General features: G+C 71.9%; 193 protein-coding genes, 3 rRNA genes, 1 other RNA gene, 1 pseudogene and 1 riboswitch (2 of these 199 cut by a window edge). Of the genes and pseudogenes, 104 read left to right on the top strand and 94 right to left on the bottom strand.

What is annotated here, in order from left to right:
* The 5 genes from hutU to H7827_RS19245 form a co-directional block, all read left to right on the top strand.
* Positions 1-519: the final stretch of a urocanate hydratase gene (gene hutU / locus H7827_RS19225; protein WP_432746695.1), read on the top strand. Its footprint begins 1,143 nt before the window's first position; 519 of the gene's 1,662 nt are visible here — the last part of the coding sequence; its start codon lies beyond the left edge, outside the window; it ends in the stop codon at positions 517-519.
* A 20-nt stretch (positions 520-539) separates the two neighbouring features.
* Positions 540-1,727, top strand: coding sequence for an allantoate amidohydrolase (locus H7827_RS19230; protein ID WP_432748005.1), 1,188 nt, complete (start codon positions 540-542; stop codon positions 1,725-1,727).
* On the top strand, positions 1,718-3,070 hold the full coding sequence (locus H7827_RS19235; protein WP_432746696.1) for a formimidoylglutamate deiminase: 1,353 nt from the start codon (positions 1,718-1,720) through the stop codon (positions 3,068-3,070). The genes H7827_RS19230 and H7827_RS19235 overlap by 10 nt, the downstream gene beginning before the upstream one ends.
* Before the next feature lie 11 nt (positions 3,071-3,081).
* Complete coding sequence (gene hutI, locus H7827_RS19240; RefSeq protein WP_432746697.1) at positions 3,082-4,251, top strand: imidazolonepropionase; 1,170 nt, start codon at positions 3,082-3,084, stop codon at positions 4,249-4,251.
* Between the two features lie 264 nt (positions 4,252-4,515).
* Positions 4,516-5,814, top strand: coding sequence for an MFS transporter (locus tag H7827_RS19245; RefSeq protein ID WP_432746698.1), 1,299 nt, complete (start codon positions 4,516-4,518; stop codon positions 5,812-5,814).
* On the opposite strand, the gene H7827_RS19250 is transcribed toward H7827_RS19245, so the two are convergent.
* Both H7827_RS19250 and H7827_RS19255 read right to left on the bottom strand, forming a co-directional pair.
* On the bottom strand, positions 5,811-6,482 hold the full coding sequence (locus tag H7827_RS19250) for an MOSC domain-containing protein (protein WP_432746699.1): 672 nt from the start codon (positions 6,480-6,482) through the stop codon (positions 5,811-5,813). The genes H7827_RS19245 and H7827_RS19250 overlap by 4 nt on opposite strands.
* An 81-nt stretch (positions 6,483-6,563) precedes the next feature.
* Positions 6,564-7,424 carry an RNA polymerase sigma factor SigF gene (locus H7827_RS19255; protein ID WP_386536709.1) on the bottom strand — a complete coding sequence of 287 codons (861 nt, stop codon included), beginning with the start codon at positions 7,422-7,424 and terminating at the stop codon, positions 6,564-6,566.
* Positions 7,425-7,724: 300 nt separating this feature from the next.
* Here H7827_RS19255 and H7827_RS19260 point away from each other — a divergent pair, with 300 nt between their 5' ends.
* From H7827_RS19260 to H7827_RS19275, 4 genes are all read left to right on the top strand, one after another.
* Positions 7,725-8,105 (top strand): STAS domain-containing protein, encoded by a 381-nt coding sequence (locus tag H7827_RS19260; protein ID WP_386536618.1) that lies wholly within the window; start codon positions 7,725-7,727, stop codon positions 8,103-8,105.
* A 243-nt stretch (positions 8,106-8,348) separates the two neighbouring features.
* On the top strand, positions 8,349-8,888 hold the full coding sequence (locus H7827_RS19265; RefSeq protein WP_432746700.1) for an ATP-binding protein: 540 nt from the start codon (positions 8,349-8,351) through the stop codon (positions 8,886-8,888).
* 68 nt (positions 8,889-8,956) lie between these two features.
* Positions 8,957-9,634: a response regulator transcription factor gene (locus H7827_RS19270; protein WP_030735694.1), complete on the top strand. Its 678-nt coding sequence runs from the start codon at positions 8,957-8,959 to the stop codon at positions 9,632-9,634.
* 10 nt (positions 9,635-9,644) lie between these two features.
* Positions 9,645-10,904 (top strand): ATP-binding protein, encoded by a 1,260-nt coding sequence (locus H7827_RS19275; RefSeq protein WP_386536613.1) that lies wholly within the window; start codon positions 9,645-9,647, stop codon positions 10,902-10,904.
* On the opposite strand, the gene H7827_RS19280 is transcribed toward H7827_RS19275, so the two are convergent.
* Entirely contained in the window at positions 10,880-11,350 is a 471-nt protein-coding gene (locus tag H7827_RS19280; RefSeq protein ID WP_386536610.1) for a GtrA family protein, read from the bottom strand. The genes H7827_RS19275 and H7827_RS19280 overlap by 25 nt on opposite strands.
* 292 nt (positions 11,351-11,642) lie before the next feature.
* On the opposite strand from H7827_RS19280, the gene H7827_RS19285 reads away from it, so the two are divergent.
* The 4 genes from H7827_RS19285 to H7827_RS19300 all read left to right on the top strand — a co-directional run bounded on the left by H7827_RS19285 (position 11,643) and on the right by H7827_RS19300 (position 15,808).
* Entirely contained in the window at positions 11,643-12,791 is a 1,149-nt protein-coding gene (locus tag H7827_RS19285; protein WP_386536607.1) for a 5-(carboxyamino)imidazole ribonucleotide synthase, read from the top strand.
* Positions 12,788-13,327: a 5-(carboxyamino)imidazole ribonucleotide mutase gene (purE, locus tag H7827_RS19290; protein ID WP_386536604.1), complete on the top strand. Its 540-nt coding sequence runs from the start codon at positions 12,788-12,790 to the stop codon at positions 13,325-13,327. Before H7827_RS19285 ends, purE begins: the two co-directional genes overlap by 4 nt.
* A 5-nt stretch (positions 13,328-13,332) precedes the next feature.
* Positions 13,333-14,544, top strand: a complete 1,212-nt coding sequence (locus H7827_RS19295) for a dipeptidase (RefSeq protein ID WP_432748006.1) — start codon at positions 13,333-13,335, stop codon at positions 14,542-14,544.
* Positions 14,545-14,848: 304 nt separating this feature from the next.
* A riboswitch (cyclic di-AMP (ydaO/yuaA leader) is annotated at positions 14,849-15,020 on the top strand.
* Between the two features lie 5 nt (positions 15,021-15,025).
* A complete protein-coding gene (locus H7827_RS19300; RefSeq protein ID WP_432746701.1) occupies positions 15,026-15,808 on the top strand; it encodes a M23 family metallopeptidase in 783 nt (260 codons plus the stop codon).
* Positions 15,809-15,902: 94 nt separating this feature from the next.
* Here the strand turns inward: H7827_RS19300 and H7827_RS19305 are convergent, their stop codons facing one another.
* Positions 15,903-16,703 (bottom strand): ABC transporter permease, encoded by an 801-nt coding sequence (locus H7827_RS19305; protein ID WP_432746702.1) that lies wholly within the window; start codon positions 16,701-16,703, stop codon positions 15,903-15,905.
* Positions 16,700-17,662 (bottom strand): ATP-binding cassette domain-containing protein, encoded by a 963-nt coding sequence (locus H7827_RS19310; RefSeq protein WP_432746703.1) that lies wholly within the window; start codon positions 17,660-17,662, stop codon positions 16,700-16,702. Before H7827_RS19310 ends, H7827_RS19305 begins: the two co-directional genes overlap by 4 nt.
* Before the next feature lie 108 nt (positions 17,663-17,770).
* Here H7827_RS19310 and H7827_RS19315 point away from each other — a divergent pair, with 108 nt between their 5' ends.
* Entirely contained in the window at positions 17,771-18,535 is a 765-nt protein-coding gene (locus tag H7827_RS19315; protein ID WP_386536593.1) for a TetR/AcrR family transcriptional regulator, read from the top strand.
* A 237-nt stretch (positions 18,536-18,772) separates the two neighbouring features.
* Entirely contained in the window at positions 18,773-19,291 is a 519-nt protein-coding gene (locus H7827_RS19320; RefSeq protein ID WP_386536591.1) for a pyridoxamine 5'-phosphate oxidase family protein, read from the top strand.
* Between the two features lie 366 nt (positions 19,292-19,657).
* On the opposite strand, the gene H7827_RS19325 is transcribed toward H7827_RS19320, so the two are convergent.
* Positions 19,658-20,818: an acyl-CoA dehydrogenase family protein gene (locus H7827_RS19325; protein ID WP_030735650.1), complete on the bottom strand. Its 1,161-nt coding sequence runs from the start codon at positions 20,816-20,818 to the stop codon at positions 19,658-19,660.
* 104 nt (positions 20,819-20,922) lie between these two features.
* Between H7827_RS19325 and H7827_RS19330 the strand changes: the two genes are divergently transcribed.
* A complete protein-coding gene (locus H7827_RS19330; RefSeq protein ID WP_200366770.1) occupies positions 20,923-22,266 on the top strand; it encodes a UDP-glucose dehydrogenase family protein in 1,344 nt (447 codons plus the stop codon).
* Between the two features lie 93 nt (positions 22,267-22,359).
* Here H7827_RS19330 and H7827_RS19335 read toward each other — a convergent pair whose 3' ends face one another.
* A complete protein-coding gene (locus tag H7827_RS19335; RefSeq protein WP_386540815.1) occupies positions 22,360-23,631 on the bottom strand; it encodes an LCP family protein in 1,272 nt (423 codons plus the stop codon).
* 99 nt (positions 23,632-23,730) lie between these two features.
* Here H7827_RS19335 and H7827_RS19340 point away from each other — a divergent pair, with 99 nt between their 5' ends.
* Positions 23,731-24,258 (top strand): acyl-CoA thioesterase, encoded by a 528-nt coding sequence (locus H7827_RS19340; RefSeq protein WP_200366774.1) that lies wholly within the window; start codon positions 23,731-23,733, stop codon positions 24,256-24,258.
* A gap of 66 nt (positions 24,259-24,324) precedes the next feature.
* Here H7827_RS19340 and H7827_RS19345 read toward each other — a convergent pair whose 3' ends face one another.
* Positions 24,325-25,251 carry a DNA-3-methyladenine glycosylase family protein gene (locus tag H7827_RS19345; protein WP_432746704.1) on the bottom strand — a complete coding sequence of 309 codons (927 nt, stop codon included), beginning with the start codon at positions 25,249-25,251 and terminating at the stop codon, positions 24,325-24,327.
* Positions 25,252-25,295: 44 nt separating this feature from the next.
* Positions 25,296-26,570 carry a peptidoglycan recognition protein family protein gene (locus H7827_RS19350; protein WP_432746705.1) on the bottom strand — a complete coding sequence of 425 codons (1,275 nt, stop codon included), beginning with the start codon at positions 26,568-26,570 and terminating at the stop codon, positions 25,296-25,298.
* Positions 26,571-26,698: 128 nt separating this feature from the next.
* Here H7827_RS19350 and H7827_RS19355 point away from each other — a divergent pair, with 128 nt between their 5' ends.
* From H7827_RS19355 to H7827_RS19370, 4 genes are all read left to right on the top strand, one after another.
* A complete protein-coding gene (locus H7827_RS19355; RefSeq protein WP_432746706.1) occupies positions 26,699-27,454 on the top strand; it encodes a TIGR03089 family protein in 756 nt (251 codons plus the stop codon).
* A gap of 39 nt (positions 27,455-27,493) precedes the next feature.
* Positions 27,494-27,712, top strand: coding sequence for a hypothetical protein (locus tag H7827_RS19360; RefSeq protein WP_432746707.1), 219 nt, complete (start codon positions 27,494-27,496; stop codon positions 27,710-27,712).
* Positions 27,713-27,828: 116 nt separating this feature from the next.
* Positions 27,829-29,682 (top strand): LCP family protein, encoded by a 1,854-nt coding sequence (locus H7827_RS19365; protein ID WP_432746708.1) that lies wholly within the window; start codon positions 27,829-27,831, stop codon positions 29,680-29,682.
* Complete coding sequence (locus tag H7827_RS19370) at positions 29,672-31,384, top strand: LCP family protein (RefSeq protein ID WP_432746709.1); 1,713 nt, start codon at positions 29,672-29,674, stop codon at positions 31,382-31,384. The genes H7827_RS19365 and H7827_RS19370 overlap by 11 nt, the downstream gene beginning before the upstream one ends.
* Here H7827_RS19370 and H7827_RS19375 read toward each other — a convergent pair.
* Complete coding sequence (locus H7827_RS19375) at positions 31,372-32,397, bottom strand: glycosyltransferase family 2 protein (RefSeq protein ID WP_267881000.1); 1,026 nt, start codon at positions 32,395-32,397, stop codon at positions 31,372-31,374. The two genes, H7827_RS19370 and H7827_RS19375, sit on opposite strands and share 13 nt — an antisense overlap.
* A gap of 81 nt (positions 32,398-32,478) precedes the next feature.
* On the opposite strand from H7827_RS19375, the gene H7827_RS19380 reads away from it, so the two are divergent.
* Positions 32,479-33,480, top strand: coding sequence for an LCP family protein (locus H7827_RS19380; protein WP_432746710.1), 1,002 nt, complete (start codon positions 32,479-32,481; stop codon positions 33,478-33,480).
* On the opposite strand, the gene H7827_RS19385 is transcribed toward H7827_RS19380, so the two are convergent.
* From H7827_RS19385 to H7827_RS19410, 6 genes are all read right to left on the bottom strand, one after another.
* Positions 33,450-33,941, bottom strand: coding sequence for a hypothetical protein (locus tag H7827_RS19385; RefSeq protein WP_432746711.1), 492 nt, complete (start codon positions 33,939-33,941; stop codon positions 33,450-33,452). The two genes, H7827_RS19380 and H7827_RS19385, sit on opposite strands and share 31 nt — an antisense overlap.
* Positions 33,925-34,458 carry an RloB family protein gene (locus H7827_RS19390; RefSeq protein ID WP_432746712.1) on the bottom strand — a complete coding sequence of 178 codons (534 nt, stop codon included), beginning with the start codon at positions 34,456-34,458 and terminating at the stop codon, positions 33,925-33,927. The genes H7827_RS19385 and H7827_RS19390 overlap by 17 nt, the downstream gene beginning before the upstream one ends.
* A 76-nt stretch (positions 34,459-34,534) precedes the next feature.
* Positions 34,535-35,848, bottom strand: coding sequence for an AAA family ATPase (locus tag H7827_RS19395; RefSeq protein WP_432746713.1), 1,314 nt, complete (start codon positions 35,846-35,848; stop codon positions 34,535-34,537).
* 84 nt (positions 35,849-35,932) lie between these two features.
* A complete protein-coding gene (locus tag H7827_RS19400) occupies positions 35,933-37,243 on the bottom strand; it encodes a coenzyme F420-0:L-glutamate ligase (protein ID WP_432746714.1) in 1,311 nt (436 codons plus the stop codon).
* On the bottom strand, positions 37,240-38,205 hold the full coding sequence (gene cofD, locus H7827_RS19405) for a 2-phospho-L-lactate transferase (RefSeq protein WP_432746715.1): 966 nt from the start codon (positions 38,203-38,205) through the stop codon (positions 37,240-37,242). The genes H7827_RS19400 and cofD overlap by 4 nt, the downstream gene beginning before the upstream one ends.
* Before the next feature lie 12 nt (positions 38,206-38,217).
* Complete coding sequence (locus tag H7827_RS19410) at positions 38,218-38,706, bottom strand: cysteine dioxygenase (protein ID WP_432746716.1); 489 nt, start codon at positions 38,704-38,706, stop codon at positions 38,218-38,220.
* Between the two features lie 473 nt (positions 38,707-39,179).
* Between H7827_RS19410 and H7827_RS19415 the strand changes: the two genes are divergently transcribed.
* From H7827_RS19415 to H7827_RS19425, 3 genes are all read left to right on the top strand, one after another.
* Positions 39,180-39,443, top strand: coding sequence for a WhiB family transcriptional regulator (locus H7827_RS19415; RefSeq protein ID WP_019435379.1), 264 nt, complete (start codon positions 39,180-39,182; stop codon positions 39,441-39,443).
* 190 nt (positions 39,444-39,633) lie between these two features.
* On the top strand, positions 39,634-43,290 hold the full coding sequence (locus H7827_RS19420; protein WP_432746717.1) for a glycosyltransferase: 3,657 nt from the start codon (positions 39,634-39,636) through the stop codon (positions 43,288-43,290).
* Positions 43,287-44,801, top strand: coding sequence for a DUF5719 family protein (locus tag H7827_RS19425; RefSeq protein WP_432746718.1), 1,515 nt, complete (start codon positions 43,287-43,289; stop codon positions 44,799-44,801). Before H7827_RS19420 ends, H7827_RS19425 begins: the two co-directional genes overlap by 4 nt.
* 6 nt (positions 44,802-44,807) lie before the next feature.
* On the opposite strand, the gene H7827_RS19430 is transcribed toward H7827_RS19425, so the two are convergent.
* Positions 44,808-45,263, bottom strand: coding sequence for a metallopeptidase family protein (locus H7827_RS19430; protein ID WP_078635705.1), 456 nt, complete (start codon positions 45,261-45,263; stop codon positions 44,808-44,810).
* 153 nt (positions 45,264-45,416) lie between these two features.
* Between H7827_RS19430 and H7827_RS19435 the strand changes: the two genes are divergently transcribed.
* The 7 genes from H7827_RS19435 (at position 45,417) to H7827_RS19465 (ending at position 52,236) form a co-directional block, all read left to right on the top strand.
* The gene (locus H7827_RS19435) at positions 45,417-45,854 is read left to right on the top strand and encodes a DUF3499 domain-containing protein (RefSeq protein ID WP_234306938.1); all 438 of its coding nucleotides are present in this window, start codon (positions 45,417-45,419) and stop codon (positions 45,852-45,854) included.
* 31 nt (positions 45,855-45,885) lie between these two features.
* Positions 45,886-47,256: a phosphomannomutase/phosphoglucomutase gene (locus H7827_RS19440; RefSeq protein ID WP_432746719.1), complete on the top strand. Its 1,371-nt coding sequence runs from the start codon at positions 45,886-45,888 to the stop codon at positions 47,254-47,256.
* Positions 47,257-47,368: 112 nt separating this feature from the next.
* The gene (locus H7827_RS19445; RefSeq protein WP_030735568.1) at positions 47,369-47,551 is read left to right on the top strand and encodes a Trm112 family protein; all 183 of its coding nucleotides are present in this window, start codon (positions 47,369-47,371) and stop codon (positions 47,549-47,551) included.
* The gene (locus tag H7827_RS19450; protein ID WP_432746720.1) at positions 47,548-48,699 is read left to right on the top strand and encodes an SIS domain-containing protein; all 1,152 of its coding nucleotides are present in this window, start codon (positions 47,548-47,550) and stop codon (positions 48,697-48,699) included. Before H7827_RS19445 ends, H7827_RS19450 begins: the two co-directional genes overlap by 4 nt.
* Positions 48,700-48,718: 19 nt before the next feature.
* Entirely contained in the window at positions 48,719-49,915 is a 1,197-nt protein-coding gene (gene manA / locus H7827_RS19455) for a mannose-6-phosphate isomerase, class I (protein WP_386541707.1), read from the top strand.
* A 215-nt stretch (positions 49,916-50,130) separates the two neighbouring features.
* Complete coding sequence (ahcY, locus tag H7827_RS19460) at positions 50,131-51,561, top strand: adenosylhomocysteinase (RefSeq protein ID WP_432746721.1); 1,431 nt, start codon at positions 50,131-50,133, stop codon at positions 51,559-51,561.
* Between the two features lie 48 nt (positions 51,562-51,609).
* On the top strand, positions 51,610-52,236 hold the full coding sequence (locus tag H7827_RS19465) for a hypothetical protein (protein ID WP_432746722.1): 627 nt from the start codon (positions 51,610-51,612) through the stop codon (positions 52,234-52,236).
* Here H7827_RS19465 and H7827_RS19470 read toward each other — a convergent pair.
* Positions 52,220-53,062 carry an RDD family protein gene (locus H7827_RS19470; protein WP_432746723.1) on the bottom strand — a complete coding sequence of 281 codons (843 nt, stop codon included), beginning with the start codon at positions 53,060-53,062 and terminating at the stop codon, positions 52,220-52,222. The genes H7827_RS19465 and H7827_RS19470 overlap by 17 nt on opposite strands.
* A gap of 38 nt (positions 53,063-53,100) precedes the next feature.
* Here H7827_RS19470 and H7827_RS19475 point away from each other — a divergent pair, with 38 nt between their 5' ends.
* The 5 genes and pseudogenes from H7827_RS19475 to H7827_RS19495 all read left to right on the top strand — a co-directional run.
* Positions 53,101-54,108, top strand: a complete 1,008-nt coding sequence (locus tag H7827_RS19475) for a stage II sporulation protein M (RefSeq protein ID WP_030735551.1) — start codon at positions 53,101-53,103, stop codon at positions 54,106-54,108.
* A gap of 486 nt (positions 54,109-54,594) precedes the next feature.
* Positions 54,595-56,124, top strand: a 16S ribosomal RNA gene (locus H7827_RS19480).
* Positions 56,125-56,312: 188 nt separating this feature from the next.
* Positions 56,313-59,435 (top strand): 23S ribosomal RNA (locus H7827_RS19485).
* A 49-nt stretch (positions 59,436-59,484) separates the two neighbouring features.
* Positions 59,485-59,601 (top strand): 5S ribosomal RNA (gene rrf, locus H7827_RS19490).
* Together the 16S, 23S and 5S rRNA genes form the textbook arrangement of a ribosomal RNA operon.
* 97 nt (positions 59,602-59,698) lie before the next feature.
* Positions 59,699-60,199: pseudogene (locus tag H7827_RS19495) on the top strand (LysR substrate-binding domain-containing protein); the annotation flags it as partial.
* Between the two features lie 33 nt (positions 60,200-60,232).
* Here the strand turns inward: H7827_RS19495 and H7827_RS19500 are convergent.
* The 5 genes from H7827_RS19500 to H7827_RS19520 are packed head-to-tail and all read right to left on the bottom strand — an operon-like array spanning position 60,233 to position 65,707.
* Positions 60,233-61,540, bottom strand: a complete 1,308-nt coding sequence (locus H7827_RS19500) for a DUF58 domain-containing protein (protein ID WP_432746724.1) — start codon at positions 61,538-61,540, stop codon at positions 60,233-60,235.
* Positions 61,540-62,523: an AAA family ATPase gene (locus tag H7827_RS19505; protein WP_200366809.1), complete on the bottom strand. Its 984-nt coding sequence runs from the start codon at positions 62,521-62,523 to the stop codon at positions 61,540-61,542. The genes H7827_RS19500 and H7827_RS19505 overlap by 1 nt, the downstream gene beginning before the upstream one ends.
* Positions 62,520-63,761: a DUF4350 domain-containing protein gene (locus H7827_RS19510; RefSeq protein ID WP_432746725.1), complete on the bottom strand. Its 1,242-nt coding sequence runs from the start codon at positions 63,759-63,761 to the stop codon at positions 62,520-62,522. The genes H7827_RS19505 and H7827_RS19510 overlap by 4 nt, the downstream gene beginning before the upstream one ends.
* Complete coding sequence (locus H7827_RS19515) at positions 63,758-64,423, bottom strand: DUF4129 domain-containing protein (protein WP_432746726.1); 666 nt, start codon at positions 64,421-64,423, stop codon at positions 63,758-63,760. The genes H7827_RS19510 and H7827_RS19515 overlap by 4 nt, the downstream gene beginning before the upstream one ends.
* 42 nt (positions 64,424-64,465) lie before the next feature.
* A complete protein-coding gene (locus tag H7827_RS19520; RefSeq protein ID WP_432746727.1) occupies positions 64,466-65,707 on the bottom strand; it encodes a DUF7544 domain-containing protein in 1,242 nt (413 codons plus the stop codon).
* Between the two features lie 194 nt (positions 65,708-65,901).
* Between H7827_RS19520 and mtrA the strand changes: the two genes are divergently transcribed.
* The 6 genes from mtrA to H7827_RS19550 all read left to right on the top strand — a co-directional run bounded on the left by mtrA (position 65,902) and on the right by H7827_RS19550 (position 72,795).
* Positions 65,902-66,579: a two-component system response regulator MtrA gene (mtrA, locus tag H7827_RS19525; RefSeq protein ID WP_386541107.1), complete on the top strand. Its 678-nt coding sequence runs from the start codon at positions 65,902-65,904 to the stop codon at positions 66,577-66,579.
* A gap of 76 nt (positions 66,580-66,655) precedes the next feature.
* Complete coding sequence (mtrB, locus tag H7827_RS19530) at positions 66,656-68,419, top strand: MtrAB system histidine kinase MtrB (protein ID WP_432748007.1); 1,764 nt, start codon at positions 66,656-66,658, stop codon at positions 68,417-68,419.
* Positions 68,409-70,259, top strand: coding sequence for an LpqB family beta-propeller domain-containing protein (locus H7827_RS19535; protein ID WP_432746728.1), 1,851 nt, complete (start codon positions 68,409-68,411; stop codon positions 70,257-70,259). The genes mtrB and H7827_RS19535 overlap by 11 nt, the downstream gene beginning before the upstream one ends.
* 34 nt (positions 70,260-70,293) lie before the next feature.
* Positions 70,294-71,040 (top strand): ComF family protein, encoded by a 747-nt coding sequence (locus H7827_RS19540; RefSeq protein WP_432746729.1) that lies wholly within the window; start codon positions 70,294-70,296, stop codon positions 71,038-71,040.
* Positions 71,041-71,198: 158 nt separating this feature from the next.
* Complete coding sequence (gene hpf, locus H7827_RS19545; protein ID WP_432746730.1) at positions 71,199-71,894, top strand: ribosome hibernation-promoting factor, HPF/YfiA family; 696 nt, start codon at positions 71,199-71,201, stop codon at positions 71,892-71,894.
* 148 nt (positions 71,895-72,042) lie between these two features.
* Entirely contained in the window at positions 72,043-72,795 is a 753-nt protein-coding gene (locus H7827_RS19550) for a response regulator (protein ID WP_386541090.1), read from the top strand.
* Between the two features lie 49 nt (positions 72,796-72,844).
* Here the strand turns inward: H7827_RS19550 and H7827_RS19555 are convergent, their stop codons facing one another.
* Positions 72,845-74,065 (bottom strand): winged helix-turn-helix domain-containing protein, encoded by a 1,221-nt coding sequence (locus tag H7827_RS19555; RefSeq protein ID WP_432746731.1) that lies wholly within the window; start codon positions 74,063-74,065, stop codon positions 72,845-72,847.
* Positions 74,066-74,188: 123 nt separating this feature from the next.
* On the opposite strand from H7827_RS19555, the gene secA reads away from it, so the two are divergent.
* Positions 74,189-76,969: a preprotein translocase subunit SecA gene (gene secA, locus H7827_RS19560; RefSeq protein ID WP_030725015.1), complete on the top strand. Its 2,781-nt coding sequence runs from the start codon at positions 74,189-74,191 to the stop codon at positions 76,967-76,969.
* Positions 76,970-77,178: 209 nt separating this feature from the next.
* Here the strand turns inward: secA and H7827_RS19565 are convergent, their stop codons facing one another.
* Positions 77,179-77,682: an Rv3235 family protein gene (locus H7827_RS19565; protein ID WP_432746732.1), complete on the bottom strand. Its 504-nt coding sequence runs from the start codon at positions 77,680-77,682 to the stop codon at positions 77,179-77,181.
* A gap of 118 nt (positions 77,683-77,800) precedes the next feature.
* On the opposite strand from H7827_RS19565, the gene H7827_RS19570 reads away from it, so the two are divergent.
* The 3 genes from H7827_RS19570 (at position 77,801) to H7827_RS19580 (ending at position 84,225) form a co-directional block, all read left to right on the top strand.
* Positions 77,801-78,250 (top strand): DUF6912 family protein, encoded by a 450-nt coding sequence (locus H7827_RS19570; RefSeq protein WP_432748008.1) that lies wholly within the window; start codon positions 77,801-77,803, stop codon positions 78,248-78,250.
* Between the two features lie 41 nt (positions 78,251-78,291).
* Positions 78,292-78,978, top strand: a complete 687-nt coding sequence (locus H7827_RS19575) for an HAD family hydrolase (protein WP_432746733.1) — start codon at positions 78,292-78,294, stop codon at positions 78,976-78,978.
* Positions 78,979-79,251: 273 nt separating this feature from the next.
* On the top strand, positions 79,252-84,225 hold the full coding sequence (locus H7827_RS19580) for an NAD-glutamate dehydrogenase (protein ID WP_432746734.1): 4,974 nt from the start codon (positions 79,252-79,254) through the stop codon (positions 84,223-84,225).
* Positions 84,226-84,459: 234 nt separating this feature from the next.
* On the opposite strand, the gene H7827_RS19585 is transcribed toward H7827_RS19580, so the two are convergent.
* The 8 genes from H7827_RS19585 to H7827_RS19620 all read right to left on the bottom strand — a co-directional run bounded on the left by H7827_RS19585 (position 84,460) and on the right by H7827_RS19620 (position 95,877).
* Positions 84,460-85,665, bottom strand: coding sequence for a metallophosphoesterase (locus tag H7827_RS19585; protein WP_432746735.1), 1,206 nt, complete (start codon positions 85,663-85,665; stop codon positions 84,460-84,462).
* Positions 85,666-85,671: 6 nt separating this feature from the next.
* Positions 85,672-87,927, bottom strand: coding sequence for an MMPL family transporter (locus H7827_RS19590; protein WP_432746736.1), 2,256 nt, complete (start codon positions 87,925-87,927; stop codon positions 85,672-85,674).
* Positions 87,928-87,998: 71 nt separating this feature from the next.
* A complete protein-coding gene (locus tag H7827_RS19595) occupies positions 87,999-89,159 on the bottom strand; it encodes an alpha/beta hydrolase (protein ID WP_432746737.1) in 1,161 nt (386 codons plus the stop codon).
* Complete coding sequence (locus H7827_RS19600; protein WP_432746738.1) at positions 89,156-90,226, bottom strand: NAD-dependent epimerase/dehydratase family protein; 1,071 nt, start codon at positions 90,224-90,226, stop codon at positions 89,156-89,158. The genes H7827_RS19595 and H7827_RS19600 overlap by 4 nt, the downstream gene beginning before the upstream one ends.
* Entirely contained in the window at positions 90,223-92,514 is a 2,292-nt protein-coding gene (locus H7827_RS19605) for an MMPL family transporter (protein WP_432746739.1), read from the bottom strand. Before H7827_RS19605 ends, H7827_RS19600 begins: the two co-directional genes overlap by 4 nt.
* Positions 92,505-94,178 (bottom strand): FAD-dependent monooxygenase, encoded by a 1,674-nt coding sequence (locus tag H7827_RS19610; RefSeq protein ID WP_432746740.1) that lies wholly within the window; start codon positions 94,176-94,178, stop codon positions 92,505-92,507. Before H7827_RS19610 ends, H7827_RS19605 begins: the two co-directional genes overlap by 10 nt.
* Positions 94,175-94,846 (bottom strand): HAD family hydrolase, encoded by a 672-nt coding sequence (locus tag H7827_RS19615; protein ID WP_432746741.1) that lies wholly within the window; start codon positions 94,844-94,846, stop codon positions 94,175-94,177. The genes H7827_RS19610 and H7827_RS19615 overlap by 4 nt, the downstream gene beginning before the upstream one ends.
* Positions 94,837-95,877 (bottom strand): AfsA-related hotdog domain-containing protein, encoded by a 1,041-nt coding sequence (locus H7827_RS19620; RefSeq protein WP_386537712.1) that lies wholly within the window; start codon positions 95,875-95,877, stop codon positions 94,837-94,839. The genes H7827_RS19615 and H7827_RS19620 overlap by 10 nt, the downstream gene beginning before the upstream one ends.
* Positions 95,878-96,178: 301 nt before the next feature.
* On the opposite strand from H7827_RS19620, the gene H7827_RS19625 reads away from it, so the two are divergent.
* Positions 96,179-99,286 carry an AfsR/SARP family transcriptional regulator gene (locus tag H7827_RS19625; protein ID WP_432746742.1) on the top strand — a complete coding sequence of 1,036 codons (3,108 nt, stop codon included), beginning with the start codon at positions 96,179-96,181 and terminating at the stop codon, positions 99,284-99,286.
* Between the two features lie 173 nt (positions 99,287-99,459).
* Here H7827_RS19625 and H7827_RS19630 read toward each other — a convergent pair whose 3' ends face one another.
* Genes H7827_RS19630 through H7827_RS19640 form a run of 3 tightly spaced genes read right to left on the bottom strand, consistent with a single transcriptional unit; the run spans position 99,460 to position 104,956 of the window.
* A complete protein-coding gene (locus H7827_RS19630) occupies positions 99,460-100,602 on the bottom strand; it encodes a glycosyltransferase (protein ID WP_046723533.1) in 1,143 nt (380 codons plus the stop codon).
* Positions 100,602-103,385, bottom strand: coding sequence for a bifunctional glycosyltransferase/CDP-glycerol:glycerophosphate glycerophosphotransferase (locus tag H7827_RS19635; protein ID WP_432746743.1), 2,784 nt, complete (start codon positions 103,383-103,385; stop codon positions 100,602-100,604). The genes H7827_RS19630 and H7827_RS19635 overlap by 1 nt, the downstream gene beginning before the upstream one ends.
* Positions 103,382-104,956: a DUF6056 family protein gene (locus H7827_RS19640; RefSeq protein WP_432746744.1), complete on the bottom strand. Its 1,575-nt coding sequence runs from the start codon at positions 104,954-104,956 to the stop codon at positions 103,382-103,384. The genes H7827_RS19635 and H7827_RS19640 overlap by 4 nt, the downstream gene beginning before the upstream one ends.
* 148 nt (positions 104,957-105,104) lie before the next feature.
* Between H7827_RS19640 and H7827_RS19645 the strand changes: the two genes are divergently transcribed.
* Genes H7827_RS19645 through H7827_RS19655 form a run of 3 tightly spaced genes read left to right on the top strand, consistent with a single transcriptional unit; the run spans position 105,105 to position 108,522 of the window.
* On the top strand, positions 105,105-106,142 hold the full coding sequence (locus tag H7827_RS19645; protein ID WP_432746745.1) for a glycosyltransferase family 2 protein: 1,038 nt from the start codon (positions 105,105-105,107) through the stop codon (positions 106,140-106,142).
* Positions 106,139-106,546: a GtrA family protein gene (locus H7827_RS19650; RefSeq protein ID WP_030725064.1), complete on the top strand. Its 408-nt coding sequence runs from the start codon at positions 106,139-106,141 to the stop codon at positions 106,544-106,546. Before H7827_RS19645 ends, H7827_RS19650 begins: the two co-directional genes overlap by 4 nt.
* Positions 106,543-108,522, top strand: a complete 1,980-nt coding sequence (locus H7827_RS19655) for a PIG-L family deacetylase (protein WP_432746746.1) — start codon at positions 106,543-106,545, stop codon at positions 108,520-108,522. Before H7827_RS19650 ends, H7827_RS19655 begins: the two co-directional genes overlap by 4 nt.
* Here H7827_RS19655 and H7827_RS19660 read toward each other — a convergent pair.
* Complete coding sequence (locus H7827_RS19660; RefSeq protein ID WP_200366851.1) at positions 108,519-109,103, bottom strand: helix-turn-helix domain-containing protein; 585 nt, start codon at positions 109,101-109,103, stop codon at positions 108,519-108,521. The genes H7827_RS19655 and H7827_RS19660 overlap by 4 nt on opposite strands.
* Positions 109,104-109,208: 105 nt before the next feature.
* On the opposite strand from H7827_RS19660, the gene H7827_RS19665 reads away from it, so the two are divergent.
* Positions 109,209-109,790: a Uma2 family endonuclease gene (locus H7827_RS19665; RefSeq protein WP_432746747.1), complete on the top strand. Its 582-nt coding sequence runs from the start codon at positions 109,209-109,211 to the stop codon at positions 109,788-109,790.
* Here the strand turns inward: H7827_RS19665 and H7827_RS19670 are convergent.
* From H7827_RS19670 to H7827_RS19690, 5 genes are read right to left on the bottom strand one after another with little or no spacing between them, the layout of a single operon-like run.
* Entirely contained in the window at positions 109,723-110,568 is an 846-nt protein-coding gene (locus H7827_RS19670; protein ID WP_432746748.1) for a M23 family metallopeptidase, read from the bottom strand. The genes H7827_RS19665 and H7827_RS19670 overlap by 68 nt on opposite strands.
* Positions 110,569-110,587: 19 nt before the next feature.
* Positions 110,588-111,106, bottom strand: a complete 519-nt coding sequence (locus tag H7827_RS19675) for an ArsR/SmtB family transcription factor (protein ID WP_432746749.1) — start codon at positions 111,104-111,106, stop codon at positions 110,588-110,590.
* Positions 111,107-111,133: 27 nt separating this feature from the next.
* Positions 111,134-112,108 (bottom strand): UDP-glucose 4-epimerase GalE, encoded by a 975-nt coding sequence (gene galE, locus H7827_RS19680; RefSeq protein ID WP_030725078.1) that lies wholly within the window; start codon positions 112,106-112,108, stop codon positions 111,134-111,136.
* A 16-nt stretch (positions 112,109-112,124) separates the two neighbouring features.
* Positions 112,125-113,723 carry a glycosyltransferase family 2 protein gene (locus tag H7827_RS19685; RefSeq protein ID WP_432746750.1) on the bottom strand — a complete coding sequence of 533 codons (1,599 nt, stop codon included), beginning with the start codon at positions 113,721-113,723 and terminating at the stop codon, positions 112,125-112,127.
* Positions 113,720-115,948: a bifunctional glycosyltransferase/CDP-glycerol:glycerophosphate glycerophosphotransferase gene (locus tag H7827_RS19690; RefSeq protein WP_432746751.1), complete on the bottom strand. Its 2,229-nt coding sequence runs from the start codon at positions 115,946-115,948 to the stop codon at positions 113,720-113,722. The genes H7827_RS19685 and H7827_RS19690 overlap by 4 nt, the downstream gene beginning before the upstream one ends.
* 282 nt (positions 115,949-116,230) lie before the next feature.
* Here H7827_RS19690 and H7827_RS19695 point away from each other — a divergent pair, with 282 nt between their 5' ends.
* Positions 116,231-116,773 (top strand): GNAT family N-acetyltransferase, encoded by a 543-nt coding sequence (locus tag H7827_RS19695; RefSeq protein ID WP_432748009.1) that lies wholly within the window; start codon positions 116,231-116,233, stop codon positions 116,771-116,773.
* On the opposite strand, the gene H7827_RS19700 is transcribed toward H7827_RS19695, so the two are convergent.
* The 6 genes from H7827_RS19700 to H7827_RS19725 form a co-directional block, all read right to left on the bottom strand.
* On the bottom strand, positions 116,733-118,307 hold the full coding sequence (locus H7827_RS19700; protein WP_432746752.1) for an asparagine synthase-related protein: 1,575 nt from the start codon (positions 118,305-118,307) through the stop codon (positions 116,733-116,735). The genes H7827_RS19695 and H7827_RS19700 overlap by 41 nt on opposite strands.
* Positions 118,308-118,378: 71 nt before the next feature.
* Positions 118,379-118,561: a hypothetical protein gene (locus H7827_RS19705; protein WP_386537737.1), complete on the bottom strand. Its 183-nt coding sequence runs from the start codon at positions 118,559-118,561 to the stop codon at positions 118,379-118,381.
* Positions 118,562-118,675: 114 nt separating this feature from the next.
* A complete protein-coding gene (locus H7827_RS19710) occupies positions 118,676-119,041 on the bottom strand; it encodes a hypothetical protein (RefSeq protein WP_432746753.1) in 366 nt (121 codons plus the stop codon).
* A complete protein-coding gene (locus H7827_RS19715) occupies positions 119,038-119,316 on the bottom strand; it encodes a hypothetical protein (RefSeq protein WP_432746754.1) in 279 nt (92 codons plus the stop codon). Before H7827_RS19715 ends, H7827_RS19710 begins: the two co-directional genes overlap by 4 nt.
* Positions 119,306-119,743, bottom strand: coding sequence for an ATP-binding protein (locus tag H7827_RS19720; RefSeq protein ID WP_432746755.1), 438 nt, complete (start codon positions 119,741-119,743; stop codon positions 119,306-119,308). Before H7827_RS19720 ends, H7827_RS19715 begins: the two co-directional genes overlap by 11 nt.
* Positions 119,744-120,060: 317 nt before the next feature.
* Positions 120,061-120,777, bottom strand: coding sequence for a GntR family transcriptional regulator (locus H7827_RS19725; protein WP_432746756.1), 717 nt, complete (start codon positions 120,775-120,777; stop codon positions 120,061-120,063).
* A 58-nt stretch (positions 120,778-120,835) separates the two neighbouring features.
* On the opposite strand from H7827_RS19725, the gene H7827_RS19730 reads away from it, so the two are divergent.
* Positions 120,836-121,654 carry a class I SAM-dependent methyltransferase gene (locus H7827_RS19730; protein ID WP_432746757.1) on the top strand — a complete coding sequence of 273 codons (819 nt, stop codon included), beginning with the start codon at positions 120,836-120,838 and terminating at the stop codon, positions 121,652-121,654.
* 99 nt (positions 121,655-121,753) lie between these two features.
* On the opposite strand, the gene H7827_RS19735 is transcribed toward H7827_RS19730, so the two are convergent.
* From H7827_RS19735 to H7827_RS19750, 4 genes are all read right to left on the bottom strand, one after another.
* Positions 121,754-122,686 (bottom strand): carbohydrate ABC transporter permease, encoded by a 933-nt coding sequence (locus tag H7827_RS19735; protein ID WP_030725090.1) that lies wholly within the window; start codon positions 122,684-122,686, stop codon positions 121,754-121,756.
* Positions 122,683-123,993, bottom strand: a complete 1,311-nt coding sequence (locus H7827_RS19740) for an ABC transporter permease subunit (RefSeq protein ID WP_030725092.1) — start codon at positions 123,991-123,993, stop codon at positions 122,683-122,685. The genes H7827_RS19735 and H7827_RS19740 overlap by 4 nt, the downstream gene beginning before the upstream one ends.
* Positions 123,994-124,018: 25 nt before the next feature.
* Positions 124,019-125,416: an ABC transporter substrate-binding protein gene (locus H7827_RS19745; protein WP_386537745.1), complete on the bottom strand. Its 1,398-nt coding sequence runs from the start codon at positions 125,414-125,416 to the stop codon at positions 124,019-124,021.
* Between the two features lie 227 nt (positions 125,417-125,643).
* Positions 125,644-129,555: an FHA domain-containing protein gene (locus H7827_RS19750; RefSeq protein ID WP_432746758.1), complete on the bottom strand. Its 3,912-nt coding sequence runs from the start codon at positions 129,553-129,555 to the stop codon at positions 125,644-125,646.
* A 361-nt stretch (positions 129,556-129,916) separates the two neighbouring features.
* On the opposite strand from H7827_RS19750, the gene H7827_RS19755 reads away from it, so the two are divergent.
* The 4 genes from H7827_RS19755 to H7827_RS19770 all read left to right on the top strand — a co-directional run bounded on the left by H7827_RS19755 (position 129,917) and on the right by H7827_RS19770 (position 135,409).
* Positions 129,917-131,635: a serine/threonine-protein kinase gene (locus H7827_RS19755; protein WP_432746759.1), complete on the top strand. Its 1,719-nt coding sequence runs from the start codon at positions 129,917-129,919 to the stop codon at positions 131,633-131,635.
* A gap of 126 nt (positions 131,636-131,761) precedes the next feature.
* On the top strand, positions 131,762-133,006 hold the full coding sequence (locus tag H7827_RS19760; RefSeq protein WP_432746760.1) for a serine/threonine-protein kinase: 1,245 nt from the start codon (positions 131,762-131,764) through the stop codon (positions 133,004-133,006).
* A gap of 301 nt (positions 133,007-133,307) precedes the next feature.
* Positions 133,308-134,414, top strand: a complete 1,107-nt coding sequence (prfB, locus tag H7827_RS19765) for a peptide chain release factor 2 (RefSeq protein WP_200366883.1) — start codon at positions 133,308-133,310, stop codon at positions 134,412-134,414.
* Positions 134,415-134,650: 236 nt separating this feature from the next.
* Complete coding sequence (locus H7827_RS19770; RefSeq protein ID WP_375878195.1) at positions 134,651-135,409, top strand: hypothetical protein; 759 nt, start codon at positions 134,651-134,653, stop codon at positions 135,407-135,409.
* A gap of 104 nt (positions 135,410-135,513) precedes the next feature.
* On the opposite strand, the gene H7827_RS19775 is transcribed toward H7827_RS19770, so the two are convergent.
* A complete protein-coding gene (locus H7827_RS19775) occupies positions 135,514-135,714 on the bottom strand; it encodes a hypothetical protein (RefSeq protein ID WP_030725113.1) in 201 nt (66 codons plus the stop codon).
* A 421-nt stretch (positions 135,715-136,135) separates the two neighbouring features.
* Between H7827_RS19775 and ftsE the strand changes: the two genes are divergently transcribed.
* From ftsE to H7827_RS19805, 6 genes are all read left to right on the top strand, one after another.
* Positions 136,136-136,825 carry a cell division ATP-binding protein FtsE gene (ftsE, locus tag H7827_RS19780; protein WP_030725116.1) on the top strand — a complete coding sequence of 230 codons (690 nt, stop codon included), beginning with the start codon at positions 136,136-136,138 and terminating at the stop codon, positions 136,823-136,825.
* A 43-nt stretch (positions 136,826-136,868) separates the two neighbouring features.
* The gene (ftsX, locus tag H7827_RS19785; RefSeq protein ID WP_030725119.1) at positions 136,869-137,780 is read left to right on the top strand and encodes a permease-like cell division protein FtsX; all 912 of its coding nucleotides are present in this window, start codon (positions 136,869-136,871) and stop codon (positions 137,778-137,780) included.
* Positions 137,781-137,858: 78 nt separating this feature from the next.
* The gene (locus H7827_RS19790) at positions 137,859-139,001 is read left to right on the top strand and encodes a S41 family peptidase (RefSeq protein ID WP_432746761.1); all 1,143 of its coding nucleotides are present in this window, start codon (positions 137,859-137,861) and stop codon (positions 138,999-139,001) included.
* A gap of 89 nt (positions 139,002-139,090) precedes the next feature.
* Positions 139,091-139,591: an SsrA-binding protein SmpB gene (gene smpB, locus H7827_RS19795; RefSeq protein WP_030725125.1), complete on the top strand. Its 501-nt coding sequence runs from the start codon at positions 139,091-139,093 to the stop codon at positions 139,589-139,591.
* 94 nt (positions 139,592-139,685) lie between these two features.
* Positions 139,686-140,056, top strand: a transfer-messenger RNA (tmRNA) gene (gene ssrA, locus H7827_RS19800).
* Positions 140,057-140,155: 99 nt separating this feature from the next.
* The gene (locus H7827_RS19805) at positions 140,156-142,096 is read left to right on the top strand and encodes a penicillin-binding transpeptidase domain-containing protein (RefSeq protein WP_432746762.1); all 1,941 of its coding nucleotides are present in this window, start codon (positions 140,156-140,158) and stop codon (positions 142,094-142,096) included.
* Here the strand turns inward: H7827_RS19805 and H7827_RS19810 are convergent.
* A complete protein-coding gene (locus H7827_RS19810; protein ID WP_432746763.1) occupies positions 141,985-143,367 on the bottom strand; it encodes an MFS transporter in 1,383 nt (460 codons plus the stop codon). The two genes, H7827_RS19805 and H7827_RS19810, sit on opposite strands and share 112 nt — an antisense overlap.
* Before the next feature lie 103 nt (positions 143,368-143,470).
* On the opposite strand from H7827_RS19810, the gene H7827_RS19815 reads away from it, so the two are divergent.
* Positions 143,471-144,472 carry a LysR family transcriptional regulator gene (locus H7827_RS19815; RefSeq protein ID WP_432746764.1) on the top strand — a complete coding sequence of 334 codons (1,002 nt, stop codon included), beginning with the start codon at positions 143,471-143,473 and terminating at the stop codon, positions 144,470-144,472.
* Between the two features lie 4 nt (positions 144,473-144,476).
* Here the strand turns inward: H7827_RS19815 and H7827_RS19820 are convergent, their stop codons facing one another.
* Complete coding sequence (locus tag H7827_RS19820) at positions 144,477-145,100, bottom strand: NAD(P)H-dependent oxidoreductase (protein WP_432746765.1); 624 nt, start codon at positions 145,098-145,100, stop codon at positions 144,477-144,479.
* A gap of 308 nt (positions 145,101-145,408) precedes the next feature.
* Here H7827_RS19820 and H7827_RS19825 point away from each other — a divergent pair, with 308 nt between their 5' ends.
* Positions 145,409-146,353: a cupin domain-containing protein gene (locus tag H7827_RS19825; protein WP_432746766.1), complete on the top strand. Its 945-nt coding sequence runs from the start codon at positions 145,409-145,411 to the stop codon at positions 146,351-146,353.
* Positions 146,354-146,457: 104 nt separating this feature from the next.
* Here H7827_RS19825 and H7827_RS19830 read toward each other — a convergent pair whose 3' ends face one another.
* Positions 146,458-147,453, bottom strand: coding sequence for a LuxR C-terminal-related transcriptional regulator (locus tag H7827_RS19830; RefSeq protein WP_386537602.1), 996 nt, complete (start codon positions 147,451-147,453; stop codon positions 146,458-146,460).
* Positions 147,454-148,383 (bottom strand): helix-turn-helix transcriptional regulator, encoded by a 930-nt coding sequence (locus H7827_RS19835; protein ID WP_200366891.1) that lies wholly within the window; start codon positions 148,381-148,383, stop codon positions 147,454-147,456. It abuts the gene before it with no gap.
* A 402-nt stretch (positions 148,384-148,785) separates the two neighbouring features.
* Here H7827_RS19835 and H7827_RS19840 point away from each other — a divergent pair, with 402 nt between their 5' ends.
* The 5 genes from H7827_RS19840 (at position 148,786) to H7827_RS19860 (ending at position 156,151) form a co-directional block, all read left to right on the top strand.
* A complete protein-coding gene (locus H7827_RS19840) occupies positions 148,786-150,048 on the top strand; it encodes an ATP-grasp domain-containing protein (RefSeq protein WP_432746767.1) in 1,263 nt (420 codons plus the stop codon).
* Positions 150,049-150,061: 13 nt separating this feature from the next.
* The gene (locus tag H7827_RS19845; protein WP_030725146.1) at positions 150,062-151,072 is read left to right on the top strand and encodes a DUF1015 family protein; all 1,011 of its coding nucleotides are present in this window, start codon (positions 150,062-150,064) and stop codon (positions 151,070-151,072) included.
* A 206-nt stretch (positions 151,073-151,278) separates the two neighbouring features.
* The gene (locus H7827_RS19850) at positions 151,279-152,220 is read left to right on the top strand and encodes an LLM class flavin-dependent oxidoreductase (protein ID WP_432746768.1); all 942 of its coding nucleotides are present in this window, start codon (positions 151,279-151,281) and stop codon (positions 152,218-152,220) included.
* A 190-nt stretch (positions 152,221-152,410) separates the two neighbouring features.
* A complete protein-coding gene (gene recD2 / locus H7827_RS19855) occupies positions 152,411-154,621 on the top strand; it encodes an SF1B family DNA helicase RecD2 (protein WP_432746769.1) in 2,211 nt (736 codons plus the stop codon).
* Between the two features lie 225 nt (positions 154,622-154,846).
* Positions 154,847-156,151: a citrate synthase gene (locus H7827_RS19860; RefSeq protein WP_386537627.1), complete on the top strand. Its 1,305-nt coding sequence runs from the start codon at positions 154,847-154,849 to the stop codon at positions 156,149-156,151.
* A 322-nt stretch (positions 156,152-156,473) separates the two neighbouring features.
* Here the strand turns inward: H7827_RS19860 and H7827_RS19865 are convergent, their stop codons facing one another.
* From H7827_RS19865 to iolC, 7 genes are all read right to left on the bottom strand, one after another.
* On the bottom strand, positions 156,474-156,743 hold the full coding sequence (locus tag H7827_RS19865; protein WP_432748010.1) for a heavy-metal-associated domain-containing protein: 270 nt from the start codon (positions 156,741-156,743) through the stop codon (positions 156,474-156,476).
* A gap of 62 nt (positions 156,744-156,805) precedes the next feature.
* On the bottom strand, positions 156,806-156,994 hold the full coding sequence (locus H7827_RS19870; protein ID WP_030725159.1) for a MerR family transcriptional regulator: 189 nt from the start codon (positions 156,992-156,994) through the stop codon (positions 156,806-156,808).
* A 170-nt stretch (positions 156,995-157,164) separates the two neighbouring features.
* Positions 157,165-158,658, bottom strand: a complete 1,494-nt coding sequence (locus tag H7827_RS19875; RefSeq protein ID WP_432746770.1) for a CoA-acylating methylmalonate-semialdehyde dehydrogenase — start codon at positions 158,656-158,658, stop codon at positions 157,165-157,167.
* 17 nt (positions 158,659-158,675) lie between these two features.
* A complete protein-coding gene (gene iolD / locus H7827_RS19880; protein WP_432746771.1) occupies positions 158,676-160,556 on the bottom strand; it encodes a 3D-(3,5/4)-trihydroxycyclohexane-1,2-dione acylhydrolase (decyclizing) in 1,881 nt (626 codons plus the stop codon).
* The gene (gene iolB / locus H7827_RS19885) at positions 160,553-161,440 is read right to left on the bottom strand and encodes a 5-deoxy-glucuronate isomerase (protein WP_386537584.1); all 888 of its coding nucleotides are present in this window, start codon (positions 161,438-161,440) and stop codon (positions 160,553-160,555) included. Before iolB ends, iolD begins: the two co-directional genes overlap by 4 nt.
* A gap of 27 nt (positions 161,441-161,467) precedes the next feature.
* A complete protein-coding gene (locus H7827_RS19890) occupies positions 161,468-162,346 on the bottom strand; it encodes a Cgl0159 family (beta/alpha)8-fold protein (RefSeq protein WP_432746772.1) in 879 nt (292 codons plus the stop codon).
* Complete coding sequence (iolC, locus tag H7827_RS19895) at positions 162,343-163,416, bottom strand: 5-dehydro-2-deoxygluconokinase (protein ID WP_432746773.1); 1,074 nt, start codon at positions 163,414-163,416, stop codon at positions 162,343-162,345. The genes H7827_RS19890 and iolC overlap by 4 nt, the downstream gene beginning before the upstream one ends.
* Before the next feature lie 194 nt (positions 163,417-163,610).
* On the opposite strand from iolC, the gene H7827_RS19900 reads away from it, so the two are divergent.
* The 7 genes from H7827_RS19900 to H7827_RS19930 all read left to right on the top strand — a co-directional run bounded on the left by H7827_RS19900 (position 163,611) and on the right by H7827_RS19930 (position 170,585).
* A complete protein-coding gene (locus tag H7827_RS19900; RefSeq protein WP_432746774.1) occupies positions 163,611-164,507 on the top strand; it encodes a sugar phosphate isomerase/epimerase family protein in 897 nt (298 codons plus the stop codon).
* A gap of 32 nt (positions 164,508-164,539) precedes the next feature.
* Complete coding sequence (locus H7827_RS19905; RefSeq protein WP_386537575.1) at positions 164,540-165,586, top strand: Gfo/Idh/MocA family protein; 1,047 nt, start codon at positions 164,540-164,542, stop codon at positions 165,584-165,586.
* Between the two features lie 34 nt (positions 165,587-165,620).
* Entirely contained in the window at positions 165,621-166,361 is a 741-nt protein-coding gene (locus tag H7827_RS19910) for a GntR family transcriptional regulator (RefSeq protein WP_386537572.1), read from the top strand.
* 79 nt (positions 166,362-166,440) lie between these two features.
* Entirely contained in the window at positions 166,441-167,811 is a 1,371-nt protein-coding gene (locus tag H7827_RS19915) for an extracellular solute-binding protein (protein ID WP_432746775.1), read from the top strand.
* On the top strand, positions 167,786-168,688 hold the full coding sequence (locus tag H7827_RS19920) for a carbohydrate ABC transporter permease (protein ID WP_432746776.1): 903 nt from the start codon (positions 167,786-167,788) through the stop codon (positions 168,686-168,688). Before H7827_RS19915 ends, H7827_RS19920 begins: the two co-directional genes overlap by 26 nt.
* On the top strand, positions 168,685-169,512 hold the full coding sequence (locus H7827_RS19925; protein WP_432746777.1) for a carbohydrate ABC transporter permease: 828 nt from the start codon (positions 168,685-168,687) through the stop codon (positions 169,510-169,512). The genes H7827_RS19920 and H7827_RS19925 overlap by 4 nt, the downstream gene beginning before the upstream one ends.
* Positions 169,512-170,585, top strand: coding sequence for an ABC transporter ATP-binding protein (locus H7827_RS19930; protein WP_432746778.1), 1,074 nt, complete (start codon positions 169,512-169,514; stop codon positions 170,583-170,585). The genes H7827_RS19925 and H7827_RS19930 overlap by 1 nt, the downstream gene beginning before the upstream one ends.
* Positions 170,586-170,661: 76 nt before the next feature.
* Here the strand turns inward: H7827_RS19930 and H7827_RS19935 are convergent, their stop codons facing one another.
* The 9 genes from H7827_RS19935 to H7827_RS19975 form a co-directional block, all read right to left on the bottom strand.
* Positions 170,662-171,768 carry a hypothetical protein gene (locus H7827_RS19935; RefSeq protein WP_432746779.1) on the bottom strand — a complete coding sequence of 369 codons (1,107 nt, stop codon included), beginning with the start codon at positions 171,766-171,768 and terminating at the stop codon, positions 170,662-170,664.
* The gene (locus H7827_RS19940) at positions 171,768-171,902 is read right to left on the bottom strand and encodes a hypothetical protein (RefSeq protein ID WP_262832830.1); all 135 of its coding nucleotides are present in this window, start codon (positions 171,900-171,902) and stop codon (positions 171,768-171,770) included. The genes H7827_RS19935 and H7827_RS19940 overlap by 1 nt, the downstream gene beginning before the upstream one ends.
* Positions 171,903-172,081: 179 nt before the next feature.
* Positions 172,082-172,597, bottom strand: a complete 516-nt coding sequence (locus tag H7827_RS19945; RefSeq protein ID WP_432746780.1) for a DUF6879 family protein — start codon at positions 172,595-172,597, stop codon at positions 172,082-172,084.
* The gene (locus H7827_RS19950) at positions 172,594-173,397 is read right to left on the bottom strand and encodes a helix-turn-helix domain-containing protein (protein ID WP_432746781.1); all 804 of its coding nucleotides are present in this window, start codon (positions 173,395-173,397) and stop codon (positions 172,594-172,596) included. The genes H7827_RS19945 and H7827_RS19950 overlap by 4 nt, the downstream gene beginning before the upstream one ends.
* 20 nt (positions 173,398-173,417) lie before the next feature.
* Positions 173,418-173,942, bottom strand: coding sequence for a DUF6879 family protein (locus H7827_RS19955; protein WP_432746782.1), 525 nt, complete (start codon positions 173,940-173,942; stop codon positions 173,418-173,420).
* Entirely contained in the window at positions 173,926-174,117 is a 192-nt protein-coding gene (locus H7827_RS19960; protein ID WP_432746783.1) for a hypothetical protein, read from the bottom strand. Before H7827_RS19960 ends, H7827_RS19955 begins: the two co-directional genes overlap by 17 nt.
* 107 nt (positions 174,118-174,224) lie before the next feature.
* A complete protein-coding gene (locus H7827_RS19965; RefSeq protein WP_432746784.1) occupies positions 174,225-174,593 on the bottom strand; it encodes a hypothetical protein in 369 nt (122 codons plus the stop codon).
* Positions 174,590-174,940: a hypothetical protein gene (locus tag H7827_RS19970; RefSeq protein ID WP_432746785.1), complete on the bottom strand. Its 351-nt coding sequence runs from the start codon at positions 174,938-174,940 to the stop codon at positions 174,590-174,592. Before H7827_RS19970 ends, H7827_RS19965 begins: the two co-directional genes overlap by 4 nt.
* Positions 174,937-175,353 (bottom strand): ATP-binding protein, encoded by a 417-nt coding sequence (locus H7827_RS19975; RefSeq protein ID WP_364239940.1) that lies wholly within the window; start codon positions 175,351-175,353, stop codon positions 174,937-174,939. The genes H7827_RS19970 and H7827_RS19975 overlap by 4 nt, the downstream gene beginning before the upstream one ends.
* A gap of 268 nt (positions 175,354-175,621) precedes the next feature.
* On the opposite strand from H7827_RS19975, the gene H7827_RS19980 reads away from it, so the two are divergent.
* Genes H7827_RS19980 through H7827_RS19995 form a run of 4 tightly spaced genes read left to right on the top strand, consistent with a single transcriptional unit; the run spans position 175,622 to position 177,103 of the window.
* Positions 175,622-176,452: a helix-turn-helix domain-containing protein gene (locus tag H7827_RS19980; RefSeq protein ID WP_364239942.1), complete on the top strand. Its 831-nt coding sequence runs from the start codon at positions 175,622-175,624 to the stop codon at positions 176,450-176,452.
* Between the two features lie 8 nt (positions 176,453-176,460).
* Entirely contained in the window at positions 176,461-176,661 is a 201-nt protein-coding gene (locus H7827_RS19985; RefSeq protein ID WP_432746786.1) for a DUF397 domain-containing protein, read from the top strand.
* 38 nt (positions 176,662-176,699) lie between these two features.
* Positions 176,700-176,894, top strand: coding sequence for a DUF397 domain-containing protein (locus H7827_RS19990; protein WP_432746787.1), 195 nt, complete (start codon positions 176,700-176,702; stop codon positions 176,892-176,894).
* A gap of 17 nt (positions 176,895-176,911) precedes the next feature.
* Complete coding sequence (locus H7827_RS19995) at positions 176,912-177,103, top strand: DUF397 domain-containing protein (RefSeq protein ID WP_432746788.1); 192 nt, start codon at positions 176,912-176,914, stop codon at positions 177,101-177,103.
* Between the two features lie 93 nt (positions 177,104-177,196).
* Here the strand turns inward: H7827_RS19995 and H7827_RS20000 are convergent, their stop codons facing one another.
* Positions 177,197-177,820 (bottom strand): hypothetical protein, encoded by a 624-nt coding sequence (locus H7827_RS20000; protein WP_432746789.1) that lies wholly within the window; start codon positions 177,818-177,820, stop codon positions 177,197-177,199.
* A 297-nt stretch (positions 177,821-178,117) separates the two neighbouring features.
* Between H7827_RS20000 and H7827_RS20005 the strand changes: the two genes are divergently transcribed.
* Both H7827_RS20005 and H7827_RS20010 read left to right on the top strand, forming a co-directional pair.
* On the top strand, positions 178,118-178,777 hold the full coding sequence (locus H7827_RS20005; protein ID WP_432746790.1) for a formylglycine-generating enzyme family protein: 660 nt from the start codon (positions 178,118-178,120) through the stop codon (positions 178,775-178,777).
* Positions 178,778-178,965: 188 nt separating this feature from the next.
* Positions 178,966-180,216, top strand: coding sequence for a CehA/McbA family metallohydrolase (locus tag H7827_RS20010; RefSeq protein WP_386537522.1), 1,251 nt, complete (start codon positions 178,966-178,968; stop codon positions 180,214-180,216).
* Between the two features lie 197 nt (positions 180,217-180,413).
* Here H7827_RS20010 and nhaA read toward each other — a convergent pair whose 3' ends face one another.
* The 3 genes from nhaA to H7827_RS20025 all read right to left on the bottom strand — a co-directional run bounded on the left by nhaA (position 180,414) and on the right by H7827_RS20025 (position 183,830).
* On the bottom strand, positions 180,414-181,649 hold the full coding sequence (gene nhaA, locus H7827_RS20015; RefSeq protein WP_364239951.1) for a Na+/H+ antiporter NhaA: 1,236 nt from the start codon (positions 181,647-181,649) through the stop codon (positions 180,414-180,416).
* A 79-nt stretch (positions 181,650-181,728) separates the two neighbouring features.
* Positions 181,729-182,403, bottom strand: a complete 675-nt coding sequence (locus H7827_RS20020) for a potassium channel family protein (RefSeq protein ID WP_432746791.1) — start codon at positions 182,401-182,403, stop codon at positions 181,729-181,731.
* Positions 182,404-182,489: 86 nt separating this feature from the next.
* Positions 182,490-183,830, bottom strand: coding sequence for a TrkH family potassium uptake protein (locus H7827_RS20025; protein WP_432746792.1), 1,341 nt, complete (start codon positions 183,828-183,830; stop codon positions 182,490-182,492).
* A gap of 97 nt (positions 183,831-183,927) precedes the next feature.
* On the opposite strand from H7827_RS20025, the gene H7827_RS20030 reads away from it, so the two are divergent.
* The 6 genes from H7827_RS20030 (at position 183,928) to H7827_RS20055 (ending at position 195,454) form a co-directional block, all read left to right on the top strand.
* Positions 183,928-184,572 carry a hypothetical protein gene (locus H7827_RS20030; RefSeq protein ID WP_375878212.1) on the top strand — a complete coding sequence of 215 codons (645 nt, stop codon included), beginning with the start codon at positions 183,928-183,930 and terminating at the stop codon, positions 184,570-184,572.
* Between the two features lie 122 nt (positions 184,573-184,694).
* Positions 184,695-186,725, top strand: coding sequence for an SPFH domain-containing protein (locus tag H7827_RS20035; RefSeq protein WP_432746793.1), 2,031 nt, complete (start codon positions 184,695-184,697; stop codon positions 186,723-186,725).
* 133 nt (positions 186,726-186,858) lie between these two features.
* Positions 186,859-191,691: a DNA repair ATPase gene (locus H7827_RS20040; RefSeq protein WP_432746794.1), complete on the top strand. Its 4,833-nt coding sequence runs from the start codon at positions 186,859-186,861 to the stop codon at positions 191,689-191,691.
* Positions 191,692-191,797: 106 nt separating this feature from the next.
* Positions 191,798-192,457, top strand: coding sequence for a hypothetical protein (locus tag H7827_RS20045; protein WP_432746795.1), 660 nt, complete (start codon positions 191,798-191,800; stop codon positions 192,455-192,457).
* 140 nt (positions 192,458-192,597) lie between these two features.
* Positions 192,598-193,323, top strand: coding sequence for a Clp protease N-terminal domain-containing protein (locus H7827_RS20050; RefSeq protein WP_432746796.1), 726 nt, complete (start codon positions 192,598-192,600; stop codon positions 193,321-193,323).
* A gap of 595 nt (positions 193,324-193,918) precedes the next feature.
* A complete protein-coding gene (locus H7827_RS20055) occupies positions 193,919-195,454 on the top strand; it encodes a N,N-dimethylformamidase beta subunit family domain-containing protein (protein ID WP_432746797.1) in 1,536 nt (511 codons plus the stop codon).
* Positions 195,455-195,466: 12 nt separating this feature from the next.
* On the opposite strand, the gene H7827_RS20060 is transcribed toward H7827_RS20055, so the two are convergent.
* The 11 genes from H7827_RS20060 to H7827_RS20110 all read right to left on the bottom strand — a co-directional run bounded on the left by H7827_RS20060 (position 195,467) and on the right by H7827_RS20110 (position 205,117).
* The gene (locus tag H7827_RS20060; RefSeq protein WP_432746798.1) at positions 195,467-196,501 is read right to left on the bottom strand and encodes a hypothetical protein; all 1,035 of its coding nucleotides are present in this window, start codon (positions 196,499-196,501) and stop codon (positions 195,467-195,469) included.
* The gene (locus H7827_RS20065; protein WP_432746799.1) at positions 196,498-197,172 is read right to left on the bottom strand and encodes a hypothetical protein; all 675 of its coding nucleotides are present in this window, start codon (positions 197,170-197,172) and stop codon (positions 196,498-196,500) included. The genes H7827_RS20060 and H7827_RS20065 overlap by 4 nt, the downstream gene beginning before the upstream one ends.
* Before the next feature lie 149 nt (positions 197,173-197,321).
* Positions 197,322-198,155 carry a hypothetical protein gene (locus tag H7827_RS20070; protein WP_432746800.1) on the bottom strand — a complete coding sequence of 278 codons (834 nt, stop codon included), beginning with the start codon at positions 198,153-198,155 and terminating at the stop codon, positions 197,322-197,324.
* A gap of 428 nt (positions 198,156-198,583) precedes the next feature.
* Positions 198,584-199,465 (bottom strand): hypothetical protein, encoded by an 882-nt coding sequence (locus H7827_RS20075; RefSeq protein ID WP_432746801.1) that lies wholly within the window; start codon positions 199,463-199,465, stop codon positions 198,584-198,586.
* 205 nt (positions 199,466-199,670) lie between these two features.
* Complete coding sequence (locus H7827_RS20080) at positions 199,671-200,624, bottom strand: hypothetical protein (RefSeq protein ID WP_432746802.1); 954 nt, start codon at positions 200,622-200,624, stop codon at positions 199,671-199,673.
* Positions 200,625-200,845: 221 nt separating this feature from the next.
* Positions 200,846-201,682, bottom strand: a complete 837-nt coding sequence (locus tag H7827_RS20085) for a hypothetical protein (RefSeq protein WP_432746803.1) — start codon at positions 201,680-201,682, stop codon at positions 200,846-200,848.
* A gap of 92 nt (positions 201,683-201,774) precedes the next feature.
* Positions 201,775-202,404, bottom strand: a complete 630-nt coding sequence (locus H7827_RS20090; RefSeq protein WP_200366962.1) for a hypothetical protein — start codon at positions 202,402-202,404, stop codon at positions 201,775-201,777.
* Complete coding sequence (locus tag H7827_RS20095; protein WP_432746804.1) at positions 202,401-203,024, bottom strand: hypothetical protein; 624 nt, start codon at positions 203,022-203,024, stop codon at positions 202,401-202,403. Before H7827_RS20095 ends, H7827_RS20090 begins: the two co-directional genes overlap by 4 nt.
* A complete protein-coding gene (locus H7827_RS20100; RefSeq protein ID WP_432746805.1) occupies positions 203,021-204,349 on the bottom strand; it encodes a putative T7SS-secreted protein in 1,329 nt (442 codons plus the stop codon). Before H7827_RS20100 ends, H7827_RS20095 begins: the two co-directional genes overlap by 4 nt.
* On the bottom strand, positions 204,346-204,669 hold the full coding sequence (locus H7827_RS20105) for a hypothetical protein (protein ID WP_030725283.1): 324 nt from the start codon (positions 204,667-204,669) through the stop codon (positions 204,346-204,348). The genes H7827_RS20100 and H7827_RS20105 overlap by 4 nt, the downstream gene beginning before the upstream one ends.
* A gap of 142 nt (positions 204,670-204,811) precedes the next feature.
* The gene (locus H7827_RS20110) at positions 204,812-205,117 is read right to left on the bottom strand and encodes a WXG100 family type VII secretion target (RefSeq protein WP_432746806.1); all 306 of its coding nucleotides are present in this window, start codon (positions 205,115-205,117) and stop codon (positions 204,812-204,814) included.
* 281 nt (positions 205,118-205,398) lie between these two features.
* Here H7827_RS20110 and H7827_RS20115 point away from each other — a divergent pair, with 281 nt between their 5' ends.
* From H7827_RS20115 to clpX, 12 genes are all read left to right on the top strand, one after another.
* Positions 205,399-209,988 (top strand): FtsK/SpoIIIE domain-containing protein, encoded by a 4,590-nt coding sequence (locus H7827_RS20115; protein WP_432746807.1) that lies wholly within the window; start codon positions 205,399-205,401, stop codon positions 209,986-209,988.
* A 146-nt stretch (positions 209,989-210,134) separates the two neighbouring features.
* Positions 210,135-210,836, top strand: coding sequence for a hypothetical protein (locus H7827_RS20120; protein ID WP_030725289.1), 702 nt, complete (start codon positions 210,135-210,137; stop codon positions 210,834-210,836).
* Positions 210,837-210,867: 31 nt separating this feature from the next.
* Positions 210,868-211,767 (top strand): hypothetical protein, encoded by a 900-nt coding sequence (locus H7827_RS20125; RefSeq protein ID WP_200366970.1) that lies wholly within the window; start codon positions 210,868-210,870, stop codon positions 211,765-211,767.
* Complete coding sequence (locus tag H7827_RS20130) at positions 211,764-213,065, top strand: CpaF family protein (RefSeq protein WP_386539896.1); 1,302 nt, start codon at positions 211,764-211,766, stop codon at positions 213,063-213,065. Before H7827_RS20125 ends, H7827_RS20130 begins: the two co-directional genes overlap by 4 nt.
* A 7-nt stretch (positions 213,066-213,072) precedes the next feature.
* The gene (locus tag H7827_RS20135; protein ID WP_386539894.1) at positions 213,073-214,002 is read left to right on the top strand and encodes a type II secretion system F family protein; all 930 of its coding nucleotides are present in this window, start codon (positions 213,073-213,075) and stop codon (positions 214,000-214,002) included.
* Positions 213,999-214,955, top strand: a complete 957-nt coding sequence (locus H7827_RS20140) for a type II secretion system F family protein (protein WP_386539892.1) — start codon at positions 213,999-214,001, stop codon at positions 214,953-214,955. The genes H7827_RS20135 and H7827_RS20140 overlap by 4 nt, the downstream gene beginning before the upstream one ends.
* A 21-nt stretch (positions 214,956-214,976) precedes the next feature.
* Positions 214,977-215,207: a hypothetical protein gene (locus H7827_RS20145; RefSeq protein ID WP_030725299.1), complete on the top strand. Its 231-nt coding sequence runs from the start codon at positions 214,977-214,979 to the stop codon at positions 215,205-215,207.
* Between the two features lie 101 nt (positions 215,208-215,308).
* Positions 215,309-215,788: a TadE family protein gene (locus tag H7827_RS20150; RefSeq protein WP_078635030.1), complete on the top strand. Its 480-nt coding sequence runs from the start codon at positions 215,309-215,311 to the stop codon at positions 215,786-215,788.
* A 5-nt stretch (positions 215,789-215,793) separates the two neighbouring features.
* Complete coding sequence (locus H7827_RS20155; protein WP_376049951.1) at positions 215,794-216,207, top strand: TadE/TadG family type IV pilus assembly protein; 414 nt, start codon at positions 215,794-215,796, stop codon at positions 216,205-216,207.
* A 47-nt stretch (positions 216,208-216,254) separates the two neighbouring features.
* Positions 216,255-216,704 carry a TadE/TadG family type IV pilus assembly protein gene (locus H7827_RS20160; protein WP_432748011.1) on the top strand — a complete coding sequence of 150 codons (450 nt, stop codon included), beginning with the start codon at positions 216,255-216,257 and terminating at the stop codon, positions 216,702-216,704.
* A 37-nt stretch (positions 216,705-216,741) separates the two neighbouring features.
* A complete protein-coding gene (locus H7827_RS20165; protein ID WP_432746808.1) occupies positions 216,742-219,780 on the top strand; it encodes a BTAD domain-containing putative transcriptional regulator in 3,039 nt (1,012 codons plus the stop codon).
* A gap of 96 nt (positions 219,781-219,876) precedes the next feature.
* Positions 219,877-221,139 (top strand): ATP-dependent Clp protease ATP-binding subunit ClpX, encoded by a 1,263-nt coding sequence (gene clpX / locus H7827_RS20170; protein WP_030725313.1) that lies wholly within the window; start codon positions 219,877-219,879, stop codon positions 221,137-221,139.
* A gap of 103 nt (positions 221,140-221,242) precedes the next feature.
* Here clpX and H7827_RS20175 read toward each other — a convergent pair whose 3' ends face one another.
* Entirely contained in the window at positions 221,243-222,193 is a 951-nt protein-coding gene (locus H7827_RS20175; RefSeq protein WP_432746809.1) for a phosphotransferase, read from the bottom strand.
* Between the two features lie 360 nt (positions 222,194-222,553).
* Between H7827_RS20175 and H7827_RS20180 the strand changes: the two genes are divergently transcribed.
* Positions 222,554-223,432, top strand: a complete 879-nt coding sequence (locus tag H7827_RS20180) for an alpha/beta fold hydrolase (RefSeq protein WP_432746810.1) — start codon at positions 222,554-222,556, stop codon at positions 223,430-223,432.
* Between the two features lie 21 nt (positions 223,433-223,453).
* Here the strand turns inward: H7827_RS20180 and H7827_RS20185 are convergent, their stop codons facing one another.
* Positions 223,454-224,026, bottom strand: a complete 573-nt coding sequence (locus tag H7827_RS20185) for a TetR family transcriptional regulator (protein WP_432746811.1) — start codon at positions 224,024-224,026, stop codon at positions 223,454-223,456.
* Positions 224,027-224,161: 135 nt separating this feature from the next.
* Here H7827_RS20185 and H7827_RS20190 point away from each other — a divergent pair, with 135 nt between their 5' ends.
* A complete protein-coding gene (locus tag H7827_RS20190) occupies positions 224,162-224,923 on the top strand; it encodes an SDR family NAD(P)-dependent oxidoreductase (RefSeq protein ID WP_432746812.1) in 762 nt (253 codons plus the stop codon).
* A gap of 42 nt (positions 224,924-224,965) precedes the next feature.
* Here the strand turns inward: H7827_RS20190 and H7827_RS20195 are convergent, their stop codons facing one another.
* The 4 genes in view from H7827_RS20195 to H7827_RS20210 are tightly spaced (at most 42 nt apart) and all read right to left on the bottom strand, a layout consistent with a single transcriptional unit that may run on beyond the window.
* Positions 224,966-225,298 (bottom strand): heavy metal-responsive transcriptional regulator, encoded by a 333-nt coding sequence (locus H7827_RS20195; protein WP_432746813.1) that lies wholly within the window; start codon positions 225,296-225,298, stop codon positions 224,966-224,968.
* A 42-nt stretch (positions 225,299-225,340) separates the two neighbouring features.
* Positions 225,341-227,107 carry an ABC transporter ATP-binding protein gene (locus tag H7827_RS20200; protein ID WP_432746814.1) on the bottom strand — a complete coding sequence of 589 codons (1,767 nt, stop codon included), beginning with the start codon at positions 227,105-227,107 and terminating at the stop codon, positions 225,341-225,343.
* Positions 227,108-227,144: 37 nt separating this feature from the next.
* A complete protein-coding gene (locus H7827_RS20205) occupies positions 227,145-228,530 on the bottom strand; it encodes a dihydrolipoyl dehydrogenase family protein (RefSeq protein WP_432746815.1) in 1,386 nt (461 codons plus the stop codon).
* A 9-nt stretch (positions 228,531-228,539) separates the two neighbouring features.
* Positions 228,540-230,686: the 3' portion of an MMPL family transporter gene (locus H7827_RS20210; RefSeq protein WP_432746816.1), read on the bottom strand. 106 nt of this gene lie beyond the right edge of the window; the window shows 2,147 of its 2,253 coding nt (coding positions 107-2,253); its start codon lies off the right edge, out of view; its stop codon occupies positions 228,540-228,542.

A 230,686-nucleotide genomic window follows, 5' to 3' on the forward strand; every position in this document is an offset into this window, starting at 1 on the left:
GAGTCGCTGGCCCGCTGGATCAAGCTGGCCGGCAAACGCGTCCGCTTCCAGGGCCTGCCCGCGCGGATCTGCTGGCTCGGCTACGGCGAACGCGACCGGGCGGGCGAACGCTTCAACGACATGGTCGCCTCCGGTGAACTCGCCGCCCCGGTCGTCATCGGCCGCGACCACCTGGACTGCGGCTCCGTCGCCTCCCCCTACCGCGAGACCGAGGCCATGCGGGACGGCTCCGACGCCATCGCCGACTGGCCGCTGCTCAACGCCATGGTCAACGTCGCCTCCGGCGCCTCCTGGGTCTCCCTGCACCACGGCGGCGGCGTCGGCATGGGCCGTTCCCTGCACGCCGGGCAGGTCACCGTCGCGGACGGCACCCGGCTGGCCGGCGAGAAGATCCAGCGGGTGCTGACCAACGACCCGGGCATGGGCGTCATCCGGCACGTCGACGCCGGCTACGACAGCGCCGAGACCGTCGCCGCCGAGCGGGGCGTCCGCGTCCCCATGTGTGAGGGGGAGGCGTGATGGCGGACGGCTTCCCCGCCATGTGGCGGGACCTGGCGCCCCTCGGGCGCGACTCCGGCACCGGCGGCTACCGGCGGTACGCCTGGGGCGGCGCCGACGGCGACTGCCGCGACTGGTTCCGCGATCAGGCCCAGGTACGCGGGCTGCGCTACGAGGTGGACCGCAACGGCAACCAGTGGGCCTGGCGCGGCGACCCCGCAGCGGGGGACGCCGTGGTCACCGGCTCCCACCTGGACTCGGTGCCCGACGGCGGCGCCTTCGACGGGCCGCTCGGGGTGGTGTCCGCGTTCGCCGCAGTGGACCGGGTGCCGGCCGGCGGACGGCCGCTGGGCATCGTCAACTTCACCGACGAGGAGGGCGCCAGGTTCGGCGTCGCCTGCGTCGGCTCCCGGCTGGCCACCGGCACCCTCACCCCGGAACGCGCCCACACCCTGCGCGACGCCCACGGCATCACCCTGCCGCAGGCCATGGAACGCGCCGGGCAGGACCCGGAAGCCATCGGCGCCGACCCCGAACGGCTCGCCCGCATCGGCGCGTTCGTCGAACTGCACATCGAACAGGGCCGGGCCCTGGACCACACCCCGCACCCCGTCGGAGTCGCCTCCGCGATCTGGCCGCACGGCCGCTGGCGGTTCGACTTCCACGGCGCCGCCAACCACGCGGGCACCACCCGCCTCGAAGACCGCCGCGACCCGATGCTGACCTACGCCACCACCGTGCTCGGCGCCCGCAAGAAGGCGCGGCTGGCCGGAGCGCTCGCCACCTTCGGCAAGGTCGCCGTCGAACCCAACGGCGTCAACGCCATCCCCTCCCTGGTACGCGGCTGGCTGGACGCCCGCGCCGCCGACCGGCCCACGCTGGACGCCATGGTCGCCGAGATCGAGCGGGCCGCCGCCGAACGCGGCGACCGCGACGGGGTCGGCGTCACCGTCACCGAGGAATCCCGCACCGGCCTCGTCGAGTTCGACACCGCGCTGCGCGACCGGCTGGCCGCCCTGCTCACCGAGCGGCTCGGCGGCGCGCCGCTGCTGCCGACCGGCGCCGGGCACGACGCCGGGATCCTGTCCGCCACCGTGCCCACGGCCATGCTCTACGTGCGCAACCCCACCGGCATCTCCCACGCACCCACCGAGCACGCCACCGAGGACGACTGCGAGGCCGGCGTCACCGCCCTCGCCGAGGTACTGGAGGAACTGGTGTGTCGCTGAGCGCACAGACCTACTGGGCCGCCCATGCCTGGCTCAACGGCACGGTCGAGGCCGGCACGGTCATCTCCACCGGCACCGACGGCCGGATCACGGCCGTGCGCACCGGCGTGCCCGAGCCGCCCGTCGGCGCCGTCCCGCTCGGCGGTCTCACCGTCCCCGGACTGGCCAACGCCCACAGCCACTTCTTCCACCGCGCGCTGCGCGGCACCACCCAGATCGGCGGCGGCACCTTCTGGACCTGGCGCGAGGCCATGTACTTGGTCGCCTCCCAGCTCACCCCCGAATCCGCCCACGAACTCGCCCGCGCCGTCTACGCCGAGATGGCGCTGGCCGGCATCACCTGCGTCGGTGAGTTCCACTACGTGCACCACGCCCCCGGCGGCACCCCGTACCAGAACCCCAACGCCATGGGCGAGGCCCTGATCGCCGCCGCCGGCGAGGCCGGCATCCGCCTCACCCTCCTCGACACCTGCTATCTCACCTCCGGATTCGGCACCCCGCCCACGCCGCAGCAGCGCCGCTTCAGCGACGGCACCGCCGACGCCTGGGCGACCCGCGCCGCGGCCCTGACCGACACCGGCCACGCCCGGATCGGCGCCGCCATCCACTCGGTACGCGCCGTCCCGGCCACCGCCCTCGCCACCGTCGCCGACTGGGCGCGCGAACGCGGCGCCCCCCTGCACCTCCATCTGTCCGAGCAGCCCGCCGAGAACGACGCCTGCCACCGCGCCCACGCCCGCACCCCCACCCGGCTGCTCGCCGACCACGGCATCCTGGGCCCCGGCACCACCGCCGTGCACGCCACGCACCTCACCGACGACGACATCACCCTGCTCGGCGCCACCGGCACCGGCGTGTGCGTGTGCCCCACCACCGAACGCGACCTCGCCGACGGCATCGGCCCCGCCGCCGCCCTCGAACGCGCCGGCAGCCCCCTGAGCCTGGGCAGCGACAGCCACGCCGTCATCGACCTTCTCGAAGAGGCTCGCGCCCTGGAACTCAACGAACGGCTGCGCACCCGCGCCCGCGGCCACTGGACCGCCGCCCAACTGCTGCGCACCGCCTCCGAGGAGGGCCACGCGGCGCTCGGCTGGCCCGACGCCGGCCGCCTGGAACCCGGCTCGCTCGCCGACTTCACCACCGTGGCGCTGGACACCGTCCGTACGGCGGGCCCCGCCCCCGGACTCGCCACCGAGGCGGTGATGTACGCCGCCACCGCCGCCGACGTCCGGCACACCGTGGTCGGCGGCCGGCACATCGTGCGCGACGGCGTGCACCAGACCGTCCACGACACGGCCGGCACCCTGGCCCGCACCATCCGCGCCCTGAACCACCCCCGCTGAGGACGACGACGATGGCCAGCACGGCAATCACCCACATCGGCACGCTCATCACCAACAACCCCTCCCTGGGCCACGGCCCGCTCGGACAACTCCACGACGCGGCCCTCGTCATCGACGGCGACCGCATCGCCTGGATCGGTACGACCAGTGAAACACCCGCCACTGACAGTCACCACGACGCGGCCGGCCGGGCCGTCATCCCGGGCTTCGTCGACTCCCACTCACACCTGCTGTTCGCCGGCGACCGCACCGAGGAATTCACCGCCCGCATGTCCGGCCGTCCCTACACCGCCGGCGGCATCCGCTCCACCGTCACCGCCACCCGCCGCGCGAGCGACCAGCAGCTCGACGCCAACCTGGCCGCCCACCTCACCGAGATGCGGCGCCAGGGCACCACCACCGTGGAGACCAAGTCGGGCTACGGCCTCACCACCGACGACGAGGCCCGCGCCCTGCGCGTCGCCCGTGCCCACACCCCCGAGACCACCTATCTCGGCGCGCACATCACCGCACCCGAGTACGCCGAGGACCCGGACGCCTACGTCGCCCTCGTCACCGGCCCGATGCTCGACGCCTGCGCCCCGTACGCCCGCTGGATCGATGTCTTCTGCGAGCGCGGCGCGTTCGGCGCGGACGCCGCCCGCACCATCCTGGCCGCCGGCCGCGCCAGGGGCCTGGCCCCCCGGGTGCACGCCAACCAGCTCGGTCCGGGCCCCGGCGTCCAACTCGCCGTCGAGGCCGGCGCCGTCTCGGCCGACCACTGCACCCACCTCACCGACGCGGACGTCACCGCGCTCGCCGACGGCGACACCGTCGCGACCCTGCTCCCCGGCTGCGAGTTCTCCACCCGCGCCCCGTACCCCGACGCCCGCCGGCTGCTCACCGCGGGCGTCACCGTCGCGCTGGCCACCGACTGCAACCCGGGCTCCTCCTACACCTCCTCCATGCCCTTCTGCGTCGCCGTGGCCGTCCGCGAGATGGGCATGACCCCCGAGGAGGCCCTGTGGTCCGCCACGGCCGGCGGCGCCGCAGCCCTGGCCCGCGACGACATCGGCCACCTCACCCCGGGCGCCCGCGCCGATCTCGCCCTGCTCGCCGCGCCCTCCCCGGTGCATCTCGCGTACCGCCCCGGCGTCCCGCTGATCGAGGCGGTCTGGCAGAACGGCGCCCGCGTCCCGTAAGGCCCCGGCAGGGCCTGTCGTCAAAGTAGCGCCGTCCGCCCGAAGGGCGGGCCCCGCGGTGTCTGGTGCGGTGCATCGCAAGGCGGAGGGTCGCCCTCATAGCGGGTTATTCGGGCGATGCGACAACGCAGCGAGGTGCCATGCCTGGGGGCACCTCCCGGCCGAAGGCTGGGGGAGCGCCGTGGGGCAGGCGGGACTTTGACGACAGGCCCTAGGGCGACTTCCCCATGGCCGCCGCCACAACCCCCGTGCCAGGGTGGGCCGGTGACCGACAGCCTCAGTACGCCCGCCCCCGCGCGGGACCCCTCGGCGGACGGCCGGCCCGCCCCGCCCGGCCGCGGCTTCCCCCGCCTGTGGGCCGCCTCCACCGCCTCCAACCTGGGCGACGGCATCACCATGATCGCCTTCCCCTGGCTGGCCACCACCCTCACCGGTGACGCCTTCGCGATCGCCGCCATGGGCATCGCCCTGCGGCTGCCGTGGCTGCTGTTCTCGCTGCCCGCCGGAGTGCTCGCCGACCGCCTCGACCGGCGGTGGGTCATGGTCACCATGAACGCCGCCCGCGCGCTCGTCATCTGCGTGCTGGCGGTGCTCGTCGCCCTCGACGCCCACTCGCTGCCGGTGCTCTACGCGTGCGCGCTCGCCCTGGGTTTCGCCGAGGTGATGGTCGACAACACCGCGCAGGTCATCCTGCCCGCCGTCGTCGGCAGGGACGGACTGGAAACGGCCAACGGCCGGCTGATGAGCACCCAGATCGTCACCGACGACTTCGTGGGCCGCCCGCTCGGCGGCCTGCTGCTCGGCGTCTCCCTCGCCCTCCCCTTCGCCTTCGGCGCGGGGGCCGCCGCCCTCGCCGCCGTCCTCCTGCTCACCCTGCGCGGTACGTACCGGGCCGCCGCACCCGCCGGCGGCCCGCCCGGCAGCGCCCCCCGCCGCGCGATGCGCGCCGAGATCGCCGAGGGCGTGCGCTGGTTGTGGGCGCACCCCCTGCTGCGCCCCCTCGCGCTCTCCCTCGCCCTGATGAACATGACCAGCGCCGCCGTCATGGCGATCTACGTCCTGTACGCCCGTGAGGTGCTGAGTGTCGGCGCGCTCGGGTTCGCGCTGCTCACCGCCGTCACCGGGGCCGGTGGCCTGCTGGGCGGACTGCTGGCGTACCGGGTCAGCAGGGCGATGGGGCGGGCCCGTTCACTGATGCTGCTGCTGATGATCGAGGTGGTGGCCTACGGCGTGGGGGCGCTGTCCTCCAGCGCCTACCTGGTGGGCGCGGCCGTGTCGGTCACCGGCTTCGGTGCGGTGCTGTGGAACGTGATCACCGTCTCGCTGCGGCAGAGCCTCATCCCCGATCACCTGCTGGGCCGGGTCAACAGCGTGTACCGGCTGCTGGGCTGGGGGGCGATGCCGCTGGGGATGGCGCTCAGCGGCGGGCTGGTCAGTGTGGTGGAGCACCAGATCGGGCGGGAGGCGGGGCTGCGGACGCCGTTCGTGCTGGCCGTCGCCGTCATCCTCGGCGTCATGGTCTACGTACGGCGGCACTTCACGTCCCGCACGCTGCCGGGCTAGATCTTCTCGGCGGCGGCCGCCCACTTCACCGCGCGGGCGTGCTCCTCGCGCGACAGGGCCTCGCCCGCCGCGATGACCCGCGGGCGCAGCTCGGGGGCCGTCGTCCTGGCGCGGAAGAGGAACGCCACCGTCACCTCGTGGTCGGGCCGGTGCAGCACCCGTACGGGATCGCCGGCCCGTACCGTGCCGGGCCGCAGGACCCGGAAGTACGCGCCGGGCGCCGCGTCCTGGGTGAAGCGCTTGACCCAGCCGCGCTCGCCCAGCCATTCGGCGAACGTGCGGCACGGGATGCGCGGCGCGGTGGCTTCCAGGACGACCTCGTCGCCGATCTGCCACCGCTCCCCGATGAGGGTGCCGTTGACGTCGACGCCGAGCGTCGTGAGGTTCTCGCCGAAGACCCCGGGCGCCAGCTCGCGCCCCAGTACGGTCTCCCAGCGGTCCAGGTCCTCGCGGGCGAAGGCGTACACCGCCTGGTCGGCCCCGCCGTGGTTGCGCGGGTCGCTCACCGTGTCGCCGGCCAGCCCGCTGCCGCCCTCGCCGCCCGGGTCGGGGGAGGCCACCGTGACGGGCCCGGCCACAGGGCGTTTGTCGATGCCGGTGAACCCGCCCGCCGTGTCGGTGTACGAAACGACGCGGGCCCGGCCGATGTTGACGGACAGCAGCTCCATGGCTGCCACCCTACGGCCCGGCCGGGCCCATGTGTCCGGTGCGCCGCCGAGGAGTTCCCGCCCCGGACGGCGGTCGCGCGGTCAGTCCTCGACCATCAGACCTTGTCGCAGCTTGCGCAGCGTTCTCGCGAGCAGCCGCGAGACGTGCATCTGGGAGATGCCCAGCTCTTCCCCGATCTCCGACTGCGTCATGTTGGCCACGAACCGCAGGGAGAGGATCTTGCGGTCGCGCGGCGACAGTTCGGCGATGAGCGGCTTGAGGGACTCGACGTACTCGATGCCCTCCAGGCCGTGGTCCTCGTAGCCGATCCGGTCGGCCAGCGCGCCCTCCGCGTCGTCCTCCTCGGGCTGCGCGTCCAGCGAACTGGCGGTGTACGCGTTGGAGGCGGCCATGCCCTCCACGATCTCGTCGTGGCTGAGGTTGAGCCGCTCGGCGAGCTCGGCCACGGTCGGGGAGCGGTCCAGCTGCTGCGCGAGTTCGTCGCCGGCCTTGGCCAGGTCCAGGCGCAGTTCCTGGAGTCGTCGCGGCACCCGTACCGACCAGGAGGTGTCGCGGAAGAAACGCTTGATCTCACCGATGATCGTGGGCATCGCGAAGGTGGGGAATTCCACCCCGCGATCGGCCTCGAATCGGTCGATCGCCTTGATAAGTCCAATGGTGCCGACCTGGACGATGTCCTCCATCGGCTCACTGCGGGAGCGGAATCGCGAGGCGGCGAACTTCACCAGCGCCAGATTCAGCTCAACCAGGGTGTTGCGGACATACGCGTACTCGTGGGTGCCCTCTTCGAGATTCCGCAGCCTGACGAACAGGCTCTTGGACAGCGCACGCGCGTCCATCGGGGCGATCTCGTCGAATCGCTGGTCCTCGGGGATCTCGGGCAGCAGCTCGTGAATGCTCTCGGGCGCCGACGGGGCGGCGGCCCCGGAGATCTCGTGCATCGTGGGCTGCTCGGTCACGCTCTGCGGTTCTTCTGTCCGGGGGGCGGGTGACATGTGTGTCCTCCGTAGTCTCTCGGCATATGGCTGCCGAAGCCATGACGTGCACTGCGAAGTGCGGCGCCTCCAAAGCCGGCGTGGTCTGCTGTTGCCTTACTAGCCCTACCCGTCTTCCGCCGGGAATAGCAAGTCTGCTATGTCTGAATTGATTGCTATGTCTGTCCTGTTCGGGTGTTGAGCCACGGCGCAACGGGCTAAGGTTCGGTGCTAGCCAGGAAGCCCATTCCAATTGAAGGGGGCTGCATGGACCGCGCGATGCCGGGCAGCGGAAACCGGCGCCAGTTGACGGTCGATGTGCGGCGTATCGACGCCGGAGCGGTTGTCTCGCCAGCCGGGGAACTCGATCACCATTCCGCCGGAATGTTGCGTGAGTCACTCGACGATTGCGTCGCCGGCGGATGTTCCCGAATCGTTATCGACTGCTCGGGGCTGGAGTTCTGCGACTCCACCGGACTCAATGTGCTCCTGTCCACCCGCGTGGACGCCGAGGCCGCCGGTGGCGGAGTCCACCTCGCCGCGATGCGGCCCATGGTGGCCCGGGTCTTCGAGATCACCGGCGCGGGTGCGGTCTTCTCCGTGCACCCGAGCCTGGACGACGCTCTCGCGGCGCTCCCCGGCAGCTGATCCTTCCCCTGTTTGCGCAGGTCGGCCCCGCTGTACGGGAGGGGGTCGGCCGGGTCACACTATTCCCCGGATCGGGCGGGTGTTCTCCTCGCTCTTCCGGGCAGGAGCCCAGGCACGCCGGACCGGGATGGAGCCGGCGGCCGGCCGGGGAACCGGCCGGCAGGTCAGGGCGACCTATCAGAGCGATAGGTCGGTGCGGCTCAGGTGCGGCGGCACGTGGTGATACGGCGAGGGAGGCGTGCAGTGAGTACGACCCATCCGTATCCGGCGGGAGAGCACGGTGGGGACGACGCGGCGTTGGAGGCCGCCGGCCCCGGAGGCGCGGTTCGGCCCGACGGGGCCGAGGCGGTGCGTCAGATCCGCCGGCTGCGCCTGGTCGGTGCCTCCGGCGCGGTCTCGCGCTCCCGTGAGTTCGCCCGCGCCGCCCTGCACGACTGGGGATGGCTGCCGGCCGCCACCGACGAGGCCAGGGCCGCCGCCGAGGATGCCCTGCTGGTCGTCTCCGAGCTGGTGACCAACGCCTGCCTGCACGCGAACGGCCCCGACGAGCTGCGCCTGGGCTGCGGCCCCAAAGTGCTGCGCGTGGAGGTCTCCGACCGCGGCAGCGGACTGCCCGCCCCCGACCTCGCCCGCCGCGCCGGGCGCCCCGGCGGCCACGGCATGTTCATCGTGCAGCGCCTGTGCCTGGACTGGGGCGTGGCCCGTGAGGCCGGCCCGCAGGACGGCTCCGGCGCCCCCCGTAAAACGGTCTGGGCCGAACTGGCGGCACCCACTGCCCCATGAGTGCCCCCGGGGCACGACCTGCCGTCTCCCACCGGGACGAGCGGCCCGGGCCGTCTACCATCGGCCCCATGACCCGAGTTTTGCTCGCCGAGGACGACGCATCCATCTCAGAGCCGCTGGCCCGCGCCCTGCGCCGCGAGGGCTACGAGGTGGAGGTGCGCGAGGACGGCCCCGGCGCGCTGCGTGCCGGGCTGCGCGGCGACGTGGACCTGGTCGTGCTCGACCTCGGCCTGCCGGGCATGGACGGCCTGGAGGTGTGCCGGCGGCTGCGTACCGAGGGCCTGGGCCTGCCGGTCCTGGTGCTGACCGCCCGCGCGGACGAGGTGGACACCGTCGTCGGTCTGGACGCCGGTGCCGATGACTACGTCACCAAGCCCTTCCGGCTGGCCGAGCTGCTGGCCCGGGTCCGGGCCCTGCTGCGGCGCGGCACCACCGAGCCCGCCGTCGCCCCCGCCGTGCACGGCATCCGCATCGACGTGGAGTCGCACCGGGCCTGGATGGGCGAGAACGAGCTGCATCTGACCGCCAAGGAGTTCGATCTGCTGCGGGTCCTGGTACGGGACGCCGGGCGGGTGGTCACCCGCGAGCAACTCATGCGCGAGGTGTGGGACACCACCTGGTGGTCCTCGACCAAGACGCTCGACATGCACATCTCCTGGCTGCGCAAGAAGCTCGGCGACGACGCCGCCAACCCGCGCTACATCGCCACCGTACGGGGCGTCGGCTTCCGCTTCGAGAAGAGCTGATCACCGCCCCGTGCGCCGCCGTCTGATCAATTCCACCCTCGCCGTCGTCCTGGTCGTCATCGCGGTCTTCGGCGTCTCGCTGTTCTTCGTCGAGGCCCGCTCCATCGAGTCCACCGCCCGCGACCGGCTCCAGTCGGAGGCGGCCCGGCTGGTCGCGGTCGTGGAGAGCAGGATCGCGGCGGGCGAGCAGGTCACCGCCGCGAAGATGGCGTCCTTCGTGCCGGAGGACCGCCATGTGCTCATCGAGCAGCCGGAGCACCCGCCGATCTCGCTGGGTGTCCCGGCCGGCGCGAACGCCCTGACCGCCACCGAGCGCGGGGTGAACGGCGAGACCGTCACCGTCCAGCAGCCGCGCAGCGTCGTCGACGACGAGATCACCCGCATTCTGATGATCATCCTGGTGGTGTCGCTGGGGGCGGTCGCCGCCGCCGCGCTGCTCGCCGTACGGCAGGCCGCCCGGGTCTCCGCCCCGCTGACCGACCTCGCCGAGACCGCCGAGCGCCTGGGCTCGGGCGATCCGCGCCCGCGCCACCGCCGCTACGGGGTCGCCGAGCTGGACCGGGTGGCGGATGTGCTGGACGGCAGCGCCGAGCGCATCGCCCGGATGCTCACCGCCGAGCGCCGGCTGGCCGCCGACGCCTCCCACCAGCTGCGCACGCCGCTGACCGCGCTGTCCATGCGCCTGGAGGAGATCATCGCCACCGCCGACGACCGCGACACGGTGCAGGAGGAGGCGGCGATCGCGCTCACCCAGGTGGAGCGGCTCACGGATGTGGTGCAGCGGCTGCTGACGAACTCGCGCGACGCCCGTTCCAGCTCGGCGGTCGGCTTCGACATCGACGAGGTCGTCCTCCAGCAGCTGGAGGAGTGGAAGCCCGCCTACCGGAGCACGGGACGGGCCCTGGTGCACTCGGGCAAGGCGGGGCTGCGCGCGGTGGGCACCCCCGGGGCGGTGGCGCAGGTGCTGGCCACCCTGATCGAGAACTCACTCATGCACGGCGCGGGCACGGTGGCGCTGCGCACCCGCACCACCGGCAACCAGGTGGTCGTCGAGGTCACGGACGAGGGCCGCGGGGTGCCGGTGGAGCTGGGCGCGCGGGTCTTCGAGCGCACGGTGTCCGGCCGCAACTCCACCGGGCTGGGGCTCGCGGTGGCCCGTGACCTCGCGGAGGCGGACGGCGGGCGTCTGGAGCTGCTCCAGCAGCGTCCCCCGGTGTTCGCGCTGTTCCTGAGCCGGGAGGCCGATCAGACGGCGTCGGCGGGGGAGTGAGCGGGGCGGCCGTCGCGGGGCGCGCGCTCCGTGAAGACCCAGGTGCGGTAGGACCAGAAGCGGAACGCGGACGCGATGCCCAGCCCGATCACGTTCTTGGCGAGGTTGTCCGCGAGCACCGAGGTGAAACCGAGGCCGTAGTGCGAGATGGCGAGCGCCGCGTTCTCCAGCAGCAGGCCGGCGCACGAGAACAGCACGAACAGCCCGGCCTCGCGGCGCTGCCTGCCCTTGTCGCGGTCACGGTAGGTCCAGTGCCGGTTGCCGAAGTAGTTCGCCGTGATGGCGGCGCAGGTGGCCAGCAGCCCGGACAGCAGTGGTTCGACCCCCAGCGCCTGGGCGCAGAGGTTGAAGACCACGACGTTGACGAGGAAGCCGAAGGCGCCGACCGTGCCGAACTTCGCCGCCTCGCGGGCGAGCGGGGGAGGCAGCGGGAGCCTGCGGCGCATCGGACCCCTTCCGTGTCACGTCGGCGTCACACCAAAGTCGTACAGAACATCACATAAGCCTGCGATCATGCTACCCAGCTCCCCCGGCAGGGCGCCCGGTGAACGACCGGACCCACCGCGCACAGGCCGCCGGGAGACCGCGCGCGGAGCACTCCCGGCCACGGGCGGGCCGTACCCGGAGCCGACGCGAGCACGGGCCCGGCCGGTTCCGTACGGGTTCCCCGGACGTCTCCCGGCTCCTTCCCCACCGCTGCCCACAGCAGCCCCGCACCCGGCCGATACCCTGGGGACCGTGACATTTCCGGTAGTCGGCATGGTGGGTGGCGGGCAGCTCGCCCGGATGACCCATGAGGCGGGGATCCCGCTCGGCATCAATTTCAAGGTTCTCAGCGATACGCCGCAGGACTCGGCGGCCAAGGTCGTGGGGGAGGTCGTCATCGGCGACTACCGCGATCTCGACACCCTGCGCGCCTTCGCCCAGGGCTGCGATGTGATCACCTTCGATCACGAGCACGTCCCGACCGAGCATCTGCGCGCGCTGGAGGCGGACGGCATCCCCGTGCGCCCCGGCCCCGACGCCCTGGTGCACGCCCAGGACAAGGGCGTCATGCGGGCACGCCTGACCGAGCTCGGCATCCCCTGCCCCCGGCACCGGATCGTCGCCGACCCGGCCGATGTGGCGCGGTTCGCCGCCGAGGAGGCCGGGGGCTTCCCCGTCGTCCTGAAGACCGTGCGCGGCGGCTACGACGGCAAGGGCGTGTGGGTGGTGGACTCCGCCGAGGACGCGGCCATCGCCCAGCCGTTCCTGGCCGGCGTGCCGGTGCTCGCCGAGGAGAAGGTCGACTACACGCGCGAGCTGGCCGCCAACGTGGTCCGCTCCCCGCACGGCCAGGCCGTGGCGTACCCCGTCGTGGAGTCCATCCAGGTGCGCGGCGTGTGCGACACCGTCATCGCGCCCGCCCCCGGCCTGCCCGACGAGCTGGGCGCCGCCGCCCAGCAGCTGGCCCTGCGGATCGCCGCCGAGCTGAACGTCACCGGCCACCTCGCCGTCGAGCTGTTCGAGACCACCGACGGCCGGGTACTGGTCAACGAGCTGGCGATGCGCCCGCACAACTCCGGTCACTGGACCCAGGACGGCGCCGTCACCTCCCAGTTCGCCAACCACCTGCGGGCCGTCCTCGACCTCCCGCTGGGCGACCCCCGCCCGCGCGCGCCGTGGACCGTGATGGTCAACGTCCTGGGCGGCGACTACCCCGACATGTACCCGGCGTATCTGCACTGCATGGCACGCGACCCCGGGCTGAAGATCCATATGTACGGCAAGGACGTGAAGCCCGGCCGCAAGGTCGGCCATGTCACCACCTACGGCGACGAACTGTCCGAGGTCCGCGAACGCGCCCGGCACGCCGCCGACTACCTGCGGGGAACGATCGAAGAATGAGCATCCGTAACGTGCCTGCCGCACCCCCCGTGGTCGGCCTGGTCATGGGCTCCGACTCCGACTGGCCGGTCATGCAGGCCGCAGCCCAGGCCCTCGACGAGTTCGAGGTGCCCTACGAGGCGGACGTGGTCTCCGCGCACCGCATGCCGCGCGAGATGGTCACCTACGGCGAACGGGCCGCCGAGCGCGGGCTGAAGGCCATCATCGCCGGCGCCGGCGGCGCCGCCCATCTGCCCGGCATGCTCGCCGCCCTCACCCCGCTGCCCGTCATCGGCGTCCCGGTGCCGTTCACGCACCTGGACGGCATGGACTCGCTGCTGTCCATCGTGCAGATGCCGGCCGGGGTGCCGGTCGCCACCGTCTCGGTGGGCGGCGCCCGCAACGCCGGACTGCTGGCGGTGCGCATCCTCGCCGCGCACGACCCGAAGCTGCGCGACCGGATGCGGGACTTCCAGACCGTGCTCAACGCGCAGGCCACCGAGAAGGGCCGCAAGCTGCGCGCCTCGCTGCGCAAGGACGGAGAGGCCCTCCGGTGAGCGACCTGAGCGCACACCTGGAGCGGGCCCGCGCGCTGCTCGCCGAGCATCCCGTGGTGGACGGCCACAACGACCTGCCGTGGGCGCTGCGCGAGCAGGTCCGCTACGACCTGGACCGGCGCGACATCGCCACCGACCAGAGCGCCCATCTGCACACCGACCTGCCGCGGCTGCGGGCGGGCGGGGTCGGCGCGCAGTTCTGGTCGGTGTACACCCGCTCCGACTACGCCGGCGACGCGGCGGTCAGCTCCACCCTGGAGCAGATCGATGTCGTACGGCAGCTGCTCGCCCGCCACCCCGGCGAACTCGCCCCGGCGGCCTCGGCGGACGAGATGGAGAAGGCACGCGCCGAGGGCCGGATCGCCTCCCTGATGGGCGCCGAGGGCGGGCACTCCATCAACAACTCGCTGGCCACGCTGCGCGCCCTGTACGCGCTGGGCGTGCGCTACATGACGCTCACCCACAATGACACCATCGACTGGGCGGACTCGGCGACCGACGAGCCCCGGCACGGCGGCCTCAGCGCGTTCGGCGAGGAGGTCGTGCGCGAGATGAACCGGATCGGCATGCTCGTCGATCTCTCCCACGTCTCCGCCGGCACCATGCGCGACGCGCTGCGGGTCAGCGAGGCGCCGGTGATCTTCTCGCACTCCTCGGCGCGCGCCGTGTGCGACCACCCGCGCAACATCCCCGACGACGTGCTGGCCGCGCTGCCGGCCAACGGCGGGGTGGCGATGGCGACCTTCGTGCCGAAGTTCGTGCTGCCGGCCGCGGTGGAGTGGACGCGCCGCGCGGACGAGAACATGCGGGCGCACGGGCTGCACCACCTGGACACCACGGAAGCCGGCATGCGCGTCCAGCGGGCCTTCGAGGAGGCCCACCCGCGTCCGGTGGCGACCCCGGCGACGGTGGCCGATCACCTGGACCACATGCGCGAGGTGGCCGGCGTCGATCACCTCGGCATCGGCGGCGACTTCGACGGCACGGCGTTCCTGCCCCAGGGTCTTGACTCGGTGGCGGGCTACCCCAACCTCATCGCGGAGCTGCTGCGGCGCGGCTGGTCGGACGCCGATCTGGCCAAGCTGACCTGGCAGAACGCGGTCCGGGTGCTGCGTGACGCGGAGACGGTGGCCGCCGGCCTCGGCGCCCGGCGCGGTCCCTCGAACGCCACCATCGAGCAGCTGGACGGCCTCGCCATCGCCGATTCCGGACATTGAGAACATTGGGTTAGATAGCGCCTCTTGGGGCATGTGTGGTGACCGACCTCACTTTCCGCCCCTGACGGGGTTCCGGCGAGGTGCGGGGCGCCGCTCCGCGAGGTCGGCAAGTCGGACATTCGCACCTGAAGTTGGCGCGGAAACGGGAATGATCGCCCGAAGGTGATCATTCCCGTTTCCGTTTCGTGATCAAGCCCGCGCCCGCCGCCGCTTGTTGTCTTGTCCGAATTAACGGGATTACGGTGCTCCCGCGTCGCACCCGCGACGATCCGCGACCGGACGCCCAATCCTGTCACCGGCCACGGAAACGCAGTCCTTCCCCATGACAGGAGCGGGGGAACCACTTCCCGCCGGCCCGTACGCAGCACGGACCGGCTCGGGGTGAAGCCACCGCCGCGCGGCTCGTCCGACGGCAGTGGCCGGGCTCCTTCTCGGCCCGAACCCGACAGCTCACCTCGCAGGCGATGAGAGGAGTCCCCGTATGTCCGCACGCGGTCGTCACCGCGCCTCGCGCGCCCATCGCTTCACCCGCCTCACCCGTGCCTCCGTGCTGCTGGCCATCGGCGGCGCCGGCATCGCCGTGCCGCTGGCCACCGCCGGTGCCGCACACGCCGCCGATCAGCCGGCGGTCACCGCCACGTACACCGTCAAGGCCGGTGACACCCTCAGCAAGATCGCCCGCGACCTGGGCCTGGAGGGCGGCTGGAAGGGCCTGTACGCCGACAACAAGGCCGCCATCGGCGCCGACGCCGGTCTCATCAAGCCCGGCCTGAAGCTGGAGCTGTCCACCTACGCGGGCACCAAGACGGCCACCGCCGAGGTGGAGACCCCCGCGGCGGAGCCCGCCCCGGCGACCGGCGGCTGGGTCTCCCCGATCGCCGACGGCGCCCTGGCGACCGGCTACAAGGTGGCCGGCTCCATGTGGGCCAGCGGCTACCACACCGGCATCGACTTCCCGGCCGCCACCGGCACCCCCGTGCTGGCCGTGGGCGACGGCGAGGTCATCTCGGCCGGCGACGGCGGCAGCTACGGCAACCAGGTCGTCATCAAGCACGCGGACGGCCACTACAGCCAGTACGCCCACCTGTCCTCGCTCTCGGTGAGCGCCGGCCAGTCGGTGTCCGCCGGTGACCAGATCGGCGGCGTCGGCAGCACCGGCAACAGCACCGGGCCGCACCTGCACTTCGAGATCAGGACCGGCGCCGACTACGGCTCGGACATCGACCCGCTGGCCTTCCTGCGGGCCCAGGGCGTCACTCTCTGACGCCTCCCCGACGGCCGCCCGCCCCGGCCGCGCCCGCCCCGCCGCCCCCCGTGGACGGCGGGGCGGGCGTTCTCCCACCGGCCCGGGCCCCGGCTCAGCGGCTGAGGTTCTGGTAGCGGCGCACCGCCAGCGGCGCGAACACCGCGACCAGGACCACCGGCCACGCGACGGCGAGCGCCATCGCGTGCTCCGTCGGCCAGCTGGCGCCCGCCGTGTGCAGACCCGGGTTGCCGAACAGCTCCCGGATCGCCGCCACCGTCGCCGACAGCGGGTTCCACGCCGAGATCGTGCCGAGCCAGCCCGGCATCAGCTCGGGCGCCACGAACACGTTGGAGACCGCGGTCAGCGGGAAGGCCAGCGGGAAGACGATGACGCCGACCGTGTCCGGGTTGGGCACCAGCAGCCCCACGAAGATCCCGACCCAGGTCATCGCGATCCGCAGCGCCAGCACCAGCGCCACCGCCAGCAGCGCGTACCCGACGCCGCGGTGCCAGGTCCAGCCCACCAGCAGCCCGCAGACCACCAGGACGGTCATCTCCAGCAGCGCCCGGAACAGATCCGCGACGCTGCGCCCGGTCAGCAGCGCCGAGCGGGCGATCGGCAGCGAACGGAACCGGTCCACCACTCCGCGCTGGGCGTCGTGCGCGACCGAGGTGGCGGTGGCCCCCATCCCGTACAGCATGGTCATCGCGAACACGCCCGGCAGCAGGAACTCCCGGTAGTTGCCGCCGTCCGGCAGCTGCATGCCGCTGCCGAAGACGTAGCCGAAGACCAGCACGAACATGATCGGCAGCGTGAAGTAGATGCCGATCTCCTCGGGCGAGCGCACCACGTGCGCCATGTTGCGGCCCGTCATCACCCAGCTGTCGGCCGCCGCCGGACGGAGCTTCCTCATGCCGTCACCTCCGTCTTCCCCGTACGGCCCGCCGTGAGGTGCAGGAACGCCTCGTCGAGGGTCGGCCGCCGGGTGCCGATGTCCTCCACCGTCAGTCCGGCGTCGTGCAGACCCCGTACGACCTCGGTCAGCGCCGCCACCCGGTCGGTGACCGGGACGCCCACCCGCCGGGTGTCCGGGTCGGTGGTGGCGGGCGCGCCCGCTATCCGTTCCAGCAGGGCGGCCACCATCACCAGGTCCCCGGTCCGCCGGGTGATGATCTCCACCCGGTCGCCCCCGATGCGGGCCTTCAGCTCGTCGGCGGTGCCCTCGGCGATCACCCGGCCCGCGTCGACCACCGAGATGCGGTCGGCGAGCTGGTCGGCCTCCTCCAGGTACTGCGTGGTCAGCAGCACGGTGGTGCCCGCGGCGAGCAGGTCGCGCACCGCGTCCCACACCTCGTTGCGGCTGCGTGGGTCGAGTCCGGTGGTGGGCTCGTCCAGGAACAGCACCCGGGGGGTGCGGATGATGCTGGCGGCCAGGTCCAGCCGGCGCCGCATGCCGCCGGAGTACTGTCCGGCCGATTTGGCGGCGGCGTCGGTGAGGTCGAAGCGCTCCAGCAGTTCGTCGGCGCGCCGTCCGGCCGCCGCCTTGGACATCCGGTGCAGCCGCCCGAACATCACCAGGTTCTGCCGGCCGCTGAGCGTCTCGTCCACGGCGGCGTACTGGCCGGTGAGCCCGATGACGCCGCGCACCCGCTGCGGCTCGCGCGCCACGTCCAGGCCGCAGACGGTGGCCCGGCCCGCGTCGTACCGCAGCAGGGTGGCCAGCGCCCGCACGGCGGTGGTCTTGCCGGCGCCGTTGGGGCCGAGCACACCGTGCAGGGTGCCTGTCTCGACGGTGAGATCGAATCCGTTGAGGGCGTAGGTGCCCCCGTACCGCTTGCGCAGCCCCTCGGCCACGATGGCGTGCTCTGCCATGGGTGGTGCCTTTCCCGTCCCCGAAACTGTGTATCAAGTACACTACCGTTTACAAGATACACAGTTTTAAGATGGCGTCAATCGTGAACGGGAGCGGAGGAGAACGGCATGGCGGCGCGGCGCGACCCCGAGCACACGGCCGACCTGCTGTGGCGGCGGCAGCGGCCGGGCAGCCGCGGACCACGCGGCTCACTGACGCTGGATCAGATCGTGGACACGGCGGTGGAGCTCGCCGACGCGGAGGGCATGGCCGGGGTGACCATGGGCAAGGTCGCCAAGCGGCTGGGTGTCACCACCATGTCGCTGTACCGGTACATTCCCGGCAAGGACGACCTCGTCGACCTGATGTTCGAACAGGCGACCGGGCGGCCGGAGACCGCCGACTGGCCCACCGAGTGGCGCGCCCGGGTCCGGGCCTTCTCGCACGCCCAGTACCAGGTGCTCATGGCCCGGCCCTGGCTGCTCGACGTCCCCATCGGCACCCCGCCCATGGGGCCCAACAATGTCGCCTGGATGGAAGCCGGCCTGTCCGCCATGGAGCCCACCCCGCTCACCCCCGAGGACCGGATGGGCGTGCTCAGCGTGATCTCCGGCTACGCGCTGACCGAGGCGCGCCAGGCCGAGGTGGTCCGCCGCGCGGCTCCCTCCACCGGCCTGACCTACACCGAGTGGGGCGCCGCGTACCACCAGGTGCTGGCCAGGGTGGTGGAGGAGGGGCGCTACCCGGCGCTCAGCGCGATCGTGGAGGCCGGCGTCTTCGCCGATGACCGCACCACGCCGGAGGAGGAGTTCTTCTACGGACTCGACTTCATCCTGGACGGGGTCGAGGCCCTCATGGAAAAACGGCGGGCCGCCCAGGGCTCCGCGCCCTGACCGCCCGCCGCCCCCGGCCCGTTCACGGGTCTGAGACCGGTAGGGCCGCATGGTGAGGTGGCGCGTGTTCCTCGGTGCTGACAGGAGCCTTGTCACCGTGTGGTCCCCGGGGGCGTATCGGCTCCAGGTTCCGCCGGCCGCGACGTACGGGGCGGCCCCCGACCCGCGCGGAGCGACCTCACCGCTGCTTCACCTATGACGACAGAGGGTGTCGGGTTTACCTCCGACGATGGACGTATGCGCGAGACCCCAGAAGAACTCGACAACCTCCAGTCCCTCCTCGACTCCTCCCTCTCCGGCTCGACCGCACATCTCCGCTCGATCGTCGAGGGCCACACCATCACGGCGGTGCAGCTCACCGGGGTCATCACCGGCATGTGCACGCTCGCCCTCTCCACGGTGACCGCAAAGGGCGAACCGCGGATCAGCGGCGCCGACGGGCACTTCCTGCACGGCCGGTGGCACTTCGGCACGGCGCGCGACGCCGCCAAGGCCCGTCATCTCGCGGCCCGTCCGGCCGCCAGCGTCGCGCACCTGCGGGGCGAGGACCTCGGCGTGTTCACCCACGGCACGGTGGAGGAGCTGAACCCCGAGGACGCCGAGACCACGGCCGACTGGCAGGAACTCCTCGCCTACTTGAAGGACTTCTACGACGACGACGCCTTCGACTGGAACCGCGAGGTCGTCTACTACCGGCTGAACCCGCACTGGATGACCGTCTACGCCCCCGACCTCGGCAAGCTCACCGGCGCGTGACGCCGGGCCCGTCGACGAGGGCCCGCACCCGCGCGTACGTGGGTGCGGGGCCGGTCGACGGCGCGCCGCCGCGTACCGCCGGCGCCGTGGCGACGGCCTCGCCCGGCGCCCGCCGGTGCAGCGGCGACCCGAGGCCGCCGGGGAACCAGGAACGGCAAGGTCGCGAGGTGGCCCCGAACCCGCGGAAGCAACTCCGCAAAGCGGGTGCCGGGGCCCGGAGGACAAGGTGGCGGATGGCGGAGGTCCGGGCTCGTTGGGTAGGGACACCGAGGTCGCCCCGGCCGCGGGCCGCGTCCTGGAAGGCGCCCCAACCGGTCCGGAGAACCCCTGGCGCACGATCTGACACCGATGGTCCTCCGACCCCGGTCAGGGCAGGTTGCGCGCCATCACGATGCGCTGGATCTGGTTGGTGCCCTCGTAGATCTGGGTGATCTTGGCGTCCCGCATCATCCGCTCCACCGGGTAGTCCCGGGTGTAGCCGTAGCCGCCCAGCAACTGCACCGCGTCCGTGGTGATCTCCATCGCCGCGTCCGAGGCGTAGCACTTCGCCGCCGCGCCGAAGAACGTCAGGTCGGAGTCGCCGCGCTCCGAGCGGGCCGCCGCCGCGTACGTCAGCTGGCGGGCCGCCTCCAGCTTCATCGCCATGTCGGCCAGCATGAACTGCACGCCCTGGAAGTCACCGACCGGACGCCCGAACTGCTTGCGCTCGGCGACGTACCCCTTGGCGTAGTCCAGCGCGCCCTGCGCGATGCCCAGCGCCTGCGCCGCGATGGTGATCCGGGTGTGGTCCAGGGTCCGCATCGCGGTGGCGAAGCCGGTGCCCTCTTCGCCGATCAGCCGGTCGGCCGGGATGCGGACGTTGTCCAGGTAGACCTCGCGGGTCGGCGAGCCCTTGATGCCGAGCTTCTTCTCCGGGGCGCCGAAGGACACGCCCTCGTCGCCCTTCTCCACCACGAACGCCGAAATCCCGCCCCGGGTGCGCTTGTCCGCGTCGGTGACCGCCATCACCGTGTAGTACTCGGAGACCCCGGCGTTGGTGATCCAGCGCTTCACGCCGTTGAGGACGTAGGTGTCGCCGTCCCGCACCGCCCGGGTGCGCATGCCGCCCGCGTCCGAGCCGGCGTCCGGCTCCGACAGCGCGTACGAGAACATCGCCTCGCCCCGTGCCAGCGGCGCCAGGTAGCGCGCCTTCAGCTCCTCCGAGCCCGAGAGCAGTACCGGCATTGAACCCAGCTTGTTGACCGCCGGGATGAGGGAGGAGGAGGCGCACACCCGCGCCACCTCCTCGATCACGATCACCGTGGCCAGGGCGTCCGCGCCACCGCCCCCGTAGCTCTCGGGCACGTGCACCGCGTGCAGATCGCTGGCCACCAGCGCGTCCAGCGCCTCCTGCGGGAAGCGGCCCTGCTCGTCCACCTCCGCCGCGTGCGGGGCGATCTTCGCCTCGGCGAGGGCGCGTACGGATTCCCGGAGCAGTTCGTGCTCCTCGGCCGGCCGGTAGAGATCGAAGTCCGCTGCTCCTGCCACCGCTCTCACTCCTGTGTGACGCGCCACCATGCTAATGACTGTTAAGTAACTTAACCCTAGATCCTGGGACCCTCCCCCCGCCAGACGGGGACTATGCTCGCTTCATGCCCCCGCTCAAGATCACCGTCATCGGCACCGGCTATCTCGGCGCGACCCATGCCGCCGCCATGGCCGAACTGGGCTTCGAGGTGCTGGGCCTCGACATCGCCGAGGAGAAGATCGACCTGCTCAGAGCAGGCCGCGCCCCGATGTACGAGCCGGGCCTCGAAGAACTGCTGCGCCGTCATGTGGCCGGCATCGAGGGCTCGACGGGGCGGCTGCGCTTCACCACCTCCTACCCGGAGGCCGGGGAGTTCGGCGATGTGCACTTCATCTGCGTCACCACCCCGCAGAAGGCGGGCGAGTACGCCTGCGACATGAGCTACGTGGACGCGGCCGTCACCTCGCTCGCCCCGCATCTGAACCGCCCGGCGCTGGTGGTCGGCAAGTCCACCGTCCCGGTCGGCTCCGCCGCCCGGCTCGCCGCGCTCATCTCCGGGCTCGCCCCGGCGGCGGCCGACATCGACCTGGCCTGGAACCCCGAGTTCCTGCGCGAGGGCTACGCGGTCCAGGACACCCTGCACCCCGACCGGATCGTCGCCGGCGTCACCGGAGAGCGCGCCGAGACGCTGCTGCGCCAGGTGTACGCGACCCCGATCGCCGAGGGCTCCCCGTTCCTGGCCACCGACCTGCCCACGGCCGAGCTGGTCAAGACGGCGGCCAACGCCTTCCTGTCCACCAAGATCTCCTTCATCAACGCGATGGCCGAGATCTGCGAGGCGGCCGACGGCGACGTGGTGCGGCTGGCCGAGGCGCTCGGGTACGACGACCGGATCGGCCACAAGTTCCTGCGGGCCGGCATCGGCTTCGGCGGCGGCTGCCTGCCCAAGGACATCCGCGCCTTCATGGCCCGGGCCGGCGAACTCGGCGTGGACCAGGCGCTCACCTTCCTGCGCGAGGTCGACTCCATCAACATGCGGCGCCGCGCCCACATGATCGAGCTGACCCAGGAGGCCCTGGGCGGCTCGGTCCTCGGCCGGCGGATCGCCATCCTCGGCGCGACCTTCAAGCCGGACTCCGACGACGTACGGGACTCCCCGGCGCTCAACGTCGCGGGCCAGCTCCACCTCCAGGGCGCCCAGGTGACGGTGTACGACCCCAAGGGCACCGAGAACGCCCGCGCCGTCTTCCCCACTCTGCGCTACGCGGACACCGCGCTGACCGCGGCCCGGGGCGCGGACGCCGTGCTGCACCTGACGGAGTGGCGCGAGTTCGGCGAGCTGGACCCGGCCGCGCTGGGTGAGGTGGTCACCGAGCGCCGCATCCTGGACGGCCGCAACACCCTGGACCCGGCGGTGTGGCGCAAGGCCGGCTGGACGTACCGGGCGATGGGCCGCCCCACCGCGTGAGGTGAGGGGCGAGGAAAGGAGAGGGGCGGGACGGCCGACCGGCCGTCCCGCCCCTCCTTCCGTTGCGTCCGCCCCCGGCGGCTCGTGGTCCGCTCAGTCCTTCACGCCGACGGTGACCTTCTCGTCGTTGATGATCTGGCTCATCAGCAGTTCGGTCTGATCCATGTCCCACAGCACCGCCGAACCCTTGTCGGTGGCGTAACCGGGGTTGGCGACCGGGATGTTCATCTGCTCGGCGCCGCGCATCGCCAGGAACATCCGGCCCAGCTGCCACAGGCTCATGTCCTCGTCGACGATCAGCGCGTCCGTGGTGGCGCTCAGCGTCGGGTACAGCTTGAACGGGTTCAGCACGGTGGCCGGGGAGCCGGTCTGGCTGGCCAGCGCGCCCAGGAACTTCTGCTGGTTCTTGGTACGGCCCAGATCGCCCTCGGCCTCCTGGTACCGCTGCCGGTTGAACGCCAGCGACTCGGCGCCGTTCAGCGTCTGGCAGCCCTCGGCGAAGTCGGCGCCGCTGTTCTTGTCCTGGATGGCCTTGTCGAAGCACATCTCGACCCCGCCCAGCGCGTCCACCACATTGGCGAAACCGCCGAAGCCGACCTCCACGTAGTGGTCGATGCGCACCCCGGTGTTGTACTCCACCGTCCGCACCAGCAACTCGGGGCCCTCGATGGAGAAGGCGGCGTTGAGCTTCTGCTGCTGGGCCGGGATGCGGTTGCCGGACACCGAGCCGGTGAACTCCGGGATCGTCACCCACGAGTCACGCGGCAGCGAGATCATCGTGGAGCCGTTGTCGCCGACGTGCAGCAGGATCATGGTGTCCGTGCGCTTGCCCTCCGCCGAGCCGGTGGACAGATCGTTCTTCTGCTCGTCGCTCAGCCCCTCGCGGCTGTCCGAGCCCACGATCAGATAGTTGGTGCCCTTGCCGCTGTCCGGCCGGTCCTCGACGGAGGCGAGGTCCACGTCACGGTTGAGCTTGCTGTCCGCCCAGAAGTAGGTGCCGGTCGCGATCACCAGCAGCGCCAGCACCAGCGCGAGCGCCGAGTACCCTATCCGCCGTCCCCAGCGGACGGGCCGCCGCGGCGGCCCGTCGCCGTCGTACGGGCCCCGCGCGGCCGGCGGCGGACCGGGATGGCGCGGGCCGCCCTGCCCCGAGCCCCGGTAGACCTGGCCCTCGCTGTAGCCGTCGTCGTACGCGTCATGGCCGCCGCCTCTCGGCTGCGGGGGCCCCTGGGGTGTGCCGCTGGGCGCGGGCCGCCGCACGTGCGGCATCACCCGGGCGCCCTCGGGGCCGCCGCCGCTGCCCCGCCCGTAGCGGTCCGCGCGCGGCTGATCGTCGTCCGTCCATCCCTGGGGCCAGTCGCTCATAACTCAGCAGTGTCCCCCGAGGCCAGGGCCGCTGGGGAGTGGCTCCGGTCACTTGTGGCAGAGCTGATGCACAAGGATTCCCCGCCTTACGCTGGTCTTATGACAGATCGCGTCATTTCCCGACCGGAGAACGATCTTCCCGGTAAGCCCACCGGTGCCTCGCGCACCACCCTGTCGCACATCATGACCCAGAACGACACCAATCTGATGGGAACCGTGCACGGGGGCGTCATCATGAAGCTCGTCGACGACGCCGCGGGCGCCGTCGCGGGACGGCACTCCGGCGGCCCCGCCGTCACCGCCTCGATGGACGAGATGGTGTTTCTGGAGCCCGTGAAGGTCGGCGACTTGGTGCATGTACACGCCCAGTGCAACTGGACGGGCCGCTCCTCCATGGAGATCGGCGTCAAGGTCATGGCCGAGCGCTGGAACGAGTCCACCCCCGCCACCCGGGTCGGCACCGCCTACCTCGTCTTCGCCGCCGTCGACGACAACGGAAAGCCCCGCCCCGTCCCCCCGGTCGTGCCCGAGAACGACGAGGACCGCCGCCGTCACCAGGAGGCGCAGATCCGCCGCAGCCACCGGCTGGCCAGGCGGCGGGCCATCAAGGAGTCGCGCGGCGCGTGAACCGGACGGTGACGTTTGTCACCGCTCTCCGGCCGTCATCGCGGGGTCACCTCAGCGGTCGCCGGCTCACAGCCGGGCGATCCGTGCGTGCCGCTGGCGCGGAGCGCGCCGGGCCGGGGCGACCCCCGAAAGAAGGATCAGCCGGGCCGCCCGGTGGCGCTGCCCGGCGTACGGCTCCAGCAGCTCCAGCATCCGGGCGTCGTCCGCGCCCCGCTCCCCGGTGAGCGCGTAGCCGATCAGGCCGGGCAGATGAAGATCCCCGACCGTCACCGCGTCCGGCGCGCCGTTGCTGCGCTGCAGCGTCTCGGCCGCCGTCCAGGGGCCGATGCCGTCGATCGCGCACAGCCGGGCGACGGCCGCCGGCAGGTCCATCGCCGCCGCCTCCTCCATCCGGCGCGCCACCCGGGCCGCCCGGACGATCGCCGCCGACCGCTTGCCGTCCACCCCCGCCCGGTGCCACTCCCACGACGGGACGCGGACCAGGGTGCGCGCGTCGGGCGGCACGTACAGCTGCGGCGCCCCCGGGGCCGGTTCGCCGAACCGGCGCAGCAGGAGCCGCCACGAACGGTGCGCGTCCTCCGTGGTGACCCGCTGCTCCAGCACGCAGGGCACCAGGACCTCCATGACCTGGCCGGTACGGATCAGCCGCAGACCCTGGTTGCGGCGCCAGGAGTCGGCCACCACCCGGTGCCGGGGGACGAAGCCGGACGGGTCGTCCTCACTGCCCAGCAGGGCCGGCAGCCGCTCCAGCACCCAGGCGGCGCCCGGCCCCCAGGCGGCGGCGCGCACGGTGCGGTCCGGTGCGGGGTCCTGGCGCAGCCGCAGCGTGGCCGGTCCCCGCGGGGTGCGGGTCGCCCGCCACAGCGTGCCGTCGGGATCGGTGCCGAACGCGGGGTCGTACGGCCCGCGCCGCAGCACTCCGATGCTGCGGCGCAGGTCGTACGGCTGGGACCCGGGTGGGGTCCAGTGTTCTTCGAGAGGGCGTTCGGTCATGTTCCGGCCAGGCTAGCCGGTGGCAGGACCGGCGCCCGAGGCGGTCAGCGGCCCTGGAACCCGGCAGCGGTGGAACGGATGGCGGGCAGCTGCGCGTACAGCTGCTCGCCGGGGCACTCGGTGGCGAAGCCGTCGCGGTGGCCCGAGATGTTGGCCATCTTCACCGTGACGCCCTTCGCGTAGAGGCCGCCGCCCATCGAGGTGCGGTTGCGGGAGCTCTTGGGGTTGATGCCGGACAGGCCCAGCTTCCAGGCCGACAGCTGGGAGACCGCGTTCACGGCTTCCTTGGTGGGGGCGCTGGAGCCGTGGCTGCCCAGCAGGGCCACGCCCATGCTGTTGTGGTTGAACCCGGCGGTGTGCGCGCCCTGCACGGCCCGGTCCACGCCGCCGGCCCGGCCCTCGTAGATGGTGCCGCACTTGTCCACGAAGAAGTTGTAGCCGACGTCCCGCCAGCCCTGGGACTGCACGTGGTACCGGTAGATGCCGCGGATGAGGGCGGGGGCCTCCGCGCAGGAGTAGTTGTTGCCGCCCGCGGTGTGGTGCACGAAGACCGTCTTCACCATGTCGGTGTAGGCGAAGGCGCTCTCGCGCAGGCTCTCGTCGGCGCCCCAGCCGGCCCGGGTGGTGATCGGCGGGCGCGGCCCCGGGTACGCGGCGGGGGCGGACTGCGCTCCGTCGCCGGAGACGCCCGAGACACCAGAGACACCCGCGGCGGGTGTGGCGCCCCGGTCGGCGGTGGCCACGCCGGTGCCGGCGGCGTCCACGGCGACCGCGGCGTCGATTCCGGTGTCCGGGTCGATGAGTTCCAGGCTCAGCCCCTCGGGGAGCCCGGTCACCGGCGCCGTGCCGTCCTCGGGCCACACCCGCACCTCGACGGCGTCCGAGACGCCCACCCACAGCGGCGCCGTGCCGCCGCGCACCGCGCCGGCCGCCGCCTCCGCGGTGTTCTGGTCCGGGGCGTGGTCGGTGTGGGTCTCCAGCGGCTGCCACCCGGACCACTCGCCGTCCAGGGCGCGGGTGCGCACCTCGGCCTCGCCGTGCAACTCCTCGGCGGCGTCCGCCCACACGACGCCGAGCAGTGAGAACGGTTCGGTCTCCCGGGCCGGCAGCCCCACCTCCCCGACGCCGTCCGCCGAACGGGCTTCGGGAGCGAGCGGTTCGAGCGGCAGCGACTGAATCCCGCTCGCCTCCGTGGTGGTGGCGGCCGTACGCGGGGCGGACGCGGCGACGGCACTCCCGGTGCCCAGGGGCACTACGAGCGGGACGGCGAGTGCGGCAGCACAGGTGACACCGATGGTGGAAGCAATGAATGCACGCATGACAAGGATCGTGGACATAGTGGTTCAAACCTGTCCATTCGTAATCTGACGCTCCGTAAGCAAGGAGCCGCGCCGCCCCCCGCCCGGGCCCCCTGCGGCGGCAACCCGCCCGGCGTACTGTGGCGGTGATGAACTCTTCCGAACACACCCCCGCCGACCTGCTGCGTTCCGCCCTGGCGGCGGACGCCGGACGCCCCCTGGTGACGTACTACGACGACACCCTCGGTGCCCGCGTGGAACTCTCCGCGACCACCCTCGCCAATTGGGTGGCGAAGATGGCCAACGCCCTCCAGGACGACCTCGTCGTCGAGCGCGGGCAGCGCCTCGCCCTGCTGCTGCCCGCCCACTGGCAGACCGCCGCCTGGCTGCTGGCGTGCGCCGCCACCGGCGTCGTCGCCGAGATCGACGGCGACCCCGAGGACGCCGATGCCGTCGTCGCCGGCCCCGACCGGATCGAGGAGGCCCGAGCCTGCCGCGGTGAGCGCATCGCGGTCAGCCTGCACCCGCTCGGTGCCCGCTTCCCCGCCGGTCCGCCGGACGGCTTCCAGGACCACGCGCTGCTCATCCCCGGGCAGGGCGACACCTTCACCTCCTTCGACCCGCCGGGGCCCGAGGACCCGGTGCTGGTGGTCGAGGGCCAGGAGATGACCGGCGCCGAAGTGCTGGCCGCCGCCCGCGAGGACGCCGGTGACCTCGGCCTGTCCGCCGGTGCCCGGCTGCTGTCCCTGCGCGGCTACGACACCTGGGAGGGGCTGTCCGCCGGGCTGTTCGCACCGCTGGCGGCCGGCGCCTCGGTGGTGCTGGCTCCCGGCGCGCACCGGCTGGAGGAGGCGGCGCTCGCCGCCCGCCGGACGAGCGAGGGCGTCACCCACTTCGCCGACTGACAGTGGCCGCCCGGGCGGCGGGCCCGCAGGATCAGCACCATGAGGTTGCCCCGACAGGCCACGCGCCACCGGCCGTACGAGGAAAGCACCCCGGCCCCCGCCCGCACCCGCCCCGGCGCCACCCGCTGGGCGCGGCGGCTGGCGGTGACCGTGGCGGCCGTCGTCCTGGCGGTCGCCGGCACCGGTTACGCCCTGCACCACGGCTTGATCTACGCGTCCTCGCTGCCGACGAAGGACCAGAAAAACGGAAGTATCTAAATATTCTCCTCGCCGGGCCCGGGTGGAATACGTCACCGCCGTGCGGACCCGCGGAACCGTGCCGCTAGTGTGTGCCGTCTGACTTCTCAGTCGGCACACGGAGGGCGCACGGTTACGTGGACGCGCAGGGACGTGGGGGCGCGGGCGACATCGATCCCGCAGACCAGTGGGTGTTGAACCCGGACACCGGTAACTACGAACTCAGGCTGCCCGGGGACACCACCGGGCGGCCCGGCAGACCGCGCTCCGGGGCACACTCCCCGGCTTCCGGTGACAGACCTACCCCCCGTAGCGCTCCGCCACACCAGCGTCGCGCGCCGTCTTCCCCCCGGGAGGACACCAGCCGGGGCACCGGCAGTGGCCCGGGCGCGGGTTCGGGCACGGGCGCGGCTTCCGGTTCGGGCACGGGCGCCGGTCCGGCCGAGCGTGCCGTACCCGCCCAGCGCGCCGGCGGCCGCCGCAAGGAGAGCGCCACCGCGCGCTCCGGATCCGCCGCCGGCCCCACCGGCAGCCGCGCCGACCGCCGCAAGGCCCAGGCCAGGAAGAAGGGCAAGGGCAAGAAAGCCCTGATGTGGATAGGCGGCGGGCTGGCCCTGCTGCTCGTCGTCGGCTGCGCCACCGCCTTCTACGCCTACCAACGGCTCAACGGCAACATCGACAAGGTCGATGTCGTCGGCGCGGACAACCCGTTCCAGAAGGACGCGCCGGTCAACGTCCTGTTCATCGGCACCGACAAGCGCACCGGGGCCGGCAACGAGGACTACGGCAACTCGGGCGACGAAGGCCGCGCCGACACCGTCATACTCCTGCACTTCTCCCAGGACCGCACCCACGCCACCGGACTGAGCATCCCCCGGGACCTCATCACCGACATCCCGGACTGCGAGGTCAAGCGGGACGGCGAGACCGTGACCATCCCGGGCACCGCCCAGACCCGCTTCAACTACAGCCTCGGCGTGGACGGCCGCGACCCGGGCTGTGTGTGGCGCACGGTCGAGGAGATCACCGGCGTCGAGATCAACCACTTCATGATGGCCGACTTCAACGCGGTGAAGGACCTGTCCACGGCGGTCGGCGGCGTCGAGGTCTGCCTCGCCAAGGACATCAGCGACGACAAGTCGCACTTCCACATGGAGGCCGGCACCCACCGCCTCCAGGGTGAGGACGCGCTGGGCTTCGTCCGTACCCGTTACGGCGTGGGCCAGAGCAGCGACCTGAGCCGGATCAAGCTCCAGCAGCAGTTCCTCGGCTCGCTGGCCCGCGAGATGGTCGGCACCCTCAAGGAGCCCACCAAGCTGTGGGGCCTGGCCGACACCGCCACCAAGGCGCTGACCGTGGACACCGGCATCGGCAGCATCGACAAGCTGAACGACATCGCCCAGGAGCTGGGCAAGGTCCCGGTCAAGGACATCTCCTTCGTCACCCTCCCGGTGGTGGACAACCCCGACGAGCCGGAGGACGCCAAGGCGACCGTCGTGCTCGACGGCGGCAAGGCCGAGCCGCTGTTCCGGATGCTCCAGGAGGACCTGTCGCTGACCGACAGCGGCGACGAGGGGAAGAACGGCGACAAGGAGGACGAGGAGAAGGCCGAACCGGCCCCCGCCTCCGAGGTCCGCGTCGATGTCTACAACGGCGGCAACGTGATCGGCGCCGCCCAGGACACCGTCAACTGGCTCCAGAACACCCACGGGGTGCTGCTGTCCACCAACGCCTCCAACGCCGACTCGCAGGAGACCACCACCCTGGAGTACGGCCCCGACCAGGCGGGACAGGCCCTGACCCTCGCGGATCTGATGGGGCTGCCGAAGAAGGCGCTCAAGGAGGGCTCGGCGGACGCCGGGGACACCCCGATGGTCCTCACCCTCGGCGACGACTTCCAGGGCGTGGGGATCCCGATCGAGGTCAAGGCCGAGAAGCCGGCCGATGTCGACACCATCACCGCTGACGACGAGAGCATCTGTGCCTCATAAATCCGATACACCTGACGCACCCGATGCGGCGGCGGCAACCGAGGACAGCGCGACGGCGGGCGGTGACGAGGAACCGGGAGAGATACCCGGCCCGTCCCGCCCGCCGGGGCGCCGCCGCTGGGTGCGCGTGCTGCGCTGGACGGCCGGCGGCCTGGCGGTCGCCCTCCTGGGCACCGCGGGCGCCGGCTACCTCTACCTCCGGCACCTCAACAGCAACCTCACCAAGGAGGAGCTGAACCTGGGCAGCAAACCCCCGCTGCCCCGCGCCACCCCCAACGCCGAGGGCCAGACCCCGATCAACATCCTGCTGCTCGGCTCCGACAGCCGCGGCTCGGAGGCCAACGCCGAACTGGGCGGCGCCCGCGACAACGCGGACCGCCCCGGCCTGGCCGACACCCAGATGCTCATCCACGTCTCGGCCGACCGCGGCCACATCTCGGCGCTGAGCATCCCGCGCGACACCCGCGTCACCATCCCCGAGTGCACCGACCCCAAGGACGGCACGGTCTACCCGCAGACCGAACGCACCATCAACACCTCCATCCAGCACGGCGGCCCCGGCTGCACCGTGGCCACCTGGGAGGAACTGACCGGCATCCCCATCGACCACTTCATGATGGTCGAGTTCGCCGGGGCGGTCTCCCTGGCCGACGCGGTGGGCGGCGTACCGGTGTGCGTGGCCGACAACGTGCACGACGAGGACTCGGGCCTGCACCTGGAGGCCGGCACCACCGAGGTCAAGGGCGAGCAGGCGCTCCAGTGGCTGCGCACCCGGCACGGCTTCGAGGACGGCAGCGACATCGGCCGCACCAAGGCCCAGCAGATGTACTTCACGGCGATGGCCACCGAGTTGCAGCAGGGCACGAAGCTGACGGATCCCGTGCAGCTGATGGACCTGGCCGAGGCCGCCACCGACGCCCTCACCGTGGACCCGGGCCTGGGCAGCGTCGAGGCGCTGTACGACCTGGGCGAGGATGTGAAGAACGTGCCGAGCGACGCGATGACGATGGTGACCATGCCGTGGCTGCCCGACCCGCAGCGCCCGGCGGCCCACGTCATCCCCAACGCCGAGCGTGCCGAGCGGATCTTCTCGGCGATCCGCAACGATGTGGCCCTGGACGACGCCGAGGGGCTGCGCGCGGCCGAGGAGGCGGAGGCGGAGCGGCTGGCCGCCGAGGCGCCGGACCCGGCCCCCGCGGAGGAGATCGCGGTGGCGGTGCGCAATGGGACGGGCACCGCCGCCATCGGCCCGGTCACCGGGCGCGCCTCCCAGGTCGCGGGCGCGCTGTACGGGGAGGGCTTCACCCAGGCGTACGCGGACGACACGTGGGTCACCCAGGAGGCGACGACGCTCGGCTACCCGGCCGGGGACCCGCAGCGGCTGGCGGACGCGCGGGCGGTGGCGGAGGCCCTGGGCCTGCCGGCGAGCGCGGTGCGCGAGAGCGAGGGCACGACGGTGCTGGTCCTGACGATCGGCGCGGACTGGCGCGAGGGCACGCTGTACCCGGCACCGCCGGAGGAGCCCGGCGCGGACGCCGAGGAGACCGGGGACGCCGAGGAGACCGGGGACGCCGAGGAGACCGGGGACGCCGGGGACCGTGAACGGGACGACGCCCCCGAGGAGATCCTGCGGGAGGACGAGGCGGTGACCGGCAAGGACGAGAACGCCTGCATGACGGTCAACCCGCTTCACATCTGGTGAGCGCCGGCCTGCCGCTCGACGCTGCTGGCCTTGACCCGGCGGGCCAGCTTGCGGGGGCTGGTGAGGAAGCCCCAGCCCCACGACATGTGCATGGTCGCCAGCGCCACCGGGATCCGTAGCCGCACCCCGGCCGAGGTGCCCTTGCCGGCCGGGATCGAGCCGAGGGTGATGGCGGCCAGGTAGCCGGCCGGCACCACGAAGGCCCAGGGGGTGAGCACCGCGCCGACGACGATCCCGGCCGCGATGGCGACCAGGGCGGTGGGCGGGGCGAGGTAGCGCGGGTTGATCGACCCGGCGTGGTAGCGGGCGACCACGTGCCGCCAGCGGCCGTAGTGCAGGTACTGCTTGGCGAGCGCCCGGACGCTGGGCCGGGGCCGGTAGGAGACCAGCAGCTCGGGGGAGAACCAGATCATCCCGCCGGCCTGCCGGATGCGGAAGTTCAGCTCCCAGTCCTGGGCCCGGATGAACTCCTCGTTGTAGCCGCCCTGGGCCTCCAGCACCTCGCGCCGGAAGACGCCCAGGTACACGGTCTCGGCCTCGCCGGCCTGCCCGCCGGTGTGGAAGGCGGCGTTGCCGACGCCGATCTTCGAGGTCATGGCGCAGGCGACGGCCCGCTCCCAGTCGTTCTCGCCCTCGGCGTGCATGATGCCGCCGACGTTGGCCGCGCCGGTCTCCTCCAGGAGGCGCACGGCGGTGGCGATGTAGTCGGGGGAGAGCATCCCGTGCCCGTCGACCCGCACGACGACCGGGTGCCGGGACGCCCTGATGGCGGCGTTCAGCCCGGCCGGGGTCCGCCCGGTGGGGTTGGCGACGGTCTTGACCCGCGCGTCCTCGGCGACGAGTTCCTGGGCGATCCGGTCGGTGTCGTCGGCGCTGGGTCCGAGGGCGATGACGACCTCGAGCTCACCGGCATACTCCTGGGCCAGGATGTGCTGGACGGAACTGCGCAGATGCCGTTCCTCGTTGAGCACCGGCATGATGACGGACACGGCGGGGGGCGGGGTGCTGGTCACCCGGCTCACGTTACCGCGAACGGGGGACGCGGCAGCGCGCCGCCCCGGTATGTAGATCATCTGGAAATACCTTTGGCTGCCATGTCTGTGAGGTTCCGGATCGCCGCCACCCTCGCCGCCCTGCTGCTGACCATCAGCGGGGTCGGTCACGCCGTGGTCAGCAAGGTGGAGAACGGCGTCGAACGCGTCGACCCCTTCGCCGGCCTGCGCGACCAGGACCGCCCGGACGGCGACCCCGGGCTGAACCTCCTGGTCATCGGCACCGACACCCGCGAGGGCCTGACCGAGGAGGAACGGCGCGCCTACCACCTGGGCGGCGAGGGCTGCCACTGCGCGGACAGCATCATGGTGGTCCACCTCTCCGCCACGGGGGACCGCGCCTCGATCGTCAGCCTCCCGCGCGACACCCTGACCGCCCTCCCCGAACCCGCCAAGCTGAACGCCGCCCTCTCCCAAGGCGGCCCGGAACTCATGGTGAGCGCCGTCGAGAACCTCACCGACCTCCGGATCGACCACTACCTCGAAGTGAACTTCGTCAGCTTCATGCGCGCGGTCGACGCGGTCGGCGGTGTCGAGGTCTGCACCCCGCGCCCCCTCCAGGACGAGAAATCCGGCCTCGACCTCCCCACCGGCACCTCCACCCTCACCGGCGGCGAGGCACTCCAGTACGCCCGCGCCCGCACCGTCGACCCCACGGCCGACTTCGGCCGCATGCAACGCCAGCAACGCCTGCTGGCCGCACTGGCCACCAAGGCCCTGGCCACCCCCGCCCGTATCCCGGCCACCGCCGAGGCCCTGCTGACCTCCGTCCGCGCGGACCCCGGCTTCGGCGCCCAGGAGATGCTCGACCTGGCCGAGATCCTCGCCGGCCCGCACCGCACGACGATCGACTACGCCTCGGTCCCCGTGGCCGACCGCGACCACGCCCACCCCGACCTGGGCTCCACGGTCCTGTGGAACGAACGCGAGGCGGCGGCCCTGTTCACCACCCTGAAGAAGGACCTCCCCCTCCCCACCCCGAAAACCCCCACGCCGGCGACAACCCACCCGACTCAGCCGGCGAACGACACGCTCTGCGAGTGAAACCGCTCAGCGGCGGGCAACGACCGCATCCACACCGTCACCCACGACCCGTCCCCGAACCCGATCTCCACGCGGCGCCCGCGCCGCCGGCGCACCGAGCAGGCGAGCGGCACGGCGCCGGAGGCGACCTGGTTCGGACGGCGCCACCGCACCCCGCCGACCCCGGGTATCAGCACGGCCCGCCGGGACGATTCCCGGACCGCGACGACGGATCGGCCCGCCTCGCTCTCCCAGCCACCGCTCCGCACCTGCCCCCGCACCGGGCGCCAGATCGCCACGGCGAGGCGCTTCAGGCCCTCGACGAGCAGTTCGAGGATCAACCCCAGCCCGTCGATGATCATCAGCCCGACGAACAGCGGCCCCCACCCCCGGCCCCGCTGCTTCTCCCTCGGCGTCGGGGGAGCGGGCGGCCTGGGAACGAAATAGTCGACCCAGCAGAAGAACTCACCCCCGCCGGTCACTGCCGCCCCCGATGATCTCCACCAGCGCCCAGACGCCGGTGGACGGATTCACCGCGTACTCCTGACCGGGCGTCGCAAGCCCCCGTGCGCGCTCCACCGCCCTCGCCCAGGTAGGCCCGAAGTCGCGGGGGAAGTTGATCCTGGCTTTGTTGTAGGCCGGGACGTGCTTGGTGAGCAGAGGGACAAGCTGCCGGTACCCCATGATGTGGGCGGTGTGCGGGGTGTGGTGCAGCAGCAGCCACAACTCGAAGCAGGGGTTGGAGACGGCCAGCTTGATCCCCAGGTCACCGGCCTTCTTCACGGCCTGGTGGATGTCGCTGTAATCGTCGACATCGAAGACGCACCAAACCTGGTCGAAGTCCTCCGGGGCCTTGTCCCGGAAGCTGGCGGCATGGGCAACTAACTGAGAGGGCGAGCAGGGCTTGTTCCTGATCCTGACCGTGACAGCGGGGTTCGCGACATGCCCCACCAGCGCCCGCAGGTAGTCCCGTTCCGTGACATCGGAGTCGCAGAACACCAGGATGCGTTCTCTGGGTTCCCGCCCACGGCCGGACCTGCGCAGGTCGGACTCGAAGCGAGGCCCGCGTCGCGGGCTACTCCCCGGTTTCCTCGCCATTCGTCCTCCCCCTGGCGGCCACCGCCGCCTCGAACCGCTCGTCGCTCAGGAACGGCACCGCACCGTAGCTGCCGCCGAGGTAGCGCCGCTCGCGGTTCTCCTCCTGACGGGGCTTGAAATCCGACAGCGGGAAGAGGCTGGTCTCGCCGTACTCGTTCTTCTCCACGAACCAGACCTGGTCGCGCTTGAGGATCTCCTCCCCGCCACTGCGACCCAGCAGGCTGGCGTCGTGGGTGGTGAGGATCAGCTGTGCGCCGTGCGGGTTGGTCTGCGGCTCCTGGAACAGCTTGATGAGGTGAGCCGTCAGCTTGGGGTGGAGGCTCGCGTCGACCTCGTCGATGACCAGCAGACCTCCCGTGTCCAGGGCGTCCAGGACGGGCCCGGAGTAGGCGAGGAGCATCCGGGTGCCTTCGGACTGCTCTCCCAGGCCCAGCCGGGTGACGCCGTTGCGGCCCCGCTGCGCGATCCACACCTCTTCCTGCCACATGTCCGCTTCGTCGGAGCCAGGCCCCGCATCTTTGGAGAGGTCCCTGAACGTCCACGTCACCGTTCCACCCGTGGAGCGCGAGGTCTTGACGTCGACGAAGCGCTTTCGCAGGCCCGCGTCCTCAATGCCGAGGTCTGCCGCACGCAGCAAGGAAACGACGGAAGCGGCCCGGTCGACATCGGACAACAGGCCGGTCGCGGCTGAGGACGCCCACCACAGGGGTCGGTCTTTGATGCTCAGCGCGTGCGAGAACCACATGTACACCGGCAGCACCGACTCCTGCCGGGACCGCGCCGCGACAGACATGAACAGCGTGTTCGGCTCGGTGATGCTGCCGACCAGCTGGAGTTCCTTCTCCGGTACCGCATCACCGAAGCTGATGCCGTTCTCGTCCCGCTGGAAGATCTTCCGCCGCCGGCCGTGCGGATAGCTGTACAGCCACTCATCCACTACCCGGTCACTGTCGATGCTGAAGCCGTACGTGTGACGCACGCCCTCCAGCGCCAGGTCCACCACGTACCAGGACGCGGACTCCGCGCCCTCGCTGTCCAGCGCGAACGGCTTCCGCTCTATGCCGCCCCCCGGTTCCGCCTCCCGGTGGGAGGCGACCACCATGTGCCGCATGAACCGGAGCGCGTCCACCACGTTCGACTTGCCCGCCGCGTTCGCGCCGAAGACCGCCGCCACCGGTACGGCCTCCCAAGCCGTACCCTCCGGGCGGTCCGCCTCGTACACGGGGGTGAGGTTCAGCTGCTGCTCCTCCCAGAGCGAGCGGTGGTTTCCCACCCTGAAGCTCAGCAGCATCCCGATCCCTCCTTCTGCGGATTACATAGCCTTCTCTGCGAGTAAACGGCACGATCTGACGCCAAGCAACGGCTTGAGGAGATCTCAGCGGGTGACGATGAAGTCGTCCGCCTCGCGGGGCGGGCGGGGCCTGGCCTCGCCGGCCGGGTGGCCGACCGCCACCGCGCCCATGGGAGACCAGTCCGCGGGGAGGTCCAGGGCGGCCCGCGTGGTGTCGCGGCAGAACATCGTGGAGGAGATCCACGCCGAGCCCAGGCCCTCCGCCGTCAGGGCGACCAAAAGGTTCTGGACGGCCGCGCCCATCGAGACCGTGAACATCTCCGCCTCCGCGCCCGCCCGGCGCGCGTCGGGGTAGGGGTGGGCCCACTCCGTCGTGGTCAGGCAGGGGATCACCAGGTACGGCGCGGCCCGCAGGACGTCACCGCGCTTCACCCGCTTCGCGATCGACTCCTCCGGCTTGCCGTCCGCCCGCAGGTCCGCGATCCACGCCTCGCGCATCGCGTCCAGCAGGCTGGTACGGCTGTCCGCCGACTCCAGCAGGACGAAGCGCCACGGCGTGGAGTGGTGCGGGGCCGGGGCGGTGATCGCCGCCGCGACCGCGCGGCGGACCGCCGCCGGGTCGACCGGGTCCGGGGTGAACTCGCGCACCGTGCGCCGCTGGGTCACCGCCTCGCGGATCGCCTCCGAGGTGCCGAGCCGGAACATGTCCAGCGAGGCGTCCCTGATCAGCGCCCGGGCGGTCTCGGGCGAGTCCGGGTCCGTGCGGTGCGCCAGACCCCGTACCACCGCCACCGGCAGCCCCGAGGTCTTGCCCTTCACCAGGTCGCCGGCCCCGGCGAGTTCGTCGGCGAGCGCGGTGACCGTCATGCCCAGCGGGTTGCCGTGGGTGTCGGTGCCGCCGCGCAGGTCGTCCAGTACCTCCACGCCCGAGGCGCCGATGGCCACGTCCGTCAGGCCCTCGCGCCACGGCCTTCCGAAGGTGTCGGTGATGATGACGCCGACGTCCACCGACAGCAGGTCCCGCAGCCCGCGCCGCAGTCGCGCCGCCGAGGCGTCCGAGTCCTCGGGCAGCAGGAGCACGGTGCCCTTGGAGGTGTTGGAGGCGTCGACCCCGGCGGCCGCCATCACCAGGCCGTGCCGGGTCTCCACGATGCGGGTCGCCCCGCGCCGGGCGACCAGCCGTACGGTCTCGGCGTCGATCGCCGCCTCCCGGTCATCAGCCTGGAGCACCCGGCCCTCGGCTTTGCTGACGATCTTCGAGGTGACGAGGAGGATGTCGCCGTCCGCCAGGCCGGGGGTGTCCCCGGAGCCGGCCGCCGTCGCGATCAACTCGGCCAGGCTGTCACCGGGGTTGACCTCCGGGATGCCGGGCAGCGCCCATACGCGCAGGGTCATACCGTCCTCAACTCCTCGGCGAGGTTCAGTGCTTCGGTCGCCATCGCCTCGGTGGTGGTGGCGTCCGTCATCAGCAGGGGCACGGCGCGGCAGCGGATGCCGTCGGCCTCCACCGCCTTCACCGCGTGGGCGTCGACCGTGTCCACCAGCCAGCCGTCCAGCAGCCCGGATCCGTAGTGCTGGGCGACGGCCGCAGCCGTGGGCTCCACGCCGATGGCGGCGAGCACCTTGTCGGCCATGCCGCGCACCGGCGCGTCGCCGATGATCGGGGACAGGCCCACCACCGGGACGCCGGCCTCCGCGATGGCCTCCCGGATGCCGGGCACAGCGAGGATGGTGCCGACCGAGACGACCGGGTTGGACGGCGGGAAGATGATGGCGTCGGCGGCGCCGATCGCCTCCAGGACGCCGGGGGCGGGCGTGGACTGCTCGGCGCCGACCGGGACCACGGCGTGCGCGGGCACGGCGGCCCGCAGCCGTACCCAGTACTCCTGGAAGTGGATGGCCTTGCGGGTGCCGTCCTCGGCGTCCGTCAGCACGTGGGTCTCGACCCGGTCGTCCGTCATCGGCAGCAGCGTGACGCCCGGCTGCCAGCGCCGGCACAGCGCCTCGGTGACCGCGCTGAGCGGATAGCCGGCGGCCAGCATCTGGGTGCGCACGATGTGGGTGGCGAAGTCGCGGTCGCCGAGGCCGAACCACTCGGGTCCGACCCCGTACGCCGCGAGTTCCTCCTTGACGGCGAAGGTCTCCGCCGCCCGGCCCCAGCCCTGTTCCTCGTGGATCCCGCCACCGAGGGTGTACATCACGGTGTCGAGGTCCGGACAGACCTTGAGGCCGAACAGATGGATGTCGTCGCCGGTGTTGCCGATGACGGTGATGTCCGCGTCCGGCGCGGCCCCTTGGAGACCGCGCAGGAAGCGGGCGCCGCCGATGCCGCCGGACAGAACCACGATGCGTCGCATGTGGCCAGTCTGTCAGCAGGCGACCTGCGGCTGTGTCCGGGCCCGTTGGGCGTGCATGGGCATCTCGGTCAGACCCGGGAAGTACACGTGCAGGCTGACGGCTCCTTCGAGGGAGTCGTTGACCATCTCGTGGACGTGTCCGGGCGCGAAGACGTGCAGCGCGCCGGGGGTGAGGCGGCGGGGTCCGCGTGCGGTGCGTTCGGTGAGCGTTCCCTCCAGCACGGTGTGGACACCGCTGGACGGTCCGTGGTCGTGGAGCCCGCTGCCCTGGCCGGGCACCCAGCTCAGCAGCCACACCTCGTAGCCGGGGCCGGTGCGCAGCCGGTGGTACCAGCGGGTGGTCTCGTCGTACCGCACCAGGGGAGCCCAACACTCACGATCACCCGCGAGAGCGGTGGCCATCCCGGCGAACTGCGCGACGGTGGATGGGTGCTCGGCGACGGGCCGCAGAAGATGCGGCACGGAGAAGGGATCTCCGGCGATCTCGTTGTCGTTGTTCATGTGTGAGGTGGTCTCAGTGCTTCCGGAAGTGAGGAGAGGTGGGGCAGAAGATGTGTGCGTGCAGATTGATTCGGAACGGCGATCGGGTTGTCAACTCGGGGCCATCCCTTGGCGCATTCTTTCATCACATCCGGTCGTGCTGTCTGCTGAAAGGTTTATGCACCGTCTGAAGCGGTCAGGAGCACGCTTCAGTCACGCAGTACGCGGTCAGGGGCGTATCGCATCAGTGCCCCTCTTTGATCCGAAATGAAGATCGGATAAAGCGAACGTGCTGAGTTGCGTGAGCATAGTTTGTGGCGATTTGAACACTTTCCGTATGGCTGTGGTGCCAGAGGGTGAATCATCGGGTGAATGGCAGATCGTGGCTTGACTGCCCGGGAGTGACGCACCTGTAATTTCACTCGTGTCGTTCGACGGCAATCGATAGCGAGCGATGGCATCACGGGGTAGCAAAGAGGACGAGGGGCGCGCACATGACCGAGCTGTTCCACCAACTGCTGGTCAACGAAGCGGACGAAGAGATGGGCTGGCAGGAGCGCGCGCTGTGCGCCCAGACCGACCCGGAGTCGTTCTTCCCCGAGAAGGGCGGTTCCACCCGCGAAGCCAAAAAAGTATGCCTGGCCTGCGAGGTGCGCTCCGAATGCCTGGAGTACGCCCTCGCCAACGACGAACGATTCGGCATCTGGGGCGGCCTGTCCGAACGGGAGCGCCGCCGACTGAAGAAGGCCGCCGTCTGACCGCGGCGACGCCGCGAAGAACACGTCGGCACGGCCGTACATCTCCCCGGCGGGCCATGGACAGTTGTCCGGTACGCGGAGCGCCGTCGGCCCCAGCCGCTAGTGTGGTGCGCTGTCCCCGACGCACTCGCCGCTGCCGCAGGGCGCGCGCGTCCCCCAGCCCACCGAGCGAACCGGGGTCCGCACCTCGATGTCCGTGCACAGCCAGCAGCCGGCGCACCCGTCCGCCACCACCGCTGCCGCCGCCACCCCAGCCTTCCCGCAGCATGTGGTCACCGCCGTGCTCGTCTCGCACGACGGCGAACGCTGGCTCCCGGAGGTCCTCACCGGACTGCTGGGCCAGGACCGGCCCGTCCAGGACGTCATCGCCGCCGACACCGGCAGCGCCGACAGTTCCGCCACCCTGGTCACCGAGGCGTTCGGCGCCGACCGGGTGCTGCACCTCGCCCGCCGCACCGGCTTCGGCACCGCCGTCGCCGAGGCCGCCCGCAGCGCGCCCGTGCTCACCCCCGACGACCTCCCGTACCTCAAACGCCCGGAGGCGTGGGACCCGACGACGCGGACCTGGAACAACGACGTCTACGACCTGCCCGAATTCCCGCACGGCGAACCCGTCCACTGGCTGTGGCTGCTGCACGACGACTCGGCCCCCGAGCCCGACGCGCTCGCCGAACTCCTGCGGCAGGCCGACGCCAGCCCCTCCGCCGCCGTCATCGGCGCCAAACTCCGCGGCTGGTACGACCGCCGCCAACTCCTGGAAGCCGGCGTCACCATCGCCAACAGCGGCCGCCGCTGGACCGGCCTGGACCGCCGCGAACAGGACCAGGGCCAGCACGACCAGGTCCGCCCCGTGCTGTCCGTCTCCACCGCCGGAATGCTCATCCGCCGCGACGTCTACGAGGAACTCGGCGGCTTCGACCGCCGGCTGCCCCTCATGCGCGACGACGTCGACCTGTGCTGGCGTGCCCACTCCGCCGGCCACAACGTCCTGATCGCCCCCGGCGCCGTCCTGCGGCACGCCGAGGCCGCCGCCCGCGAACGCCGCACCATCGACTGCTCCGGCCGCACCGCCGTCAACCCGCACCGCGTCGACAAGGCCGCCGCCGCGTACACCCTGCTCACCGGCGTCCGCACCCGCGCCCTGCCCTGGGTCCTGTTCCGGCTCGTCCTGGGCACCATGCTGCGCGTCCTGGGCTACCTGGTGGGCAAACTCCCCGGCCGCGCCCTCGACGAGGCCACCGGACTGCTGGCGACCCTGCTGCGCCCCGAGCGCGTCCTCGCCGCCCGCAAACGCCGCCCCAAAGCCGCCGAACCCGGCGAACTGAGAGCCCTGTTCCCCCCCGCGGGCGCCACCCTGCGGGCCACCGTCGAGCAGATCGTCGGCGCCGTCTCCGCCCGCTCCGAAGCGGCCGCCGCCACCAGCGGCGGCGGCCGGCACGGCGGCCCGGTCGAATCCGGGCCCGGCGACGACGACACCGAATCGCTCCAGGTCGAACAGTTCGCCCGGCTCAAGCGGCTCGCCCGCAAACCCGGACTCGTGCTGTTCGTCGGCCTGTTCGCCGTCGCCGCCGTCGCCGCCCGCGACCTCATCGGCGGAGGCGCCCTGGCCGGCGGCGCCCTGCTGCCCGCCCCCGCCGACATCTCCACCTGGTGGGACCGCGTCTGGCAGACCTGGCAGCCGATCGGCACCGGCGGCGCCGAGAGCGCGCCCCCCTACCTCGGCGCCCTCGCCCTGCTCGCCGGCGCGCTGCTCGGCAACCCCGGCGTCGCCATGACCGCGCTGCTGGTGTGCTCCGTGCCGCTGGCCGGCGTCAGCGCGTACCTCACCTCCAAGCCCCTGGTGACCTCGCGCCTGCTGCGCGCCTGGGCCGCCATCGCGTACGCCTTCCTGCCCGCCGTCACCGGCGCGCTGGCCACCGGACGCGTCGGCACCGCCGTGCTCGCCGTCCTCCTGCCGCCGCTGGTCCGCTGCGCCGTGGCCGCCGCCGGGCACACCCGCGACAGCGGCAAGGGCTCCTGGCGCGCCGCCTGGGCCGCCGCCCTGCTGCTCACCGTCGCCACCGCCTTCACCCCCGTGATGTGGCCGCTGGCCGTCCTGCTCGCCGTCGTCTCGCTCGCCCTGCCGCTGCGCCTGGAGGGCGCGCTGCGGGTGGCCAAGGCCGTACGCTTCGCGGCGATCCTGCTCACCCCGTTGCTGCTGCTCGCGCCGTGGTCCTTCTCGGTGCTGCTGAGCCCCGACGAATTCCGGCACGAGGCCGGGCTGCGCTTCGACACCGGCGCCGCCACGGCCACCCAGCTGCTCAACGCCAACCCCGGCGGCCCCGGCACCCCCGGCAGCTGGCTGCTGATCGGGCTGCTGTTCGCCGCCCTGGGCGCGCTGCTGCGCACCGACCGCCGACTGGCGATCGGCACCGCCTGGAGCGGCGCGCTGCTGGCCCTGCTGTTCGGGGTGTGGGTCAACGACAGCGCCTGGGCCGGGCCCGCGACACTGCTGTACGGCATCGCCCTGCTGTCCGCCGCCGTGCTCGGCGCGGACGGGGCGCGCGGACGCGTCGCCGCGCAGAGCTTCGGCTGGCGGCAGCCGGTCGCCGTGGCGGTCGCCACCGCGGCCGCCGCCGGGCCGCTGCTGGTCGCCGCCGGCTGGATGATCAGCGGCGCCGACGGCCCGCTCCAGCGCCGCGACCCGGTGCAGGTGCCGGCCTTCGTCGCCGAGGAGTCCTCGACGCGCGACCAGGCCCGCACGCTGGTGCTGGCCGGGGAGAGCGACAGCGCGGACGGTCTGACCGAGCGCGTCACCTACACGCTGGTACGCGGCTCGGGCGCCCGGCTCGGCGACGCCGACGTGGCCCGGCTGCTGGGCGAGGACACCGCGCTGACCCGCGCCGTGGGCGACCTGGTGGCCGGCTCCGGCGCCGACCAGACCGAGGCGCTCGCCGCCTACGCCGTGCGCTACGTACTGGTGCAGGACGGCTCGCCCGCCGAACTGCGCCGCGTCCTGGACACCACGCCGGGTCTCAAGCGGCTCAGCCAGGAGGACGGCGGCGCGCTGTGGCGGGTGGAGAGCCCGGTCGGCCGCGTGATGGTGCTGCCCGCCGAGGGTTCGGCCGAGGCGCCGGTGGCGCTGCCCGCCGGACCGGTCGAGGCGCACACCGACCTCCCGGAGGGCGAGGCCGGGCGCGTGCTGCGGCTGGCCGACACCGCGGACGAGGCGTGGACCGCGACGCTGGACGGCACGCCGCTGAAGCCGGTGACGGTGGGCGGCTGGGCGCAGGGCTTCGAACTGCCGGAGGGCGGCGGCAAGCTGGCCCTCACCTACGACACCCCCGGGACGCACACCCTGTGGGTGTGGACGCAGGGCTTCCTGCTGCTGGTGGTGGCGGTGCTGGCGCTGCCGGGCCGCCGCAAGGAGCTGGACGACGACCTGCCGGACCCGGAGGAGGCCGCCGCGGCCGCGGTGCCCTCGCAGGGCCGCGGTGCGCGTCGCCGCGCGGCCGCGGAGGCGGCCGAAGCGGCGCGGACGGGGGAGACGGCGGACGCGGGGGACACCGCGGACACCCCGGACCACGCGTCGCCGCCGCCCGGTCCCGACCCGGAGCCGCAGCCCGAGCCCGGACCGGAGCCCGGGTACGTCCCGCAGCAGCAGGGCTACTACCAGGACCAGCAGCCGCAGCAACAGCAGGACTGGGCCGGCTACTACGACCAGCAGCAGCAGCAACAGCAGCAGTACGGCGGCTGGGACGGTCAGTACCCGCAGCAGCAGCAACAGCAACAGCAACAACAACAGCAGAACTACCAGGCGCCGTACGACTATCCGGCCGATTACGGCGACGGGAGCAGCCAGCGATGAACCGGACGACCATCTCCCTGCTGGCCACGGTCACCGCGCTCGTCGCGGTGACCGGCGTGGCCTCCCTCGGCGACGGCGAAGAGGACACCACCCCCGCCGGCAAGGCCCGTGAGATGCCGGTGGAACGCACCGCCCTCACCTGCCCCCGCCCCACCGACGCGGAACTGGCGACCACCGAGTACACCGCGTACACCCCGGCCGCCGAGAGCAGCGCCGAGGGCCGGGGCGAGGGCCGCGCCTACCTCCTCCCCGCCCCCGAGTACACGGCCGGCTTCGGCACCGACGAGGACGAGGACGGCGAGGGCCCCGAGCCGCTGGTCGCCCTGGAGCAGCCGGGCGTCCCCGTCGCCGAGAGCATCGACACCTACGGGGCGCCCGCACTCGCCGGCACCGCCGAGCAACTGCTGGCCCCCGGCTGGACGGTGCAGCAGACCACCAGCGTCCGGTCCGGCAGCGGCCAGGGCCTGATGGGTACCGCCTGCCAGGTCCCGGACAGCGAGTTCTGGTTCGCCGGCGCCAGCACGGCGGACGCCCGCAACGACTACGTCCACCTCACCAACCCCGACGAGAGCCCCGTCGTCGTGGACATCCAGCTGTACGGCCCGGAGGGCCGGCTGGAGTCCGCACTGGGCGGCGAGGGCGTCACCGTCCCCGGCGGCACCTCGGTCCCGGTCCGGCTGACCACGCTCACCGATGAGCCGCTGGCCGACCTGGCCGTCCAGGTGACCGCCCGCACCGGCCGGATCGGCGCCCAGATCGAGGCCACCGACGCCCAGCTCGGCGTCGACTGGCTGACCCCCGTCTCCGCCACCACCGGTCCGCTGGTGCTCCCCGGCATCCCCGCCGACGCCCGTACCGTCCGGCTGGTCGCGTACGCGCCCGGCGAGGACGATGTGGCGCTGGACGTCGCCCTGTCCGGGCCCACCGGCTCCTTCACCCCGGCCGGCAACGAGTCGATCACCCTGCGCTCGCGCACCCTCACCGCCATCGACCTGGAGGACCTCACGCAGGGCCAGCCCGGCTCGCTGGTCCTCACCCCGTCCTCCGGGTCGGGCGACGGCCGGGTGGTGGTCGGACTGCGGGTGACCCAGGGCGAGGACGACGAGCGCGAGATGGCGTTCATCCCGGCCACCGCTCCCATAGAGCAGCGCGCGAGCGTGGCGGGCAACACCGCCAAGGGCACCACGCTCTCGCTGGTCGCGCCGGACGAGGCGGCCGAGGTGCGGATCACCGTCTCGGGCGGCAGCGGCGGGGGAGACGCCCCGGAGCCGGAGACGTACACGGTGGAGGCCAGGAGCACCCTGGCCATCGCGCCCGAGCTGCCCGACGGCGCCAAGGGCCGCTACGCCATCACCATCGAACGCCTCGGCGGCGGCGAACTGTACGCGTCCCGCACGCTGTCGAAGAAGCAGGACGACATGGTGACGTTCACGGTCCAGACGATCCCCGACGACCGCTCGACGGTGTCCGTGCCGCAGACCGGTCCCGACCTGTCCGTCCTCACGGACTGACGCCGCTCACTCCTGGCCGTACCTGGGGTCCACCGACTCCGGGGACAGGCCCAGGAGTTCGGCGGCCTGTTCGACCACCACCTCGTGGACCAGGTGGGCCCGCTCGTCGCGGTCGCGGCTGCGCAGTTCCACGGGGCGGCGGTAGACCACGACGAGATCGCGGCCGTCCGGGGTCCGCGCGCGGACGATGCCGCCCAGCGGCACCGTGGCGTCGTCCCCCTCCGGGAGCACCGGCGGCACCTCCCGCACCCCGAAGTCCACCCCGGCCAGCTCCGGCAGCCGCCGCCGGAGCCGGTCGGCGGACTCCAGCACCAGCGAGTCGAAGGTGTCGGAGCGGGTGAGGGCGAGCGGCACCTGCGGTGGCGCGACCGGTCCGCGCATGCCGCGGCCGTGCCGGTCCCTGCGCCGCGGGCGGCGGCCGTCGGGACCTGGCGGACCTGGGGGGACGCTGCGATTGTCCATCGGCTCCGACCTTAGATGACGATGGGTGGCTGTACCGGTTCGATACCGGTTCCTTCAACGTTTCAGTCCCTGATGGGGAACAAACCGTACGTCCCGGAACGAATCCGGTCCGAAAACGGACACGGCGCGGCGACACGGGAGGGTGACGCCGGGGTGAGTCGTCGCGGCCCGCTCAGGAGTGCGGTACGGTCCAACATCGTGAGCCCCGTACGTCGCTGTTCGCGCACCGCGTGCGGCCGTCCCGCCGTGGCGACGCTGACGTATGTCTACGCGGACTCCACGGCCGTACTCGGTCCCCTCGCCACTTATGCCGAGCCGCACTGCTATGACCTGTGCGCCGAGCACTCCGAGCGGCTGACCGCCCCCCGCGGCTGGGAGGTGGTCCGCCTCGCCGTGGACACCTCCGCCTCCCGCCCCAGCGGTGACGACCTCGAAGCGCTCGCCGACGCCGTACGGGAGGCCGCCCGTACCCCGCCGCCGTCCTCCGAGGACCTCGCGGAATCGGCGGGCCGCCCGGTCAGGGACGCCACGAGCGCCATGGAAGTCGCCCGTCGCGGCCATCTGCGGATCCTCCGCTCTCCCGAACAGTAGGCCCACACCAACCACGGACAAGGGGTGAACTGTGCCCGCAACGGACCTGTCACAGCTCGTCAAGGCTTACGACGTACGCGGAGTCGTCCCCGACCAGTGGGACGAACACCTCGCCGAACTCTTCGGCGCCGCCTTCGTCGAGGTCGCCCTCGGCGACAGCGACGGCATCGTCATCGGCCACGACATGCGGCCCTCCTCGCCCGGCCTCGCCCACGCCTTCGCGCGCGGCGCAGCCGCCCGCGGTGCCGACGTGACCGAGATCGGGCTGTGTTCGACCGATCAGCTCTACTACGCGAGCGGCGCGCTCGACCTGCCGGGCGCCATGTTCACCGCCAGCCACAACCCCGCCCGGTACAACGGCATCAAGATGTGCCGCTCCGGCGCCAGGCCGGTCGGGCAGGACAGCGGGCTCGCCGAGATCCGCGCCCTGGTGGAGCGGTGGGCGGACCACGGCGCGCCGGAGCCCGTCGCCACCCCCGGCCGCATCACCCAACGCGACCTGCTGGAGGACTACGCCGGCCATCTGCGCGGCCTGGTCGACCTCACCGCCATCCGCCCGCTGAAGGTCGTCATCGACGCGGGCAACGGCATGGGCGGCCACACCGCCCCCACCGTCTTCGCCGGGCTGCCCGTCGAGGTCGACCCGATGTACTTCGAACTCGACGGCACCTTCCCCAACCACGAGGCCAACCCGCTGGACCCGGCCAACATCGTGGACCTCCAGGCCCGGGTGCGGGAGACCGGCGCCGACGTCGGACTCGCCTTCGACGGCGACGCCGACCGCTGCTTCGTCGTCGACGAACGCGGCGAACCCGTCTCCCCGTCCGCCATCACCGCCCTGGTCGCCGCCCGCGAACTCGCCAAGGCCCCCGGCTCCGCCATCATCCACAACCTCATCACCTCCTGGTCGGTGGCCGAGGTCGTCGAGGAGAACGGCGGCACCCCGGTGCGCACCCGGGTCGGCCACTCCTTCATCAAGGGCGAGATGGCCGCGACCGGCGCCATCTTCGGCGGCGAACACTCCGCCCACTACTACTTCCGCGACTTCTGGAACGCCGACACCGGCATGCTCGCCGCCCTGCACGTCCTCGCCGCCCTCGGCGGACAGGACGGCCCGCTCTCCCAGCTCGTCGCCGCCTACGACCGGTACCCCGCCTCCGGCGAGATCAACACCGAGGTCGCCGACCAGGCAGGCCGCACCGCCGCGGTCCGCGCACGGTACGAGGGCGGCCAGGACACGGACATCGACACCCTGGACGGGCTGACGGTCACCACCCCCGACTGGTGGTTCAACCTGCGCCCCTCCAACACCGAACCGCTGCTGCGGCTGAACGTCGAGGCCAGGGACGAGGAGACCGTGGCCAGGATCCGCGACGAGGTCCTCGCCCTCATCACGGCCTGACCCGACCGCCACCGCTGCCGCCCGCCCGCCCGTCCGGACGGGCGGCGGTAGGCTGAGTGACCCCGACGCGACACCCGCGCACCGTCCGCAACTCCCCGGAGGGACACCACCCATGCCGCTCGTCGAAGCCGCGCTGCTGGAGATCCTCGCCTGTCCCGTGTGCCACGCACCGCTCCGGGAGGACGAGGACCGCTCCGAACTGATCTGCACCGACGCCGGCTGCGGCCTCGCCTACCCCGTCCGGGACGGCGTCCCCGTCCTCCTGGAGGACGAGGCCCGCAGGCCCGCCCGGTGATCGACGAGACCCTGCTGGACGACTCCGAGCGGCTGCTGCGCGCCGACACCCGCGGCCTGCTGCGCGGAGTCGCCACCGCCGGGGCACAGGTACGCACCGCCGCCCGCGCCGCCACCGAGGCCGGCATCGACGGGCTGCGCCCCGAAGGCCGCCCCGGCACCATCCTCATCGCCGGCACCGGCCCCGAAGTACCCCTCGCCGCCGACCTGCTGACCGCCCTGCCCGGGAGCTCCCGGCCGGAGGCCGCGGGAGGCTCCGCGCCCCTGACCGTGCTGCCCGCCACCGGGCCGCTCGCCGCACCCGGCGCCCTGCGCTGGACGCTGCCGCGCTGGGCCGGCCCCATGGACCTGCTGCTCGTCACCTCCGCCGAGGGCACCGAGGCCGGACTGCCGCTCCTGGTGGACGCCGCCTACCGGCGCGGCTGCTCCATCGTCTCCGTCACCCCGGCCGGCAGCCCGCTCGCCGAGGCCACCACGCACCGCCGCAACCTCACCGTGCCGCTCACCCGGCCCGCCCACCTGGAGCCCGCCGGACACCTTCCCCCGGCCTTCGGCCCGTACTGGTCCCTGCTCACCCCGCTGCTGCTGCTCGGTGACCGGCTCGGCCTGTACGAGGGCGCAGGACAGAGCGAGGTGGCCGCCCTCGCCGACCGGCTCGACCGGCACGCCGAACGCTGCGGGCCCACCGCCCCCACGGCGGGCAACCCCGGCAAGACGCTGGCCGCCGAATGCTCCGCCGCCCTGCCGCTGCTGTGGAGCGAGGGCCCGCTGGCCGGCGCCGTCGCCCGGCACTGCGCCGCCACGTTCACCGCGCTCGCCGGCACCCCCGCGCTCGCCGCCGCGCTGCCCGGCGCCCTCACCGCCCACGGCGCGCTGCTCACCCGCACCACCCGCACCACCGAGGACGACTTCTTCCGCGACCGCGTCGACGAACCCGAGGCACCGCGCCCGCGCGTCCTGCTGCTGCGCGAGGACGCCGCGGCCGTCCCGGCCGACAGCGCCGTGACCGCCGCCCGCGACCTCGCCCACGAGCACGGCATCGCCCTGGGCGAGATCGCCCCCGCCGAGGACGCCGAAGGGCCGCTGGCCGCCCTCGCCGACCTTCTCGCCCCCCTGGATTTCGCCGCCGTTTACCTGACGCTCGCCTGACGCCCGCGATCATGGGGTCATGGACAGCCTCGACAACCCGATCCGGCCCTACGCCTGGGGCTCGACGACCGCCATCCCCGCACTGCTGGGCACCGAGCCCACCGGAGAACCCCAGGCCGAACTGTGGATGGGCGCCCACCCCGGCGCCCCCTCCCGCCTGAACCGCGGCGCCGGACCCCGCACCCTCGGCGAGACCATCACCGCCGACCCCGAGAGCGAACTCGGCCCGCGCGCCCTCGCCGCCTTCGGCCCCCGGCTGCCCTTCCTCCTCAAGGTGCTCGCCGCCGGCTCCCCGCTCTCCCTCCAGGTCCACCCCTCCCGCTCCCAGGCCCAGAGCGGCTTCGCGGACGAGGAGCGCAGGGGCGTCCCCCTCGACGCCCCGCACCGCAACTACAAGGACGCCAACCACAAGCCCGAACTCATCTGCGCCCTCACCCCGTTCGAGGGACTGTGCGGCTTCCGCCCCGCCGCGCGGGCCGCCGCCCTCCTGGAGGGCCTGGGCATCGACGAACTCAAGCCGTACGCGCTCACCCTGCGCTCCCGGCCCGCGGGCGAGGCACTGCGCGAGGTCCTCACCGGCCTCCTCGGCGCCGACCGCGCCACCCTCGCCCCGACCGTCGACCGGGCCGCCCGTGCCGCCGAACGCCTCGGCGGCGCGTACGCCCCGTACGCCGCCATCGCCCGGCACCACCCCGGTGACCCCGGGGTACTCGCCGCGATGCTGCTCCACCACGTCACGCTGCGGCCCGGCGAGGCCCTCTACCTCGGCGCCGGCGTCCCGCACGCCTACCTCAGCGGCCTGGGCGTCGAGATCATGGCCAACTCCGACAACGTGCTCCGCTGCGGTCTCACCCCCAAGCACGTCGACATCCCCGAACTGCTGCGCGTCGTCCGCTTCGAACCCACCGACGCCGGCGTCCTGCGCCCCGAACCCGGCCCCGGCGGCGAGGAGGTGTACCCCGCGCCCATCGACGAGTTCCGGCTCTCCCGCTACGTCCTGGAGGCGGACGCCGGAACGGACACCGGCGCCCGCACCGTCCCGGCCGGCGGACCCCAGATCCTGCTGTGCACCCACGGCACGGTCACCCTGCGCACCGACGCCCCGCAGCGCGCCGAACTGACCCTGCGCCCGGGCCGTTCCGCGTACGTACCGGCGTCCGAAACCGTCACGATCACCGGCCCCGGCACCCTCTTCCGTGCCACTGTGGCCCAGTGACCGCACCGCCCAAGGCGTGTAGATTTGGGCCCGGAGTAGGAGTAGACGTCGCTGCTGATGGCAGTCGGGCGGCCGCCAGGCCCGGCCCGGCCGAGGGGTAAGAAGGCCCTCCGACGGATGCGAAGCCCGGGCCCCCGCACGCCTCGCGCGCCGCGTGGTCCGTCCGGCAACTGCATTCTGTCCGTCAGCCAACCCTCCCAGGAGGAGCAGCAGTCATGTCCCACGACCAGGACCAGGACTTCAAGGTCGCCGATCTCTCGCTGGCCGCCTTCGGGCGCAAGGAGATCACCCTCGCCGAGCACGAGATGCCGGGCCTGATGGCGATCCGCGAGGAGTACGCCGCGTCCCAGCCGCTGGCCGGCGCCCGCATCACCGGATCGCTGCACATGACCGTGCAGACCGCCGTCCTCATCGAGACCCTCGTCGCGCTCGGCGCACGCGTCCGCTGGGCGTCCTGCAACATCTTCTCCACCCAGGACCACGCGGCCGCCGCCGTCGCCGAGGCCGGCATCCCCGTCTTCGCCTGGAAGGGCGAGACGCTCGAAGAGTACTGGTGGTGCACCGAGCAGGCCCTCACCTGGGCCGACTCCCCGACCGGCGGCCCCAACATGATCCTGGACGACGGCGGCGACGCCACCGTCCTGGTCCACAAGGGCGTCGAGTACGAGAAGGCCGGCGCCGTGCCGGACCCGGCCACCAGCGCGGAGAGCGACGAGCACCGCGTCATCCTCGAACTGCTCACCCGCACCCTCGCCGAGAGCCCGCAGAAGTGGACGCGGGCCTCCGCCGAGATCCAGGGCGTGACCGAGGAGACCACCACCGGCGTCCACCGCCTGTACGAGATGTTCCGGGACGGCAGCCTGCTCTTCCCGGCCATCAACGTGAACGACTCCGTCACCAAGTCGAAGTTCGACAACAAGTACGGCTGCCGCCACTCCCTCATCGACGGCATCAACCGCGCCACCGATGTCCTCATCGGCGGCAAGGTCGCCGTCGTGTGCGGCTACGGCGACGTCGGCAAGGGCTGCGCCGAGTCGCTGCGCGGCCAGGGCGCGCGCGTCATCATCACCGAGATCGACCCGATCTGCGCGCTCCAGGCCGCGATGGACGGCTACCAGGTGGCCCGCCTGGATGACGTGGTGGAGACCGCCGACATCTTCGTCACCACCACCGGCAACAAGGACATCATCATGGCCGCCGACATGGTGCGGATGAAGCACCAGGCGATCGTCGGCAACATCGGCCACTTCGACAACGAGATCGACATGGCCGGCCTCGCCAAGATCCCCGGCGTGGTGCGCGACGAGGTCAAGCCTCAGGTGCACACCTGGACCTTCCCCGACGGGCACACCATCATCGTGCTCTCCGAGGGCCGGCTGCTGAACCTGGGCAACGCCACCGGGCACCCCTCGTTCGTGATGTCCAACAGCTTCGCCAACCAGACGATCGCCCAGATCGAGCTGTTCACGAAGCCCGACGCGTACCCGGTGGGCGTCTACACCCTGCCCAAGCACCTGGACGAGAAGGTCGCCCGGCTGCACCTGGACGCCCTCGGTGTCCGGCTGACCGAGCTCACCAAGGACCAGGCCGACTACATCGGCGTCCCGGTCGAGGGCCCCTACAAGCCGGACCACTACCGCTACTGATCCACTCGGCACGACGTGACGTGGCATGAGGGCCGTACCCTGGCCCTCATGCCACGCGGCCGTTACAGCCTCCACGACCCGTACGACGGAACGCCGCTGGGGCAGGAGCGCTTCCAGTGCGCTCCCGGCCCGCACGGCTGGCGCTACGTCTCGCGCACCACCGCCGCGGACGGCGCCCCGGCCGGTTCCGTGGATCTCACCCTGGACGATCTCGGCCGCCCGCTGCGGCTCGAACTCCACGCCGGCGACTGGCAGGTACGCGGCGCCGCGCTCTCCGGTGTGACGTGGGTGCGTACCGATCCCACCGGCGAGTACGCCCAGGAGGGCAACGCGGCGGCGCACGGTTTCGCCGGGCGGTCGCCGGCGCATCTGCTGGCCGTCGCCCAGCTGCTGCGGCTGCGCGAGGGGGAGGGGGCGACCCGGGTCCGGCTGGTGGAGTTCACCGAGCCGGTGCTGGCGCCGCGCACCCGGGACGAGACATGGACGCTGCTGGGCAGCGAGATCCACGCGGCGGAGGGCGGCGGGGCGCTGACCGTCCACGCGTACCGGATCGACGACCAGGAGACGGGGGAGCGGCACAGCCTGCATCTGGCGGGTGATGTGGTGCTGTCGGGGCCGGGGATCGAGCTGGAGGAGCTGGACGCGCCGCCCTCGGAGTTCAGGACGGCGGGGTAGGACCGCCGGGGGCGGGCCGCTGCTCGGTGAGGACCGGACCGGGGGCGTACGGGGGGACGTGCGAGGCCGCCGCGGGGCCGGGACCGAAGACCCGCTCGCTGTCCCGGCGCCGCCGTTCGGCCGCCACCGCCGACAGATAGCCGGCCGGATGCAGGCCGGGCGGCGCGGGCGTGCCCACCCGGGTGGCGACATCCCCGGCGAGCCGCTGCCCCATGGACCAGGCGGCGGTGGGCTCCATCTTGCCCATCCGGGTCAGGTACTGGCGCACGGCGAGCCACAGCCCGTCCGGCACCTGGGAGAGGTCGAGCGCGGTGAACTGCCCGGCCAGCTCGGGGGGCGGCGGGGGCAGCGGGAGGGTGCGGCGGCCGGGGAGCCGCTCGCGGACCACCAGGGTCCCGGCGAACACGTCGCCGAGCCGGCGTCCCTGGGGCGAGACGAGGGAGGCGATCAGGGCGACGGACCCCCCGGTCATGATGATCTCGACGAAGCCGATGACCCCGCGCACCAGCGCGTGCCGGAACCGTACGGGCCCGCCGTCCGTGCGCACCACGCGCAGCCCGAGGACCAGCTTGCCGAGCGAGCGCCCCTGGGTGAGGGTCTCGACGGCGATGGGCACCCCGATGAGGACGAGGATCAGCAGCGCGACCTGCACGGCCTGGGCGGTGGCGAAGCCCAGCGGGACGACGGCCGACAGGAGCAGCAGGCTGATCAGCAGATAGCCGGTGATGATGAGGAGGGCGTCGATGGCGATCGCCAGCGCCCGAGTCGGGACCCGCGCGGGCTGGAGCCCGAGCACCACCGCATCACCCGTGACGAGTTGACTCATCTGCCCAGTCTCGCATTGTCATCTGGGAAGCTTTCCTTATGGATCTCGATGTCTTCATGGCCGCGCACGGGCCGGAGTGGGACCGGCTGGATCAGCTGCTGCGGCGGCGTCGGCGGCTCAGTGGGGCCGAGACGGACGAACTGGTGGTGTTGTACCAGCGCACCTCGACGCAGCTGTCGCAGATCCAGTCCTCCTCACCCGATCCGGTGCTGATCAACCGGCTGACCACGCTGGTGGCGCGGGCACGGGCGAAGGTGGTGGGGACGCGGAAGGCCACGTGGCGGGACGCGGCGCACTTCTTCACGGCCGGCTTTCCGGCGGCGCTGTACCGCACCCGGCGGTGGTGGGTGCCGGTGGCGGTGCTCTTCACGGTGGCCGTGGCGGGCATGGGGTGGTGGATCGCGGCCAACCCCGAGGTGCAGGCGTCGATGGCGGCACCGGAGGAGCTGCGGGAGATGACGCGCCCCGGCGGCCAGTACGAGACGTATTACTCCAGCAGTCCGGCGGCGGCGTTCTCGGCCCAGGTGTGGACGAACAACGCGCAGGTGGCGGGGATGTCGCTGGCGTTCGGTGCGCTGTTGGGGATCCCGGTGCTGTGGGTGCTGTTCTCGAACGCGGTGAATGTGGCGACCGGCGTCGGGCTGATGGCGTCGGCCGACCGGCTCGACGTGTTCCTGGGGCTGATCCTGCCGCACGGGCTGCTGGAGCTGACGGCGGTGTTCGTCGCGGCGGGGGTGGGGCTGCGGCTCGGCTGGACGGTGCTGGACCCGGGGCCGCGGACCCGGCTGACGGCGCTGGCGGCCGAGGGCCGGGCGGCGATCGGGATGGCGCTGGGTCTGGCGCTGGTGCTGTTCGTCTCCGGACTGATCGAGGGCTTCGTGACCCCGTCGGGGCTGCCGACCTGGGCGCGGATCGCGATCGGGGTGGTGGCGGAGCTGGCGTTCCTGGCGTACGTGTTCGTGGTCGGGAAGCGCGCGGTGGAGGCCGGCGAGACGGGTGACATGGCCGAGGCCGACCGGCCGGCCGAGGTACCTGTCGCGGCCTGAGCAGTGGATTTGACGGTGGGGTGAGGGATGCGTAATGTTCTCCGAGCTGTCCGCCCCTCGGGGCTTGGACGGCACATCTCGCCGCTCATGATCACGCTGATCACGAAAGCGGCACTCACTCGAAAGAGAACGATCCCCGCGAGGGCCTTATTTGGCTTGCCCAAATTCGGTACTCGGCCCCGGATTTTGAATCCGGCGGGGAAATCCTCTAAAGTAGTGAACACGCCGGAGGGCGAAAAACTTACCGGGCCGAAAGGCTCAACTCCTCCCAGCGGAGGCCAAGTTCGGGAAACCGAGTGTGGTAAGCTGGGAAACACGAAGGGAAAGCCCGGAGGGGCCCGAGAGGGAACCAAAGGAAGCATCCGTTCCTTGAGAACTCAACAGCGTGCCAAATAGTCAATGCCAGATTATTTACTGAGTCTGCATCTCGACCTCGTCTGAGGTGCAGCATTTAAGCGAGGATTTTCCTTGCTCTTACATGAAGCATTCATGGAGAGTTTGATCCTGGCTCAGGACGAACGCTGGCGGCGTGCTTAACACATGCAAGTCGAACGATGAACCGGTTTCGGCCGGGGATTAGTGGCGAACGGGTGAGTAACACGTGGGCAATCTGCCCTGCACTCTGGGATAAGCCCGGGAAACTGGGTCTAATACCGGATACGACACATGAGCGCATGCTCGTGTGTGGAAAGTTCCGGCGGTGCAGGATGAGCCCGCGGCCTATCAGTTTGTTGGTGGGGTAGTGGCCTACCAAGACGACGACGGGTAGCCGGCCTGAGAGGGTGACCGGCCACACTGGGACTGAGACACGGCCCAGACTCCTACGGGAGGCAGCAGTGGGGAATATTGCACAATGGGCGAAAGCCTGATGCAGCGACGCCGCGTGAGGGATGACGGCCTTCGGGTTGTAAACCTCTTTCAGCAGGGAAGAAGCGAAAGTGACGGTACCTGCAGAAGAAGCACCGGCTAACTACGTGCCAGCAGCCGCGGTAATACGTAGGGTGCAAGCGTTGTCCGGAATTATTGGGCGTAAAGAGCTCGTAGGCGGCCTGTCGCGTCGATTGTGAAAGCCCAGGGCTTAACCCTGGGTCTGCAGTCGATACGGGCAGGCTAGAGTTCGGTAGGGGAGATCGGAATTCCTGGTGTAGCGGTGAAATGCGCAGATATCAGGAGGAACACCGGTGGCGAAGGCGGATCTCTGGGCCGATACTGACGCTGAGGAGCGAAAGCGTGGGGAGCGAACAGGATTAGATACCCTGGTAGTCCACGCCGTAAACGGTGGGCACTAGGTGTGGGCAACATTCCACGTTGTCCGTGCCGCAGCTAACGCATTAAGTGCCCCGCCTGGGGAGTACGGCCGCAAGGCTAAAACTCAAAGGAATTGACGGGGGCCCGCACAAGCGGCGGAGCATGTGGCTTAATTCGACGCAACGCGAAGAACCTTACCAAGGCTTGACATACACCGGAAACGGCCAGAGATGGTCGCCCCCTTGTGGTCGGTGTACAGGTGGTGCATGGCTGTCGTCAGCTCGTGTCGTGAGATGTTGGGTTAAGTCCCGCAACGAGCGCAACCCTTATCCTGTGTTGCCAGCGGATCCCTTCGGGGGTGCCGGGGACTCACGGGAGACTGCCGGGGTCAACTCGGAGGAAGGTGGGGACGACGTCAAGTCATCATGCCCCTTATGTCTTGGGCTGCACACGTGCTACAATGGCCGGTACAATGAGCTGCGATACCGTGAGGTGGAGCGAATCTCAAAAAGCCGGTCTCAGTTCGGATTGGGGTCTGCAACTCGACCCCATGAAGTCGGAGTCGCTAGTAATCGCAGATCAGCATTGCTGCGGTGAATACGTTCCCGGGCCTTGTACACACCGCCCGTCACGTCATGAAAGTCGGTAACACCCGAAGCCGGTGGCCTAACCCCTTGTGGGAGGGAGCTGTCGAAGGTGGGACTGGCGATTGGGACGAAGTCGTAACAAGGTAGCCGTACCGGAAGGTGCGGCTGGATCACCTCCTTTCTAAGGAGCTTCTAGGCCGCGAGAGCGGTCCAGAGCCACTACGCCGGCGAGTGTTCGGCGGTGGTTTGCTCATGGGTGGAACATTGACTGCATCATTTGGTTCGCTGTTGGGTGTCTGAAGGTACGGCGGTTTTCCGTTGGATCTTCGGTTGTTGTTTGAGAATTGCACAGTGGACGCGAGCATCTGTGGCCAAGTTTTTAAGGGCGCACGGTGGATGCCTTGGTACCAGGAACCGATGAAGGACGTGGGAGGCCGCGATAGTCCCCGGGGAGTTGTCAACCTAGCTGTGATCCGGGGGTTTCCGAATGGGGAAACCCGGCAGTCGTTATGGGCTGTCACCCACTGCTGAATGTATAGGCGGTGTGGAGGGAACGCGGGGAAGTGAAACATCTCAGTACCCGCAGGAAGAGAAAACAACCGTGATTCCGGGAGTAGTGGTGAGCGAAACCGGAGGAGGCTAAACCGTATGTGTGTGATACCCGGCAGGGGTTGCGCATGCGGGGTTGTGGGAGCTTTTTTGATCGTTCTGCCGGACGGTCGGTGAGTAAGAAACTGTGTGGATAGGCGAAGGGCATGCGAAAGGCCCGGCGTAGAGGGTAAGACCCCCGTAGCTGAAATCTGCATGGCTCACTTAAAGGTTTCCCAAGTAGCATGGGGCCCGAGAAATCCTGTGTGAATCTGGCGGGACCACCCGTTAAGCCTAAATATTCCCTGGTGACCGATAGTGGATAGTACCGTGAGGGAATGGTGAAAAGTACCGCGGGAGCGGAGTGAAATAGTTCCTGAAACCGTGTGCCTACAAGCCGTGGGAGCGTCGTGCACAGAGCTTGCTCTGTGTGCCGTGACTGCGTGCCTTTTGAAGAATGAGCCTGCGAGTTTGCGGTGTGTTGCGAGGTTAACCCGTGTGGGGTAGCCGTAGCGAAAGCGAGTCCGAACAGGGCGATTGAGTAGCATGCCCTAGACCCGAAGCGGAGTGATCTAGCCATGGGCAGGGTGAAGCGAGGGTAAGACCTCGTGGAGGCCCGAACCCACCAGAGTTGAAAATCTGGGGGATGACCTGTGGTTAGGGGTGAAAGGCCAATCAAACTCCGTGATAGCTGGTTCTCCCCGAAATGCATTTAGGTGCAGCGTCGTGTGTTTCTTGCCGGAGGTAGAGCACTGGATAGGTGATGGGCCTTACCGGGTTACTGACCTTAGCCAAACTCCGAATGCCGGTAAGTGAGAGCGCGGCAGTGAGACTGTGGGGGATAAGCTCCATGGTCGAGAGGGAAACAGCCCAGAGCATCGACTAAGGCCCCTAAGCGTGTGCTAAGTGGGAAAGGATGTGGAGTCGCAGAGACAACCAGGAGGTTGGCTTAGAAGCAGCCACCCTTGAAAGAGTGCGTAATAGCTCACTGGTCGAGTGATTCTGCGCCGACAATGTAGCGGGGCTCAAGTACACCGCCGAAGTCGTGTCACTGCAACAATACTTCTAACGAGGGTTGTGGTGGGTAGGGGAGCGTCGTGTGCCGGGTGAAGCAGCCGTGGAAACGAGTTGTGGACGGTATGCGAGTGAGAATGCAGGCATGAGTAGCGATACAAGAGTGGGAAACTCTTGCGCCGATTGACTAAGGGTTCCTGGGTCAAGTTGATCTGCCCAGGGTAAGTCGGGGCCTAAGGCGAGGCCGACAGGCGTAGTCGATGGATAACCGGTTGATATTCCGGTACCCGTTGTGGAGCGCCAACGCTGAATCAGGCGATGCTAAGCCCGCGAAGCCGCCATCTGTCCCTTCGGGGGTGGGTGGAGTGGTGGAGTCGGTGGTCCAGACCTGTAGTAGGTGAGTGATGGGGTGACGCAGGAAGGTAGTCCAGCCCGGGCGGTGGTTGTCCCGGGGTAAGGGTGTGGCCCGTGGAGCAGGTAAATCCGTTCCACACGAGGGTGAGACCTGATGCCGAGCCGATTGTGGTGAAGTGGATGATCCTATGCTGTCGAGAAAAGCCTCTAGCGAGTTTCACAATGGCCCGTACCCTAAACCGACTCAGGTGGTCAGGTAGAGTATACCGAGGCGTTCGGGTGAACTATGGTTAAGGAACTCGGCAAAATGCCCCCGTAACTTCGGGAGAAGGGGGGCCATTTCCGGTGATGAGACTTGCTCTCTGAGCTGGGGGTGGCCGCAGAGACCAGCGAGAAGCGACTGTTTACTAAAAACACAGGTCCGTGCGAAGCTGTAAGGCGATGTATACGGACTGACGCCTGCCCGGTGCTGGAACGTTAAGGGGACCGGTTAGTCACATTTCGGTGTGGCGAAGCTGAGAACTTAAGCGCCAGTAAACGGCGGTGGTAACTATAACCATCCTAAGGTAGCGAAATTCCTTGTCGGGTAAGTTCCGACCTGCACGAATGGCGTAACGACTTCTTGACTGTCTCAACCATAGGCCCGGTGAAATTGCACTACGAGTAAAGATGCTCGTTTCGCGCAGCAGGACGGAAAGACCCCGGGACCTTTACTATAGCTTGATATTGGTGTTCGGTTCGGTTTGTGTAGGATAGGTGGGAGACTGTGAAGCCTGGACGCTAGTTCAGGTGGAGTCGTTGTTGAAATACCACTCTGATCGTGCTGGATGTCTAACCTGGGTCCGTGATCCGGATCGGGGACAGTGTCTGGTGGGTAGTTTAACTGGGGCGGTTGCCTCCTAAAGAGTAACGGAGGCGCCCAAAGGTTCCCTCAGCCTGGTTGGTCATCAGGTGGTGAGTGTAAGTGCACAAGGGAGCTTGACTGTGAGACTGGCAGGTCGAGCAGGTGCGAAAGCAGGGACTAGTGATCCGGCGGTGGTTTGTGGAAGCGCCGTCGCTCAACGGATAAAAGGTACCCCGGGGATAACAGGCTGATCTTCCCCAAGAGTCCGTATCGACGGGATGGTTTGGCACCTCGATGTCGGCTCGTCGCATCCTGGGGCTGGAGTTGGTCCCAAGGGTTGGGCTGTTCGCCCATTAAAGCGGTACGCGAGCTGGGTTTAGAACGTCGTGAGACAGTTCGGTCCCTATCCGCTGCGCGCGCAGGAGTCTTGAGAAGGGCTGTCCCTAGTACGAGAGGACCGGGACGGACGAACCTCTGGTGTGCCAGTTGTTCTGCCAAGGGCATGGCTGGTTGGCTACGTTCGGAAAGGATAACCGCTGAAAGCATCTAAGCGGGAAGCCTGCTTCGAGATGAGGACTCCCACCCACTTGATGGGTTAAGGCTCCCTGTAGACGACAGGGTTGATAGGCCAGATATGGAAGCCTTGTAAGAGGTGGAGTTGACTGGTACTAATAGGCCGAGGGCTTGTCCTCAGATGCTCGCGTCCACTGTGATTTTTTTTCGAATGACAACCATTAGAGTTTCGGTGGTCATGGCGAAAGGGAAACGCCCGGTTACATTCCGAACCCGGAAGCTAAGCCTTTCAGCGCCGATGGTACTGCATGGGGGACCGTGTGGGAGAGTAGGTCGCCGCCGAACAATCTTTGACAAGAGGCCCGTTGGGGGATTTCGATCCCCCAACGGGCCTCTTTCTGTTTTTCCCGTGCTTTCGGAGCTGCCGGAGCTACTGTCGCCGGCGGCCGAGCCGGGTGCCGCCGAGATCGAGGTGCTGCCGAGCGGTACCTGTGAGCAGGGCGAGATGCTGCGGGACGGCCGCGCCGATGTGGCGCTCATGCACGCGCCGTTCAACTCCCTGGCCGGGTTCGACAGTGAGGAGCTCAGGAGCGAGGGACAGATCGCCGTCCTGCCGGCCGGTCACCCGCTCGCGGCGCGTGGTGCGCTGTCCCTGGCCGAGGTCGGTGACATCCCCGGTCTGCCGCTCGCGCGGTGGGCCCGGCACGGCACGTACCCGCCCGGTCCGGGGCCGGAGATCCACGATCAGACGCAGCTGGCCCAGTTGATCGCCCTGGGCCGCACGGTGGCCGTCTACCCCGAATCGGCCCGCGCCTGGCTGTGGGCCGAACACGCCGCGGTCCCGCTGAGCGACGCGCCCCCCGTCGTCACGCACCTCGCCTGGCCCGCGCACAGCCGTTCGCTCGCCCTCGCCGGGCTGGTCCGTACGGCCACCCGGTTGTGACGCCCGGCGTCCCGGCGATCACCAGGGCCCGCCCTAGAGTTTGCCGGCCGCCTTCAGCGAGAGGTACGCGTCCGCGACCGCCGGGGGGAGGTCGGCGGGCGGGGCCTCGACCACCGTGACGCCGAGCCGGGCCAGCCGGGCCTTCGTCCGGCGGCGTTCCTCGTCGTGCTGGGCCGCTGCCGCCGCCTCGTAGACGGCGGTGGCGGTGCCCCTGGCCGTGCGCATCTCCTCGACGCGCGGGTCGCCCACCGCCGCCACCAGCACCGTGTGACGCTGGGTCAGCTGCGGGAGCACGGGCAGCAGGCCCATCTCCACCGGGGCGGTCTCCAGCGTCGTGAACAGCACGATCAGCGAACGCCGCGGGGCGCCGGCCCGGGCCGCGGTCGCCAGGGCGGTCATGTCGCTCTCGATGAGCGCGGGTTCCAGCGGTGCGAGGGCCTGGACGACGGCCGGCAGCACGTCCTTGCCGGTGCGGCCGCGTACGGCGGCGCGGGTGCGGCGGTCGAAGGCCAGCAGGTCGACGCGGTCGCCCGCGTGGGCGGCCAGCGCGGTCAGCAGCAGGGAGGCGTCCATCGCGGCGTCCAGGCGCGGGACGTCGCCGACCCGGCCGGCCGCTGTACGGCCGGTGTCCAGGACCAGCAGCAGATGGCGGTCGCGTTCGGGGCGCCAGGTGCGGACGGCCACCGCGGACCGGCGGGCGGTGGCCCGCCAGTCGATGGAACGGACGTCGTCCCCCGGCACGTAGTCGCGCAGGCTGTCGAACTCGGTGCCCTCGCCGCGCAGCATGACGCTGGTGCGGCCGTCGAGCTCGCGCAGCCTGGCCAGTTTGGACGGCAGGTGCTTGCGGCTGCTGAACGGCGGCAGGACCCGGACCGTACCCGGGACGCGGTGGCTGCCCTGGCGGGCGGCGAGACCGAGCGGGCCGTGCGAGCGGATCGTGACCCGTACCGCCGCGTGGTCGCCGCGGCGGGTGGGATGCAGCACGGTGGTGACGCGGCGCCGTTCGCCGGCCGGGACGCTCAGGTGGTGGCGGGCGGCGGCGTACTGGGTGCCCGGCTGCCAGCCGCTGGGCGGCCAGGCGTCCCTGAGGTCCGCCGTCAGCGGCCGTCCGGAGAGGTTGGTGACCGTCAGGTCCACCTCCGCCGTCTCGCCCAGCCGGATGGAGACCGACGCGGGTCGGCTCAGGTGGAGCGTGCGGACCGGGGCGGCGCGCAGCAGGTCGTATCCGATGGCCGCCAGCAGCGGCAGGCACACGGCGGCGATGCCGCCCCAGCCCGGCAGCAGTCCGGCGATCAGCGCGCCGAGCGCGGCGATGAGGGCGGTGCGTCCGGTCAGGGCCATCAGCGGGGGACCGGGACGTGCGCGAGGAGGCCGGTGATGACGGTGTCGGCGCTGATGCCCTCCATCTCGCTCTCCGGGCGCAGCCGGACGCGGTGCCGCAGGGTGGGCAGGGCGAGGGCCTTGACGTCGTCGGGGACGACGAAGGCGCGTCCGGACAGCCAGGCCCAGGCGCGGGCGGTGGACAGCAGGGCCTTGGCACCGCGCGGGGAGACGCCCAGGGCGAGGGAGGGCGAGGTGCGGGTGGCGCGGCACAGGTCGACGACGTAGCCGCTGATCTCGGGGGAGACGGTGACCTTGGCGACCTCCTCGCGGGCGGCGGCCAGTTCCCCGGGGCCGGCGACGGTGCGCACGCCCGCGGCGCCGAGGTCGCGGGGGTCGAAGCCGGCGGCGTGCCGGTTGAGGACGTCGATCTCCTGCTCGCGGCTGGGCAGCGGCAGGGTCAGCTTGAGGAGGAAGCGGTCGAGCTGGGCCTCGGGGAGGGGGTAGGTGCCCTCGTACTCGACGGGGTTCTGGGTGGCGGCGACCAGGAAGGGCTCGGGGAGCGGGCGCGGGGTGCCGTCGACGGAGACCTGGCGTTCCTCCATGGCTTCGAGCAGGGATGCCTGGGTCTTGGGCGGGGTCCGGTTGATCTCGTCGGCCAGGAGGAGGTTGGTGAAGACCGGGCCGGCCTGGAAGGAGAACTCGGCGGTGCGGGTGTCGTAGACCAGCGAGCCGGTGATGTCCGAGGGCATCAGGTCGGGGGTGAACTGGACGCGCTTGGTGTCGAGTTCGAGTGCGGTGGCGAGGGTCTTGACCAGCAGGGTCTTGGCGACGCCCGGGACGCCTTCGAGGAGGACGTGGCCCTTGCACAGCAGGGCGACGACCAGGCCGGTGACGGCGGCGTCCTGGCCGACGACGGCCTTGCCGATCTCGCCGCGCAGGGCCTCCAGGGCGGTGCGGGGGGAGGACGGGGTGGGCTCGGCGGTTCCGGTCGGGCTGGTCACTGGCTCGGGTCCTTCGGGTCGGGGGTGAGGCTTGCTTCCAGGGCGTCGAGGTCGTCGGCGAGGGCGACGAGCGCGGGGTCGTCGGCGGGGGCCGGGCCGAAGAGGAGGGCGTGCAGGTCGGCGGCGGCCCGGTGGGTGTGGGCGGCGAGCGCGTGCAGCAGGTCCTCGGGGGTGTGGGCGGCGGCCGGGGCGACGCCGACGCGGGGTGCGAGGCGGGTGCGGGCCGCGGAGCGCAGGGCTTCGGCGGCGCGGTCGCGGGCGCCGTTGCGGTGGTAGAGGCGGGCGCGGCCCTCGGTGGTCTCGGCGGCGCGTACCGAGACGGGGAGCCGTTCGGTGACGACGGGGCCCAGGCGCCGGCCGCGCCAGAACGCGGTGAGCGCGGCGGCGATGGCGAGCTGGAGGGCGGCCCAGCGCCAGCCAGGGGCCATGAGGTCGGTGAGGCTGCGGTCGGCGCCGCTGCCGGGGGCGTCGGCGGCGGTGGGCAGGTACCAGATGAGGTGCTCGCGGGCGCCGAGGAGTTGCAGGGCCAGGGAGGCGTTGCCGTACGCGTCCAGGTTCGCGTTGTACAGCAGGTCGGGGGCGCCGAGCAGGACGGTCTCGGAGGGGCCGCCGGCGTGGTGGGTGACGAGGGTGGGCAGCCCGGCGAACGGGTAGCAGGCCGCGGCGGCGGTCGCCCGGTCGGTGTCGGGCGGCAGGAGGTAGCGGTGGCCGCCGAGCTGGGCGCTGCCGGCCCGCTCGGTCAGGTCGGTGACGCAGCCGGGGTCGAGTTCGCCGGTGGGGGCGGACGGGGCGACCTCGATGCCGGGGGTGAAGGCGGCGGCGGTGTCGGGGCCCGCGCCGGCCAGGACCGTACGGGTGCCGGTGCGCAGGGTTTCGCGGCGCAGGGCGTCACGGCGTTCGGGGGCGAGGTCTTCGGGGTGGGTGATGAGGAGGGTGGCGGCGGGCCAGTCGTTGCGGTCCAGGCGGTCCAGCTCGGCGAGCACCTCTTCGGAGGTGTGGGCCACGGTGATGTCGATGCCGTGGTCGGTGAGGAGCTGACTGATGGCGCGGCTGCCGAGCGGGGCGGCGGAGTCGGGGTGCAGGGTGCCGTTGTCGCCGGAGCGGAGCAGGGCCAGGACGAGGCCGGTGATCAGGAGGGCGGCGGCGGCGATGAGCAGGCCGCGGCCGCGCCGCCACAGCCGTCGGGCGTCGGGGGAGACGGAGGTGCCGGGGTCCGTGCCGGTGTCGGTGGCGGTCATCGGGGGGCTCCGGCGCCGGTGAGGTCGGGTTTGGTACGCAGCACCGTCTCGTCCAGGTCGCGCAGTTCGTGGTGGTCGGTGGGGGTGGCGTGGGTACCGCCGTAGGTGACGGCGTCGAAAGTGGTGGCGGCGGCGCGCAGCCGGGTGGCGAGGGCGGGCATGACGCGGGCGGCGTCGGCGGTGGCCTCGTTGGCGGTGCGTCCGGGGCGCGGGTCCAGGAGGGCGCGTTCCTCCAGGGAGCGGATGAGGGCGCGCAGTTGTTCCTGGACGGCCTGGTCCCACCGGCCGAGCTGGGCGTGCCGGGCGGCGTCGGCGCGGTGTTCGGCGGCGGTGCGGGGGCGGTTGTCGAACAGCGTGCCGGCGGTGGCCGTGCGGGCGGTGCGCAGGGCGCCCAGGCGCAGTCGCAGGGCGATGAGGAGGCCGATGACGACGAGGGTGAGGATGAGGATGCCGAGCCAGCCGCCGGGGGCGTGGAAGGCGACGGATTCGAGGGCGCCGAAGATCTGGTCGAGGACCCAGTTGAAGACCCGGCGGACGAGGCCGGGTTCGTGTTCGGCGTATATCTGCTGGGACAGTTCGCGCTCGGCCGCCTCGCGGGCGGCCTCGCGGTCGATGGTGAGCGGCGGTCCGCCGCCGTCACCGGTCATGGCGAAGCTGATCATGTTCGTGCTGTTCTCCCCCCGGTCCCGGCCCCCTGCATGGTGTCAGCTTCCCGGGTGCGGGGTGATGCCGGCGGCGCGGGCCAGTTCCAGGTCGAGGGCCTCGCGGCGGATGCGCAGGTCGATGTAGAGGAGGGCGGCGACGCCCGCGCTGATGGGCAGGGTGATGGCGGAGCCCAGGACGCCGCCGATGCCGGAGATCAGCAGGTAGGTCCAGGTGACGTCGGCCAGGGAGCCGCTGATGAAGCCGTCGACGCTGCCGGAGCCGGCGAGTTCGGCGAGGATCGTGAAGGGGAATTCGAGGATGCCGGCGACCATCGTGATGAGGATCGTGATGAGCAGCTGGATGCCGAAGATGCGCCACCAGGAGTTGCTGACGAGCTTGTAGGAGCGGCGCAGGGCGGTGAGGACGCCCTGGCGTTCGAGCATCAGGGCGGGGGCGGCGAGGGAGAGGCGTACCCACAGCCAGATGGCGAGGACGATGCCGGCGATCATGCCGAGGATGGCGAGGGCGGGGCTGCCCACCAGGACGCCGAGCAGGACGGGGACGCAGACGGCGGCGACGATGATGAGGCCGGTGAGCAGGGTGAGGCCGAGGAGGCGGCCCAGCTGGCGGCGGGAGTCTTCCCACGCCTCGCCGAGGGTGACGCTGCGGCCCAGGACGGCGCGGCTGACGACGATGGTGAGCATGGCGGTGGCCAGGACGCTGCCCACCAGCATGGCGATGCCGGCGACGGAGCTGAAGGCGCCGAGGTCCAGGAGGCCGTCCCGCAGCTCTTCGGTGGTGGGGTCGGGGTTGTTCTCCAGGGCGGCGATGCCGGAGCTCTCGGAGAGCCACAGTTTCATGGCGAAGCCGGAGAGCAGCTGGATGACGATGGCGATGCCGAGGGAGATGGCCAGGACGGTGCGCCAGTGGGCGCGGGCGGTGGAGACGGCGCCGTCGAGGATCTCGCCGAGGCCGAGCGGGCGCAGCGGGATGACGCCGGGTTTGGCGGCGTACTCCTTGGGGCCCCAGGTGGGGGGCGGTGCGCCCCAGCCGGCGGGGGGCTGCTGGCCGTAGCCTGGGTGGTGGCCGGGGCCGCCGGGCTGCTGTCCGGGGTACGGGCCGGGCTGCTGTCCGTACCCGGGCTGGCCGTAGGGGCCGCCCTGGGGCGGGACGCCGGGGCCGGCGGTCCAGCCCTGCGGCTGCGGGGGCTGCTGCGGTTGCGCGGGCGGGGCCGTGGTGGTGTCCGGGTCGTGCTCCGGCGGCTGGGAGCCGGGCGAGGTCCAGCCTGGCGCGTCACTCACGGCTTCGTACTCCTACGCTCGTACTGCTCGGTGTTTGTTGTTTCAACGGGATCTGGGTGCACATCGTGCCATGGCGTGCCGGTGGGTGTTCCGGCTGTGGTAGTTCCCGTACCCGGGACGGATGGGCACGAGGCCGGGATGTGTTCCAGATCACGTTCGGGGAAGTCACGATCAGGGGATGGGATGATGAAGGCATGAAGGGACGCGTACTCGTCGTCGATGACGACACCGCGCTGGCGGAGATGCTCGGCATCGTGCTGCGCGGCGAGGGATTCGAACCGTCGTTCGTGGCAGATGGCGACAAGGCGCTGGCGGCCTTCCGGGAGATCAAACCGGATCTGGTGCTGCTCGACCTCATGCTGCCCGGCCGGGACGGTATCGAGGTGTGCAGGCTGATCCGCGGTGAGTCCGGGGTGCCGATTGTCATGTTGACGGCAAAGAGCGACACGGTGGATGTCGTGGTCGGCCTGGAATCGGGCGCCGACGACTACATCGTCAAGCCGTTCAAGCCCAAGGAGCTGGTGGCACGGATCCGGGCGCGGCTGCGCCGGTCCGAGGAGCCCGCGCCCGAGCAGCTGGCCATCGGTGATCTGGTGATCGATGTGGCCGGTCACTCGGTGAAGCGCGGCGGTGCGACGATCTCGCTGACCCCGCTGGAGTTCGATCTACTGGTGGCGCTGGCGCGCAAGCCGTGGCAGGTCTTCACGCGTGAGGTGCTGCTGGAGCAGGTGTGGGGGTACCGGCACGCGGCCGATACGCGGCTGGTGAACGTGCACGTGCAGCGTCTGCGTTCCAAGGTGGAGAAGGACCCGGAGCGGCCGGAGATCGTCGTGACGGTGCGGGGGGTCGGTTACAAGGCCGGATCCAGCTGAGGTGAGTGCCCGGCTGTGGCGGCGTGGTTCCCGGCTGCTCCCCGAAGGGGCGACGAGCGGCCGGGCCCAGCCCGCGATGCGGATATTCGGCCGGTGGGCGCGTGGCCCGCTGCTGCCGGTGCTGCGCCTGTGGCGGCGCAATATCCAGCTGCGGGTGGTGGCGACCACACTGCTGATGTCGGTGGCGGTGGTGCTCGTGCTGGGCATCGTCGTCATGGGGCAGGTGCGCAACGGGCTGCTGGAGGCGAAGCGGCAGACGGCGATCAGCCAGGCCGACGGCGGGTTCGCGGTGGCCGAGGACCTGGCGAACAACGCGCACGACGGCTCCGACCCGGTCGCCGGCCAGGGGGTCACCGATCCCGGGTCGTGGATGACGGGGATCGTGGAGCAGCTGGCCTCCGGTGGCCAGGGTGTGTACTCGGTGGTGGCGCTCAGCTCGCAGCTGTCGTCGACCTCGTTCACGGGGGAGCCGGGCGCGGCGATGCGCGGGCCGCGGGCGTCGGCGGACATCCGGCCCGAGGAGAGCATCCCGGCGGAGCTGCGGCAGGCGCTGGACCGTGATCCGGCCACGCACCGGCAGTACGGCACGATCGTGCGCCCGGACGGCAGCTCGGAGTCGGCGCTGATCGTGGGGCGGCGGCTAACGGACAACGACAACGGCCAGTACCAGCTGTACTACCTCTTCCCGTTCACGCAGGAGGAGAAGTCGCTCAGCCTGGTGATGGGGACCATCGCGACCGCGGGGATCTTCCTGGTGGTACTGCTGGGCGCGATCGCCTGGGTGGTGGTCCGCCAGGTCGTGACGCCGGTGCGGATGGCGGCCGGGATCGCCGAGCGGCTGGCGGCCGGGCGCCTGAAGGAACGGATGAAGGTCAGCGGCGAGGACGACATCGCGCGGCTGGGCGAGTCGTTCAACAAGATGGCCCGCAATCTCCAGGTGAAGATCTCCCAGCTGGAGGACCTCTCCCGGATGCAGCGGCGATTTGTCTCGGATGTGTCCCACGAGCTGCGGACCCCGCTGACGACGGTGCGGATGGCGGCCGAGGTCATCCACGAGGCGCGCGAGGAGTTCGACCCGGTGACGGCCCGCTCGGCGGAGCTGCTGCTGGGGCAGGTGGAGCGGTTCGAGTCGCTGCTGGCGGACCTGCTGGAGATCAGCAGGTTCGACGCGGGGGCGGCGAGCCTGGAGGCGGACCACAGCGATCTGCGCGACGTGGTCCACCGGGTGATCGAGGGCGCCGAGCCGCTGGCGGAGCGCAAGGGCAGCGCGCTGCTGGTGCGCGGCGCCGGGGCCCCGGTGGTCGCCGAGGTGGACGCGCGGCGGATCGAGCGCGTGCTGCGCAATCTGGTGGTCAACGCCATCGAGCACGGCGAGGGCCGTGACGTGGTCATCCGGCTGGCGGAGTCCGCGGACGGTTCCGCGGTGGCGCTCGCGGTGCGCGACTACGGGATCGGGCTCGGTGAGGGCGAGGCGGAGCGGGTGTTCAACCGGTTCTGGCGGGCCGATCCGGCGCGAGCGCGTACCACCGGCGGCACGGGTCTTGGCCTGTCGATCGCGGTGGAGGACGCGCGGCTGCACGGCGGGCGTCTTGAGGCGTGGGGCGAGCCGGGTGGCGGCGCGCAGTTCCGGCTGACGCTGCCGAAGGTGGCGGGCGGGACGCTGCGCGGGTCGCCGTTGCCGCTGGAGCCGGGGGACGCGCGGCGGCGGACGGTGGCGATTCCGGCGCAGGGCCGGGGCAGTGGCGCCTCCGGTGCCGCCGGCGGGTCCGACGGGACTGGCGGGTCCGGTCCGGCCGGCTCCGTGTCGACGGTGGAGGAGGACAGCGGCCGTGGCAGGTGAGCGGTGGCGGGGCGGCGTGAAGACGGTCGGTGTGCTGCTGGCCGGCGGGCTGCTGGTGGGCGGTTGCGCGGCGATGCCCTCCAGCGGTCCGGTGCAGCGGGTGGACGCGGCCGAGCGCGCCGAGAACGAGTCCCCGGTGCGGATCTTCGGGGTCTCGCCGCAGGAGAACGCGACGCAGCAGGAGATCGTCCGGGGCTTCCTGGAGGCGATCACCAGCGACGAGGCGCAGTTCGACACGGCGCGCGAGTATCTGACGCCGCAGCGGCAGCGGGTGTGGGACCCGTTCGCGAGCACCACGGTGCTGGCGTCGGGGCTGAACTTCACCAGCCGGCTGCCGGAGGGTGACCTGCTGGCCGCCGACGGCGACACCGCGGAGAGTGCCGAGACCGCGGTCGTCGAGGTGGGCGGCACGCTGCTGGCCACGGTGGACGCCGCACACGGGTACACCCCGCAGGAGGGCGGCTACCGGGAGCCGTTCCGGCTCCAGCGGGTCGAGGGCGAGTGGCGCATCGACGAGCTGCCGGACGGCCTGATCATGAGCGAGGCCGACTTCCAGCGCAATTACCACTCCGTCAACACGTTCTACTACGCGGACTGGGGGGCGGAGACGGGCAAGGCGGGCGAGTCCGCCAAGGCGCTGGTCGCCGACCCGATCTACGTACGGTGGCGCATCGACCCGGTCGGGGAAGCCGTCAGGGAACTGCTGAACGGGCCGGGCGAATGGCTGGCCCCGGTGGTGCGCACCGAGATCCCGCAGGACGTCGGCCTGGCGCCGGAGCGCAACGCCATCACCATGGACTCCGGGACACTCACCGTGGCACTGACCGGCGTGGACCCCGGGCTGCACCGCGACCGCTGCGAGCTGATGGGCGCACAGGTCCTGTACACCGTGCAGGAGCAGTCCTCGGGCGAGGTCTCCGAGGTCCGGCTGACCGACGGTGCGGACGGCTCCCGGCTGTGCTCGCTCTCGCGCGCCGAGGCCAACGGCCTGGCGCCCGGCCAGCTGGACGCCCGCACGGGCAGTTCGTACTTCCTGGACGGGGAGGACCGGCTGCTGACGGTCCCCGACGTGGACGCCGAGCCGCAGATCGTCACCGGTGCGCTGGGGCAGGGGGCCGTGCCGCTGCGCGAGGCCGCCGTCAGCCGGAGCGAGGACCGGGCCGCCGGCGTCACCGAGGACGGCAGATCGCTGCTGGTCACCGAGATGTGGGGCATCGACCCCACCCCCGAGCCGCTGACGCTGAGCGCCTCGGCCGACCCGGAGACCGGCCTGTCCCGCCCCAGCTGGGACGGGCTCGGCGACCTGTGGGTCGCCGACCGGGACCCGGCCGGCCCACGGCTGCTGCGGCTGTCCGGCGGAGTGGGCAGCCCGCAGGAGGTCCCGGTGGAGGGCCTGCCGGCCGGGCAGCACATCGCCTCGGTACGGGTCGCCTCGGACGGGGTGCGCGTCGCGATGCTGCTGGCCGGGGACGACGGCTTGGCCACGCTGTGGATGGGCCGGATCCACCGGGCCGCCGCCGGGGAGGCGGTCGAGGTCTCCGTGCAGGGCCTGCGCGCGGTCACCCCGGTCCTGGAGAAGGTCACGGCGGCCTCGTGGGCGGGGGTCAGCAAGCTGGTCGTCGTCGGGCGCCCGGCGGACGGCGTGGAGCAGTTGCAGTACCTGGCCACCGACGGCTCACCGGCCAGCTCCTCCACCATGCCGGGCCTGGTGACCGGTCTCGCGGCGTCCGAGGACGACACCCTGCCGCTGCTGGCGGAGACCGCCGACGGCATCGTCCGGCTCCAGGACCAGTGGAGGCTGGTGACCGAGCAGGGGTCGGCGCCGTTCTACCCGGGGTAGGCCCGGAACACGACCGGGCGGGTCCGGTACGTGGGTGGTGGTGTCGTTGCGCGGCTGGTGGCGGGAGATCGGGGAGCTGGTGCTGCCGGCGGGCTGCGCCGGGTGCGGTGCGGCACGGGCGGTGCTGTGCACCGGCTGCCGGGCGCTGCTGTACGGGGCGCGGGCCGGGACGGCGCGCCGGGTGCGGCCGGCGCCGGAGCCGGCCGGGCTGCCGCCGGTGTACGCGGCGGTCGAGTACGCGGGTGAGCCCAGGTCGGTGCTGCTGGCGCACAAGGAACGCGGGGCGCTGGCACTGGCCGCGCCGCTGGGCCGGGCGCTGGCGCTGAGCGTAACGGCGGTGCGGGCGCACGGCGAACGGGTGGCGGACGCGGTGGGGCGCGGCGGCGGTGAGGTGCTGGCGCTGGTCCCGGTGCCCTCGGCGCGGGCGGCCACCGGGCGGCGTGGGCACGATCCGGTGCGCCGGATCGCGGTGGCGGCAGCGGCTCGGCTGCGACGCGAGGGTCTGGCGGTACGGGTGCTGCCGGTGTTGCGCCAGCGACGCACGGTGGCCGATCAGGCGGGCCTGGGGGCGGAGGCACGCAGGGCCAATCTGGCCGGCGCGCTGACCGCGGAGGGCAGCCGGGTGTTCGCCTACGGTGAATCCGTGGTGCTGGTCGATGACGTGGTGACCACCGGTGCGTCCCTTGCCGAGGCGGCACGCGCGGTCCGGGCGGCGGGCGGCCGGACGCTGGGAGCGGCGGTGGTCGCGGGGACACGGAGTGCCCGTGAGGAACCTGGGTAGGGGTCTACGCGTTGGTAAGGGTGCCGTAGATGGGCCATTGGAGGTACTTTCGATACAAGGCGTGGTGGTGCGAACCACCGTAAAAAGTGCACATTCGTTCTGTACCAAGGGAGCTGCTCCGCCGGCGCAGGCGGGGCGATCCGGGAACGGAGTTCTGCGTGGACATCGTCGTCAAGGGCCGCAAGACGGAGGTACCGGAGCGATTCCGGAGGCACGTGGCCGAAAAGCTGAAGCTGGACCGTATCCAGAAATTCGACGGCAAGGTGACCAGCCTCGACGTGGAAGTGTCCAAGGAACACAATCCGCGTCAGGCCGACCGTTCCGACCGGGTGGAGATCACGCTGCGCCACCGCGGACCCGTGGTCCGCGCGGAGGCATCGGCGGCCGATCCCTACGGCGCGCTCGACCTGGCCGTCGAGAAGCTGGAATCCCGGTTGCGCAGGGAGCATGACAAGCGCAAGTCCCGTCGCGGCAAGGGCCGCATCCCCGCCAGCGAGGTGGGAGAGGCCGTCCCCGACGCCGCGGTGATCAACGAGGACGGCGAGCTGGGCGCGGGCCCCGAGGAGCCGGAGCCCGCGGTGACCGTACGCCGCACCGGACCGATCGAGGTGCAGGGCGACGGGCCGCTCGTCGTCCGGGAGAAGACCCACACCGCCGCCCCCATGTCGCTGGAACAGGCGCTGGAGGAGATGGAGCTGGTGGGGCACGACTTCTACCTGTTCGTCGATATCGAGACCAAGCAGCCCAGCGTCGTCTACCGGCGGCACGGGTACGACTACGGCGTGATCCATCTGGAGGCCGATCCGCTGGCGGAGCACGCCCCGGTCGGCGCGGGGGCGGCGCTGGGAGGTTAGCCTCCGCACCCGCTGATGAAGGGCGCCCCTTGGCCGGATCATGGACCCGGCGGGGGCGCCCGTCATGGAATCATGGTCCTGCCAACCGGCGTACGGTGGCCATCCGTTGTCCGGTGGGCGGCACCGGCCTGTGCAGGGGGATACGACGATGGTGGACGGCTTCGGGCCCGTGATGCCCCGCACCGGTGCGGAGCCGTCGCGGCGGGAGGCGCCGCAGGGCCCGCCCGAGCGGCGGGAGCCGATCAGGGTGCTGGTGGTGGACGACCACGAGCTGTTCCGGCGCGGACTGGAGATCGTGCTCGCGCAGGAGGAGGACATCCAGGTCATCGGGGAGGCCGGGGACGGCGCGGAGGCGGTGGAGAAGGCCGCCGACCTGCTGCCCGACATTGTGCTGATGGATGTGCGGATGCCGCGGCGCGGCGGGATCGAGGCGTGCACCTCCATCAAGGAGGTCGCCCCCAGCGCGCGGATCATCATGCTGACGATCAGCGACGAGGAGGCGGACCTCTACGACGCGATCAAGGCCGGGGCCACCGGCTATCTGCTCAAGGAGATCTCCACCGACGAGGTGACCGCCGCGATCCGGGCGGTGGCCGACGGGCAGTCGCAGATCAGCCCCTCGATGGCGGCCAAGCTGCTCACCGAGTTCAAGTCGATGATCCAGCGCACCGACGAGCGGCGGCTGGTGCCCGCGCCCCGGCTCACCGACCGTGAGCTGGAGGTGCTGAAGCTGGTGGCCACCGGCAAGAACAACCGGGACATCGCCAAGGCGCTGTTCATCTCCGAGAACACCGTGAAGAACCACGTGCGCAACATCCTGGAGAAGCTTCAGCTGCACTCCAGGATGGAGGCCGTGGTGTACGCGATGCGGGAGAAGATCCTGGACCTGGAGACCGGCTGAGCCGCCCCGCACGGGGCGTGCGGGGCGTGCGGCCCGGTGGGCGCGCCGGTCAGCGGTAGGCGGCCCGGAAGGCGTCGCCCACCGCGCGCCGCAGCGGCTCGTGCAGCCGCTCCGGGGTGGTGCGCTCCACCCGTACGGTGTCCGCGCCCACCCACGAGGCGGCCTCCACCAGGGCCTCGGCCATCGCCGGGAGCGCCTTGGCGGCCCGTTCCGCGGTGCCCTCGAAGGCGGCGTGCCGGGCGATGAGGGTGCTGCCCTCGCGCGCCGGATCCACCCGGCCCAGCAGCCGCCCGCCGGACAGCAGCGGCATGGCGAAGTAGCCGTAGACGCGGCGCGGCCGGGGCACGTACGCCTCAAGACGGTGCACGAAGCCGAACATCCGCTCCGTGCGGGCGCGGTCCCAGATCAGGGAGTCGAACGGGGAGAGCAGCGTCGTACGGTGCCGGCCGCGCGGCGCGGTGGCCAGGGCCGCCGGGTCGGCCCACACGCGGTTGCGGCCGTCGCCGCGGCCGCGCGGCGGATCCCAGCCGTCCACGGTGACCTCCACCAGACCGGTGTCCTCGACGACCGAGGCGACCTGGGCGCCCTTGAGCCGGTGGTAATCGGCCAGATCCGCCTGGGTGGCCACGCCCAGCGCCGACCCCGACTGGGCGACCAGCCGGCGCAGACACGCGGTGTCGTCGAGGTCGTCGTGGAGCAGGGCGTCCGGGACGGCCCGCTCGGCCAGGTCGTACACCCGCTTCCAGCCGCGGCGCTCCACACACACGACCTCCCCGAACATCAGTGCCCGCTCGACGGCGACCTTGACATCGCTCCAGTCCCACCACGGGCCGCCGTTCTTCGCCCCGCCCAGCTCCGTGGCGGTCAGCGGCCCCTCGGCCCGCAGCTGGTCGATCACGCGCTCGTACACGCCCTCGCCCAGCCCGTGGTGCCAGGACTCGCGCTCCCGGAAGGCGCGGCGCCTGAAGGCGAACAGCGGCCACTCCTCGATGGGCAGCACACAGGCCGCGTGCGACCAGTATTCGAAAGCGGTGCCGCCCGACCAGTACGCCCCCTCCACCGCGTCCCGGCCGACCGCGCCGAGCCGCGCGTAGGGCAGCAGCTCGTGCGAGCGGGCCAGCACCGAGATGGTGTCCAGCTGGACCTGGCCGAGATGGCGCAGCATCCCGCGCACGCCCGCTCTGCGGTCGACGGCCCCCAGCAGTCCCTGGGCTCGCAGGGCGATCCGGCGGGCTTCGTCGGCGGTCAGACGCGGAGGAGCAACAGTCATGCGGGCGATCGTAGGGCCGACCACTGACAGTCGCGTCGGCGCTCGCATACCATGGCCGGTGCGGCGGGGCCATTCTCGCTGTGCCCGCGACCCAGCAGGCCCGACCCAAGGAGACCAGCCCTCGTGTCCGTCTTCAACAAGCTCATGCGTGCAGGCGAAGGCAAGATCCTGCGCAAGCTGCACCGCATCGCCGCTCAGGTGAATTCCATTGAAGAGGACTTCCTTGATCTCTCCGACGCGGAGCTGCGGGCGCTGACCGACGAGTACAAGGAGCGCATCGCCGAGGGCGAGTCGCTCGACGACCTGCTGCCGGAGGCGTTCGCCACGGTCCGGGAGGCCGCCAAGCGGGTCCTGGGGCAGCGCCATTACGACGTGCAGCTGATGGGCGGTGCCGCCCTGCACATGGGGTACGTCGCCGAGATGAAGACCGGTGAGGGCAAGACGCTGGTCGGTACGCTGCCCACGTACCTGAACGCGCTGTCCGGCAAGGGCGTGCACCTGATCACGACCAACGACTATCTCGCCCAGCGTGACTCGGAGTGGATGGGCCGGGTGCACCGCTTCCTGGGCCTGGAGGTCGGCTGCATCACGGCGGGCATGACCCCGGCGCAGCGGCGGGCGCAGTACGCGTGCGACATCACCTACGGCACCAACAACGAGTTCGGCTTCGACTACCTGCGCGACAACATGGCGTGGTCGAAGGACGAACTGGTGCAGCGCGGCCACAACTTCGCCGTGGTGGACGAGGTCGACTCGATCCTCATCGACGAGGCGCGCACCCCGCTGATCATCTCGGGCCCCGCGGACCAGGCCACGAAGTGGTACGCGGACTTCGCCAAGCTGGTCAAGCGCCTGGAGAAGGGTGAGGCCGCGGTGCCCACCCGCCAGGTGGCCGAGACCGGCGACTACGACGTGGACGAGAAGAAGCGCACGGTCGCCATCCACGACGCCGGCGTCAGCAAGGTCGAGGACTGGCTGGGCATCGACAACCTGTACGAGTCGGTGAACACCCCGCTGGTCGGCTACCTGAACAACGCCATCAAGGCCAAGGAGCTCTACAAGAACGACAAGGACTACGTCGTCATCGACGGCGAGGTCGTGATCGTCGACGAGCACACCGGCCGTATCCTCGCGGGCCGCCGCTACAACGAGGGCATGCACCAGGCCATCGAGGCGAAGGAGGGCGTGAAGATCAAGGACGAGAACCAGACGCTCGCCAAGATCACCCTCCAGAACTACTTCCGCCTCTACAGCAAGCTGTCCGGGATGACCGGTACGGCGATGACCGAGGCCGCCGAGTTCCACCAGATCTACAAGCTGGGTGTGGTGCCGATCCCCACCAACCGGGGCATGGCGCGCATCGACCAGGCGGACCTGATCTACCGCACCGAGGTCGCGAAGTTCAACGCGGTCGTCGAGGACATCGTGGAGAAGCACCGCACCGGGCAGCCGGTGCTGGTGGGTACCACCTCCGTGGAGAAGTCCGAGTACCTGTCGCAGCAGCTGAACAAGCGCGGCGTGCGGCACGAGGTGCTCAACGCGAAGAACCACGAGCGGGAGGCGGCGATCGTCGCCAAGGCCGGCCGCAAGGCGGCGGTGACGGTGGCCACGAACATGGCCGGCCGTGGTACCGACATCAAGCTGGGCGGCAACCCGGACGACATCGCCGAGGCCGAGCTGCGCAAGAAGGGCCTGGACCCGGCCGAGCACGTCGAGGAGTGGGCGGCGGCGCTGCCGCAGGCGCTGGAGCGCGCCCAGAAGGCCGTGGAGGACGAGTTCGTCGAGGTCAAGGAGCTGGGCGGGCTCTACGTCCTGGGCACCGAGCGGCACGAGTCGCGGCGTATCGACAACCAGCTGCGCGGCCGTTCCGGACGACAGGGCGACCCGGGGGAGTCGCGGTTCTATCTCTCGCTCGGCGATGACCTGATGCGGCTGTTCAAGGCGCAGATGGTGGAGCGGGTCATGGCCATGGCCAATGTGCCCGACGACGTGCCGATCGAGAACAAGATGGTGACGCGCGCGATCGCCTCCGCCCAGGGCCAGGTCGAGCAGCAGAACTTCGAGATCCGCAAGAACGTCCTCAAGTACGACGAGGTCCTGAACCGGCAGCGCGAGGTCATCTACAGCGAGCGGCGCCGGGTGCTGGAGGGCGAGGACCTGCACGAGCAGATCCAGTTCTTCATGGACGACACCATCGACGCCTACGTCCAGGCGGAGACCGTCGAGGGCTTCGCCGAGGAATGGGACATGGACCGGCTGTGGGGCGCGTTCAAGCAGCTCTACCCGGTGAAGGTCACCGTCGAGGAGCTGGAGGAGGAGGCGGACGGCCGGGACGGTCTGACGCCGGAGTTCATCGCCGAGTCCATCAAGGAGGACATCCACCGGCAGTACGGGGCCCGCGAGGAGGAGCTGGGCGCCGAGGTGATGCGCGAGCTGGAGCGGCGCGTGGTGCTGTCCGTGCTGGACCGCAAGTGGCGTGAGCACCTGTACGAGATGGACTACCTCCAGGAGGGCATCGGGCTGCGCGCGATGGCGCAGCGCGACCCGGTGGTGGAGTTCCAGCGCGAGGGCTTCGACATGTTCACGGCCATGATGGACGGGATCAAGGAGGAGTCGGTCGGCTACCTGTTCAACCTGGAGGTCCAGGTGGAGCGGAAGGTCGAGCAGGTTCCGGTCCAGGCCGCGGCCCCGGGCGCCGAGCAGGGCGGGGCGGCGCCGAAGATCCTGGCGAAGGGCCTGGAGGCCCCGAAGCGGGCGGACCGGCTGCACCTGTCGGCTCCGTCGGTGGACGGGGAGGGCGGCGTCGTCGAGAGCGATGTCGTGACCGACGCCGACCAGCCGGTGACCGGTGGCCGGGCGGACCGCCGCAAGGCCCAGAAGGGCGGCCGGCGCCGCAAGAAGTGACGCACACCGTGCGCCGCGCCCGTGCGGGGTGCGGCGGGCGGTGAACCGCCGGAGGGGCGGTGGGAGCGGCTTTCGGCCGTTCCCACCGCCCCTCCGGGCGTGGTGGGGGTCATCGGCCGGGCGGGGGCCCCACGGCCCCTGCGGGGGTGACGTCCCACGGCCCCCGGACGACGGGGCCGCGGCGGCTGCCGCCGGGCTCTGCCGCCGGGTCAGCGGCGGCGGCCGTCGGCGCGGTGACGGGGTGGTGCGGTGGGGTGGGGCGGGTCCTGGTGGCCCGGGTTCATCGTGTCCAGTTCCAGGGCCGCGCACCGCCAGGAGCCGGCGGGGGTCTGTTCGAGGCGGAAGGCGATGGCCCGGGTGCGCTCGCCCACCGTCACGCGGGCGAACGCCTCGACCGCGCCGGGGGCCGGCTGGGTGGCGCCCACCCGCCGCAGTACCGGGGTGCCGGAGAAGGCGAAGGGGGCGTGGTCGGCGGCGTGGATGAGCGCCTCGTACGCCTCGGCCGTGGTGTGTCCCATCAGCAGATGGACGGGGCGGCGCCCACTGAGGATCAGCAGCAGCCGTTCGGCGAACCAGTGCTGCGGGGTCCGCGCGCCACCGGCCGTGCGGGGCAGTGGGACGCCCGGGCGGCGGGAGTCCGTGCGCCGCGTCCGGGGTGCGGGTCCCGCGCCCGGCCGGGGGCGTCGGTCGAATCCGCTGGTGCTGGCGCGCATGCCGTCCCCCTGCTCGTACTGGCAAGTAACTATGACGCAGTGTAGTCATGCGATCGCGGAGCGGCAAGGCGTACCCTGGACTCCTCACCCGTCAAGTCCTGTGATGAAAGCGGCAGTCATGCGCGTCTACGTTCCCCTCACCCTCCCGGGGCTCGCCGCCCTGCACCGCTCGGGAGAGCTGGGGCCCGCGCCGCTGACCGCCTTCGCCGTCACCCCGGCACTGCGCGCCTGGTACGGCGAGGGGGCCGACGAGGAGGAGCTGGAGTACGGGGCGCTCGGGGAGGCCGCGGCGGGCGCGCTGCGGCTGCTCGCCGCCGATCCGGCGGCCCCGCGGCGGCGGGTGGTCGTCGTCGCCGAGGTCACCGACGGTGCGGTGCACGCCGACCCCCGGGAGCCCGGCGCCGTCACGCTCACCGCCCCCGTACCGCTGGCCCGGCTCGCCTCCGTGCACGTGGACGCCGCCGACGCCGAGCCGGCCGTGGCCGCGGCCGCCGCCGGGGACCAGGACGCCGACCCCGGCCACGAACTGCTGTGGTACGGCGTCCAGGAGATCCCCCACCTCCTCTAATACATTTCGCGCCTGTCGGTGCCGCCCCGTACCGTCGAGGCATGGTTTCGGACACCCAGATCCCCGCACCGCGCTCCGCCCACATCGTGTGGGACTGGAACGGCACCCTGCTCCACGACACCGACGTGGTCGTCGAGGCCGTCAACGCCTGCCTGGCCGTCTTCGAGGCCCCGCCGATCACCGTGGAGCGGTACCGCGAGGAGTACCGCATACCGATCCCCGACTTCTACCGGCAGCTGCTGGGCCGCGAGCTGAGCGAGCCGGAGTGGCTGCGGCTGGACGCGGCGTTCCAGTCGCACTACGCCACCCACGCGACGCGGGCCGCCCTCACCGAGGGCGCCGCGGACCTGCTGGTGTCCTGGCGGGGAGCCGGGCACACCCAGTCGCTGTGCTCGCTCGCCCTGCACGACCAGCTCACCCCGCTGGTCACCCGCATGGGCATCGCCGGCCACTTCACCCGCGTCGACGGCAGCACGGGAGAGGGCAACCGCATCGGGAAGGCCGAGCAGATGGCCCGTCATCTGGCCGCCCTCGGAGCCGTGCCCCCCTCGCGCACCGTCGTCATCGGTGACGCCGTCGACGACGCGCGGGCCGCCGCGCACATCGGGGCGCACGCCGTGTTGTATACAGGCGGTTCGCACAGTCGTCGCAGTCTTCAGCGCGCCGGCGTCCCCGTCGTGGACACGCTGGCCGAAGCGGTTGACCTGGCAGCGGAGCTGGCGGCGTGAGCAGCGCCACGCCGGGTGCTTTGAACCGGCCCTGTACTGCGATTTTGTTCACACCGTTCTCATCCGCTCGTCCCATCGGGAGCGATAGCCTTGCTCACGTGATCAGTGCGATATCGGCAGGAGGCGGTGCCGCCTCCCCTCGGGGCCCGGTTCATGGGGCGAGGTCCGCCACTGATCCGTTCTTCGCCGGGAGCATCCGTCACGTGAGATCGAGCGCTGCCCGGTGACCGTTTCCCGACGTCACGCAACGGCGCGCGACAGGAGCCTGAGGACATGCACACCAAGCTGGATGAAGCCAAAGCCGCACTGCTGGTGCAGGCCGCCGAGGTAGGGGTGGGAGATGGGGGGCCGGCCGGCATGGACGCCGCCGCGTTCACGGCCTACCTCCAGCGGTACTACCAGTACATCTCGCCCGAGGACGTCAGCGAGCGCGAGCCCGTCGACCTGTACGGCGCCGCCCGCGCCCACCTGCGGCTGGCCGCCACCCGCCCGCAGGGCACCGCCAACGTCCGCGTCTACACCCCGACCGTCGACGAGATGGGCTGGACGTGCAGCCACACCGTGGTCGAAGTCGTCACCGACGACATGCCGTTCCTGGTGGACTCCGTCACCAATGAGCTCTCCCGCCAGGAACGCGGCATCCACATCGTGATCCACCCTCAGGTGATCGTGCGCCGCGACATCGCCGGCAAGCTCCTGGAGGTGCTGGACGCCGGCCGCGACCCGTTCGGCCCGTCCGCCACCACCTACGACCCGGCCGAACTGCCCGCCGACGCCGTCACCGAGTCCTGGATCCACGTCGAGATCGACCGCGAGACCGACCGCGAGGACCTGACCCGCATCGAGGCCGACCTGCGCCGCATCCTCAGCGATGTGCGCGAGTCCGTCGAGGACTGGCAGAAGATGCGCGGCGCCGCCCTGCGCATCGCCGACGAGCTGCCCACCGAGCCCAAGGCCGACGAACTGCGCTCGCAGGAGGTGGAGGAGGCGCGGGAGCTGCTGCGCTGGCTGGCCGCCGACCACTTCACCTTCCTCGGCTACCGCGAGTACGAGCTGACCCGGCACAACGGCGCCGAGGACGACGAACTGCGCGCCGTCCCCGGCAGCGGCCTGGGCATCCTGCGTTCCGACCCGCAGCAGTACCCGGACGGCCACCCCGCCTACCCCGTACCGCTCAACCCGGCCGCCTCCCCGGCCTTCGCCCGGCTGTCGCCCTCGGCGCGGGCCAAGGCGCGCGAGCCGCAGCTGCTGATCCTCACCAAGGCCAACAGCCGCGCCACCGTGCACCGCCCGTCCTACCTCGACTACATCGGCGTGAAGAAGTTCGACGCCGACGGCCGCGTGGTCGGCGAGCGGCGCTTCCTGGGGCTGTTCTCCTCCGCCGCCTACACCGAGTCGGTGCGCCGCGTCCCCGTCATCCGCCGCAAGGTCTCCGAGGTGCTGTCCGCCGCCGGGTTCGCCCCCGACTCGCACAGCGGACGTGACCTGCTCCAGATCCTGGAGACCTACCCGCGCGACGAGCTGTTCCAGACCGGGGTGGAGACGCTGCGCTCCATCGCCACCGCCGTGCTGCACCTCCAGGAGCGCCGCCGGCTGCGGCTGTTCCTGCGCCAGGACGAGTACGGCCGGTACTACTCGGCGCTGGTCTACCTGCCGCGCGACCGCTACACCACCTCGGTACGGATGCGGCTGATCGACATTCTCACCGAGGAACTGGACGGCTCCTCGGTCGACTTCACCGCCTGGAACACCGAATCGGTCCTCTCCCGGCTGCACTTCGTCGTCCGCGTGGAGCCCGGCACCGACCTGCCGGAGCTGACCGAAGCCGACGTCGACCGGATCGAGGCCCGGCTCGCCGAGGCATCCCGCTCCTGGAGCGACGGCTTCGCCGACGCGCTGCTCAACGAGTGCGGTGAGGAGCAGGCGGCGGAGCTGAGCCGCCGCTACCACAACGCGTTCCCCGAGGGCTACAAGGCGGACTTCCCGCCGCGGGCGGCGGTCGCCGACCTCCAGTACGTCATCGGGCTGCGCCCCGGCGAGCCCGGCGCCGACTTCGCCCTCAACCTGTACGAGCCGGTGGGCGCCGCCACCGGCGAGCGGCGGTTCAAGATCTACCGGCGCGGCGAGCCCGTCTCGCTGTCCGCCGTGCTGCCGGTGCTCCAGCACCTGGGCGTCGAGGTCGTCGACGAGCGGCCCTACGAGCTGCGGCCCACCGACGGCGCCCCCGCCTGGATCTACGACTTCGGGCTGCGGATCCCCGAGACGCTGGCGCCGCTGCTGGGCGGCGACACCCGGGAACGGGTGCAGGAGGCGTTCGCCGCCGCCTGGACCGGGCAGGCCGAGAACGACGGCATCAACGCGCTGGTCATCTCCGCCGGGCTGACCTGGCGGCAGGCGATGGTGCTGCGCGCCTACTCCCGCTACCTGTGGCAGGCCGGCGCCCGGTTCGCCCGGGAGACCATGGAGGCCACGCTCCGCCGCAACGTCCACACCACCCGGCTGCTGGTCTCGCTGTTCGAGGCCCGGCTCTCGCCGCAGCGCGTCAGCGCCGGCCGGGAGCTGACCGACGGCCTGCTGGAGGAACTGGACGGCGCCCTGGAACAGGTCGTCAACCTCGACGAGGACCGCATCCTGCGGGCGTACCTCACCGTCATCAAGGCGACGCTGCGCTGCAACTACTTCCAGCGCGACGACGAGGGCAACCCGCACCCGTACCTGTCGCTGAAGCTCGACCCGCAGGCCATCCCCGACCTGCCGCAGCCGCGCCCCGCCTACGAGATCTGGGTGTACTCGCCCCGCGTGGAGGGCGTGCACCTGCGGTTCGGGAAGGTGGCGCGCGGCGGGCTGCGCTGGTCGGACCGCAAGGAGGACTTCCGCACCGAGATCCTGGGCCTGGTGAAGGCCCAGGAGGTCAAGAACACGGTGATCGTGCCGGTGGGCGCCAAGGGCGGCTTCGTCGGCAAGCAGCTGCCCAGCCCCGCGGAGGACCGCGACGGCTGGCTGGCCGAGGGCATCGCCTGCTACAAGACGTTCATCAGCGGCCTGCTGGACATCACCGACAACCTCGTCGACGGCGAGGTCACCCCGCCGCGCGACGTGGTGCGGCACGACGGTGACGACACATACCTGGTGGTCGCCGCCGACAAGGGAACGGCCACGTTCTCGGACATCGCGAACGAGGTCGCGCAGTCCTACGGCTTCTGGCTGGGCGACGCGTTCGCCTCCGGCGGCTCGGCCGGCTACGACCACAAGGGCATGGGCATCACGGCGCGCGGCGCCTGGGAGTCCGTCAAGCGGCACTTCCGGCAGCTGGGCCACGACACCCAGCGCCAGGACTTCACGGTCGCCGGGATCGGCGACATGTCCGGTGACGTGTTCGGCAACGGCATGCTGCTGTCCGAGCACATCCGGCTGGTGGCCGCGTTCGACCACCGGCACATCTTCGTGGACCCGGAGCCCGACGCGGCCACCGGGTACGCGGAGCGGCAGCGGCTGTTCGACCTGCCGCGCTCGTCGTGGGCGGACTACGACGCGGAGCTGATCTCCAAGGGCGGCGGGATCCACCCGCGTACCGCGAAGTCCATCGCGATCACCCCGCAGGTGCGCGCGGCGCTGGGCATCAGCCCCGGCATCGTGTCGATGACCCCGGCCGAGCTGATGAAGGCGATCCTCAAGGCGCCGGTCGACCTGCTGTGGAACGGCGGCATCGGCACCTACGTGAAGGCGTCGGGCGAGACCCACGCCGACGTCGGTGACAAGGCGAACGACGCCATCCGGATCGACGGCCGGGACGTACGGGCCCGCGTCATCGGCGAGGGCGGCAACCTCGGCCTCACCCAGCGCGGCCGGATCGAGTACGCGCAGTCCGGGGGCCGCTGCAACACCGACGCGATCGACAACAGCGCCGGGGTGGACACCTCCGACCACGAGGTCAACATCAAGATCCTGCTGAACTCGCTGGTGGCGAACGGGGATCTGACGGTCAAGCAGCGCAACACGCTGCTGGCCGCGATGACCGACGAGGTCGCCGAGCTGGTACTGCGCAACAACTACGCGCAGAACGTGGCGCTGGCCAACAGCGAGGCCACCGCGCCCGGTCTGCTCCTCGCCCACCAGCGGCTGATGCGGAAGCTGTCCGCCGACGGCCGGCTGGACCGTGGGCTGGAGTTCCTGCCGGCCGACGAGGAGATCTGGGAGCTGCGCGCGGCCGGCAAGGGGCTGACCCAGCCGGAACTGTCGGTGCTGCTGGCGTACGCCAAGCTGTCGGTGACGGCGGACCTGATCGGCAGCGACCTGCCCGATGACCCGTACGTGAAGCGGCTGCTGGCCCAGTACTTCCCGACCGCGCTGCGGGAGCGGTTCCCCGAGCGCATCGAGGACCACACCCTGCGCCGGGAGATCATCACCACGCTGCTCGTCAACGACACCGTCAACACCGGCGGCAGCTCGTTCGTGCACCGCATGGGCGAGGAAAGCGGCGCCTCCACGGAGGAGATCATCCGCGCGCACACCGCGGCGCGGGCGATCTTCGGCCTCAACACCATCTGGGACGCGGCGGAGCGGCTCGACAACCAGGTGGCGGCGGACGTCGTCACCCGGCTGCGGCTGCACTCGCGGCGGCTGGTCGAACGCGGCGCGCGCTGGCTGCTGAACAACCGGCCGCAGCCGCTGCAACTGGCCGACACGATCGAGCTGTTCGAGGACCGGGTCGCCCAGGTGTGGGCCGAGCTGCCGAAGCTGCTGCGGGGCCAGGACCTGGAGTTGCACGGCCGGATGTTCGACGAGCTGGTGGAGAACGGCGTACCGGCGGACCTGGCCCAGCAGGTCGCCGGGTTCTCGGCGGCGTTCTCGGCCCTGGACATCGTTGCGGTCGCCGACCGCAGCGGACGTGAGCTGTTCGACGTCGCGGAGGTGTACTACCACCTGAGCGACCAGCTGGGCATCTCGCAGCTCCAGGACCGCATCAGCGAACTGCCGCGGGCCGACCGCTGGCAGTCCATGGCGCGCACGGCGATCCGCGAGGACCTGTACGCGGCGCACCAGCTGATCGCGGCCGACGTGCTGGCGGCGGGCGAGTCCGAAGCGGGCCCCGAGGAGCTGTACGCGGCCTGGGCCGGCCGCCACGCGGCGATCCTGACCCGTGCCCGGGCCACGCTGCGCGAGATCCAGTCCTCGGACACCTTCGATCTGGCGAACCTGTCGGTGGCGATGCGCACGATGCGCACCCTGCTGCGCAGCAACCGCTGACCGGACACCCCGGGCTGTGACAACGGGCCCGCGGATGAGTAGCGATACTCATGCGCGGGCCCCTTCGGGTGGGCGGGCGTCCCGCGTCGCGTCGGATGTCGAGTGGCGGGCGGCGGCCGAGTGGGGTGGGTCGGGCCGTTCGCAGGGGGAACGGCGGATGCCGGCGCCGCCGCGCACACCGTCATGGTGACTTCGGTGTGTCATCGGGGTCCCCGAAGGACGGACCGTGACCCCTCACTCCTCTCGCGGCCCCGCCGGGTGGAGTTCGATCAGGGTGACTTCCGGGGGTGCTCCCACTCTCACCGGGGGGCCGAAGAAGCCGGCGCCGTTGGTCACGTAGACGGTGGTGTCCTCCACCTTGCCCAGGCCCGAGACCACCGGTTCCCACAGGCGGGAGAGCTGGGTGATCGGGAAGAACTGGCCGCCGTGGGTGTGGCCCGAGAGCTGGAGGTCGACTCCGTGGCGGGCGGCCTGGGTTGCCAGGATCGGCTGGTGGGCCAGCAGGACCACCGGGCGGGTGGGGTCGCGTCCGTCCAGGGTGCGGGCGAAGTCGGGGCCCGTGCCGTACTCCTCGCCCGTCACGTCCTCGACGCCGGCCAGGTCGAGGGTCGCGCCGTTGTGGTGGATCTCCACCCGCTCGTTGCGCAGGCCGCGCACGCCGAGGTTGTGGAGTTCGCTCACCCAGGCGTCCGCCCCGTCGTACAGGTACTCGTGGTTGCCGGTGACGAAGAAGCTGCCGTGGGTGGACTCCAGCGAGCGCAGCGGGCGGGCCGCCGCGCCCAGTTCGGCGGGGAGGCCGTCGGCCAGGTCGCCCACCACCGCGACCATGTCGGCCTCCAGGCCGTTGATGTGCCGCACGATCCGTTCGGTGTGGGAGCGGCCGAGCATCGTGCCCAGGTGCAGGTCGCTGACGACGGCGATGCGCAGGCCCGACAGGCGCGGGTCCAGGCGGGAGATGCCGACCGGGACCCGACGCACGCGCGGTGGACCCAGGGCCGAGGTCAGGCCGTAGCCGGTCGTCGCCACCGAGATCACGCCCGCTGTCGCGCCGGCCGTTCTGCTCAGGAACAGCCGTCTGTTCAGCTCGGCCGCCGTGGGCGGTTCGGCGGGTCCGGGGTCGTGCTTGCCCGCGCGGCGCGACCTCAGCCATCCGGCCGCTCTGATCAGCTCCGCCACCAGCAGCGGCAGTGCCAGGTACAGCAGTACCGCGAGCCAGGTGTATCCCGGCCAGGCCAGCCACCGCCCCGCGTCCGGGCCCAGCACCGGGACCAGGATGCGCGGGGCCGCCGCCAGCGCGGCCGAGGCGGCGGTCAGGACGGTGCCCACCCGGCGGGCACGGGTGCCCGGCCGGGTGGTGTCGCGGACCAGGCGTTTCCACAGCCACCAGTGGACCAGCGCCGACGCGAGGACGATGAGCAGGTTCGTTGCCCAGCCGAGCATGCCGCGTTACCCCGCCACCCGTTCCCGGGCCTCGGCCGGCGCCTGCGCCGGCGGCGCCTCGCTCAGCCCGATGCGGTCGTGCAGCCGGCGCAGCACTGGTGGCGCCCACCAATTGGCGTCGCCCGCCAGCCGCATGAACGCCGGCACCAGCACCGTACGGATCAGCAGCGCGTCCACCAGGACCGCCAGGGCCATGCCCACGCCCAGTTGCTTGAGGAAGACGACCTGTCCGGTGGCGTACGCGGCGAAGGTCAGCGCCAGGATGCCGGCCGCGGCCGTGATCAGCGGGGCGCTGCGCTGGATGCCGGCGGCCACCGCTCGGGTGTTGTCGCCGGTGCGGTCCCATTCGTCCTTGACCCGGGCCATGATGAACACCTCGTAGTCCATGGACAGCCCGTAGGCGATGCAGAACATCAGGATCGGGATGCTGGGTTCCATCCGGCCGGTGGCGGTGAAGTCCAGCAGCCCGGACAGATGGCCGTCCTGGAAGATCCACACCAGGGCCCCGAACATCACGGTCAGGCTGAGGATGTTGGCGACCGTGGCCTTGGCCGGGATGAGGAGGCTGCCGGTCATGAGGAACAGGATCACGAAGGTGACGATCAGGATCAGCGCGATGACCAGCGGCAGCCGGTCCAGCAGGGCCGAGCGGAAGTCGGTCATCGCGGCGGGGAAGCCGCCCACCAGGACGTCGTAGGGGGCGTTCGTGGCGCGGACCTCGCCCACCAGCGCGGTGATGTCCCCGGCCAGTGCGTCCTGGTCGGGCACGACCGTGATCCACAGGGCGTCCGGCGCGGCGAAGCGCTCCGAGGACGCGGACGGTTCGGCGGTGCGCGAGCCGTCGCGGTAGGAGCCGGTGAGGGCGTCGACCTGGAAGACGCCGGGGATCTGTGACAGGCGCTGGGCGTACTCGTCGATCCGTTGCGTCACCTCCGGGCCCTCGCCCACGCCGGTGGCCACGATCTGCAGGGCGTCGGTCTCCTCCGCCGGGAAGTTCGTCCCGATCTGTTCCTGGGTGACGCGGGCGGACGCCGAGGCGGGCAGGACGCGTTCGTCCGGGAGCCCGAAGTTCGCGCCCAGGAACGGGGCGCCCAGGGCGAGGAGGAGGATGAGGGCCGGGCCGCCGTACAGCAGCGGGCGGCGCATGACGCGCAGGGCCATCCGGTACCAGCGGCCCTCGCTCACCTCGCCGGTCGCCGCCGTGGGAACCGGGCGCAGCGTACGGTGGCCGGCCGCGGCCAGCGCGGCGGGCAGCAGGACCACGGCGCCGAACGCCGCGGTGAGCACGACGGCGATACCGGCGTACGCGAAGGACCGCAGGAAGGGGAAGGGGAACGCGAACAGCGCCGCCAGGGAAGCGGCCACCGTGATGCCGCTGAACAGCACGGTGCGGCCGGCCGTTTCCACCGTACGGATCACCGCCGCCGGCCGGCCTCGGCCGGCCGCGCTCTCCTCCCGGAACCGGGCGATGACGAACAGGCTGTAGTCGATGCCGAGTCCGAGTCCGAGCACCAGGGCCAGGTTGGCGGCGAAGGTGGAGACCTCGGTGAAGGCGGTGACGCCGCGCAGGATCGCGAGGGTGGCCAGCACGGAGAAGATGCCGACGCCCATGGTGAGGGCGGCGGCCGACCAGCGGCGGTAGGCCCACACCAGCAGGAGCAGGACGACCGGGACGACGACGAGTTCGGCGCGGATGAAGTCGCGGGCGGACTCCTCGCCGACCTGCCGGAAGATCTCGTCCTGGCCACCGGCTTGGACGGTCAGGACGCCGCCGTTGTCCCGGTCGAGGAAGTGGGCGGAGATGGGCTCCAGTTGTTCTCTGGCCTCGGTCGCGCTGCCCGCCAGCCAGGCCACGATCAGGGCCTGCGTGCCGTCCGTACTGGCCAGGGTGGGGGTGTGGTCGCGGGACCAGTACGACCCGGTGGTGGCGACCGCGTCCTGGGCGGCGAGTTCGCTCTCGATGGCGGTGGCCTCGGCGCTGACGGCCGGATCGTCGATGGTGGCGCCGTCCCGCGCGGTCAGCAGCAGCACGTAGTTGGGGCTGTTCTGCCCGAACTCGCGCTCCAGGATCTCGCCCGCGCGGTAGGAGGGGGAGCCGGGGGACTCGAAGCGGGACAGGGACAGGGCGTTCATGGCCCCGGCGCCGATGGCGGCGGCCAGGACGAAGAGCAGTGCGCCGGCGATCAGGACGGCGCGCCGCCGGGTCGCCGCCAGTGTGCCGAGCCGGCGCAGCGGCGTGAGTGGGGGTGATGCTGCGGGCATGGTCGGTGCTCCTCGGGTCGGCTTGGTGGGTTCGGTCGGTGCGGTGGTGCGGTGGTGCGGTGTCGTCGCGGTCATCCGGAGAAGCGGTTCAGCCAGTCGGCCAGGGCGTCGTGCACCAGGGGTGCTCCGCGTTCCAGGCCCATGTAGTGGCCCGCCTCCGGGACTTCCAGGAGTTCGGTGTCGTCGGTGCCGGTGAACAGCGCCCGGTGTTCGGCGCCGCCCTCGACCCGGGCGTCCTTCTCGCCGTACAGGAACAGCACGGGGACGGTGATCTCGTTCAGGTGCCGCAGGTCGACGAGGACACCGCCGAGCTGGGCGACCATGTCGCCGCAGGGGTGCGGGTTCTGGTGCGGCAGGGCCAGGCGCAGGACCTCGGGGTCGGTGTCGTGGAAGTTGCCGTCCCGGAACTCCTCGGTGCCCAGGTCGTAGTAGACGTAGCCGTCGCCCTCGCCGCCGGCGCCGTTGAGGCAGGTGTTGAGGGCGGTGAAGAAGCGGGCGTTGGCCTGCGGAGTGAGGCCGAGGTCGGTCCAGTCCATGATCACCAGGCCGTCGATGTCCTGGAAGGAGTAGGCGGCGATCTGGGAGATCTGGCCGCCGTTGGACTGGCCGGCGAGGTAGACGCGGTCGAAGGCGTAGGGGTCGCCGTCCGCCACGGTGTAGGTGCCCTCCCGCAGCGCCCGCGTGATCTGGTGGGCGATGTCCGCCTCGCCGCCGATACAGGTGAGATAGCCGTCGGGGTGGTCGCTGGCGCCGTAGCCGAGCCGGTCCACGGTGACGGAGGCGTGGCCGCGCAGGGCCATCTCCTCCGCGTGGTGGTAGCCCTCGGCGTCCAGCCGCCAGTACCACTCACCGGCCGCGATGCCGTGCTGGTACAGGGTGACGGCGGGTACGGTGCCGTCCTCCAGCAGGGCGCGGGGTGCGGTGAGGTGGCCCTCGATCCGGTAGGTCCCGCCGTCCACCGGGCATTCGGCCAGGGTGCGGTTCTGGTTGACGACGGTGAAGGACACGGGGACGTCCACGATGTCCGCCGCCGCGAGCCGGGCGTCGGTGGCGTCGGCGGCGATCGCGGCCTCCTGGGGGGAGGCGACGTCGATCACCTCGCCGGCCGCGTCCGCCGTGCCGTCCTCTCCCGGCGCGGCCACCGCCCAGTACGCGGGGGCGGCCACCAGCAGGGCTGCCGCCGTACCGAGGGCGAACGCGGCGGTGCGGGTGCGGGTGCGGGGTGCGGTCATGCGGCGGGCTCCTTGAGGTCGTGGTCGAGTGCCCCGCCGGCCCGGTACCAGGCGGCCTCGTCGGCGAGGGTCTGGGCCAGCGGCCGGAAGCCGACGCCGAGTTCGCGCTGGGCGCGGGCCGAGCTGATGCGGGTGCGGTTGCCGTCGAGCAGCGCGCGCACCCCTTCGCGGGTGGCGACGGGCGGCCGGCCGCGCAGCCGGGCGCTGGTCTCCAGGAGGGCGGCGAACGCGAGTGCCGCCGCGGCCGGGATCTGCCGGGGCGGGGTGACCCCGGTGGCCAGGGCGATACCGGTGGTGGTGTCGACCAGGGGCTGCCAGCGTCCGGCGACGATGTAGCGGCGCAGCGGGGCGCCGCGTTCGGCGGCGCGGACGCAGGCGAGGGACACGTCGCGGGCGTCCACCACGTGGTTGCCGGCCCGGGGCACGGCACGCAGTTCGCCGCGGGCGACGGACAGGAACAGCCGCCCGGCGGAGGTGGGCCCTTCGTCGCCCGGACCCCACATCCAGCCGGGCAGCACGAGGGGAACCCGCAGCTCTCCGGGGTGCTCGGCGCAGAACCGGGCGATGGCGGCCTCGGCGCGTACCTTGCTGGCGCGGTATCCGTTGCGCTCCCAGCGCGGCGGCGGTCCGGCGTTCTCGTCGGCGGGGTGCCGGACGCTGCCGGGGGCCAGTGTGTTGATGGAGCTGGTGTGCACGACCGCCGGCACGCCGGCGGCGCGTGCCTCGCCGAGCAGGGTGGTGACGGCGTCGACGTTGACGGCGTGCAGCCGCCGGGCGTCGGCGCCGGGCGCGTAGTACTCACGGAAGTAGGCGGCGGTGTGGATGACGGCGTCGGCGCCGGGCAGGGCGTCGCGGTAGCCCGCGGGGTCGGTGATGTCGGCGGTCACCACGGTGAGCCGGCCGGCGGCGGGCGCCGGCAGCAGCCGGGCCGCCTTGGCCCGGTCGCGGACCACGGCGATCACCTCGACGGCGTCCTCGCGGGCGAGCAGTTCGCCGACGACGGCCCGGCCGAGCAGCCCGGTGGCGCCGGTGACGACGACCCGTCGCAGGGGGTGGACGGTGGTCATGGGGTCTCCTCCCGGACGGTTTCCGGCTCCTCGCGCAGCCCGAACCGCCGCTGGAAGCGGCGCAGCGGGGCCGGCGCCCACCAGGTGGCCGGGCCGCACAGGCGCATGACGGCCGGCAGCAGCAGCGCGCGGACGACGGTGGCGTCCACCAGGACGGCCAGGGCGACGCCGAGGCCGAGCATCTTGGTGTTGGTGATCTGTGAGGTGCCGATGGCGATCAGGACCACGGACAGGATCAGCGCGGCCGCGGTGATGATGCCGCCGGTTCGCTGGACACCGGCGATGACGGCGCGCGTGGAGTCGCCGTGCCGCCGGTGTTCCTCCGTCATCCGGGCGAGGACGAACACCGTGTAGTCCATGGACAGCCCGAAGGCGACGCAGAACATCAGGACCGGCAGGGTGGTCTCGACGGTGCCGGTGGCGGTGAAGCCCAGCAGCGAGGACAGATGGCCGTCCTGGAAGACCCACACCACCACTCCGAACATGGCGCTCAGGCTGAGCGCGTTGAGCAGGACGGCCTGGAGCGGGATGACGACGGAGCCGGTGAGCAGGAACATCAGCAGCAGGGAGGCGGCCACGATGACGAGCGCCGCCCAGCCGAGCCGGGATCCGATGGCGGCCTTGGAGTCGACGAGCTGGGCGCTCTGGCCGCCGACCACCGGCGACAGCGCGCGGTGCGCGGGGTCGGCGGCGGTGAGGTCGCGGACCTGGCGCACCAGGCGCTGGGCCGTCTCGTCGGTGGCCTCCACACCGGCGACGGGGGTGAGGGTCAGATGGCTCATGCCGGCGCCGCCCCGTACCGCGTCGGCGGGGGTGGCCGCGGCGTCCGGCGCGCCGTTCCGGTAGCTGCCGAGCGGGGTGTCCACCCGTTCCACGGCGGGCAGTTCGGACAGGGCGGCGGCGTAGCCGCGCAGGGCCGCCGCGTCGCCTGGAGTGTCCGGGTCGGCCTGCCGGGCCAGCACTTCGACCGTGCCGGTGGTGGTGTCGGGGAAGTCCTCGCGCAGAGTGTCCTGGACGGTACGGGCCTCCGCGCCCTGCGGCAGCTGCCGGTCGTCGGCGGCGCCGAACGCGATGCGCGCGAAGGGCAGTCCGGCCAGCAGCAGTGCCCCGGCGACGGCGACGGTGACCAGCGGGGCGCGCCGTACCGCCCAGGTCACCAGGCGCCGCCAGCCCGCGCCGCCCCCGCCGCCGGCCGGGGCGCGGCGCCGCAGCACGCGCAGGGCGTCGACCCGGTGGCCCAGCAGCCGCAGCGCGGCGGGCAGCAGGAGCAGCGCGGCCCCGGCGGCCAGCGCCACCACGCTGATGCCGGCGTAGGCGAAGGACCGCAGGAAGTACAGCGGGAACACGAGCATCGCGGACAGGGCCGTCATGATGGTGAGCGCGGAGAACAGCACGGTGCGTCCCGCCGTGCGCACCGTGTTGCCGACCGCCGTGTGCGGGTCGGCGCCGGTGGCGAGTTCCTCGCGGTAGCGGCGCACGATCAGCAGTGCGTAGTCGATGGCGAGGCCGAGTCCCAGCGCGGTGGTGAGGTTCTGGGCGAAGACCGATACCTCGGCGAACTCGGTGAGGACGCGCAGGACGGCGTTGGTGCCCAGGACAGCGACGATGCCGACCCCGAGCGGCAGCAGCGCGGCGACCAGGCCGCCGAAGACGACGACGAGGATGATCAGGGTGATGGGGACGGCGATCAGCTCGGCGGTGAGCAGATCGGCGGCGATGGTGGACTGGAGTTCCTCCAGGACGGCGACGGGGCCGCCGAGCTGGACGCTCAGCGCCGGCAGCTCGGCGGGGGAGCCCCGGTAGTCGGGCACCAGCCGCCGGAACACCGCCTTGGCGGCGTCCTCGTCGCCGCGCACATGGGCGAGGATCAGCGCCTGGCCGCCGTCCTCCGAGCGCAGTTGCCCGGCGCCGGTCTGCCAGTACGACAGCACGCCGGTGACGGAGGGTTCGAAGGCCAGCCGGGCGGCGAGCTCGCCGCCCTGGGCGGCGACGTCGCGGTCGTTGACCCCGCGGCCCTCCGTACCCGACACCAGCAGCACCAGGTTGGGCTGGGCGGCCGGGAAGTGCTCGCGCAACAGCTCGGCGGCCAGGGTGGATTCGGCGGACGGGTCATCGGTCCCGCCGCCGCGCAGCCGGTCGCCGGCGTCCGCGCCGATGAGCAGCGCGTCGACGACGAACAGCAGGCCGAGCAGCAGGACGGCCCAGGGGGCCCGGCGCCCCGGGGGGTGGGCGGCCGGGCCCCGGTCTGTGGTGGCGGACCGGCCCGGGGAGGTGGTGGTCAGGGCCATGGGTCCCCGTTCCGGTCCGGGAGGCGGGCCAGCAGCGCGTCCAGCGCGGCCGGTGAGCCGGGCCCGCCCAGGACGGCGCGCCCGCCGACGACCCCGTCGGGCCGTACGTAGACGGCCTGGGCGGCGTAGCCGTGGGCGGCCTCCGCCCGGTCGTAGGGGGTGTCGGTGGGCGGGGCGGGTGCGCCGGGGCGGGTGCCGCCGATGAGCAGCACCTCGGCGGTTCCGCAGCGCCGTGCGGCGTCGGGGCCGCTGTCCGTGGTGTCGGCGAGGACCACGACGGTGTGCCGGCCGGCGGCCAGGTACTGGTGCAGCGTCGCGGCGCCGGCCCCGGGGGAGCCGGCCCGGGTGTGCCGCAGGGTGAGCGGCAGGTCGGGGACCCGGCGCCCGGGGCGCAGCGCGCCGTCGGTGCCGTCCGCCGCCGACACCGCGGGTGATCCCGTCAGGTCCAGGTCGACCTGGGCCAGTTCGGGGACGAACCGCCGTTCCAGGAGTCCGCGCCGGGACAGTACGCGCATGGCTGTGTCCCGTACCGCGCGGGCGGGGCGGGAGCGCAGCAGCCACAGTTTGGTCTGCCGGTCGGCGTTGCGCACCGCGGTGACGGCGGTGGGCCGCCGCTCCGCCTCGTAGCTGTCGAGCAGCGCCGGGTCCGCGCCCCGGCACACCGCCGCGAGTTTCCAGCCGATGTCATAGCCGTCCTGGACGCCGGTGTTCAGGCCCTGCCCGCCCGCCGGGCTGTGGCAGTGCGCGGCGTCCCCGGCCAGGAACACCGCGTCCCGCCGGAAGGCGGCGGCGACCTTGGTGTGCACCTGGAAGCGGCTGGACCACCACAGGTCGCCGATCCGCCAGCCGCCGGGGCCGCGGGCGTCCAGCAGGGTCTGGAGTTCGGCCCGGTCGGGGGGTTCGGTGGCCCCGCCGGGGGCCTGGTCGAAGAACACCCGGTGCCCTCCCTTGGGCAGCGCCACCACCACCAGCACACCGCGCGGGGTGAGGTGGTACTGCGCCTCGCGTTCGGGCGGCGGTACCGCTCCCGAGGCGTGGAGTACGGCGTCGCCGAGCAGGAACTCCCGCCCGTAGGTGCTGCCTTCGAAGGGCACGCCGAGCCCGGTGCGTACCGTGCTGTGGGTGCCGTCGGCGGCGATCAGCCAGCGGGCGGTGGCGGTTTCCTCGCCGCCCGCGCCGTGTGCCGTGCGCAGGACCGCGGTGGCCCCGTCCGGGGTGCTGGTGGCGGCCTTGACCTCGGTGTCCCACTCGACGGTGCCGCCGAGCTGAATCAGCCGCTCGTACAGCAACTCCTCGGTGATGGGCTGCGGCACGCACAGCGGGCCGGGGAAGCGGGTTCCGGTCAGTGAGCCGAAGCTCACCTCGGCGACGCGCCGCCCCCCGGACCAGTACGACGCGCCGGCCAGCGGCAGCGCCCGTTCGGCGAGCGCGGCGGCGATGCCGAGCCGGTCCAGGACCTCCAGGGCGCCGCTCCACAGGATCAGTGCCTTGGGGGTGGTGGAGGGGCCGGAGCGGCGTTCCACCACGCGTACCGGTACGCCGTGCCGCAGCAGGGTGCAGGCGGCGGCCAGTCCGGTGGGGCCGGCGCCGGTGATCAGCACCGGCGGGGCACCGGCACGGGCGCCCGTGCCCGTGCCCGTACCCGGGTCCGTGTCCTCGCTCATCGGGTACCTCCCGTCGCGGTCAGCCCCAGGGCGTCGCGGACATCGGCGATGGCCTGTGCGGGGTCCTTGAACAGCACGGTCCGCAGGCCCAGGCGTTCGGCCGCCACCGTGTTCTCCTCCGTGTCGTCCAGCAGCAGGCAGCTCTCGGCGGGGGTACGCAGCCGGGCCAGCAGCCGCCGGTAGATCTCCGGGTCCGGCTTGCGCACGCCCTCCTCGCTGGAGTCCACGACCACGTCGAAGAGTTCGTCCACCGGCACAGTGGCCCGCCAGCGCGGTCCCCACTCCCGGACGTTGTTGGTCAGCAGCGCCACCCGGTGCCCGCTCGCCCGCACCTCGCGGACCAGCGCCAGCACCTCCTCGTTGGTGCGCCGCCCCCGGAACCACAGTTCGCCGAACGGCCGGCCGGCCAGCACCTCGGCGGCCTGCGGCGGCAGCCCGGCCAGCATCCGGTCGGTGAACTCCGCCTCGGTGATGTCGGCGACCTCCAGCGCGGCCATCGGGCTGATCCCGTACCGCGCGGTGGCGCCGGCGAAGGCCGCGGCGATCGGCTCCAGGCCGATCCCGGTGGAGCGGGCGAAGACGGCGTAGGTCTCGGCCAGCGGATTGGTGAGCACGCCGCCGTAGTCGCAGACCAGGACGCCGGGGCGGTCGGGACGGGTCAGCTCCACGGCGCGACCTCCATGGTGACCTCGCTGACGGTGGCGGAGCCCTGGGTGAGCAGGACGGTCACCGGCACGGCGATGACGCCCAGGTCCCCGGCGTGCCGCACCCCGCCGACCTGGGCGGTGGCGGTTGTCGTACGGTCCAGCTCGGCGAACGCGCCGAACGTGGCGGCGACATCGGTGACCAGCAGCGCGGCGGGCGAGAGCCCGTGCAGCCGGGCCACGGTGGCCACGGCCAGCTGGCGGGCGGCCTCCAGCTGGAGGTTGCCGGGTATGTGGTCCAGTTCGTGGTCGAACAGGTGCGGGTGGCCGGTGTTGACCACCAGCCGGGCCATCGAGTTGCCCGAGGGGTCCACCGTGGGTTCGGTGATGACCACGTTGCGCGGATCGCGGCGGCCCACCGAACGAGCCTCGGCGGGCACCAGGCGCGGGCTGAGCACCAGCGCGGATTCGCCCCCCGGCGCCTGGCCGCGGCCCTTGGCGCGCAGCACTCCGAAGGCGCGGTGGCTGACGAAGGTCAGCCGGCCGGTCGCCTCCAGGGCGGTGTGCCCGTCCACCAGCAGCGCGCCGGAGAAGGAGAACCCGAGGACACGTCCGGCCCGGTTGCGGTCCGGGAGGACGGTGATTTGGATGACGGCGTGGGCCGGTCTGCTCCCGATCCGCAGGGCGGGCAGCGAGCGGACCGAGAAGCCCAGTTCCATGAAGATGAAGGCGCTGGCCAGCGGCACGTCGAGATGCCGGTGTGCCACCAGGACTCCGGACTGCCGGAGCACTTCGACCAGCAGCAGGAAGTCGTACGCGGCGGAGTGCTCGCCCACGACGTGCCCGCGTGGCAGTTGGGCGGCGACTTCGAAGGACAGGTGCCCGCCACCGGTGTCGGTGGCGGGGGTGATGGGTACGTCCGTCCCCGTGGCGGCCGAGTCGGTGACGAACACCTCGGCCACGGACATGCGATGAACCAGGGCTCGCGGCACGGTGGTGTCGTACCGCAGCTGGTCGGACGGGGCGGGCGTGGGGAGTTGCGTTGGCAGGGTCACGGCCGTTCTCCTCCAGGTCCGGTGAGCAGCGCCGAGCGGAAGGAGGCGCTGCTTGGTACGTCCGGGACCGACGATGGCGCGGGGCGCTGACCGATCGCTGGAAGGTCCGCTGAAGAACGGCTGAAGCGGGTTTGCCCGGCGCGCCGCGCATACGCGGACGGGGCCCGGCACAGAACATGGGCCGGGCTTGTGAAGGGTTGGTGCCGCTTCCCGGAGTCGGTCTTGTGAACTCCGCGCTGTGGCGGTAGCCGCGCCCGTCGCCAGGAACCTATGATCCCAACGGACTTCAGGGGGGAAGCCGATGGCGAAGAATGCGATCCGTTGTGAAGTGCTCGGGCCGTTACGGGCCCTGGACGGAACCGCCGAGATCGATCTGGGCCCGCCGCGGCAGCGTGCGGTGCTCGCGGCACTGCTGCTGCGCGGCCCGCGCCCGGTCACGGTCGACGGCATCATCACCGCGGTGTGGGGCGGCTCTCCGCCCGGGCACGCGGTCAATCTCGTGCAGAAGTACATCTCGGGACTGCGGCGCGCCCTGCCGGCCGGCACCCCGATCACCCTCACCGGCAGCGGCTACGTCCTGCGCCCGGAGGGCGGCCTCGACCTGTGGGAGTTCGAGGAACTGTGCGCGCGGGCCCGCACCCTGCGGGACGCCGGCCGGCCCGCCGAGGCGATCGACGCGCTCGGCCGGGCGGTCGGACTGTGGCGGGGCGACCTCGTGGAGGGCACCGACGGACCGGGCATCGAACTGGAGCGCGACCGGCTCACCGAGCGCCTGGTCGCCGCCGAGGAGGAAATGTACGGTCTGGGGCTGCGGCTGGGCCGGGGCGCCGAACACGTCCCCGAACTGGTGCGGCTCACCAGCCAGTACCCGCAGCGCGAACGGCTGCACGGCCTGCTGATGCGTTCCCTGGCCCAGTCGGGGCGGCAGACCGAGGCGCTGGACGTGTACACACGGGTACGCCGCCGGCTGGCGGAGGAGTACGGCGCCGACCCGGGGCCCGAACTGCGCGACGCCCACCAGTGGGTGCTCTCCGGAGCGGCCGACGAGCAGCCGCCCGGCCCAGGTGCCGGAGCCGGGGCCGGAGCCCGCGAGGTGGGCCGGGACGGTGGCGGGGACGGTGATGCGCGGGCCGCGGTCGCCCCTCCTGCGGGTCCGGCCCCGGCGGCGCTCGCCGGGGAGTACCCGCCGGTCGCCGAACCCGCCCAACTGCCCTACCCCGTCTTCGGCTTCACCGGCCGCACCGCCGAGGTCAAGCGCATCACCTCACTGCTGCTGTCCGGCGGCATGCCGGTGGTGTGCGTGGAGGGCACCGCCGGGATCGGCAAGACGGCGCTGGCGGTGCGCTGCGCCCAGCAGGTGGCGGCGTCCTTCCCGGACGGCCAGCTCTTCGCCGACCTGCGCGGCTTCGATCCGCTCGCCCCCGTCGAACCGGGCCAGGTCCTGGGGGAGTTCCTGCGGGCGCTCGGCGTCCCGCCGCGCCGCATCCCGCCCGCCGTGCACGAGCGCTCCGCCCTGCTGCGTTCCGTCCTCGCGCACCGCCGTGCCCTGCTGGTGCTCGACAACGCCGCCGACGCCGACCAGGTGCTGCCGCTGCTGCCCGGATCCGCGCACTGCGCCGTGCTGATCACCAGCCGCCGCCGGCTGACCGGGCTCGCCGTGCACAGCGGCGCGCACCGGGTGCAGTTGCCCGTGCTCAGCGTCAGGGAGTCGGACGCGCTGCTGCGGACCGTTCTGGGGCCGCCCGCCGCCGGTGACGAGGCCGCCATCGCGGAGATCGCCCGGCTCTGCGGCCATCTGCCGCTCGCCCTGCGGGTGGTGGCCGCCCGGGCGGCGATCTCCCCGCACATCCCGCTGGCCGCGGTCGCCCGCCGGCTGGCCGCGTCGGGGCCGCTGGCGGGGGTGTCGGCGCCGGAGGACGAACGGGTCTCGGTCGCGGCCTCGCTGGCCCTGTCCTACCGGGGACTCGACACCACCGTGCAGCGGGTGCTGCGGCACATCGGACTGATCCCGGGCCCCGACCTCACGCAGGCCGCCGCCGCGGCCGTCGCCGGCGTCGCCGAACCTGTCGCCGGACGGGCGCTGTCGGTGCTGTCGGCCGCGCACCTCATCGAGCAGCACCACGCCGACCGGTTCCGCTTTCCGCACGATCTGCTGCGCGAGTACGCCCGGCAGCGGGTCTACGCCGAGGAGGACCGCGGCGAGCGCGAGGCGGCGGTACGCCGGCTGTCCGCCTGGTACCTGCGGACCGCGTCGGTGCTGGGCGGCGGCTCCGGGCACCCGCACGTGGTAGGCCCGCACGGCCGGATGGAGACCGCAGAGGGTGGCCGGGACGGGCCGGCCGGCCCGGAGTCCGCGCTGCCGAACGCCGAGGCCGAGCTGCCCAACTACGCGGCGATGGCGGCCTACGCCGCCCGGCACGGCCCCTACCCGGTGGCCTGGCGGCTCGCCGGGACGCTGCACGACCTGTGCAAACGGCGCTCGCGGGTCGCCGAGTGGCTGACCATGGCCGAGGCGGGGCTGCGCGCCGCCGAACGGGCCCAGGACGCGCGGGCCGCCGCCGAACTGGCCCTGACCCTGGTGGACGCCTCGCTCACCGCCGGACTGATGGCCCAGGCCGAGCGGCACGCCCAGCGCGCGCTGGCCATCGGCGAGGAGCACGGCTGGCCGCGCATCCGGGCCGCCGCCCACGAGCAGCTGGGACGCAGGCACTGGACGATCGGCGAACTCGGCGCGGCCCGCGAGCGGCTGACCGAGTCCGTACGGCTCTACGGGGAGGGCGGGGACGGCAGCCATCTCCACACCGCGACGGCGCTGTGCGCGCTGGCCCGGGTGGAGGCCGACTCCGGCGCGCTGGAGCGGGCGTCCGGTCTGTACGGGAAGGCGCTGCGGCTGAGCCGGGCGGAGGGCGTACCGCACCTGGAGAGCATGGTGCTGATCGAACTCGCTCTGGTGCACCGGGCGCTGGACCGTTCCGAGTCGGCGGCGCTGTCCTTCGAGGCGGCGCTGGCGCGCAGCCGCGCCAGCTGCACCGGGCACCGCCCGCAGGCGCTCGCGCTGGCCTATCTCGCCGAACTGGACGCGGAGCGCGGGCGGGCCGAGCTGGCCGGGGAACGCGCGGCCGAGGCGGTACGGATCGCCCGGGACCAGGGCGACCAGTGGGCGCTGGCCGAGGCGCACAACGCGGCCGGCCGGGCCCTGACCGCCCTCGGTGACCCGGCCGCGGCGGCCGGCCACCACCGGGCGGCGCTGGAGCTGGCCGGCACGCTCACCTACCGGCGGGCCGAACTGCACGCCCTGGTCGGGCTGGCCGCCACGACCACCGACCCCGGCTGGGCCGGCCGGGCCACCGCACTGGCCGCCGCCCACGGCTACGACCTCGGCCAGCTGGGCGGCGCGCCCGCTCCCTGAGAGGTGTCGCGGACCGATCCGTTGTGGGTGGGGATGTGCACGGGGTTGCGGCTGCGGCAGCCGGCGCCGTTGCCCGGGATCTCGCCGGCCGCCGTGTGCCGGGTGATCCAGCGGTCGCGGCCCCCGTGCACAACCGCGCCGTCACCGCATGAGCACAGCCTTCCGCCGGCCGTTCAGCGGTCGATCTCCTCGAACAGGGCTTCCCAGCGGTCCAGGACCCGGGGGAGGTCCAGGGGGGCCACGTGGTTGCGGGCCGCCGCGCCGTAGTGGTGGCGGCGGGGCGTGTCGGTCATCAGGTGGGTGAGGGCCTGGGTGAAGGCGTGGGTGTTGCCGGGCGGGACCAGGGTGCCGGTGTGGCCGTCCTTGATGAGTTCGCGCACGCCCGCCGACAGGTCGAAGCTCACCGTCGGGACGCCGCAGGCCGCCGCCTCCGCCACCGCCATGGGGCGGCCCTCGCGGTCGCTGGTGAGGGCCAGCAGCGACAGTTCGCGGTAGGCGGCGGCCATGTTCTGGACGCTGCCGCGGAAGTGGACCCGTTCCGCCACGCCCCGCGAGGCCGCGTGCGCCTCCAGTGTGCCGCGCAGCGGTCCGTCGCCGAAGAGGTGGAGTTCCCAGTCGGGCGCCCGGGTGGTGGTGTCCGCGAACGCGTCGATCAGCCGGTCCAGCCGCTTGACCGGCTCCAGGCGGCCCACCGCCCCGATCCGCCGGGTGTCCAGCCGGGCGGCCAGACCCGGGCTGAACGGCAGCGGGTTGGGGATGGTGGCCGCGTTGGGGAGGCGGTCGCGGCGGAAGAGCGCGGCGTCGCCCTCGCTGAGGAAGACGGACTTCTCCAGCTCCGGGTAGTGCCGCAGGATCAGCCGCAGGTTGGCGGAGGCCCGGGCCTGTTCGTACGACTCGTGGTACTGGCCGATGCCCCGCAGATGCGGCCATTCGGCGGCGCGCAGCCAGTCGGCCGCCCACGGTGAGCCGATGATCAGGTAGCCGGTGTCGACGGCGGCCAGCCGTTCCTTCAGTTTCACCAGCGCCTCGTCGCGGTGGTCCGACCGCGCGCGCTGTTCCCTGATCCGGGACCAGTTCAGCCGCTCGGCGAAGGTGTTGGCCCGCCACGGTTCGGGTGCCGGCTCCGGGTAGAGCGTGGTGTGCCGGTAGCCGGGGTCCGGTTGGTACGTGTGCGGCTCGGGGCTCGGCCGGATGCCGATCAGCTCCACCCGGTGCCCGCGCCCGGCGAACCCCTGGGCCAGGGTGTGCAGCACCCGCTGGGAGCCGCCCATGGAGTCCACGTCGATGCCGATCAGGAAGATGTTGCGGTGTTTCATCAGGCGATTCCTTCGAAGAAGCGTTCCACCACGGCCCAGCTGGCGCCGCCGGTCTCGTAGGTCGTGAAGCGGTTCTGGAACGCCGCGTACCGGTCGGCGTGCTCCTTCTGCACCCGGTCCAGGTCGTTCACCACCTCCACCAGCTCCCCGGTCTCCGTCAGCACCGGGCCGGGCGCGATCTCCGCCAGGTCGTAGTACGCGCCGCGCGCGCTGTTGCGGTAGTGCTCGTAGTCGTCCGCGAACAGCAGGACGGGCCGCCCCAGGTTGGCGTAGTCGAACATCACCGAGGAGTAGTCCGTCAGCAGCGCGTCCGAGGCCAGCAGCAGATCGTTGATGTCGGGGAAGCCGCGCCCGTCCCGCACCACCGGGGCCACCTCGCGCGGCACCTCGAAGCGTTCGTAGTAGTGCGGGCGGACCACGATCGTCCACTCCTGCCCGATGCCGGCCGCCAGTTGGGCCAGGTCCACCCGCAGCGACGCGCCCGAGCCGCGTGCCCCGTCCCGGAACGTCGGCGCGTACAGCAGGACCTTGCGCCCGTCCGGGATCTGCAGCCGCACCCGCGCCGCCTGCGCCCGGTCCCTGGCCTCCACCTCCCGCCAGCGCACCAGCACGTCGTTGCGCGGCAGCCCGCAGCGCAGCAGCTCACCGGTGTAGCCGTTGGCCCGGACGAAGGTGCGCTCGAACTCCTCGCTCGGCGCGATCAGCAGGTCCCAGCGGGCGACCGCGTCCCGGTGCAGCCGCTGCTTGTCCTCGCTCCCGAAGCGCAGTTCGGGGATGTCGAAGCCCATGTGCTTGAACGCCTGGCCGTGCCAGGTCTGCAGGTAGCGGGTGCCGCGCGGTTTGCCGTACGTGGCGGGGAAGCCGTGCGAGTCGACCCAGTAGCGGGCGCGGGCCAGGGTCCGCACGTACTCCCAGCTGCCGCGCCGCACCAGCGGGACGCCGGGCGGGAAGCCGGACGGGTCGCCCGCGTGGGACCACACGGCGTTCAGGGGCAGTCCGCGCCGCACCAGTTCCTCGTAGATGTAGCGGGGGCTGTCGGCGTAGCCGCGTCCCTCCAGCGCTTCGAAGACCACCAGGTCGCGGTCGCGGGGCAGCCGCTTCAGTTCCTGGTACGTCCAGGTCTTCAGGCGGGGTCCGGACAGCCGGCGGCTGACGCGGGCGGTTTTGCGGCGGACCGGGTCGAGGGCCGGGGCGATGACCTCGGCTCCGGCCAGCAGTCCGGAGCGGGACCAGGTGAGTTCGAGGCGGCCGGCGCCGCGTTCTTCCACGGCGACGCCGATGGAGTGTCCGGCGAGCCGGGTGCGGCGGGCGGGCAGATCGCCGGGGGCGAGCAGGATGTCGGTGCGGCGCAGCCCGAGCCGTTCCAGGGCGATCACCGGGTGGCGGCGGCCCTTGAACCCCTTGGCGGGCAGCGGAACTTTGCGCAGGTCGACCTCGATGTCGGCCTCGTAGCGGTCGGTTCCGGCCGGCACGTAGGCGAAGGGGACGCGCAGCGGCTCGCCCGAGGCGGCCAGCCACAGTTCGCAGGTGATGCCGTCGGGGTCGGCCAGCAGCCGGGCCGGGTCGTACGTGCGCAGGCCGAGGCGCAGTTTCGCGCCGGCGGTGGTGACCCGGGTCAGCTCGTGCCGTACGGGGCGGGAGGTGAAGGGCTGGGCGTCCAGCTGCCACTCGGTGATGTCGAGTTCGGTGAGCGCCTCGGGGTCGTCGGGCAGGTGGTCGCCCCAGTAGGTGCGTTCACCGTCGCGGATCACGGCGGGCGGGGCGAGCAGCGGGCGGCCCAGGGTGCGGGCGGCGGCCTGGGCGTCCTCGAAGCGGCCGGCGGTGAGCAGGTACTGGCAGACGCGCTGTTCGCGGGGGAGTTCGGCGCGCGCCTGCGGGGTGATCCCGGTGCTGAGGTACTCGGAGACCACCTCGGTGAACTCGCCGATCCACTCCAGGTCGCGGAAGGGCAGGTCGCCGAGGTAGAGCCGCAGGTCGTGGCGGAGGAACTTGGTGTCCTTGGCGGGGCGCAGCGCGGCGTTGCCGCTGTCGGTGAGGAAGGTGTCGATGAGCCGGGCGGCGTGCACCCGGTCGCGGACGTTGGCCATCTTGTGCCGGCTGGAGGAGATGGACAGCTGGCCGGGGTCGTGGGCGAGGTACCACGTGTACACGGGCCAGGGCACGACGGCGAAGCGGTCGGCGAGGGTGAACGCCTTCGCGGTGAAGAGCTGGTCCTCGTAGTGCATGCCGGTCGGGAAGCGCAGCCGGTGGCGGGCGATGAACGCGGCGCGGTAGAGCTTGTTGGTGGACAGGTGGTCGGTGAAGAACTCGGGCGCCCGCGCGATGCCGTCCACCACGCGCACATCGCTGTCGAACAGCTCCGGGTACCACAGGGCGCGGGCGCCGTTCTCCTCGTTCACCCGGGTGACCTCGCCGGTGACGAAGTCGACGCCGGTGGCCTCGGCGGTCAGCAGCAGGGATTTGCAGGCGTGGCGCGGGAGTTCGTCGTCGCTGTCGAGGAACATCAGGTACGGGGCGCGGGCGGCGTCGATGCCGGCGTTGCGGGGGGCGCTGCAGCCGCCGCTGTTCTCCGGCAGCCGCAGGACGCGTACCCGGGGGTCGGTGGCGGCCAGTTCGCCGGCGACCCGTTCGGTGTCGTCGGTGGAGCAGTCGTCCGCGATGATCACCTCCAGGTTGCGCAGGGTCTGCCGCAGGACGGAGTGGACGGCGCGGGGCAGCCGGTGGGCGTCGTTGTAGGTGATGACGACGACCGTGACGTCCGGTGTCAGCGTCGTGTCGGTCATGGGGTTGCGCCCCCTCGGGGTTCGATGGGTTCGATGCGGTCCACCTGGTAGAAGCCGGCGACGCAGCGCGCCGCCCAGTCGCCCTCGGCGTTCTTGGCCATGAAGGGCTCGGTGAGCCCGGCGATGTGCAGTGGCTGGTAGCCGACGGCGGTGGCACCGGCGGCGGCCTCGGTACGGATGCGGGTGTCCTGCGCGTCCCAGGCGGCGGCGCGGTCGCGGGTCTCGGTGGCGAGGGACCGTACCTCCGGGAGCAGTCCGGCCAGGGCGCCCAGGGTGGCGGCGGTGGTGAGCAGGGCGGCCACGGTGCGGGCGCGGGGGCGCAGCCGGGTGGCGAGGGCCTGGCCGGCGAGCATGCCGTAGCAGCACAGGGCGAGCAGCAGGGGCAGCAGGAAGCTGTTCCAGGTGCGGTAGTACGTCCAGCCGCCTTCCCCGTAGCCCAGCCGCAGGGCGGCGACGACGGCCAGGGAGGCGAGCGCGACCGCGAGGGCGGGGACGGCCGGGGCGAGCCGGCCGGAGATGCCGGGCAGTGCGGGCAGGACGACCATGCCGGAGTCGGCGCCGCGCCGTACGGGGGTGTCGGTGGCCGGCCGGGGGTACCCCCGGCCGGAGGCCGGGGGAGGGTGGGGCGCGGTCAGCGGGGGCAGCGACAGGGGTGCGGTGCGCAGCGCCAGGCCGAGCAGGACGCCGACGGTGAACGCGCCGAGCCACACCCAGGAGCCGGCGGCGCGGCCGAGGAACTCCCACACCCGCAGCCAGTCGTGCACGGTGGCGGAGAGTTCGGCGGTGGAGAAGGGGTCGCCGGCGGGCGGGTGCACGCGGCGCCGGGCGCGGGCGCCGGGGGAGGTGTAGAGCAGGGCGAGCCCGGCGAGCAGGCCGAGGCATCCGGCGGCGCACCAGGTGAGGACGTAGCGGCCGTCGGGGGTGCGGCGGCGGGTCAGGGCGGCGAGTCCGGCGAGGCCGGCCAGGACGAGGGCGACCGCGCTGAACGCCTCGCTGAGGGTGCCGAGGAAGACGCCGGCGGCCAGCACCCCGAGCACCGCGGCGCGGCGGGCGCGCTTGCCGCGCCGCTGGGCCCACAGCGCCCAGACGATCAGCCAGAGGCCGATGATCGCGGGCAGGGTGTGGGAGATGGTGGAGGGGGCCCACAGCAGGGTCTGGTAGGGCAGCGGCGAGGCGTACACCAGCAGGGCGGGCAGGACGAGGGCGGCGGCGATCAGGGCCGGCAGCGGAGCCTCACGGCCGGTGCGGACGGCCAGGGTGCGGCCCAGGACGACGAGTCCGGTGGCGAGGGTGAGGAGCAGGAAGGCGGGCAGCAGCTTCGGGCCGAGCAGCCCGGCGGTGTAGGTGACGCCGTTGAGGAAGGCGTTGGCGATCCGGCCGTTCTGGGTGGTGTAGAAGTCCCAGGTGATGCCGTGGACGCCCAGTTCGCGGGTCTTCCAGGCGGCGCACCAGTCGTCGGAGGTGGGACGTACGTACCGTCCCAGGGCGGCACTCACCGCGAGCAGCGCGCCGGCTCCGGCGGCCACCGCGAGTGCCGGGCGGCGGCGCGATGCGGTGGTGCGCGGTGTCACCCGGACGCCCTCCTTCGCATGTCGCAAATGGGATGAAATAGGTGCATTGCACCATACTGAGGCACGCCGGGCTGTCCACGGCAGCGCGGATCCCGCGCGTTGTGCGGGAGATCGGGATATCCGGGACAACCGGAAGGAAAGCTCGGCCATGAAGCTGTCCGTCGTCGTCCCCTGCTACAACGAAGAGGCCGTCATCGACCGCTTCGACCAGCAGCTGCGCACCAGCCTCGACCGGCTCGGCATCGGCTACGAGCTGTGTTACGTCGACGACGGCAGCGCCGACAACACCCTCACCCGACTGCGCGCCCTGCGCGTCGAACACCCCGCGAACACCCGCTACCTCTCCTTCAGCCGCAACTTCGGCAAGGAGGCCGCCATGCTCGCCGGACTGCGGGCGGCCGACGGCGACGCGGTCGTCCTGATGGACGCCGACCTCCAGCACTCGCCCGAGCTGATCGGCCACATGCTCCAGCTGCACCGGCGCGGCCACGACCAGGTGGTGGCCAAACGCGACCGCTCCAGCGACAAGGCGGTGCGCGGCCTGCTGTCCCGGCTGTACTACCGGGCCGTCAACCGCTGGGTGGACGTGCGGCTGACCAGTGGCGTCGGCGACTTCCGGCTGCTGTCCCGGGCGGCGGTGGACGCGCTGCTCTCGCTGCCCGAGAACAACCGCTTCTCCAAGGGGCTGTTCTCCTGGATCGGCTTCGACACCGTCACCTTCGACTGCCGCGACGCCGAACGGCAGGGCGGCGGGGGCAGCAAGTGGCGGTTCGGCTCGCTGCTCAACTACGGCATGGACGGCCTGATCTCCTTCAACAACCGGCCGCTGCGGATGGCCATCTACACCGGTCTGGCGCTGGCGGCACTCGCCGCCGGGTACGCCGGCTGGGTGATCGTCACCGCCCTGAGCGGCGGGGTCACCGTTCCCGGCTACGTCACCCTGGTCGCCATCATCGCCGGGCTCGGCGGGCTCCAGATGCTGATGCTCGGCCTGATCGGCGAATACATCGGGCGCATCTACTACGAGACCAAGCGCCGGCCGCACTACCTGGTGAAGGAGAGCGGCGAGGTGCGCTCCCCGGCGCCCGGGCCCCTCGCCGGCGCGGGCCAGGCCCCGGCACCGGCACCGGGATCGGCCCCGGCCCCGGCCGTCGAGCCGGCCCCCGCCGAGGACCTCGAACGATGACCACGGTGCCCCGGGCGGCCCAGCTGGCCCAGTTCGGCCGGTTCGCCCTCATCGGCGTCGTCAACACCGGCACCTTCTACCTCTGCTACCTGCCCCTGCACCGCTGGCTGCCGTACTTCTCCGCCTTCACGCTCGCCTACCTCGCCAGCATGGTCGGCTCCTTCTTCCTCAACACCTACTTCACCTACCGCACCCGCCCCAGCTGGCGGAAGTTCGCCTTCTTCCCGCTGACCCAGCTCACCAACTACCTCGCGCAGAGCGCCGGCCTGTATCTGCTGGTCAGCGGCGCCGGACTGAACAGCACCACCGCCCCGCTGCTCGCCGCCGCCGGCGCCGTACCCTTCACCTATCTGGTGTCCCGGCGCATCCTGCTGCCCCATCCCCGCGAGGAACCCGCTCCATGAGTCTGTCCCGCCGCGCGCTGCTCGGGGGCGGGCTCGCCTCCGTCCTCGGGGCCGCCACCCTCATCGAGGCCCTGCGCCCCATACCCGGCGGTGACGACCACGACGCGCTCCCGGACCCGGCGGAGAACGCCTCGGTCGTGCAGGTCATCGCCCACCCGGACGACGACCTGTACTTCATGAATCCCGACGTGAGCTGCACGCTGGGCGGCCCCGCCGCGCTCACCACGGTGATCCTCACCTCCGGCGAGTCCAACGGCGTCAACGGCAACGGCGGCCCCGGGCGGCCCTCCCCGAGCGAGGGCCACGAACGCTTCGCCCGCGCCCGGCAGAACGGACTGCGCGCCGCGTACGCCCACATGGCCACCGGCGACCACGACAGCCGCTGGAACTCCGTCGTCCTGTCCACCGCCGGCGGCTTCCCCGCCCAGTGCGACACCCTGCTGGCGCGCCCCTCCCTGCGGCTGATCTGGCTTCAGCTGCGCGAGGCGCGCAAGGTCTCGGACGAGGTACCGCAGTCGCTGCGCGGACTGTGGCGCGGGCAGGTCGGGACGCTGGAATCGCTGCGGGCGCGCGGCAGTGTGGTCGGTGAGGACTTCACGGTGACCGGCGACCAGCTGACCGCCGCCCTCACCGGACTGCTGCGGGCGTCCGGCCCCACCCATGTCCGGTTCCAGGACCCGACCCCGGACCGGCGCCCGGACAAGAAGGTGTACGCCGACCACCAGGACCACATGTACGGGGCGAGGTTCACCCAGCTCGCGCTGGAGCGGTACGCGGCCGAGGACCCCGCGCACTTCAGCGTGCAGAGCTACCTCGGCTACCGGGGCGGCACACTGCCCCCGACGCTGAGCCCGGCAGCCGCCGAGGCCAAGGCCCGCACGCTGCACATCTACGGCGGGGTGGGCATGACCTGCGGCGACCCGGACGGCTGCGGCGACTACAAGACAGGGGCGACCCCCGACGGGCGCTGGGTGCCGGTCATGCGCGACCCGCGCGAGATGGGCACCGACTGGCTGCACCGGCTGGACGACGACGGGGTGCTGGCCTGCGCGGTGCTCAGCGGACGGCTCGCGGTGTGGCGGCGGGCGGCGGGGGAGACGCGGTGGGAGGGCCCGGAACTGCTGCCCGGGACGGGCATCGACGACGGCCTCGTCATGGTGCGCCACCCGGACGGGCGGCCGGCGGCGTACGGGACCCGTACGGTCGGCGGCGCGCCGGGCGACGCCGGGTACCGGCGGGAGGTGATCGCCTCGGTGGGGCTCGGGCCGTGGGAGTCGCTGGGCGCGCCGGGCGGCACGGACGCGGAGGCGAGCTGGCAGCTGTCGGTGCCCGCCGTCGGGGTGGACGCGGCGGGGCGGGTGGTGGTCGCGGTGCGGAACGCCGAGCACGGACTGAGCGCCCGCACCCGGGACCCGGGGACGGGGGAGTGGGGCACCTGGCAGGACCTGGGCGGCTCCAACGCGGGGAGCCGGCCGGTGGCGGCGACCGCCAGGGACGGCCGGATCAGAATCCTGGTGGCCACCCACGAGAAGGTGCTGCTGTGGCGGCAGCGGGCCGACGGCGGGTTCGGCGACCCGGTGGACGCCGGACTGCCCGCCGTCACCGGCCCGCTGACGGCGCGGCAGGCTGGGGCCGGGGTGAAGCTGTACTTCCGCGAGCCCGGCACGGGTGCTTTGCAGACGGCGGTGGTGGACGGGGTGGAGGGCGCGACGCCGCAGGTCACCCTGATGCCCGGCGGGGTGGGGTGCGGCCCGGTGGCGGAGGCGGACGACGCGCTGATCGCCGTGCGGGACGAGGCGGGCCGGGTCGCGGTGGCCGTATCGCCCGCGCCGTGGGTGACGGAGAGCCATATGGCCGTGGGCAATCCGGCGGCGGTGGCCACGGCCAGGGGCCGGGCGACGGTCGCCTATCTGGGCGCGGACGCCCGGCTGCGTTCCACGGAGTTCGACACGGGCGAGGCGCCGCTGCGGAGTTAGCCGCTCTTGGGGCGGGCGCGGACGTGCATGCGCTCGCCCTGCGGGCCGAACAGGCTGAGCAGTTCCACCGGCCGGCTGTCGGCGCTGCCGAACCAGTGCGGCAGCCGGGTGTCGAACTCGGCCGCCTCCCCCTGCCCCAGCTCCAGGTCACGGTCGGCCAGCAGCAGCCGCAGCCGGCCGCTGAGCACGTACAGCCACTCGTACCCCTCGTGGGTGCGCTGATCGGGGACCGGCTGCCCCTCCGGCTGCCCCGGGATGATCATTTTGTACGCCTGGAGCGGGCCCGGGTGGGCGTTGAGCGGGACGACGGTACGCCCGCCCTGGATCTGGCGCGGCGCCAGCCGTACCCGGGGATCACCCACCGGCGGGGCCCCCACCAGCTCGTCCAGCGGCACCTGGAACGCCTTGGCGAGCGGCAGCAGCAGTTCCAGCGAGGGGCGGCGCTGCCCGGACTCCAGCCGGGAGAGGGTGGAGGTGGAGATGCCGGTCACCTCCGACAGCGCGGCCAGCGTCACCCCCCGCTCCTGGCGCACCCGCCGCAACCGCCCCCCGACCTCGGCCAGTACATCCGTGAACTCCATGGCCCCAGCGCACCACGGCGTACCGTTTATGGCAAATGAGGTTGCCGATGGCGGGCCGGACGACATCTGGTGGGCCGTGTCAGTGCCCGTCGTTACGGTGGGGCCATGACCGCACTGCCGGACTGGATGCAGCCGCCCCGTGAGGAAGGCTGGTTCGCCGAGGACCTGGACCACCTTCCGGAAGCGCCGCGCCACACCGAACTGATCGACGGAGCACTTGTCTTCAGGATGTCCCCGCAGCGGTCCTGGCACGGCCGCCTGGTCACCGCGCTGACCGTCGCCCTGGAGCAGCAGGCCCCGGAAGGGTTCGAGGTCGAGCGGGAGATGACCGTCCGGCTCGATGCCCGCAACCGCCCCGAACCGGATGTCGTGGTGGCCACCGCGCCGTACGAGGAAGATCGCATGTGGTTCGCAGCCGATCAGGTGCGGTTGGTGATCGAGGTGGTCTCCCCCGAGTCGGCGCATCGTGATCGTACGGTCAAGCTGCGCAAGTACGCAGAGGCCGCTATTCCGCACTACTGGCGGGTTGAGAAGGAAGACGAGGGTCCCGCCGTCCACGTCTATGAGCTGGACGCACCCACCAGCACATATGTGCCAGTCGGCATCTTCCGGGAGAAGCTCATCCGGCCGACGCCGTTCCCGATCGAGCTGGATCTTCTGTCGCTGGTGCGGAGGCCGGGGACGTAAAGGTCTCGTTGTTGGCCGGGACGCCCACGCCGGTCCAGGTGAAGGGGATGCCCTGGGCGTGGCGCGGGTCGGGGTGGTCCATCAGCTGGAAGTGGACGTGCGGCTCGCTGGAGTTGCCGGTGTTCCCGCACTCCGCCAGGGGCTGGCCCAGGGCCACCCGGTCGCCCTCGCGCACCCGCAGCGAGCCGCGCCGGACATGGGCGTACAGCGCGTACCGGCCCTCGCCCAGGTCGATGGTCACGTGATTGCCGATGACGCGGTGCGGGCCGGCGATGTCGCGCAGGAAGCCCTCGACGAGCAGATAGGCCAGGGCGGGCCAGGAGTTGCGGCTGCGATGGTCGCGCTGGGAGTCACGGGCGCTGACCACGGTGCCCTCGGCCACCGCGAGCAGCGGGGCGCCGAACGCCGGGAAGGCGCGGTTGGCGCGGGACAGCGGCCACCAGCCGAAGGCGGGGCGTGAGCCGTCCTCCGGTTCGCCGACGATGTCGATGGCGTGGCTCTGACCGTAGGCGTGCAGGCCGTGGCTGGGCACCTTGTCCGCCGGGCTGTTCATGGCCAGCCAGCGGCCGGTCACCGGGGGCGCGACCTCCAGTGGCGGCGGGTACTCCCGGTTCCTCGGCGGGCGGGTGGACACGTACTTGACCATCACGCCCGACAGCAGGAAGGCCCACGCGAGGAACGACGGAATTCCGTAGAAGGTCTCCAGCACGGCGAGGGCGAGGAACGCGGTCCAGCAGGTACGGACCAGGGCCGGGGCTATCGTGCGAAAGGTGTCCATGGGGGGCTCCTCGGGGCGTTCAGCCGGGTGACTGTGTGACGGCCAGCGCCGCCAGCAGCGGGATGACGCGGGTGACGGGGATCTCGTGCCGGCCGCGCTGGGGGGTGTGCAGCCAGCCGGCCGAGGTCAGCTGCCGCAGGTGGTGGTAGATCTGGCCGGTGGTGCCCAGGTCCTCCAGCGCGGCCAGTTCGGCCACGGTGCGGCGGCCGTGCACGATCTCCCGCAGCAGCCGCATCCGTACCGGATGACCCAGCGCCGCGAAGGACTCCGCCGCCTGCTCCCAGTCGGCGGCCAGCACGGTGTCGGTGGCCAGGCCGAACTGCCACTCGGCGAACTCCTCGGTGGGCAGCCGCGCCGAGCCGGTGAACAGCACCCCGCCCGTACTGTCCTCGGGCAGCCGCGCGCGCAGCCCCTCCAGTGCCCAGAAATCCCCGGCGGGCCCGGACCCGCTTCCGCCGCCCGCGCCGCCGGACCCGCTCTCCAGGGCGGCCACCCGGCTCTCCAGCGCCGCCACCCGTTCCTTCAGGCCGTCACTCATACGGAATAGCGTACATTTTGTACGTCATTACCGAATGAAGCGCCAGCCCGTCCACGCCGACGTGATCATGTCCCGCACCCCGCGCCGCGCACTCCAGCCCAGGTGCTTGGCCGCCGCGTCCGTCCGCGCCACCACCCGCGCCGGATCGCCCACCCGACGCGGCCCCACCTGCGGAATCAGCGCCTCGTGATGCGTCAGCACACCGATCTGCTCGGCCATCTCCCGCACCGAGACCCCTTCCCCGCGCCCGATGTTCAGCGTCAGATCCCCCGCGAACGGCTGCTCCGACAGCGCCCGCGCCGCCGCCACATGGGCCTGCGCCAGATCCTCGACATGGATGTAATCCCGTACACAGGTGCCGTCCGGCGTCGGATAGTCGTCCCCGAAGATCAGCGGCGGCAGCCCCGCGTCCAGGCGCTCGAACACCATGGGGATGAGGTTGGAGACGGAGGTGTCCGCCAGCTCCGGTGCCGCGGCGCCCGCCACGTTGAAGTACCGCAGGCAGGCCGTGGAGATGCCGTGCGCCCGCCCGGCGTTGCGCACCAGCCACTCGCCGATCAGCTTGGTCTCGCCGTACGGGCTGATCGGCGCGCACACGGTGTCCTCCGTCACCGGCCCGTCGTCCACCGGGGTCCCGTAGACGGACGCCGAGGAGGAGAAGACGAACGTCTCGATCCGCGCCCCGCGCACCGCCTCCAACAGGATCTGCAGCCCGTGCACGTTCTCCCGGTAGTAGCGCAGCGGCCGGGTGATCGACTCCGCCACCTGCTTCTTCGCCGCCAGATGGATGACCGCGCCCACCTCGTGCCGGGCGATCGTCTGGTCCAGCAGCACCCGGTCCAGGGTGCTGCCCTCCACCAGCGGCACCCCCTCCGGCACCCGGGCCCGCACCCCCGTGGACAGGTCGTCGTACACCACCGGCCGCTCGCCCGCCGCCAGCAGCGCCCGTACGACGTGGGCGCCGATGTAGCCCGCTCCGCCGGTGATCAGGAAGGTTGTCATCCGGGTTCTCCTTCGGTCAGTTCTTCAGCATGCGGTGCAGCCGGGCCGTCGCCACCCCCGTGGCGCCGCGCACCCCGGGGGCGACCCGCAGCGCCAGCGCACCGTGCGAGGTGGTGTACGGCTGCACCAGCAGCAGCCCGTGCCGCCGGCTGGGCAGCACGGTACGGCGCGGGGCCGCGCCCACGGGCCGTACCCCGGTGACCACCGTCCGGCCCCTGGCGCAGCGGATGCCCGCCCTGATGTCCCACACCGCCAGCGCGGCGTCGGTGGCGGGCAGCGCGGTCAGATCCAGCCGGGGGGAGGCGACCCAGCCCGTGCCGTCGGGGAACAGCGCCACGCTGCGCCGCTGCCCGAGCCGGCCGCGCTCGCGGTGCCACAGTTCCACGTCCACCCCGTAGATGTCGGCCGCCGCCAACCGCCCGTACAGCTCGTGGACGCGCAGCCGCAGGACCGGATACGCGCCGGGGCCCGCGAGTTCGGCGTCCACGGTGAGCGGCAGCGCCTCCAGGGGCAGGTGGTCCAGGCCATCCAGGGGCAGGTCCGGCAGGTCGGCGGACCACACGGGCCGGCCGCCGGAGGTGGCCAGCGGGGGCAGCAGCCGGGGCGGGGCGGCGGTCAGCGCCGCCATCCTGGCCAGTTCGCGCGGGGCGGGCGAGGCCAGCAGCAGGGCGGTCAGCCAGCGGTGCGCGGGGCGGGCCGCGGCCCGTTCCGCCGGGGCGAAGGCGGCCAGGTGGGCGCGGGTCAGCGACCACCACCAGCGCTGGAACTCCGCTCCGCGCGAGGGGAGTTCGCGGATGTACAGCGGGAGGTCGTGGTCGAGGAACTTGGTGCGGGCCGCCGCGGCGAGCCGCTCCGCGCCCGCCGTCCGCAGCACGTCGACGGCCTGGCGGTGCGCTTCGAGGCGGCCCGCCCAGTGCTCGATGCGCCCCCGGTCGAGCGAGATGGACAGGGCGGCGGAGCGGCGGCGCACCTGCCAGACGTACACCGGGTCCGCGATCACGGCCAGCCGTGGGGCGGCGGCCAGGACCCGGGCGGTGAAGACGAAGTCCTCGTAGGGGAAGCGGCCTTCGGGGAAGGTGATGCGGTGGGCGCGCAGGAAGTCGCGCTCGTAGAGCTTGTTCACGCACAGCGTGTCGTGGACGAGTTCCGGGTGGCGGCGCGGCGGGTCGTACACGGCGGGCGCGGCGGGTGCCTCGAACAGGGCGGGCTGCCAGGGGCGTTCGGTGCCGGCGGGCAGTTCGCGGCGTACGCACCGGCCGGCGGTCACCGGCGCGTCGTGCCGGGTGGCGGCGGTGAGCAGCGAGGCGGCGGCGCCCGGCGGCAGCAGGTCGTCGCTGTCCAGGAACATGACGTAGCGGCCCCGGGCCGCCGCGAGGCCGGTGTTGCGGGGGGTGCCGCAGCCGCCGCTGTTGACGGGGTGGCGCAGCAGCCGCAGCCGGGGTTCCCGGGCGGCGAGCCGTTCCAGGACGGCGGCGGTGGCGTCGGTGGAGGCGTCGTCGACGGCGATCACCTCGGCCACCGCGGGGCCTTGCGCGAGCGCGGAGCGCACCGCGTCGGCGACGTGGGCGGCGTCGTTGTAGGCGATGACGACGACGCTGACCCTGCGGGAGGTCATGCGGCGCCGCCCTGCCGGGCCGGTACGGGGCCGGCGGCCCTGCGGGGCTCGGGGCCGGTGAGGCGGTGGGCGCGCGGCTGCGCTCCGCCGGGCTCCGGCGGGGGACCCTCTCCGGCGGGCGGGGTGACCGGGGGGACGGAGCGGCCGTCGAGGAAGACCTCGCGGACGACGCGTTCGGCGGCCCGGCCGTCGTCCCCGGAGGCGAAGCGGGCCCGGAACGCCGCTCGGCGCCGGGCGGCGGCCTGGTCGTGCCACAGCGGGCGGGCGGGGTCGGTGAGCAGTGCGAGGAGTTCGTCCTCGGTGCGGGTGACGGGGCCCGGCGGGCAGTCGGGGAGTTCCAGGCACACCCCGCGGGCGGTGCGGTAGTCGGCCCAGTCCTCGGCGTGCACGACGATCGGCCGGTCCAGGAGCGCGTAGTCGAAGATCACCGGGTGGTAGTCGGTGATCAGCACGTCGGCGGCCAGGCACAGGTCGCTGAGCGAGGGGCGGCCGGCGGCCGGCGCGGGCCGCCCCGAGCCGTCGGCCGGGGGCGTCTCCGGGGCGTGGGTCAGCAGGAGATGACCGGGGCCCAGGCGGGCGGCCAGGCCGGGCACGTCGAGGCGCGGGATGGCCGGCGCCGGCTCGTAGGGGCGCTCGGCCGGCGCGTACAGCAGGACGAGCGCCTCCTCGGGGATGCCGAGCCGGGCCCGCACGGCACGTACGTCCTCGGCGGTCGCGGTGACCAGCCGGTCGGCCTGCGGGGAGCCGTACTCCAGGAGGGTGTACGCGCCGGGGTAGGCGTGCCGCGCGGTGCGGGTGGCGTGCGGTCCGGTGGACAGGGCGGCGGTCCAGCAGTCGATCTGCCGCAGCAGGGCGGGCAGGTCGGCGGGCCCGTCCGGGCCGTGCGGCCGGGCGATCGGGGTGCCGGTATGGGTCTGCAACCGCACCTGTCCGGTGCGCGGGGCACGCGGAACGGGGCCGGGGAAGGGGGCGTCGCTGATGAGGTAGCGGGCGCGGGCCAGTGCGCGGGCGGTGGCGGGGGAGTGCGGATGCAGCCGGCGCGGGCCGCCCTCGGGCAGGTGCGGGGCGTGTTCGGGGCCGGCCACCCAGACGGTGCGCAGGTGCGGGGCGAGGGCGCGGGCTGTTGCCTCCAGGGCGGCGGGATGGCCGGTGTAGGCGCCGGTGGCGGGCAGGAACACCGCCAGTTCGGGCCGCAGGGGGCGCAGGAGGTGCAAGCGGTAGGTGAGATGGAACGCGGCGGCGCGCACCCCGCGACCGCAGGCCGCCAGCCGGGGGAGGAGGAACCGGACGGCGCGGCGGACGGTCCGTGCGCTGGTGGCGCGCAACCGGCGGGCGAGGACGGGAAGGCTGCGGGTGCGGCTCCTGGCGTCGGTGAGCGCGGTGGCCCCCGAGGTGGCCCGGTGCCGGGCGCACAGCGCGGCGGCCTGCCGGAAGAACTCGGCGCGGGTGGCGGGCGGGAGCAGTCCCGGCCGCTGGTGGAGCTCGGTGAGGTGGGCGACCATCCGGTGGTAGAGGGCGGCCCGCCAGCGGGGCGAGGTGACGGTGGCGAACAGCCGGTCGTACTGGCGCAGGACGTCGAGGTGCTCACGGCCGCGGGGCGGGTGCGCGGGCGCGGCGGCGCGGCGTACGCAGCAGCGGTCCAGGACGGCGACGGACCCGGCGGCCAGCAGGGCGTGCGGGCTGAAGGGGATGTGCTCGTAGTGCCCGGGCGGGAAGCGCAGCCCGAGGCGGTCCAGCAGATCGCGGTGGTGGGCGCGGGTGTGCGCGGCGGGGTCCAGCCACAGCAGCCCGGGGCGGTCGGCGAGGGTCATCACCTCGGGGGGCTGCTGGCTGTAGAGGCCGCGCGGGGCGTCGCCGGTGGTGTCCCGGAACAGCAGCAGCTGCGGGTCGCCGGTGGCGCGCAGCCGCGCGTCGATGGCGGGCAGGGCGCCGGGGGCGAGGGTGTCGGTGGCGTCGAGGAAGAGGACGTACGTGCCGCGGGCCCGTTCCAGGGCGGCGTTGCGGGCGGCGCCGGGGCCCGCCGGGTACGGCAGCCGCACCCGTACGAGGCGGTGGTCGGCGGCGGCGTACCCCCGGATGACCTGGTCGCTGGTGCCTGATGACGCCTCGTCGACGGCGATCAGTTCGAGGTCGGCGAAGCGCTGTCCCAGGACGGAGGTCAGGGCGGCGTGCAGGTGCTCGGCGGATGCCTGGTGGACGGTCACGATGACGCTGAAGCGGGGCACGGCACCACATCCACCGGACGAGGGAGCAATACACGGACCATCCGACAATCGCTCAAGCAGTGCGGGATTCTCCGGAACCCCCGGGATGTCGCCCCTCGCGTCCCTCCATTCGGAGCAACACCGGGGCAGAGGGCCCGGAGACGATGCCAAGCCCTACAGCGAGCGCATCAGCCGGCCGCGGCGTCTGTCCCGTGGGTTCGCACCACCCAAGCGGGCCTCGTCCGGCTACTGTGCCCGACGAGCCCATGGCGTCGTCGAGGGGAATGGGTTGCCGTGCTGAAGATGCGTCCGGCGGTGTCGGCCGATCGTCCCGCCGTGGCGAAGATGATCCGCGCGCGCTGCGCCTGGATGGAGGAGCGCGGCTTGCCCAGCTGGCGGGAGAGCGTGGACGATCTCGCCGGCCAGTGCGACAACCCCTGCGGGGACGTGTGGCTGCTGGAACTGGACGGTTCACGGATCGTCGGCCGTACGACGATCCAAGAGCAGGGCCCACCGTGGGGTTGGACAGAAGCAGAACGAGCGGAGCCCGCCCACTACCTCAACACCTCCGTGACCGACCCCGGGCTGCGCGATCTGCGGCCGGGCACGCTGATGGCATGGTGGGCGGTGGACCGGGCATTCCGGGCCGGCCTGTCCTGGGTCCGGCGGGACTGCCTGTCGCCGGACCTGGTGCGCTACTACTCCGCGCAAGGGTTCCATCTCGTCCACGAGCTGGAGCGCGCGAAGTACCGGCTCTACCTGCTCGCCCGACAGGCGGAACCCATGGAGGGCCTGTCCGAATGGTTCATGTCAGGAAGGCCCGCGCTGCCAGGTGCAGGTCGATGACCTGGAGCAGCTTGGCGTGGAACTCCTCGTCGTAGGGCCGGCCGGTGAGCTCACGAAGAGTGAGGCGCAGACCATCGGGATCGACGAGCCCCGTGTCGAACAGCGGCGAACCGTGTTGGAGCATGCCACTGATCAGCGGCGCGCCGTACGTCCGCAGTGAGTGTTGTACCAGCCAGACGAACGATTCGCGTTCCACAGGGCGCGTCACATCGTGGCTGAGCCCGAGTGAGTCCAGTTGCCGTCGCTGAAGGGCCTTGAACTCGCGCCAATGCAGGGGAAGTTCCTCGCCGAGCCGGATCATGGCGGGGCTGGTGAAGGGATGAAGCGGCCAGATGCCGGCCCGCAACAGTGGAGGTGCGGTGGTCTCCAGGGAGAGCAGCGTCATCGAGTTGACCTGTGCGGGCGGGGCGATGCCATCGTCCGCGAACTCCAGACTGGCTCGCGAACGAGGGCCGAGCCAAGGCAGCTTGTCGGTGATATGAGCGTTGGCCAGAACAGTGGCTGCCGACTCCTGTGGGGACAGCGAGACCATCTCGTCGCCGCCGAGGCCGGTGACGACGGAACGCGCCCCGTGGTGGCGAAGGAGCGCCGTCAGGCGGCTGAAGGGGAGGTGGAGTGGTTCCTCGTAGGGGCTCAGTGGTTGCCCCTGGACGCGGGCGCAATCAGGGTGCAGGGGTGGGTTGTCCAGGCAGTCGATGATGTGATCGTGTCGCCCGAAGGGCAGCATCGACCGCATTTCCCTGCGGCGTCTGATCTGTTGGTCACGTCCGGCGCCGATCACCAGCAGGGCTGCGGTGTTCAGCAGTCCGGGGAAGCGTTGGGCGGCTCGGGTGGCGATGGTTCCCGAGTCGAAACCGCCGGTGAGATGGAAGACAGTGGACTCCGGCTCCAGTGGGCGGAGGTCGAGTGACTGGTCCATTGCGTCGGTGAAGGCCGCCAGGACATCGGCTTCCGGGGCCAAGGGTCGGGGGCTGCTGTGCAGTGCTGGTTCCGGGTAGTGCAGGTGCAAGTCGCCGCCGAAGATCGCGGTGCCGCGTTCGGTGAGACGCTGGATTCCGGTGAACAACGTTTGGGTGCCGTAGCGGGGACGGTAGATGAGCAGCCGTGCGGCTTCCTTGGGGCTGAGCGCGCCTGCGAAGCGGCGCAGGTCACTCATTTCCCATGAACCGTGGAGAACGCCGTCCTGGTGCGAGAGATAAAGCGGAGTGGTGCGCGCGGCCCCCGCGGTTACCCGGACTGGGCGGTTCGGTGCTGTCTCGATGAGTACGTAGTCGGTCGGCCACCGCAGCGCGGCCTCACGGGCCTGGTCATACATGGCCGGTGCGAGGGAACGGGGACCGGGCTCACAAACCGCTCGTTCCGCTACTCTCTCCCGCACGATCACTAGCGTGCGCTCGCCATCTGTGACGTGAAGGTGTTCCAGCAGGGGATGTTCGTACGGAGTGACCGCACTGGTGGAATCCGATGTGCGGTAGCTGCCTTTGTCGTAGGTCCACGTGGTGGATGAGTAGGGCGTCAGGCGCAGGGTGAGCATGAACGTCTCCGGTCTCCATGGTGAGAAGGGGGTCGGCTCGGCGGCCGACCCCCCCCGGACTGCGATGGTGATCAGAGGACGGGGGTGTCGTATGTCTGGGCGCCGTCGGAGGAGCCCGAACGCTTCTTGGTTTCGTGGGATTCCGCCGGGCTGTGGACGATGTGCCGGGCCGGTCCGGTGAACAGCGTCTCGTAGGTATCGGCGGATGGCTGAGGCGGTGGGATGAAGTCGGAAAGATCGGCTACGGATTGCACGGTGAGGCCTCCTTGATTCACGGGGTCGGGTAAGTCACGTACTGGGGTAAAGGCTTCCGAGACGCGGGATCCGCCCATCCACCTCAGCTTCCTGGGAGTTACCCGAGGGACGGTTCAGCGGACGGTCCACCAGGTGTGCAGCAGGCTGGCTGCCATCGCGGTGATGCCCAGGAGGGTGATCGTGTGGAAGGCCCGGTTCGTGGTTGTCGGGCGGGCCGTGGTGGCGGACGACAACCGGGAGTTCCCGCTGGCGTACCGGGTCGGGCCGTACGGTCCTGGCGCCTCGCCCCGGACGAACTGCGCGAGCTTGCGCAGGCAGGTGGCGCAGGCTCGTACGGTCCGGGAGCGGCCGTACGCCACGACGGATCCCGCCCAGATCACCGGCACGTCCTCGCTGTGGCACATCGAGCAGGTGCCGGTTCGGGACCAAGCGGTGAACTCCTCGGCGACCAGCCAGGCCAGGGGGGTAGGGGCGGTCATACGCGCGGGCCTTCGGAGTGGTGGGTGCGGTGGAACGGGGCGTTCTCCTGGGCTATTTCGCTCTCCCTGACTGTCCGGGTCACCCACAGCCGCCTTCCGGTGCTCAGGGTCAGACTGCCCCCGTGGGTGAAGTGGATCCGCCGCCCGTTGTGCAGCGCGGTCACCGAGAGAACCCGCTCGATCCGGCCGCCGATCTCGATGAAGTCCCATTCCTTCACCAGGCTCAACGCCACATCGAGTGTCACCCTCACCAGCCGCGGTTCGTCATGGTGCACGGTGACTCCCGGAGAGGTCGCAGGTGAACCAGACGATCTTTCCGTGCTGGTGGCGGGTGCGCTCGCAGCCGAAGCGTGCGGCCATCTCCCGCAGCATCCACAGACCTCGGCCGTCCTCCGCGTCCCAGTCGGGTGCCGCGCCGATGACCGGTATCCGTACGGAACGGTCGAAGAGCTGAACGGTCACCTCGCTGCCGATGAGCACGATCCGCAGATAGCAGCGGGGTCGATCAGCGACGTGGCGGACCACGTTGCTGATCAGCTCGCTCACCCCCAGCCGCACCAACTCCACGACCTCCGGAGCCGCACCCCAGCGCCGTACCACGTCCCCCGCGAGGGTCCGCCATCCCTCGATGCCCCTGGGGTTGGCTGTTAAGGACTGCCCGAACACACCCCAGTCGTACGCGGCTTGTACGGAACCCGTCATGGCACCTCCCGAGGTCGACCAGTGCCAAGGCGGCCTGACGCTTCATGACTGCCGAATTCGCCTCAGCACAGTTCTCGTTGCAGAAGGCGGTCAGCTTGGCTCGCCGCGTCCCTGCCCTCTGCTCCTGGCCGGGCCCCGGACGTGCGGTCCGGTGGCTGACGGCCACGGAGAATAGAGTGGACCGGTGGACCGGTCCAGTCAACTGGCATGCGTCGCATGGGAACCGCGATGATGGCGTTTGCTCAGGTGAGAGCGTGTATCGACAGGAAAAAAATGTGGGCCGGCTGACCGCACCAAGCCTTCCCAGGAGTGAGCGGCTACATCGGGTAGGTCTCCGTGTGGTGCCACAGCGGTCCCGGCGTCACGCCCTCCTCGCACACCAGCGCGTGACCGTTCTGGTCATAGGCCGTATGGAGGACAACGGCGACGGCGGTGCGCGACTCAAGGTTGAGTTGCTGAGCCTCGTGCTCCGTGGCCTGGCGGACAGTCGTCACGTCCGTGCCTTCCGTGGGGAAGCGGCCCGTCAGGCGCCGGACATACCTGGTGGTCCCCTCCGCGATCGGCGAGTTCTGTTCCAGCCGCGGGGCTTGGTCGGCGATGTCCGTCGGGAACCATGCGGTCGCCAGGCTGTGCGGACTGCCGTCCGGTAGCCGCATCATGCGGATGCGGCGCAATGCTTCCGCGCCCGTGGCCAGCCCGAGCGCCGCAGCTACGCGCGGCGGGGGGACTGTGCGGTCGGGAATGCCGATGCGGGTGAAGGGCATGCCGCCGGTGATCCGCGATGACCCCGAACGCCGATTGCCGGCAGGCCGGCCAATCGGGGTTTCGGTCACGATGAACCCCGCGCCCTGCCTGGCTTCGACCAGGCCATCGCCGCGCAGGACATCCATCGCCTTGACTGCTGTCGCCCGCGAAACGTGCCACTGTTCGGCGAGGTCACGGCCGGACGGAAGCATGGTGCCGGGCGGGAACTCCCCCGCCGCGATGCGGGAACGCAGGGATTCCGCGATCTCCTCGTACTTCAACAGCGCCATAGCTCCTCATCAGGTCGACGGACTGGACTGGTCAACCGGTACAAATCATACTTCTGCCATGACGGAAGCAGAGCTGTTGCCGGAGGTCGAGCACTACTACACGCACGGCACCGACGAGGACGCGCGCCTGACCCGTTCCGCCGACGGGCGGCTGGAGATGCTGCGGACCCAGGAGATCCTGCGCCGCTTCCTGCCACCCGCCCCGGCGCGGGTGCTGGATGTCGGAGGCGGTACGGGCGTTCACGCGCGATGGCTCGTCGGGGACGGATACCACGTGGACCTGATCGACCCCGTCGCGCGCCACGTCGAGCAGGCCAGGCAGGTGTGCGTGGCGACGCTGGGGGACGCGCGGAGCCTCCCCGTGCCGGACGCCGGTTATGACGTGGTGAACCTGCTGGGCCCGCTGTACCACCTCCCGGACCCCGCGGACCGCCGGCAGGCGCTGGCGGAGGCCGTACGGGCGGTTCGGCCGGGCGGCCTCGTCGCGGCGGCGGGTATCAACCGCTACGCGAGTGTCTTCGATCACGCGGCGGCGGCACAGCTCCACACCGACCGTATGCAGGCATCCGTTTCCGCGATCCTCGCGTCCGCCCTGCACGACGGCCGCGGGCGGTTCACCGTCGCCTACTTCCACCGTGCCGAGGAACTCGCCGGGGAACTGGGGGAAGCCGGACTGGTGGACGTCCAGGTGTTCGGGATCGAGGGCCCGACGTGGTCACTGCTCAAGGCCGTGGAGCACCACTCGGGTGCCGCACCGGATGACGCGCTGTTCCAGTCGGCCCTCGCGGCAGCCCGGTTGGCCGACCCCTACCCCGAACTGCTCGCCGCCAGCTCGCACTTGCTGGCCGTCGGCCGGTCCCCGGGCGCCGCCGCGTGAGGTGGTGATCCGCCGCCACCTCTCGCCGCCGCGCCTCGGGCGCACACAAGGGGGCCGTCCCGGTCGGGACGGCCCCCTCGCGCGCGTGCTCCGCCGCGGTTACTTGACGGAGCCCGCCATCACGCCTGTGACGAACTGCCGCTGGAAGGCGAAGAAGATGCCCAGCGGGATCAGCATCGACAGGAACGCGCCCGGCGCCAGCACCTCGATGTTGCTGCCGAACTGGCGCATCTCCTGCTGGAGCGCCACCGTCATGGGCGGGGAGCTGGAGTCGGCGAAGATCAGCGCCACCAGCATGTCGTTCCACACCCACATGAACTGGAAGATGCCCAGCGCCGCGATGGCAGGGCCGCCCAGCGGCAGCACCACCCGGGTGAACAGCCGCAGCTCGCCCGCCCCGTCCAGCCGGGCCGCCTCCAGCAGCTCGCGCGGGATCTCCGCGAAGAAGTTCCGCAGCAGGAAGATGGCGAACGGCAGCCCGAAGGCGGAGTGGAAGATGACCACGCCCACCGTCGTCTCGAAGATGCCGAGCGTGTTGAACAGCCGCGCCACCGGAATCAGTGCGACCTGCACCGGCACCACCAGCAGCGCCACCACCAGCACGAACAGCCAGTCCCGGCCGGGGAAGTCCAGCCAGGCGAAGGCGTACGCGGCCAGCGCGCCCAGGATGATCACCAGCACGGTGGAGGGGACGGTGATCGCGATCGTCGTCCACAGCGAGCTGGTGAAGGCGTCATTGCTCAGCAGCGCGCTGTAGTTCGCCCCGGTGAACTGGCCCGGGTCCGTCAGCGCCTCCCACCAGCCGGAGGACGCGATGTCCCGCGGATCGCGGAAGGAGGACGCCAGCAGCCCGGCGGTGGGCAGCAGCCACAGGACGGCCAGGACCGTCAGCACCACCCGGACCGCGCCGCTGCCCGCGATCGCGCCGACGCGCGAGGCGAACGACGGCTTCGGCGGGCCGGCCGGGGTTTCCGTACGGTGTGGCGGCGGGTTGGGGGCGGCCGTGGCGGCCGCTTCGGTCGAGGCGCTCACCGCTTCTTCTCCTGTCGCAGCCGCCGCACATTCATGATCATCATCGGGATGCACAGCACCAGCAGCAGTACCGCGATGGCACTGCCCAGACCCTGATTCGCCCCGCCGCCGAACGACGAGCGGTACAGCTCGAGGGCCAGTACGTTGGCGTCCGCCTGGGAGGAACTCGGCGCGATCACGTACACCAGGTCGAAGACCTTCAGCACATTGATCATCAAGGTCACCAGCACCACCGCGAGCAGGGGTGCCAGCAGCGGCACGGTGATCCGGCGGAACACCTGCCACTCGTTCGCGCCGTCCACCCGCGCCGCCTCCAGGGTCTCCCGGGGGACGGCGGCCAGGCCGGCGGCGATCAGCACCATCGCGAAGCCCGCCCACATCCATACGTAGCTGGCGATGATGGCGGGCGTCACCAGCGCCGGGCCGAGCCACTCCACCCCGTTGTACGCGGCGGTGAAGTTGCTCGCGGCCAGCCGCAGTTGCGTACCGTCCGCGTCCTCGGCCGGCAGGCTGAAGGTGCCGTCACCGCCGGTGGTGGCCGAGGCGGCGACGGAGCCGTCCTCCCGTACCGCCTCCACCGTGATCCCCGACAGGGCCTTCTCACCCGGGTCGATGACATCGGGGGCGCCCCCGCCGCCGGGTGCGAAGTCCAGCCACACGGTGCCGGTCACCGCCCCCGGGTCGGCGGCGGCGGGCGCGGCCTCCGCCGCGCCCTCGGCATCGGCCGGCTTGACCCCGACCAGCGGCAGCAGCGCCGGCTCCCCGGCGCGTGCCGGGGTGGCCAGCAGGTACGAGCCGTCCTCCTGCCCCGCCAGCTCCCCGTTGGGGCGCGGACGGGCGTCGGGCCACTCGGCCCCGCCGGAGAAGGTGTCGTGCACCGCCACCACCGCGGCGTTCGCCAGACCGCGGTCCGGGTCCTGCTCGTACACCAGCCGGAAGATGATGCCGGCGGCCAGCATGGAGATGGCCATCGGCATGAAGACCACCAGCTTGAACGCGGTGGCCCAGCGGATGCGTTCGGTGAGCACCGCGAAGATCAGCCCCAGCCCGGTGGCGACGGCCGGGGCCACCACGATCCAGATCAGGGTGTTGCTGAGCGCCTTGCGGGTCGCGTCATTGGTGAACAGATCCTGGAAGTTGTCCAGGCCGACGAAGGTGCTGCCCGACGCGTCGAAGAGACTGCGCTGGATCGAGTACCCGATGGGGTAGACGATCAGCGCGCCGAGCAGCAGCAGGGCCGGCAGCAGAAAGCAGGCGACGGCCCAGGGACGAGCCCTGATGACCGCCACTGCCTTGGCGGAAGCCATGGTCGTAAGTCAGCCCCGCTCCGTGTCAGTTGCCGTACGCACGCACGGCCTGGGCCTCCAGGTACTCCTGGGCGCCCTCGATGTCGGCCGGGTCGCGCAGGAAGTTCTGCAGGCCCTGCCACATGCCCTGCCCGGTGGTGCCGCCGAACGCGGCGGGCGCCTGGTCGGACATGTCGAAGCGGAAGTTGTCACCGGCGGCGATCAGCGCCTCGGCGATGCCCTGCGTGACCTCGTCCGGGTACGCCTCAAGCTCCAGCGCGTGGTTGGGGGAGAGGTAGCCGCCCGGGCCCGCCCAGACGCGCGCCGCGTCGGTGGAGGCCAGGAACGCCAGCAGCGCCTCCTGTGCCTCGGTGGCGGTGCCGTCGGTGGTCAGCGCCACCGCGGCGTCGCCCGCCGTCACCACCGGGGCCTCGCCGTCCACGGCCGGGAACGGGAAGACCAGCGCGTCCTCGCCGACGACCGCGTCGGTGTTGCCCGCGATGAACGCGGCCACGAAGTCGCCCTCGTACACCATGCCGGAGGACGGGGCCTCCAGGTCCGAGAAGGTGTTGGTCACGGAGGCGGGGAAGTCGGTCTGCAGCGCGCCGGAGGCGCCGCCCGCCAGCAGGGTGTCCTCGCCGAAGAGTTCGCCCAGGGTGGTGAGCGCGTTGGTGACGGTCTCGTCCGTCCACGGGATCTCGTGCGCGGCGAGCTGGTCGTACGCCTCGGGGCCGGCCTGCGAGAGGTAGATGTTCTCGAACCAGTCGGTGAGCGTCCAGCCGTCGGCGCCTGCCACCGACACCGGGGTGGTGCCCGAGTCGGACAGCAGCCACGCCGTGTCGATGAACTCCTGCCAGCTGGTGGGCTCGGTGGCGCCCGCGGTCGCGAAGGAGGTGGCGTTGTACCAGACCAGCGACTTGTTGGCGACCTTCACGTACACGCCGTACTGTTCGCCGTCGTACGCGCCCAGGTCCTGCCAGCCCTGGCCGAAGTTGGCGTCCAGCTGCTCCTGGACGGTGGGGCCCACCGGGGCCAGCCAGCCCTTCTCCGCGAACTCGTGCAGCACACCGACCTGCGGCACCATGACGATGTCCGGCGGGGCGCCGCCCTCGATCTTGGTGCCCACGAAGTTGGACACGTTGTCGCTGCTGGGCACGAAGCTGACCTTCGCGCCGGTGCGCTCCTCGAACTCGTTGAGCACCGCGACGAAGTTGTCGCGCTCGGCGCCCGTCCACACGGCCGCCACCTCCAGCGACTGGCCGCTGAGGTCGGGCAGTTCTATGGAAGCGGAGTGCTCGCCGTCGCTGTCGTTGCCTCCGCTGCCGTTCCCCCCGTCGCCGTCGCTGTCGCCACTGCACGCCGCCGTGAAGGCGAGTGCGGATACGACGGCCACCGCCGCGGCCGCGCGGGCCGTTCTCCGGGGTCCCCGAATCGAACTGCGCATGAGTTCCGTCCTCCATCGATCTGGCGTGGCGGGCTCACGGCACTCGGTTGTGCGGTACCGGGCATGCCACGCCGCACGTCCTTGTGCCCCTCGTCCTACGCTCCGTCGTCGGGGCAGGCAAGAGCAGCTGTGGTGCCAACCCCCCTTTGTGACTACCCCGTTATCGGTTGTCGCAGCTCAGCGAGGGAAAGCGTTCGAATGTGTGGATGTGTGTCGGAGTGTGTGGGTCAGACGAGAGAGGCGGTGCCCGCGGGGTCCGTGCGGCCCGCCCGCGCCGCAGCCGAGGCCAGCAGCGCGATATCGGTCGGCCCGTTCCCCAGCTCCCGCACCGGCCGCCGGGCGGGCGGATCGCCCGCCGTGGCCCAGTCGACCAGGGTGACGGTGGGCCGCAGCGTCGCGGTGCGCGGGATGCGGCCGGTGACCCGCCCCACCTGGAACGGGATCAGCTTCCCCGACCCTGTGCGCAGTTCGGCGCGCCCGGCGGGCGAACCCGACAGCGCGACGCGTGCCCAGGCCGTGTCCGGCAGCCGCCCCCCGGGGGTGCCGGTGCCCGGCGCGCCGCCGGAGCCGGCCGTGATGAGATGCACGCCGAGCCGATGCCCCTCGCGGGCGATCGACTCCAGCACCCGTATGACGGAGCCGGCGGCCGGCCGCCCCGGCGCGCCGAGCGGCGGCGCCAGCAGCAGGTCCAGATCGTCCACCAGCACCACCAGCCGGGGGAGCGCGGCCTCGCGGCGCGGGTCGTCGGCGGGCGGCCGTGGCCCGACCACACCCGGCGCCGCACCGGACGCCTCCTCGCCCAGCAGCAGGGCGCGCCGCTTCAGCTCGGCGCGCAGATCCTGCGCGAACGCCCGCATCCGTACCGGGTCCGTGGCCGCCAGATGCCCGGCCACCTGCGGCAGTTCGGCGGCCGGGCGCAGCCCGCCACCGGTCGCCGACCCCTCGATCAGCAGCAGCGACAGGGCGTCCGGGCCGGCCGAGGCGGCGAGCGACACGGCCAGCGAACACAGCAGTTCGGTACGCCCCGAGGCGGGCGGCCCCGAAATCATCAGCGGCGCGCGGGCGGCGGCCAGATTGGCCTCGACCGGACCCGTACCGCCCAGGCCGAGCACGAAGGGCAACCCGGAGCGGTGCGCCCAGCGCTCGCGCAGGGTGGACGGGGTGACCCGGGGCAGGGCCAGGACATCGAGCAGCCGGACGTTCTCGGGCAGCGGCTGCGGGGACGGCGCGCTCACGGCGCCGTCCTCCTGCTCGCGCAACGGCGCGAGCGCCCGCGCGAACCGCTCGGCCCACGCCGGGGAGACGGCGTCGGCGGTGATGATCGGTCCCGGCTGCCCGTCCTCGCCGATCAGCCGCAGCGAGGTGGCGACGGCGCCGCTGAGCACTCCGGCGGTGCCGCAGGCCCGGAAGGCGGCGCAGGAGCGCCGGGCGGCGGCGAGGGCCTCGTCCAGGGGGGAGGCGGGTGTGGCCGGCGGGGTCTCGGTGAGCACCAGCAGATGGATGCCGGCCGCCGGCCCCTCCGCCGCGAGCCGCGCGGCGGCCTCGCGGGCGGCGGCGCTGCCGGGGTCGCCGTCGAGCAGCACGACGGTACGCGGGCCCCCGTCCGGCTCCCGGGCCACCTCGGAGAGTTCGCGCAGCCGTGCGGTGATCTGGGCGGGGTCGAAGCCGAGCAGCAGCCGGCAGTTCTCGCCCCGGGCGGGGCGCAGATGCGGCAGCCAGCCGAGCCAGGACCACTCGCGGGCCCTGCCGTCCGCCAGCACGGCGATCCGCAGGGCGGAGGGGGAGTGCAGGGCGGCCAGCTGGGCGAGGACGGTCCGCGCCAGACCGGTCAGCCGCTCGCGCGGCCCGGCCAGCCCGAGCGAACCCGCCCGCGGCAGGCCGATGGTGACCGGCAGCAGCGGCCCGGCGGGGCGCTGGGTGGTGCCAAGACGCACTGTGTACGCCTCGGGGTGCGCGGCGTCGCGCGCCCAGAGCCGGGGGTCGCCCTCCAGCGCGGACAGCAGTATGGCGGCCGGATCCGGCCACCGGGCGTCGGCGGCGGCCGCCTCGGCCCGCGCGGCGGCGGCCTCCTCGGGGTCGGCTCCGCGCCCGGCTCCCCGCCCGACCCGCAGCGCCCAGCCCATGATCCCCTTGCGCTGCCGGACGGCCTGCTGCCCGACGAGCGTGACCTGCCCGTCCGGTCCTCGCTGCCCCTCGTGCGGACGGTCGCCTTCCGGTCCGGAACCGATCCGGGGCCGCTCCTGCGGCGGGGGCGGGGCGGCGATCCGGGTGGTGCGCGGCTGGTCGCCGTCGGCGTCGGGCAGCTCACCTCCCGCGTGAGCGCCGGTGCCGGCCGGGGGGTGCTGGACGGCACCCGTGGCGGACGGCTCCGCGCCGGCTTCCGTCGGGCTTCCGCGCCGGCCGCCGGTCCGCGGCGGGTTCACCCCCGGGACGTCACCGGTGCCGGGGCGTTCCGCGGGCCCGGACCGTACCTGGTGGGCGGAGGCATGGCGTCCGGCCTCGGCCGCCGCGCCCCGGCCCTGGACCGGAACGTCGGTGCTCGTGCCGGCCGGCGTGAGCCGGTGGCCGGAGGCAGGCCCGTCCTCGGTCCGGGCAGCGGCGTCCCGGCCCGGGGTGCCGTGCGGGCTCGGGCCCCGGGCGGCTCCGGCTGTGGCCGGGCCGTCGTGCGGGCGCTCTTCGTCCACACCTGTGTGCTCCCGGCGCGGGGCGGAGGGCCGATCGCCGCCGTTCGACGGGGCGGGCACGCTGCGGGCCGTACGTCCGGTGCCCAGCGTGTCGCGGGCCTCGTGGCCGCCGGTGGCCCGGTCGTTCCCGCCGGCGGACGGGGGCTCGCGGCGCGGGGTGCGCCCGCCGTCCGGCGGAGCGCCGGTGTCCTGGCCGGAAGCGGTACCGCCGGTGCGGCCCCGGGGGGCCGGGCGGGCGCTGTCGAAGGGGCCGTGCTCGCGCACGCCGGTGCGGCCGGTGCCGTCCCGATCGCCGGGGCCCCGGCCGGGGGCGCTGCCCGTGGTGGTGTCCGTGATGGTGTCCGTGGTGGTGCCGCTCTCCTCCCGCGCGCGGTCGCGGTCGCCCCGCTCCGAGGGGGTCGCGGTGCCGTCGGTCCGCCCCCGGGCGTCGCCCGGGGAGGCGGAGTAGGGGTCGCGCTCGCCGGCGCTCGCGGAGCCCCGGGCCCCGGCGGCCGGCGAGGTCGCGGTGCCGGGGCGCTCGTCGTGGCGCCGGGCCAGCTCGGGGGCGTGGGGCGGCCGGTCCGCGCTCGTGGGGTGGGTGGTCCGCTCCTCCCGCCACCGGGGCACCCCGCTCGGGCCGGAGCCCTCGGACGCGTGGCCGTCGCGCTGGGCCGGCATCGTGGCGCCGTCCCGCGATCCGCTCTCCCGGTCGTGGCCGGCCGCCCGCTCCGCTTCCGGGGCGTAGCCGCCGGGCCGGGCCCGGGCGGCGGACGCCGCCGCGTCGTGCCGGGACGTGCCCCCGTCACCGGCCGGTGTCAAGCCGTCCGGGCCGGCCTCCCCCGCCGGTGTGCCCCCACCGGGCAGCCCGGGGGCGGATCCCTGCGCGGCCCCGACCGCCCGAACCGTCGTCGCGGGGACGACCCGCAGCGTCGATTCGCCGAGCCGCAGCGGTGCGCCCGCCGGGAGCGGGGTGGCCGGGGCGGTAACGGGCCGGCCATCGATCTGGGTGCCGTTGGTGGAGTCGAGGTCGGTGACCGTCACCGAGCCGTCCGGGCCCAGCGTCAGCGCGCAGTGCAGCCGTGACACATCGGGGTCGCGCAGCGCGACGTCCGCGCCGGAGGACCGCCCGATCCGTACCTCGCCGCCGTTCAGCAGGTGCACCCCGCCCGCGTCGGGCCCGGCCACCACCAGCAGCCTGGCCGCCGGGGCGGGCGGCCGCGGCCCGGTGAGCGGCTGGTGGAAGGAGAGCACCGCGCCCTCCACCAGCGGCGGCTGCCCCAGCAGGGCGAGCTGCGGGTCCAGGCGCTCGTCCTCGCAGTACACCGCCCCCGGCGCACCCGCGCCCGGCACCGCGGCGGCGGCCAGCGAGCCGAGTACGGTGGCGAGCGGGGTGTCGGTGGGAGCGGTGATCTGGACGTCCACCCCGCCGTCGGCGGTGCCCCGTCCCAGAACGGTCAACCTGATCTGGATCGGCATCGGCCCTCCCGCTCGCCCCGCCCGCCCGGTGTCATCTCCGGTCGGTCGTCTGCTCGTTCGCCCGAACGCATCCGTTCGATCGCATCGGATGCTGATGGTGAAAGCATCCTCGCACCCGGCGCTGACACCTGGCCCCGTCAGCCGCAGTTAATGATCTTGATTGCCTGGATCTGACCAGATCTGATCGCTCAGCCGGTCCTCCCGCCGGGAACCAGCTCCCCGCGGCGCGGCATCGTAACCTTCCGAACAGACGGCCGCCCGGGTGCACCGGCGACGGCATTAGAGTGGAGAACTCGGTCTCGTCACCACACGTCCTCACTCGTCATCATCACCACCATCAGCGAAGCATCAGGGAGCACACGTGCGGCCGGTCGGCAGCAAATACTTGCTCGAAGAGCCCCTCGGGCGCGGCGCTACCGGGACCGTGTGGCGGGGGCGCCAGCGGGAGGCCGCCGGGGACGAGGCGGCCGTCACCGGCGCACCGGGCGAGCTGGTCGCGATCAAGGTGCTCAAGGAGGAGCTCGCCCACGACCCCGATGTCGTGATGCGCTTCCTGCGCGAGCGTTCCGTGCTGCTGCGCCTCACCGACGACAACATCGTCCGCACCCGCGACCTCGTCGTCGAGGGCGAGCTGCTCGCCCTCGTCATGGACCTCGTCGAGGGCCCCGACCTGCACCGCTACCTGCGCGACAACGGCCCCTTCAGCCCCGTCGGCGCCGCCCTCGTCACCGCACAGGTCGCCGACGCGCTGGCCGCCGCGCACGCCAAGGGCGTGGTCCACCGCGACCTCAAGCCCGCGAACGTCCTGATGGCCGGCGGCGGACAGGACGGCGCCCCGCTGCGCCCGCTGCTCACCGACTTCGGGATCGCCCGGCTCGCGGACTCACCGGGGGTGACCCGGGCCCACGAGTTCGTCGGCACCCCCTCCTACATCGCCCCCGAGTCCGCCGAGGGCCGCCCGCAGACCTCGGCCGTGGACGTGTACGCGGCCGGCGTCCTGATGTACGAGCTGATCACCGGCCGTCCCCCCTTCGCCGGGGAGAACACCCTTCAGGTCCTCCAGCGCCACCTCAGTGAGCAGCCCGCCCGGATCGACGGGCTGCCGGAGCCGCTGTGGACGGTCATCGAACGCTGTCTGCGCAAGAGCCCCGACGAGCGGCCCAGCGCCGTGAGCCTGGGCCGGGCGCTGCGCACCGTGGTGGCCGGGATCGGCGAGCACGCCACCCAGGAGCAGGCCGACGCGGCGTACGGGGTGGCCGCGCTGCTGCTGCCCGACAGCGCGCCGGTGAAGGTGACGGGTCCGGGCGGGCCCGACGCCCAGCCGACGCAGGCGCTCTCCGGGGGGTCCTACGATCCCGGCGCCGCCACCAGCGTGCTGCCCTCCGCCGGTGGAGCCGGCGGTGCGGGAGCCGGTGCCGGTGCGGGTGCGGACGGTGGCCTGGACGGCACCCGGGTGATGCCCGCCCAGCAGGGCCCCGACGAGCCGCAGGCACCGCCGCCGTGGGCGGACCAGATGCGCGCCGCCCGGGACCGCAACGAGCAGACCCAGTTCCAGCAGCTCGACCCCGAGCAGGACCCCCTCTACCGCGCGCCGCAGCGGCAGCCGCAGCGCCGCCAGCCCCCGCAGCCCCAGCCGCAGCCTCAGCCTCAGCGCCGTCCGCAGCGGCGCAGCTCGGCGGCGGCCGGGCACTTCGGGTACGCGGACGAGCAGCGCTACCAGCAGCAGCCGCAGCCCCAGGCGCAGCCGTACCAGCAGCCGCCGCAGCGCTACCACGAGCCCCAGCCGCAGCGGTACCAGGAGCCCCCGCGCCGCCGGGAGCCGGAGCGCGACCGCGAGCCGCGCGGCCGTTCGCGCAGCGCCAATCCCATGCGGATCCCCGGGCTCGGCTGCCTCAAGGGCTGCCTGTTCATGGTGGTGATCATGGCCGTGATCGCGTTCCTGCTGTGGAACTTCACGCCGCTGCCGGAGTGGGTGGCCGAGGGCCAGAGCTTCTGGGAAGCGACCAAGGACTGGTTCAACACCGTCGGGGAGTGGCTCGGTCTGGTGGAGAAGGCGCAGGACGCGACCTCCGGCTCCTGACCCGTCGGTGACCTGGGGGATTTGTCGACTTCTGGAGATGGATTCCGGCCGCCGCTTGCCCACAAAGCGGGGCAAGGCGGGCGGCCGGGGCCTCCGATGGCCGGATCGCCGTCGTAGCCTCACGCCATGGCACGGAACATCGGCAGCCAGTACACGACCCACCGCGTCCTGGGACGTGGAAGTGCCGGAACGGTGTGGCTCGGGGAAGGGCCGGAGGGCCCTGTCGCCATCAAGCTGCTGCGCGAGGACCTCGCCACCGACCCGGAACTGGCGGAGCGCTTCGCCCACGAGCGGCACGCCCTGCTCGGCCTGGAGCACCCGCACATCGTCGGCGTGCGTGACCTGGTGATAGGGGGCGAGGACGGCCAGGACCTCGCCCTGGTGATGGACCTGGTGCGCGGCCCCGACCTGCGCACCCACCTGGAACGGGAACGGCGGCTCGCCCCGCACGAGGCGGTGGCCATCACCGCCCAGATCGCCGCCGGCCTGTCCGTCGCACACGCGGCGGGCATCGTGCACCGCGACATCAAGCCGGAGAACATCCTGCTGGAGCCGGTCCCCGAGGGCACCGGCACACCGCCGACCGCACTGCTGACCGACTTCGGCGTCGCCAAGCTGATCGACGAACCCCGGCACGGCGGCAAGGGCGGGGTGGTCGGCACCCCCGACTATGTAGCCCCCGAGATCGTCGAGGGCCTGCCGCCGCGCGCGGCCGTGGACATCTACGCCCTGGTGACGGTGCTGTACGAGCTGCTGGCCGGCTTCACGCCGTTCGGCGGTGGGCACACCGGGGCCGTACTGCGCCGCCAGGTGACGGAGACGGCCGCCCGGCTGCCCGGGGTCCCGGACCCGCTGTGGGAAGTGCTGCAGCAGTGCCTGGCGAAGGCCCCGGCCTCGCGGCTGCGCGCCGCGGAGCTGGCCTCCCGGCTGCGGGAGATCCTGCCGTCGCTGGAAGGGCTGCCGCCGCTGGACATCGGCGACCCGGACGGGGCGGACGAGCCCCAGGAGCCGGCAGACCCGCCGCGGCCGGCGCCGGGGCCGCTGCCGGCCGCCGTACCGCTGGTGCGGGCCGACATCCCCGACGACGAGCGGGCCACGCACACCCGGATGCGGGTGCCGGACGCCGAGGAACTGGCCGGCGGCGCGCACGGCACGGCGCGTACCCCCCGCGCCCCGGGCCAGGCCCGCGCCGGCTCGGCCCGCCACGCGGCGGCGGCCCGCCGCAAGCGCCGGCTGGCGATCACGGTGGCGGCGGGCGTCCTCGCCGTGGTGGCGGTCGGCGGCTGGCTGCTGACCGGGGGCGGCGACGGCGACAGCAACTCCCACCGGCCCCCGCACACCACCACCGGCGAACCCGCCCTCGCCCCCTGACGCCCGGCGGGCCACCGGTCACGGACCGCACCGTGGCGCCAGTCCGGCCTCGTGCGGGGTCGGACGCGGGCACGACGGACCGCCGCCTGGGCCGTCGAGGCGGCGGGGACGGGCGTCGTGGGGTCACCGGTCCCCCGAGCACGCGGCCACCCGGCCCCGGGCGCGGGCTCGGTAGCACCGCCGGGAGACGGCCGCCCGCACGGCCCCGCGCCCGGCTCCGGCCGGGTCCCGCACGGCCCTGCGCCCGCCCGGAGGGCGACTGGCGGCGGGGTGGGATGCGGCAGCCGTTACGCTGGTGTATGTGGCAGCCGTCGATGTATCCGAAGCTCTGAAGTCTCTCGCCTCCACCATGGAGTCGATCGAGGCCGTCCTCGACCTTGACCAGTTGAGGGCCGATGTGGCCGCGCTGGAGGAGCAGGCGGCGGCGCCCTCGCTGTGGGACGACCCCGAGCACGCCCAGCAGGTCACCAGCAAGCTGGCCCTGCTCCAGGGCCAGGTGCGCAAGACCGATGAACTGCACAGCCGGATCGACGACCTCGAAGTGCTCTTCGAGCTGGCCGAGGCCGAGGACGACGCCGACACGCGGCGCGAGGCCGAGGCGGAACTGGCGGCCGTCCAGAAGGCCGTCGACGAGCTGGAGGTCCGCACCCTGCTGTCCGGCGAGTACGACGGCCGCGAGGCGATGATCAGCGTCCGCGCCGAGGCCGGCGGGGTCGACGCGGCGGACTTCGCCGAGCAGCTCCAGCGGATGTACCTGCGCTGGGCCGAGCGCAAGGGCTACTCGACCGAGGTGCTGGACACCTCGTACGCGGAAGAGGCCGGCATCAAGTCGACCACCTTCACCGTGAAGGCCCCGTACGCGTACGGCACGCTCTCCGTCGAGCAGGGCACCCACCGCATGGTGCGGATCTCGCCGTTCGACAACCAGGGCCGGCGCCAGACGTCCTTCGCGGGTGTCGAGGTGCTGCCCGTGGTGGAGCAGACCGACCACATCGACATCCCGGAGAACGAGATCCGGGTCGACGTGTTCCGCTCCTCGGGCCCCGGCGGCCAGTCCGTCAACACGACCGACTCCGCGGTCCGGCTGACCCACCTGCCGACCGGCATCGTCGTCTCCTGCCAGAACGAGAAGTCCCAGATCCAGAACCGCGCGGCCGCGATGCGCGTCCTTCAGTCGAGGCTGCTGGCGCACCAACGCGCCGAGGAGCAGGCCAAGATGGACGCGCTCAAGGGCGACGGAGGCAATTCCTGGGGCAACCAGATGCGCAGCTACGTGCTTCAGCCGTACCAGATGGTGAAGGATCTGCGGACGGATCACGAGGTCGGCAACCCGCAGGGAGTTCTCGATGGTGACATCGACGACTTCCTCGAAGCGGGAATCCGGTGGCGCAAACAGCAGGAGAAGTAACCTTCACCCAATTCTCACGCCAGGCAGGGTATTTAACGGACATCCCGCTTGACGCTCGCATGACGAGCGGGAAAGCTGTTCGCGGCATGCCTGTGTTCTGGGGTGCGTGTTGCAGCGGGGTGCGTACCGGCACGAGCCGCGGGTGCCCCTGCCGCACCGCCGCAGCCCTTGAGTGAGGCTGCGACCCCACGACAAGACATTGTCGAGACTCAATAACTACAGGGGGTAGTGGATTTATGGCCAGTTCCAAGACGCGCGCCAACGTCGCGCGGGTGGCCGCGGCTGCGATCTTCGCGGCCGGTGCTTCGCTCGCCGTGGTCGGCACCGCCAACGCGACCACCAGCGCGAAGACTACTGACGCGGTAACCAGTGGCGCTGACGAGGGCGATGTCCTCGGCACCGGGATCCTGGGCGGCGCCCTGGGTGGCGGCGACGAGGGTGCCGACCAGGGCAGCGGCGGCGACGAAGGTGCCGACGCTGGTTCCGACGAGGGCGCCGACCAGGGTGGCGACGAGGGCGCCGACGGTGGCGACGAGGGCGGTGCCGCCGACGGTGGTGCCGACGAGGGCGCCGACGAGGGTGCCAACGGTGACGCCGATGGCGGCAACGGTGGCAACGGTGACGCCGACGGCGGTAACGGTGGCAACGGTGACGCTGATGGCGGCAACGGTGGCTCCGACAACGGTGGCTCCGGTAACGGTGGCCCCGGCCCCGGTGTGAACGAGGGCGCCACCGGTAACAACCCGGACCCCAACAGCCCCGGTAACAACAGCCCGATCGAGCAGAACCCGCCGGCCGAGGACATCACCGAGACCGTGCCGGACGCCACCACTCCCGCCGGGGAGACCCCGAACGGGGAGCGTGGCGAGCTGGCCGAGACCGGTGCCTCCGGTGGCGAGGCGCTGCTGATCATCGGTGCCGCGACCATGATCGCCGGTGGGGTGGCCTTCCGCTACCTGCCGCGTCTGGTGAACAAGGGTGCTGCCGCCGCCTGACGACGGCCCGCACCTCACGCGTCACTCGCGTAACGCCTACGGGCCCGGAGCGATCCACTCGCTCCGGGCCCGTACGGCTGTCCCGGCTGTCTCCGCGGTCCGCCTCAGGCGGGTCTGGCCACCAGCAGGGCCACGGTCACCAGCGCCAGCAGCGCCGCCATCAGCAGCGCCCCCGGGCCGCCCAGCGGCCCCCACGCCCCCCGCTCCTCACGCATCCGGGCCCGGCGGTCCCGGCACACGGCGCACCGGCCCTCGCTCACGCGCCCGGCGCAGTTCGCGCACACCAGCCAGTCTGCGGCGGTCATGGCGATCGTCTCCTCTCATGTCCCCCTCCTTACCTACTGTGCCAGGCTTTGGCCTCAAGGGCGTCTCGTCTGGATCTTCGCGGGGCCGCGACGTCAGCTACGGCACCTCGCTGCGTTGCCGAAATGCCCACAGGAAACCACCCTGAGGGCACTCCGGCGCCTTGCGATGCGCCGCATCCTGGGGGCACCCCCGGCCGAAGGTTGGGGGAGCCGCGGCCTGATCCACGAAGATCCAGACGAGACGCCCTCACCGCAGACGCCAGATCAGGGCAAAGCGGGTGGTAGCGGTCGCTGTCTGCGCACCATGCGCCGCGTCGCGTAAGGTCTGTGCCCAGCGAGGGGGGAGCCTCCCCCAGCCATCGGCCGGGAGATACCGCCAGGGGCTTCCGCCGCATGTACCCAGCCTTGACGTGGTGTAACCGTGATCCGATTCGACAATGTCTCCAAGACGTACCCCCGGCAGACCGCGCCGGCACTGCGCGATGTCTCCCTGGAGGTCGAGCGTGGTGAGTTCGTCTTTCTGGTGGGCTCCTCCGGCTCCGGCAAGTCCACCTTCCTGCGCCTGCTGCTGCGCGAGGAGCGCTGCAGCACCGGCACCGTGCACGTCCTGGGCAAGGACCTCGGCCGGCTGTCCAACTGGAAGGTGCCGCAGGTGCGCCGCCAACTGGGCACCGTCTTCCAGGACTTCCGCCTCCTGCCGAACAAGACGGTCGGCGAGAACGTCGCCTTCGCCATGGAGGTGATCGGCGAGGCGCGCGGCAAGATCCGCAAGACCGTGCCCGAGGTCCTCGATCTGGTGGGCCTGGGCGGCAAGGAGGAGCGGATGCCGGGCGAGCTGTCCGGTGGTGAGCAGCAGCGGGTGGCGATCGCCCGCGCGTTCGTCAACCGCCCCATGCTGCTCATCGCCGACGAGCCCACGGGCAACCTCGACCCCGATACCTCCGTGGGCATCATGAAGCTGCTCGACCGCATCAACCGCACCGGCACCACCGTGGTCATGGCGACGCACGACGCGCAGATCGTGGACCAGATGCGCAAGCGGGTGATCGAGCTGGAGAAGGGCCGACTCGTGCGTGACCAGACGCGCGGCGTGTACGGCTACCAGAACTGACCTCCGGCGCTTCACGCACTCACCCCCGCACTGAAAGGACGCCATGCGCGCCCACTTCGTCCTGTCGGAGATCGGAGTCGGTCTCCGCCGCAATCTCACGATGACCTTCGCGGTCATCGTCTCGGTCGCCCTCTCGCTGGCGCTGCTGGGCGGCTCCCTGCTGGCGAACCAGCAGGTCAACAGCATGAAGGACTTCTGGTACGACAAGGTCCAGGTCTCGATCTTCCTCTGCAACGAGAACGACGCCGACAACGCTCCGCAGTGTGCGCGCGGCGCCGTGACCGAGGATCAGAAGGAGGAGATCCTCGGCGAGCTGGAGGCCATGCAGCTGGTCGACGAGGTGTACGAGGAGTCCGCGAGCGAGGCGTACGACCGCTACCAGGAGCAGCAGCAGGGTCAGCCGATCGCCGCCGTGGTGACGCCCGACCAGATGCAGGAGTCCTTCCGGGTCAAGCTGGTGGACCCCGAGCGGTACGACGTGGTCGCGACGGCGTTCGCCGGGCGCGACGGCGTCTACTCGGTGGAGGATCAGCGGGCGCAGCTGGAGAACCTGTTCGCGCTGCTGAACGGCGTCAACTACGCCGCCCTGGGCCTGATGGCGCTGATGCTGGTGGTGGCGCTGCTGCTGATCGTCAACACGGTGCGGGTGTCGGCGTTCAGCCGCCGCCGGGAGACCGGGATCATGCGGCTGGTGGGCGCGTCCAGCTTCTACATCCAGATGCCGTTCATCCTGGAGGCGGCGATCGCGGGGCTGCTGGGCGGCCTGTTCGCCTGTGTGCTGCTGATCGGGGTCAAGTACTTCGCGATCAACAACTTCCTGGCCCAGGAGATCCCGCTGATCAACTTCATCGGCTGGGACGCGGTGATCTCGGTGCTGCCGTTCGTGCTGGCGGTGGGTGCGCTCATGCCGTCGGTGGCGGCGTTCTTCGCGCTGCGCAAGTACTTGAAGGTGTGACGCGGGTGTGATGAATCACGCCACGCACCTCCGAAAGGCCTTCCGCGCGCCCCGGTCCGGTGACCTACACTCCCGTCCATGTCAGGTCCGACTGATCGGCTGACGCCCCGGTCTGTCCGGCGTGGGGCGGCTTTGGCCTGTGTGTTCGCCGGTGTGCTCATGTCGGGGGCCGCGACCGGCTCCTGGATCGAGGAGCCGGAGGGTGAGGGCGCCGACAGCGTCCCCGTGGCGGCCGGCGACGACGCGCCACGGGACGCGGGTGACGCCGCCCGGCTCGTCAGCCGCAGCGGTGACCGCTGGGCGGCGGCGTACTCGCCGCAGGAGTACGAGCGGCTGCGGCTGTCCCTGGAGGGCGAGTACGTGGGCACCGGGATAGCGGTCAGCCGCACGGCGGACGGCCGGATCGTGGTCAACGAGGTGCACGCGGACAGTCCGGCCGAGCGGGCCGGGATTCTGCCGGGCGACGAGATCGTCACCATCGACGGGGCCGGACTGGACGGCGGCGCGGTCACCGACGCGGTCGGGCGGCTGCGCGGCAGCGACCAGCCGGCGGCGGCCGGGCCCGGCTCCACCGTGCTGCTGGGCCTGGTGCGGGCCGGGGAGCGCTGGGAGGCCGAGGTGGCCAGGGCCCGGCTCACGGCCGAGACGGTGTCGGTGACCCGGGAGGTGCCCGGGGTGACCCGGATCCATGTCTCCTCCTTCACCCGGGGCTCGGCCGGTCAACTGCGCGAGGCGGTGGGCGGCGTCCCGGCCGGGGACGCGGTGCTGCTTGACCTGCGCGGCAATGGCGGCGGGCTGCTGACGGAGGCGGCGCAGGCGGCCTCGGTGTTCCTGGACGGCGGTCTGGTGGCGACGTACGACGTGCACGGTGACCAGCGGGCGCTGCACGCGGAGCCGGGCGGGGACACCCGTACGCCGCTGGTGGTCCTGGTGGACGGCGGCACGATGAGCTCTGCGGAGCTGCTGGCGGCGGCGTTGCAGGACCGCAACCGGGCGGTGCTGGTGGGCTCGCGCACGTTCGGCAAGGGGACGGTGCAGATGCCGAGCGAGCAGCCGGACGGGTCGGTGGCCGAGCTGACCGTGGGGTATTACGCGACGCCCTCGGGGCGGACGGTGGACGAGGAGCGGCCGGTCGAGCCGGATCTGCCGGTGGAGGCGGGCGAGGACGCCGAGGAGAAGGCGCGTACGGTGCTGGACGGGCTGGCCGCCGGGCCCGGCTGAGGGCGTGGTCCGCGCCGGCCGGGCGGTGCGGCGGGCGACCGTTAAACGGGCGGCGGCGCGGCGGCGTGGCGCCGTAGACTGATCACGTCATGGCTAAGAAGAAGAAAGAGACGGCGATCGGGTCGGGGCGCAAGCTCATCGCGCAGAACAAGAAGGCGCGGCACGACTACGAGATCCTGGACACGTACGAGTGCGGCCTGGTGCTCACGGGTACCGAGGTGAAATCGCTGCGCCAGGGCCGGGCCTCGCTGGTGGACGGCTTCGGGCAGCTCGACGGGGGTGAGGTCTGGCTGCACAATGTGCACATTCCGGAATACGCGCAGGGTACCTGGACCAATCACGCCGCGCGCCGCAAGCGGAAGCTGCTGCTGCACCGCGCGGAGATCGACAAGCTGGTCGGCAAGGTGCAGGAGTCGGGTCTGACGCTGGTGCCGCTGGCGCTGTACTTCACGAACGGCAAGGTGAAGGTCGAGCTGGCCGTCGCGCGCGGCAAGCGGGAGTACGACAAGCGGCAGACGCTGCGGGAGAAGCAGGACACCCGGGAGGCGGAGCGCGCGATGTCGGCGGCCCGTCGCCGGCAGCGCGCCTGAGCGGCGCGGAAAAAGCCCGGGCGTCGCGGCACCGGGTGGCGTACACTGGTGCACAGCGGGTCCCACGGGGCCCGGCTGTTTGTTAACTCAACATGGGGATGATCGGTTTCGACAGTGGTTGTCGAAGCAGGGGAAGCGAGCCGAGGAAGCGGCAATGATCTCGTAAACCATATGTCGCAAAAAAATAATCGCCAATACCAAGCGCGATTCCTTCGCCCTCGCTGCATAAGTAGCGACTGGTGAGGTGCCAGCCCGGGCCTGTTCCCGTCCCGGTTCCTGGTATCAGCTAGGGGACTTCACCGTTAGCCTCGGTCACGGAGGCTTGCGGGACATTTAACAGTGACTGAGCCCGTCGGAGACTTGTCCGCGTGATCTCCGGGGCTGAGAAAATCGCAGCGGACTGCGCTCGGAGAAGCCCTCTTTCCACGTCACTGGACGCGGGTTCGATTCCCGCCATCTCCACTGTTTTCACCGTCAGGCCCCGGCCCGCGTTCGCGCGGGCCGGGGCCTGCGTTTGTTCGAACCCCGGGATGACTGTCCGTGGGGCCCGGTAGGGTCACCGGCATGGCAGACAGTGCACCGGCGGGGTGGGGTCCTCAGGGCCGGCCAGAGCCCGAGACGACCGGCGGAAACCGAACGAAGTGGATCATAGGGGGCGCGGTCGCCGTCACCGTGCTGGCGATCGGCGCCGTCCTGCTGCTGCGCGGCGACGACGACCCGGCGAGCGCCGCCCGGGCGGAGGCCAAGGCATTCCTGGACGCCTGGGCGGAGGGCGATCTGGAGGGGGCCGCCGCACACACGAACGACGAGGAGGCCGCCGGCTCGCTGCTGGAGTCGGTCCAGCGCAACCTCGGTGCCGAGGCGACGGCCCTCACCATCGACGGGGAGGTGGTGCGCGCCGAGCTGGGCGAGGGCGTACCGGAGGCCGCGTACACGGTGCCCTTCACCGCCTCCTTCACCCTGCCCGGGGTGGGGGAGTGGTCCTACGAGTCCTCCCTGTACGCCGCCCTCGACGGAGTCGAGGACGACACCTGGCACGTGCACTGGGAGTCGCCGCTGGTCCACCCCGAGCTGTCCGAGGGCCAGACCCTGGTGCTGAGCACCGACCAGTCGGAGCGCGCCCCCATCCTCGCCGCGGACGGCAGCCAGCTGGCCGGTCCCTCCGTCGTGTGGGACCTGAGCATCTGGCCCGCCCGGCTGAGCGACCCCGAGGCCGCCTACGAGGCGCTGGACGGGCTGGAGGTGGGCCTGGACACCGAGGCGCTGGCCGACCGGGTGGAGGCGTCCGACCCCGACCAGGCCGTGTCCGTGGTGAGCCTGCGCGACGAGGTCTTCCGCGAGCACGAGGACACGCTGCGCGCGGTGGAGGGCCTCCAGTTCGCGGAGGACAGCCGCCCGCTGGCGCATCTGGCGCGCACCGTGGTCGGCGGCCTTGACCCCGCGACCGGCGCCGGGTCCTCCGGCCTGCAGGGCCGGTACGAGGAGCAGCTGGCCGGCACCCCGAGCGCCGCCGTCGTCATCGCCGACCGTGAGTCGGGGGACGCGGTGGAGGTGCTCTACGAGCAGGAGGGCGGCGAGCCCGGTACCCCCGTGCAGACCACCATCGACGCCGATGTGCAGCGTGCCGCCGAGGCCGCGCTGGAGGGTACGGACCAGGCCGGCTCCATCGTGGCGGTGCGGCCCTCCACCGGGGAGGTGCTGGCGGCGGCCGACTCCCCGCTGGACGGCGGGGACCGCTCGCTCAGCGGGCAGCTCGCGCCGGGCTCCACCTTCAAGGTGATCACCACCGCGGCGCTGCTGGAGGGCGGCACCGCGCCCGGCGAGGCGATCGGCTGCCCGAAGTACGAGACCGTGGAGGGCTACCGCTTCCAGAACCAGAACGAGTTCGAACTGGGCCCGGCCACCACGCTGCACGAGGCGTTCACCGCCTCCTGCAACACCGCCTACATAGCCAACCGGGACCGCTTCGAGCCCGACACGCTGCGGCTGACCGCCGAGGCGTTCGGCATCGGCGTCGCATGGGACCTGGGCACCGGTTCGTTCGACGGCAGCGTGCCGGACGCCGAGGGCGCCAACGACCTGTCGGCCTCGCTGATCGGGCAGGCCCGCGTGCAGGCCAGCCCGCTGGTGATGGCCTCGGTGGCGGCCACCGTCGCCGAGGGCGCCTTCCACCAGCCGGTGCTGGTGCCCGACGCGGTCGCCGAGCCCACGCCCGCGCCGTCCGAGCTGAGCGCCGACACCTACGCGGCGCTGCGCTCGATGATGCGGGACACCGTCACCGACGGCACCGCCACCGTGCTGGGCTCCGTGCCCGGCACGCCGCACGCCAAGACCGGAACGGCGGAGTTCGACACCGGCGACGGTGAACTGTCCACCAACGCCTGGCTGATCGGCTACCTCGGCGACGCGGACCTGGCCTTCGCCGTGCTGCTGCTGGACGGCGGCTCGGGCGGCGCCACGGCGGGCCCGGTCGCGGTGGACTTCCTCACCGGCTTCCAGGAGTAGAACGCGAGCCCGGCGACCGCCGCCGCCAGCGCGGCGGCGGTCAGCGGAGTGGCGTAGCCGGCGGCACCGGGCGGCAGATGTTCGGCCGCCCAGCCGCCGGCCGCCGCGCCCGCGGCGATGCCGGACAGCAGCGCCGTCACCGCCAGGGACATGCCCTCGTTGAGCCGGGGCGCCGGGGTCAGCTCCTGGAGCAGCGTCATCCCGGTGACCATGGTCGGCGCCGTCGCCATCCCGGCGATCAGCAGCACCGGCACCAGCGGCGGCAGCGCGCCGGTGCCGGCCGCCACCAGCAGCGGCAGCGCCATCAGCACGGCCATGAGTGTCACCCAGCGCACCAGCCGGCGCCGTACCGGGGCGGCCCCCGGGGCCAGCAGTCCGAACGCGAGCCCGGCCGCCCCCGAACCCAGCGCCTGCGCCGCCAGCACCGCGCCCGCCCACGCCTTCAGCCCCAGACCGTCCGCGTACGCGATCGTCACCACCTCCAGCGAGCCGAACACGGCGCCGGTGCACAGGAAGGTGGCCAGCAGCGGCGGTATCCCGGGCAGCAGCAGCGGGGCCCGCCCGGTGCGGGCCCGCCCCGGGCCACGGGGGGCGACCGGCGGCTCGGTGCGGCGCTGGGCCGCGAACAGCACACCGCCGGTGATCAGCAGCGTGACCGCGGTGAGAGCGCCGGCCGCCGGGAACAGCGCGGTGCACAGCCCGGCGGCGATCAGCGGCCCGAGCAGGAAGCACAGCTCGTCCATGGCCTGTTCGAAGGAGTTGGCGGTGTGCCGGGCGGCGGGATCGTCCCGGTACAGGTGCGCCCAGCGGGCCCGTGACATGCCACCGGTGTTGGGGGTGGCCGCCATGAGCGGGACGCAGCAGAACCAGGCCCACAGCGGGGCGCCGCCGGTGACGCACCCCAGCAGCCCCAGATGTCCGGTGCCGGTCAGCAGCACGGCCGGGACGGTGATCCTGGCCTGCCCGTACCGGTCCACGAGCCGGGCCAGCAGCGGGCCGCCGACGGCGGAGGCGGCGAGCGTGGCGGCCACGACCGCGCCGGCCAGCGCGTACGAGCCGTGCAGCCCGGTGATCAGCAGCACGGCGGAGATGCTGAACATGCCCATCGGCAGCCGGGCCAGCAGATTGGGCAGCGTGAAGGCGAGCGCGCCCGGTGCGTCGAACAGCCGGGCGTACGGGCCGCGCGGGTGCCGGGGTCGGCGGCAGCGGCGGTGCCGGTCGGGGGAGCCGGGAACGTGGACGAGGGTGTGGCCGGTGAGGGCGAACTGCATGGGGATCACCTTCGGACCGGGCCGCGCGGGGCGTCCAACACCTGATCGGCCGCCATTCACACAATCCGGTAGTGAATCGGCCCCGACCGGCGACAATGAGGGAATGCCCGCCGACCGTGACACCGATCCACGGCTGCTGCGCGCCTTTGTCGCGGTGGCCGAGGAGTTGCACTTCACCCGCGCCGCCGCACGGCTGTTCGTCGCGCAGCAGGCGCTGTCCCGGGACATCAGACGGCTGGAGGAGCAGTGGGGGACGCGGCTGTTCGTCCGCAGCACCCGCCAGGTGACGCTGACGGCCGAGGGCGAGCGGCTGCTGGCACCGGTGCGCCGGGCACTGGAGGCGCAGCGGGACCTGGCGGCGGCGGTGCGCGGCGCCGGGGCGGGGGCCCGTCCGCTGGTGGTGGATGTGTCGGCGCCGGTGACCACGGCCCGGCTGATCCTGGACGCCGCCCGCGATTCGGCGCCCGGGGTGGAGTTCGTGGCCCGTTTCCACAGCGGTCTGGCCGGGGCGGTGGCGGAGATGACGCGCGGCCAGCTGGATGTGTCCTTCGGCCGGTTCGCGGGCCTTGACCCCGGGGTCCGCGCCGGGCTGGACCACCGGCTGGTGCGCTACGAGCGGACGGCGGTGCTGCTGCCCGCCGACGATCCGCTGGCCCGGCTCGCCGAGATCCCGCTGGAGCGGCTGGCCGGGCGTGAGCTGTACGCGGGTGCCGGCAATCCGGAGACCACCGAGTGGACGGACTACGCGGAGCGGCTGTTCGCCGGGCGCGGCATCGCGGTGGCGCCGCCGTTCCCGCGCATCGACGGCGAGGAGGAGTTCGTCCGGCTGGTGCGGGCGCGCGGGTGGTGGGTGCTGGCCAGCGAGCAGTTCACCGGGGTTCCCGGCATGGTGCTGCGCCCGCTGACCGACCCGGTGCCGCTGTCGCCGGTCTCGGTGGTGTGGCCCCGCGCCCTGCAGCACCCGGGGCTGGCCGCGCTGCTGGACACGGCGGCGGCGCTGGCCGCCACCGGGAACTGGCTGCACCGCCCGCCGGGCGCCTGGCTGCCCGAGCCGGACCGCCGGTTCGTGCCGCCGGCGGTCCCGCCCTCCTCGCGCGGATCGTGAGAGGTCACGTGGCAGGAGTCCCGGTCCGTACCGCTTCGCTGACGAGGCGTACGGCCCGTGCGACGCTCTCCGCCGTGGCCGGGGAGGACGGCTGGTCGGATTCATGGATGAACGCGGTGGCACCGCGGCGGCTGCCGACGTAGTCGACGATGCCGTGCTCGATCTGCGTCCGCAACGCGCGTTCGTAGCCGTGACGCTCGAAGCTGCCGGCGTCGTCGCCGGCGATGGGCAGCAGATGCGTGGTGAGCCGCTGGAGCCTCGGACGCAGCTCCGACCCGACCGAGTAATCGAAAGCCCAGCCGTTGACGAACACGCGGTCGATCCACCCCTTGAGCAGCGCCGGCATGGACCACCAGTACACCGGGAAGACCAGGACGAGGTCGGTGGCGCGGTCGAGACGACGGTGCTCGCGGGCCACGTCGGGAGCGTGGGTGCCGCCTTCCTGGTAGTGGCGGCGGTCCGCCGGGGTGAACCGGGGATCGAACCGCTCCCGGTGCAGGTCCGCCACCTCGACGGCCCGGGGACGGAGGGCCGAGGCGAGTTGCCGCGCCACGTGATGCGTCAGGGAGCCGGGGTCCGGGTGTGCGGTGACCAGCAGGGTCAGGGGGTCGCCGTCATCAGGTGTCATGTCAGGGCCTCCATGGGGGCGGGATACGGATCGGGGGTCGGGCACGCGGTGCCTCACGTCGTCCGTGAGCGGCACTCCGGGGCCGTACGGCGGTGCCGGGCGGTCGCGGCCGGGGCCGGGCTGCCGCGCGGGTCACCGCCCGTCCCACGCGCCTGCCGCAGTCGGGTGGCGTTCCTGGGTCCCGCCGTGCCGGTCGCACCGGGCACAAGCTGTGCGTTTCGCGTCATGGCTCCTACAGAACACCCACGGGACGCACGATCACATGGGTGAGAGGCCGGAATACCTTTGCGATCGTCTAGCCTGTCCCTATGGACGTGACCAGTGACCTTTTCCGCGGAGTGCGGGCCCGCGGCTCCCTGTTCGGCAGTTCGACGCTCTCCGCGCCCTGGTCACTGCACTTCGTGGACGGTGCGCCGCTGACCCTGTGCACCGTCCTCACCGGGGCGGGCTGGATCGTGCCGGAGGGCCATCCGCCCGAGCACCTCGGCGCCCACGACACGATCGTGGTGCGCGGTCCCACGACCTTCACCTTCGTGGACGAGCCCGGCAGCACGGCCGAGCCGATCATCTGCGGAGAGGACTGCGCGACGCCCGAGCAGGGCGGCACCCGGCACAGGCTGGGCTGGCACGATCCCGGGGAAGGGGGCGGCGACGACAGCGGTGCGACGACCCTGGTGGTCGGGGCCTACCCGGTACGCGGCGAGATCAGCCGGCGGCTGATGGAGGCGCTGCCCGTCGTGCTGCGGGTGGACTGCGGAGGCACCGGCGACCCGGTGCTCGACCACCTCGCCGCCGAGGTGGCCCGCGACGAACCGGGCCAGCAGGTCGTGCTCGACCGCCTCCTCGACTGGATGCTGGTCTGTACGCTGCGCACCTGGCTGGACCGGCCCGGTGGCCGCCCCCCGGCCTGGTGGACCGCCCAGAAGGACCCGGTGGTCGGCCAGGCCCTGCGCCTCGTGCACGGCGAGCCGGCGGCGCCGTGGACGGTGGGCGAACTGGCCCGGCGTACCGGGGTGTCCCGCTCGACACTCGCCAAACGGTTCGCCGATCTGCTCGGGGAACCGCCGCTGGCCTATCTCACCCGCTGGCGCATGACGCTGGCGGCGGATCTCCTGGTCGAGCAGGGGTCCTCCACCGTCGCGCACGTCGCCCGTGCCGTCGGTTACAGCGATCCGTTCGCGTTCAGCGTGGCGTTCAAGAGGATCCGGGGCACCAACCCCAGCGAGTTCCGCCGCCTGGCCGAGGCGCGGTGACGCGGTGGTGTGTCCGCGTGGGCGGTCGGTCGCGGACGCCCACGTGCCCGCTCCTCCCGTCGGCCCCCACCCCGGGCCCCCGCCATCGGCGTCTTCCTGACGGCCTAGCCGAGCCAGCCGTTCAGGGCGGCCCGGGCCCCGGCCTGGAACCGGCTGGTGGCGCCCAGATGGGCCATCAGCTGGGAGACAAGACGGCTCACCGAGCGCCGGGAGATTCCCAGTTGCTCCGCGATGTCGTCGTTCGACCTGCCGACCGCCATCAGCCGCAGCACCTCGCGCTCCAGGCCGTTGGGCACGCCGTCCCCCGCCTCCCCGGCGCCCGCGGTCACCGGGATGTCGATGCCGTCGTCCCAGCAGTGGTCGAAGGCCTGGCACAGGAAGCTCAGCGCGGAGGGGTCCCGCACCAGCGCCACCCCGGTCCCGGTGTGCAGCGGGTCCAGCGGGAGGACCGCGCAGCGCCGGTCGTAGATCAGCATCCGCGAGGGCAGTGTCCCGGCGCTGCGCACCTGGGCGCCCGCCGCGCCGATCGTCTCGGCGTAGCGCAGGCCGACGCGGTGGGTGCGGGCGCTGTGCTGCATCAGGACGCGGATGCCGACACCGCGCGCCAGGAGCTCCAGGTCGAGCGGGACGGCCGCGTCGATCGCCTCGTCGGTGGGGACGCCCGGCATCAGGGTCTCCACCGATTCGGTGCAGGTACGCGCCAGGTCGTCGATGACGGCGCGGGTGTTGCCGATGCCCTCGACGACCTCGATGCTGATCTCGGCGGACCGCATGCCGCGCGCCGCGACGTACTCGCCCGACAGTGACTGGAATTGTTCCCTCGCGGCCGCCATCGTGATGCGCTGGGCGAGGATGTCCGCCTCCACGGGGGCGAGCAGCTGGTCGGCGGCGCTCTCCGGGCTGACCGCCACCCAGCCGCCCGCCGGGGACGGCTGGAGCAGGCCGAGCCCGTACAGCAGGGCCTCGGCGCGGGTGACCTCCTCGGGGCGCAGCCCGGCGCGGGCGGCGAGCCGGTCGGCGTCGTCCGCGGGGTGCCGTACCCGTAGCAGGTAGACCTGGAGCGCGGTGGCGTCGATGTCCTCGACCTCGTGGATCGGCATCTAGGAGAGCCAGCCGTTCAGCGCCGCCCGGACGCCGGCCTGGAACCGGCTGTCGGCGTCCAGTTGTTCCAGCAGCCGGGCCACCACGCGGCTCACCGAGCGTGGGGACATGCCCAGTTGGTGGGCGATCGCCTCGTCCTTCTTCCCGGCGGCCATCAGCACCAGGACGTCGCGGTCCACGCCCACGGGTGCCGAGCCCGACTTCTTCGGCCCTTCGACGAAGTCCGCCGCCCGGTCCCAGTAGTGCTCGAAGAGCTGCTGGAGGAATCCGAGCACGGTGGGGTCGCGCACCAGCGCCACACCCGACTTGGTGTGCAGCGGGTCCAGCGGGAGGACGGCGCAGCTGCCGTCGTAGATGAGCATCCGGGAGGGCAGTGCGGTGATGCTGCGCACCTGGGCGCCGGCCTCGATGAGGGTGGTGACGTACCCGACGGTCGGCTGGTGCCGGCGGGCGGTGTGCTGCATCAGTGTGCGGGCCTTCACGCCGCGTTCGAGGATTTCCAGGTCGCCGGGGGTCGCGGCCTGGATGGCGGCCCGGCTCTGGCCGCCGCCCGGGTGCAGCGCGTCGACCGACTTGGCGCAGGTGCGGTCCAGGTCGGCTATGACGGCGCGGGTGTTGTCGATACCCTCGACGACCTCGATGCTGCTCTTGGCCGAGCGCATGCTGCGGGCTTCGAGGTAGTCGCCGGAGAGCGCGTGCAGCCGGGCGCGGGTGGCGGCCATGGCGATGCGGCGCTGGAGGATGTCTTGTTCGATGGGTGCCAGCAGGGCGTCGGCGGCGCTTTCGGGGGAGATGGCGACCAGTCCGCCGCCGGGCGAGGGCCGCAGCAGGCCCAGTTCGGTCAGCCGGGCCTCGGCGGAGGCGGCCTCGGCGGTGGAAATGCCGGCCCGGGCGGCGATCTGTGCCACCGAGTCGGTGGGATGAATCACGCGAAACCGGTAAACCCGTGTCGTCGCGGCGTCTATTTCCCCGGGTTCGTACACGCTCATCTTCCTCGCATGACGTCAGCAAGCACCTTGGCGTCAACTGGACAGGCGAGATGATGCCACAGGGACTCTATCGACTTCCTCGTGAATGCTCGTGAGCATGATTGGGCCAACATGCCATTCATGTTCGCCTATGTGGACACGGAAGAGGGATCCCGTGAAGAAGTTTGCTCTGAGCGTTATCGCAGCTCTCCTGCTCGTGGGTGCCTCCGGTGGGGTCGCCATGGCTGCCGGTTCCCCGGACGCCAAGGGCGAGGTCATCACGACCGGCAGCCTCTGGGACTGACCACGGCCCGCTGATACGACGGATCGGATCGGATCGGTGGACAGGAAAGTGGTGCGGTGATGGCCCAGGCCCCGCTGGCGGTGTTGCTGAGCCCGCGCCTCGAAGAGGTTCGGGCGGCCCGGGTGGTCGGTGCCCGCACTCTTGTCCTCGCTCCCGACCGGGCGGCTCCGGGGATCCGGGAGGCTGTCGCGGCGGCGCACGACGCGCTGACCGTGGACTGGCTGGATCACCAGGGGCTGCTGATGGCGATCGGTCATCTGGCCGCTCATCCCGCCAGGGTGTCGGTGTTCGGCTTCGCGGAGGCCAGTGCGCTGGTCGCCGCGCGGGTGAACGAGGCCCTGCGGTTCCGGGGCAATCCGCACGCCGCCGTCGCGTACCTCACGGACAAAGTGGCGCTGCGCGGCAAGGTCAATCAGCTCACCGGTACCCCCGTCCGGTTCGAGCAGTGCGACCGGGTGACGCATCTGGTGGCCGCCGCCGAGCGGGTCGGCTTCCCCTGCGTCGCCAAGCCGCGCACCGGTTCGGGCGGCCAGGAGGTGCATCTTCTGCGCGATGTCGCGGATGCCGCACTCCTGGCCGCCGAACTGGTGAGCGAACCGGCGCTGATCATCGAGGAATTCCTGGAGGGCCCCGAGTACAGCGTGCTCGCCCACTCCAGGGACGGTGAGCACACCGTGCTCGCCGTGGCGAGAAAGCATCTGTCGGACGGCCCCGGGTTCACCGAGGAGGGCCACGATCTGCCGGCCGACCTCGGCCCGGGGGACGCGGCGGCGATCGGCGACCTGGTCACCGCCACCCTGGGGGCCGCCGGCCACCGGGCGGGACTGTCCCTGACCGAGGTGGTCCGTACCGCGCAGGGACCGCGCCTGATCGAGTCGCACGCCCACCCCGGCCCCGGCCGGCTCGGCGACCTGCTGGCGCTGGCCACCGGCACCGACCCGGTGGCGCTCGCCGTCGCCACCGCACTGCGGCTGCCCGTACCGGTGCCGCACCACTCGTCCGGCCGGCGGTACGCGGGTATCCGTACCCTGCGGCTGCCCCCCGGCCGGCTCGACGCCGTGCACGGGATCGACGAGGCGTACGCCCTGCCGGGCGTCGCCGACATCGGCATCACCGTTCGCGTCGGAAGCCATGTCCCGGAGGCCACCAGCCGGGCCGCCGGGCATGGCTTCATCACGGCCGTCGCGTCCTGCCCGCAGGAAGTGGAGGCGGTCCTCGGCAAGGCCCTGGGCCTGCTGCGCCCGGTGGTCGGCGGCGCGGATCCCGGAGCCTGCGGGCGGCCCGCGCGTCCCGAGAAGGAGGAGGAGCACACTGCTGCCTGAGCTGCTCCCCGGGATGGGATTCCCCGCGACCCCGGCCCCACGGGCAGACCTGCTGCTTCCCCTCCCCGGCCTGTTCGCCGGACCGCCCGCCCGCCCCGGCTACGTCGTCCTGGAACGCCTGGACGTGCACGGCCGGGTCGAACAGCGCGGCGTCCTGGGGGCCCTGAGCCTGCACGGCACCGAAAGCGGCCACATCCTGCGGCACCAGCAGGTGGGCGAGCCCGAAGTGCGGCTGCACACCCGGCTGCTGCGCGAGCGCCGCGCCCCCGCCGAACCGCTGCTGCTGGCCGCCCCCGACCCGGGCGCGTTCCGCCGCTGCATCGACGAGACCGTCCGCCGCCCGCCCGACCGTACGGGGCCGGCCACCCGCGGCGGCACCCAGCGGCTGTGGGCGGTGGCCGGCGAGTGGAGCCGGCGGCCCCCGGCGCTGCCCCCGGTGCTGCTGGCCGACGGACACCACCGTCTGGAGGCGGCCCGCCGGCTGCACCGCGGCCAGCCCGCCCGGATGGGCGACCGGCTGCCGGCCCTGGTCGTGGACCACGGCCGCTACCCGCTGCGGCTGGCGGCCACCCACCGCACGATGCCCGGCCTCGACCCGTACCGGGCGGCCGATGTGGCCTCCGGCTTCGCCCGGGTGACGGAGCTTCCGGCCGGCTCGCCGCGCCCGGTGCCGCGCGCGGGCACGTTTTTACTCACCGGAAAGTCCAGGATCTGGGCCATCTCCCGCGTCTCCCCGGTCACCACGGCGCGCCGGCTGCGGTTCCTGCCCTCGGAGTGGGCCGAGCTGTCGGCCGCCATCAGCGACCACGTCCTGATCCCGATCCTCTGCGAGGACCAGGGACTTGACCCCACGCCCGGGTACACCGAGCGCCATCCGGCCGACGACGAGGCCGGGCTGATCCTGCCGCCGCCCACCTGGGAACAGATCTGGTCGGGCGCCGCCGGCGGCACCGTGATGCCGCCCAGGACCACCTCGCTGGGCCCCGCCCCGCTGCCGGGACTGCTGCCCCCGCTGCCCTGCTGATTCGCCGTGGCCCGGCCGGGAGTTGCCGCATAGGCCGTCTCTTTTGGATCTTCGCGGATCAGGCCGGGTCGTCGGATGCGGTGCATCGCAAGGCGCCGGAGTGCCCTCAGGGTGGTGTCCTTCGGGCAGTTCGGCAACGCAGCGAGGCGCCGTAGCCGGCGGCCCGGCCCGCGACGATCCATAAGAGACGGCCTAGGCTCACCGCCATGACGGATATCGGTGTGATGGTGCCGCGCGATCTGGCGGCGGAACGGTTCATCCAGTACGTCCGGCGGGCCGAGGAACTGGGCTTCGCCGAGGTGTGGGTGGTCGAGGACTGCTTCTTCCGGGGCGGCTTCACGCAGGCCGCCGTCGCGCTGGCGGTCACGGAACGGATCCGGGTGGGGATCGGCATCCTGCCCGCCGTGCTGCGCAACCCGGCGCTGACGGCGATGGAGGCGGCGACGCTCGCCCAGCTGTACCCCGGCCGCCCGGTCCTGGGCGTCGGGCACGGCATGCCCGGCTGGATGCGGCAGGTCGGCGCGTACCCGGCGTCGCCGCTGGGCGCGCTGGGCGAGCATCTGCGCACCGTACGGGCGCTGTTGCGGGGGGAGACGGTGCGCGACGAGCGGCTGGACGCGGTGACGCTGGATCTGCCGGTGCCGGTGGTGCCGCCGGTGCTGGCCGGGGTGCGCGGGCCCAAGTCGCTGGCGCTGTCCGGGCGGGAGGCGGACGGCACGATCCTGGCCGAGCCGGTGACCCCCGAGTATCTGGCGGCGGCGCGCGGGCACATCGGCGCGCGGGCGGTGGCGGAGGGGCACCGCGTGGTGGCGTACAACGTGGCGGCGGTGGACGACGATCCGCAGGTGGCGCGGGCGGCGGTGCGGCCGGCGCTGGAGTGGATCGGCGAACCGGACTGGGCGCCGCACATCACCCCGCTGCCGTTCGCCGCGGAGTTCGCCCGGCTGCGCGAGGAGAGCGCGGACCGTGCGGAGTTCGCCGCGCGGCTGCCCGGTGAGTGGGTGGATCAGCTCGCGGTCACCGGCACCCCCGGGCAGGCCCGGGAGCGGATCGCGGCGCTGCACGCGGCGGGCGCCGGCAGCGTGGTCCTGATGCCCGCGGGGCCCGATCCGCTGGTGGCGCTGGAGGGGCTCGGGCGGGTCCTGTGACCGTTAGGGCACATGTGCGGGAAAACTCTTCGCGGATCGGTGCAACCGTTCGGGCGTGACCGGTGTCGTAGGGGTCGGGGAAACACGGGGGTGCAGGAGGGGAGCGAAGGGCCCGGCGGGGGAGCCGGGCCCTTCGGAGTTTTCCACAGCCCCCTTCGCCCCTGTCGGTGCCGGTGGATACCGTGCGGGCATGTCGTCGCACAGCGCGGTGCTCGAGGGGGTCCTGGAGCGCATCACCTACGCCAACGAGGAGAACGGGTACACCGTCGCCCGGGTGGACACCGGGGGCGGTGGCGGGGAACTGCTCACCGTCGTGGGGGCGTTGCTCGGGGCCCAGGTGGGGGAGTCGCTGCGGATGCGCGGCCGCTGGGGCTCGCACCCGCAGTACGGACGGCAGTTCACGGTGGAGAACTACACGACCGTGCTGCCCGCCACCGTCCAGGGCATCCGGCGCTACCTGGGCTCGGGGCTGATCAAGGGCATCGGGCCCAGGACCGCCGAGCGGATCGTCGAGCACTTCGGGGTGGCCACCCTGGAGGTCATCGAGGCGGACGCGGGCCGGCTGATCGAGGTGCCGGGGCTCGGCCCCAAGCGCACCCGGCTGATCGCCGCGGCGTGGGTGGAGCAGAAGGCCATCAAGGAGGTCATGGTCTTCCTGCAGAGCGTGGAGGTGTCCACCTCCATCGCGGTGCGGATCTACAAGAAGTACGGGGACGCCTCGATCTCCGTCGTAAGGAACCAGCCCTACCGGCTGGCCGCCGACGTGTGGGGGATCGGCTTCCTGACCGCCGACCGCATCGCGCGGGCGGTCGGCATCCCGCACGACAGCCCCGAGCGGGTGCGGGCCGGACTTCGCCACGCGCTGTCCCTGGCGAGCGACCAGGGGCACTGCTTCCTGCCCGAGGAGCGGCTGATCACGGAGGCGGTGAAGCTGCTCCAGGTGGACACCGGGCTGGTCATCGACTGCCTGGGGGAGCTGGCGCAGGACCCGGAGGGGGTGGTGCGCGAGCCGGTGCCCGACCCGGAGGATCCGCACGGCACCGTGATGGCGGTGTACCTGCCGCCCTTCCACCGGGCCGAGCTGTCGCTGGCCGGTCAGGTGCGGCGGCTGCTGCGGGCCGGGGAGGACCGGCTGGCTGCCTTCGCCGGGGTGGACTGGGGCCGGGCGCTGGCCTGGCTGGTGGAGCGCACCCGGGCGGAGCTGGCGCCCGAGCAGGAGGCGGCGGTGCGGCTGGCGCTGACGGAGAAGGTGGCGGTGCTGACCGGCGGCCCGGGGTGCGGGAAGTCGTTCACGGTGCGCTCGGTGGTGGAGCTGGCGCGGGCGCGCCGGGCGAAGGTGGTGCTGGCGGCGCCGACGGGGCGGGCGGCGAAGCGGCTGGCGGAGCTGACGGGGGCCGAGGCGTCCACGGTGCACCGGCTGCTGGAGCTGAAGCCGGGCGGTGACGCGGCGTACGACCGCGACCGGCCGCTGGACGCGGATCTGGTGGTGGTGGACGAGGCGTCGATGCTGGATCTGCTGCTGGCCAACAAGCTGGTGAAGGCGGTGCCGCCGGGCGCGCACCTGCTGCTGGTGGGGGATGTGGACCAGCTGCCGTCGGTGGGCGCGGGCGAGGTGCTGCGGGATCTGCTGGCGGACGGCTCCCCGGTGCCCGCGGTCCGGCTGACCAGGATCTTCCGGCAGGCGCAGCAGTCCGGGGTGGTGACGAACGCGCACCGCATCAACGCCGGCCGGCCGCCGCTGACGCGGGGGCTCGCGGACTTCTTCCTGTTCGCCGAGGAGGACACGGAGGCGGCCGGGCGGCTGACGGTGGACGTGGCGGCGCGCCGGATTCCGGCGCGGTTCGGGCTCGATCCGCGCCGGGACGTGCAGGTGCTCACCCCGATGCACCGCGGCCCGGCCGGTGCGGGGGCGCTGAACGGGCTGCTCCAGGAGGCGGTGACCCCGGCCGGGCCCGGGCTGCCGGAGAAGCGGTTCGGGGGCCGGATCTTCCGGGTGGGCGACAAGGTCACCCAGATCCGCAACAACTACGAGAAGGGCGCCAACGGCGTCTTCAACGGCACGGTCGGGGTGGTGCGCGAGCTGGACGCGGACGAGCAGCGGCTGGTGGTGCGCACCGATGAGGACGAGGACGTGGAGTACGAGTTCGGTGAGCTGGACGAGCTGGCGCACGCGTACGCGGTGACGATCCACCGTTCGCAGGGCAGCGAGTATCCGTGTGTGGTCGTCCCGGTGACGACGAGCGCCTGGATGATGCTCCAGCGCAATCTGCTGTACACGGCGGTGACGCGGGCGAAGCGGCTGGTGGTGCTGGTGGGTTCGCGGCGCGCCCTGGATCAGGCGGTACGCAGCGTCTCGGCGGGGCGCCGGTTCACGGGGCTCGACATGCGGCTCGCGGGGTGACGCGGGTGCCGGCGGGCGGGCCGTCGGCGGGCGCCGTCCCGGCCGCCGGGGCAGAATAGGCCGCATCATCCCGGTTCCAGCGGCACGGCGTGCCAGAAACTGGGCCGATTGCCGACCCTGAGTGCACATATTGGCCCCGGATGGGGGACACTGGGAGGGAGTCAGGGCACCCCGAAGGAAACTCGAAGGACCTCGAAGAAGAGGACAACGTCGGTGAGGGATGACGTGAGCGAACACCGCGACGGCGCGCAGTCCGTAGAACTGAACTACGACGGCGCCACCTACAGCTACCCGATTGTGAACAGCACCATCGGGGACACCGGCTTCGATGTCAGCAAGCTCCGGGCCCAGACCGGTCTGGTGACCCTGGACTCCGGTTTCGGCAACACCGCGGCCTATAAATCGGCGATCACCTATCTCGACGGTGAGCAGGGCATTCTGCGCTACCGGGGCTATCCGATCGAGCAGATCGCCGAGCGCGGCTCGTTCCTGGAGACCACCTATCTGCTGCGCAGCGGCAAGCTGCCCACCGTGGACGAGCTGGCGACCTTCCGCAACGAGATCACCACGCACACGCTGCTGCACGAGGACGTCAAGCGCTTCTACGACGGCTTCCCGCGCGACGCGCACCCGATGGCGATGCTGTCCTCCGTGGTCAGCGCGCTGTCCACCTTCTACCAGGACAGCCACGACCCGTTCGACGCGAAGCAGCGGCACATCTCGGCGATCCGGCTGCTGGCCAAGCTGCCCACGATCGCGGCCTACGCGTACAAGAAGTCCGTGGGCCAGCCGGTGGTCTACCCGCGCAACGACCTGGGCTACGTGGAGAACTTCCTGCGGATGACCTTCTCGGTCCCCGCCGAGGAGTACGTCCCGGACCCGGTGGTCACCGACGCGCTGGACAAGCTGCTGATCCTGCACGCGGACCACGAGCAGAACTGTTCCACCTCCACGGTGCGGCTCGTCGGCTCCTCGCAGGCGAATCTCTTCACCTCCGTGTCGGCCGGCATCAACGCGCTCTCGGGCCCGCTGCACGGTGGCGCGAACGCGGCGGTCCTGGACATGCTGGAGTCGATCCAGGCCAGTGGCGGCGATGTGGATGCCTTCATCCGCAAGGTGAAGAACAAGGAGGACGGTGTCCGCCTCATGGGCTTCGGACACCGCGTCTACAAGAGCTTCGACCCCCGGGCGAAGATCATCAAGGCGGCGGCGCACGATGTGCTGTCCGCGCTGGGCAAGTCCGACGAGCTGCTGGACATCGCCCTGCGCCTGGAGGAGCACGCGCTCAGCGACGAGTACTTCGTCTCGCGCAACCTCTACCCGAACGTCGACTTCTACACCGGTCTGATCTACCGGGCCATGGGCTTTCCGACCAGCATGTTCACCGTGCTGTTCGCGATCGGCCGGCTGCCCGGCTGGATCGCCCACTGGGAAGAGATGATCACCGAGCCCGGCTCGCGGATCGGCCGCCCCCGGCAGATCTACACCGGTGACGTCGAGCGCGACTACGTGCCCGTCGAGCAGCGGTAATCCTCCCCCGGACGTCGTCCGGGAGGGGCCTTCGGGGTACGGAACGGAGCACGCCCGGTGATGTGATGCAGGTCACATCACCGGGCGTGCAACCTTTTGCCGGTTGGCGGGTCTAACCGGGCAACGACAGCGCGAATTCGGCTGGATTCACGCCGTCGGTCGTCCGGCCGGGGTCCCGTGGGGGGACGCTTCGAACGGACGGCAGGAAGCGCCCCGCTTCGGGCCCTGTGGGGGGACCCGCTGCGGGGCGCGTTTCCGTTTCCGCGCCCTGGTCCGGCGCTGTGGTCCGGCGTCCTGTCCGGCCGCCGCTCTCTCCGCTCGCTCAGCTCGCCGCGGGGCCGACCAGCTCGAAGCCCGCCTCGTCGACCGCAGCCCGGACGGCCTCCTCCTCCAGCGGGGTCTCGGACACAACGGTGACCAGTCCGCTGCTCGCCTTGGCGGTCACCTCGCTCACCCCCTCCAGCGCGGAGAGCTCGCTGCGCACGGACGACTCGCAGTGCCCGCAGGTCATGCCGGAAACCTGGTAGGTCGTGGTGCTCATGGAAGGATCCTCGTTCCTCTCCAGGGGCCGCTCGGTGCCGCCCGCCGACAGCCCGAGTTTATACCCCCACCGGGTATCTAGCTACCCGGTGGGGGTATCGCGCGGCACACGGTTCAGCGACGGCTGCCCGGACGCCGGCTCACCCACAGCTCAATGGTGTGCGGGTACCAGAAGGGCTTGCCGCCCTCCGTCACGTCCGGCGGCGGCAGCAGGCCGTGCTTGCGGTACGAGCGCACCGTGTCCGGCTGCACCTTGATGTGTGCGGCGATCTCCTTGTACGACCACAGTCCTCGATCTGCCATCGTCCACACCTCTTCGCACTCGGCGTTGATGATCACCACCGAGCCTGCGCCGCCCCGGCCCGCGGGGCGGCGCGCCGCAGCGCCCTGTTGATCAGCTGTGACGGCGAAGGCGCGTAATGGAGACGGCTGTTGCCCATCCCCGATAGTGGGCTGATGCCATCGAACGATGGTCAGTGTCCGCTGGGGAAGCCCAGATTGATCCCGCCGTCCGCCGGGTCGGGCCAGCGGGTGGTGATCACCTTGCCGCGGGTGTAGAACCGCACCCCGTCCTCCCCGTAGATGTGCTGGTCCCCGAAGAGCGAGTCCTTCCAGCCACCGAACGAGTGGTGCCCCACCGGCACCGGGATCGGCACGTTCACCCCCACCATCCCGGCCTCCACCTCCAGCTGGAAGCGGCGCGCCGCGCCGCCGTCCCGGGTGAAGACCGCCGTACCGTTCCCCCAGCGCGAGGAGTTGATGAGCTCAAGACCCTCCTCGTACGAGCCGGCCCGCACCACGCACAGCACCGGACCGAAGATCTCCTCCCGGTACGCGTCCATTCCCGGGGTCACGTGATCCAGCAGCGACACCCCGAGGAAGAAGCCCTCCTCGTGCCCGGGAACGGTGTACCGCGTCCCGTCCACCACCACATCGGCGCCCTGAGCCCGGCCGCTCGCCACGTACGAGGCCACCTTCGCCCGGTGCTCGGCGGTGATCAGCGGCCCCATCTCGGAGTCCGGATCGCTGCCGGGACCGATCCGCAGCGCCGCCGCCCGCTCGGCGATCCGCGCCACCAGCGCGTCCCCGATGTCCCCGACCGCCACCACCACCGACACCGCCATGCAGCGCTCGCCCGCGCTGCCGTAGGCCGCGTTGATCGCGTTGTCCGCCGCCACGTCCAGGTCGGCGTCCGGCAGCACCAGCATGTGGTTCTTCGCCCCGCCCAGCGCCTGCACCCGCTTGCCGTGCTCCACCGCACCGCGCTGGATCGCCCGCGCCACGGGCGTGGAACCCACGAAGCTCACCGCCGCCACGTCCGGGTGCGCCACCAGCCGGTCCACGGCCGCCTTGTCGCCGTTGACCGCGTTCAGCACGCCCTCGGGGAACCCGGCCTCCGCCGCCAGTTCCACCAGCCGCAGCGCCGCGCTCGGGTCCTTCTCGCTCGGCTTCAGCACGAAGGTGTTCCCGCAGGCGATGGCCAGCGGGAACATCCACAGCGGCACCATCGCCGGGAAGTTGAACGGGGTGATGCCCGCCACCACCCCCAGCGGCTGCCGGATGGACGCCACATCCACCCCGCTGGAGACCTGCGTCGACAACTGCCCCTTCAGATGCTGCGGGATGCCGCAGGCCAGCTCCACGATCTCCAGCCCGCGCGCCACCTCGCCCAGCGCGTCGGCGTGCACCTTGCCGTGCTCGGCGGTGATCAGCCGGGCCAGCTCGTCTCGGCGCGCGTCCAGCAGTTCCCGGTAGCGGAACAGCGGCGCGGTACGGCGCGCGAGCGGCGTCGCGCGCCAGGAGACGAACGCCGCCCGGGCCGCCGCCACCGCCGCGTCCACCTCCGCCTCGCAGGCCAGCCCGACCCGGGCCGGCTGCCGCCCCGTCGCCGGATCGAAAACGGGCGCGTACCGGCCGGAAGCGGGTGCCACCGGCTTGTTGTCGATGAAGTGACCGATGGTCCTCATGGGGTGGTCCGTTCTCCTCACAGATAGCGGCGGCGGGCGGCCGCCTCGCGCTCGTACCCGGCCCGCGCCCCGACGGCCGCCGGCCGGCCGGCGACCTGGGCCACCGGCACGTCCCACCACGCCTGCGCGTCCGGCGCGTTGGAGTCCGGGTCGGTCTCCACGTACACCGCGACCGGGCCCCGCGCCTCGCGCGCCACCGCCAGCGCCTCGCGCAACTCCTGGCAGGAGTGGGCGCGCAGCACCGTCATGCCCAGCGAGGCGGCGTTGGCCGCCAGATCCACCGGCAGCGGCGCCCCGTGGTAGGCGCCGTCCGCCGTACGGAAGCGGTAGTCCGTACCGAACCGCTCGGCACCGGTGGCCTGCGACAGGCCGCCGATCGACGCGTAGCCGTGGTTCTGGATCAGCACCAGCTTGATGGGAAGGTCCTCCTGCACCGCCGTCACGATCTCGGTGGGCATCATCAGATACGTGCCGTCGCCCACCAGCGCCCACACCGCGCGCTCGGGGGCGGCCAGCGCCACTCCGATGGCGGCCGGGATCTCGTAACCCATGCAGGAGTAGCCGTACTCCAGGTGGTACTGGCGCGGCGAGCGCGCCCGCCACAGCTTGTGCAGATCGCCGGGGAGCGAACCGGCCGCGTTGATGATCACGTCCTCGTCGCCGACGGTCGCGGCGAGCGCCCCGAGCACCTGCGGCTGGGTGGGCGGCCCCGTGTCGTCGCGGGGCGCGGTGGCGGCGTCCACCACGGCCTCCCAGCGCTCCTTGCCCGCCACGTACGTCCGCGCCCAGGACGGCTCGACCCGGTACCCGGCCAGCGCCCCGGACAACTCCCGCAGCCCGGTGCGGGCGTCGGCGACCAGCGGCAGCGCGGCCAGCTTGTGGGCGTCCGCGGAGGCGATGTTGAGATGGACGAAGCGCACCGCCGGGTCGGCGAACAGGGTGTGGGAGGCGGTGGTGAAGTCCGTGAACCGGGTGCCGATCCCGATCACCAGATCGGCGGTGCGGGCCAGGTCGTTGGCCACCGCCGTCCCGGTGTGCCCGACCCCGCCCACCTCCCCGGGGTGGTCGTGGCGCAGCGCGCCCTTGCCGGCCTGGGTGGTCGCCACCGGGATGCCGGTCGCGTCCACCAGCGCGCACAACGCGTCCTGCGCCGCGCTGTGGTGCACCCCGCCGCCGGCGATCAGCAGCGGCCGGTGCGCGGCCCGTACCATCGCCGCCGCCTGGGCCAGCGCGTCCGGGTCAGGCCCCGGGCGCGGCACCCGCCACACCCGCTCGTGGAAGAACGCGGCCGGCCAGTCGTACGCCTCCGCCTGGACGTCCTGCGGCAGGGCCAGGGTGACCGCGCCGGTCTCCACCGGGTCCGCCAGCACCCGCATCGCGCCCAGGGCGGCGGGGATCAGCGCCTCGGGGCGGTGCACCCGGTCGAACCAGCGCGAGACCGGGCGCAGGGTGTCGTTGACGGACAGGTCGCCGGCGCCGGGGTGTTCGAGTTGCTGGAGCACGGGGTCGGCGGGGCGGGTGGCGAAGGTGTCGCCGGGCAGCAGCAGTACCGGCAGCCGGTTGATGGTGGCCAGCGCCGCGCCGGTGACGAGGTTGGTGGCGCCGGGGCCGATGGAGGTGGTGACGGCCTGCGCGGAGAGCCGGTCGCGCTGCCGGGCGAAGCCGACGGCGGCGTGCACCATGGCCTGTTCGTTGCGGCCCTGGTGGAAGGGGAGCGGGGCGTCGGGGCCCTGGCCGGACTCGACGAGGGCCTGGCCGAGGCCGGCGACGTTGCCGTGGCCGAAGATGCCCCAGCAGGAGTCGATGAGCCGCTGCCGTGCCCCGTCCCGCTCGGTGTACTGGGCGGCGAGGAAGCGGACGAGGGCCTGGGCGACGGTCAGCCGGATCGTGGTGGTCATCGCGGCGTCACCTCCGGGGCGCGGTAGAGGGGCAGCCGGGGATCGACGGCCTGGTGGCGCCAGTCGTCGCGGATCCAGGCGTGGTCGGGGTGGTCGCTGATGAGCCAGGCGCGTTCGGCGCCGGGGCCCGCCATGACGTTGAGGTAGTACATGTCGTGGCCGGGGCCCGCGATGGAGGGGCCGTGCCAGCCGTCCGGGATCAGCACCACGTCCCCGTCGCGTACTTCGGCGAGTACGTCGGTGCCGCTGCCGTGCCCGGAGGGGGTGACCCGCTGGTAGCCGAAGCCGGCCCCGGCGATCTCGAAGTAGTAGATCTCCTCCAGCTCGGACTCCTGCTCGGCCCGGAACTCGTCGTGCTTGTGCGGGGGATAGGAGGACCAGTTGCCGCCGGGGGTGAGGACCTCCACCGCGATCAGCCGGTCCGCCTCGAAGGTGTCGGCGGCGGCGAAGTTGTTGACCTGCCGGGAGCAGGCCCCGGCGCCGCGCAGTTCGACCGGGACGCCGGCGGCGGGCCGGTACCGGGCGGGCAGCCGCCGGGTGCAGCGGGCACCGGCCAGGGCGAGCCGTACACCGGCGCCGGCCGGGGCCCGCAGCGTCACCTCGGCGTCGCGCGGCGCGTACACGAAGTCGCTGACCGAGGTGAAGACGCTCTCGCGGCCCGTCAGCGTGAACTCCTGGCCGTCCACGCTCACCTCGGCGCCGCCGGCCAGCGGGAGCACGATCCACTCGCTGTCGCCGGTGGCGAAGGTGTCGGTGCCGCCGGGCGGCAGGTGCGCCACGCGCAGCGAGCAGTACGCCCAGCCGGCGTCCTGCGGGGTGATGTGCACCGGATACGGGCCGAAGGACGCGGTACCGGCGGGCCGGTGGGCTGTCCTGGTTCTCACGGGGGTGCCTTTCGTCTCGGCGGAGCGTCAGAGCAGGGAGACAGCGGTGTCCACGGCCTTCGCGACGTCGCCGTCCGCGGGGTACAGCAGGGAACGGCCGACCACCAGGCCGCGTACGGTCGGCAGCCGCAGCGCCGTGCGCCACTTCTCGTACGCGCCCTCCTGATCGCCGTGCACCTCGCCGCCCAGCAGGACGGCGGGCAGGGTGGAGGTCTCCATCACCCGCGCCATGTCGCCGGGGTCGGCGGTCACCGGGACCTTGAGCCAGGTGTACGCGGAGGTGCCGCCCAGACCGGAGGCGATGGCGATGGAGGTGGCCACGGCCTCGGGCCCGAGGTCGTTGGTGACCTTGCCGTCTATGCGGCGGGAGCGGAACGGCTCGACGAAGACCGGCAGCCGGTGTGCGGCCATGGCGTCGATGGCGCGGGCGGTGGAGTGCAGGGTGGCGAGCGAGCCGGGGTCGGCGTAGTCGATGCGCAGCAGCAGCTTGCCGGCGTCGAAGCGCATCCGGGCGAGGTCCTCGGCGCGGTGTCCGGTGAAGCGGTCGTCGAGTTCGAAGGCGGCGCCGGCCAGGCCGCCGCGGTTCATGGAGCCGATGACGACCTTGTGTTCCAGGGCGCCGAGCAGCAGCAGGTCCTCCAGGATGTCGGCGGTGCCCAGGACGCCGTCCACGCCGGGGCGGGAGAGCGCGAGCACGAGCCGTTCCAGCAGGTCGCCGCGGTGTGCCATGGCGAGCCGGTCGCCGCCCACGGCGAGCGCGCCGCGCGCCGGGTGGTCGGCGGCGATGATCATCAGCCGCCCCGAGTCGCCGGTGAGCGGGCGGCGTTCGCGCCGTGCCGCCGCCTCGGCGATCGCCTCGGGGTGCTGGGCGCGCACCGTGACGAGGTTGGGGATGGTGATGCTCACGGGTGGCTCGCTTTCACGGGGCCTTGATCGTGGCCGCTGTCGGTGGCTGGGTCGGCGTCGGCGCCGGCGCCGGTGTCGGTGGCTGGGTCGGGGCGGGCGTCGGGTGCGGGGGCGTGGCCGGCGAGGAGGGCCTCGACCTCGGCGGGGTAGGGCATGGCGGTGGAACAGGCGAGCCGGGCGGCGACGACGGCCCCGGCGGCGTTGGCGTACCGGGTGAGGCGGTGCGGCTCCCAGCGGGCCAGCAGTCCGTGGCACAGCGCGCCGCCGAACGCGTCGCCGGCGCCGAGGCCGTTGACCACCTCGATGGTGTGCGGCGGCACTTCGGCCGCGCGGCCGTCGCGGTGCAGGGCGAGGACGCCGGCCGGGCCCTGTTTGACGACGGCGAGTTCGACCCCGGCGGCCAGCAACGCCTCGGCGGCGGCGCGCGGTTCGCGTTCCCCGGTGGCGATCTCGCATTCGGCGAGGTTGCCGACGGCGACGGTGGCGTGCGCGAGTGCCTCGGCGTACCGGGGCCTGGCCCGGTCCTCGGGTGCCTCGCCCCAGAACATCGGGCGCCAGTCGAGGTCGAAGACGGTGGCGACGTGGTCCGGGTGGTCCGGGTCGCGGGCGGCCAGCGCGGCGAGGGTGGCGGTGCGGCTGGGCTCCTCGCTCAGCCCGGTGCCGGTCATCCAGAAGATCCGGGCGGCGCGGACGGCGTCCAGGTCCAGCTCGTGCGGGTGGATGACCAGATCGGGCGCTTTGGGGCGGCGGTAGAAGTACAGCGGGAAGTCGTCGGGCGGGAAGATCTCGCAGAAGGTGACGGGGGTGGGGTGGTCCTCCACCGCCGTCACCCACCGGTCCTCGACGCCGAACTCGCGCAGCGCGCGGTGGCAGTAGTCGCCGAACGGGTCGGCGCCGGTGCGGCTGATGACCGCCGAGCGCCGTCCGAGCCGGGCGGCGGCCACCGCCACATTGGTGGCGGAGCCGCCCAGGAACTTGCCGAACGTCTCGACCTCGGACAGCGGCACCCCGGTCTGGAGCGGGTACAGATCGACCCCGATGCGTCCCATGGTGATGAGGTCCATGCCCATGCGGAACTGCTCCCTCCGGTTGTCCTGACACGCTGATCGCCCCCCACATGTAGACGGGGCGGGAGCGGCTGTCAATGGTTTGTCTTTACATAATGACATCCATACTCCCCCAGAGGTACGGTCGTTACCGGTGTGGACCGCGACCACCCGGACGACCCGACGACACCGACGACGTACGGAAGGCAGGCTCGCGCATGGACCTCGACCGCATCCGGATCGGATCCGCCCCCGATTCCTGGGGCGTGTGGTTCCCCGAAGACCCGCAGCAGACCCCCTGGCAACGCTTCCTCGACGAAGTGTCCGAGGCGGGCTACCAGTGGATCGAGCTGGGCCCGTACGGCTACCTGCCCACCGATCCGGCCCTGCTGGGCGACGAACTGACCCGCCGTCGGCTGACCCTCTCGGCCGGTACGGTCTTCACCGCGCTGCACCGCGGCCCGGCCGTGTGGGACGCCACCTGGGAGCACGTGTCCCGGGTCGCCGCGCTCACCTCGGCGATGGGCGCCGCCCACCTGGTGGTGATCCCCGAGTTCTGGCGCGACTCGGTCACCGGCGAACAGACCGACCCCGAACATCTGAGCCCCGACCAGTTCCGCGAGCTGACCGCCGGCATGGAACGGCTGGGGCGCGAGGTGCGCGAGCGGTACGGGCTGACCATCGTCGTCCACCCGCACGCCGACACCCACCTGGCCACCGAGCGGGACGTCACCCGCTTCCTGGACGCCACCGACCCGGACGCCGTCAGCCTGTGCCTGGACACCGGGCACTACGCGTACTGCGGCGGCGACAGCGTCCGGCTGATCAAGACCTACGGGGAGCGGATCGGCTATCTGCACCTCAAGCAGGTGGACCCGGCGATCCTGGCCGATGTCCGGGCGCAGGGCACCCCGTTCGGTCCGGCGGTGGCCAGCGGCGTCATGTGCGAACCGCCGCACGGGCTGCCCGATCTGCCGCCGGTGCTGGCCGCCGCCCAGGGCCTGGGCGTGGAGCTGTTCGCCATCGTCGAGCAGGACATGTACCCCTGTTCGCCCGACGCCCCGCTCCCCATCGCCACCCGCACCCGCCGTTACCTGCGCTCCTGCGGCGCGTAGCGGCAGCACGCACCCGCACCGAAAGGCTCGTTGTGAACACAGAGAACTCGCTGGGCATCGCCGTCCTCGGCACCGGGCGGATGGGTGCCGACCATGTGCGGCGCATCGAACGGCTCATCAGCGGAGCCCATGTCGCCGCCGTCGCCGATGTGGACGAGGTCCGGGCCAAGGAGGTCGCGGGTACGGTCGGGCCGCACTGCGCCGCGCACACCGATCCTGCCGCCGCGATGGACGCGCCCGGGGTCGGCGCCGTCCTCATCGCCTCGCCCGGGGCCGCGCACGAGGAGCAGCTGCTCGCCGCGCTGGAGCGGGACCTGCCGGTGCTGTGCGAGAAGCCGCTCACCCCCGACCCGCAGGGCGCGCTGCGGGTGATGGCCGCCGAGGAGGCGCTGGGCCACCGGCGCATCCAGGTGGGCTTCATGCGGCGGTTCGACCGCGAGTACCGGGAACTGAAGCGGCTGCTGGCGGGCGGCACGCACGGGCGGCCCCTGATGCTGCACTGCCGGCACCGCAATACTGTCTCGCACCCGCTGTTCACCACCGAGATGCTCATCAACGACTCGGTGGTGCACGAGATGGACGCGGCGCGCTGGCTGCTGGAGCAGGAGCTGACGGCCGTGACGGTGCTGCGGCCCACGCCCTCGGCCGCCGCTCCCGAAGGGCTCGGCGATCCGCAGCTGATCATCTTCGAGACGAGCGGCGGCGCGCTCGTGGACGTGGAGATCTTCGTCAACTGCGGTTTCGGCTACCAGGTGCAGGCCGAGGCGGTGTGCGAACACGGCACGGCCCGCATCGGCGACGCGCACGGGCTGCTCGCCAACACGGCGGGGCGGTGGGGCGGGGAGATCGCGGACGACTTCACCGGGCGGTTCGCCGACGCGTACGACCAGCAGGTGCGGGAATGGGTGGACGCCACCCGGGCCGGGCGGGTGACCGGGCCCAGCGCCTGGGACGGGTACGCGGCGGCGGCCGGGTGCGCGGCGGGGGTGGCGGCACAGCGCAGCGGGCAGCGCACGGAGGTCGAGATGATCGAACGGCCCGCCTTCTACAGCCCAGTATCGTATGTCAGGACAAACTGATCGGAGCACGGTGTTCAGGAGAGGGTGACCCCGGGTGGACCTGGCGTTCCGCATCGACCGCAGCAGTCCGGTACCGCTGTACTTCCAGCTGTCCCAGCAACTGGAGGCCGCCATCGAACGCGGCGAGCTGCTGCCCGGCACCCTCCTGGGCAACGAGATCGAGCTGGCCGGACGGCTCGGGCTCTCCCGCCCCACCGTCCGGCAGGCCATCCAGGTCCTGGTCGACAAGGGCCTGCTGGTGCGCCGCCGCGGCGTCGGCACCCAGGTGGTGCACAGCCAGATCCGGCGCCCCCTCGAACTGAGCAGCCTCTACGACGACCTGGAGACGGCGGGCCAGCGGCCCGCCACCCGGGTGCTGGCCATCGAGGAGACCGAGGCACCCGCGGAGGTCGCCGCGGCGCTCGGCATCGCCGAGGGCGCCCCCGTACGGCGCGTGGAACGGCTCCGCCTCACCCACGGCGCCGACCCCATCGCCCGGCTGCGCAACTACCTGCCGCTCGACCTGATGCCGCTCACGAAGGACGAGTTGGAGGCCACCGGCCTGTACCGGCTGATGCGCGGCGCGGGCACCACCCTGCACAGCGCCCGGCAGTCCATCGGCGCCCGGGCGGCCACCGCGGCCGAGGCGGCGATCCTGGAGGAGGAGCCGGGCGCCCCGCTGCTCACCATGCAACGCACCGCCTACGACGACACGGGGCGGGCGGTCGAGTACGGCGCGCACCTCTACCGTGCCTCGCGCTACACGTTTGAGCTGCAACTCCTCATCCGTCCCTGACGGCAGCCCTTTACGGTGATCCGTTCCTCGGGTACTTCTCCCTCATCAGGCGTCTCGCAGCGGAGAGGGGCTGAGGGCGATGCGGGCGGTGTCGTACGCGGGCGGGGCGGTGGTCCTGGGACTGCTGCTGACCGGCTGCGGAGGATCGGGCGGCGGGGCGGGGGACGGTTCGGCGCACCTCACCATCAGCGCCAACGCGGTGGCCGGCGGCAAGAACGCCGAGGAGGCCGCGTGGATCGAGGACTGGGTGATCCCCCGCTTCGAGGAGGCGCAGGCGGCGAACGGGGTCGAGGTCTCGGTCTCCTTCGAACCCAGCGGTGTCGACGACGAGCAGTACAAGACCAAGACCGCCCTGGACCTCCAGGCCGGGGCGGGCCCCGACATCATCACCCTGGACGGCATCTGGGTCGGTGAGTTCGCGCAGGCCGGCTACATCGAGCCGCTGACCGCCGGACAGCTGGAGTGGGACGGCTGGGCCCAGATCCCCGAGGCGGTACGGCAACTCGCCGGCTTCGAGGACGAGCTGTACGGCATCCCCTGGGGCACCGACGGCCGCGTCCTCTACTACAACAAGGAGCTGTTCGCCCAGGCCGGACTGCCCACCACGTGGCAGCCCACCTCGTGGGCGGAGATCCTCGACGCCGGGCGGGCACTGAGCGGCCTGGACGGCGTGATCCCGATCCAGCTCAACGGCGGCACCGCCATGGGCGAGGCGACCACCATGCAGGGCGTGCTGCCGCTGCTGGCCGGTGCCGGGGCGCAGATCCACGAGGACGGCACCTGGACGGGCGCAGGACCCGCGCTCGACCAGGTACTCGGCCTGTACGAGGAGGTGTACGGCGGCGGCCTGGGCGACCCGCTGCTCCAGCAGGAGGCGCAGGGCCGCGACAAGTCCTTCCAGCGGTTCGCCGAGGGCCGCGTCGGCATCCTCGCCGAGGGCGACTACCTGTGGCGCGGCGTGCTGGACCCGGACAGCGGCACGGCGCCGATGGCCGAGCGCGACACCGCCGTCGGCTACGCCAAGATCCCGGCCGTCACCCCGGGCGCCGGGGCCGGCGGACAGGACTTCGTCAGCATGTCGGGCGGCAGCGTCCGCGTCCTCAACCCCGCCGGAGAGGACCCCGATCTCGCCTTCGAACTCCTGGCGTTCATGAACTCGGCGGAGGCCCTCCAGGCCGCCATGAGCGGTCAGGACGCCCGCATCACCGCCCGCACCGACGTCAACGAGACGGTACTGGCGGGCGATCCGATGCTGTCCTTCGTCGCCGGCGAGGTCCTGCCGTACACCTTCTACCGCCCGCCGCTGGCCGCCTATCCGCAGGTGTCGCTGCTGTTGCAGGAGGCCACCGCCGAGGTGATCTCCGGCGGCGACCCGGCGGCGGTGGCGCAGGCGTACCAGGACGCACTCACGGGGGTCGTCGGCGGTGCCGAGCACGTCGCCGGGCGGTGACGCCGCCGGCCTCGGCCGGGGCCGCGCCGGCGCCTTCGCCGCCCCCGCACTGCTGCTGATCACCGCGTTCCTGCTGTTCCCCGCCCTGTGGACGCTCTACCTGGGCGTCACCGACTATCGGCTCACCGGACTGTCCGCCGCCGACCCGCAGAACGTCGGCCTGGACAACTTCGAACGCGCCCTGAACGAGGACCGGTTCACCGACTCTCTGTGGCTCACCCTGCAATTCGTCATCGGCTCCGCCGTCCTGGGCCAGGCACTGCTGGGCTTCGGCATCGCCTGGCTGCTGCGCCACCGCACCGGCCTGCTGCGGCGCCTGGTCGAATCACTGGTGCTGCTGGCCTGGATCCTGCCCAGCTCGGTGGTCGCGTTCCTGTGGATCGCCCTGCTGGACCGCGACGACGGCACCCTCAACGCCCTGCTCGGCACCCCCGGCACCGCCTGGCTGCTCGAACACCCCATGGCGTCCATCATCGTCTTCAACATCTGGCGCGGCACCGCCTTCTCGATGATGCTCTACGCGGCGGCCCTGGGGAACGTCCCGCCCTCGCAGCTGGAGACCGCCCGGCTGGCCGGGGCGTCCACCTGGCAGCAGCTGCGGGACGTCGTCCTGCCCCGCATCAAGGGCCACGTCCTCACCAACCTGCTGCTCATCAGCCTGTGGACCTTCAACGACTTCACCCCGTTCCTGCTCACCGGCGGCGGCCCCGACAACCGCACCGAGATCATGCCGGTGCTGCTCTACCGCACCGCCCTCCAGGGCGGCGAACTCGGCTACGGGGCGGCCCTGTCGGTGCTCATGCTGCTGGCGAACCTGGTCATCGCCCTGGTGTACGTCCGGCTGCTGCGCTCCCGGAGCAAGGAGCCCGCCGCGTGAACGAGACCGTCACCCGCACCCTGCGGACCCTCGCCCGTTACACCGCGCTCTCCGTACTGCTCGCGTTCTTCTCCCTGCCCCTGCTGTGGCTGGCATTCGCACCCTTCGACCGCACTCCCACCATCGCCGCCTCGCTGCCGTCCTTCACCCTCGACAACTTCCGGCAACTGCTCGACAACCCGAGCGCGCTGCGCTCGCTGCGCAACTCGGCGCTGCTGGCGGCCGGCACCGGCACCCTGGTGGTGGTCACCGCGGCGCTGGCCGCGTACGCCCTGAGCCGGGTGCGCCTGCCCGGCCGCGACGCGCTGCTGTACGTCCTGCTCCTGCTGTCCTCCATCGTGACCGGCACGGCCGCCATGGTGCCGCTGTTCAACCTCGCCCACGAACTGCGGCTCATCGACGCCCAGCTGGGCGTGATCCTGGTCATGGGCGGCGGACTGCTGCCCAGCGCCATCTTCATCCTCAAGGACTTCATGGACGGCACGCCCCGCTCGTACGAGGAATCCGCGCGGGTCTTCGGCGCCTCGCCGCTCCAGATCGTCCGCCACGTGGTGGTGCCCCTGGTACGCCCCGGGCTGGCCACCATCGGGGTGTGGTCGGTGGCCCAGGTGTGGGGGAACTTCCTCATCCCGTTCCTGCTGCTGCGCTCGCCGGAGAAATCCCCGGCGGCGGTCGTCATGTACACCTTCTACACCGAGGGCGGGCAGCCCGACCTCGGGCTGATCGCCACCTTCTCGCTGCTGTACTCGCTGCCGGTGGTGCTGATGTTCCTGTTCGTCAGCTCCCGCTACGGCTTCCGCTTCCACGGAGGGATCAAGAGCTGATGGCGGCCATCTCACTGACCGGGCTGACCAAGGTCTACCCCGGGGACGTCACCGCCCTGGACGCCCTGGATCTCGTGGTGCCGGACGGGGAGTTCTTCGCGCTGCTGGGCCCCTCGGGATGCGGCAAGACGACACTGCTGCGGACGATCGCCGGCCTGGAGGCCGCCACCGGCGGCACGGTGGCGATCGGCGGGCGGGACGTCACCGCGCTGCCCCCGGGCAAGCGGGACGTGGCCATGGTCTTCCAGGACTACGCGCTCTTCCCGCACATGACGGTGCGCGACAACATCGGCTATCCGCTGCGGATCAGGAAGGTGCCGGGGCCCGAGCGCGCGGCGAAGGCGGCCGAGGTCGCCGGCGAACTGGAGCTGCTGGACTACCTCGCGCGCCGCCCGGGACAGTTGTCCGGCGGCCAGCAGCAACGGGTGGCGCTGGCCCGGGCGATGGCGGTGCGCCCCAGCGTGTTCCTGTTCGACGAACCGCTGTCGAACCTGGACGCGCGGCTGCGCCTGGAGGCCCGTACCTTCCTCAAGCGGCTCCAGCGCGAACTCGGCGTCACCACTGTCTTCGTCACCCACGACCAGGCGGAGGCACTGGCCCTGGCCGACCGGATCGCCGTGCTCGAACACGGCCGCATCCGCCAACTCGGCACCCCCACCGAGGTTTTCCGCCGACCGGCCAACACCTTCGTGGCCTCGTTCATCGGCTCCACCCCGATGAATCTGCTGCCCGGCACGGTGCGCGGCGCGTGGGTGAGCGTCGCCGGGGTCCTGCTGCCGGGGCCGATGGGGGAGGGGGCCCGCCCCCTGCCGGACGGCGCCGAGGTGGTGTACGGCATCCGCCCCGAGTACCTGCGCTACACCACGCACCACGCCCCGGGGTCACTGCCCGGACGGGTCACGGTGATCGAGAACCTGGGCAGCACCCAACTCCTCACCCTGGACTCCGAGGAGGCCGGCGCCTCGCTCCAGGTGACCGTCCCGGAGGACCTCCCGGTGACGGTGGGCGAACGGGGGTACGCGATACCGCGCCCCGAACGCGTCCTGGTCTACCGCGACGGCGAACTGCTGTGAACGGGCGGTAGCACGGCGGGGGCCCGCATCCGGCGCGCGGCGGCCCGAACATGGCCCCCCTGCGCCCCCGCTCGCTCTACGGCGACGCCTGGCCCAGCAGAACCCGCTGCCCTTCCGGTCCGACCCGCACCCGGAACGCGGTCAGCGAGGGCTGTCCGGCCCCGTCCCACCACTGCCGGGCCGCCGCGACCTCGTCCCAGAGGTCGCGCGCCCCGCTCTGCCGGACCGCCCCGTCGGCGCGGACCAGGGCCCGGGACCCTCCCTCGTCCCACAGCACCAGCCGCCAGGTCCCGTGCGGGTCCGAGCCGTTCCACTTCTCGCGGTACCGCACGCCGGGCACCCGCAGCCCGATGGCGAAGGCGGCGTGTACGGAATCGAGTACGTGCTGGGGCCGCAGGGCGGTCACCGAGCCGCGTTCCTCACCGCCGCACCCGGGCTCGTTGGGAGGAGGGCGCTGCCCCCGCACCCACATGAAGTGCACGCTGTCGACGAACCGCCCCTCGGCGGTGCCGTCGTCGGCGACGCGGAGCCTGAGCAACCCGGCGTTGCACAGCGGCGTCCCCCACGGCGTCACGATCAGCGCGCCGGGCCGGCACTGTGCGACCCAGGCGTAGGGCACGCGGGCGACAGCGGCGGTGGAGGCGATCCGGTCGTACGGCGCGTGCTGGGCGCTGCCGAGTTCCCCGTCCCCGACCAGCAGCCGGGGCCGGAGCCCGACGCGATCCAGTGCGAGGGCGGCACGGTGGGCCACGGCGCCGTCGATCTCCACGGAGGTGACCTGCCCGTCCCCGACGCGGGCGCAGAGCAGCGCGGTGGACCAGCCGGACCCGGTACCCACCTCCAGCACCCGGTGGCCGGCCCGGGCGTCCAGGTGCCCGAGCATGCGGGCGACGAGCGAGGGCATGGAGACCGAACTCGTGGCCACCCCCGGCCCGCCCGGGTTCCCGTCGTCGAGCTGGGTCACCACGACGGCGTCGGAGTTGACCCGCGCCCACCATTCCCGGGGCTGTTCGTGCTGACGGACGGCCCGGTACCCGCTGGGCCCGTCCTCGGCCCAGATGGTGTCCGGTACGAAGGAGCCGCGCGGGGTGCGCAGAAACGCCCCCCGCCAGCCCGCCGCGAGATCACCGCTCTCACCCATCCGGTGGACGAGCCGCTGATACTCCGCGTCCTCGGTGTACATCACTTCTTGCCGCCTCCGGGCTGCTGCGGCCCGGCGGGCGGAACGGGACGCTTCCACTGCCCATCGGATTCCCGGGGCGACTGCTGCTGATCCCCCTCGGAACCACCCTTGCCATCACCGTGCTTACCGCTCATGACACCAACTCCCTTTCATTCTTCGCTGTCGGTGCCACCAGCATGCCCACCCGTAAATCGGCGGACTACCCACTTTCCCGTTGCGTCAAGAATCAGTCCCGGATGCGTCCCGGATGCGCCCACTGCGCGCATTCTTGGACCGCGTTGCGTGGATGGCATGTGTCGCTGGTCTCCACCGCTCAATTCCGGGGTAGTTGGTCGCGGTAGTCCGCGAGCGGCATGGCGTACTTGCGGGCGATGTCGCGATATCCCTGATAACGCTGAACGGCCTCACCCGGGAGCAACTCCGCGCCGATGAACTGCCCTGCGTCCGTATAGTGCATGCGGTAGACCTCCGCATCGTCGAACAGCCAGAAGTCGTGATCCGGCAACCCGTTGACCTCCTGATGCGCGAGGTCGATGATCCCGATGTTCTCACCGGCGGTGATGTTCCCGGGGTAGGCAGCCAGCTCGTACCGGAGGTAATCCGTGAGCGGCGAGCGGAGCACATGTACGCGTGACAGCTCTTTCCCCAAGTCGGTCATCGACCGCACCCAAGGGCTGTCGTGCCAGGAATCGCCCATCGGTTCGCCGGCCAGGAACGCCGCGAACTCCTCCTGTTCCTCTGCCACATCGTAGACGCTCAGCGTTTCCAGCCGGAAGGCCGTTCGCTGAAAGTCGCGGAACAGTCGACCGAAATCCTCGCCAGTGATCACGGGGTCCCACCTTTCAGAAGTTCAACGCGGATGGCGCTCAATGCGGACCGCATGGCGTCATCGGCCAGGGCACTGTGCTGAAATGCTTCGAATCTGGAAATATAAAGATCGACGTCACGAGGGTCGGTGACCGTGAGTTCGGCATGGATGGTCTCGACCGTAACGGTGCGATCATCCCGGATGACGAAGGAGTGATTTGCGATGTCTGTCTGCCGGGCGGAGAGAGGCACGCACCGGATGTCCACCTGAGGCAGCCGTGACAGAGAGATGATCCGTTCTAACTGCCGCGCCATGACATCGGCCTCCACGATCAGCCATCGGAGCACCGTCTCTGTGATGACGAAGGAGAACGACTTGCCCGAATCGTGGAGAACGCCCTGCCTCTCCAGCCTCGCGAGCGTGGTGCGGTGCAGGGAATCCTCGCTCAGCCCGTGACGGCTCAGAATCGCGCGCATGTATTCCGGGGTCTGAAGAAGGCCGGGGATCAGCGCGGGTTGAAACAGTCGCAGCGTTGTCATCTGAGCTTCGACGGATCTCAGCTCTTGCTGTGCCTTGTGCACCCCCGAACGCTTGAGGAGACGCCAGGCGAGCGCCTCTGTCGCCTGGGTGCGGGCAACCTCCAGATACCGGTCCCTTATGTCGCCGGTGACGCCGAGAGCGGAGAGAATGAGTTCGACATCAGCGGTACTTGGGGTGAGTCTCCCGTTCTCGATCTTGCTGAGCTTGCTCGGGGACATGACTGCGCTGCGGGCCACGGCATTGGCCTGTCTTCCCGTGGCCAGCCGCAGTTCCCGCAGCACACTCCCAAGCTGTCCGCGGTTCACTCGCCGTGCTCTGCCCACCACTCCGGGAAGGGCCGGGCATGCGCGAGGGCGGTCTCCCGATAACGGATGAACTCCTCGGCCCGGTTGTCCGGCAGTGTCTCCGCACCCAGGAAGGCGCCGGTCTCGTCGTAATTCATGATCGCGGGGCGTTCGGAGTCGAAGAACCAGAAGTCACCGACCCCGGGCAGGGGGTTGGGCCGGTCTGTCGTGTCGAGGATGAAGAACTCCTCGCCACCCGAGATGTTCGTCCGGTAACCCCAGCCCAGCTCGTACTTGAGGTAAGGCGTCAGCGGGCGGGACAGGATGTGTACGCGGTAGACCCTTCTCCCCACGCTGGTGTGGGAGCGAATCTGCTCTACCCACTCGGCGTTGTAACCCTCCGGCTGGGGCTTGCCGTCCAGGAATGCCTGGAGGTTGGCCGCGCTTCGGGGGATGTTGTACACATCCAGTGTCTCCAGCCGAAACGCCTCCCGCTGGAACGTGGCGAAGAGGTCCCCGAGGGTCTCAGATGAGCTGGTCACGAATTGCCTTTCGGATCAGGTCCACCGGGATCTCCACAACCGTCTCATGTGCCGGTAGCCGCAAGCCGTGGTCGTGGGGTGTTTCTCCCTGCACGAGCAAGGTCCCTCGGTCCGTTGCGTAGAGGGTGGGGCAGTCTCCGAGCTCGCACTCACTCACCAGCTGCGTCACACGCATTGCTATGAAAACCCCCATGTCCGTGGCGGTGCACGTCGTGTCCTGATCCTGGCAGGATCGTTACGCAGCGCACAAGGCGATGCGGTTTCCGTAACGGGAAAGTCGGGTCAGTCGGGCCCGTGCCAGCGGTGGCGTATGGCGAGGGCGGCTTGGATCTGGGGGAGGGTGGCGGGCCGGAGGGTGCCGGGTGGGGCGTGGAAGGGGAGGTCGTCGGCGACGGCCCGCAGCCGGACCAGGCGTTGCTCGCGGGCGAGGGCCGTGCCGACGCGTCGTTGCCTGGCGCACCACAGCAGGCTGCCGGGTGTGTACAGGCGTCCGGCTCCGGCCAGGGTGCGGATCAACAGGTCGGCGCCGCGAGTGGTGAGAGCCAGCGTGATGATCTGCCGCCCCTCGGGCCCGGCCGTCGTCGCACGGGCCCCGGTGAGGAGATCGGCGAGTGCGCGCGCCAGGACCGGGCCGGTGACGGGACTCCTCACCGTGCCCCCAGCCAGAGTCCGGCGGCGGTGGAGGTGAGGGAGAGAAGGCCGGAGATGGTCACCGCCGCAACGGAGTTGACGGCGATCTCGTAGCGTCGTTCATGGGTGGTCTCGCCGCCCGAACGCGGGGTGGGCGCGGGCGGTTCGAGCTCGGCGCCGCGCACCCAGCGCGCCAGCCGGGTGGCGCACGGCTCGCAGGCATGGAACGGCCGGCTGCGTCCGAACCCGACCACCGGGCCGAGCCACATCACCAGGACGCCCGAGCGTTGACACATCAGGCAGTCCCCTTCTTCCGCCCACCCGGAGATCGCATCGGTCTGCACCCAGACCTGGGGCGAGAGATTCACAGCGCGCATCGGAACCACACGATCTTCCCGGCGCAGCGGTGGGTGCGCTCGCACCCGAAGTCGTCGGCCATCTCCCGCAGCATCCACAGGCCGCGTCCGCCTTCCGCGTCCCAGTCGGGTGGATGTCCTAGGAGGACCGGGAGTTGGCGGGAGCGGTCGAAGAGCTGCACGGTGACCTCCAGTTCGATGCGGGTCATGCGCAGATAACAGCGGGGGTTCTCCACGTGCCGCGCCACGTTGGTGATCAGTTCGCTAACCCCCAGCCGCACCAACTCCACGCAGTCCCGCCCGCCGCCCCAGCCCCGCACCACCTCGGCGGCCACCGAGCGCCAGCGTTCGACCTGGACGGCACAGGCCGTTAACGACTGCCCGTACACGTTCTTGCTGTTGGTGACCTGCACCGGATTCCTCATCACACCTCCAACGTGTCTGCTGACAGGGGGCGTTGTGACGTGCGCAGGTTGAGCCACGTGCTGTAGCCGGGTGTAAGCGCAACGTCAGCGCAATCAGACTGGACTAGCCGGCGAGACTCTGCAAGGGGCTCTGTCGCAGACTTGCATCTCATTCACACGACGGAGTGAAATGCTTTCCTTTGCAGCGGGCCAGTGAGGCACACTGAGCCGAACGCACTCCGACGCAAGGGAGGTTGTCTTGGGGCAGCCAGTGACGACGGTCCGCAGGATGCGGCTGGGCATGGAGTTGCGCCGACTGCGTGAGCAGGCGGGCAAGTCGCAGTTGGAAGCCGCAGACGTCGTTGATGCGAGTGACGCGAAGATCAGCCGGGTCGAGTCGGGGAAAACCGGGATGAGCCGGCTGGAGCTGGTGGCTCTGCTCGATCTCTACGAGGTCAAGGACGAGACCCTGCGCGAAGCCCTCGTCGATCTCAACCGGAACAGCCGCAAGCGTGGTTGGTGGCAGCAGCGCAAAGATGTGCTCTCGCCGAAACTCATGGAACTGATCGAGCTTGAGTCAACGGCGAGCCAGATCTTCCAGTTCGAATCTGGCCTGATCCCGGGTCTTTTTCAGACCGAGGCTTACGCCCGCGCCGTGATCAGTGCCTCTCCGGAGCCACACGGCCCCTCAGTGGATCAAGGAGTGCAGATTCGTCTCGAACGGCAGAAGATTCTTGAGGGTTCCCAGTCGCCCCGCATCATCTGTGTCCTGGACGAAGCCGCGATCCGACGTCAGGTCGGAGGGCCGTCCGTGATGGCTGAGCAGCTTCGCAAGCTGGTCAGCATCGCCAATCCACCCCACCTGTCGATTCAGGTCATCCCGTACAGCGCGGGCGCTCACGCCAGCATGGAGGGCCCGTTCCTGCGGTTCGTGTACCCCGCACCCGCACACATGGACATTGTCTTTCTCGAACAGAAGGCGAGTAGGCTCTTCATCGAGGAAGCGGCAGGTCTGGAGCCGTACCGGATCACTGAGGAGCACCTTCGGACTCAAGCCCTTTCCTCTGCCGAGTCGATGAAATTGATCTCTGCCATCGCGGCAGAACTTGATCACGCATAGGGGAAGCCATGCGATATGACCTGCCGATAGCGGCGTGGCGCACGTCGAGCTACTCCGGCTCGGCTGGCGGAGGTTGCATCGAGACCCAGTTGACGGACGACGGCCTGGTGGCGGTCGGGGACAGCAAGGACCGCTCGCGAGGCGCGTTCGTGTTCTCGGTCGCCCAGTGGACCTCGTTCGTACACGCGACCCGGCGGGCGCAGTTCTGAGCGGCAGGCTCATGGAGACCATCGTCGGAGGGAGTCGCATGGAGCAACACACCCACGGCCCGGTCATATGGCGCCGAAGCAGTTACAGCAGCGGTAACGGCCAGTGCGTCGAGATCGCCGAGCTACCGCAGGCGTTCGCTGTCGTGGTTCGGGACAGCAAGGACACGTCCCTCCCGGGGGCGGTCCTCTCCGGTCCAGCTTGGACCGCGTTTCTGAACCACCTGAAGAGGTAGCCGCGCGGAGATGACACATGCGACATGGCTTGCCGGTAGGGCAGTGGCGCAAGTCCAGCTACAGCAGCGGTGACACGGGCGCCTGTCTGGAAACCCAGATAACTCACGACGGACTCATAGCGACCGGGGACAGCAAGGACCGTTCGCGGGGAGCGTTCGTGTTCCCCGGGGCGGCCTGGAGCGTGTTCCTCCGGCACGTCAAGGGCTGAGCCCCGCCGCGCCTGAACGGGCGGACGCCCGGCGGTCGTCGTGACCGCCGGGTCGCAACCCTGGCGTACCGCTTCGGCCGCTCGGCAACGGCGTCAGCTCATGGGGACGGCGTCGATGTCCCGGATGCTCCAGTTGGTCGCCACGGGCTGGTCGACGAGGGTGGCGGAGATCGGGAACTCCACGGCGTTGGCGCCGTCCTCGCCCAGGATGCTGATGAAGACCTGCTCGTACTCGGCGCCGTTGTCGTCGTTGGTGGTCTTCGGGTTGATGCCGGCGTAGGCGATGGTGTCGCCGGACATCTCGATGCTGTCGTCCACGGCCTGCCCGGCGGGCGAGACGTGGCTCTCCTCGGAGGAACCGAAGAACGCCATCGGGTAGGAGCCCTCCAGCGTGCAGCTGATGCCTTCCTTGGCCTGGGCCGCGACCAGGAAGTAGCCGCCGGCCTGGGACTCCTCGGTGACGGTGAAGGTCAGGTCGGTGGTGCCGCAGCCCTGGGTGACGGGCTCGCCCTCGTAGCCGCTGCCGGGCGCGTCCTCGTCGGTGGTGTCCTCGTCCGTCGCGTCATCGCTGTCCGAGCCGCCGTCCGAGCCGCCGGTGGAGGGCGCGGCCGGGGTGGCCGAGTCGTCCTCGCAGGCGGTCATGGTCGCGGTCAGGGCGACCGCCGCGGCGGCGGCCAGGACGAGGCGGGCGGGGCGGGTGGCGAGACGCGAACGCATCGGAGACTCCATCAGGTGCTGGTGTGGGGTGGTGTCGTACTGACACGGAAAACACTAGGTCAGGAGCGTTCATCAAATGATGGCGTCCATGTCCGGGTTCTGTTTCACGGCGCTGTCCCCGCGAACGCGGCGGTGGCCCTTTCGTTCATCGGGCTGCCCTTCGCGGGCAGCGCGGTCCGGCCGCGACCGCCGGGTGGCGACCACCTTGTCCCGGAGTCCGTGCGCCCATTCGAACGGGTAGAGCGGTGGCCCACGCCGATAGGGTGGGCCCTTGTGGACGCGGGGGCAGCAAACGAGATGGTGGCCGTTCCGTCGGGGCGGGTGACACTGTCGGACCGGCGGACGCGGAGCACGTGGACGGTGGAGGTCGCTCCGTTCCGGATGTCGGCGTTCCCGGTGACTCAGTCCTGGTACGCACGTGTCACGGGCCTGCGGCCCAGCAGCGTCCCAGGCGATCGGCTGCCGGTGGAGGGCGTTTCCTGGTGGGACGCGGTCCGGTTCTGCAACGCCTTGTCGGAGCGCGAGGGGCTGACTCCCGTGTACGAGCTGAGCGTTGACGACGAGCGGGCCGCCTGGGACACCTCCGCCAACGGATACCGGCTGCCGACCGAGGCCGAATGGGAGCACGCCTGTCGCGCCGGGAGCACCGGTGCCCGGTACGGCCCGCTCGACGAGGTCGCCTGGTACCAGGGCAACTCCGAGGGGCGCATCCACGCTGTCGGCGGCAGGCTGCCCAACAGCTGGGGTCTGTACGACATGCTGGGCAACGTCTGGGACTGGTGCTGGGACCTCTACGACGCCGAGGTGTACGGCACCTACCGGGTGCTGCGCGGTGGTGGGTGGGCCGACGAGCACTGGAGCTGCCGGGCGTCGGTGCGGCGGCGCAGCCACCCGACCTTCCGGATCGACGACGTGGGGTTCCGCGTCGCGCGCTCCGGCCCGCCGACCCGGCCCTAGCGGCGGCGTCCCGGCAGGGTCGCTCCACGGCGTGGTGGGTATGCGTCCCCCCGCACTGACCTCTGCGATCCCGGTGGCCCCGGGGCCCTTCCCGGGCCGGACGGTCCTCATCAGGCACGCTCGCCCCACCCGTACCGGCGGGGTGGTGCGCGGGCGGGGATCGCGGGAGTCTGGTGGCGGGAGGTGGTGTGGGGTTGAGCGAGGTGGTGCTTCGCGGCAGGTGGAGCGTTGCGGACCGGGTGGCGGGGGAGGTGCGCCGGCTGCCCTTCGAGGTGGGGGCCGGGGTGGCGGCGGTACGCGTGGAGCTGGCGTACGACCGGGACAGCGGCGGCGTGCTGGACCTCGGCTGCTGGGGGCCCGGCGGGTTCCGGGGCTGGTCGGGCGGGGCGCGCGAGAGCTTCACCGTCGCCGCCGACTGGGCGACACCGGGCTACCTGCCGGGGGAACCGGAGCCGGGGCTGTGGCACGTGCTGCTGCGGCTGCATCGCGTGCCGCCGCAGGGGGTGGCGTACACGCTGCGGGTGGTCACCACCGGGCGCCGGCCGGTGCCGCCCGCGCAGGCCGCGCCGCCGGTACCCCCCGAACGGCCGCCGCGCACGCCACTGCCCGCCGTGGACGGGATGCGCTGGCTGGCGGGGGACTTCCACGCGCACACGGTGCACAGCGACGGGGCGCTCACCGTCTCCGAACTGGCGGCGCTCGCGGTCACCCGGGGGCTCGACTTCCTCGCCGTCACCGATCACAACACCGTCTCGCACCACGCGGAGCTGGCCGCGGTGGGGGCCAGGTACGGGATCACCCTCGTGCCCGGCCAGGAGGTCACCACCGACCTCGGGCACGCCAATGTCTTCGGCGACACCGGCTGGGTCGACTTCCGGGAGCCGCCCGACACCTGGGGCGCGCAGATCGAGCGGCGAGGCGGGGTGCTCTCCGTCAACCACCCGGTGGCCACGGACTGTTCGTGGCGGCTGCCGCTCGCCCCGCGGCTGCGGTCGCGGCATGTGGAACTGTGGCATCCGACGTGGCGCGACCGCAGGTACGGGGCGCCGCTGGCATGGGCGCTGGCCTGGCGGCCCGATGTGATCGCGATCGGCGGCAGCGACTTCCACCGGCCGGGCGGTGAACGGCCACCGCCCGGGTCGCCCACCACGTGGGTGCTGGCGCGTGACAACAGTGTCCGCTCCGTCCTGGCGGGCCTCGCGGCCGGCCGTACCGCCGTCCACGCGGGCGGCCCGCGCGCCGCGCTGCTGCTGCGGACCGGCGGCGAACTGCTGGCGCTGAACGCCGCCGGAACGGTGCTGGTGCGCCCGGACGGCGGGCGCCAGGTGGTGGCGGGGGAGCGGGAGTCGCTCCCGGCGCCGCCCCCGGGTCCGGAAGAGCCCGGCGGGCCCTACCGGTTGGAGGGGCCCGGAAACGAAGTGCTGGCCCTGTGCCAGTAGGGCCGGGGACTGTGGTGTGAAGACTGTCGCCCGCTGATCACGACCGCCCGGCTCGGCGGCACCCGGCGGACATCAGCCGTCCCACCGGCGCGCCGCGCGGGCGCGTTCCGCGACGACGTGGGGAGACGCGTCCGGCCGGGCCGATCAGCCCGGTGCCCCCACCCGGTGTGAGCGGGAGTGGGGCACCGGGGCTGCCCTTACTCGTCGGAGGTGCCGGCCCGCTCGTGGGCCCGGCCGCGCAGGGTGAGCACGATGGCCGCGCCGATGGCCGCGATGACCGAGCCGAGCAGGACGGCGACCTTGACGTGTTCCATCAGGTGTGGCAGGTCGGCGAAGGCGAGTTCGGCGATCAGCAGCGAGACGGTGAAGCCGATGCCGGCCAGCATGGCGGCGCCGAAGATGTCGGGCCACTTCAGGGAGGGGTGGAGTTGCGCCTTGGTGAAGGTGGCGACCAGCCAGGTGGCGCCGAAGACACCGATGATCTTGCCCACCACCAGGCCCAGGGTCACACCGAGCGCCTCGGGCTCGTGGATCATGTCGGCGAAGGTGTCACCGGAGACCGCCACCCCGGCCGCGAACAGCGCGAACAGCGGGACGCACAGGCCCGCCGACCAGGGGTGGACGAGGTGCCCGATGTGCTCGGCGGGCGCGGTCTCCTCGCCGGGCTTGGTGGTGGTGCGCAGCAGCATGCCGATCGCGACACCGGCGATGGTGGCGTGCACGCCGCTGTTGAACATCAGGCCCCAGATCACCAGGGCGAGCGGCACGTAGATGTACCAGCCGCGTACGCCGCGGTGGTGCAGGAAGCCGAAGAGGGCGAGTCCGGCGATCGAGCCGAGCAGGAACCACAGATTCAGGTCGGAGGCGAAGAACACCGCGATGATGATGATCGCGATGAGGTCGTCGACGATGGCGAGGGTCAGCAGGAAGGTGCGCAGCGCGGAGGGCAGCTTGCGGCCGACGACGGCCAGGACGCCGAGCGCGAAGGCGATGTCGGTGGCCATCGGCACCGCCCAGCCGTCCATGGCACCGCCCTGTAGGCCGTTGACCAGCACGTAGATGAGGGCGGGGACGGCCATGCCGCCGATGGCGGCGACCACGGGGAGGGCCGCGGCGGCCGGTTTGCGCAGTTGCCCGACGACCAGTTCGCGCTTGAGTTCGACGCCCGCGATGAAGAAGAAGACGGCCAGCAGTCCGTCCGAGGCCCAGTGGCCGATGGAGAGGTTCAGGCCCAGCCAGGGGATGTCGAGGTGGTGGTCGCGTACCGAGGTGTATGTGTCGCTGACCGGGGAGTTCGCCAGGATCAGCGCCAGTGTGGCGGCGATCAGCAGCATCAGGCCGCCGGTGACCTCCAGGCGCAGGAATTCCGCGATCGAACGGCGATCTTGATCTTCCGCGTTCGGGGCGGGCGTGGTGGTCTGCGGCGGGGTCATGAAGAGAGCCTCCGGGGCTGTAAAGGGACAAATGTTTGCACATTGCCGACCAGACTTCCCGGCGCACCTGCCCGCAAAGCTAACCCAGATTCGCGAACGCCTCCACGGCGGACGTCTCCCCGGTGACGATGATCACATCGCCCGGTTCGAGTACGGTTTCCGCCGTCGCATAGGTGAAGTGCCCGCCCGGCCGCTTGACGCCGACCACCGTCACTCCGTGCCGGGAGCGCACCGCGGTGGTGCCCAGGGGCCGCCCCGTGGCGGCCGGCGGCGCCAGGGTCTTGGCCAGGGCGTAGTGCTCGTCGAAGGGGATGAAGTCCAGCATCCGCCCGGCCACCAGGTGCGCGACCCGCTCGCCCATCTCGTGCTCGGGCTGCACCACGTGGTGGGCGCCGAGCCGCTCCAGAATCCGGCCGTGCTGGTGGCTGATGGCCTTGGCCCAGATGTTCGGCACCTCGTCGTCCAGGAGATGGGAGGTGACCAGGATGCTGGCCTCCACGGCGCTGCCGATGGCGACCACGACATTGCGGAAGTCGGGGATGCCGAGCTGGCGCAGGACCTCGTGGTCGGTGCAGTCGGCGACCGCGGCGTGGGTGAGGGCGTCGCTGTGCCGCTGGACGAGCTGCTCGTCGGCGTCGACTCCGAGCACCTCCCAGCCGGTGCGCATGAGCTCTCCGGCGAGGGACATGCCGAACCGGCCGAGGCCAATGACCGCCACCCGCTGATCGGGGTGACCGCGGCGTCGTCTGGGCATCGCTGTGTTCCGTTCCGTGTGAGGGGGTGGGGAGGTCCGTGCGTGCGCACGGTGGGTGTGGGGCGGCGGGAGCGGAAGCCGGGGCCTCATCCGATGATCGGGCGTTCCTCGGGCAGCCGGTAGCGCTGCGTGCGCTGGCGCAGGGCCAGCGCGGAGGCGAGGGTGATCGGGCCCACCCGGCCGAGGAACATCAAAGCGGTGATGATCAGCTGACCGGGCCCGGCGAGTTCGCCGGTCAGCCCGGCCGTCAGGCCCACCGTGCCGAAGGCCGACACCGCTTCGAACAGCACGACCTCGGCGCGCGCGTCCACCATGGCCAGGAGCGCGATGGTGGACGCCATGACGGCGGCCACGCCCAGCAGCGCGACGGTCAGCGCCTGGCGCAGCACCTGCGGCGCCAGGCGCCGTCCGAAGATGCCCGCGCCCGGCTCGCCGCGCACTTCCGCCAGGATGGCCACTCCCAGGACGGCGAAGGTGGTGATCTTGATGCCGCCGGCCGTTCCGGCGCTGCCGCCGCCGATGAACATCAGGACGCAGGAGCCGAGCAGCGTGGCGGGTTCCATGGCGCTGACGTCGGTGGCGTTGAAGCCCGCGGTACGCAGCATCGCGGAGTGGAAGAACGCGCCCAGGGCCTTGTCCTCGCCGCCCAGCGGTCCCAGCGTGCCGGGGTTGGACCATTCGAACAGCAGGGTGAGCGCTGTCCCCGCCGCGAGCAGCGCTCCGGTCAGCCACAGGGTCAGCCGCAGGTGCAGGGACCAGGTACGGGGGGTTCTCGTCCGGCGGCGCCCGCCGCGCCACTGCCGCAGCACCTCCAGGATCACCGGGAAGCCGAGTCCGCCCAGGATCACCGCCGCGGACACCGGAAGCAGCACCCAGGGGTCGTGCGCGTAGCCGGTCAGGCTGTCGCCGTACAGCCCGAAGCCGGCGTTGTTGAAGGCCGAGACGGCGTGGAAGACCCCCGAGTACGTGGCCGATCCCGGGGACTGTCCGTGCCCGAGCCACAGGCGCAGGGCCAGGATCAGTGCCGTGACCGCCTCCACCGTGACCGTGATGAGCGCGACCCGCTTGAGCACGCCGCGCACCTGGCCCATCCCGATCTTGGACTCGGCCTGCGCCTGCAGCGTGGTCATCAGCCGCAGCCGGCCGACGACGAGGAGGGCGAGGAGCGAGGCGAGCGTCATGATGCCGAACCCGCCCGCCTGGATCAGGAAAAGAATTACCACTTCGCCGAAACCGCTCCAGTACGTTCCGGTGTCTACGACAGCGAGCCCGGTCACGCAGACGGCGGAGGTGGCGGTGAACAAGGCGGTCAGCAGGGGCGCCGCACCGTCTCCCGCGCGGGAGACCGGCAGCGCCAGCACGGTGGTGCCGACCACGATCGCGAGGGCGAATCCGAGGGCCACCATGCGTGCCGGGTGGGTGTGCACGTCCTGAACGTAACGGCGATCGATACGCCCCAGGGGTACCAAGTCAAACGATCGTCGCGTATAAATATTGTCAATATCACCATAGGGGGGTCGAAGGATGGGGGACTTCTTCACGACGGCCATGGCGTTTCCGGCCGTGATCTTCACCTTCCCTCTCGCCGTGGTGCTGCTGTACTGGATCTTCGGGGTGCTGTTCGGCGTCGGCGGCTCGGTCGCCGAGGGTGGCGACGGCGCGGGTGACGGCGACATCGGCGGCTTCGCGGGTGTCATGGCCCTGCTCGGCCTGAGCGGCGTGCCCGCCGCCATCCCGCTCTCGATGCTCATCGCCGTCGCCTGGTTCACCGCCATGGCCGGCACCGAACTGCTGGACGCCACCGCGCTGCGCGTGGCCACCCTCCCGGTCGCCCTGGTGGCCGGCTGGGGAGCCGCACGGCTGACCGTCCTGCCGCTGCGCAGGGTCTTCGCCGCCGAAACCGGCTCCCAGCACGAGGACTTCGTCGGCAAGGTGTGCGTCGTGCGCACCAGCCGCGTCACCGCCGAGTTCGGCCAGGCCGAGGTCACCGCGCACGACGGCGGCACCGCCATCGTGCAAGTACGCGCCGAAGGACCCGAGGGCGCCGACCTCGGGGCCGGCAGCCGGGCGCTGATCTTCGGCTACGAACCTGAACGTGAGTTCTTCTGGGTGGCGCCGTACGACGCCGGCCCGGCGACCGGGCATCTCGAGAACCAGTTGCCGCGCTGAGCGCGTCCCCCCTTCGACGGCATCACCTGTGAAACGGCGCCGCCGTGCGCCCTGCGGTCTTCACCGCGCCTCCTTCTTCAGCCGCACATCTTCTCGACCGACCACGAGGGGTTCACAACCGGATGGACACCATAGGAACCAGCCTCGGCGTGCTCATCGCCGCCGCGCTGATCATCGTCATCGCCGTCGTCTTCATGCTCAGCCGTCTCTTCCGCAAGGTGGAGCAGGGCAAGGCCCTGATCGTCTCCAAGGTCCGCAAGGTCGATGTCACCTTCACCGGCGCCGTGGTCCTCCCGGTCCTGCACCGGGCGGAGACCATGGACATCTCCGTGAAGGCCATCGAGATCGGGCGCACCGGGCGGGACGGCCTGATCTGCCAGGACAACATCCGCGCGGACATCCGGATCTCGTTCTTCGTGCGCGTCAACAAGACCGTGCAGGACGTCATCAAGGTGGCCCAGGCCATCGGCACCGAGCGCGCCAGCGACCGCGAGACGCTCCAGGAACTGTTCAACGCCAAGTTCTCCGAGGCGCTCAAGACCGTCGGCAAGCAGCTGGACTTCGCCGACCTGTACACCAAGCGCGACGAGTTCCGCGACCGGATCATCGCCGTCATCGGCACCGACCTCAACGGCTACAGCCTGGAGGACGCGGCGATCGACTACCTGGAGCAGACCCCGCTCGCCCAGCTCGACAAGGACAACATCCTGGACGCCCAGGGCATCCGGAAGATCACCGAGCTGACCGCGCACCAGCACGTGCTCACCAACGAGTTCCGCCGGAACGAGGAGAAGGAGATCACCCGGCAGAACGTCGACGCCCGCGAGGCCGTCCTCGAACTGGAGCGCCGCCAGGCCGACGCCGAGATCAAGCAGACCCGCGAGATCGAGACCGTACGCGCCCGCGAGGAGGCCGAGACCGCCCGCGTCCAGGCCGAGGAGCGGCTGCGCTCGCACACCGCGCACATCAAGACCGAGGAAGCCCTCGGCGTGCAGAACGAGAACCGCGAGCGCGAGATCGCCGTGGCCAAGCTCAACCGTGACCGCGTCGTGGCGATCGAGAACGAGCGCATCGAGAAGGACCGGATGCTGGAGGTCATCGCGCGCGAGCGGGAGACCGAACTCCAGCGCATCGCCAAGGACAAGGAGCTGGAGGGCGAGAAGCGGGACATCGCGGACGTGGTGCGCGAGCGCATCGCGGTCGAGAAGACCGTCGCCCAGCAGGAGGAGGAGATCAAGAAGCTGCGGGCCGTCGAGGAGGCCGAGCGCGACCGCCAGGCGCTGATCATCACCGCCGAGGCCCAGGCGCAGGAGCAGCTGGTCAAGGACATCAAGGCGGCGGAGGCGGCCGAGGCCGCGGCCGTGCACAAGGCCAAGGAAGAACTCACCCTCGCCGAGGCGCGGCTGAAGTCCGCCGACCTGGACGCGCAGGCCGCGATCCGGCTGGCCGAGGGCAAGCGTGCCGACACCTCCGCCGAGGGCCTGGCCGAGGCCGAGGTCAAGGAGCGGATGGCGGACGCCATCGCCAAGACCCGGCACGCCGAGGCCGAGGCGGCCAAGGAGATGGGCCTGGCCGAGGCCGAGGCGCTGCGCGAGAAGATGACCGCCGAGGCGGACGGTCTCAAGCTCAAGGCCGAGTCGATGGCCGCCCTGGACGCCGCCAGCCGGGAGCACGAGGAGTACCGGCTGCGCCTGGAGGCGGAGAAGGACATCCGGATCGCCGGCATCGACGTGCAGCGGCAGATCGCCGAGGCGCAGGCCACGGTGGTCGCCACCGGCCTGGAGAACGCCAAGATCGACATCGTCGGCGGGGACACCGTCTTCTTCGACAAGCTGATCGGCGCGATCTCGGCCGGCCGTGGCCTGGACGGGTTCATCAACAGCTCCGAGCACGCGCAGGCGCTGGCCGGACCGTGGCTGGACAAGGAGAACTCCACGTTCACCCAGGACATCGGCGCGATGGCCGCCGGTCTCGGCGCCGCCGGGGTGCGCGACCTGACCCTGGCCGGGCTGCTGGGCTCCCTGATCGCCGACGGCGGTGAGCACACCGGTCAGCTGCGCGGCGTGCTGAAGGCCGTCACGGCCCAGGGCCTGGGCGAGGTCCGGCTGACCGACCTGGCGAAGGTCAACGGCGCGGTCGCGCTGGACAAGTAGGGCGCGTCGTCCGACGCCGGCCCGGCCCCCCGCGGGCCGGGCCGGCGGCGGACGGACGGGGCGGGGGAAGGTCCGGTGACGGGTGACGTGGCCGGAGCGGGATCGGAAACGGGATACGGGAACGGTTGACGACGTGAGCACCCAGGACACCCAGGACACCCAGGACACTCAGGACACCCGGCTCGACGCCGGCACCTACGACGTACTGCGGGCCCGGATGTCCGCCGCCGCCACCGAACTGGCGGCCCGCGCGCAGACGCTCAACGCCCGCCGCATCGAGACCTTCGGCGGCAGTGAACTCGCCCTGCTCGCCACCGAACGGGTCCGCACCGGGCGCGAGAGCGTCCCGCGCGACATCGTCCAGGTCGGCGGCGTCCTGCTGGCCGGCTACAACCCGCGCGGCACCGGCGCCTCCGGCACCGAGAACACCGCCATCGGCGACGTCTTCGGGCTGCACCGGCTCAGCGCCGGCGGGGCGGACGACGGCCACTTCCTCCCCGCCCCGCCCGACGCCGTCCCCGGGCTGCTCGACGACCCCGCCTTCCAGCGCGACTTCGAGAGCCTCTACCGCTACTTCCGGCAGGCCCAGCTGCTGCGGCTGCGGCTCACCGGCGGCCTGCTGCTGGCCGTCTTCCGCACCGGCGACCGGCTCAGCGACATCCGCGTGCTGCGCTGGCGCATCCACCCCGACGGCACCCCGCAGTACCTGGACGCCAAGGGCGAGCGCGACCACGTCTTCCCCGAGCCCTACGACTTCGGCTGGACCGACACCGGGCGCGAGCAGCACATCCTGGGCACGCACCCGCACGTGAGCATCGAGGGCGCGCTGTACGTCGCCACCGTCGGCGGCCGGCTCACCCTCAAGACCGAAAACGACACCGACAGCGCGGACGGCATCCACCACGAGCCGGTGGACGAACCGCTCCAGTCCCTCGCCGACGCCGAGATCGCCTACGCCCGCGTCGGCCCGCTGATCCTGCTGCGCGTCCTGCCGTACAACGAGAGCACCCACCGCTACCTCGTCTTCAACACCCGCACCCAGGACGTGGTCCGCCTCGACGGCATCGGACAGGCCTGCCGCACGCTCCCCGACGACCAGGGCATCATCTTCCCCGGCGGCTACTACCTCGCCGCCGCCCCGCCCGGTGCCGCCGCCCGTACCTTCGAGGCCACCGACACCGCCGGGCTCGCCTACGAGAAGGCCATCCGCTCACCCAACGGCGAGGACGTGCTGTACGTCTTCCACGCCCCCGCCACCGGCCACACCCTCCTGCTGCCCTACAACCTCATCCGCAAGGAAGTCGCCAACCCGCTCCCCTCGCACGGCTTCGCGCTGTTCGACGACGGCACCCTGGCCATCAGCCGCGCCGGGAACGACGGCGAACCGGCCCTCGTCCACCCCGTGCAGGTGTGGCGCAGCCCCTTCACCTCCGACGCGTACGCCGCCGCCGCACCCCCGGTGGGCGAAGGACCGCTGACCCGGATCGGCAACGCGGAGCTGGTGCGCGGCATCTCCGACGCCCTCACCGTGGCCCGGCTGGCGAGCGAACTCGCCCCCGGCACCGCCGTGTTCGAGGCGATCACCGCCGCCTGCGACCGGCTGACCGACCAGTACCACTGGCTGGGCCTCGACGGCCTCGCCGGTCTCGACGAGCCCACCGCCACCCTGCGGGCCACCGCCGAACAGGTCATCGACGAGTACCAGCGCGTCCAGGAGCAGCGGGCGCGGGCGGCGAAGGAACTGGCCGAGGCCGGCGAGCACGCCGAACGGCTGATCCGGCGGGCGCGCGGCGAAGCCCCCAAGGGCGCGGCCGAGTGGGTCACCGTGCTCACCGAACTGCGCCGCGCCCAGGGCCACACCGAGTCGCTGCGCGAGGTGCGGCACATCGACCTGGACGCGCTGGCCGCGATCGGCGAGCGCCTCGGGGAGTCGCTGGCGGCCACCGGACGGCGCGCGGTCGCCTTCCTCTCCCGCGAGGACGCGTTCGACGACACCCGGGCCGCGATCGCCGAACTGACGGAGCGGGCGGCGGCGGTGGACAGCGTCGCCATCGCCGACCCGCTGCTGGAGGAGATCGGCGAACACGCGGACGGCCTGCGCATCGTCACCGACGTCATCGGCGGCCTGGACATCGCGGACGCCACCGTGCGCACCGGGCTGCTGGAGCGCATCGGCGAGGTGATGGGCGCCGTCAACCGGGCCCGCGCGGTGCTGGACGGGCGGCGCCGGGAACTGCTGGAGCGCGAAGGGCGGGCCGAGTTCGCCGCCGAGTACGCGCTGCTGGGCCAGGCCGTCTCTGGCGCCCTGGCCGCCTCCCGCACCCCCGAGGAGTGCGACGAGCAACTGGGCAGGCTGCTGCTCCAGCTGGAGAACCTGGAGTCACGGTTCGGCTCCTTCGACGACTTCCTCACCCAGCTGGCGGGGCAGCGCGAGGAGATCTACGAGACGTTCTCGGCGCGCAAGCAGGCCCAGCTGGACGAGCGGGCCCGGCACGCCGAGCGGCTCGCCTCCTCCGCGAACCGCATCCTGTCCACCGTCACCCGGCGCGCGACCGCGCTGCCCACGCTCGACGACATCAACGCCTACTTCGCCGCCGACCCGCTGGTGGAGCGGGTGCGCGCGACCGCAGGCGAGCTGCGTGAGATCGGTGAGACCGTCCGGGCCGAGGAGCTGACCGGCCGGCTGAAGGCCATCCGGCAGGAGGCGGGGCGGGCGCTGCGCGACCGCGCCGACCTGTTCGGCGCGGACGGCACGGTGCGGCTCGGCCGGCACAGCTTCGGCGTCAACACCCAGCCCATCGACCTGACGCTGGTGCCGCAGGACGGCGCCCTGTCGTTCGCGGTGACCGGCACCGACTACCGGGCACCGGTCACCGACCCGGAGTTCGCCGCCACCCAGGACTTCTGGGACCAGCCGCTGGCCTCGGAGTCCCCGGCCGTGTACCGCGCGGAGCACCTGGCGGCCACGGTGCTGTCCCAGGGCGCGGCGGGCGAGAGCGAGGCCGAGTTGCTGCCGCAGGTGCGCCGCACCGCGGAAGCGGCCTACGACGAGGGGTACGACCGCGGCGTCCACGACCAGGACGCGGCCCGCATCCTGGCCGTGCTGCTGCGGCTGCGCGACCACGCCGACCTGCTGCGCTACGGGCCCGAGGTGCGCGCCGCCGCCCAGCTGTTCTGGGCGTACGGGGCCACCGACGCCAACCGGCGGGCGTGGACCACCCGCGCCCAGTCGCTGGGCCGGGCGCGCACCGCCTTCGGGCAGGTCGCGGCCGTCGAGCGGCTCGCGGCCGAACTGACCGCCGCCATCGAGGCCTTCCGCGTCGAGCACGCCCTGCCGCAGGCACCGGGCGGGGACGCCGGCGGCTACCTCTTCGAGGAACTGGCGCTGGCCACCGGCCACACCCCGCGCTTCGCCACCAGCGCCGCGGCCCGCACCCTGCTGGAGGACTTCCGTACGGCACTGGGCACCGCGGGCACCAAGGAGTTCGCGCAGGACGTCGTCTCGCTCGGCGACGACCTGGCGGCCCGGCACCAGCTGGTGACCGCGTGGCTGACGGCGTTCACCGAGTCGACCGGCCGCGAGGCGACCGACCTCGCCGAGGCGGCCGTGCTCGAACTGTGCGGCGAGGACGTGGAACACCGCGCCATCGACGCCCCGCTCACCGCCCGGGTGGACGGCCTCCTCGGCGCGCACCCGCGCGTGGCCTCCGGCGAACTGCCGCTGCGGCTGGATGAGTTCCTGTCCCGTACGACGGAGTTCAGGACACACCGGGTGCCCGCCCACCGGCAGTACATCCGGCGCCGCAACGCGCTGCTGGACGCCGAACGGCGGCGGCTGCGGCTGGACGCGTACCGCCCGCAGGTGATGTCGGCGTTCGTGCGCAACCGGCTGCTGGACGAGGTGTATCTGCCGCTGATCGGCGACAACCTCGCCAAACAGCTGGGCACGGCGGGCGAGGAGCGGCGCACCGACAGCCAGGGCCTGCTCCTGCTGCTCTCGCCGCCCGGGTACGGCAAGACGACGCTGATGGAGTACGTGGCGGCCCGGCTCGGCCTGGTGTTCGTGAAGGTGGACGGCCCCGCGCTGGGCCACGACACCACCTCCCTGGACCCGGCGGCGGCTCCCGACGCGGCGGCCCGGCGCGAGGTGGAGAAGCTCAACTTCGGCCTGGAGATGGGCAACAACGTCTTCCTCTACCTCGACGACATCCAGCACACCTCGCCGGAGCTGCTCCAGCGGTTCATCCCGCTGTGCGACGCGCAGCGCCGCATCGACGGCGTGCGGGTCGGGGACGGCGAGGCCGTCACGTACGACCTGCGCGGCAAGCGCTTCGCGGTGTGCATGGCGGGCAACCCGTTCACCGAGTCCGGGACCCGCTTCCGGGTACCGGACATGCTGGCCAACCGCGCGGACGTGTGGAACCTCGGTGATGTGCTCTCCGGCCGGGACGAGTTGTTCGCGCTCAGCCACATCGAGAACGCGCTGACCGCCAACCCCGTGCTGGCCCCGCTGGCGGCACGCGAGCGCTCGGACGTGGACCTGCTGGTACGGCTGGCGCGCGGCGACGAGTCGGTGACGGCGGACCGCCTCGCGCACCCGTACGGGGCGGCCGACCTGGAGCAGATCCTGTCGGTGCTGCGGAAGCTGCTGTACGTGCAGCGCACGACGCTGGCGGTGAACGCGGCGTACATCGCCTCGGCGACGCAGGACGACGCGAGCCGCACGGAGCCGCCGTTCCGGCTCCAGGGCTCGTACCGCAACACCAACAAGCTGGCGGAGCGCATCGTCCCGGTGATGAACCAGGACGAGCTGGAGGCGCTGATCGATGACCACTACCTGGCGGAGGCGCAGACCCTGACCACGGGCGCCGAGGCCAACCTGCTGAAACTGGCGGAACTGCGCGGCCGGCTCGGCCCGGAGCAGCAGGCGCGGTGGGAGCGCATCAAGCTGGCCTACGCGGGGTGAGCGGTCGCTTCGCGTGTCCGGCTGCTACGCCCGTGTGACAGAACGCGGATATGCGCTACCTAGGGTGGATGTCAGTTCGATGTAAGGAAACAACGGGGAGTTTTACGTGTCACACCGCAAGAACCTCTGGCTGCGCGCCGCCGCTCCTGCCGCCGTCCTGGCGCTGACGCTGACCGCCTGTGGCAGCGACGACAGCGACAGCTCGGACGCCGGATCCGGATCGGACCAGGGCCAGGAGCAGGACACGGACCAGGACGAGGACCCGGCGGAGGACGACTCCGCCGGGGACGACGACGCGACGGAGGGCTCCGGTGGCAGCCTCGCCCTGGGCGAGACCGCCGGGCCGCTCCCGTACGAGTACAGCGAGGCCGCGGCCGAACTGGAAGTGACCGTCCAGAAGCTGGACATCGGCGACATCGCCGATGTCGAGGCGCTCGACATCTTCGACCCGGAGGACATCGAGGGCACCACGCCGATGTACCTGTACACCGACTACGCCCATGTCGGGGGCGAGACGCTGGAGTACGCGCGGCCCAGCCTGAAGCAGTCGGCGCGGCTGGCGACCGGCCAGTTCATGCCGGCGGTGATCATGATCGGCAGCATGGACATCCCCGGCGGCTGTCCGGCCGCCGAGGACCCCAGGACGTTCGCTGAGGGCGAGGTGTGGAACGACTGCAAGATGTACCTGGTGCCGGACGGCAGCGAGCTGACCGAGGTCACGTGGACCGCGGCCGATGACGCCGAGTACACCTGGGCGTTGAACTGATCCGCTGAGGATCCGAGCACGTCATGCGGTGGCCGCCGGCCTGCGGGCCGGCGGCCACCGTCCTGTGTCGGGCGCCCCAGATCGGGGCCCCATGTCAACCAAAGGTTGACACTCCACCACTGTCAACCTAAGGTTGACGCATGACTGACGCCGAACGCACTCAGATCACCCGCTCCGTGCGCCTCGACGACCTCATCGAGGCCATCAAGAAGACCCACAGCGACTCGCTGGAGCAGCTGACCAGCGCGGTCATCGCCGCCGACCACCTCGGCGACGTCGCCGACCACCTCATCGGCCACTTCGTCGACCAGGCCCGCCGCTCCGGCGCCTCCTGGACCGACATCGGCAAGAGCATGGGCGTCACCCGGCAGGCCGCCCAGAAGCGATTCGTCCCCAGCGAGGGCGCCGCCCAGGACTTCGGACAGTTCACCCCGCGCGCCAAGAACGTCGTCATGGCCGCCCAGAACGAGGCCCAGGCCGCCCGCAACACGATGATCACCCCCGAGCACCTGCTGCTCGGCCTGATCGCCGACCCCGACAGCCTGGCCGCCAAGCTCATCACCGGCCAGGACGTGCTGCTCGACGCCGTACGGCAGGACGCCACCGCCGCCCTGCCGCAGGCCACCGACGGCGAGGCGCCCTCGCTCGTCCCCTACGACGTACGGGCACGCAAGGCCCTGGAGCTGACGCTGCGCGAGGCGCTGCGCCTGGGCCACAACTATGTCGGCACCGAGCACATCCTGCTGGCCCTGCTGGAACTGGAGGACGGGAACGGGGTGTTGTCCGGGCTCGGCGTGCGCAAGGAACGGGCCGAGACCGAACTCGTCGAAGCACTCGCGGTGTTCCTGGAGCAGAAGCAGGGCTGAACGGCTCCTCGGGGCAGGGCGGCGGCCCACGCGGCCGGCGCGGTGAAATCCGCACCCCCCGCCCGCGCGCCGGATCCACCCCGCGCAGCAGCGCGGGGGCCGGGTGCCGCTCGCGTACGAACACGGCGTCCGCGCCGGTCGGTTCGTCGTCCACCCAGGCGAACGGCCGGCGCCCCGCGTACGCCGGCAGGGTGCGGGTCTTCCAGTGCAGCGGCGCGGCGCGCGGCGCCGCCAGGAACGGCACCGGCCCGAAGTGCACATGGGGCAGCGGCGGCAGGCCCAGCACCGTACCGATGAAGGAATTCGCCTCGTCCTGCCAGGTGGTGCCCCACACCAGCTCGTACGCGCCCGCCAGGCGCAGCAACTCCTCGCCGTGCGCGGGGTTGAGCCGGACGAGCAGGGACTGCCCCGGGTAGCGGGCGGTCCAACTGGGCGGGTCCATCCGATGGGAGCCGTACCCGGGCAGGTCTGTTCCTGAGTGGTCCGCCGACATCGGGGAAGGGCACCGGACGCGTGTCCACGCGGGGGACCGTAGCAGCGGGGGGCGGCGCGTGGAAGAGTTGCCCGCTCCCGGGGGGTGTCACAGCCTGAGGTCATGACAGGGCAGGAGGGCGGTCTGGACCGCCGGAGCTTCCTGGGCGCGTGCGCGGCGGCCGGGGCCGGGATGACGGGCGCCTGCTCCCTGTGGGGCGGCCAGGGCCCCGACCCGGCGGGCGAGGCGGCCCAGACCGGCGACCCCGGCTGGCGGATCACCGACACCGGGGCCGATGACGCCATTGAGGGGTACGCCGATCGGGTGAGTGTGGATCCGGGCGAGGAGTTCGGCCTGTACGTCTCCACCCCGGCGCCCGCGTACCGGGTCTCGGCCTACCGGATCGGCTGGTACGGCGGGGCGCAGGCCCGCCGCGTGTGGCGCTCCGAGCCGCAGCCGGGCGCGGTGCAGCGGGCCCCGTCGTTCTTCCCTGACACCGGCACCGTACGGGCCGACTGGGAACGCGGCCTCTCCGTGTCCACCGAGGAGTGGCCCGAGGGCGCCTACCTGCTGCGGCTCGACGCGGAGGGCGGGGACGGCGGACAGCGGTACGTGCCGCTGGTGGTGCGTTCGCGGGAGGCGGCCGGCCGCACGGTCCTGCTGCACGCGCCGGCGACCTGGCAGGCGTACAACCGCTGGGGCGGGTACAGCCTGTACGAGGGCAAGGACGGCGGGGACCGCACCCGCGCCCTGGTGGTGAGCTTCGACCGGCCCTACGACAAGGACGGGGCCGAGAAGTTCCTGGCGTACGAGCGGGCCGCGGTGGTGCTCGCGGAACAGCTCGGCCTGCCCCTGGCGTACACCACCGGGAACGATGTGGACCGCGACCCCGAGGTGTTGAAGGACGCGGCGTCCGTGGTGATCCTGGGCCACGATGAATACATGACCCCGGCCCAGCGCGACCACCTGACACGGGCGCGCGACGCGGGCACGAACCTCGCGATCCTCGGGGCGAACACCTGCTTCCGCCGCATCCGCCTGGACCCGACACCGCTGGAGCCGAAGCACACGGGCGAGCGCAGAATCGTCGCCTGCTACAAGTCGGCCGCCGCCCGGGACCCCCACCACGGCCACCAGGACGCCCTGGTCACCACCGACTTCCGCGCGGCCCCGGGCGCCGACCCCGAATCGTCCCTGACGGGCGTGCTGTACGAGGGCTATCCGGTGGACGCCCCGTACGTCGTGCACCGCCCCGAACACTGGGCCTTCGAGGGGACCGGAGTGCGGGCCGGCGACTCCTTCGACCACCTGGTGGGAGTCGAGTACGACCGGGTGACCCCGGCGGCGCCCACCCCCGAGGGCATCGAGATCGTGGCGCACTCGCCCCTGGTGTGCAACGGGACGGCCAGCCACCACGATTCGGCGTACTACACCGTCGACAGCGGCGCCGGGGTCTTCGCCGTCGGCACGATGCGCTGGGTGGAAGCCCTGATGGCGGGGACGGACGAGAACGGCGGCAACCACGGAATGGACGCGCGGACGGGGGAGTTCGTGACGAAGGTGACGGAGAACATCCTCCGCACCTTCGCCAACGGCCCGGCCGCCCATACCCACCCGGCGCACGGCAACGTCCCCGAGGTGTACGGCGACCGGACCTGACTCCCGTGGGCCCTACCGCACGATGGCCTGTACCTCGCTCACCGTGATCTCATGCGTCGTCTCGAACACCCCCGACGGCAGCGAGGCCCCACTGCCGTCCGACCCCTCCCAGGAGATCTCCCAGGTGAGCGAGGCCGTCAGCCCGTAGGAACCGGTGGCGTGCGTGGCCCGCAGATAGGTCACCCCACACGGCGGCTCCTCCCCGGACCGCCCCCGGCTGTACGGCTCCCCGATACTCCCGTCGCCGCCGACGGCGCACTCACCGGACGCCGGATGCAGGCGAGCATCGGACGTGCCCGGCTCGATGGTGAGCGTGGTGGGCGTCGCGGTGGTGGTGGCCCACAGCCCGTAGTCATCGAGAGACGCGGTGACGGACACCGGCTCGAAGGCCGCCTGATCGAGCCACACCCAGGTCGCGAGATTGACGGTCTGATCGCCGTCCGGATTCAGCTCGATGTCGGTGTCGGGAACGCGGACGCGCTCATAGGCGAGCTCGGCGAGGGTGGAGATGTTCACCACGCCGGGAAGGTCCGGGGGCGGATCGCCGAACTCCACGAAGAAGGTGCGGTATTCGCAGGCCAGCTGATCCTCGATGGGGTAGGCGTCATTCCTGACCACCTGCCAAAACATTCCCTCCCCCTGCTTTTCAATGTTGTAGTTCGGATACTCTCCCTTCTCGCCATAAGATTCCTCGAGATTCTCCCGGAGCAGGTCCTTGTCATCCTGTGGCCAGCCAGAACTGTAGAACTCGCGGGAAAGTTCGGCCCAATAGGCCTGATACTCCTCCGGCGTGTAGACGGGGGCGTAGTAGCAGGCGGGCGGTGTCCAGGTGCTCTGGGTACTGGTGAGTCCTCCGCTCCCATCAGTACCGTTCCCGCTGAAGGAAATGCGCGCCTGTCCTGCGCCTGCGCTGGCCTCCAGGTGCGTACCAGCGCCGTCCGTCGTGGTGCCCCCGTCGACATCGTCCCGACCCGCATGCGCTGTGCCCGGGAACAACAGGATGGCGATGACGGCGATTCCCGCGGGCCACCGGATATTTCTCGTCACTGGCACTCTTGATCCTCCCTGGAGAGGTCGTACTCGACGGTCTGCCAGACGCCCTCGGTGCTGAGTTCCATGCGAGCGACATAGAGAGTGGGTTTGGCGTCGGGGTCAGCCTCTTTGGTGATCTCTCCGGTTTCGAAGTCCGTGTCGTAAACCTGGCTGAAGTCCCGGCAAAATGAAATCGTCGCTACACCTTCCTCGACCAGCTTCACGTCTCGATTGAAATAGTGGGAGGTTCCTCCCGACGACTCTCCCGACTCAACCATGGCGTCCAGCACTCTGAAGGTCGCCGTGCGAGCTGGGCCCGAGATGTAAAAGCTCAGAGCGGGGCGCTCATAGTCGTGATGGATGATTGCCTCGTCAACCGCGTCGTTGAACCCCTGATTAGCCCGGAGAACGGCGTCCACGACGGGATCTCCCGTGTAGTCGTCCTCATAGGTGTTCTCGTAGTCATCCCCGAAGTCGATCTCCGGATGATCAACCCCGCCCCCTGGCTCCTCTTCGGCCGATTCCTCCGGCTCGTCCTCGGGCCCACCCGGCTCCTCGGTCGTCTCGTCGACCCCCGGAATGTCGTCGCTGGCGTCGCCGTTGTCGCTTCCGCCGCAGGCGGTCAGCAGCAGGGCGGTGGCCGCGGAAGCGGCGATCAGGGCGGTCCTGGTCCGGCGGCGGGTCACGGCGGCTCCGTATCGGCGGGGTTTGAGTGCTTTGAACCCTCACCCTACGAACTCGTGCCTGCACCGTGCGACCCCGGTCCCGGAGGTGTTACCAACCCGTGGTCCGGTCCCCCACCATGACACCCGTCCCGCCCTGCGCCGCGCGCCCCTCAGCGGGTGTAGTGCCGGATGCTGCTCAGTACCGACTCGATGACGTCCGGGTCGACTTCGCCGTCGTGGCCGGTGTCGGCCACCAGACCCCATCCCACCAGGTCGGAGTTGGGGCTGAGGTAGGAGACGGCGATGGACATGCCGTCGGTGACGGGGCAGTCGCGCTCGGGGATGCCGTCGGGGACATCGGTGATGGTCGCCCGGACGATGTGGCCGGTGATGCCGTGTTCCGTCTCGAACGGTTCGGGTTCACCGACGTCGAAGGAAGCCGACCTGGTCTGGTCGTAGTTGGCCCACAGCAGGTTGCCGGCGATGATCTCGGCGGCGTCCGCCGTGTCCGTCGCGCCCTGCGCGCCCCGGGTGCCCGCGACCAGCCGGTGGCCCGGTTTGCCGCACTCCGTGTCGATGACCGCAGAGACGTCGGTGAGGCTGAACGCGTAGTCGGGGACGTCGGGGTCCTCGGGCTCCCAGGTCTCCCAGCGGAAACTGGAGTCGCGCGATGGCCCCCGCCAGTCGGGGGGCACGTCGAACGCCGTGTGCCACCGGTCGCTGAGCACCACCTGCCAGTCGTCGGCGACGACGGGAAGAGGCTCCTCGGACTCCTCGACCGGCCGTCGTGGGTCCTGCGCGGAGGGCGTCCGCGGCGTCTGCTCGTCCTCGGCCGCCGCCGCTCCGCCGTCTCCGTCCTCACCGCTGTCGCGGGTGAGCACCACACCGACGGTCACGGCCAGGGCGGCCACGACCACCCCGGCGACCCCGAGCAGCGCCGCCTTGCGGCCCTTGCCCGGCGGTGGCGGCACCGGCGCGGGTGCGCCCGGCCAGCCGTGGGGCATGGTGGGCTGCTGATACGGGTTCTGTGTCCGGTATGGGTCCTGGCCTCCGTGAGCCCCCCACCCGGAATCCTGTGCTGATCCCATGAGAGGAACTCTAGCGAGCCGGTGCGGGGCGGCCACCGGCGCCGGGGTCCCGCGTCCACGACGCGGTGAAGGCGGGGCGGGCCGAACGATCCGGAGGTCACCGACTGTCCGCAGGTACCGGTTCGGCGGTGCGGGCGCAGGACTTCGCCCGGCGCCCACCCAACGGTGCGCTCGTGGGCGGGTATTGCGCCGGACACCGCGCGAGCGCGTCACGGGGTTCCCGTAGGCACCGATGTCACCTGGCATGAGCGCCGAAACAGGTCGGTGCTCGCTTCCCGCGTCCTTCGAAGGGAACGGGAAGCGGCCGGTTGCTTTCGGCAGCGGGTGGCGATGCGTGAAGCCGATCAGTCCCCGTACGGGCGGATGCTGCTCACGATCAGCTCAATCGTCTCTGCCGATACCTCGTGTTCATGACCGGTATCGGCCACCAGACCCCAGGAGACGATATCGGCGGAGGAGGTGATGAAGGAGACACCGATCGCACGCCCTTCGGTCGAGGCGCATGCACCTTCCCCGTGCTCGGGGGCGCCGGAAGAGGTCGAGTAGGCGATGTGTCCGTTGACGCCGTGCTCGTTCTCGAAGGGCTCGGCCTCCGTGGTGGTGAGGTCGCCCTCCAGGGCTTGGTCGTACAGTGCCCAGGCCAGATTGCTGGAGACGGATCGTGCCGCTTCCTCCGTACCGCTGACGCCCTGAATGTAGCGGGTGCCGACATAGGCGATCCTTCTGCCGTCGCACGCCGTCACGGCCCGACTGGCGGGATCCCGCAGGGTGTAGGCCCACTCGGAGCCGTGTTCCTCGGGGTCGTCCGCCGGCCAGAAGGTGTTGCTGCCCTCCTCGTGGACCTTCCACTCGGGGGGTACGTCGTAGGCCATCCCGCCCCGAGGGCTCAGGACGACCTGCCAGTCGTCCGCGACCACCGGCGCCTCCGGATCACGTGCCGGAACGCGGGGATCCGCGGGACCGCCGGGCTGCCAGGGTTCGGTGGTGGCGCCGTCGGTGACGCTGTCCTGTGCGGAGCCGTTGTGCCACCGGCCCCGTTCGCCGCTGATCACCAAGTACGCGACGAGTGCTATGCCCACGATCAGACCGAGGATGGCCAGCACCAACAGCGGCTCGCCGCGCCGTGGAGCCTTCCCCGTCGGCGGGGGCGGACCGTGCGGAGGGGGCGGCGCTGACGGCGAGTGGTATCCCGGCCACGGTCCCGACGGGCTGTCGCGCTGTGTCATGCTCGCGATCGTAACCAGTGAGGGAAGGGCGGTTCCCCGGTGGCCCGTCACTCGTTCTCACGGCGACGTCGGGCTCGCTGTGGGAACGGACCACAGAGATTGCCGCTTCTCAGTCGCCCGTCCAGCTCTCAGATGACGGCCCGTCGCAAAATCTGTGCGGCTGGACGGAGGGACACCGACACGGAGCACCGGCAGGTCGGCGCCGTCAGCGGGTGCGCTTGGCCGCCCTGAACGCCGCGTAGCCGATCAGTGCGGCCGTGATCGGGAGGGCCAGCCAGCCGAGACCGACGATCAGCCCGGCTTGGTCGTGGGTCTGGTCGAGTGCGCAGTAGAAGCCTTCGTCACACAGGTAGGGGCCCGGGTAGCGGCGCGGTGGCACAGCGGCGATCAGTACCGACAGCGCCGCAACCGTGACGGCGACGCCGGCCAGCACGAGTGGAAGCGTCCCCCAAGTGGGCAGACGTCGCCTGTGTGTCCAGGCCCAGACAGCACCGCCGACGCCCAGCGACACCAGAGCACCCGCAACGATCAGAAACAGCCGCGGACCGCCCGGCCACTCGTGAGCCAGATCGCTGTACGCGTCCTCGTACCGGAGAGAGAGCGTGAGCACGGTGAAGAGCACGGCCAGGCCGGCGCCGATGAGAGCCTCGGGAATCAACGCCGCCCAGCGGCCTGCCGGGTCCGATGCGAAGAGGTAGGCGAGAACGAGCGAAGCCAGCCAGGAGGCGACACCCAGGCTGACGAGCCCCCAGACCCAGCTGCCGGGTTCGTGCGACTCCAGCCAGCAGCTGAGCTCTTCGCAGCCCCGTGGATTGCGAGCGCGCGTGGGCAAGGCACCGATCAGGAAGACCGTGCTGAGCACCGCCGCAGTGCCGCCGATGGCGGTGATCGCGTGGCGGATGGCCGGATGCAGGCGCAGTTGCCAGGGCGCCCTGTCCGGCCAGATATGGAAGAGCCACGCGGCGACCGAGATGAACATCCCGAGCGCTCCGGCCAGCCCAAGACAGATGAGGAAGGCGGCCGGGCCGCCGGGCCATCCTTGAGCCAAGGCGAACAATTCATCGCGCAGGGCGATGAACAGCAGGATGGCCGCCACGATGCCGACGGCCATGACGACCGTCAGGATCCGAGCGATGCGGTTTTCTTGTGCTTTATCCATGGATACCCAGGATCAGGGCCGCGAGGGGGACCAGTATGAACAGCGCCTCGCCGCACCGGAGGGCCGACCGTACCCACCGCGATCGGTAGGGACGGCGCCGGTCGTCGGCCTCCAGCACGTGACCTGCCCCAACTCGACGGAGCGCCATCCGATCCGTCCGGCCGCGCGGTCGGACGCCGGAGACAACGACGGACGACAGGGGGCACCGGTGCAGGTCATCACTATCGGCGACTGCGCTTCTTCACTTTGACCGTTGCGTAGCCGAGCAGCACACCGGTGACCCCGATGGCCAGCCAGCCCGTGCCCACGGTCAGTCCGGCGTTGCTGTGGGATTGGTCGAGGAGACAGTAGAACCCCTCGTCGCACAGCACCGGGCCCGGGTAGTCCCGTGGGGGTGCCGTGGCGAAGAGGACGGAGAGCGACGCCGTGGTGAGCGCGAGACCCAGCGCCATGATCGGCACCGCTCCCGCACGGGTCAGCCGGGCCTTGCGGTTGGCGGCCCAGACCGCGGTTCCGATGCCCAGGACGACAGCGGCTCCGGCACACGGCAGAAAGACCTTGGGGCCCCCGGGCCACTTCTCCGCCAGGGTGAAGTACGCGTTGTCGAACAGGATGGCCGACGCCACCATCGTGATGATCAGCGAAAGGAACAGCAGCGCCCCGCACATCCTGATCATCAGGTCGACCCGTTCGCGGGGGCTGTCACCGCCGAGGTTGCCCGCGAGGACGAATGCCCCGGCGAGCAGGGCGACCAGTGCGACGGCCAGTCCGGTGACGGCCGCGCCGGAGAACGGCAGGGACAGGAGAGTGACGGCGCTCAGGAAGCCGGCCGTGACCATGATCCAGTGTGTCGGCCGTGCGCCGACCCGCAACCTCGGGCCCACGCGATGCGGCCACTTCCCTGCCACGCCGAAGAACACCGCGACCAGCACTCCCAGAGCGCTGAGGAATCCGAGCGTGACGGCGAACCCCGTCGGGCCGCCGGGCCAGCTCCCGGCGGTGGCGCGAAGGTTGTCCGTCACCGCCAGCACCAGGCCCGCAGCGCCGAGGAACCCCACGAGGACAGTGACGGTGACAACCCAGGGGGACGGGGCTGGGACCGAGGTGGCTTTGGGCATGGATCCTCTGTCGATCGCCGGATCGGATGGGTTCAGTCCGGAGGTGTGGCCTGATGGGCGAACCTCAGCGTCTGCAGCATCTCATCCGTCCATTCCTCGATCACGTCGCTGATCCCGGTATCGAGCCAGAGGGCGGTCACCGACACCAGATCGGTCTGTCCCGGAGGGCGCACTCCATAAATGAGGCTGTTCAGCACAGGACGACCGCCGAACCAGTTCGTCTTCTCACCGAGGTAGTTCTGCCGGATCCGGACGGCCGGACCGAAGGGAAGGTCCATGTTCTGGATGTCGGGCTCGCCCAGTTCCCGGGTGACGCAGAGGTCCGTGAACAGTTCGAGCGACGGATCCGGGCCATCCTCATCCGGGTAGATGATCATGAGCTCCAGGCTGACATCCGAGCTGGCGAGCCCCGGCGGGATGCAGAAGAACGCCGCAGTGAGGTTTCTGTTCTGCAACCCCGCGGCCCGCCCGCGCAGTTCCTTGGCGATGCCTTTGACAGTTCCTTTGAAGGTCCCCGCCACCAGGGGATCCGCCGTCATGGCGTCCTGGACGATCCGTTCCGCGTGCTGAAGGGCCCAGGATTCGAGATCCGCACCGGGGTCGACCGGCACTTGGAACCAGGGCTCCGGGTACTGAAGGGTCACATCCGGCAGCGTCCTCATGCATATCCTCCTTGCCAGGCGAACGATGTGGCAACGGCGTCGAAGAGCCTCACCATGGCCTCGGCGATGGCCTCCAGCGGCGTGGAGAACGACAGCAACAGGAACGCCTCGCTGTGCGGGATCGGCAGGTAGTAGTCCACCGCTGCGCTCGAGAGGACCTCACCCGACGTCTCGTCCCGGCCCATCTCCGCGCTGCTGCGGGCGCGTACGGCAGGACCGCACGGCAGCTCCACCACAGTCGCCTTCGCCCCGTCGGTGCTCGCGTGCTGGATGTCCGCTGCCACTGACTCCAAGTCGCCGGCATCGGGGCCGGAGCCGATGAAGGTGATGACCAGCGAGGCGGAGACGGGGATCGGACCGACCTTCATCAGACTCAGGTACATCTCGACGCCGCCGTTGGCGATGGCCTTGTCGGCTTGATCCAGCAACTCGTCGCGGACCCGTTTCTTCACGTGGGGAGCGTCGTCCACGCCCTTGAACTGCCGCTCGACGAGCGCGTCGACGGAACGGATGCACCGCTCGGGTTCGAGGGGGATGCGGTACCAGTCCTCGGGGAGCAGCAGACGGTAGTCGTCCGGCGCACCCGTTTGCGCCTCCTGTGGTTGCTGCGAGGTTGTCACAGTTTGCTCCCCACCCATCCCGTCACATCACCCATCACATCCATGAACGCTTCCTGCCCCTTGATACCGGCATACGTGCCGGCTGCCGTACCGGACATGGTGGCGGTGACCCAGGAGATCGACTGGGAATTGAAGTTCTGAATCGCGCCCCGCACCGCGGGATTCGCAAGGACATCCGGCCCCATGTGGGCAAGAGTGTTGGTGAGGCCCCGGATTTCCGCGTTGGGAGCCCAGCTCAGCGCACGCGGGATGCTGGAGGGCATGGGAATGGAGGGGAACATGCGTGACGGCATGTTTCTGATGGCCTGACCCAGAGCGGCTCCACTGGGGGAGTTGATGCCCGCGTTCTGCATCCACTGCCGCACATTGCCCGACCGCCGGGCGACACCGGTGAAGGCCCGGCGCGCGGTGCCGAGCGCCCCCTGCGCCGCGGGCCTGAGGCCCCTGGCCGCGACCGAGCCGACGCCGAAGGTCACCAGACCGATGGCGTCGAGGGTCAGGTCCAGCCAGCTCCCCTCGCCATGAGCCAACTTGATGGCGTTGTTGGCGAAGGAGATGGCCGTCAACCCGAAGGCAACCCACCCCAGGACCGCCAGAAGGGCTCCTCCGGTGATGAAGACGCCGACGATGAGGGCGATGACACCGAGGACCGCCGCGACGACGCCGGCGACCGCCGCGACCTTGTCGAGGTAGTAGCGGAACTTGTCCCAGCCGCTGTCCTTCATCCCGTCGTTGTTGATGACCTCGCGGATGGCTCCGGCGGCGGCGTCGGCCGCGGTGTCGCGGATCTGCTTGGCGGTCGAGATCAGGGTCCGGGCGGTACTCAGTGTGCCCTCCGCCGCCTCCTGCTTGTCCTCCAGCCGCGTCTTGTCGGGGTCATCGTCCTCGACGTCGTCGTCCAGCGCGTCAAGGGCATTGGTGGCCGTTCGCAGGTCCTGGTCGGCTTCCTCGGCCTCCGACAGGGCCCGGTCCGCCTTCAGCTGGGCGCGGTGCAGTTCGGAGGCGTACTCGGTGTGGTCGTCGTAGTCCTCGCCGAAGTCCTTGACGTCGGTGCCCAGCGCCTTGGCCGCGGTGTCGTAGCGGTCGAACGCCTTGCGCAGCCGTTCGCTGGTGCCGTCGGCCTTGTCCTTGAACTCGGCGGCCGTGGGCGTGTTCCAGTTGTCGACGCTGGCCAGCGCCTCGATCTCACTCGCCTGCTGCTGGATGGCGTCCGCCATCTGCCGCAGTTCCCGGCCGAGGGTCGCGACCTCCTCCGGATCGCCGGGGACCGGGTCGCTGGACTCCCCGACGAGTGACCAGTCGCCCCCCGCGGATGACCTGCTCACGATGCCCCCTCACGCGCCGCGTCGTTGTCCCTGAGCGCCTGTGCCAGTTCGCGGTCGATGCCCTCGTACATCTCGGCGGCGCCGGCCACGATGTCGCCCAGTGCCTTCAGTTCGTCGGTGAGCTTGCCGCGCCGGATGCTCCAGTTGTCCTCGAAGTCGTCGAACGCGTCGAGCAGCGTGGTGGCGCCCAGTTCTGACTTGCCATAACCCTCGGCAGGGTTGGCCGAGTTGGCGAAGGTGTCGTGAATCCCCAGAATCGCGTCCGCGCACTCGCGGATACGTTCGAGATCGGCCCGCATCTGGTCAGTGTTACCGCCCATGCCGGCGGTCCCCCTTATGGAACATGTCGTGAGGTGGAGAGTGGACAACGATGGCCCGCTGGGGGGCGGCACGCCGGAAAACCGGTGCGCCGCCCCCCAGCGGGAGGTGAGACGGTCGGGCGGCTCCGCCGCCCCGCAGGGGTCAGCTGCCGCTGACCGCCGCCGCGAAGTCGATGTCCTGGCCCTCGAAGCCGTCGGCGGCCATGATCAGGAAGTTGCCCAGGCCACCCATGCTCTCCAGTAGCTGCGTGACGTTGGTGGTGAACTCCTCGTACACCTCGTCGAACGCCTCGGACGCCTGCGGCGTGTTGAACCCCTCTGAAGTCAGGTCGTTGACCTGGGACTTCAGCTCTCCCAGCTCTCGCTCGAAGCGCTCCTGCTCCGCCTGCAGATGCGCGCCGAAGTCCCGCATGTCATCGGGTGTGAGAGCAAGCTTGTCGGTGGCCACAGCAGGCCCCTTTCCTCGGTGTGCGGCACCGTCCCCGGCGACCGCGAAGAACGGTCAATGTGGTGGCCGAGCGGCCCCCGTGTTCCGCACCTCAGGGTACGTCGGTACGCCGCGCGGGCACATGGCTTGATGCCGTCGTGGTACATGGCTGTGACAATCGTTGGGCCGGCCCATGACAAGGTGGTCGCAGACGGTCCGGAACTCGCCGCCGAGGCGCGTGGGCCAGTCGGCTAAGTTGGCCGACATCACGAGCGAATCCCCCACCATTCGGAGAGTGAGCAGTGCGGCTGTCCCTGACCGTCGTCGATCCGGTAGCGGGCCATCGAGTGGACGGCGTGCTCGACGCCGACCCTCAGATCGCCGTGGCCGATCTTGTTCCCGAGTTCCTGGGGCTGCTCGGCGCTCACGCGCAACAGCCCGCGGATGTCACGGTGTTCGTCGACGGCGCGCCGGTGGACCCCGCCCTGTCGCTGGAGCGGTCGCCGCTGCGTGAGGGCGTCGTGGTGAGCCTGCGCGATCCGGCGGGCTGCCCGCCGTTGGAGCCGACGGGGATCGCGGAGCTGCGTGTGGTCGGTGGCCCCGCCGCGGGCGCGGTACACCGCCTGGGCGTGGGACGGATCGATATCGGCCAGGGAGCCGTACCCATACGTGTCAACGATCCCGAACTCGCCGGACGGGCCCTGACGCTGCGCATCATGGCGGACGGCACGGCCTCCGTTCAGGCCCACGACACGGCCATCACCATCGACGGGGTGGCCCCCAAGGACCCGGGAGCACGGCACGACTGGCCGCTGGGTGCCCAGATCGCGGTGGGTAACTCGCTGCTGGAACTGACCCCGTACTTCCCCCCGGACGCCGCGCTGAAGGTGTCCGACGACGGTGTCGGTCTGGACTACAACCGCCCGCCCCGGCTGCATCCCCCGGAGCAGCCGGACCATTTCCGGCTGCCGAAGAAGCCCGCCGATCCGGAGCCCCGGCCACTGCCGTGGATCACCGCGTTCGTCCCCCTGGTCGGCTCCGTGATGCTGGCCATCATCCGGGACCGCTGGATCTTCCTGCTGCTCGCGGTGCTGACCCCGATCATGCTGTTCGGCAACTACTGCTACCAAAAGAAGCGTGGCGGTAAGAAGCACGCGGAGACGGTCAGGGAGTACAAGGAGACCAAGGAGCGGATCGAGCGGGACGCTCAGGCGGCGTTGATCGCCGAGCGGTACATCCGCCGGCACATCGCCCCTGATCCGGCCACTGTCCTGTCCGCGGCCACCGGCCCCCGTACCCGCTTGTGGGAGCGACGTCGCACGGATGAGGACCATCTGCTGCTGCGGGTGGGTACGGCTGAGCTCGATTCCGCTGTGGTCCTGACCGATCCCGAACAGGACGAGCACCGCCGCGAGGTCACCTGGCGGATCGCGGACGCCCCCGTCACCATTCCGCTGGCCGAGCACGGCGTCGTCGGTTTCGCCGCCCCCGGGGACATGGCCCGTGCCATGGGGCGCTGGGCGGTGGGGCAGTTGGCCGTTCTGCACAGTCCGCTCGATGTGCAGTTCTATGTCCTGACGGATTCAGGTGGACAGTCGAGCTGGGAATGGCTGCGCTGGCTGCCGCACTCCAGGCCGACCGCGGACCAGGACGCCCACGTGCTGATCGGCAACGACGCCGAGACGGTGGGGGCCCGGCTTGCCGAGCTGAGCTCCTTGCTGGAAGGCCGGCTCTCCGCGAGCCGCAAGACCCGCGGCAAGGGGTCCTTCGGCGACCCCGACATCGTGATCGTCTTCGACGGTTCACGCCGGCTGCGCTCGCTTCCCGGGGTGATCCGTCTCCTCAAGGAGGGCCCGGGCGTCTCCATGTACTCCCTGTGTCTCGACGACGAGGAACGCTTTCTGCCCGGCGAGTGCCAGGCGGTGGCGGTGGCCGAGCCGCGCGACACCGGAGCGGGTCACGCCGCGTGGGAGTTCCAGCCCGGCTACCAGCTCCAGGCGTACCAGCAGTTCCAGCGCTACGGACAGCCCCCCGCCGTCGCCGGCCAGCCCCCGGGCGCCGGGTTCGGAGTGCCGGGGGCGCCGGGCGGGCCGCCCGCCTGGCCGGGTGCGGGACAGACCTCGCAGCCTGCTGCCACCTCCTTCGACCGGCTCCGGGTGGAACAGGCCAAGAAACCCAGGATCCGGGGAGTGCGCCCCGATCTGGTGGCGCCGGAGTGGACGGATCTGCTGGGACGTTCGCTGTCCCCGCTGCGGGACATCAGTGCGGAGGCGGAGGACGCCGGCCTCCCGGCGGCCAGCCGGCTGCTCGATGTGCTGCGGATGGAGCCGCCCACGGCCGGCTCCGTCATGGCCCGCTGGCAAGCGGGGGGCCAGTCCACCGTCGCGGTGCTGGGCGAGTCGTACGACGGCCCGTTCGCCATCGATCTGCGGCGGGACGGACCGCACGGACTGATCGCCGGTACCACCGGCTCCGGCAAGTCCGAGCTGCTGCAGACGATCGTCGCCTCACTGGCGGTGGCCAACACCCCAGAGAACATGACCTTCGTCCTGGTGGACTACAAGGGTGGCGCCGCGTTCAAGGACTGTGTGCAACTGCCGCACACCGTGGGCATGGTGACCGACCTGGACAACCATCTGGTGGAGCGGGCCCTGCGGTCGCTGGGAGCCGAGCTGACCCGCCGGGAACACATCCTGGCGGAGGTGGGCGCCAAGGACATCGAGGACTACCAGGATCTGTGCCGGCGCGAGCCCGGTCGTCACCGGCCGATGCCCCGGCTGCTGATCGTGATCGACGAGTTCGCCTCGATGGTCCGCGAACTGCCGGACTTCGTGAAGGGCCTGGTCAATATCGCTCAGCGAGGGCGTTCGCTCGGTATCCACCTGCTGCTCGCCACTCAGCGTCCCTCCGGTGTGATCTCGCCGGAGATCCGCGCCAACACCAACCTGCGGATCGCGCTGCGGGTGACGGACCCCGCGGAGTCCACCGACGTCATCGACGCGCCCGACGCCAGCATGATCGCCAAGAACACCCCGGGCCGCGCTTACGTGCGACTCGGCCATGCCTCGCTGGTCCCCTTCCAGTCCGGCCGTGTCGGTGGCCGGCGTCCCGGCGCCGCGGACCCCGCGATCGCCCGGCCCTGGTCCACGGATCTGCTGTGGCCGGGCCTCGGCCGCCCCCAGCAGAAGCGCCCTGCGGGTGGCGGTCGGGCGCCGGAGGACGTCAACACCGATCTGCGGGTGCTCGTGGAGACCGTGATCGACGCCAACCAGCGGCTCGGGCTCCCGCCGCAGCACAGCCCGTGGCTGCCACCGCTGCCCGACCGGGTTCTGCTGAGCGAACTGCCCCGGGCCGAGGCGTCCGGACCGCTCGCCGCGGTCCCGTACGCCATCGAGGACCTGCCGGAACAGCAGAGCCGCCGCGCGCTCGCCATCGACTTCAAGACCTTCGGTCATCTGCTGGTGGCGGGTGCGCCCCGGATGGGCCGCTCCCAGCTGCTGCGTACCATCGCGGGCTCCATCGCGCTGACGCACTCCAGCGAGGACGTCCATCTGTACGGATTCGACTGCGGCAACGGCGCGCTGAACGTTCTGACCAAGCTGCCGCACTGCGGCGCGGTGGTGGCGCGCAGTCAGGTCGACCGGGCGAAGCGCCTGCTCAAGAGGCTGGAGGAGGAGGTCCTGCGGCGCCAGGAACTGCTCTCCCAGGACGCCCTGGCGGACATCACCGAGCAGCGGCAGGCCGCGGCCGACGGGGAGCGGCTGCCGCACATCGTGGTGCTGCTGGACCGTTGGGAGGGCTGGACGGCGACCCTGGGGGAGATCGATCTGGGTGCCCTGACGGATCAGCTGCAGTTCATCATGCGGGAGGGCGCCAGCGTCGGGATCCACGCGGTCATCACGGGGGATCAGCGGCTGATGGCCGGGCGGATCAGTGGTCTGAGCGAGGACAAGTTCGTCTTCCGGATGGCGGATCGCACCGACTACGCGGCGGCTGGGCTCAACGCGCGGAAGCTTCCGGAGAACATGCCGCAGGGGCGGATGTTCCGGGCGGTTTCGGCCGGGGAGAGCCAGGTCGCCGTGCTGAGCGAGGACTTGAGCGGTCAGGGTCAGGCCGCGGCGCTGACCGAGATCGCCGAGCACGTCACCCGGCGCGACGCGCAGGTCGCCCGTGCCCGGCGGCCCTTCCGGGTCGATGTGCTGCCGCAGCGGCTCACCTTCGACGCGGCCTGGGAGATGCGCGACCCGGCCGCGTCCGACGCTCCGCTGTGGGGCCTGGTCGGGGTGGGCGGCGACGAGTTGACCGCGTTCGGCCCGGATCTGGGCACCGGGGTCCGCAGTTTTGTCATCGCCGGGCCGGCCAAGTCCGGCCGCAGCACGGTGCTGCACCTGCTGGCGATGTCCCTGCTGCGCAAGGGAGTACGCGTGGTGGTTTCGGCGCCCCGGGAGTCGCCCATGCGTGATCTCGAGGGCCGGCCGGGCGTTCTGGCGGTGCTGACGGAGGCGGAGATGAGCGGGGCCGAACTGCGGGAGGTCATGGGGACGTCCTCGCGTGAGGAGCCGATCGTTCTGCTGATGGACGACGCGGAGGATCTGCGCCGCTGCAAGGCGGACGAGGAACTGCGGGCGATTGTCACGCGCGGCGGTGAGACGGGCCGGGCCGTGGTGGTCGCGGGCGACGCCGAGAGTGTGTGCGCCGGATTCACCGGCTGGCAGGCCGAGGCGAAGAAGGCCCGCAGGGGTGTGCTGTTGTCGCCGCAGTCGCACCGGCACGGCGATCTCATCGGGGCGAAGCTTTCCCGCAGTGTGGCCGTCGCGCAGCCCAAGCCGGGCCACGGGATTCTGCATCTCGGTGACGGTGTGCCGATGACGGTGCGGATTCCGGTGCCGTGAGCCGATCGCTGTCGCCGAGCTGTTGCCCAGGTGTGACGCCAGGAGCGTTGTTGCGCCTCCGGAGCTGCTGATAGCGTTTCGACGGCTTTGCTGGAGAAGTGAAGATTGCTTGTTTGCTCGGGGATTTCGATGGCGGGGATGATGGCATGAGAACTCAGGACCGGGCATCTGCGGCTGCGAAGAAGTCCATCGCCGCCGGGCCGGTGATGGGGGACCGGCTGCCCGCCCCGCCGCGTGAGCGCAAGCCGGCGCTCGCCGCCCTGGCCGCCCTGTTGGTGCTGGCGGGGGCGCTGGGCGCCACCATGCTGGTGATGCAGGCGGGGGACCGGATCGAGGCCGTCAGGATCACGGAACGGGTGCCCATGGGCGGCACCATTCCGGAATCCGCGATGACCTCGGTTCTCGTGGCTGATGATTCATCGGTCAACTATGTGCGCTGGGAACAGCGCGGCCAGCTGAAAGAAGAACTCCGGGCGGCCACCGATCTGGTGGGCGGCACTATTCTGATCGGCGAAATGCTGACCGGGGAAGAGACCCTGCCCGAGGACGAAGTCATTGTCGGAGTTTCCCTCCAGCCGGGGCAGTTCCCGGCCGGCCTGAAGGCGGGGGACACCGTCGCCGCCTACTGGGTGGGCCGCGAACGCAACAGCGGGGACGAGGAGAGCTCGACCCAGCAGACGGTCATCACCGAGGAGGCCCACGTGTCCGTCGTGCACGGCAGCGGGGACTCCATCGGCAACACCTCGCTGCCCGTGACCCTGCGGGTGGCCCGCGAGGACGCGGCGGCGCTGACCCGGGCGGCCTCCGCCGGCGAGGTCTCGCTCGTCATCATCGCCGCGAGCAACTGAGCCGAGCACATGACGAGGAGAAACTGAGCAGATGGCGCTGATCGCACTGGCCGCGGACAAGGGGGCCCCCGGGGTCACCACCACGGCTGTCGCGCTGGCCGCGCTGTGGCCGCGCCGTGTGCTGCTCGCCGAGGCCGACCCGGCCGGCGGGGATCTCGTCTACCGGTCGGTCGGCGCCAACGGCCGCCCGCTCGATCCGAGCACCGGGATACTCTCGCTCGCCGCCACCGCGCGCCGCGGGATCGCCGCCGAGCAGCTGTGGGACCACTCGCAGCGGGTCGCGGGCGGCCTGGACGTCATCATCGGCCTGGCCTCCTCCGACCAGTCCGGCGGTCTCACCGGCCAATGGGGCGCGCTGGGGCGGGCCTTCGCCGAACTGGCGCAGTCCCCGCACCAGGAGGCCGCCGCCGACGTGCTGGCGGACCTGGGCCGGCTCGACGCGCACTCCCCGGCGCAGGCGCTGCTGCCGCACGCCGCCCTGCTGCTCCTGGTCACCCGCGGGCAGCCCGAGAACCTCGCCCACGTACGGGACCGGGCCGCCGCCCTGCACAACAAGCTGCACGGGCAGCAGCGCGGCACCTCCCACCTGGGCCAGCCCCGGATCGGGGTGCTGCTGGTCGCCGAACCGCAGCACGGCGCCAAGATCGCCGCACAGGTCAACGAGATGCTCATCGCCTCGCAGAGCGGTGCCCGGGTCGTCGGGCTCATCGCCGAGGACACCGCCGGGGCCGAGCAACTGGCCGGCCGCAGGCGCGGACGGCTCGACAAGTCGCTCCTCGTCCGCTCCGCCCGCAAGGTCGTCACCGACGTGCACCAGACCTACGGCGCGGACCTCAACCCCGTCCGCCCGCCCGTGCCGCAGCAGCCGGGCGCACCGGCCGCCGCGTACGCGCCGCCGCCGTCCTACGGTCAGCCGGGGGCCGGCGCATGAGCGAGGTCAACCACCAGCTGGTGAAGCGGTTCCGGCAGGAGGCGGGCGACCGCCTCGCCGAGCAGCGGCGCATCGACCAGGCCAGCGGCGTACGGCCGATGACCGCCGAGGACGAACGGCACTACGCCCGCGCCGTCATCGCGCAGGTGCTGGAGGAGTACGCGCGGGCCGAGATCTCCGAGGGCCGGGCGCCGCTGGACGCCCAGTCCGAGGAGGACTACGCCTCCGCCGTGCACGCCGCGCTGTTCGGGGTGGGCCGGCTCCAGCCGCTGCTGGACGACGCCGACGTCGAGAACATCGACATCAACGGCTGCGACCAGGTCTTCATCGGCTACTCCGACGGGCGTGAGGTCCGCGGGGACCCGGTCGCCGAGAGCGACGAGGAACTCGTCGAACTCATCCAGATCCTGGGCGCCTACTCCGGTCTCAGCTCCCGGCCCTTCGACTCCGCCAACCCGCAGCTGGACCTGCGGCTGCCCGACGGGTCCCGGCTGTCCGCCGTCATGGACGTCACCCGGCGCCCCGCGCTGTCCATCCGGCGTGCCCGGCTCGGCAAGGTCTTCCTCGCCGACCTGGTCGGGAACGGCACCATCACCCCGGAGTTGGGCAGCTTCCTCGGCGCCGCCGTCCGGGCCCGCAAGAACATCATGATCGCCGGGTCCACCAACGCCGGGAAGACGACCCTGCTGCGCGCCCTGGCGAACGAGATCCCCGCCGAGGAACGCCTGATCACCGTCGAACGCGCCCTGGAGCTGGGGCTCGACCAGTTCCCCGAACTGCACCCCAACGTGGTCGCGTTCGAGGAACGACTGCCCAACTCCGAGGGCCAGGGCCTGATATCCATGGCCGAGCTGGTACGGCGGTCGCTGCGCATGAACCCCTCCCGGGTCATCGTCGGCGAGGTGCTCGGCGACGAGATCGTCACCATGCTCAACGCCATGTCCCAGGGCAACGACGGGTCGCTGTCGACCATCCACGCCAACTCCTCCGCCGAGGTGTTCAACCGCATCTCCACCTACGCGCTCCAGGCCAGTGAGCGGCTGCCCATCGAGGCCAGCCAGATGCTGATCGCCGGCGCCGTCAACTTCGTGGTGTTCATCGAACGCCGCAACACCTATGCCCAGGGCGGCAAACTCCACCGCGTCGTCTCCTCCATCCGCGAGGTCAACGGCGTGGACGGCCGGGTGCTCTCCAGCGAGGTGTTCGCCGAGGGCCCGGACGGGGTGCCGCGCGCGCACGCCGCGCTCTCGTGCGGTGACGAACTGGCCCTGCACGGCTACCGAGGAGCCTGGGGGTGATCGCGCCATGACCGGATCCGGGCTGTTCTCGCTCACCGCGCTGTACGCGCTGGTCTGCGGCGTCGCGGTCGGCGGCGGCATCGCGCTGCTCGTGACGGCGATCCGCGGCGTCCCCCCGAAGACCTCGGAGGAACGCGCCCGCGCCGAGCGCCGCAGGACCGAACTCGCCCGCTTCGCCGGCCGCCGCGGCACCATCGCCGGGGCCGCCGCGCTCCTCGTCCTGCTGCTCACCCGCTGGCCGATCGCCGCCATCGGCACCGCCCTGCTGGTCTTCTCCTGGAGCAAGCTGTTCGGCGGCGCCGCCGAGGAGCGCGCCAACATGCGCCGCGTCGAGGCGCTGGCCGGCTGGACCGAGTCCCTGCGCGACACCATCGCCGGGGCCGTCGGCCTGGAACAGGCCATCCCCTCCTCGGCCCGCGCCGCCGCGCCCGCGCTGCGCGTACCGCTCAACAACCTGGTGGACCGGCTCCGTTCGCGGATGCCGCTGCCCGAGGCGCTCCAGGAGTTCGCGGAGGAACTGGACGATTCCTCCGCCGACATCATCATCGCCTCGCTCATCCTCAACGCCCGGCTGCGCGGCCCCGGCCTGCGCGAAGTGCTGGGCGCGCTCGCCAAGTCGGCGCGCGAGGAAGTGGACATGCGCCAGCGCGTCATGGCCCAGCGCGCCTCGACCCGGCGCAGCGTGCAGATCGTCGTCGGGGTGTCCGTCGCGTTCCCGCTCGGGCTCGCCATCTTCAACCCGGGCTTCGTCGAGCCGTTCGGCGACACCCTGGGCCAGGCCGTACTGGCCATCGTCTGCGGCCTGTTCGGCCTCGGCTTCTGGTGGATGCGGCGGCTGGCCAGGATCGAGGTGCCCGAGCGGTTCATGGCCCGGGCCGACGAGAGCGCGCAGTTGCGCGAGCGGCAGCCGTCCGAACAAGGGGGAGTGCGGTCGTGAACTCCGACATCACCACGGCCGTTCTGGTCGGGGCGGTCTTCGGCCTCGGGGCGTACGCCCTGATCCGGGCCCTGATGCCCACCCGGCGCAGCTCGGTGGCCACCGTCGCCCGCATCGACGCGCTGCGCCAGCGCGCCGGGTTCGGGCACGTCCCGTACAGCGCCGTGCCGCACCAGGGCGGCGCGGACGCGGGCAAGAAGCCCAGCCGGTTCGACGAGGCGCAGGAGCGGATCGGGGAGCGGCTGGCCGAGCTGTACGTGCAGCGCGGCTGGGAACAGCGCTCGCTGCGGGCCGACCTCGCGCTGCTGGACCGCACCTGGGAGTCGTTCCTGGCGCAGAAGGTGGTACTGGCGGCGGCGGGGCTGTTCTTCGGGCCCTTCCTGTTCTCCATGGCCTGGCTGATCGGCTTCGGTGCCAGCCCCGTCATCCCGGTGTGGATGGCGCTGGTGTTCGCCGCCGTGTTCTTCTTCCTCCCCGACCTGGAGGTACGGCGGGACGCCAAGGCGCGGCGGCGTGACTTCCGCCGGGTGGTGGCGGCCTACCTGGACCTGGTGGCCATGAGCCTGGCCGGCGGGCGCGGCCTGCCGGAGGCGCTGAAGGCGGCGGCCGAGGTGAGCGACGGCTGGGCGCTGCGGCGCATCCAGTCGGCGCTGGCGGACGCCCGGATCACCGGATTGACGCAGTGGCAGGCACTGGGCAAGCTCGGTGACGAGGTGGGCGTCGACGAACTGAAGGATCTGTCCGCGTCCCTGGCGCTGGTCGCGGACGACGGCGCGAAGGTGCGGGCCTCGCTCTCCGCCCGTTCGGAGACGATGCGGCACCGCGAACTCGCCGAGATCGAGGGAAGCGCGGGGGAGAAATCGCAGTCGATGCTGATCGCGCAGCTGCTGCTGTGCTTGGGATTTCTGATCTTTCTGATCTATCCGGCCGGAATGCGGGTGTTCTCGGCATGACCAGCTTGAGAGGTAAGTGACATGAGCAAGTTCCGTTTCGCGGCGGCCGATTATCTGGTCGCCCTGGTGCGCTCCCGGACGGCGGGCGCCGACCGTGACCGCGGTGCCTCCGCCATCGAGTGGGTCATCATCGCGGCGGTCGTGGTCGGCATCGTCGCCGGTGTGGCGGCCGTGATCATGAACGCGATCGACGACCGGGCCGGCAACGTGAGCGAGTGCATCCAGGGCGCGGTGAACTACGCGGACTGCTGAGCGGGCGCCCGTACCGCGGGCCGGCGGGGACGCGGGGAGCGCGGGAGTACGGGGAGCACCGGGACAACGGGGACCACGGGAAGTACGGGGAGCACACGGGGATGACCAAGCGAGCGGGCCGCTGGCTGCGCCGCCGGATCGGGGAAGGCTCCGACCGGGGCGGCGCCGTGCTGCGCCGGGGCGAGCGCGGTGACCGCGGCAGCTCGGCGATCGAGTTCGTCTTCCTCACCCCGCTCATGTTCTTCCTGATCTTCGGGGCCGTGCAGTTCGCCATGTACTCCTTCGCCCAGGACGTCGCCAAGGCCGCCGCGCAGGCCGGCGCCCGCACCGCCCGTGCGGAGGCGGACGCCGATCCGATGGGCTGGCAGTCCAAGGCCCGGGAGAAGTCGTACGACTACATCGACCAGCTGGGCCGGGGAATGTTCGACTCCCCGCCGTCGGTGTACACCACCCTGCCGGCGCCGGACACCGTGCGGGTGGAGGTGCATGCCACCGTGCCGTCCATCGTGCCGGGCATGACCATGACCGTACGGGCCTCGTCCGAGGGGCCGGTCGAGCGTTTCGTGCCGGACGGGGGGTGAGGTCCGTGGCCGCCGCGCAGCGCGACGACCGGGGCCTGTCCTCCGTCGAGGTGGTGTTCCTCGCGCCGCTCATGATCGCCTTCATCCTGGTGCTGGTCGCGATGGGCCAGCAGGTCTCCGGGCGCGCCGCCGTCAGCGGCGCGGCCCGGGACGCGGCACGGGCCGGCTCGCTGGAACGGGACGGCGCCTCCGCCGCCTCCGCCGCCGCCCGTACCGCCGAGCGGGAACTGGGCGAGGTGTGCGTGGGCGGTACGGTCCGGGTCGAGGTGACCTCGGGCGGCGGGCACGAGGCGGGCTCGCTGTTCAGCGTGCGGGTCAGCTGCAAGGTGCGCGCGCTGGACATGCTCGGGGTACCGGTCGCCTCCACCCTCAGCGGGGCGTCCAGCTCGCCGATCGACCCGTACCGGAGGTCGGGGTGAACGGGCAGAAGAAGACGGCGGTGGACAGCGGGCGCGGGGCGGGCGCGATGCCCCGGAGGCGGCGGCTCACCGGCCCCGCCGACGGCTCCGACCGCGGCTCGGGCGCCGTGCTGGTCATCTTCTTCGCGATCGTCGTGCTGGCGCTGGCCGCGTTCGTGGTGGACGGCGGACTCGCCATCCACCAGCGGGAGCGGGCCGCCGACATCGCCGAACAGGCCGCCAGGTACGCCGCCCAGGACCTCGACGAGGAGGCGCTGCGCGAAGGACTCGGCAACGCCCCCATCAACTTCGGGAACTGCGCCAACCGGGTCGCCGAGTACGCTGCTTCGGTGGACATGAACGCGGCGGACATCGCCGCGTCCGCCTGTTCGCAGGCGTCCGTGGACCGGGTCACGGTGCAGATCCGGCTGACCTACCGCCCGGTGTTCACCGGGTTCTTCTTCGACCGTCCGCTCGAAGTCTGGGGCACGGCCACCGCCGAGGCCCAGATCAACTGATCGACCACTGATCCATCACCATCGGGGAGTTCACGTCATGGCGAACCGAACGCCGGTGCCCGTGAAGGTCGGGCGCAGCTTCAGCGACATCATGAAGGCGGCCCTCGCCTTCGTCGCGCTGGCCGCGCTCGTCGTCGGCGTGCCGTTCTCCCTGGCCACGCTGATCGGCTGGCCGCTGCCGCGCACCATGCCGGGGCTCGACACCCTCCAGGAGGAGATCAGCACCACCGCCTTCATGAAGGTGCTGGCGCTGCTGGTGTGGGTGGCCTGGGCGCAGTTCACCGCGTGTGTACTGGTGGAGGTCAAGGCCGCGCTGTCCGGGGTGGGCATCCCGGCCCGGGTGCCGGGCGCCGGGCCCAGCCAGTTGCTGGCGCGGCAACTGGTGGGGATGCTGCTGCTGGTCACCGCCTCCGCGGCGTCGTTCGTGCCGGGGCTGAGCGGCATCGGCGGGGCCTTCGACGGCGGCAACTCCTCGCAGGTGGTGGCGGAGGCCCAGCAGACCCCCGGGGGCGCCGGGCCCGAGTACGCCTATCTGCCGGGCGGCGGCGGCGGTGGCGGCAACGATGTGGAGCCCGCCATGGCGCTGCCCAACGAGGCGGCGGGCGAGGAGGAGTCGGCGGAGGCGGCGACCAAGTACTACCGCATCCAGCCGCCGGAGGGCCGGCACCACGACACCCTGTGGGGCATCTCCGAGCGGCACCTGGACGACGGGCTGCGCTACAAGGAGATCTACCAGCTCAACAAGGACCGGGTGCAGCCCGACGGTTCGAAGCTGACCGAGGCCTCGCTGATCCGTCCCGGCTGGATTCTGGAGATGCCGGCCGACGCGCACGGCGGCGAGCTGGTCGAGATGCCGCACGAGGCCGAGGAGCTGTCGCAGGACGAGGCCGAGGAGTTCCGGGAGTACCAGCGCACCGGGGACACCGCGTGGCCCTCGGCCGACCCGGGCGCGGGAGGGAACGGCGGAACCGACGCCGGATCCGGCGTCGGCGCCGACACCGGGGCCGATCAGGCCGGCATCGGCGTTCCCGAGCTGGGTCTGGCGCCCGAGGACGCCGGGAACGGCCCCTCGCTGCCCGCCTTCGACACCACGCCGTTCCAGCAACTTCCCGACCAGGCGCCGCAGGACGCTCCCGAGGCCGCCGCGACCGCCGAGGACGACGGCGGGTTCGGGCTGCCCGAGGCGCTGCTCGGCGCCCCGCTGCTCGCCGCCGGACTGCTGATGGCGCTGGGCCGTACCCGCCGCAACGCGCTGTGGCAGTCGGCCGCCGGGACCCTCGCGGGCCGTGGCGTGGGCGACGACCTGGCGCCGGGCTCCACCGCCGCGCACAACGTCCGGGACGCGCTGCTGGTGGGCGCCGCCCCCGACGCGGTCGCCTTCCTCGATCACGCGCTGCGCCGGCTGTCCGCCGCGCTGGATTCCGAGGGCAAGACGCTGCCCCCGGTGTACGCGGCCTGGCTGACCGACCACGAACTCCACCTCCAGCTGGCCGCCCCGGCCGGACGCCCGCCCGCCCCGTGGCGGCCGGGCCAGTCCGACACGTACTGGACGGTGCGCCGCGACGCGCTGCCCGCCGACGGCGGCGCGCCGGACGCGGAGGCCCCGTACCCCGGCCTGGTGTCCCTGGGCGTGCGCGATGACATGCGGCTGCTGCTCAACCTGGAGGCGGTGCCCGGCATCGTGTCGGTGACCGGCGCCCGCGCCGACCGCGAGGCGGTGCTGGCCTCCATCGCCGCCGAACTGGCCACCAGCGGCTGGGCGGACCGGATGACGGTCACCCTGGTCGGCTTCGGCGGCGAGCTGACGGCCCTGGCCCCCACCCGCGCGCGGTATCTGGACGATGTCGCCGGGCTGCTGGAGGTCATGGAGACCGAGACCAATCTGCGCCGCGGCGCGCTGCGGCACACCGGGCAGGAGTCGATTCTGACGGGCCGCACGGGGCCGGCCAGGCAGCAGCAGTGGGCACCGCATCTGGTGCTGATCGGCGCGGTGCCGACGGCCGAGCAGGCGGAACGGCTGGCGGCGCTCGCCGCGGTCTCCGCGCAGCTGGGCATCGGCTATCTGGTGACCTCGGACCGGCCCGATCTGCCGGGCATCGCCTGGGAGTTCGAGATCTCGGGCGAAGGGGTGCTGACCGAGCCCGAGATGGGCCTGGAACTGACCGCCCAGCTGCTGCCCGCCGCCCAGCGCGCCGCGGTGGTGGAGCTGTTCGCCGAGCTGACCCGGGAGCCGGGCGGTGGCGCGGCGGGTGCCGCCGGGCCCGCGTTCGCCGTGGACCTGAGCCAGCGCGGCAAGCCCGACGTGTATGCCCAGGTGATGGGTGGGTACGAGATCACCGGGCTGTCCGTGCCCGATCCGGAGCGCGGTGAGCAACTGCGCGAGGCGCTGGCGCTGTTGCTGCTGCACCGCGAGGGCGTGCACCCCCGGGTGCTGGCGTCCGCGCTGTGGCCGCGCGGCGTGCCGGACGACGTACGGGAGGCCCTGATCGGGCGGCTGCGGGAGTGGCTCGGCACGGACGCGGCGGGCGCGCCCCGGCTGCTGACGGCCGAGGACGGCCGGCTGTCGCTGGCGCCGGGGATCGTCTCGGACTGGGATGTGCTGCGCACCCTGCACCATCAGGCGGTGTCGGTGGGCGGCGGTGTCGCGGCCGAGCGCAAGCGGCAGCTCACGGACGCGCTGAGCCTGGCGCGCGGCCCGCTGCTCCAGGGGCAGCGGGAGGGCGGCCGGTTCGGCTGGCTGGAGCATGAGATCGTGGACGCGCAATACCCCTTGCTGGTCTCGGAGATCGCGCTGAAGCTGGCGGCCGAGCAGCTGGCGAGCGGCGGCAGTGAGCAGGCGTATGTGGCGATCAGGTCCGCGCTCGCCGCCTCGCCGACCGATGAGCGGCTGTGGAACGAGCTGCTGCGGTCGGCGAAGGCGACCGGCAAGGCGGACTGGCTGCGCGGGGCGGCCGACTGGCTGCTGGCGCACCACGCGCATCTGTACGGCCCGGCACAGGCGTTGCCGGCGCAGACGGAGGCGTTGCTGGACGAACTGCTGCCGGGGTGGCGGAGCACGGTGGCGGCGGCCGGCTGACGGTACGGCCCTCCCCAGGTTCCTCACCCGCGCTCAGGTGGCAAGATCATCTGATGACATGTCGAGAAGGGCACCGAGGAGGGCTGACACTTGGTCATGGCGCGCGACGATGACGCCGACCACTCGCTCAAGTGCTCGTTCTGCGGCAAGACCCAGGAGCAGGTCCGCCGGCTGATCGCCGGCCCCGCCGGGGTCTACATCTGCGTCGAGTGCGTCGGGGTGTGCAACGACCTGATCGAGGAGGAACTGGGCAGGCCCGACGAGAGCCTGCCCACCGAACTGCCCAGGCCCCGCGAGATCCACCGCTATCTGGACCAGTACGTCATCGGCCAGGAGGACGCCAAGCGCGCCCTGGCGGTGGCCGTCTACAACCACTACAAGAGGGTGCGCGGCACCGCCGCCGCCGAGGAGAACGGCGAACGGCCCGTCGAGCTGGCCAAGTCCAACATCCTGCTGCTCGGCCCCACCGGCTGCGGCAAGACATACCTGGCCCAGACGCTGGCCCGTTCCCTGAACGTGCCCTTCGCCATCGCCGACGCCACCGCCCTCACCGAGGCCGGCTATGTCGGCGAGGACGTCGAGAACATCCTGCTCAAGCTGCTCCAGGCCGCCGACTTCGATGTGGCGCGCGCCGAGACCGGCATCATCTACCTCGACGAGATCGACAAGATCTCCCGCAAGAGCGAGAACCCCTCCCTGACCCGCGACGTCTCGGGGGAGGGGGTGCAGCAGGCGCTGCTGAAGATCATGGAGGGCACGGTCGCCGCGATCCCGCCACAGGGCGGGCGCAAGCACCCGCAGCAGGAGCTGATCGAACTCGACACCTCCCAGGTGCTGTTCATCGCCGCCGGGGCCTTCGCGGGCCTGGAGACCATCGTGGGCGACCGGCTCGGCGGACGCGGCATCGGCTTCGGCGGCGAACTGCGGGCGGCCACCGCGCCGCCGCCCGGCGACCCGTTCGCCGGGGTGCAGCCGGCCGACCTGGTGCGGTACGGGCTGATCCCGGAGTTCATCGGCCGTCTCCCGGTCATCACCCGGGTCACCGCCCTGGACCGGGCGGCCCTGCTGCGCACCCTGACCGAGCCCCGCAACGCGCTGGTCAAGCAGTATCAGCGGCTGTTCGAACTCGACGGCGTGCAACTGGAGTTCGACCGCCCGGCGCTGGACGCGATCATCGAGCGGGCGATCAGCAGGGGCACCGGGGCGCGGGCGCTGCGCGGCGTCATGGAGCGCGTGCTGCAGCCCCTCATGTACGAGATCCCCGGCCGCTCCGACATCAGCCACGTGGTGGTCGACGAGCGCACCGTCATCGAGAACGCGGACCGGGCCCGCTTCCCGCGCCAACGGCGCGGCCAGTGAGCTGAGTCGCAGACGCCTCGTCGGTCGGGCGCGAGCCGCGCGGGCCCGGCCGTCTCCTCATCCGCCGGGGGCCGGCCGTGCGGCGCGGCCCCGACGGTGGCGGTCAGCTGTGCAGGCCGCCGGCGAACGGCGTGCTCCGCCACTGCTCGACGGCCGGCATGAGGTACTCCGTCAGCTGGGGAAGCTGCGGGACCAGCGTGAGGGTGGCGATCACCCGCAGCATGCCCACGGCGTTGACGAAGCGCAGCACGTCCCCGTCCAGCGACCGCATGCCGTTCTCCCGGGCGCCGCGGTCATAGGCGGCTTCCAGCTCCGGCCCCAGCGCGGCCAGGTCCCACTCGACCGGCCCCAGCGTGATCATCTCGAAGTCGGCGTAGCGGTCCCCGTCCGCCCCGGAGAAGATGTTCGCGGGCGGGCAGTCGCCGTGGACGGGCTGGAGCCCGATCCCGGGGAACCGGGCCTCGAAGGCCGCGCGTGAGCGCACGAGGGGTTCCAGGACCCGCCATTCGCGGCGGGCACGCTCCAGATCGTCCCCGCCGACGAGGTCGGGCTGCCCCTCCAGCCGGGCGAGCCCCTCGGTGACGAACCAGGGTTCGGCGGAGGACAGGAACCCCAGGCGGCCCGGGTAGGAGCGCAGCGCCGCGTGCAGGGCGGGGACGCTCTCGGCGTTCGCCGCGTAGTCGGGTTCCTTGGTCCGGTCCTCCTCGACGTAGGCCCAGAAGGTCATCGAGAATCCGCCGTGTTGGACGGGTTCGCGCGGCACGAGCGGGCTGGGGGCGAGGACGGGGACGCCCTGGCCGGCGAGCCACTGGGTCACGTCCAGTTCGTCCCGCTGGCGGCGCGCGAGGGCGGCCAGGTCGTCGGGGCGGGGCAGGACGGTGGGGATCCGGGCCACGACCGGTGAGGGCGCCAGGTGGACGACGACGGAGAAGACGTCGTGCAGCACGGTGGGTTCGGTGACGGTCAGGCCGAGCGCGCGCCCGGCGGCGACGGCCGCCTCGGTGGCGGCGGTGGTCCGGTCGGCGAGCTGGCGCGCGGTGAGGTGGGTGGTCATGGGCGTCATGGGTCCTTCGTCTCAGCGGATGTCCGCGGGTGCGGCGGGCGGGTCGGGGCGGGGCCGGGCCGTGGGCCGCGCGAACGGCGGCATCGCCCGGGGCCGGGCTCAGACGAAGAAGAGGTAGGCCATGACGCCACCCTAACAAGACGAACCGTCTCGCCTCAATGCCTGCGGCGGGGGCGCCACCCGTGACCCCCGGCACCGGCCACGTACCGGACGCGGCCCCGCACCGCCCGCTCCGGGCGGCGGACCGGGCGGAGCCGCGCGTGCTCATCCGTTGCTGATTCGCGGCCCCGAGAGTGGAGGCATCGGCCGCCGCCCGGAGCGCGACGGCCGCGGAACGAAAGGCACAGTCCCATGACGCAGAGCATTCCCGGTTTCACCTACCAGCGGGTGGCGGTGGCGGACGGTGTGGAGCTGAACGTCGCGGTGGGCGGCTCCGGCTCGCCCGTCGTGCTGCTGCACGGCTTCCCGCAGACGCACCTGATGTGGCGGCACGTCGCCCGGAACCTGGCGGCTGACCACACCGTCATCTGCCCCGACCTGCGGGGCTACGGCGCCAGCGACAAGCCCGCCGAGGACGGACCCGAGGTCTACTCCAAGCGGACCATGGCCGCCGACATCGTCGCGCTGGCCCGCGAGCTGGGCCATGAGCGGTTCGCGCTCGCCGGGCACGACCGCGGCGCCCTGGTCGCCTTCCGGGCCGGCCTGGACCACCCGGATGTCATCACCCACCTGGCCTGCCTGGACGTCCTGCCCACCGTGGACATGTGGGACGCCCTGCACGGGGTACGGGCGGCCGTCGGCTTCCACCTCTACCTGATGGCCCAGCCGCCCGGCCTGGCCGAGGAGATGATCCGGAACAGCTCGGACGCGTTCTTCTCGCACTTCCTGGACGTCTGGGCGAACGACCCCGGGGCCGTGCCGCCTGCCGTGCGCCAGGTCTACCTCGACGCCTGCCGCGCGGCCGTCCCCTCCATCGTGGCGGACTACCGGGCCTCGGCCGGCATCGACATCGAGCACGACGAGGCCGACCGCGCGCGGGGGCGCAGGCTGGCCATGCCGGTCACCGTTCTCCAGCAGGACTGGGGCGCCCGGCTGGGCTACGAGGCCGCCGCCCTGTGGGGCGCCTGGGCCGGGGATCTCGACCACGGCACGGTCTCCTGCGGGCACTTCATGGCCGAGGAGGATCCCGACGCCATCACCCGGCGCCTGCGCGACCTCCTCGCGCGCTGACCTCCCCGAACGTCCCCGGGCTCAGCCGTTCCCTCCGGCGTTCAGCATGCGTGTCACGGCGGTGACGACGGCCTCCCGGTGTGCCGCGACGCGGGCGGGGTCCTCCGGATCCCGCCCGTCGGACCGCAGCAGGCCCACCGGGCTCAGGTACCAGGCCTGGGCCACCGCGTAGATCAGGACCAGCAGGTCGACGGCGGTCAGCGGCGCGCTCTCGGCGGCCGATACCGCCGTGGTCTTGGCGAGGTAGCTGTCCATGGGCTCGGACGCGGACTGCGGGCGTTCGAGCTGGGCCCACATCGTGATCCGCAGCGTGGCGGGCTCGCGCCGGTGGTAGTCGAAGAGGTCGCCCGCCCAGGCGGCGAGGTCATCGGGGCGCGGTGGCACCGCGGCGGCCATGGAGGTGATCGCCTTGGTGAGCGCGGCGTCGAAGAGCTGGTCCTTGCTGCCGTAGTAGGCGTAGATCATCCGGACGTTGGTCCCGGCCGCCTTGGCGATCCGCTCGATGCGCCCGCCGGCGTGCCCGTGTCCGGCGAACTCCGAGAGCGCCGCCCCCAGGATCCGGGCCTTCGTCGTCTCTGCGTCGCGTGGCGGCATGTGCTCTCCAGCCCGCGCGGGCGGGCGGTTGACAGTGATCAGGGCGCCTCCTAGGCTAGCAATAAATAAGTATTTACTTACTTAGCCTCCGCGGGCAGCCGTGTCCGCGGGACGCGGAACCCCACAGGAGCCGACATGACCGAACCGAGAAATGCCCTGGTCACGGGCGGGAACCGGGGCCTGGGCCGGAGCACCGCCCGCGCCCTAGCCCGGAGCGGCGTCAAGGTCGCCCTCACCTACCGGAGCGGCGCCTCCGGAGCCGCGGAGACGGTACGGATGATCGAGGAGGAGGGAGGCGAGGCGTTCGCCCTGCGCCTGGACATCGGCGACGCCGGGAGCTTCCGGGGCTTCGCCGGTGAACTCACCGGCGAACTGCTCGACCGGTGGGGGCACGACCGGCTCGATATCCTCGTCAACAACGCCGGGGTCGGCCTCTTCGACGCCCTGGAGGAGGTGACCCCCGAACGCTTCGACGAACAGGTCGGCGTCAACTTCCGGGGCACGTTCTTCCTCATCCAGGCCCTGGTGCCGCACCTCGCCGACGGCGGCCGGATCGTGAACGTGTCGACCTCCCTGACCCGGCACGTCAGCCCCGGCACATCCGTGTACGCGGCCTCGAAGGCCGCCGTCGAGGCCCTGACCCGCAGCCTGGCGGGCGAGTTGGGGCAGCGTGGCATCCGCGTCAACACGGTGGCCCCCGGGCCCAGCGCCACCGACTTCAACGGCGGCGCGATGCGGGACGACCCGGAGCTGCGCGGCTTCCTCGCGGCGCACACGGCGCTGGGCCGGGTGGGCAGCCCCGAGGAGATCGGCGACGCCATCGCCGCGCTGGTCTCGCCCGGGATGCGCTGGGTCACCGCCCAGCGCCTGGAGGTCTCCGGCGGCGCGCTGCTGTGAACGGCCGGGGGCGGGGCCCCGCGGTGCCGCCCCCGGCGTGTTTCAGCCGCGCAGGGCCCGCAGGGCGTCCCGGGTGTGGGTGAGCGCCTCGATCCGGGACTCGATGCGGTGCAGGTGGCCCGCGATCACCCGGGCCGTGTCCGGGGGCGGCGGACGGTCGGTGTCCGAGAGCAGCAGCAGCTCACCGATCTCGGAGAGGGAGAGACCGGCGGACTGGGCGGTCCTGATGAACACCAGCCGGTCGGCGCTCTCCGGCGGATAGTCTCGGTAGCCGGAAGGGGTGCGCGGGGGTTCGGGCAGCAGCCCGGCCTGTTCGTAGAACCGCACCGTCTTGGTGGTCACCCCCGCCGCGTGTGCGAGCGTCCCAATGCGCATGTCCCGTAGCTTAGGTGAGCGTTGCCTGACCACGTCCGTTCTTCACGATGTCGTGGCCAGAAACTGAGTGGCCGCCAGTTCCGCGTACAGCGCGTTGTCCGCGACGAGTTCGGCATGCGTGCCGACCGCCTGGACCCGGCCCGCCTCCATCACCACGATGCGGTCGGCGGAGGTCACGGTGGACAGCCGGTGGGCCACCACCAGCACCGTGGTCTCGCGCGCCGCCTCCGCCACCGTGTCGCGCAGCGCCGCCTCGTTGACGGCGTCCAGCTGCGAGGTGGCCTCGTCCAGCAGCAGCAGCCGGGGGCGGCGCAGCAGCGCGCGGGCGATCGCGATCCGCTGCCGTTCGCCGCCGGACAGCTTGGTGCCCCGGTGCCCCACCAGGGTCTCCAGGCCCTGCGGCAGCCGCTCCACCAGGCCCTCCAGGCGGGTGGTGCGCAGCACCTCGGCCACCGCCGCCTCGTCCGCGTGGGGCGCGCCCAGCAGCAGGTTGTCGCGCAGCGAGCCGGACAGCACGGGCGCGTCCTGCTCGACGTAGCCGATGGTGGCGCGCAGTTCGGCCAGGTCCCAGTCCTCCAGCTTCCGGCCGTCCAGCGTGATGTGGCCCTCGGTGGGGTCGTAGAACCGCTCCACGAGGGAGAACACCGTGGTCTTGCCCGCGCCGGAGGGGCCGACGAAGGCGGTCATGCCGCGCGGTGGCACCTCGAAGCTCACCCCGTGGTGGACTTCCGGCAGTTCGTCGGTGTAACGGAAGCGGACCTCGTGGAAGGCGACGGCGGCCGGGGCGGCGTGCGGTGCGGCCGGCCGGGGCGGCGCGGTGGTGGCCGGGGGCTCGGAGGGCAGGTCGCGCACCTCCTGGATCCGGGTGATGGCGGCGGCCCCGACCTGGTAGCCGGTGATGGCGCCCACCACCTCACTGATCGGGGACATCAGGTAGAAGACGTACAGCAGGAACGCGACCAGCGCGCCGACCTCGATCGACCCGGTGGCCACCCGGGCGCCGCCCACGCCCAGCACGGTGATGAAGGCCGCCTGGAGCGCGACGCCGGACAGATTCCCGGCGATCGCCTGCCACTTGGCGGCCCGGATGCTCTGCCGCCACGCGTCCTGCGCGGCCTCGTGGACCACCGTCTCCTCGCGGGTCTCGGCGCCCGACGCCTTGACGGTGCGCAGCGAGCCGAGGACGCGTTCGACGGCCGTGCCCATGGCGCCGACCGCCTCCTGGGCCCGCTTGCTGGCCCGGTTGATGCGCGGCGCGATGACGCCGATCAGCACGGCCATCACCCCGATGACGGCGACCGTGACCCCGAGCAGCACCAGGTCGACGATGGCCATCATCACCAGCGTGCCGATCAGGGTGAGCCCGCCGGTGGCCAGCCCGATCAGCGAGTTGGTGGTCATGCCGCGCAGCAGCGTGGTGTCGGAGGTGACCCGGGACAACAGATCGCCCGGCTCGGAGCGGTCCACGGCGGTGATCCGCAGCCGCAGCAGATAGGAGGTGAGCGCGCGGCGGGCGGTGAGCACGACGGACTCTGCGGTGCGGTGCAGCACGTACGCGCCGAACCCGCCCAGGACGGCGTTGGCGAGCATCAGCACCGTCATCACGGCGAGCGCCCCGCCCACCGGGCGGTCGGCCGACAGGTTCTCGATCAGCCGCTGGGCGAGCAGCGGCAGGGCGAGGCCCGTGGCGCCGGTGGCCAGCGCCAGCAACGCACCGCCGGCCAGCGCCCAGCGGTGCGGCCGTACATAGCTCAGCAGGACACGCCAGGCGGGGGGAGCCCCGGGGGATTCGACAGTGGTCACACTCACCAGGACGCGCGTGGGGCGCCCGGGGTTGATCAGCGGGTCAGGAAAGATCCGCCAGCGCCGTCTCCACCGCGCGGTGGAAGGTGGGATAGGAGTAGATCATCTGGCGCAGCCGGTCCAGCGGGACCTCGCCCTGGATGGCGACGGCCAGCCCGTACAGCACCTCGCCGCCGGCCGGGCCCGCGGAGGTGGCGCCAACCAGCACCTGGCGCCTGGCGTCGGCGACGAGCTTGATGAAGCCCTCGTTGCCCGCCTGGTGGATCCAGCCGCGGGTGCTGGAGGTCAGGTCGGCCATGCCGGTGCGGACGTCGATGCCCGCCTCGCGGGCCGCCGCCTCGGTCAGGCCCACCGAGCCGATCTCCGGGTCGGTGAAGGTGACATGGGGCAGCGCCCGGTAGTCGGCCGGCGGCGCCTGCTCGCCGAGGATGACGCGGGTGGCCAACTGCGCCTGGTACATGGAGACATGGGTGAACTGGCCGACGCCGGTCACATCGCCGATCGCCCACAGCGCGGGCGCCGCCAGCAGCTTCTCGTCGACGGGCAGCGCGCGGGCCTTCGGCTCCAGCTCGATACCGGCGTGCTCCAGGCCCAGGGAGGCCAGGTCGGGGGCGCGCCCGGTGGCCACCAGCAGGCGTTCGGCGGTCAGTTCCTCGCCGTCGTCCAGGCTCAGGGTGAAGCCGGTGGCGTCGTCGTAGCGCACGGCCGTGGCGTGCGAGCTGACGTGCACGATCAGGCCCTCGCGGGTCAGGACATCGGTGATCAGCCGCGAGGACTCGGGCTCCTCCCGGGACAACAGCCGTTCGCCGCCCTCGACCACGGTCACGGTGGTGCCGAAGCGGGCGTACACCTGGGCGAGTTCGAGCCCGACGGGACCGCCGCCGAGCACCAGCAGGGAACGCGGCGGGGCCTCGGCCGAGATCGCCTCCCGGTTGGTCCAGTACGGCGACCCGGCCAGCCCCGGCAGCGGCGGGACGACGGGGCGGCTGCCGGTGGCGATGACGATGCCCACCCGCGCCCCGTACTCGGTCTCCGGCCCGTCGTCGGAGGGCTTGACGGCCACCCGTCCCGGCCCGGACAGCCGCCCCCGGCCGCGCACCAGGCGCCCGCCGGCGTCGGTGAAGCGGTCGGCGGCGACGGTGTCGTCCCAGTTGTCGGTGGCCTCGGACCTGATGCGGTGCGCGACGATGCCGAAGTCGGGTGTGACCTCGCTGGTGCCCGCGATGCCGGGCACCCGGCGGGTCTCGGCGATCAGGTCGGCGGCGCGCACCATCATCTTGCTGGGCACGCAGGCCCAGTACGGGCACTCGCCGCCGACCAGTTCGGCCTCCACACCCACCACGTCGAGCCCCGCGGCGGCGAGCTTCCCGGCGACGTACTCGCCGCCGGGGCCCATGCCCAGCACAATCACATCTGTCTCTTCGGCCACGTCGTCAGGCTAGGGCACTCGCGCGGACTCCGCCCGCCGTGCGCGGCCCGCGGCGTCCTCGTGCGGGTCCGCGTCGTGCAGCCCGAACCGGTCGTGGACGCGGCGCAGCGGCGCGGGCAGCCACCAGATGGCGCGCCCGCCCAGGCGCATGGCGGCCGGCAGCAGCGCGCCCCGGATGAGGGTGGCGTCCATCAGCACGGCCAGCGGCAGCCCGATGCCCATGGCCTTCATGAAGCTGATGTCGGAGACGAGGAACGCGAGGAAGACGACCGACAGGGCGGTGGCGGCGGCGGTGACGATGCGTCCGATGCGTTCCAGGCCGAGCGCGACGGCGGCGGTGGGGTCACCGCTGCGTTCGTACTCCTCGCGGATGCGGGAGAGCAGGAACACCTGGTAGTCCATGCCCAGGCCGAAGGCGACGGCGAACAGCAGCACCGGCACGGTGCCGTTGATGGAGCCGGTGGCGGTGAAGCCGAGCAGCCCGGCCAGATGGCCGTCCTGGAAGCCCCACACCAGGGCGCCGAAGGTGGCGGTCAGCCCCAGGGCGCTGAGCAGCATGGCGATGAACGGCAGCAGCACGGAGCCGGTGAGCAGGAACAGCAGCACCACCATGGCGGCCCCCAGGGTGAGCGCGGCGACCGGCAGCCGGTCGGTGATGGCGGAGATGCCGTCCAGGGCGACGGCGGCCGGGCCACCTACCAGGATGGGCGAGGGCGGCTCGGCCGCGGCGCCGGAGCGGATGTCACGCACCAGTTGCTCGGCGCGGCCCTGGTCGCCGGGGGCGGGCACCACGGTGAGGGTGGCGGCGTCCGATCCCTCCATGGCGGTGAGCGCGGCGTGCTGCGGGCCGGGCTGGGCCACCTGGGTGCCCCGGGCGTACGAGCCGGTGGCGGCGTCCACCCGGGCGGCGTCGGGGTGGGCGGACAGCCCGGTGGCGTACGTGGCGAGCTCCTGCTGGGAGGCGCCCTCGGGCAGCACCACCCGTACGGCCATGCTCTCGCCGCTGTCGAACTCGGCGCGCATCACCTCGGCGACCTGCCGGCCGGCGGAGGAGGTGGGCAGGGCCCGCTCGTCGAGGGAGCCCATGTTCAGGGACAGGAAGGGCAGCCCGAGGAGGAGCAGGAAGAGGGTGCCCAGGGTGGCGAAGGGGATGGGGCGGCGCATCACCAGGGAGGCGAGCCGGTGCCAGAAGCCGTTCTCGGCGGCGCTGTCCTCCTGGGCGGCGGAACGGCGGCGGCGCAGCACCCGGCCGGCCTCGAAGCGCGGGCCGAGCACGGCGAGCAGCGCGGGCAGCACGGTGAGGGTGGTGAGCGCGGTCAGGACGGCGATGGCGATGCCCGAGTAGGCGATGGAGCGCAGGGCCAGCAGCGGGAACCAGGCGAGCCCGGCGAGGGTGACGGCGACGGTGATCGCGGAGAACAGCACGGTCCGCCCGGCCGAGCCCATCATCACCCGGATGGCGGTGGCGCTGTCCCGGCCCGCCCGCAGCTCCTCGCGGTACCGGTTGACCATCAGCAGGCTGTAGTCGACGGCGAGGCCGAGCCCCAGCAGCGTCACCACGTTGACGGCCAGGACGGAGACGTCGGTGAGCTGGGCCATCGCCCACAGCAAACCCATCGAGACGAGGATCGTGATCAGTCCGGTGGCCAGTGGCAGGGAGGCGGCGACGAGGCTGCCGAAGACCAGCACCAGGACGACGAGCATGATCGGGAAGGCGATGGTCTCGCCCTTGATCACATCGCGTTCGCTGAGTTCGCTCACCTCGTTGTTGATCATGGCGGGGCCGCCGACGGCGACGTCCACGCCGTCCCGCTCGCCCTCGTAGCCGGGACGCAGTGCGGTGAGCCGGTGCCCGGCCTCGGTCTCGTCGCCGGCCACGGTGGCCAGCACCAGGGCGCGCTCGCCGTCGGTCGAGCGCAGCTGGTCGGCGCCGCCCGCGGTCCAGTACGAGATGACGCCGCTGACGCCGTCCTCGTCCGCCAGCCGTTCGGCCAGCGCGGTGCCCGCCGCCTGCGCCGCGGGGTCGTCCACCCCGCCCGGCGCGTGCACCAGCAGGACCAGGTTGGGGTCCGACTGCCCGAAGTGTTCGGCGAGCGCGTCGGCGGCCTGCCCGGATTCCGCGCCGGGGTTGGTGAAGCCGCCTCCCTTCACGTCGT

Origin of the sequence: Streptomyces sp. JH002 (assembly GCF_050916115.1) — a bacterium.
In the GTDB taxonomy this organism is placed as follows: Bacteria; Actinomycetota; Actinomycetes; order Streptomycetales; family Streptomycetaceae; genus Streptomyces; species Streptomyces xiamenensis.

Coding starts and splice junctions, on each gene's coding strand:
- H7827_RS19260 (WP_386536618.1), top strand. CDS start 7,725: ATGGACCGCGCGATGCCGGGCAGCGGAAACCGGCGCCAGTTGACGGTC.
- H7827_RS19830 (WP_386537602.1), bottom strand. CDS start 147,453: ATGCCGATCCACGAGGTCGAGGACATCGACGCCACCGCGCTCCAGGTC.
- H7827_RS20070 (WP_432746800.1), bottom strand. CDS start 198,155: ATGCCCCACGGCTGGCCGGGCGCACCCGCGCCGGTGCCGCCACCGCCG.
- H7827_RS19745 (WP_386537745.1), bottom strand. CDS start 125,416: ATGCGCAGTTCGATTCGGGGACCCCGGAGAACGGCCCGCGCGGCCGCG.
- H7827_RS20195 (WP_432746813.1), bottom strand. CDS start 225,298: ATGCGCATTGGGACGCTCGCACACGCGGCGGGGGTGACCACCAAGACG.
- H7827_RS19650 (WP_030725064.1), top strand. CDS start 106,139: ATGACCACGGTGCCCCGGGCGGCCCAGCTGGCCCAGTTCGGCCGGTTC.
- H7827_RS19600 (WP_432746738.1), bottom strand. CDS start 90,226: ATGACCACCGTCCACCCCCTGCGACGGGTCGTCGTCACCGGCGCCACC.
- H7827_RS19415 (WP_019435379.1), top strand. CDS start 39,180: ATGACCGAGCTGTTCCACCAACTGCTGGTCAACGAAGCGGACGAAGAG.
- H7827_RS19845 (WP_030725146.1), top strand. CDS start 150,062: ATGGGATTCCCCGCGACCCCGGCCCCACGGGCAGACCTGCTGCTTCCC.
- H7827_RS20145 (WP_030725299.1), top strand. CDS start 214,977: ATGAGCAAGTTCCGTTTCGCGGCGGCCGATTATCTGGTCGCCCTGGTG.
- H7827_RS19870 (WP_030725159.1), bottom strand. CDS start 156,994: ATGGCAGATCGAGGACTGTGGTCGTACAAGGAGATCGCCGCACACATC.
- H7827_RS19595 (WP_432746737.1), bottom strand. CDS start 89,159: ATGACCGCACCCCGCACCCGCACCCGCACCGCCGCGTTCGCCCTCGGT.
- H7827_RS19500 (WP_432746724.1), bottom strand. CDS start 61,540: ATGGCCCTGACCGGACGCACCGCCCTCATCGCCGCGCTCGGCGCGCTG.
- H7827_RS19270 (WP_030735694.1), top strand. CDS start 8,957: ATGACCCGAGTTTTGCTCGCCGAGGACGACGCATCCATCTCAGAGCCG.
- H7827_RS19665 (WP_432746747.1), top strand. CDS start 109,209: ATGACCGCACTGCCGGACTGGATGCAGCCGCCCCGTGAGGAAGGCTGG.
- H7827_RS19395 (WP_432746713.1), bottom strand. CDS start 35,848: ATGCTGCTGAGCTTCAGGGTGGGAAACCACCGCTCGCTCTGGGAGGAG.
- H7827_RS19700 (WP_432746752.1), bottom strand. CDS start 118,307: ATGCTCACCCTGCGCCTGACGCCCTACTCATCCACCACGTGGACCTAC.
- H7827_RS19335 (WP_386540815.1), bottom strand. CDS start 23,631: ATGAGCGACTGGCCCCAGGGATGGACGGACGACGATCAGCCGCGCGCG.
- smpB (WP_030725125.1), top strand. CDS start 139,091: ATGGCTAAGAAGAAGAAAGAGACGGCGATCGGGTCGGGGCGCAAGCTC.
- manA (WP_386541707.1), top strand. CDS start 48,719: ATGGACAGCCTCGACAACCCGATCCGGCCCTACGCCTGGGGCTCGACG.
- H7827_RS20150 (WP_078635030.1), top strand. CDS start 215,309: ATGACCAAGCGAGCGGGCCGCTGGCTGCGCCGCCGGATCGGGGAAGGC.
- H7827_RS19550 (WP_386541090.1), top strand. CDS start 72,043: ATGGTGGACGGCTTCGGGCCCGTGATGCCCCGCACCGGTGCGGAGCCG.
- H7827_RS20030 (WP_375878212.1), top strand. CDS start 183,928: ATGGGGGACTTCTTCACGACGGCCATGGCGTTTCCGGCCGTGATCTTC.
- H7827_RS19585 (WP_432746735.1), bottom strand. CDS start 85,665: ATGCTCGGCTGGGCAACGAACCTGCTCATCGTCCTCGCGTCGGCGCTG.
- H7827_RS20020 (WP_432746791.1), bottom strand. CDS start 182,403: ATGCCCAGACGACGCCGCGGTCACCCCGATCAGCGGGTGGCGGTCATT.
- nhaA (WP_364239951.1), bottom strand. CDS start 181,649: ATGACCCCGCCGCAGACCACCACGCCCGCCCCGAACGCGGAAGATCAA.
- H7827_RS19770 (WP_375878195.1), top strand. CDS start 134,651: ATGGCCAGTTCCAAGACGCGCGCCAACGTCGCGCGGGTGGCCGCGGCT.
- H7827_RS19280 (WP_386536610.1), bottom strand. CDS start 11,350: ATGCGCCGCAGGCTCCCGCTGCCTCCCCCGCTCGCCCGCGAGGCGGCG.
- H7827_RS19775 (WP_030725113.1), bottom strand. CDS start 135,714: ATGACCGCCGCAGACTGGCTGGTGTGCGCGAACTGCGCCGGGCGCGTG.
- H7827_RS19940 (WP_262832830.1), bottom strand. CDS start 171,902: ATGAGCGGTAAGCACGGTGATGGCAAGGGTGGTTCCGAGGGGGATCAG.
- H7827_RS20165 (WP_432746808.1), top strand. CDS start 216,742: ATGGCGAACCGAACGCCGGTGCCCGTGAAGGTCGGGCGCAGCTTCAGC.
- H7827_RS19570 (WP_432748008.1), top strand. CDS start 77,801: ATGCGCGTCTACGTTCCCCTCACCCTCCCGGGGCTCGCCGCCCTGCAC.
- H7827_RS19345 (WP_432746704.1), bottom strand. CDS start 25,251: ATGACCGAACGCCCTCTCGAAGAACACTGGACCCCACCCGGGTCCCAG.
- H7827_RS19980 (WP_364239942.1), top strand. CDS start 175,622: ATGCGGCTGGGCATGGAGTTGCGCCGACTGCGTGAGCAGGCGGGCAAG.
- H7827_RS19990 (WP_432746787.1), top strand. CDS start 176,700: ATGGAGCAACACACCCACGGCCCGGTCATATGGCGCCGAAGCAGTTAC.
- H7827_RS20005 (WP_432746790.1), top strand. CDS start 178,118: ATGGTGGCCGTTCCGTCGGGGCGGGTGACACTGTCGGACCGGCGGACG.
- H7827_RS19760 (WP_432746760.1), top strand. CDS start 131,762: ATGGCACGGAACATCGGCAGCCAGTACACGACCCACCGCGTCCTGGGA.
- H7827_RS20000 (WP_432746789.1), bottom strand. CDS start 177,820: ATGCGTTCGCGTCTCGCCACCCGCCCCGCCCGCCTCGTCCTGGCCGCC.
- H7827_RS19725 (WP_432746756.1), bottom strand. CDS start 120,777: ATGGCGCTGTTGAAGTACGAGGAGATCGCGGAATCCCTGCGTTCCCGC.
- H7827_RS19330 (WP_200366770.1), top strand. CDS start 20,923: ATGCCCCCGCTCAAGATCACCGTCATCGGCACCGGCTATCTCGGCGCG.
- H7827_RS19360 (WP_432746707.1), top strand. CDS start 27,494: ATGAGGTTGCCCCGACAGGCCACGCGCCACCGGCCGTACGAGGAAAGC.
- H7827_RS19900 (WP_432746774.1), top strand. CDS start 163,611: ATGGACCTCGACCGCATCCGGATCGGATCCGCCCCCGATTCCTGGGGC.
- H7827_RS19420 (WP_432746717.1), top strand. CDS start 39,634: ATGTCCGTGCACAGCCAGCAGCCGGCGCACCCGTCCGCCACCACCGCT.
- H7827_RS19660 (WP_200366851.1), bottom strand. CDS start 109,103: ATGGAGTTCACGGATGTACTGGCCGAGGTCGGGGGGCGGTTGCGGCGG.
- H7827_RS19340 (WP_200366774.1), top strand. CDS start 23,731: ATGACAGATCGCGTCATTTCCCGACCGGAGAACGATCTTCCCGGTAAG.
- iolC (WP_432746773.1), bottom strand. CDS start 163,416: ATGGGCATGGACCTCATCACCATGGGACGCATCGGGGTCGATCTGTAC.
- H7827_RS20050 (WP_432746796.1), top strand. CDS start 192,598: ATGACTGACGCCGAACGCACTCAGATCACCCGCTCCGTGCGCCTCGAC.
- H7827_RS19805 (WP_432746762.1), top strand. CDS start 140,156: ATGGCAGACAGTGCACCGGCGGGGTGGGGTCCTCAGGGCCGGCCAGAG.
- H7827_RS19305 (WP_432746702.1), bottom strand. CDS start 16,703: ATGAGGAAGCTCCGTCCGGCGGCGGCCGACAGCTGGGTGATGACGGGC.
- H7827_RS20090 (WP_200366962.1), bottom strand. CDS start 202,404: ATGAGGACGCTGCCGGATGTGACCCTTCAGTACCCGGAGCCCTGGTTC.
- galE (WP_030725078.1), bottom strand. CDS start 112,108: ATGACAACCTTCCTGATCACCGGCGGAGCGGGCTACATCGGCGCCCAC.
- H7827_RS20190 (WP_432746812.1), top strand. CDS start 224,162: ATGACCGAACCGAGAAATGCCCTGGTCACGGGCGGGAACCGGGGCCTG.
- H7827_RS19430 (WP_078635705.1), bottom strand. CDS start 45,263: ATGGACAATCGCAGCGTCCCCCCAGGTCCGCCAGGTCCCGACGGCCGC.
- H7827_RS19425 (WP_432746718.1), top strand. CDS start 43,287: ATGAACCGGACGACCATCTCCCTGCTGGCCACGGTCACCGCGCTCGTC.
- purE (WP_386536604.1), top strand. CDS start 12,788: ATGAGCATCCGTAACGTGCCTGCCGCACCCCCCGTGGTCGGCCTGGTC.
- H7827_RS20160 (WP_432748011.1), top strand. CDS start 216,255: ATGCCCCGGAGGCGGCGGCTCACCGGCCCCGCCGACGGCTCCGACCGC.
- H7827_RS19400 (WP_432746714.1), bottom strand. CDS start 37,243: ATGACCCTGCGCGTATGGGCGCTGCCCGGCATCCCGGAGGTCAACCCC.
- H7827_RS19300 (WP_432746701.1), top strand. CDS start 15,026: ATGTCCGCACGCGGTCGTCACCGCGCCTCGCGCGCCCATCGCTTCACC.
- H7827_RS20075 (WP_432746801.1), bottom strand. CDS start 199,465: ATGACACAGCGCGACAGCCCGTCGGGACCGTGGCCGGGATACCACTCG.
- iolD (WP_432746771.1), bottom strand. CDS start 160,556: ATGACCACCACGATCCGGCTGACCGTCGCCCAGGCCCTCGTCCGCTTC.
- H7827_RS20105 (WP_030725283.1), bottom strand. CDS start 204,669: ATGGGCGGTAACACTGACCAGATGCGGGCCGATCTCGAACGTATCCGC.
- H7827_RS20125 (WP_200366970.1), top strand. CDS start 210,868: ATGGCGCTGATCGCACTGGCCGCGGACAAGGGGGCCCCCGGGGTCACC.
- H7827_RS19810 (WP_432746763.1), bottom strand. CDS start 143,367: ATGCAGTTCGCCCTCACCGGCCACACCCTCGTCCACGTTCCCGGCTCC.
- H7827_RS19930 (WP_432746778.1), top strand. CDS start 169,512: ATGGCGGCCATCTCACTGACCGGGCTGACCAAGGTCTACCCCGGGGAC.
- H7827_RS19555 (WP_432746731.1), bottom strand. CDS start 74,065: ATGACTGTTGCTCCTCCGCGTCTGACCGCCGACGAAGCCCGCCGGATC.
- H7827_RS20055 (WP_432746797.1), top strand. CDS start 193,919: ATGACAGGGCAGGAGGGCGGTCTGGACCGCCGGAGCTTCCTGGGCGCG.
- mtrB (WP_432748007.1), top strand. CDS start 66,656: ATGCGGATATTCGGCCGGTGGGCGCGTGGCCCGCTGCTGCCGGTGCTG.
- H7827_RS19635 (WP_432746743.1), bottom strand. CDS start 103,385: ATGACCGACACGACGCTGACACCGGACGTCACGGTCGTCGTCATCACC.
- H7827_RS19355 (WP_432746706.1), top strand. CDS start 26,699: ATGAACTCTTCCGAACACACCCCCGCCGACCTGCTGCGTTCCGCCCTG.
- H7827_RS20035 (WP_432746793.1), top strand. CDS start 184,695: ATGGACACCATAGGAACCAGCCTCGGCGTGCTCATCGCCGCCGCGCTG.
- H7827_RS19655 (WP_432746746.1), top strand. CDS start 106,543: ATGAGTCTGTCCCGCCGCGCGCTGCTCGGGGGCGGGCTCGCCTCCGTC.
- H7827_RS19610 (WP_432746740.1), bottom strand. CDS start 94,178: ATGAGCGAGGACACGGACCCGGGTACGGGCACGGGCACGGGCGCCCGT.
- recD2 (WP_432746769.1), top strand. CDS start 152,411: ATGTCGTCGCACAGCGCGGTGCTCGAGGGGGTCCTGGAGCGCATCACC.
- H7827_RS19510 (WP_432746725.1), bottom strand. CDS start 63,761: ATGACCGCCACCGACACCGGCACGGACCCCGGCACCTCCGTCTCCCCC.
- H7827_RS19750 (WP_432746758.1), bottom strand. CDS start 129,555: ATGCCGATCCAGATCAGGTTGACCGTTCTGGGACGGGGCACCGCCGAC.
- H7827_RS19740 (WP_030725092.1), bottom strand. CDS start 123,993: ATGGCTTCCGCCAAGGCAGTGGCGGTCATCAGGGCTCGTCCCTGGGCC.
- H7827_RS19470 (WP_432746723.1), bottom strand. CDS start 53,062: ATGAGTCAACTCGTCACGGGTGATGCGGTGGTGCTCGGGCTCCAGCCC.
- H7827_RS19380 (WP_432746710.1), top strand. CDS start 32,479: ATGTCTGTGAGGTTCCGGATCGCCGCCACCCTCGCCGCCCTGCTGCTG.
- H7827_RS19840 (WP_432746767.1), top strand. CDS start 148,786: ATGGCCCAGGCCCCGCTGGCGGTGTTGCTGAGCCCGCGCCTCGAAGAG.
- H7827_RS19825 (WP_432746766.1), top strand. CDS start 145,409: ATGGACGTGACCAGTGACCTTTTCCGCGGAGTGCGGGCCCGCGGCTCC.
- cofD (WP_432746715.1), bottom strand. CDS start 38,205: ATGCGACGCATCGTGGTTCTGTCCGGCGGCATCGGCGGCGCCCGCTTC.
- H7827_RS19590 (WP_432746736.1), bottom strand. CDS start 87,927: ATGCCCGCAGCATCACCCCCACTCACGCCGCTGCGCCGGCTCGGCACA.
- H7827_RS19730 (WP_432746757.1), top strand. CDS start 120,836: ATGACGGAAGCAGAGCTGTTGCCGGAGGTCGAGCACTACTACACGCAC.
- H7827_RS19645 (WP_432746745.1), top strand. CDS start 105,105: ATGAAGCTGTCCGTCGTCGTCCCCTGCTACAACGAAGAGGCCGTCATC.
- H7827_RS19815 (WP_432746764.1), top strand. CDS start 143,471: ATGCCCGCCGACCGTGACACCGATCCACGGCTGCTGCGCGCCTTTGTC.
- H7827_RS19315 (WP_386536593.1), top strand. CDS start 17,771: ATGGCGGCGCGGCGCGACCCCGAGCACACGGCCGACCTGCTGTGGCGG.
- H7827_RS19875 (WP_432746770.1), bottom strand. CDS start 158,658: ATGAGGACCATCGGTCACTTCATCGACAACAAGCCGGTGGCACCCGCT.
- H7827_RS19475 (WP_030735551.1), top strand. CDS start 53,101: ATGGATCTCGATGTCTTCATGGCCGCGCACGGGCCGGAGTGGGACCGG.
- H7827_RS20135 (WP_386539894.1), top strand. CDS start 213,073: ATGACCGGATCCGGGCTGTTCTCGCTCACCGCGCTGTACGCGCTGGTC.
- H7827_RS19985 (WP_432746786.1), top strand. CDS start 176,461: ATGCGATATGACCTGCCGATAGCGGCGTGGCGCACGTCGAGCTACTCC.
- H7827_RS19605 (WP_432746739.1), bottom strand. CDS start 92,514: ATGGCCCTGACCACCACCTCCCCGGGCCGGTCCGCCACCACAGACCGG.
- H7827_RS19720 (WP_432746755.1), bottom strand. CDS start 119,743: ATGACGGGTTCCGTACAAGCCGCGTACGACTGGGGTGTGTTCGGGCAG.
- H7827_RS20120 (WP_030725289.1), top strand. CDS start 210,135: ATGAGAACTCAGGACCGGGCATCTGCGGCTGCGAAGAAGTCCATCGCC.
- H7827_RS19255 (WP_386536709.1), bottom strand. CDS start 7,424: ATGCACGAGATCTCCGGGGCCGCCGCCCCGTCGGCGCCCGAGAGCATT.
- H7827_RS19850 (WP_432746768.1), top strand. CDS start 151,279: ATGACGGATATCGGTGTGATGGTGCCGCGCGATCTGGCGGCGGAACGG.
- ahcY (WP_432746721.1), top strand. CDS start 50,131: ATGTCCCACGACCAGGACCAGGACTTCAAGGTCGCCGATCTCTCGCTG.
- H7827_RS19975 (WP_364239940.1), bottom strand. CDS start 175,353: ATGAGGAATCCGGTGCAGGTCACCAACAGCAAGAACGTGTACGGGCAG.
- H7827_RS19675 (WP_432746749.1), bottom strand. CDS start 111,106: ATGAGTGACGGCCTGAAGGAACGGGTGGCGGCGCTGGAGAGCCGGGTG.
- H7827_RS20180 (WP_432746810.1), top strand. CDS start 222,554: ATGACGCAGAGCATTCCCGGTTTCACCTACCAGCGGGTGGCGGTGGCG.
- H7827_RS19630 (WP_046723533.1), bottom strand. CDS start 100,602: ATGAAACACCGCAACATCTTCCTGATCGGCATCGACGTGGACTCCATG.
- H7827_RS19350 (WP_432746705.1), bottom strand. CDS start 26,570: ATGCGTGCATTCATTGCTTCCACCATCGGTGTCACCTGTGCTGCCGCA.
- H7827_RS19575 (WP_432746733.1), top strand. CDS start 78,292: ATGGTTTCGGACACCCAGATCCCCGCACCGCGCTCCGCCCACATCGTG.
- H7827_RS19820 (WP_432746765.1), bottom strand. CDS start 145,100: ATGACACCTGATGACGGCGACCCCCTGACCCTGCTGGTCACCGCACAC.
- H7827_RS19445 (WP_030735568.1), top strand. CDS start 47,369: ATGCCGCTCGTCGAAGCCGCGCTGCTGGAGATCCTCGCCTGTCCCGTG.
- H7827_RS19230 (WP_432748005.1), top strand. CDS start 540: ATGTGGCGGGACCTGGCGCCCCTCGGGCGCGACTCCGGCACCGGCGGC.
- ftsX (WP_030725119.1), top strand. CDS start 136,869: ATGCGCGCCCACTTCGTCCTGTCGGAGATCGGAGTCGGTCTCCGCCGC.
- H7827_RS19515 (WP_432746726.1), bottom strand. CDS start 64,423: ATGATCAGCTTCGCCATGACCGGTGACGGCGGCGGACCGCCGCTCACC.
- H7827_RS20175 (WP_432746809.1), bottom strand. CDS start 222,193: ATGACCACCCACCTCACCGCGCGCCAGCTCGCCGACCGGACCACCGCC.
- H7827_RS19710 (WP_432746753.1), bottom strand. CDS start 119,041: ATGACCGCCCCTACCCCCCTGGCCTGGCTGGTCGCCGAGGAGTTCACC.
- hutI (WP_432746697.1), top strand. CDS start 3,082: ATGGCCAGCACGGCAATCACCCACATCGGCACGCTCATCACCAACAAC.
- H7827_RS20130 (WP_386539896.1), top strand. CDS start 211,764: ATGAGCGAGGTCAACCACCAGCTGGTGAAGCGGTTCCGGCAGGAGGCG.
- H7827_RS19310 (WP_432746703.1), bottom strand. CDS start 17,662: ATGGCAGAGCACGCCATCGTGGCCGAGGGGCTGCGCAAGCGGTACGGG.
- clpX (WP_030725313.1), top strand. CDS start 219,877: ATGGCGCGCGACGATGACGCCGACCACTCGCTCAAGTGCTCGTTCTGC.
- H7827_RS19960 (WP_432746783.1), bottom strand. CDS start 174,117: ATGCGTGTGACGCAGCTGGTGAGTGAGTGCGAGCTCGGAGACTGCCCC.
- mtrA (WP_386541107.1), top strand. CDS start 65,902: ATGAAGGGACGCGTACTCGTCGTCGATGACGACACCGCGCTGGCGGAG.
- H7827_RS19320 (WP_386536591.1), top strand. CDS start 18,773: ATGCGCGAGACCCCAGAAGAACTCGACAACCTCCAGTCCCTCCTCGAC.
- H7827_RS20080 (WP_432746802.1), bottom strand. CDS start 200,624: ATGGATAAAGCACAAGAAAACCGCATCGCTCGGATCCTGACGGTCGTC.
- H7827_RS19995 (WP_432746788.1), top strand. CDS start 176,912: ATGCGACATGGCTTGCCGGTAGGGCAGTGGCGCAAGTCCAGCTACAGC.
- H7827_RS19695 (WP_432748009.1), top strand. CDS start 116,231: ATGCGTCCGGCGGTGTCGGCCGATCGTCCCGCCGTGGCGAAGATGATC.
- H7827_RS19625 (WP_432746742.1), top strand. CDS start 96,179: ATGGCGAAGAATGCGATCCGTTGTGAAGTGCTCGGGCCGTTACGGGCC.
- H7827_RS19565 (WP_432746732.1), bottom strand. CDS start 77,682: ATGCGCGCCAGCACCAGCGGATTCGACCGACGCCCCCGGCCGGGCGCG.
- H7827_RS19410 (WP_432746716.1), bottom strand. CDS start 38,706: ATGAACAACGACAACGAGATCGCCGGAGATCCCTTCTCCGTGCCGCAT.
- H7827_RS19250 (WP_432746699.1), bottom strand. CDS start 6,482: ATGGAGCTGCTGTCCGTCAACATCGGCCGGGCCCGCGTCGTTTCGTAC.
- H7827_RS20185 (WP_432746811.1), bottom strand. CDS start 224,026: ATGCCGCCACGCGACGCAGAGACGACGAAGGCCCGGATCCTGGGGGCG.
- H7827_RS19670 (WP_432746748.1), bottom strand. CDS start 110,568: ATGGACACCTTTCGCACGATAGCCCCGGCCCTGGTCCGTACCTGCTGG.
- H7827_RS19935 (WP_432746779.1), bottom strand. CDS start 171,768: ATGTACACCGAGGACGCGGAGTATCAGCGGCTCGTCCACCGGATGGGT.
- H7827_RS19580 (WP_432746734.1), top strand. CDS start 79,252: ATGCACACCAAGCTGGATGAAGCCAAAGCCGCACTGCTGGTGCAGGCC.
- H7827_RS19685 (WP_432746750.1), bottom strand. CDS start 113,723: ATGACCTCCCGCAGGGTCAGCGTCGTCGTCATCGCCTACAACGACGCC.
- H7827_RS19790 (WP_432746761.1), top strand. CDS start 137,859: ATGTCAGGTCCGACTGATCGGCTGACGCCCCGGTCTGTCCGGCGTGGG.
- H7827_RS19915 (WP_432746775.1), top strand. CDS start 166,441: ATGCGGGCGGTGTCGTACGCGGGCGGGGCGGTGGTCCTGGGACTGCTG.
- H7827_RS19465 (WP_432746722.1), top strand. CDS start 51,610: ATGCCACGCGGCCGTTACAGCCTCCACGACCCGTACGACGGAACGCCG.